The organism is Streptococcus sp. Marseille-Q5855, assembly GCF_946901985.1.
GTDB lineage: Bacteria > Bacillota > Bacilli > Lactobacillales > Streptococcaceae > Streptococcus.
On sequence record NZ_CAMPPR010000006.1, the window covers coordinates 288,357 to 519,042 of the forward strand.

Sequence of the window (230,686 nt, forward strand, 5' to 3'; positions counted from 1 at the left end):
TGGTACATACGAGCGACACGAGCAGGTGTTTCCTGCAAGCCCTCGCGATTAACGTCCTCTCCGACAGCCTCGATAATCATTTTTACAGCTGCTTCAATCTTTTGTGTATCCATTTCGTTTTTCCTCTCCATCAGATAGGCTCTCACTTGGCTCAAGAAATACAAGGAACCTGTGACAATCCTAACTGTTTTTTTCTCTTCTTTTTTATCTGTCAATTTCTGCTCTAGAAAATCCTGCCAATCTTGGTAGCTGAGATTTCTAGACTTAGCTGCCTCTTTCAGCACGCTTTCATCAGTCGCCCGACTATCGTCAAAATGTGTCAGAGTAAGCTCGGTATCTGGCATGGCCCCCAGCAAGTCCAACATATCCTCCAAGGCCTTGGTTTTGATACAAGTAAAGAGGATTTCCTTACGATAATCCGCAAAACGTTCTTGCAAGCTTGCTATTAAAGCCTTGATAGCATGGGGATTGTGGGCCCCATCCAAGATCATCAAGGGGTTCCTTGACACGACCTCCAGACGCCCCGGCCAACTTGTTTCTTCCAAGGCTTGAGCAAGCAAGTGATTGCTTGCTAGCTCTCGACCATCTTCTTGACAAAAAGTATCAAGTAAAGCTATGGCCATCCCAGCATTCTCTATCTGGTGCAAGCCAAGCAGGCCAGTCTGGAAGCGACCTTGTCTGAGAGCACTAGTATAGTCAAAGACTTCACCCGTTATTACACTCTCTTGATGACGAACTTGATAATCTGTCCCATAGGCAAAGCTCGGCGCATCTTTCCCTTCCGCAATGCGGTCAATCACAGCCAAAGCTTCTGGAGCGATACGACCTGTCACCAAGGGAATTCCTTGTTTGATAATACCAGCTTTCTGCTCTGCTATGGCCTCCAAGGTGTCACCAAGTAGGGCCACATGATCCAAGCCAATAGTTGTAATTCCTGTCAAAATAGGCTGGCAGACATTGGTACTATCCAAAAGTCCACCCATGCCCACTTCCATGATAGCCACATCTACTTGCTCTGAGGCAAAGTAATCATAGGCTATAGCTGTAATTATTTCAAACTCAGTTGTCCCCTGTAAATTGGTAGCCGATTCCCCTTCCAGCAAAGACTGATAGTCTGCCATGAGGGCTTCTAGCCTAGCCTCTGGAATGGATTCCCCATTGATGCTAATCTGGTCTGTGTAATGAATGAGATAGGGCGAGCTAAACACGCCAACTCTCAGCCCTAGCTTTTTCAGCATATTTTTCAAAAAAGCAATGGTCGAACCCTTGCCGTTGGTCCCTCCGATATGGATGACCTTGAGTTTGAGATGGGGATTGCCACGCAAAGCTAACAGTTCCACCATTCGTTCCAAGCCAAAATGCGGTTGATCCGTCCGGTAGTTAGCAATCCACTGATTGTTTTCAATTTCTTTCATCTTATTTATATTGTTTTAAATCTAAATTTTCCGCTTCATCAGCCAGACGAATAGCGGAGGCAATTTCAACTGCCATCCTGTGACTAGCTACATCATGCACGCGCACCACTTCCACACCCTGTCTTGCAGCAATACTGGTTACATGAGCCGAAGCCGTATCTCGATTGCGGAAACCAAGTTCTGTCTCAGGATTGACTTCAAAACCATTTTCTTCAAGAATATTGATGACAAACCGCTTACGCGACACTCCAAGAAAGATTGGATAGCCCTTCTGATGTAGTTTATCCAAATCCCGTAAAAGAAGCAAATTTTCTTTCTTGGTCAGACCAAAGCCAATTCCTAGATCCAACAGGATATTTTCTTGTGCAATTCCAGCTTGATTTGCTCTCGCTAGTGCACGTTCAAAGAAAGTCTCCATCAAGTCTTCGATTGGCAATTTTTCAAAGTTAGCTAACTCTTCCTCTGTAAAAGCTTGTCCAAAACCAAAATGAGGAAAGATGAGCGAGCTAGGATGCTGAGGTCGAGCAATAACTGGATTAAACATGATGACCACTTTCGCACCAGCCTTAGCAACCACCTCCGCCATTTTCTCATCACCCATAAGACCAGTGATATCATTAACTAGATTGGCACCAGCAGCCAAAGCAGCTTCTGCTACCTGACTCTTCCAAGTATCAATAGAGATGAGGACATCACTTTCCTTGCGAATCGCTTTAATCACTGGAACAACACGCTGGATTTCCTCTTCTATCTCAACATAGCTATAGCTACTTCCCGGCCGAGTCGATTCTCCGCCGATATCTAGCATACTAGCCCCTTCTGCTATCAATTTACGAGCCTGCTGGAGTGCCTGCTCAAGAGCAAAAAATTGACCACCATCCGAAAAGGAATCTGGGGTTACATTGATAATTCCGCAAATAGCTGTCTTTGCATGATTGGCTTTACTTGACATATCGGTCACTCCCTCAAGGCTTTTCACCATATTATTTCTCTATTTTACCATAAAAAGAAAAAGATGGACACGATTGCATTCATCTTTTTCCCAGTAGAAACAAGTAAGCAATTGTCAATAATCTTATACTCTTCGAAAATCTCTTCAAACCGCGTCAACGTCGCCTTGCCGTATATATGTGACTGACTTCGTCAGTCTTATCTACAACCTCAAAACAGTGTTTTGAGCAGCCTGCGGCTAGTTTCCTAGTTTGCTCTTTGATTTTCATTGAGTATTAAACAGAAATCCCTAATGTCCGACTCATGATCACCACAAGAGCCAACAAACAGAAAAAAACTCCATTCACAATCATGTGAAGTAAGATAGACATTTCCAAACGTTGGGTTTTATAAACTGTCCAAGTTAGCACAGTTGACATTCCTCCATAGATAAGAAGAGAAGGTAGATTTGTCGGTAAATGAAGCAAGGCAAAGATAATAGCACCGACTATATAACCCACATTTTCTTTACCACGAAAGAGTTTTTTAGGAATCACTCCTCGACATAAAATCTCCTCACAAATAGGAGCTATTAGAACCAGTAAGAAAAAACTGGAAATTAAGGAACTATTCTGGACCAAATCATTAATATTTGATTGATTGCTGGTTGTTGTTTCATTCATCAAATGCAGTAAGACCACACCAAGAATATTAAAGGCAAGAATCACTAGATAGCTTAAGGCCAATCTAGCCAAATCCTTAGCCTTGAAAAACGATAAACCAAAACTAGCCAACTGTGTTTTCCTAGCACCTATTATAAATACAGTTAAAACCACAAGAGATAAGGCCCCTACTAATAGTCCAGTTTGAAGCAGTGGAAATTTTCTGCTAGTTAGAAAAGTTGCTAGAGCTAAAGGAAACTGAGAAAACAAAAGCCCTACTAGAAAGATTATTAACCACTTCCCCCTGTTTAATACTTCATCCCAAATATTCTTTTTTATCATCAATTATACTCCTACCATTCAATCAAAATCACCTACCTAGTTTGAAGCAATTTTCAAGTAACTATAATATAAAAAGGGGAGAACCCCTTTTTATATTATAGCATTTATAGGGCCATGCTGATGTAGTTCAGGATAAACAAGGCATCCAAAATCCAAATCATGACATGAACATCTTTAGCTTGACCTTTGACAAGCTCAGTCAAAGTGTAAGTCAAGAAACCAACTGCAATCCCTTGAGTGATAGAGTAGCTGAATCCCATAAAGATAGATGTGAAGAAGGCAGGAACCGCTTCAGCCATATCATCCCAATGGATATTTTTCAAGCTAGCCAACATCATAATCCCAACGATAATCAAGATTGGAGCTGTAGCGGCTGTTGGTACAATCGCTAGAAGCGGGCTAAAGAAGCTTGAGATCGCAAAACAGATAGCTACGACCAAGGCTGTCAAACCAGTACGTCCACCTGCACCAATACCAGCAGCAGACTCAACATAAGTCGTTACGTTCGAAGTACCTGCGATGGCACCGACTGTCGTTCCAATCAAATCAGAGTAAAGAGCCTTATCCAACTTAGCTGATTGGTGATTTTCACCATTGGTCGCTACGATACCAACTTTTTCACCTGTACCGATCAGGGTACCAATTGTGTCAAAAATATCTGTCAATGAGAAGGCAAGAATAGCCATAAGCGTTTCAGGCAAGCGAGCTGTATCTGAAACCAAAGCTCCCAAACCTTCTGAACCAAGAGCTGCACCAAAGACTGTCTTCAAATCTTCAAAAGCTGCACCAACATGGTTATTAGCAAAATCGATGCTTGACAAATCTACCAAACCAACTGCAATAGCAAGAACAGTTGTTGTCAAGATAGAGAGGATAATTCCTCCTTTAATCCCTTTAATGACAAAGAAGATTGTGATAGCAAGTCCTGCAAGAGCCACCAAAACAGCTGGATTATTAAAGCTGACCAAGCCTGGAACTGCTGAAGCATTTGCCGCAATGGTTGCTTGAGCTTTGTCAGCTCCTTCTCCTACAACAGTATAGTTGCCTGGATCAATCGTGAATTTCAAAAGCCCAGCATTCTTAATCCCCACGTAGGCAAGAAAGACACCGATACCAGCTGAAATAGCTGAGCGAAGAGCATTGGGAATCGATTCAATGATCATTTTACGAACATTTGTCAAGGTAATAATCAATGAAATAATCCCACAGATGAAGACCATAGCTAGGGCTTCTTGCCAAGAATAACCAAGCCCGAATACAACTGTAAAGGTAAAGAAGGCATTGAGTCCCATACCTGGTGCTTGAGCATATGGCAAGTTGGCGTAGAAGGCCATCATCAAGGTACCCGCTACTGCACCGATAATCGTTGCGAGGAATACACCCTGAGCAGGCATTCCTGTTTGCGAAAGAATTTGTGGGTTTACAAAGAGAATATAACTCATTGCAAAGAAAGTCGTTAAACCAGCGAGAACCTCTGTACGAACGTCTGTACCGTTCTCTTTTAGTTTAAATAATTTGTCCATTATCAATCTCCTTTTAATTTTTACGAACAATAACAGAATTATATCATTTATCATTCACTTTTTCAATATCTTTGTTTAATTTATTTAAAAATTTGATGGAATTTCATTTTTTGTTTGGAATCTGCTTTTCTGCCTGCTTTCTGTTATAATAGTAGACATCTTATCTGAAAAGACACTAGAAAGGTCCCTATGACGAAAAAAATTATTGCAGTTGACCTGGATGGAACCCTGCTCAACTCAGACAGTCAAATTTCTGACTTTACCAAAGAAACCATTAAAAAAGTTACTGAAAAAGGCCATCAGGTTATTATTACGACAGGTCGCCCTTACCGCATGTCAAAAGATTTCTACCGTGAACTAGGCTTAGACACTCCTATGATTAATTTCAACGGCTCCCTTACTCATTTGCCAGACCAAGTTTGGGACTTTGAAAAGTGTTTGACGGTAGACAAAAAATATCTGCTAGACATGGTTCGACGTTCTGAGGACATTCAAGCCGATTTTATCGCTGGAGAATACCGTAAAAAATTTTACATTACAAATCCCAATGAAGAAATTGCTAATCCCAAACTATTTGGTGTAGAAGCTTTCCATCCTGAAAATCAATTTCAGCCTGAATTGGTGACCAAGGACCCTAACTGTATTCTCTTGCAGACCAGAGCCAGTGACAAGTATGCTCTGGCAAAAGAAATGAACACCTTCTACCAGCATCAACTGTCTATCAATACCTGGGGAGGTCCGCTCAATATCCTTGAGTGTACCCCAAAAGGTGTCAACAAAGCCTTTGCCTTGAACTACTTGCTCAAGGTAATGAACCGTGACAAAAAAGATTTGATTGCCTTTGGAGATGAACACAATGATACCGAAATGCTCGCTTTTGCTGGGAAGGGCTATGCCATGAAAAATGCCAATCCAGAGCTACTCCCTTATGCAGATGAGCAAATTTCTCTGACCAATGACCAAGACGGAGTTGCCAAAACCCTGCAAGACTTATTCTTATAACCTATACTGATACTCAATGAAAATCAAAGAACAAACTAGGAAGCTAGCCGTAGGTTGCTCAAAGCACTGCTTTGAGATTGTATATGAAACTGACGAAGTCAGTAACATATATACGGCAAGGCGAAGCTGACGTGGTTTGAAGAGATTTTCGAAGAGTATGAGTCTGGGACAAAAGTCTAACCTTAAATATAAAAAGCGAACAAAACAGAATTCTGTTTTGTTCGCTTTTTTGTCTAATCTATCGATTTTAAAAACTTATAATAAAGAATTCCTAAAATCAAAATCTTTTTGTCCCAGACTCTTTGTGCTCTTTTCACAGTCTCATCAACCAGTTAATCGATTGTTCTATTTTTTACCACCAAAACCTTGGAAAAGGCTTTCTTTTGTGATATACTTCACATATAAATACAAGAGAGCTCGTCACACTCGACTCTGTTGACAAAAAATCAATCCAGTCCCGTTGTCCCTGTTCTCGGTCAATATCAAGGAGGATAGCTATGAAAGCTGTTGTTGTAAATCCAGAAAGCACTGGTGTTGCTGTTGAAGAAAAAGTACTCCGTCCACTTGAAACTGGGGAAGCACTTGTAGAAATTGAATACTGTGGTGTTTGCCACACTGACCTCCACGTTGCCCATGGCGACTTCGGTCAGGTACCAGGACGTGTCCTAGGTCACGAAGGTGTTGGTATCGTTAAAGAAATTGCCCCAGATGTGAAAAGCCTTAAAGTCGGTGACCGCGTCAGCGTTGCTTGGTTCTTTGAAGGATGTGGTACTTGCGAATACTGTACAACTGGCCGTGAAACTCTTTGCCGTACAGTAAAAAATGCTGGCTACTCAGTAGACGGTGGTATGGCTGAACAGTGTATCGTAACTGCTGACTATGCTGTCAAAGTTCCTGACGGACTTGATCCAGCCCAAGCTTCTTCTATCACATGTGCTGGTGTAACAACCTATAAAGCTATTAAAGAGGCCAAAGTTGAACCAGGCCAATGGGTTGTCCTTTACGGTGCTGGTGGCCTTGGTAACCTAGCTGTTCAATACGCTAAAAAAGTATTCAATGCTCATGTTATCGCAGTTGATATCAATAACGACAAACTTGCCCTTGCAAAAGAAGTAGGCGCTGACATTGTTATTAACGGCCTCGAAGTTGAAGATGTACCTGGACTCATCAAGGAAAAAACTGATGGAGGTGCTCACTCAGCTGTCGTAACTGCTGTATCTAAAGTTGCCTTCAACCAGGCTGTTGACTCCGTTCGTGCTGGTGGTCGCGTCGTCGCTGTCGGTCTTCCTTCTGAAATGATGGAACTCAGCATCGTTAAAACAGTCCTCGATGGAATCCAAGTCATCGGTTCTCTTGTAGGAACTCGTAAAGACTTGGAAGAAGCCTTCCAATTCGGTGCAGAAGGTTTAGTAGTTCCAGTTGTTCAAAAACGTCCAATAGAAGATGCCGTAGCCATTTTCGACGAAATGGAAAAAGGTCAAATCCAAGGACGTATGGTACTCGACTTCACCCACTAATCTAATAGAAACCTATTTTAAAAGTTGGAATGCGCTTCCAACTTTTTTATATTAAATTTTTAAATAAGAATTCAAGATTACTCCTCAAAAACTCAATATATCAACATCTGCAAAAAAACTTTTTAATTTTTTATTATAAATAGTTGATTTTTAGATGAAAACGGTTTATACTTAAAAAGTCTTAAAGTTTTCTTAAACGAAAACTAAAACAAAAAAGGAGGAATGACAATAATGAGTATCGGAATCATTATTGCGAGCCACGGCGAATTTGCTGCGGGTATTCATCAGTCAGGATCTATGATCTTTGGTGAACAAGAAAAGGTTCAAGTTGTAACCTTTATGCCAAATGAAGGCCCTGATGATCTATACGCTAAGTTTAATAACGCTGTTGCTGCATTTGACGCAGAAGATGAGGTTCTAGTTTTGGCTGACCTTTGGAGTGGATCTCCATTTAACCAAGCTAGTCGCGTGATGGGAGAAAATCCTGAGCGTAAGTTTGCCATCATCACAGGACTTAACTTACCGATGTTAATTCAAGCCTACACAGAGCGCCTGATGGACGCTGCTGCAGGTGTAGAAAAAGTCGCTGCTAATATCATTAAAGAAGCCAAAGATGGCATCAAGGCTCTTCCAGAAGAGCTAAACCCTGTTGAGGAAGTAGCAAGCGCTGCAGCTGCTCCAGTTGCCCAAGCTGCTATCCCAGAAGGAACTGTTATCGGAGACGGTAAATTGAAAATCAATCTTGCCCGTCTTGACACACGTCTACTTCACGGTCAGGTGGCAACTGCTTGGACTCCAGATTCAAAAGCAGACCGTATCATCGTTGCTTCAGATAACGTAGCTAAAGACGACCTTCGTAAAGAATTGATTAAACAAGCAGCTCCAGGTAATGTCAAGGCTAACGTGGTTCCAATTCAAAAACTGATTGAGGTTTCAAAAGACCCACGTTTTGGAGAAACACATGCCCTTATCTTGTTTGAAACACCTCAAGATGCCCTTCGTGCCATCGAAGGCGGCGTGCCAATCAAAACTCTTAACGTTGGTTCTATGGCTCACTCAACAGGTAAAACATTGGTCAATACTGTTTTGTCGATGGACAAAGAAGACGTTGCTACATTTGAAAAAATGCGTGACCTCGGTGTTGAATTTGACGTACGTAAAGTACCAAATGATTCTAAAAAAGATTTGTTTGACTTGATTAACAAAGCCAATGTCAAATAAGCCATTATTTATGAAAGGATTTTAAAGATGTCTATTATTTCTATGGTTTTAGTAGTCGTTGTAGCCTTCCTTGCAGGTCTTGAAGGTATCCTCGACCAGTTCCAATTCCATCAACCACTTGTAGCTTGTACTCTTATTGGGCTTGTAACAGGTCACTTAGAAGCAGGTATTATACTTGGTGGTTCTCTTCAAATGATTGCCCTTGGTTGGGCTAACATCGGAGCTGCCGTAGCTCCTGACGCTGCTCTTGCTTCTGTTGCTGCTGCCATTATCATGGTTCTTGGTGGCGACTTTACTAAGACAGGTATCGGTGTTGCCCAAGCGGTTGCTATCCCTCTTGCCGTTGCTGGTCTATTCTTAACTATGATCGTCCGTACACTCTCTGTCGGATTGGTTCACACTGCTGATGCTTCTGCTAAAAAAGGTGACTTTAAAGCAGTTGAACGCGCTCACTTTATCGCACTTCTTCTTCAAGGTCTTCGTATTGCAGTCCCTGCAGCACTCCTTCTAATGGTACCAACTGAAACCGTACAAAGTATTCTAAATGCTATGCCTGATTGGCTCAAAGATGGTATGGCTATCGGTGGTGGTATGGTTGTTGCCGTTGGTTACGCCATGGTTATCAACATGATGGCAACTCGTGAAGTATGGCCATTCTTCGCTATCGGTTTCGTGCTTGCTGCCGTATCAGATATTACTCTAATCGGATTTGGTGCTATCGGTGTTGCTATCGCTCTTATCTACCTTCACCTTTCTAAAACTGGTGGAAATGGTGGCGGAGGAGCCGCAACTTCTAACGACCCAATCGGCGATATCCTAGAAGATTACTAAGATAAGAAAGGACTGAAAACATCATGACTGAAAAACTTCAATTAACTAAATCAGATCGTAAAAAAGTTTGGTGGCGTTCAACTTTCTTACAAGGTTCTTGGAACTATGAACGTATGCAAAACTTGGGTTGGGCTTACTCATTAATTCCAGCTCTTAAAAAACTCTACACTAAAAAAGAAGATCAAATCGCTGCTCTTGAACGCCATCTTGAGTTCTTCAACACTCACCCATACGTAGCCGCTCCAATCATGGGGGTTACTCTTGCACTTGAAGAAGAACGTGCTAACGGTGTTGAGATCGATGATGCTGCTATCCAAGGGGTTAAAATCGGTATGATGGGACCTCTTGCTGGTATCGGTGACCCAGTATTCTGGTTTACAGTACGCCCAATCCTTGGATCACTCGGTGCTTCACTTGCCCTTACTGGTAATATCTTAGGTCCACTCCTCTTCTTTGTTGCATGGAACTTGATTCGTATGTCATTCTTGTGGTATACACAAGAGATTGGATACAAGGCTGGATCAGAAATCACTAAAGATATGTCTGGCGGTATCCTTCAAGACATCACTAAAGGTGCTTCTATCCTTGGTATGTTCATTCTTGCTGTCCTTGTTCAACGTTGGGTAAATATTAAATTTGCTTTCGATGTTGCCAAAGTTCAACTAGATGAAAAAGCTTATATCCATTGGGATAAATTGCCAGAAGGATCTAAAGGTATCCAAGAAGCATTCTCACAAGTAGGACAAGGATTGTCTCAAACACCTGAAAAAGTTACTACTTTCCAACAAAACTTGGATATGTTGATTCCTGGACTATCAGGACTACTCCTTACTTTACTTTGCATGTACTTGCTTAAGAAAAAAGTATCTCCAATCACTATTATCCTTGCCCTCTTCGCAGTGGGTATTGTGGCACATGTTCTTCATATCATGTAATCAAGCAACTTAAAAGGAACCAGGTTCTAAAATCTGATTCCTTTTTTCTATACTTTTATTCGGCCAAGGCACCCATTGGATCCCATGGTGCGAGTACAATTGGTTCTGCTTCATAGGCAGCTTGTTCTTCTGCTGTCAGCAATTCTTTGCGAACAACGATTTGGTAAGTGTATTCGTCCATCCAAGCGTCTGAGGCAACAAAGTAACCATCTATACCGACCTTATCTCCCCAAGAGTTTTCAACCTTCCACTTGGTTGACTTACCATTTTCATCCAAGTCAACACCTGTCAAGACCATAGCGTGGGTCATTAAACTTTCGCTGTAGTCCAAACGTCCAGCCTTGTCTTGAGTGAGTTTAATGTCCATGCTTGATTCAAAGTCATAAATATCTGTCGCAAGAATTCCAGCTTTGCGGTTGCTGAGCTGGCCGACATCAGAACCAAACCAAACAGTCTCACCTGCTTGCATTTGGGCAATCGCCAATTCTTTCAAGCGCTCCATTGGAACGTTGATGTAGCGAACTGCACGGCTACCAACCACATTCCCCAACATCTCAACTGTGTAAGATTTTCCGTAAGGTTTATCAGCAGTTGGAGCATTGATAACAGAAACGTAGTCTTCTAAAGGAAGATTGACATATTTCTTGTAAAATTCTTGTGGTGTGATGCCCTTTTCACTTTGGTAGTTGTTATCCTTATCACGATAGGCAAAGTCAAATTTACGTGGTGGAAGTCCTAGTGACATGGCAAGGAAGTTAAAAATTTCTTGCAAGAGGTCTTCTTTCTTAGCTTGAACAGTCGCTTGGTCCGCACCAGAAGTAAGCAAGTCACGCAAAATTTGAGCATCTTGACGAAGCAATTTGTTGAGAATGGCATTTAGCTCACGACTGCTACTAGATGAAACAGACTCAGGGTAAACTGACTTGGGAACAACACCATATTTTTCAAAGAGAGACACCACCATATCCCACTGACCGCCATCTTGTTGAGGTGTTTGAAGTAGGAATTTAACCTTACGGCTCGTCAAGTCTTGGTCTGCAGTCGCAATCACTTGCTCCAAGAACCAGTTGGATTTCTCATACTTGTCCCAAAAGAAAGTGTGGGCTTGTGACAACTCAAAATTTTCTAGTTTGTATTGTGAGATAAGCTTGTGGCGGAAGGTGTTGAGAGCTGCAAACATCCAGCAACGACCAGACGCTTTCTGGTTAGTGACCTTGTCCTTGGTCAAATCCAATGAGAAAACAGGTGTGTTGTCTACATGGCTTTGGCGACGTTCTAAGGCTGCAAAAATTCCGTTGTGGCTGGCAGCATTTTCAATCGCTTGGTATTTTACATTTGCTTCATAATTGGCAAATAGTTTATCAGTAAATGATTCTTGAATCGCGTTCATAGATTCCTCCTTTTATTCTACAGTCTATTATAACTCTTTTCACAAAGTAAGCAACTGAAAAACATAAAAGGCAAGGATATTCTTCCTCACCTTTTCGAATATAAATCAAATTAAGCAATATTCGCAAGGAGAGATTCTAACTCTTCCTTGGTCAAGCGACGCCATTCCCCTCGTTCTAAGTTCTCATCTAATACTAGAGTTCCCATAGTCAAACGTTGCAAATCTACTACTTCCTTGCCACAGTAGGCCACCATACGCTTGACCTGATGAAACTTCCCTTCTGCAATGGTCACACGGATTTGGCTCTGATTCTTTTCTGTATCTGTGGAAAGAATCTCCAGTCTAGCAAGTTGACAGGTAAAGTCTTTGAGCGGAATTCCCTTGGCAAATGTCTCCACATCTTCTTGGGTCATCATTCCCTTGACCTGAGCCAGATATGTCTTATCCACATGACGCTTAGGTGAAAGAAGAGCATGGGCCAGCTTGCCGTCATTAGTCAAGAGCAGAAGACCATGCGTGTCAATATCCAAGCGTCCTACTGGGAAAACTTCCTTGCTCCGAGCAATATCATCCAGCAAGTCCAGAACGGTTCTGTGCTTAGGATCCTCAGTCGCTGAGATAACTTCTTTGGGCTTGTTCATCATGTAGTAGACAAACTCTTCATACTCCAACACTTGCCCATCAAAGCGAATCTCATCTATTTCTTCATCAATCTGCAATTTAGCTGATTTTTCTTTTTTACCATTTACCGTCACGCGCCCAGCCTTGAGCAAGATTTTGACCTCTGTCCGACTCCCTACAGCACAGGCAACTAAAAATTTATCCAATCTCATAGAACTATTATATCATATCAAAAGGAGGCTGGTACAATGACCAACTTCCTTTTCGTTTCATACTCTTCAAAAATCTCTTCAAACCGCGTCAACGTCGCCTTGCCGTGGGTATGTTACTGACTTCGTCAGTTCTATCTGCAACCTCAAAACAGTGTTTTGAGCTGACTTCGTCAGTTCTATCTGCAACCTCAAAACAGTGTTTTGAGCTGACTTCGTCAGTTTCATCTACAACCTCAAAGCAGTGCTTTGAGCAGCCTGCGGCTAGTTTCCTAGTTTGCTCTTTGATTTTCATTGAGTATCAGATTTAAGAAATTAACTTCCTCGTCTCCAGAAAATAGCTAAAACAATCATAGCTCCTAAAATCGCTGGGATAATGGCTGTTCCTGATATAATTGGTCCCCAAGTCCCAAAAAGCAAATGCCCTATAAAGGCACCAATCCAGCCTAGAAACATTTTTCCAAAACATCCCATTCGCTCTCCACGATTAGTCAGAGTACCTGCTAAAAATCCCACTAGGAGACCAACGAACATACTTCCTAACATATTATCTCCTTAATTTGCCCAATCTCCGTTACGGAAGAGTGGTACACTTGTCCCATCCTCACGGATACCATCTATATCCATTTGACTAGAACCAATCATAAAGTCTACGTGAACATCTGAACGGTTAAGCCCCGCAGCTTCAAGCTCTTCTTCGCTCATCTCCGCTCCACCAGCTACGCTAGTCGCATATGCTGCACCAATAGCCAAGTGGTTTGAAGCATTCTCATCGAAAAGGGTGTTAAAGAAGGTAATACCTGACTGAGAAATTGGGCTTGGATCTGGTACCAAGGCACATTCACCCAAGGCACGCGCACCCGCATTTTCAAAGACAAGGTCTTTCATGACTTGATCGCCTTTTTCTGCAGTGATATCCACAATTTGTCCATCCTTGAAGGTTACTTTAATGCCTTCGATGATATTTCCATTATAGCTAAGCGGTTTTGTAGAAGTGACATAACCATCTGCGCGATGAAAATCAGGTGCTGTGAAGACTTCTTCAGTTGGCATATTTGGCAAGAAGCCTTCGCCCTGGGCATTGATAGCACCAGCTGATTCCCAAACGTGGTTCTTTGGCAAACCAAGGGTCAAATCTGTCCCTGGCGCTGTGTAGTGAAGGGCTGAAAATTGCTCCTTATTAAGCATATCGGCCTTGCTCTTGAGGATAGCTGCATGTTCCTCCCAAGCCTTAACAGGATCTGCTTCGTAGACTCGGCAAGTTTTGAAGATTTGGTCCCAAAGAAGATCGACTGCTTCTTCATCGCTCGCAGCATTTGGAAAGACTTTCTTAGCCCACTCAAGTCCAGCAGCGGCTGCTACAGTCCAACTAACCTTGTTAGATTGCGTTGCGATGCGCATTGGCTTCATGGCAAGTCCCATAGCTTTGGCAGAAGCTGAGAGCTTGTCAGCGTCCACTCCGTTCAAGGCACCTGGGTCAGAAGAACGAACTCCAAGACGGCTAGCTTTGTTCTCCAAAAGATAGTTCATCTCAGCAATCTTGTATTCTGGCACATTGTCCAGACGCTCCATCGGCGCATGGAGGAATTTCTCACGGTTAATCACATCATCTGTCCACTGAACGATCACCTCATGTGCACCCAAAGCATAAGCTTCTTTGACGATTAAGTGAGCCAACTCACGTTGCTCCACATCGATAGAGAGAGCCAAAGTGTGACCAGGTTGCACATTGATTCCGTTCGCAACCAATAATTTCGCATATTTTTCTAGATTTTCTTTAAAATTTGGTAAAACCATTCTGTTTTCTCTTTTCTATTTTTATTTTTCTTTCAAAGCAGAAAAGATTCCTGCTAAAGCAATAGCACCTGACAAGAGTGCTGTCGATAGAAGGATTGTACGATCAGCAAGTTCCAATTGATACTCAAACACCTTCTCAGCCGGCTTATCTTCCGCAAAAATTCTTAGTTTCATGAGAACCCCCTTAAAATTTATTAAAACAAATCACTATGACTTCCTGTCCTAAGCAAATTTAAAATCAATTCTTCCTTGTCTACTTTATAAACCAAAAGCCAATCTGGCTGGATATGGCATTCACGAACTCCTTGAAAATGCTTGGATGCCGTCAATTGATGATCACGATATCTAGCAGGAAGTTCTTTTTCTTGAACAAGAAAATTTAAAACTTCTTCTAATAATTCTGCCTTCAAACCACGCTTCATAGCCAACTTAAAATCTTTTTTAAACTGTTTATGATAACGAATCTTAAGCACGCAAATCCTCCATCAAGTCAGAAACTGATTCAAAAGACTGGCTCATATTACGATTTTGGTCTAAATCCGTTAACACTTGGAGCAACTTCCGATTTTCGTCTAGTCTAACATCAAAAGGTAATCCCTGATATTGAATAGCCTGACGAAGGAAAATATTAATAGCTGTTGTCATATCCATTCCCAGATTACTAAACACCTGTTGGGCCTGCTCCTTGACCTCACTATCCAAACGGATACTCATGCTCGTCTTTGACATACTCTCACCCTCTTTCTATAGACTATTTTAACAAAAAAGAAGGCTAATGTAAATCTATTAGATATACGTTAGCCTCTTTGAATAGATGATTAAACAATTTTTTTAAAACAACTCATCAAACAAACTCAACTGGTTATCCTCTGGCATATTGCCCAGAATCCCCATTTCATCCATCTTTTCAACCAAGGTTGATGAGAGTCCGCCACGCTTGCGTAGTTCTGTTTTAGAGAGGAATTCTCCCTCTTCACGCGCTCGCACCAACTGCTTAGCAACGTTCTCTCCCAGACCATCCATAGCAACAAATGGCGGGATGAGGGTATCCCCATCGATAAGGAACTCTGTCGCCTGACTACGGTAGAGATCGAGTTTGCCAAACTTAAAGCCACGCTCCCACATCTCATTGACAATCTCAAGAGTTGTATAGAGATCGATTTCCACATTAGAGGCTTCATTATTCTTCCGTTTTTCAGAGATTTCTTCCATTCTGCGTTTGATGGCATCCAAGCCCGCCCCCATGGTTTTGATGTCAAAAGCCTTAGCACGAATGGAGAAGTAAGCACAGTAGTAATAAATGGGATGGTGAACCTTGAAGTAAGCTACACGCAAGGCCATCATAACGTAGGCTGCCGCATGGGCTTTAGGGAACATGTACTTAATTTTCCCACAAGACTCGATATACCACTCTGGCACCTTATTAGCTTTCATGGCTTCGATGTAGCCATTTCTCTCCTCTTCGGAAATCTTGAGCCACAAGCCCTTACGTACCCGTTCCATGATGGTAAAGGCCATCTTCGGTTCGAGACCCGCGTGCATGAGGTAAACCATGATGTCGTCTCGACAACCGATAACGGTTGATAGGTCCGCAATTCCTTGCTTAATCAGATCCTGAGCATTTCCCAACCACACATCGGTACCATGGGATAGACCTGAGAGCTGTAGCAACTCCGCAAAAGTCGTCGGATGCGTCTCATCGACCATGCCTCGGACAAAGTTGGTTCCAAATTCTGGAATTCCCAACATCCCAGTTGGTGTTCCGATTTGTTCAGGTGTTACCCCTAGCACATCTGTCCCTGAAAAGAGGGCCATCACGCCTTCATCATCCATAGGTATTTCATTAGGATCAATCCCAGACAAGTCCTGGAGTTTTCGAATCATGGTAGGATCATCATGTCCCAGTACATCAAGTTTAAGGACGTTCTCATCAATATCGTGGAAGTTAAAGTGAGTGGTCTGCCATTCAGCCGTCACGTCATCCGCTGGATACTGGACAGGCGTAAAGTCGTAGACATCCATGTAGTTAGGAATAACAACGATTCCCCCTGGGTGTTGTCCTGTCGTTCGCTTGACACCAGCCGCCCCTTGGGCGAGACGCTCCACCTCTGCATCACGATAAAACTTCCCGTAATCTCGCTCATAGCCCTTTACAAAGCCATAAGCAGTTTTAGCAGCTACCGTACCAACCGTTCCTGCACGGAAGGCATATTCTTCACCAAAGATATCACGCACATCCAAGTGGGCGCTAGGCTGGTCTTCTCCCGAGAAGTTCAAGTCAATATCGGGAACCTTGTCTCCATCAAAACCAAGGAAGGTCTCGAAAGGAATATCTTGCCCATTTTTACTGAGTTTGTGACCACAGTTTGGACAGTCCTTATTGGGCATATCAAATCCTGAACCATAAGAACCGTCTGTGATAAACTCGCTATACTGACACTGACCACAGACATAGTGAGGAGAGAGAGGATTGACCTCCGTAATCCCAATCATAGTCGCAACGAAACTGGAACCGACAGATCCACGAGAACCAACCAAGTAACCCCGTTCATTGGAACGTTGCACCAGCATCTGCGAGGCTAGATAAATCACGGCAAATCCATTTCCCAGAATGGAAGTTAGTTCTTTTTCAATCCGCAAATCGACAATATCTGGCAGTGGATTTCCATAAATCTCAAAAGCTTTCTTGTAGGTCAATTCAGCGACCGTTTCTTCAGCCTTGTCAATGAAAGGCGTGTACAAGTCACCCTTAACGACCTCAACAGGTTCAAAGATTTCTGCCAAGGCATTGGGATTTTCAATTACCAGTTTACGAGCCAGTTCCTCTCCCAAGAATGCAAATTCATCCAACATCTCATTGGTCGTTCTAAAATGGGCTTTTGGCAGAGGAGCTGGTTGGGCATGTTCACCATGACCGATAGTTCGGTTAATCATCGCACCCTGTCCCAAACTACGGACGATAATTTCACGGTAAATCTCTTCTTCTGGTTCGATATAGTGAACATTTCCCGTAGCCAGAACAGGCTTGCCAAGGCGATCTCCAACCTCTATCAAACTCTTGATAATGGTCTGGAGTTCCTCCATATCCTTGACCTGTTCTTTGGCAATCAAGGGCGCATAGATAGCCGGTGGCATGACCTCTATAAAGTCATAATACTTGGCCACCTCAACCGCCGCATCCACACCTTGAGAAACGACCGCATCAAAAACTTCGCCTTCTGCACAGGCTGATCCTAAAATCAAGCCCTCCCGATGGGCATCTAGAACCGTTCTCGGAATCCGTGGTACCCCTTCAAAGTACTTGGTATTAGACAAGGAAACCAGCTTAAAGATATTTTTTAGGCCTACCTGATTCTTGACATAAATGGTCGCATGTTTAATTCGAGCTTTTTTATAAGAATCTGGACTAATCAAATCAATGTTTAGTCTAGCCAAGTCAGTCACACCATGTTTTTCTGCTACCTCTTTGATAAAGATGAAGAGCAGACGACCTGTCGCTTCCGCATCGTAGTTGGCCATATGGTGATGTTCTAGGGCCACACCAAAACGCTTGGTCAAAGGCCCCAAACCATGACGTTTATACTCAGGATAGAGGTTTCTAGCAAACTCCAGCGTATCAATCACTGGCTGACTAATCTTTGGCAGACCATGACGCTCATAATTAGCATTCATAAAGCCAACGTCAAAGGTCGCATTGTGAGCGACTAGGACAGTATCCTTGCAAAATTCTTGGAATTCTTGCAAAACTTGTTCTAGTGGTTTGGCATTTTTGACATGATCATCTGTAATTCCAGTCAACTCAGTAGTAAAGGCTGACAAGGGATGCCCGGGATTGATAAATTCATCAAATTCAGCAATGATATTCCCCTTGTACATCTTAGAAGCCGCAACCTGAATCAAATCATTATAGATAGCTGAAAGTCCCGTCGTTTCCACGTCAAAGACCACGTAGGTCGCTTCTGACAAGTCCATCTCCACTTCGTTATAGACGATAGGGACACGGTCCTCCACGATATTGGCTTCCATTCCATAGATTAGCTGAATTCCCGCTTTCTTAGCCGCCTTATAGCCATGTGGGAAGGACTGGACATTTCCATGATCCGTGATGGCAACCGCCTTGTGTCCCCACTTAGCAGCTGTCGCAACGATTTCTTCTACCTCTGGCAAAGCATCCATGGTCGACATATTAGTATGAGCATGAAACTCAACCCGACGCTCACCTTCCGGCATCAAATCCTTCCGCTCATAGTGAACAACTTCCTGCACATCCTGCACGTTCATAGTCAAATCGCGTGTGAAGTTATTCATCTCCACATTCCCACGAACTCGGAGCCAAGAATTCTTCTTAATTAAATCAAACTTCTGAGCCTCTTCCTCGTTCTTAACCCACTTTTGCATAGAAAAACTTGAAGTGTAGTCCGTCATTTTAAAGTTGATCAAAACACGCCCTGTTCTGGTCACTTTTTGCTCTACATCAAACACAACCCCTTCAAAGACCAGACGATTTTCCTCCGTCGTCACTTCAATCATAGGAGTAATCTCCGCCTTGTCTAACTTCGGTTTAGCTGCAGCTTTTTTGGCTTGAAAATCAAAGGCTGGTTTCTCTTCCGCTGGAGGAGGTGCCATCTGTTCCAGTTGTTCCATAGCACGGAGCGCTTCCTCATTGGCCGCTTGAACAATCTGCTCATTTTCAGCATGAAATGCTTCTTCCTGCTCTTGAGTCAGCACATCATTCTTCTCGACCTGACAGTTAAAAGTTGGAAAACCAAACTTTTCAAGTTGTTTAGCTAAATTAGGAAGGTGATTTTTCTTAAAATGTTCCTTATCAATCGCCTCTGAACCTTCAATAAATAGTTGATTGCCTTCAGCACGAACTTGTAAATTTTGATAAAGGGACTTAAAACCTTGACTAGCACATGGCCCTTCAGAAAAAGCTTCTCTATAATAGGCCTGCAAGAGCTGATTTGAAAATTCTTGAAACCGAGCCTTGATTTCGAAAACAGCTTTATTGCCTGTCTTAAAAAATTCTTCGCTCAAACCTTTCTTTAATTCTAAAAAGATTTCAATCGGTAAAATATTAGAAAATACGAAATGAAACTCCCATACCTTACTAACTTTATGAACCACAACTCGCTCAATATCGGCCTGTGATAAAGCAGGATCCTGTCTCATTTCAGCAGGCATCCCCAGTTGATTCATCAAAATTTCAAAACTGTTTGACATTCATTTTCCTCACATTATTCTCCTACTATTTTACCATATTTAGAGGTATTTTCTAAAGACAAAAGGAAGCCACTAAGTGACTTCCTTCTAGAGTGAGGACAGATTAGTCTTCACCTTTGTTTTTCTTAATGATTTCTTCTTGTACTGACTTAGGTACATCTTCGTAGTGGTCAAATACCATCATGAATGTACCACGTCCTTGAGATGCAGAACGAAGAACTGTTGCGTAACCGAACATTTCAGCAAGTGGAACGTAAGCACGAACGATTTGGCTGTTACCATGTGCTTCCATACCATCTACACGTCCACGACGAGCAGTTACGTGACCCATAACATCACCGAGGTTTTCTTCTGGAACAGTGATTGTTACAAGCATCATTGGTTCAAGGATAGCTGGTTGTGCTGATTTAGCAGCTTCTTTAAGGGCAAGTGAAGCCGCGATCTTGAAGGCAGTTTCAGATGAGTCGACATCGTGGTATGAACCATCGTAAAGCTTAGCTTTAACGTCAACCATTGGGTAACCTGCAAGTACACCGTTAGCCATAGATTCTACCAAACCTTTTTCAACCGCTGGGATAAATTCACGAGGAACCACACCACCGACGATTGCGTTTTCGAATTCGAATCCTTTACCTTCTTCGTTTGGAGTAAATTCAATCCATACATCACCGAATTGACCTTTACCACCAGACTGACGTTTGAAGAATCCACGTGCTTGAGTAGAAGCTCGGAATGTTTCACGGTAAGATACTTGAGGAGCACCTACGTTCGCTTCAACTTTGAACTCACGACGCATACGGTCAACAAGGACGTCAAGGTGAAGCTCACCCATACCTGAGATAACTGTTTCTCCAGTTTCAACGTTTGTTTCAACGCGGAATGTTGGATCTTCTTCAGCCAATTTTTGAAGGGCGATACCCATCTTGTCTTGGTCTGCTTTAGATTTTGGCTCAACCATCAATTGGATAACTGGTTCTGGAACGTTGATTGACTCAAGGATGATTTTAGCTTTTTCATCTGTCAATGAGTCACCAGTTGTAGTATCTTTCAAACCAACGGCAGCAGCGATATCACCTGAGTAAACAGTGTCAATTTCTTGACGGCTGTTAGCGTGCATTTGAAGGATACGTCCGATACGTTCACGTTTACCTTTAGAAGTATTCAATACGTATGAACCTGATTGAAGAACACCTGAGTAAACACGGAAGAATGTCAAACGACCTACGAATGGGTCAGTCATGATCTTGAAGGCAAGAGCTGCAAATGGCTCTTCGTCAGATGCTGGACGAGTTTCTTCAGCGTCTGTATCTGGGTTAATACCTTTGATTGCTGGGATGTCAAGTGGGCTTGGAAGGTAGTCGATAACCGCATCAAGCATCAATTGAACACCTTTGTTTTTGAAGGCTGAACCACACAATACTGGGAAGAATTCAACGTTGATAGTCGCTTTACGGATACCAGCTTTCAATTCTTCGTTAGTGATTTCTTCACCTTCGAGGTATTTCATCATCAATTCTTCGTCAGTTTCAGCAACTGCTTCAATCAATTTTTCACGGTATTCTTGAGCTTGGTCAAGGTATTCAGCTGGGATGTCTTCTTCAAGGATATCCGTACCAAGGTCGTTAGTATAGATTTCAGCTTTCATCTTGATCAAGTCGATGATACCACGGAAGTCATCTTCAGAACCGATTGGCAATTGGATTGGGTGTGCGTTTGCTTGAAGACGATCGTGAAGTGTGCTTACAGAGTAAAGGAAGTCAGCACCGATTTTGTCCATTTTGTTGGCAAATACGATACGTGGAACTCCGTACTCAGTTGCTTGACGCCAAACTGTTTCAGTTTGAGGCTCAACACCTGATTGTGAGTCAAGAACTGTAACCGCACCGTCCAATACACGAAGAGAACGTTGTACTTCGATAGTGAAGTCCACGTGTCCTGGTGTGTCGATGATGTTTACGCGGTGGTTGTTCCATTGAGCTGTTGTCGCAGCAGATGTGATAGTGATACCACGCTCTTGCTCTTGCTCCATCCAGTCCATTTGTGACGCACCTTCGTGAGTTTCACCGATTTTGTGGATTTTACCAGTGTAGTAAAGGATACGCTCAGTTGTAGTTGTTTTACCAGCATCGACGTGAGCCATGATACCGATATTACGAGTTTTTTCAAGTGAAAATTCGCGTGCCATGAGGTTTGTTTCTCCTATTTATTTTTGATTTCTATTCTATTATAACACGATTTTAATAAAAACGGATAGGCAGGACCTACCCGTTCTCAATGTTTTCATGCTATTGTTGGTTTCAACTTACGAGATGGTAAGTTGAGTTATAGCTAATACTAATCGATTTAGCTAATTTGAACCCAGGCTAAAAGCTTGGAAAATAGATAAGCTCTCCTAGAATCTTCGATTCTTCGTCAAGCTTCCTAATTTTCAGTCGCTTTTTTAACGCCCTTAGTATCTTAATCTTACCAACGGAAGTGTGCGAATGCACGGTTAGCTTCAGCCATACGGTGAGTGTCTTCACGTTTCTTAACAGCTGCACCAGTGTTGTTAGCAGCATCCAAGATTTCTTTTGCAAGACGGTCTTGCATTGTGTGTTCACCACGAAGACGAGCGATTGTTACCAACCAACGAAGTCCAAGTGTTGTACGACGTTCTGGACGAACTTCAACTGGGACTTGGTAGTTAGAACCACCAACACGACGTGCACGTACTTCAAGTACAGGCATGATGTTTTCCATAGCTGTTTCAAATACTTCAAGTGCATCGTTACCAGTAGCTTCTTTGATTTGCTCAAAGGCACCGTAAACGATTGAAGCAGCTGTACCACGTTTACCGTCAAGCATAACGCGGTTGATAAGACGAGTAACTAGTTGTGAATTGTAAAGCGGATCTGGCAATACGTCACGTTTTGGAGCTCTATTTTTACGACTCATTTCTCTTTATCCCCTTTCCTTATGCTTTTGGACGTTTAGTACCGTATTTAGAACGGCCTTGTTTACGATCGTTAACACCTGCAGTATCAAGTGCACCACGGACGATATGGTAACGTACCCCTGGAAGGTCTTTTACACGTCCACCACGAAGAAGCACCACGCTGTGCTCTTGCAAGTTGTGTCCGATACCTGGGATGTAGGCAGTAACTTCGATAAGGTTGCTCAAACGTACACGAGCGAATTTACGAAGGGCTGAGTTAGGTTTTTTAGGTGTCATTGTTCCAACACGAGTTGCAACACCACGTTTTTGTGGTGAAGAAACGTTTGTTTGAACTTTTTTATGACTGTTATAACCAACGTTCAAAGCTGGTGATTTAGATTTTTCTACTTTTGATTTACGCGGTTTGCGAACCAATTGGTTAATTGTAGGCATCTACATTCTCCTGTGTTTTTTTATTTTTGGTGATGATACACTTGGTGACAGCTATCATCTGTGTGTACTTTTGCAACATTTGTCAGCACGTCCCTGTACACTCTTGAGAGACCAAAAGTAAAAAGTACCGTCTATTATTGTAACAAAATTTTCCACTAGTTGTCAAGATATTTTTCTTTTTTATTGTTAATTTTAGCTCTGTGTAACTTCTCAAAGTAACTTCCACTTGCCTATCCAAAGTGGAAGTTAGTCTAAAACGGATTTTTATGGTGGAATTAAGTGTGAGACGTTTGAGTTAGAAACGAGGTCTACTATGACAAAACATAAACACCTTACCCTTTCAGACCGTAATGATATCCAATTAGGTTTAGAGCGCAGTGAAACCTTCAAAGCGATCGGGCAACTTATTCTAAAAGACCCGACTACTGTTTCCAAAGAAGTCAAACGAAACAGACAAGTCCGAGAGTCTACAGGCCATAACCTTCCTTGCCCTCTACTCGACAAGGCTCCCTTTGTCTGTAACGGCTGTCCTAAAAGAAGACAAAATTGTGGATTTAAAAAAATCTTCTACCTCGCTAAACAAGCTCAAAAACAATACGAACAAACTCTTGTAGAAGCTCGTGAAGGAACTCCCCTCAATTCTAAGACCTTCTGGGACATGGACAAAGTCATTTCTGATGGTGTTAAAAAGGGACAACACATCTATCATATCCTCAAAACTCACAATCTTGATGTCAGCTCCTCAACTGTCTATCGACACATCCGAAAAGGTTACCTGTCTATCGCTCCTATTGACCTAACCAGAGCCGTTAAATTTAAAGAACGAAGAAAAAGTAAGCTACCTCCCATCCCTAAAGAAGCTAAAAAAGGCCGTTCCTATGAGGATTTCCTAAATTATTTAACCCTTAATCAACTAGACTCTTGGCTAGAAATGGATACCGTTATGGGCAGAATGGGAGGTAAAGTCCTACTCACCTTCAATCTATCTTTCTGTAACTGTATCTTCGCTAGACTGCTGGATAATAAAACTGCCCTTGAGGTTACCAAACACCTCTATGACATCAAGAACACTCTTCACCAAGCTGACAAAGATTTCTTCCAACTCTTCCCTGTCATTCTTACCGATAATGGTGGAGAGTTTGCAAGGGTTGATGACATCGAAATGGATGTGCGAGGAGAGAGTAAACTCTTCTTTTGTGACCCTAATCGCTCTGACCAGAAAGGGAGAATCGAGAAAAATCACACCTTGATTCGCGACATCCTAACAAAGGGAATTTCCTTTGACAACTTAACTCAAGAGGACATCAATCTCGTCTGCTCTCATGTCAACAGCGTCAAACGTGCTGCTTTGAATGGAAAGTCAGCTTATGAACTCTTTGCCTTTACTTATGGAGAAGAAATTCCTAAGCTTCTCGGCATTTCTAAAATACCTGCAGAAGACGTCTGTCAGTCTTCTAAATTACTCCAACATAAGTTCTAAAAACTAACCTAAAACCCTATTCAAACGTCTCACACTAACTTCCACCATAGCGGAACTTAATCTGAAACGCTTTCAGATAAGAGGATTTTGTGCGCTCTTTTTTTCGATTCATTTTGGCTACAAAAGCAATAAAATCAAGCATTAGTAAAACCAGTGGAACTTACCCTGACATGGATTTCCACTGGTTTTTACAATTTTTATCAGATTAACTTCCACTTCTACTAGCGGTGGAACTTAGTTTGGGAATTTACCAATTTTAGCTCTGGGTAACTTCTCAACGTAACTTCCACTTGCCTGACCGAAGTGGAAATTAGTCTAAAACGGATTTTTATGGTGGAATTAAGTATGAGACTTTCCGTTCCATCGTTGAGAATATGGGAAAAGGCCCGTCAACGATTTCAAAGGAAATTAAGCACAATCGCATCATGCATCCAACATCCGTCAAATCTGATTGCACGGATTGCACACTTCTCAAAAAGCTCCTTATGTCTGTAACAACGCGTTTTTCTCATACTAAAGGCTAGGTTGTGGAAAACTGGAAGTTAGTTTTATATTGAATTGAAATAAGACATGAACAAATCTATTGAGAAAGTCAACTTAATTTCTAGAAATGTTTTAATAGCAACAACGTACTATTCTAGTTTCAATCTGCTATAGAAGTTACCCTTTTCATTCTCTCAAAAGTCAATCATAAAAGAGGAGAAATCGAAGTTCCTCCTCTTCACTATTTACTATCGAATCAAGTAAATCAAATCGTTACTCATTCACAATTTTTTCATCAACTTTAGGGTTTAGAGTTGTTCCCCAATGTGTAATTGTACGCTGTTGTACTAGTGGTAAGTCTGTGCGGTTGTAAACTGTACGCCATGGTTCCCATACAAGACCCGTCTTTTCTTGAACCTTGATGCGAAGATTACGGACATTTCCTTTAAATTGAATCTCTGTTTGGAAACCTGAAGTTCTGTTTTTTCCGTTATCTTCCCATTGATGTGAACGGATTTCTGGATTTCCTTGTTCATCATATGTAATTTCATCCCAATAGATGTAGTAACGCGCAACATAAGCACCCTTATGATGAAGTTTCAAGAAGCCATTTTTGTAAGAAGTAACCTTCGTTTCGATATAGTCTGTACTATTTTGTAAAGTTGCTTGGGCATTATCTTTTAGGAAGGCAGTCTTATATGAGATTGGCACAGCTGGACTTTGAGCGCTAAAGTTAGCTCCTTCTCTGATGAGTTCCTTCAAGTTTTCGACTGTTCCTGTGACAACTTTGGCGGCACCGCTAGCATTACCTCCTACAATTACCGCTGTTACAGAAGTATTCTTCAATAGACGGCTCCATTCAGAATTTGGAGCAATTGTTGCGCCTTTGATAACCGCATTGATAGCTGCTTTTAATTCAGTAGACTTACTTGTTGACTCAAACTTAACATAGATTTGACGTCCGTAAGAAACGTTTGATACATATACAGGTGGAGTTTGTGAATCAACGCCTCTTTGTTTTAAATCTTCAGGTGTCACACTCTTGTCAAATACAGCCGCTGGATTGGTCGGTGCATCAAATGTCGCTGTATAGTAGATTTGTTTGAAGTTTACAACTTCAATTTGCTTTTCACCCTTTTGCACAGCCTCAAAGTCAATCTTGAGCGGTGCACCTGCTTTTTCAAAGTCTGCACCAAATTTTGCTTTCAATTGATTCATGCTATAGGCTGTAGTTGATTCATACTGAACACGGGCAGGAACGGAATGGCTAGATGAGTAATTCTTTGTCCATCTTTCAACCAAGGTATTCATCGCAGACTGCATACCACTAGTTGTAGGATCTGCTTCAATTCGGCTGTCAGACTGAATCATACCAGGTAAATCGACGCTGACTGTCCCCTTTGCACGGGCAAGACTAATCAATTCTGGCTGATTTTCTAGCAGATTTTGGTTTGCTTTATACAAGCCACCTAGGAAGACATTTTGATTTCCATTGATGGAAACATCTGCTGTGCCTGTAGAGAGGGTTTTCTTGATTTTTTCTACAACGACAAACTCTCCATTTTGTTCCTTAGCACTTGTGTTGTAGCGATTTTCTAAGGTTTCTCCCTTGCGAATTAAAATATCTAAAGGATTATAAGTTAAGCCAAAAAGGTAGTCTTTCAATGCTGATGTTTGATCTACTACTGGTGCAGTTCTATCCTGTCCAACTTGAGTTGTTGCTGAACGAAATACTTCCACTTCTGCCAAGCTCAATGGGGTATTTTTAGTTTTCAACTCCACTTTTACATAACGAGCGCCTTTGGCTGTGAAGAAAACTTCAAGTTCTGGCTTCCCACTCAAACTATCAAAGTGTTGACGAGCAACTTCTTGTTTTGCTTCATTTAACAAAACAACATCAAAATTAGAAAGACGATTAGCTACATTCCCATCTCCACGATTGTAAAGTTTAACTTTTCCAACATTCTCTGTTTTTCCAAGATCGACTTGCCACCAAGCATTGTCTTCAAAGTTTGTATGCGTTACAGAATGGTGCCCATAGTCACTATCAACATTACCATCCACTGCTCGTGTAGCAGCTCCTCCATAAGCAGTAGAACTTTGACTAGCTTGTTTTCCACGAGCGATGTTTTCTGTCTCAACTGGACGATTCCCTTGCTCTGTAGCCAAAGCTACTCCCTGAGCGCTCAATAAAAAGGCCGCAACAACAGCACTACACACACCGAGTCCACACTTTTTGACAAAGCGATGCAAACGTTTTTCTTGATTCATTCCTTATTCCTCCGTTTTTAAATGAATACGTTTTCCTATTTGTCTATAGTTTATCAAATTTCAAGTAAAAGTCAAGCACAAATCAGCAAAAAAGTCAAGAAAATAAGAAGAAAACGTTTGCTGAATTTTTCTGATATTTTCTTTAGATTTCCAGTAAATACTATAGTTTGGAAACTAGATAAAACTTGAGAAGGGCTAGCTTTTTCTCTTCCTATTTATAGTTTCACTAGATGAACTTTTTAAAGAAATATTAGAGAGCAATTTCTGAATAAAAATAGCTGGGAACATATCCTCTTCCTAATAATACGTCTTGTCTTATGTGACATTTTTATACTCTTCGAAAATCAAATTCAAACCACGTCAACGTCGCCTTGCCGTACTCAAGTACAGCCTGCGGCTAGTTTCCTAGTTTGCTCTTTGATTTTCATTGAGTATTATTTCCATTATTTATACTGATATATAAAATAATACGGAAAACTTCTCAAAAGTAAGAATTTCTTTGACAAACCAAAGAAAACGCTTGCATATTATTTTGCTACATGCTATACTGATATAGAAATTTATTGATTGGAGAATCATTATGAGAAAAACACCATCTCAAACTGAGAAAAAAATGGTCTACAGCATCCGTTCCCTCAAAAATGGAACTGGTTCTGTCCTTATCGGCGCAAGCCTTGTCCTACTTGCTATGGCTACGTCAACTATCTCAGCCAACGAAAGTACACTAACCACTAACGCAAGTAATAGTGAAACCACTACTGCCCTTGCCCAACCTCTTACTGATGCAACAAACATCGCTGGCAAGAACGAAAGCGATTTTTCTTCACCTAATAATGCAAACGCTTCCCTAGAGAAAACAGAAGAAAAACCTGCAACAGAGCCAACAACTCCTGCTGCAACTTCAGCCGATTCAGCACCACAAACCGGACAAGATCGTTCAAATGAGCCAACTACTTCTACTAGTCCAGTAGCAACTGAAACTAAGGCAGAAGAGCCAATCGAAGACAACTACTTCCGTATCCATGTCAAAAAACTTCCTGAAGAAAACAAGGATTCTCAAGGACTATGGACTTGGGATGATGTTGAAAAACCATCTGAAAATTGGCCAAACGGAGCCTTGTCCTTTAAGGATGCCAAAAAAGACGACTACGGCTACTACCTAGATGTCAAATTAAAGGGAGAACAAGCTAAGAAAATTAGCTTTCTCATCAACAATACAGCTGGAAAAAATCTAACCGGCGATAAATCTGTAGAAAAACTGGCACCAAAGATGAATGAGGCTTGGTTAGACCAAGATTACAAGGTCTTCTCTTACGAGCCACAACCTGCAGGAACTGTTCGCGTCAACTACTACCGTACAGATGGCAACTATGACAAGAAATCTCTCTGGTACTGGGGAGATGTGAAAAATCCAAGTAGCGCTCAATGGCCTGACGGAACAGACTTTACGGCTACAGGTAAATACGGTCGCTATATCGACATTCCTCTTAATGAAGCTGCGAGAGAATTTGGATTTTTGCTATTAGATGAGAGCAAACAAGGAGACGACGTGAAAATCCGTAAAGAAGATTATAAGTTTACAGATTTGAAAAATCATAGCCAAATTTTCCTAAAAGACGATGACGAATCGATTTACACAAATCCATACTATGTCCATGATATCCGTATGACAGGAGCCCAACACGTAGGCACTTCTAGCATTGAAAGTAGTTTTTCAACACTTGTTGGTGCTAAAAAAGAGGATATCCTCAAACACTCCAACATCACTAATCACCTGGGAGACAAAGTAGCTATTACTGATGTTACAATCGATGAAGCTGGTAAGAAAGTGACCTACAGCGGAGATTTCTCTGACACAAAACATCCTTATACCGTTAGCTACAACTCTGACCAATTCACTACCAAAACAAGCTGGCGTCTGAAAGATGAGACTTACAGCTATGATGGTAAACTTGGAGCTGATCTTAAAGAAGAAGGAAAACAAGTTGATTTGACCCTTTGGTCACCAAGTGCTGATAAGGTTTCTGTCGTTGTCTACGACAAGAATGACCCTGACAAAGTAGTTGGAACTGTCGCTCTTGAAAAAGGGGAAAGAGGAACTTGGAAACAAACTCTAGACAGCACAAACAAACTCGGAATCACAGATTTCACTGGATACTACTATCAATACCAAATCGAGCGTCAGGGGAAAACTGTTCTTGCACTCGATCCTTACGCTAAATCTCTTGCTGCTTGGAACAGCGATCTTGCAAAAACAGACGCTTCCCATAAAGTGGCTAAAGCCTCCTTTGTAGATCCAGCTAAACTAGGACCTCAAGACTTGACTTATGGTAAGATTCACAACTTCAAGACTCGTGAAGATGCCGTTATCTACGAAGCTCATGTGCGTGACTTCACTTCAGATCCTGCCATTGCAAAAGACTTGACCAAACCATTTGGTACCTTTGAAGCCTTCATCGAAAAACTAGACTATCTCAAGGACTTGGGTGTAACCCATATCCAGCTCCTTCCAGTCTTGTCTTACTACTTTGTCAATGAATTGAAAAACCATGAACGCTTGTCTGACTACGCTTCAAGCAACAGCAACTACAACTGGGGATATGACCCTCAAAACTACTTCTCCTTGACTGGTATGTATTCAAGCGATCCTAAAAATCCAGAAAAACGAATCGCAGAGTTTAAAAACCTCATCAATGAGATCCACAAACGTGGCATGGGAGCTATCCTGGACGTAGTTTACAACCATACAGCCAAAGTCGATATCTTTGAAGACCTAGAGCCAAACTACTATCACTTTATGGATGCTGATGGGACACCTCGAACTAGCTTTGGTGGTGGACGTTTGGGAACAACCCATCATATGACCAAACGACTCCTAGTTGACTCTATCAAATATCTAGTTGATACCTACAAAGTTGATGGATTCCGCTTTGATATGATGGGAGACCACGATGCGGCTTCTATCGAAGAAGCTTACAAGGCTGCACGCGCCCTCAATCCAAACCTCATCATGCTAGGTGAAGGTTGGAGAACCTATGCTGGTGATGAAAACATGCCTACTAAAGCTGCTGACCAAGATTGGATGAAACATACCGATACTGTCGCTGTCTTTTCAGATGACATCCGTAACAACCTCAAATCTGGTTATCCAAACGAAGGTCAACCTGCCTTTATCACAGGTGGCAAGCGTGATATCAACACTGTCTTTAAAAATCTGATTGCTCAACCAACCAACTTTGAAGCAGACAGTCCTGGAGATGTCATCCAATACATCGCAGCCCACGATAACTTGACCCTCTTTGACATCATCGCTCAGTCTATTAAAAAAGACCCAAGCAAGGCCGAGAACTATGCTGAAATCCACCGTCGTTTGCGACTTGGAAATCTCATGGTCTTGACTGCTCAAGGAACTCCGTTTATCCACTCTGGTCAGGAATACGGACGTACCAAACAATTCCGTGATCCAGCCTACAAGACTCCAGTAGCAGAGGACAAACAACCAAACAAATCTCACTTGTTGCGTGATAAGGATGGCAATCCGTTTGACTACCCTTACTTCATCCATGACTCTTACGATTCGAGTGATGCTATTAACAAGTTTGACTGGACTAAGGCTACAGATGGAAAAGCATATCCTGAAAATGTCAAGAGCCGTGACTATATGAAAGGGTTGATTGCCCTTCGTCAATCTACAGATGCCTTCCGACTTAAGAGTCTCCAAGATATCAAAGACCGTGTCCACCTCATCACTGTCCCAGGTCAAAATGGTGTAGAAAAAGAGGATGTAGTGATTGGCTACCAAATCACTGCTCCAAATGGAGACATCTATGCAGTCTTTGTCAACGCTGACGAAAAAGCTCGCGAATTTAATTTGGGAACTGCCTTTGCACATCTAAGAAATGCTGAAGTTTTAGCAGATGAAAACCAAGCAGGGCCAGTCGGAATTGCCAACCCTCAAGGACTTAAATGGACTGAAAAAGGCTTGAAATTGAATGCCCTTACAGCTACTGTTCTTCGAGTCTCTCAAAATGGAACTAGCCATGGGTCAACCGCAGAAGAGAAACCAGACTCAACCCCTTCCAAGCCTGAACATCAAAATGAAGCTTCTCACCCTGCACATCAAGATCCAGCTCCACAAGCTAAACCTGATTCTACTAAACCATCTGCAACAGTAGCTGATGCAGAAAATAAACCTAGCCAAGCTACAACTGGTTCACAAGCTGAGAAGCCACATAAGGACAGTAATACTCAATCACTTCCAGCTACTTCTACACAAGCTATTGTAACTTCCTACACCCCAGCTTATACAAATAAGAAATCGGAAACTCCAAATCAGACAACTAAAGCTAGTTGGAAACAAGAAAATGGCATCTGGTATTTCCATAAAGCAGACGGTTCTCTAGCTACTGGTTGGATAAAAGATGGAGATACTTGGTATTATCTAAAAGATGATGGCTCTATGGTTACTGGCTGGGTGAAAGATGGTAATGTTTGGTACTTCCTAAATAGTAACGGTTCTATGTCAACCGGTTGGGTTAAGGATGGAGATACTTGGTACTATCTTGAGCCATCAGGAGCTATGAAAGAAAATCAATGGTTTGAAGTTTCTGGCAAATGGTACTATGTTGATTCATCAGGTAAACTTGCAGTTAATACAAGAGTTGAAGGCTATTTGGTCAATGAAAACGGTGAATGGATTAGCTAAAACTGCTACTGTATAACCTTTGCATAGCTAGATATAACTAAGCTCAACGATCACAAACTCCTGTTGGCAGGAATCAGCCTCCTTGCCCTTCTAGGTCTCGGGTTCTTGCTAAAAAATAAAAAAGAGAACTAAACTAGCCCTCCTATAGAAAAATCCCCCAAGCATTAAGTCTAGGGGGATTGATTTTTGTACAATATTTGTGGTTATAATACATTTGATTAGTATTTTTTATTAAGCCTCTTTCATGGCAAAATAAGCCCTGACTTTGGATACTACTTGTGTTCCGAAGAGTTCAATAGCTCTTAGAACTTGTTCATGAGGCATAGAACCAAGCGGTAGATGGAGCATGAAGCGGTCCAATCCTAAATCCTCAATCATACGAATCAATTTTTCTGCCACCTGATCTGGATTTCCCACAAACATGGCGCCATTTGGTCCAACTTGCTCTAAATATTGTTCATAACGCAATTCCTGCCAGTGCGGGCGATCTTTGGAAATAGCATCCACTACTTGCTTGGTCGGATGGAAATAATCTTTCACAGCCTGCTCGCCATCTTCAGCAATCCACCCCCAAGAATGAGCCCCAACCTTTAACTCATTACTGGCATGACCCGCTTCGCTACCAATCTCACGATAAGCCTGAATCAACTTTTTAAAATAACGCGGATTCCCACCAATAATGGCATAGACAATCGGTAGACCTGCCTGAGCAATCTTCACTGTTGATTCGACATGGCCACCTGTCGCTATCCACAAGGGTAATTTGTCCTGAACTGGACGAGGATAAACTTCCTTGCCAGAGATTGTTTGGGTCAATCGCCCTTGCCAGTCTATCCTGGTCTTCTCATTGACTAACTGGAGCAAGTCTAATTTCTCATCAAAAAGGGCTTCGTAGTCTTTCAAATCATATCCAAACAAGGGAAAAGATTCCGTGAAAGAACCCCTTCCAGCCATAATCTCTGCACGTCCATTTGACAAAGCATCGATAGTGGCATACTGTTGGAACAAACGAATCGGATCCATGCTCGAGAGAATGCTGACTGCACTGGTCAAACGGATTTTCTTGGTATTGACTGCCCCAGCTGCCAGGACAATCTCTGGCGCAGATACCGCAAAATCCGCTCGATGGTGCTCACCAATCCCATATACATCCAAACCAACCTTGTCAGCCAGTTCAATTTCTGCCACCAACTGGCGAATACGTTCGGCATGACTGTAAGTTTGTCTAGTCCCTTCAAGCTCCGTTGTTTCCCCAAATGTTGAAATTCCCAATTCTACCATTGTAATTCCCCTTGTCTATCTCTGTCCTTCAATTTGAAAAATTATTCTAACACGAATCTTGAGTACAAGCAACCCATTTGCTCACAAGAAAAAGCCTAGATAACTAGACTTTTTTAGCTTATTCTACCGTTACTGACTTGGCAAGGTTACGTGGTTTGTCCACATCGAGGCCACGGTGGAGTGTTGCAAAGTAAGCGACTAATTGCGTTGGCACAACCATTGAGATTGGTGAGAGGTATGGGTGTACAGTCGTAAGAACGATATCGTCTGTATCTTTGGCAACATTTTCTTCTGCGATAGTGAGAACCTTGGCACCACGAGCTGCCACCTCTTGGATATTTCCACGAGTATGGTTGGCAAGGACTGGATCTGACAAGAGTGCCAAGACAGGTGTTCCTTCTTCAATCAAGGCAATGGTTCCGTGCTTGAGTTCTCCTGCCGCAAAGCCTTCACACTGGATGTAAGAAATCTCTTTGAGTTTAAGGCTTGCTTCCATAGCTACGTAGTAATCTTGACCACGCCCAATATAAAAGGCATTGCGAGTTGTTTCAAGAAGATCACGAACCTTGGCTTCAATGTTTTCTTTCTCTGAAAGAGTTGATTCGATAGACTGAGCTACGATTGACAACTCATGAACCAAGTCAAAGTCTTGCGCTTTAGCATTGCCGTTCGCTTCTCCAACTGCTTTTGCAAGGAAGGCAAGGGCTGCAATTTGTGCTGTATAAGCCTTGGTTGATGCCACGGCAATTTCAGGACCTGCATGAAGGAGCATGGTATGGTTGGCTTCACGAGAAAGAGTTGAACCTGGTACGTTTGTCACTGTCAAGCTTGGGATTCCCATTTCATTAGCCTTAACCAAAACCTGACGGCTATCCGCTGTTTCACCAGACTGGCTGATAAAGATGAAAAGTGGTTTCTTGCTGAGAAGTGGCATACCGTAGCCCCACTCAGATGAGATTCCAAGTTCAACTGGTGTATCTGTCAATTCTTCCAACATTTTCTTAGAAGCAAATCCTGCATGGTAAGATGTTCCAGCTGCAAGGATGTAGATGCGATCTGCGTCTTGAACAGCCTTGATGATAGCTGGGTCTACGACAACTTGACCAGCCTCATCTGTGTAGGCTTGGATGAGTTTACGCATAACCGTTGGTTGCTCATCAATTTCCTTGAGCATGTAGTAAGGATAAGTTCCCTTACCGATATCAGACAAGTCAAGTTCAGCAGTGTAACTAGCACGCTCACGACTGTTGCCATCATAGTCTTGAACTTCCACGCTATCAGCCTTGACGATTACCAGCTCTTGGTCATGAATTTCCATATATTGGTTGGTTTCACGAATCATAGCCATGGCGTCTGAACAAACCATGTTGTAGCCTTCCCCAAGACCAATCAAAAGTGGTGATTTATTTTTAGCCACGTAGATGACTTCAGGATCTTGTGAGTCAACCAAGGCAAAAGCATAAGAACCACGGATAATGTGAAGAGCTTTTTTGAAGGCTTCAAGAACTGACAAGCCATCTTCTTCCGCAAATTTTCCAATCAAGTGAACGGCTATTTCCGTATCTGTTTGCCCTTTGAAGTGGTGACCTGCAAGGTATTCTTCCTTGATTTCAAGGTAGTTCTCAATCACTCCATTGTGAACCAAGACAAAACGTTCTGTCTCAGAGCGATGTGGGTGAGCATTGTCTTCAGTTGGTTTTCCATGAGTAGCCCAACGAGTATGTCCAATACCAGTTGTTCCCTCAACACCAGCTGTCTTGGCAGACAATTCTGCTATACGACCAACAGCCTTGACTAGATGGTTCTCAGCACCACCTAGGACAAAAATCCCCGCAGAATCATAGCCACGGTATTCGAGCTTTTCAAGCCCTTGAATCAAAATATCAGTTGCATTTGTGTTTCCAACAACACCAACAATTCCACACATAGTATATACGACACAGACCAGCTGTGCTTTCTCCTTAAAATTGGTATAGTCTAATTCCTCTTTTATAGAATCAGCAAAAACAGTATATACTTGTTTCTTTCACTTGTCAAGAGTAAAAATTGGTATAGTCGAAATCAACTTCCTGAAATCAAAAAAACTCTGACCAATTAGGATAATCAGTCAGAGTCCTTTTTAAAATCCATTATTATCGCTTAATTCCTTGAACCAGTGCCCTGATTTCTTCAGACGACGTTCTTGCGTTTCCAAGTCTAATTCGACTAAGCCATAGCGATTTTTATAGCTATTGAGCCATGACCAGCAATCGATAAAGGTCCAAATCAAGTAGCCCTTACAATTGGCTCCGTCTTCAATGGCACGGTGAAGTTCACGAAGATGACCTTTTACAAAGTCAATACGGTAATCATCTTGAATCATCCCATCTTGACGGAATTTTTCTTCCCCTTCAACACCCATACCATTCTCTGTCAACATCCACTCAATATTGCCATAATTTTCCTTGATATTTTGGGCAATGTCATAAATCCCTTGCTCATAAATCTCCCAGCCACGATGAGGATTGATTTTACGTCCAGGCATCACATAAGGCTCGTAAAAATGTTCTGGTAAGAGTGGACTCTCTGGATGCTTAGCAAATCGAGGTGCCATAACACGCAAAGGTTGATAGTAGTTGACACCAAGGAAGTCCACTGTATTTTCACGAATGAGCTCCAACTCTTCCTCCGTAGTATCAGGCAAGAGACCGTGTTCATGCAAGATTTCTACCAACTCCTGTGGATAAGTCCCAAAAACAGACGGATCTAAGAAGGATTGGGCCTGAAAGAGATCCGCAATACGAGCAGCCTTGACATCAGCAGGATGATGGCTACGTGGATAAGCCGGTGTCAAGTTTAGGACAATCCCAATCTTGGAATCTGGTAAAAGTTCATGACAAGCCTTAACCGCCCGACTGCTAGCCAATTGTGTATGATAAGCTACTTTAACGGCTGCCTCTGCATCCACCTTATGTGGATAATGGGCATTGTAAAAATAGCCAAACTCTACAGGAACGATGGGCTCGTTAAAGGTAATCCATTGATCCACTAAATCTCCATAAGTCTCAAAACAAAAACGAACATAGTCTTCATAGGCTGAGACAGTCGCCTTATTTTCCCAACCATCACCATCCTCTTGAAGGGCAAAAGGCAAATCAAAATGATAAAGATTGACTAAAAGACGAATCCCTTTGGCCTTAATAGCCTCAAAAACCTTACGGTAAAAGTCTACACCTTGAGGATTGACTTCCCCACGCCCTTGTGGAAAAATCCGTGACCACTGAATAGAAGTCCGAAAGGCTGTGTGACCAGTTTCTAACAGTAGCTCAATATCCTTTTCCCAGTTTTCATAAAAGGTTGATGTTTTATCTGGACCAATCCCATTATAGTAACGATTTGGCTCCACTTGGTACCAATAATCCCAGAGATTATCTCCCTTACCGTCACCAGCTACACGTCCTTCTGTCTGCGGCCCAGAAGTAGAGGATCCCCAGACAAAATCCTTTGGAAATCTTAGCATACATTTACCTCTTTATCTACTCATTTTTCCCATTATACAGAAAAAACAAGGTAAAAACTAGTTACATTTTTTCCTTGTTTTTCTTCTGATTATAGTTTTTATTTCTTGCTGAGGATTTCAAGCGTTTCGAGCACGTTATCTGCATGAACTTCGATAGTATCACCAGTCGCTTTAATCTTAACTTCTACGATGCCATCAGCTGCTTTCTTCCCAACAGTGATACGTATTGGAAGACCAATCAAGTCGCTATCGCTAAATTTGACTCCGACACGTTCGTTACGGTCATCTGTCAAGACTTCGTAACCAGCACTCATCAAGCTTGCTTCAAGCTTTTCTGTCAAAGCTTGCGCTTCTTCATCCTTGACATTGACAGTGATCAAGTGCACATCAAATGGTGCCAATTCTTTAGGGAAATTGATTCCCCAAGCATAACGGTATTCACCTTTTGGTGTTTTGTTAACAAAGAGGCGAGCGTGTTGCTCCATCACTGCTGAAAGGAGACGGCTGACACCGATACCGTAACATCCCATGATAATTGGCACAGCACGGCCATTTTCATCCAAAACATCTGCTCCCATGCTTGCTGAATAGCGAGTGCCGAGTTTGAAGATGTGACCAATTTCGATACCACGCGCAAAGTTAAGGACTCCTTGCCCGTCTGGAGAAATTTCACCCTCACGAACTTCACGGATATCCACATATTCTGCAGTAAAATCACGGCCTGGATTCACACCAGTCAAGTGGTAGCCATCTTCGTTAGCACCGACAACTGCATTGCGAACATCTTGCACCTTACGGTCTGCGATGATTTTAACATTCTCTGGCAAGCCAACTGGGCCAAGTGAACCAAATCCTGCTTGAACAAGATTCGCCACTTCTTCTTGGCTAGCAACGTCAAAGAAATCTGCGCCCAAGTGGTTTTTCAACTTGACTTCGTTGAGTTGGTCATTTCCAACTAGAAGGGCTGCAACAAGCTCACCATCTGCCATGTAAAAGAGGGTTTTAATCGTTTGTTCTTCTGGAACATTGAGGAAGGCTGCAACTTCATCAATTGATTTAACATCTGGCGTTGCAACACGAGTCACTTCTTCTTCAGCGACAACACGGTTGCTTGGTTTGTACTCGTTTGTTGCCATTTCTAAGTTAGCTGCATAGCTAGACTCACTTGAGTAAGCAATGGTATCTTCACCAGAAACCATCCATTTGAGCAATTCTGCCTTGATTTCTTCTTGCACTTCTGCAGGAATTTCGTCAAATGAGGCAACTGACTTGTCCAAGACAACCCAGCGGTCAAGGTCTGTACGAGCAGGTGTAATCGCCATAAATTCTTGGCTGTCCTTACCACCCATGGCTCCACCGTCACCGATGATAGCCTTGAAGTCTAAGCCACTACGAGTGAAAATACGCTCATAGGCAGCCTTGTACTCATCATAAACACTGTCCAAACTATCATAGTTAGCGTGGAAACTGTAAGCATCTTTCATGATGAACTCACGTGTACGAAGAAGGCCATTACGTGGACGTTTTTCATCACGATACTTAGGTTGAATTTGATAAAGGTTGAGTGGCAATTGCTTGTAAGACTTAACAGAATCACGAACAATAGCTGTAAAGGTTTCTTCGTGAGTTGGGCCTAGGATGAAGTCTGATTTTTCACGGTTTTTTAGCTTATAAAGGTCTTCACCGTAAGTTTCATAACGACCTGATTCGCGCCACAACTCTGCACTAAGAAGAGCAGGAGCCAACATCTCAACGGCACCAATCTTATCAAACTCTTGGCGCATGATGTTTTTGGCTTTTTCAATCACACGGTTGGCAAGTGGTAGGTAAGAATAAACACCTGCAGATACTTGGCGAACATAACCAGCTCGTAACATAAGAGCATGGCTGATAACTTGAGCATCGCTTGGCATTTCGCGAAGCGTTGGGATAGGCATTTTACTTTGTTTCATAATATTCCTCGATTATCTAAAAAAGAGTCGCATAATGTCATTCCAGGTCACAGCAATCATCAAGACAACCATGATGACCACTCCGGCCAAGGTGACATAGGTTTCAATTTCTTGTTTTAATGGTTTACGGCGGATGGCTTCCAGGATATTGAGAACAATCTTACCACCATCCAGTGCTGGAATCGGAATAAGATTAAAAATCCCGATATTGATGGAAATCATTGCCAAAAAGTACAAGACATTTTCAATTCCATTCTTAGCAGCATCACTACTCGCCTTAAAGATGGCAACAGGTCCACCTAGCTTGTTCAAATCCGGTTGGAAAATCAGATTTTTCAGAGCCGATAGAATTCGGAGAGCCGAGTCAGCAGCGGTTGTAAAACCACCTACAAACATGGATAGAAAGTCCGACTTAATTCCCGGTTGAACACCTAGAAGGTAACGACCTTGACTTTCTTCTGGAGTAACAGTGACTTGCTTGTCACTACCCTTTTCAGAAATAGTCACATCCAAGGTTGGGGCCGTCTTATCTTTGGTTTCTGATTCCACAGCCTGAATCAAGCTTTCCCAGTTGCTAATCTCATGTGAGCCAATCTTGGTAATTTGTGCCGTTTCTGGTACTCCCACCTTAGCCAAGGCCCCTTGGGGCATAATATGGAACTGGTTGGTCTCAACATCTCTGACTCCACCCTGCATGAAGATTAAAATCCAAAAAACAACGACACCTAAGATAAAGTTGTTCATAGGACCTGCAAAGTTAGTAATCAGTTTTCCCCAGATAGTCGCATTTTGATATTGAACATCTAAAGGAGCAATCCGAACCTCAGTTCCATCTGCTTCCACAACCGTTGCATCATGATCCACTGCAAATGTTTTTTCTTCTTCCAGAACCAAGCCCTTGATAAAGAGCTTGTCTTCAAAGTCAAACTGGGTCACCTGCATAGGAAGGGCCGTTTGATCCAATTTTTTACCTGAGAGATTGATGCGTTTAACCTTACCATCATCAGTAAGGGTCAAACTGACAGGAGTACCTGTCTTGATTTCAGTCGTATCATCACCCCAACCGGCCATGCGAACATAGCCGCCCAGAGGCAAGATCCGAATGGTATAGGCCGTTCCGTCCTTGCCAATATGAGCAAATATTTTGGGTCCCATACCGATGGCAAATTCACGCACTAGAATCCCTGATTTTTTGGCAAAGTAGAAGTGCCCGAACTCGTGCACCACCACAATAATCCCGAAAACCAGAATAAAGGTTAAAATTCCGAGCATAGTGTTTCCTCCGTCTTTTGATTAAAAGAGTCCAAACAAGTGCATGATTGGAAATACAAGCAACATACTATCGAAACGATCCAAAACACCACCATGTCCAGGGATAAATTTCCCAGAATCCTTGACACCAAAGTGACGCTTGATCGAACTTTCTAGTAAATCACCAAATTGTCCAGCAATGCTAAAGAAGATAGCAAAGACCGACATCTTGTAAATTCCATACGGAAGAGCAACTGTACTGTCAACTATCATAAAGATGATGGTTACTAAAATCGCACCTAAGATACCACCCAAGGCACCCTCAAAGGTTTTATTTGGAGAAACTGTCGGAGCTAATTTTCGTTTACCATAGTTCATTCCTATAAGATAGGCACCACTGTCTGTTGCCCAAACAATACACAAGGCCAATAGCGCCTTATCTAAACCTGCAACACGAGCATCTAGTAAAGCATTAAATCCAAAGCCTACATAAAAACTCATAGCAAGAGGGAAAACAGCATCCTCAATCGTATAAGACTTGCTAAAAACAGTCGTTCCTAACATGATTGAAATCAACACACTATAGGCAACCACATTCCCATCAACTGGCAAAAAAGTCAGGTAATTCTCCAAGGGAATGGTCAAGGCAAAGGTGGCAAAGAGGGTTAAGAGGCCCTCCATCGTCATGGTCTCTAGACCTCTCATCTTCAAAAGTTCATGCATGGCTAGCATGGCTATGATTCCAATTGCTATCTGAAGCAAGAGTCCCCCAATCATTAAAATCGGTAGGAAGATAGCCAGTGCAATCCCTGCAAACAAGGTTCTTTTCTGTAAATCCTGTGTCATATTTCCTCCTAAACTCCTCCAAATCGGCGATGACGACGATTGTAGGCAAGAATGGCTTCCTGCAAGGCTGCCTCGTCAAAATCAGGCCACAAGGTATCCGTAAAATAGAGCTCACTATAGGCTCCCTGCCATGGAAGGAAATTACTCAAACGCAATTCTCCACTAGTCCGGATAATCAAGTCTGGGTCTCGTAAGTCCTTAGGCAAATGCTGGGTAAAGAGATAGTTGCCAATCAATTCCTCTGTGATGTCACCTGGGTTGATTTTGGCATCTAAAACATCCTGGGAAATCAACTTAAGCGCCTGTGTAATCTCAGCACGCCCACCATAGTTGAGGGCAAAGTTAAGTATCAAACCTGTATTGTTCTTAGTCAATTCCTCAGCCTTTGTTAAAGCTTCAAAGGTTTGCTTAGGCAGGCGATCTGTCTCCCCAATCATTTGAATCTTAACATTATTCGCATGCAATTCCGGGACATAATTGTCATAAAACTCTACGGGCAAGTTCATGATAAACTTGACTTCCTGATCTGGACGGGTCCAATTTTCCGTAGAAAAAGCATAAACTGTAATAACCTTAACTCCCAGTTTGTTGGCTGCCTTGGTCACAGTTTGCAATGCTTCCATGCCCGCCTTGTGTCCAAAAACTCGCGGTTGCATACGTTTTTTAGCCCAACGGCCATTTCCATCCATGATGATGCCGATATGAGCAGGAACCTGCGTCGGAACTTCTACTTCCACAGCCTTATCTTTCTTAAAAAATCCAAACATGATCTTATTCCTATTCAAAAATCTATCGTTTCATTATACCATATTTCCCTATTTTCTTCTATCACTAAGCTATTTATACTCTTCGAAAATCTCTTCGCTAACTTCTCAAAGTAACTTCCACTTGCCTATCCAAAGTGGAAGTTAGTCTAAAACGGATTTTTATGGTGGAATTAAGTGTGAGACGTTTGAGTTAGAAATGAGGTCTACTATGACAAAACATAAACATCTTACCCTTTCAGACCGTAATGATATCCAACTGGGCTTAGAGCGCGGTGAAACCTTCAAAGCGATCGGGCAACTTATTCTAAAAGACCCGACTACTGTTTCCAAAGAAGTCAAACGAAACAGACAAGTCCGAGAGTCTACAGGCCATAACCTTCCTTGCCCTCTACTCGACAAGGCTCCCTTTGTCTGTAACGGCTGTCCTAAAAGAAGACAAAATTGTGGATTTAAAAAAATCTTCTACCTCGCTAAACAAGCTCAAAAACAATACGAACAAACTCTTGTAGAAGCTCGTGAAGGAACTCCCCTCAATTCTAAGACCTTCTGGGACATGGACAAAGTCATTTCTGATGGTGTTAAAAAGGGACAACACATCTATCATATCCTCAAAACTCACAATCTTGATGTCAGCTCCTCAACTGTCTATCGACACATCCGAAAAGGTTACCTGTCTATCGCTCCTATTGACCTAACCAGAGCCGTTAAATTTAAAGAACGAAGAAAAAGTAAGCTACCTCCCATCCCTAAAGAAGCTAAAAAAGGCCGTTCCTATGAGGATTTCCTAAATTATTTAACCCTTAATCAACTAGACTCTTGGCTAGAAATGGATACCGTTATGGGCAGAATGGGAGGTAAAGTCCTACTCACCTTCAATCTATCTTTCTGTAACTGTATCTTCGCTAGACTGCTGGATAATAAAACTGCCCTTGAGGTTACCAAACACCTCTATGACATCAAGAACACTCTTCACCAAGCTGACAAAGATTTCTTCCAACTCTTCCCTGTCATTCTTACCGATAATGGTGGAGAGTTTGCAAGGGTTGATGACATCGAAATGGATGTGCGAGGAGAGAGTAAACTCTTCTTTTGTGACCCTAATCGCTCTGACCAGAAAGGGAGAATCGAGAAAAATCACACCTTGATTCGCGACATCCTAACAAAGGGAATTTCCTTTGACAACTTAACTCAAGAGGACATCAATCTCGTCTGCTCTCATGTCAACAGCGTCAAACGTGCTGCTTTGAATGGAAAGTCAGCTTATGAACTCTTTGCCTTTACTTATGGAGAAGAAATTCCTAAGCTTCTCGGCATTTCTAAAATACCTGCAGAAGACGTCTGTCAGTCGTCTACATTACTCCAACATAAGTTCTAAAAACTAACCTAAAACCCTATTCAAACGTCTCACACTAACTTCCACCATAGCGGAACTTAATCTGAAACGCTTTCAGATGAGGGGATTTTGTGCGCTCTTTTTTTCGATTCCTTTCGGCTACAAAAACAATAAAATCAAGCATATTTAAAACCAGTGGAACTTACCCTGACACGGATTTCCACTGGTTTTTAGGATTTTTATCAGACTAACTTCCACTTGGATTAGCGGTGGAACTTAGTTTGGGAATTTACCCGAAAATCTCTTCAAACCACGTCAGCTCTATCTACAACCTCAAAACAGTGTTTTGAGCAACCTGCGGCTAGCTTCCTAGTTTGCTCTTTGATTTTCATTGAGTATTATTCTCAGGCGCAAAGCCCATTTTTCAAAAAAATAAGCCGCCTGATTGGGCGACTTTATTTTTTATAGGGAGATTATTATGAAAAAGTTTTAGGAGTTTAAGTTAAGGTCTTCTTAACTTATGTACTTAGTATACACTTCCTAGCTTAAAGTTTCCTTAAGTATTTTTAAAAATCAAATTTTCCCATTTCTCATGCCAATTTTTCTTGGATAGACGTGTTTGATAGAGCTGCATTCGGTCTTGATTCTCTAAAAAATGAGGAGTTGGACGAACTTGAAAATTCACAATATCCTCGAGTCCATAAGGAGTAAAAAATTCTAAAGCAGAGTCTTCATTCAAACGGAGCCCAACCGCCGTACACCGTTCTGGATACTTACTCATAGCGTCACAAGAGCTACTATAGGGAGCAGTGTGCGGACTGTGCTGGTGCATATAGACCTGATTTTTCAATTCCCACTGGTACTGAGAAAAATCCGCTCTCAACTTGTTCTCTATAGCCAGCGTTTCTTCATAACTCACATCTGGGTCAAAGAAAATCACATCCACATCCGTTTCACGGTCAAAAGCTGGTTTCTCTGACAAAAGATTCCAGATAAAATTTCTGACAGAACCTGCTGCCAACCACGAGTCTTTTAAATCAAGGTCTCGGATGATAGTCAGAATGGTCATTATATCCGAATCTTCTCTGAAAGCTTTTAGGATTTCTTGCTCATTTTTCACTGTATTCATACCCTAAATGTTCGTAGGCCTTAGCCGTTGCCACACGACCAGAACGTGTCCGCATAATAAAACCTTTCTGGATGAGGTAGGGTTCGTACATATCTTCTACCGTCTCACGCTCTTCAGCGATATTCACAGAAAGAGTTCCTAGACCGACAGGACCGCCACCATACATCTCAATCATGGTGCGAAGGATTTTTTGGTCCACATAGTCCAAGCCTTCATGGTCAACATCCAGCATGGTCAAAGCCTTATCGGTAATAAGATCATCGATAACCCCATCCCCCATAATCTGGGCAAAATCGCGCACGCGCTTGAGGAGACGATTGGCAATACGAGGAGTCCCACGACTACGTAAGGCTAACTCAGATGCTGCCTCATGAGTAATTTCCATCTCAAAAATATCTGCCGTCCGCTCGACAATTTCCGTCAAGTCAGCATGGGCATAATACTCCATATGACCTGTAATCCCAAAACGTGCCCGTAGAGGATTTGAGAGCATACCAGCTCGAGTCGTCGCACCAATCAAGGTAAAAGGTGGCAACTCCAAATGAACACTGCGACTGCCTTCACCAGCCCCAATCATGATGTCGATATAAAAGTCCTCCATGGCACTATAAAGTACCTCTTCCACCGACATAGGCAAGCGATGAATCTCGTCAATAAAGAGGACATCCCCAGGCTCTAAGTCATTCAAAATCGCTACCAGATCACCAGCTTTTTCGATAACAGGACCCGACGTCTGCTTTAGATTGACACCCAGTTCGTTGGCAATAACACAGGCCATGGTCGTCTTCCCCAAACCTGGAGGCCCGAAAAGGAGGACATGATCCAGCGCTTCATCCCGCATTTTAGCGGCTTCGATAAAGATTTGAAGCTGATCCTTGACCTTATCCTGTCCAATATATTCACGTAAATACTGAGGACGGAGCGTGCGTTCTACTAACTCCTCATCCCCCATTATCTCATTGTCTAAAATTCTACTCATAGCTCTATTATATCAAAAATCCAAGCCACAAACAAAAAAGCCACTGGATTGGTGCCTCCCGAGTTCAACACTTATGTGGTATAATATTCTACGGCACTGCTACACCGCCTACGAAAGGAGGTGAGATAGCCCATGATGGAACTAATCCTTAAAACTATCATCGGACCGATTGTGGTCGGTGTCATCCTTCGCTTAGTCGATAAATGGCTAAACAAAGATAGATAGTGTCAAAAAAGACCCCAAGCTTAATGTGGAAGTTAGCTTGGGGTCTTTTCTATCCTATGATATAGACACAATACTTAATTCCCTTTTATTATCCCATAGTTCACAAAATTTGTCAAAGATTTATATCCTAATCTACTCAGCTTCTCCAACTTTAGAATCTGTCCAATAAAGTTTATAAGATTAAGTAAAAGTTATCGGAAAATGATGTTTAAAATACTCCCCAAAATCCTGAAATAGAGCCAAAAAACTCCACCTGATTGGGTGCCTCCCGAGTTTAACATTCATGTGGTATAATATTATACGGCACTACTACACCGCCTACGAAAGGAGGTGAGATAGCCCATGATGGAACTAATCCTTAAAACTATCATCGGACCAATTGTGGTCGGTGTTGTTCTTCGCTTAGTCGATAAATGGCTAAACAAAGATAGATAGTGTCAAAAAAGACCCCAAGCTTAATGTGGAAGTTAGCTTGGGGTCTTTTCTAGTCCATGATATAGAACTAATCCTTAATTCCTCTCCATTATCCCATAGTTCACAAAATTTGTCAAAACTTTACATCCTCAGCTTCTCAAGCTTTAACCGCTTTACAACAAGACTTTCAAGTTTAAGAGAAAATTAGGGATTCTATCAATTTCATAGAAATTTTGATTTAGTAAACGAATAGACAACCTTACATGTCACTCCTCATTTAATACGCCACTACTGGACAAGCAAAATCATTATTACAGCAGTTTCAGTCCTTCAATTAACAGTCGCTTACAATCAAATTGAGTTTGAAATAGCTGAAGCGACAACCGACCTATTTCTTAGTCATATTCGCTAAAAAATCCCCGCCAAAATCTCAAAAAGTCCCCGCCAATTCCCCGACCAAAATCCGAAAAATACCGAAAAATATCGAAAAATGATTTTTAGAATAGTCCCAAAAAGCCTGAAATAGAGCCAAAAAACTCCACCTGATTGGGTGGAGTTAAGGGAGATTATTATGAAAAAGAAAAGTTTAGGATTTTATTAAATAAAGTTAGGAGGTCTTTATTTAATAACTATATGATACAAGACAAAGCTTAAAACTAGCTTAACTTTTCTCAAATTCTAGCATTTTTTAAAAATTTCTATCAGCATCACCTCACCCCACAAAAAAGTCACCTGATTAGGTGACTTCATTAGGAGATTATGATGAAAAAAAGTTTTAGGATTTCATTAAATAAAGTTAGGAGGTCTTTATTTAATGACTATATGATACTGGACCATCCTTAAACTTTGCTTAAGAAAAAACAAGTTTTGTTATTTTTCTCGATTCGCCCAAGTCATTCCTATACAATCATAGGTGGATAAGATTTCAAAGCCCATAGAACGATAAAATCCCACGTTTTTTTCTGTCTCTTCTGTCACCAGCTGGACTTGATAGGCCTCTTTAAAATTTTCTAAAGCCTCTTTCATCAAGGAGCTACCAATCCCTTGGCGCTGATAGCTAGGCAAAACAATCAAATCCTGTACAAAAACTGATGAAAAACCATCTCCAACCAAACGAATCAAGCCCACTACAGCATCACCATCAAGTGCCAGATAAATTACTAATGAATGAGATAAGGCCTGCTCCAGCATCTCTGGTTGATGGGTATAATTTGTCCAACCGACAGCCTGATAGAGATGTAAAACATCCTCTAGCTTGACAATTTCTTGCTTTTTAATAGTAATCATCTCAACACCTCTTAAAGCTCTCTCAAGCTCTTGTACTGCTGTCCATTTTTATCAAAGTTTTTAGGACGCAACCATATTTCCAAACGAGCTTTGACTTTGGGCCAGTCCTTATCAATCATAGACAACCAATCCGTATCCCTCGTCCGTCCCTTATAAACCACTGCCTGACGGAAGGTTCCTTCATAAATAAATCCCAAACGCTCCGCAGCTCGTCTTGATGGCAGGTTAAGAGCATCGCATTTCCACTCATAGCGACGATAGTTAAGCTCCTCAAAGACATAGCAAGCCAAGAGATACTGGGCTTCTGTCCCTATCCGTGTCCCCTTGAGCACTGGAGAAAAAGTGACTGCTCCGACTTCTATTACTCGGTTATTCTGGTCAATGCGCATGAGAGAAAAAGTTCCCAAAGCCTTACCAGTCGCCTTGTCTATGATTGCATAGTAAAAACGGTCCTTACGAGCCAACATCTGATTTAAAAGGCTGACCAGTTCCTCCATATCTGCTACTGGCTCCTGAAAAAGGTAGGTCCACATCTCCCGAGGCGTATCCGGGCCATAAACAGCTAGCAAATCCTCCGCATGTCTTTCTACCGAGAGAGCCTCTATCCGAGCATAACGCCCTTCTAAGAAATCAATAGAAGGCAATTCACCTGGTGTATAAGCTTCCATTGACTCACCAATCATCTGACCATATTCATTTACTGGCATTGTTTTCTCCTTGTTCATTCATTGAATATAGTATAACATATCTCAATGAAAATTCTAGGAAACACTTGGTTTTCGCTTCAACAATGCAAACTCCTCTTATAAGCCACCATTTTATAGAGAAATAATCAAGTATGGAAACGAGTGAGTTAATATCCCTGGTGCTTCTCTCCATTTTTTACTGTTTGTATTCAAATTTCTCTTGTTTTAGTGTTTGCTTTTGTATAGTTGACTACCAATCAGAACTGTGTTTTTATCTTAGTTCGGGCTATTATAGTACGGTTCAGCACTATCTACAAATTTTTCAGATGTCTATCAAAAAAATTTATCGTAGCAAACCAAGAGTCTACACTTTCTTTCATTAATAAGCGCCAATCTTTTCGATAACGATGATTCGGTTGATAAGCAACCGTCAACATATGCCCTGTTTCATGATATTTTTTAAACAAAATGGGTTCCCCTTTATAATGTGAAATGATATCATCTATCGCGGATGATGCATTCCATATTTCATCAACATCACTTCCTAGTAATAATAAAGGAGAGGCAATTTTACTCACATCAATCTGAGCCCTACTGTCTTCAGGAATCTGTTTTCCAAAAAACTTGTTTAACAAATAATTTCCTAACTGAAATTTTTGATACGGAAGTTCCTTTTGTAAATATGTCCAAGAAGATGAATGAGAGTTGAGTTTTCCCTTTATTCCCTCAAATATTACATTTGAGGGGGAATTGAGTACCAAACATTGCACATCTTCCAAAATACTTTGTCCAGCCAGAACAAGCTCTGCTCCTTTAGAGCGACCATATATTCCTATTTTTGTATTATCAACTTGAGGATGATGATATAGAAAATCTTTCGCCTCTTCCAGAGATTCTATCGGAATGCGTTCTAAATTTGGGGGTAATCCCTCTAAACCAAAATAAGCTATCGCAAGACAAATATAGCCCCTAGAAGATAAAAGTTGGGCAATATTCTGAGCTTTTTCAATTCTTCCCTCACTACCGCTAACAATAATCACGGCTGGCGCCCTTCTTAACTTTTCATCATAAAATAATCGACCTTGAAAATGCTTGTCATAAATATCTTGATACCTTATTCCCAGATTCATATAACGCCTTACAAAACTTTGCTCCGCGACCACATCTTTCCCCAGCCTGATTTTAATTTCAATACCAAAATAATCTCGCAATGGAATTCTATCAAGAGAACTAGGTAATCTCCTTTTCCTATTCTTTAACGGCTTCGCATTAAAGAATAAGCCCATTTCTGAAACGCCTTTATAAGATCCTGAAATAGATGCTGTCTGAGAGGTAGCAATCATACCGTCCTGATCAGATAAAAAAATGGCAGTTGATTTCCATATAACATCATGATCTAAAAGCAAGGGAGCATTTATACAGTAATAATCAGACAGGTACATTTCTACACAATACATTGCCCTTGGTTCTAAACCATTAATAGCAATATAAAAAGATTCATCCGCTAAATCTGTTTGTGAAATCAGTTCTATGTTTACAGTCATGTCTTCTCCTTTTTGTTAATTTACTTAACAATTATATTTGAAATTTACCGTGACTTTTACCACGGTAATTCTCCCCACACCTTTTCAATATCATCCATCAATTTCACAACTGTTTTAAGTTCCACCTCGCTATAGTTGTTTAAAACTGAAAAGATTGATTTTTCAATATATGCTTGTTGCTCCTTATGGATTTTAAAAATTTCGATGCCTTTTTCAGATAATCTCAAATATTTATTTTTCCCATTATTCGGATCAAAATCAAAAACAACTAAATTTTTTTGAATCAATCTTCTAACACTTTGAGTTATTGCACTTCTCGAAACTTCTAATAATTCAGATAATTTTACTAGATTTAAGGGTTGATTTTTCCCAATCACAACAATCAAATGCACCTCATTCAACGTAATAGATTTGTCAACACCACTTTTATGTTGATTTTTTTTTAACTGGTCAAACGCTAAAATAAATCTATTGAAGCGATTATTAAATGCAATAAATTCTTTTTTATCCATAATCTCTCTTCCCTTTGTTAATCATATTAACAAAATAGAAACTTCCTGTCAAATAAAAAATCCTCCAGATTCTACTCTGAAGGATTCCTATCTTATTTCACAACAATGTTAACTAATTTATTCGGTACCGCAATCACTTTCACGATTTCCTTACCGTCAATTTCTGCTTTGACTTTTTCATCAGCGAGAGCAATTTCTTGCAATTCTTCGCGTGATAGGTCTTTAGCAACCATGAGTTTGGCACGAACTTTTCCTTTGATTTGAACGACGATTTCGATTTCGTCTTCAACCAATTTGCTTTCGTCCCATGTTGGCCAAGCTACATAAGAGATAGATTCGCCAGTTGCTGCAACAGTTTGCCAGAGTTCTTCTGCCAAGTGAGGCGCAAATGGCGCAATCAATTGGATAAAGCCTTTAGCGTAGTCTACATAAAGTTTGTCTTCCTTGTTGGCAGCGTTGACAAAGACCATAAGTTGGGCAATGGCTGTGTTGAATTTCAATGATTCGATTTGCTCTGTGACAGCTTTAACGGTTTCGTTGTAAACCTTGTCGAGAGAGCCATTGTTTTCTGCAAGGATTTCTTTACTTGTAATCAAGCGGTAAACACGGTCAAGGAATTTACGGCTTCCTTCCAGACCTTCTTCTGACCAAGCAATCGAAGCATCAAGTGGTCCCATAAACATTTCATAAACACGAAGGGTGTCAGCACCGTATTGTTCCACCACATCGTCTGGGTTAACAACGTTCTTAAGCGATTTAGACATCTTGGCTGGTGCTTGCTCCAACTCTTCCCCTGTTTCCACATGGAAGAAGGAACCGTCACGTTTTTCAACCTTGTCAGTCGCCACAAGAGCGCCACGGTGGTCACGGTAGCTTGTTCCCAAAATCATTCCTTGGTTAAAGAGTTTTTGGAATGGTTCCTTAGTCGGAACAACACCGAGGTCATAGAGGAATTTGTGCCAAAAGCGAGCGTAAAGCAAGTGAAGTACAGCATGTTCCGCACCTCCCACGTAGATATCTACTGGCAACCATTGTTTGAGAAGATCCTCATCGGCTAATTTCTCAGTGTTATGTGGATCGATATAGCGGAGGTAGTACCAGCTTGAACCTGCCCACTGTGGCATAGTATTTGTTTCACGACGACCTTTGACACCATCTTCACGAGTCACTTCAAGCCAATCTGTCAAGTTAGCTAGTGGACTTTCACCGGTACCTGAAGGACGGATATCCTTGGTTACTGGCAAGACGAGTGGCAATTCATTTTCAGGAACAGCTGTTGAAGTTCCATCTTCCCAATGAATGATTGGAATGGGCTCACCCCAGTAACGTTGACGGCTAAAGAGCCAGTCGCGGAGACGGTAGGTAACCTTCTCTTGTCCACAACCTTTCTCTTCCAACCAAGCCACAATCTTAGCAATTGCGTCTTCTTTGTTGAGTCCATCTAGGAAGGCTGAATTAACATGAAGGCCATCTTCTGTGTAGGCAGCTTCTTCAACATTTCCACCTTCAAGTACTTCGACGATTGGAAGGTCAAATTGTTTGGCAAATTCCCAGTCACGTTGATCGTGGGCTGGCACAGCCATTACCGCACCTGTCCCATAACTAGCAAGAACATAGTCGGCAATCCAGATTGGAATTTCCTTACCATTGACAGGGTTGACTGCATAAGCACCAGTCCAAACCCCTGTTTTTTCTTTAGCAAGATCGGTACGAGCCAAGTCAGACTTGAGACTAGCTTGGTGTTTGTAGTCTGCTACAGCCTCTGCTTGCTCTGGACTTGTGATAGCGTCAACCAATTCATGCTCAGGAGCCAAAACAGTGAAAGTCGCACCGAAAAGAGTATCAGGACGAGTGGTAAAGACGGTGAATTCCTTGTCTGTTCCCTTAACTTTAAAAGTTACATTAGCACCAGTTGATTTACCAATCCAGTTGCGCTGCATGTCCTTGATAGACTCTGGCCAATCAAGTTCATCCAAGTCATTAAGCAAACGCTCCGCATAGGCCGTAATTTTAAGCATCCATTGACGCATTGGTTTGCGGACAACTGGATAGCCTCCACGCTCAGAAGTTCCGTCAGGAAGAACCTCTTCGTTAGCAATGGCTGTTCCCAATTCCTCAACCCAGTTTACTGGTACTTCCGCTTCATAGGCCAAGCCTTTTTCGTAAAGCTTAGTGAAAATCCATTGAGTCCACTTGTAGTAGTTTGGATCTGTCGTATTGACTTCACGATCCCAGTCGTAAGAAAATCCAAGCGCATTGATTTGGCGTTTGAAGTTGGCAATATTTTCAGCCGTAAATTCTGCTGGGTCATTACCTGTATCCATAGCGTACTGCTCTGCAGGCAAACCAAAAGCATCCCAACCCATTGGGTGAAGGACATTGTAGCCTTGCGCACGTTTGTAACGGCTGAGTATATCCGTTGCGGTATAACCTTCTGGGTGTCCTACGTGAAGACCCGCTCCAGACGGATAAGGGAACATATCAAGAGCATAAAACTTCGGTTTTGATACATCTGTTCCTGTCTTAAATGTATGATGTTCTGCCCAGTAGCCCTGCCACTTAGGCTCAATTTCTTTATGATTGTAAAAACTCATGGTCTCTCTCCAATTTTGTGATGTTACTATTATACCATTTTTGAGAGAATTTGAAATGTGTTAAAAGAAAAAACTATATACTGTATTTCATCAATTTTGATGACTCTGAATTACTCTATCTCCCACTTTTTTATCTTATTGTTATACGGGAAATCAAAGAGCCAAATAAGAAGCTTATCTCTTATAACACAAAATACTAATTTTAGACCGAAGATACGACTGGAATGCTAATTAATGTATTTATAGTAAATAGCCGACAACCTGTGTCGCTTTTTAATTTATGAAGAACGTAGAATTCAATACGAGAATCAATAAAAGACTACCATTTGGAAAACAGTAGTCCTTATTGTTTATTTTGAATTTACATAGGCGTCTACAGCGATGATAGCTTGAGCAACATCTGAAGGCGAAATCTTAAACGGCATCTGATGGATTGTCTCACCCTCCATAGTTGCTTGTTTACCAACTTTTATTAAATCATCATATCCAACTTGATCTAAATGCATTTCTTTTAGAGTTGTTGGCATACCAATTTTTTTGTAAAACTCAATATACTTATCAAGTTCTTCTTTAGGTCTATTTTCCAATAATAGTTGTACCAAAGTTCCATAAGCTACTTTTTCACCATGTGTTAAATGATGTATGTCACCTGTCAATGCAGTAAAACCATTATGAATTGCATGCGCCGCAGCTAATCCTCCACTTTCAAAACCTAGGCCGCTCAATAAAGTATTAGCTTCAACAATATTTTCTAATGCTGGTGTCACCACTTTAGCTTCACAAGCTGCCATAGCCTGTAAACCATCTGCAAACAGCGTTTCTTCACATTTCTTCGCAATTGCAACTCCAGCCAACGTTTGCTGTTGTCCTAACATAGTTTTTCCATTTGCCTGCATAACCGCACGCGCCTCAACCCAAGTTGCTAAACCATCTGCAATACCAGACGCTAATAAACGCTTAGGGGCTTGTGAAATAACTTTTGTATCAACCAAAACTAAATCTGGATTTTTAGAATAAAATAGATAATGATCAAATGCACCTTCATCTGTATAAATAACAGATAAAGCAGATACAGGTGCGTCGGTCGATGCAATTGTTGGAGCAATAATAACAGGCTTTTCAATCAAATCTGCAATAGCTTTTGCGCTATCAATCGTCTTTCCCCCACCAAGACCGATAATACTATCACAATTTTCTTTCTCAGCCAAGTCAACAACTCGATTGATTTCATTGTCAGAAGCTTCACCATTAAACTTGGCTAGAACAATATGGAAACCATACCTATGTAGGTAATCTTCAAATCGTTTTCCAACAATATCATAAACCAACTGATCGCATAATAGAATAGGACGATTCCCCAAATCCAATATTGATTTGGCATTTTCGAACAAGGCATTTTCCCCTTGAATATATCTCGAAGGACTAGCAAAAATTCTCATGTTTGTTTCCTTTCTACCTAAATGGAACGACTATGTTGAGTAACAAACCAGTCGTCAGAAAAATCATCAACCGCCTTTTGGATAGATGGCATGGCGAAAGCTGATTCAAAAACATCTGCTCCTGCTGTAACAGCATGCGCACCTGCAGCTAAAGCATTATTTACTTGTGCTACATTTTTAAAGGATGCAGCTAAAATCTTACTAGGAGAGTTCTGTCTATCAATAGCAAGAGCTAATTGACGAATGACAGAATTTGAATCAATGTTCAGATTTTCCATTCTATTATAATATGGAGCTAGGTAATCCGCTCCTGCTTCGATAGCTAATAATCCCTGAATAACTGTATAAATAGCTGTTGCAGTGATATGGTAGCCCTCTTTTTTTAGCACCTTTATTGCACGTAATCCAGCTGGAGTAACAGGTACTTTGATAAATATATCATCTCCTGCTTGTCTCCGAATTTCATGAGCATCCTTTAAGATGCCTTCAAAATCTTGAGAAATCACCTGAACATGAATAGAGGGTGCAGAGCCAATCAATTCTCTCACATCTTTGATTCGTTCAAAAAAATTAATAGAACCCTCTCTTTTTGCAATAGTGGGATTTGAAGTTACCCCAGCTAGCGGTAAAATTTCAGACCATTTTTTAATCTCATCTAAATTTAATGTGTCAAGCATAAATTCCATAAAAAGAACCTCTTTATTTTACAATGTATGCTCAGTACGTCCTATAATATCATCTTGGGTTGCCTTAGAAAGAACATTGAAGAATGCAGAGTATCCTGCAACACGAACAATTAAGTCTCTGTGTTTTTCAGGATGTTTCTGAGCGTCAATCAACGTCTCTCTGGAAACAACATTGTATTGAATATGGTACCCATGTAAACGATTAAAGAATGTTCGTAACAAAGCAATTAGTTTTAATTTATCTTCTTCTTTGGCTAAGGTTTGAGGATTTACTTTCTGATTTAAGAGAACCCCACCTACGATTTCATCTGTTGGTAATTTTGAAACAGATTTTAAAACAGATGTAGGGCCGTGTTGATCCATATTATGTGATGGTGAACAACCTTCTGCTAACGGTGTACCCGCGTTGCGTCCATCTGGAGTTGCTAATGTTCCACATCCCTGCCCTACGTTGGCTGAGATAGAAGATGTTCCTGAATAACGAATCCCTCCAATAGGACCTCTTCCATAACGTGTATTAGGATATTTAGCAATTTCATCAACATAAATGTCATAAGCAGCAGTAACCAATTTGTCAGCATAATCATCATCATTACCGTACTTAGGTGCATCATGAATCAACATTTCTTGAATGACCTTACCCTCTTCTCCGGCATAATCTGTTTCCAGTGCATGCCAAAGCTGACTTGGGCTTATACGTTCTTCCTCAAATACCAATTTTTTAATTGCAGCTAATGAATCCGACAAATTTGCAATTCCAACTTGCAAACCTGATATATAATCATATACTGCTCCACCTTCTTTCAGGTGTTTTCCACGACCAATACAGTCATCAGTCAATGCTGAACATAGAATATCAGGAACTTCTCGTTCCAATGATAAATCAATAGAATTTTCAACAATAACACTCATTCGTGTCAAATATCTTAGTGTTTTATCCCAAGCATTTTCTAATTCAGAAAAGTTCTTCATATCCTTAAAATGACCAAAGCTTGGTGCAAACCGTTTACCCGAAGCCGGATCAATTCCATCATTCATCGTGATAAGTAGAACCTTAGGGAAGTTCATATAACTCATACCTGTGCAACGATAGCCCCATTTCCCTGGAACTGCCGTTTCAACACATCCAATGGCACTGTAATCATAAGCATCATCTTCCAATACTCCTTTTGCAATAAAAGAAGGAATAATAATCTCATCATTATTAAATGCAGGCATACCAAAACCAAGTTTCATCACTTCAATACACTCATTCATGAAACGAGCATCTAAACCTGCATGGTAACGTACAGTTAGATTAGGTTGCGGTAGATGGGTTTGTGCAACTGATTTTAATACCAAATAAGATAATGGGTTAACAGCATCCTTCTTATCTCGAGTCTGTCCACCAATTGTAACATTTTGATATAAAGGACTTCCTGCTGAAGAAAATGTATGTGCTTGACTGCGAACCTTATTAATTGTAATTGTCTTAATCCAAAGATTTGTCAGACGTTCAACAATGCTATCTTCTGTTTCTTTACCACTTTCTAAATCAGCCTTCATATATGGATACATATATTGATCAAAACGACCATATGAAAGAGAGTGGCCATTAGATTCAATTTGTAAAATACATTGAATAAACCAAACTGATTGAATAGCTTCTGCAAAAGTAGTTGCCGGTTCATATGGGACTCTAGAGCAAATATCTGCAATCTCAAGTAATTCTTTCTTACGTTTAGGATTTGCATTTTCAGCTAAATTTTTAGCAAGAGCAACAAAGCGATTTGCATATACTTTAATAGCATCGATTACGATAACTATAGAGTCGTAAAAATGATATTTATCAATACTTGCTGGATCTGTTAAATCTAGAGCTGCTTTCGCTTTACGAGCTCGCTCTTCAAAACCTCTTAAACCAAATTGCAACAGTTTCTGATAGTTAACTGCTAAGTGAGCATCTCCAGAATTCATCTTACCTTCCATACCGAAGAATCCTGTTTCCATATAAACAGACACTTCTTCAGGTAACAAGGCACCAGCTCTAGCACGTAAATTATTATTTTCCCAAAACGGAGCAATACTTCTAAGTTGTTCTTTTGTTTCTTCAGTAATATAGAAAACATCTCCATCACGCTTTTCAAAAAGATCCAACTCATTGAGAACAAATTCTAGCGTATATTCTGGAAAAATAGGAGCATCTTTATTGGAAGAAGCTTGATTTCCCGCAATCATAGATTCTTCTTCGATATAGATAGTCATATTTTCCAAAATTTCTTTCAGCATATAGGCGCGTTTTAGGACATTAGGTTGTTCCTTATATCGATCATAAGCGCGTGTTGCTAGAACCGCTCTCTCAGCATCAATATAAGGTTTTTTATTTAAAACATCTTCTCGATATTTGTTCATCCTTTCAGTAAGGCTACCAAAATATTCTGTCTTGATTGTCGTTCTTGCTACTTCTTTATTTACCATAATAAACACCTTTCTTTCGAAAATATTTTTGTTTCTTTCGAAAATATAATACCTGGTTTTTTAGAAAATTTCAAGCTTTTAACTAGAAAAACTTTAACTCTCTAATTTTTAGCACAAATGTGTGTGTTTAATGATAATACACAAATGTTTTTTAGAATTATCATGCTTCATTCTGATAAGCTAAACGATCCTGTACTTTAAAGAATGGGAAATAAACTAATGTAGACATCGCTAATATCACCAGCTGAGTAATAACTCCTTGCCATCCACCAACCATAAATCCTGATATAATAGCCGGGGTGCTCCAAGGTAATGTAACTCCTGAAAATGGCTGCATGAAACCTGTTGCAATAGCTCCATATACTATAACAGCTGCAAGTACAGGAACAAGAATGAAAGGTACAAACATAACTGGATTCATGACAATCGGAAATCCAAATACAACTGGCTCATTTACGTTAAATATTGCTGGAAAAGCTGCTACTTTCCCTAACGCTTGGTACTGTTTCGATTTTGCTGCAAAAAGCATCGCAACTACAAGTCCAAACGTAATCCCTGAACCAGATAGAATTAAAAATGAATCTAAAAATTGTTGAGTAACAATATGTGCACCATTTTCTAATGATAGATTCCCAGAGGCTAACATAGCTTTATTAGCATCAAGATTAGATAAAAGCAGAGCTGTCACTACTCCATTTACTACCGATTGTCCATGAACACCAAACCACCACAAAAATGATATAAAGAATGCAATTCCAATTGCACCATACAAAGATCCAGTTAAACCTTGCAATGGAACTTGAATAGCAGAATAAATCATTTCTATGAATGTTCCGCCATTAGTCAATGAGCTCGCTAAAATATATACAATCATAGAAAGTAAGAAAATTACAAATGCTGGAATCATTGCTTCAAACTGTTTCGCAATAGCTTGTGGAACTTGTTCTGGCATCTTAATAACAATTTTTCTCTTTATAAAGAAGGTATAAATACTTCCTACTACCAAACCTATAATGATAGCACCGATAATTCCTTGACCTCCAAACCAAACTTTACTAATAGCGTCCCCAATCGCCTCACCTTGTTTAGGGATATAAGACGATCTTAGCAAAATAAAGAATGCAGATACAGAAAGAACCCCAGCTGGCAATGCCTCTACTCCGCTATTCTTAGCATAAGAATAGGCAATTGAAAAACAAGAAATTAGACCCATAATCGCAAAAGTTCCTGAATAGACTTGCATAAAAGGCTCTGTCCAATTTGCTCCAAATACACTAGCAATACTTTGATTCAATCCTTCAAAGGGTAATTGCCCTATAATCAAGAATAAACTTCCAACTACTGTTAATGGTAAAATAGCCAACATACCATCTTTTAGAGCTATAATACCACGCATATTCACAAATTTCATCATTGGTGCAATGATTTTCTGAACATCCATCTTTGCCATAATAAAACTCCTTTTCTTACCCATTAATCAAAGATAGGGCTAAATCTAATACTTTTTTCCCATCTAACATACCATAATCCATCATCGGAATAACAGCTATCGGAATATCACACTTATCACAAATTTCTTTTGATTTATCTAATGTATAAGCGACTTGTGGACCCAATAGTGCAACATCTATATTTGGCGCATAATCCGCTAACTTAGACTGAGAAAACGCCTCTATTTCTGCCTCAACTCCACTAGATTGCGCTGCAATTTTCATATTATTTACAAGCATACCAGTAGAAAAGCCTGCTGCACAAAACAAACCAATCTTCACCATTATATTTTCCTCCTCTATGTTAATACTCTAGTATTATTTTTTATTAAGTTCTTTTCTCAAACTAATAATTTCTTTGATTAAATTAATCTCCGTCATACTAGTCATGAGATGATCTTGTGAATGAACAAAGAGAGCTGTTATTTCTGTCTTTGTACCAGACGCTTCCTGTGCCAAGAATTTTGTTTGTAGATTATGGGCTTCTAATAAGGCTGCATCAGCTAACTGGATTTCTTCTTCACATCGTTCACATGTACCGTTTTTTATATAATCTAACGCTTTATAAATATGTTGTTTCGCATCGCCAGCATATAAAATTAAACCCATGATAATTTGATCTGGAACAATCATTTCCATAAATTCCTCCTCATTTCACTATGTAAAAAGCTTTTTTCATTTGAAATTTTAAAATTTTCTTTTGTAACTATAGAATACAACTACATAATAAACTTGTCAATCTAAAAACAACAGATAAACTATTTTTATTTATTTAAGCACAAATGTGCAAATGATTAAAAATAAAAAACGATAAACTGAATCAGTCTATCATTTTCACTCACATAAAATATTTCGAAAAGAAAAATCACCATCTTCTTCCAAAACTTTTAAAATTGTATTTTTATCTGTAATCAAATGATTTACTAAATTAGCACGCAAGACAGAAAGAATCGCAGATACTTTCGTATCACCGTAAGCAACAGCTAAACTTTGAGGAATATTTTTTAAATCTTCCAAAGAGATTGCTATCGTTCTTTCCTGTAAGTTCTCATAAACTTCTTTACCTTTTGAATCAAAGAATCGACAACAAATTTCCCCTACAGTTTTAACTTTTGTCAATTCTTTAAAGTCATCCTCTGTAAGCATGTCTAACCATTGATGTTTTCCTTTATTACTAAAATCACCAATCCCAACCACAGCTATATCTAAATCTTTCCAACTATTTTTCAAATCTTCAAAATATCTTGATTGCAAAATACCATCTGCTAACAATTTATTTTCTTGCACAATTGTTGCATTCATAAATGTACACTCTCCATGAAATTTTCTAGACATTTCATAAATCAGTGTATTCACATGGTATTTAGCGTGTATGTGACTAGGACCACCTGCTAGAGGATAGAAGTGAACATTTCGGACACTTTTGCTGTGAATTAAATCTACTAAATTACTTAAACTTTTCCCCCAAGAAAAGCCAATTTTCATATTATCATCAATTAAATTCCTAAGGACACCTGCTGCAACTTGAGAAATTCTTTCAGATAAAATTGTTGGATTATCATCAAATTCGTTTGGAATAATTTCTAAACTTTCCAGACCATACTTTTCTTTTACATAATTTTCCAACTTAAACATATTGGTATCAAAATTCTCTATTTCAATTTTAACAATTCCTGCATTCCTTGCTTCTGTTAACATTCTACTAATAGAGGTTCTATAAATTCCTAATTTTGCTGCTATTTGTGACTGATTTAAGTTTTCAATATAATACAGATAAGCAATTTTAGAGAGCAGTTTATTCCTATCTTGATTCATACACTTAACCTCTTACGAAACTACCTTAACCATTATCCCAGCATTTTCTAATGTAGCTATATTTTGTTTAGAAAGTTTTTCGTCTGTTATTACTTCATAGACTTGACTTAAAGCAAATCTTCTTACTGTACCCCTTTTATCAAATTTACTTGAGTCAGTTAGCACAATGACTTTATCCGACGCTGCTGAAATATATTGAACTACCTCACTGCGCATTAAATCTTTTCCTGTAAAGCCCATCTCTTTATCGTAGCCATCTGTCCCAACAAAAGCTTGACGCACATGAAAAGTCTGTATCATTTCTTTTAATAAAGGTCCTACGGTAACCTGTGAATCTTTCTGAAACTCTCCACCAAGAACAATAATACGACATGAATCATAAGCTCTCACAAAATTTGCTATAAAAAATGAATTTGTTACAATCGTAACATTTCTTTTTTGCTTGCAAATTTCCTCAGCAAGTAAAGCACAGGTTGAACCAGATTCTATCATTATTGTTTCATTATCTGATACTAATTTTACTGCTTCTTGAACAATTTTTCTCTTGATTTCATAATTAATTGACAAGCGTACATTTAAGTCATCTCCACTATGTAATACAGCATATCCATGCTCTCTGTGTAATAAGCCTTTTGACTCTAATTTATCTAAATCTTTTCTAATCGTTACTTTTGATACATTTAATTTTTCCGATAATGTATTAACATCAATCTTTTCATATTCTGATACTAATTTAATAATTTGTTCCAATCTTTTCATTTTACACCTCCGTTTTATTCTACCAAAATAAAAAGCAAAAAACAACAAATTAAACTTTCGTTCGTAATTGTTTTTCTTTCGTTTTTGTGATAGGATAGAATTATAAAGAGGAGGAACTCTTATGGAAATATCTAAAGGAATTATTTTTAATATTCAACACTTTTCAATTCATGACGGTCCGGGTATTCGTACAACTGTTTTTTTAAAAGGATGTCCTCTGCGCTGTCCATGGTGTTCTAATCCTGAATCTCAAAGAATGAAACCTGAAAAAATGAAAGATGCTCAACGAGAAAAATTCACCTTAGTCGGTGAAGAAAAGACTGTTGAAGAAATTATTACAGAGGTATTAAAAGACAAAGAATTTTACGAAGAATCCGGTGGAGGTTTAACTTTATCAGGGGGTGAAATATTTGCTCAGTTTGAATTTGCTAAAGCCATCTTAAAGTCAGCTAAAGAACATCACATACACACTGCCATTGAAACTACTGCCTTTGTTGATCATGAAAAATTTGTTGATTTAATCCAATATGTGGATTTTATCTACACAGACCTAAAACATTATAATTCTATAAAACATAAAAAAGTGACTGGGGTTTTTAATCAAATGATTATTAAAAACATTCATTATGCTTTTTCTCAACATAAAACTATCGTTTTAAGAATCCCAGTTATTCCTGATTTTAATAATAGTTTAGAGGATGCAGAAGAATTCGCTACTCTATTTAACTCATTAAATATCGACCAAGTTCAACTACTCCCTTTTCATCAATTTGGTGAAAACAAATATCGTTTATTAAATCGGAAATATGAAATGGATGGAGTCAACGCACTTCATCCTGAAGATCTTATTGATTATCAAAAGGTATTTCTGAACCATCATATTAATTGTTATTTCTAGTTTATTTCCTTGAAATGCTCTAGCTATTTGCAGATAACAAGCATCTATAATACATACTTAACTTTTCAAAAGGTTTAGCTAAAAAATTTTAGCCAAACCTTTTCTATTTTACCTTGCTCTAAAATTTTTAAACTGCTATACTTATAACAGAAAACCCTTCCAAGGAGGTAGCGGATGTCTCATTCCTTTAAAAAATCTCTCCAAAAAGAAATTCTCCATAGAAGCTCTATCGCAGCCTTTGTGACCTCACTCTTACTACTCATTTTACTTTTTGGTTTTTCCTATTTTTTACAAAAGCAACAACTCTCCAAAGATACGAGACAGATTGTAAAACAGGTTCAAGAAATGAAAGAAGCAAATAATGAGCTCCTGACTACTATGAACAATAAAATGATTCCTGAATTTTTGGAGGGCAAACACACAGAGAGAGAAGTCTTTAGCTTATTTTACGAGACAAAAGCTAAATTAAAACTTACTTCTGACCTCATTATCCTAAGTGATACAGGTGAATTACTATTTAGTACCAATCGAAATCATCAAGAAAGTATTTTATCTCCCTACTATCTAAAACTGCTCATTCAAAATCCTTCTCAAGATAAAGTTACAGAAAAAATTGCACTTTCTTCAGATAAGCAACATTACACACTCTTTATCAAACCACTACTTCAAAACCAACGAGTTAAGGCCTATACTATTGCTTTCGTAAATGAGAATGATTTTATCTCAAGTTTCCCAATGATCAATTCCAAATACATCATTACCGATAGCTTTGGAAATATGTTTTCCAACAACACAAATCAGTTTACTCGCTCCACTCTTGAAAAATTGGATGAAAAACTCCTACACTCTCGCACCCACTGGTATGCGAATGAACCGCTTATTGTTCAAAAAGAAAAAGTCGGTGCTATTTTTTCAATCTATACTTTTCAATCCTTCTTTCCCATTCCTAGCTTACTCGGCCTAGCCTCCGTCCTCACCTTATGTATATTCTTCCTCTACTTCTGGCAAGCGAGGCGAATTGCTCATAAGATTGCTACACACAACGCTGTTCCTATTGAAAGTTTGGTTTACCAACTTCAAGAAATTCCCAAACAAGCAGATAAAAGGCTTTCTCTACAAACAGGGGATGAGTTTGAGTTTATGGCAGAAAAAATCAACAATATGTTGTACGAATTAGATCAACTTCATCAAAAAATGCTAACCATAGAAAAAGAAAAGTGGATTTTTGAAAGAAAAATGCTGGAAGCTCAGTTCAATCCTCATTTTCTCTACAATACACTTGAGACAATTAAAATTACTTCTTTAATGGATGCCGCCCTCACACAAGACCTGATTCAAAATCTCACGCGCATTCTTCGCTACAGTATCACCGATTTAGAAAAGGAAACAACCATTTGTCAGGATTTAAAGATTATAGAGGATTACCTTATGATTCATAAGATTCGTTTCGAGCACTTCTCCTATGATATTGTCTGCCCAGAAACTGTTGATAATCAGCCTATTCCTAAACTTTTCTTGCTTCCTCTAGTAGAAAATGCTATAAAATATGGGATGCAATACCGTATTGATCTTCATATTGATATCCAAATTACCTTGGAATCAGATTCTCTAACTTTTTTAGTCAAGGATAATGCTGGAGGACTCACAAAACAAGAGCGACTCGCTATTTTAGACTCTTTAGAAAGCCCTCATACCCAGCATGGCATCGTGAACAGCTACAAACGATTGAGCAATTTCTTTTCTGATGTCCAGCTAGATTTAGGAGTCAATCGCCAAGGAGAAACTTGGGTCAAATTTGTAACGAAAGGACTAACTCATGTTTAAGCTCATTATCGTAGAAGACGAACACCTCATTCGAAAATGGCTAGAGATTGCCGTAGACTACTCTGCCTTAGGTATCCAAGTCGTAGGAACTGCCAGTCACGGTCAAGAGGGAATGAAACTCATCCAAGAAAAAGAACCTCATATTGTCTTAACAGACATCACAATGCCAATTATGGATGCTTTTATGATGTTCGAAGCTACTCGTACCCTTTCTTATGAAAAAGTTATCTTATCAGGTTATAACGATTTTCAAAATGCCAAAAAAGCCATGCAATATGGAGCAGTTGATTTCTTATCCAAGCCAATTGATACCAAGGAATTGACAGAATGTCTTCAAAACATTGTTTTGCGATTACAAGGTAGCACCTATCAAGAAACTCCTTTTTTAGAAGAATATCAAACTTTACTCACCTCTATCCAACAGGTTGATACACAAAACCAAATCATTCAACAAATTATTTCCTTTGTCCACAAGCATTATGCAGAGCATTTTACGATTGCGACTATTGCTGAAGCTTTAAACTATAGCGAAAGCTATCTATATAAAGTTATCAAAGAAGACTTCCCCATGACTCTAAATGAATATATCTTACAATATCGTCTGAAACAAGCTATAGAGAAGATGGCTGAATCTCCCAACTCCCCTCTAAGCGACATTTCTGATCAAGTTGGATTTTCAGACTATAAATATTTTGCCAAAGTTTTTAAAAAGTATCTCCATATTTCTCCAAAGGAATTGAAATCACTCGGAAGAATAGTAAAATAAGCTATTCTTCTTTTTGTAGAGAATTTTACTCTAATAGAATAGAATTGTCGGTTTTTAAAACGCTTACATTGTTTTAAAATAAACTTAAATAACACAACGGAGGTATCCATCATGAAAAAGAAATGGATGTATTATGCTGCTTGCGGACTAGCTCTTTTTGGTCTTGCTGCTTGTTCTTCTAATGAATCTGCCGATGGCGATTCATCTGATAAAGGAGACGGCGGTTCGCTAGTCGTTTATTCACCAAACTCAGAGGGCTTAATCGGAGCAACTATTCCTGCCTTTGAAGAAAAATATGGTATCAAAGTAGAACTGATTCAAGCTGGTACTGGAGAACTTTTCAAAAAACTAGAGTCAGAAAAAGAAGCTCCTGTAGCTGATGTCATCTTTGGTGGTTCTTATACACAATATGCTACCCACGGAGAACTCTTTGAAAACTATACTTCAAAAGAAAATGATAATGTTATCAAAGAATATCAAAACACAACTGGCTACTCTACACCTTATACACTAGATGGTAGTGTTTTAATCGTCAATCCTGATTTAACGAAAGGCATGAACATCGAAGGATATAGCGACCTTCTCAAACCTGAACTAAAAGGAAAAATCGCAACTGCTGACCCAGCAAACTCTTCTAGCGCCTTTGCTCAATTAACAAATATGCTACAAGCTCAAGGTGGTTACAAAGACGATAAAGCTTGGTCTTATGTAAAAGATCTCTTCACACTTATTGATGGGAAAATCGGTTCAAGTTCATCTGGTGTCTATAAAGCAGTCGCTGACGGAGAAATGGCTGTTGGTCTCTCTTATGAAGATCCAGCAGTTAAACTCTTAAATGACGGAGCTAATATCAAGGTAGTCTATCCAAAAGAAGGAACAGTCTTCCTACCTGCTAGTGCTGCTATCGTTAAAAAAGCTAAAAATATGGAAAATGCCAAGAAATTTATCGATTTCATTATCTCTCAAGAAGTACAAGATACACTTGGTACAACCACTACTAACCGGCCTGTTCGTAAAAATGCTAAAACAAGCGAAAATATGAAACCAATTGACAAAATCAAAACACTCACTGAAGATTATGATTATGTCATCAAGAATAAATCAGATATCGTTAAGAAATACAACGAAGTCTTTACAGATATCCAATCTAAACAGTAAAAGAGGTTCACTATGAGTGAGATCAAAATTATTAACGCCAAAAAAATCTACCACGATGTCCCTGTTATTGAGAATTTGAACATTACAATTCCAAAAGGAAGTCTCTTTACCCTTCTTGGACCCTCAGGGTGTGGGAAAACGACCCTTCTTCGTATGATTGCAGGTTTCAACAGTATCGAAGGCGGAGAATTTTACTTCGATGATACAAAAATCAATAATATGGAACCCAGCAAACGCAATATCGGGATGGTTTTCCAAAACTACGCTATTTTCCCACATTTGACTGTCCGAGATAATGTTGCTTTTGGTCTCAAGCAAAAGAAGGTTCCAAAAGAAGAATTAGTACAACAGACCAATAAATATCTTGAACTCATGCAAATTGCTCAATATGCGGATCGAAAGCCTGATAAACTCAGTGGTGGACAACAACAACGTGTCGCCTTGGCACGTGCCTTAGCTGTTAATCCAAGTGTTCTCCTCATGGACGAGCCGCTCAGTAACCTAGATGCCAAACTTCGCTTGGATATGCGTCAAGCTATTCGAGAAATCCAACACGAAGTGGGAATTACAACCGTTTATGTGACCCACGACCAAGAAGAAGCCATGGCTATTTCAGACCAAATTGCTGTTATGAAAGACGGAGTTATCCAACAAATCGGTCGGCCAAAAGAACTCTATCATAAACCAGCTAATGAGTTTGTAGCAACCTTTATCGGACGCACAAATATTATCCCTGCTAATCTCGAAAAACGGAGCAACGGCGCTTATATCGTTTTTTCAGATGGCTATGCCCTTCGAATGCCAGCTCTTGATCAGGCTGAGGAGCAAGCTATTCATGTAAGTATTCGTCCTGAAGAGTTTATCAAAGATGAATCTGGAGATATTGAAGGAACTATTAGCGATAGCGTCTATCTTGGACTAAATACGGAGTATTTCATTGAGACAGGTTTTGCCTCAAAAATTCAAGTTAGCGAAGAATCAACTTTTGAAGAAGATCTACAAAAAGGCGATCGTATTCGTCTACGAATCAATACCCAAAAATTAAACGTCTTTTCTGCAGATGGTTCGCAAAACCTGATAAAAGGAGTCAACCATGGAACGTAAAAAACTAAATATTTGGACAGCCTCCTCTTTCTTCATCTTTCTTACCTATCTTGTCTTTCTGGTTTATCCTATCGTTACCGTGCTCAAGCAAGCACTCATACATGAAGGACAATTTTCACTAGCTAATTTTGTCACTTTCTTTGGTAAAGCCTACTACTCTGAGACACTTGTCAACAGTTTCAAGGTTTCCATTACCGCTACTGTCACTTCCTTAGTTGTAGGAACCCTATTAGCTTATCTCTTCTCTATGTATGACTTCAAGGGAAAGAAATTTCTACAAATATTGATTATCATTGCTTCTATGTCAGCTCCTTTCGTGGGAGCCTACTCCTGGATTCTCTTGCTGGGACGAAATGGGGTCATTACTAAATTCCTGACAAATGCCCTTCATCTTCCAGCTATCGATATTTATGGATTCAAAGGAATTGTACTTGTCTTTACACTGCAACTATTCCCACTGGTATTTCTATACGTTGCTGGGACAATGAAAAGTATTGACAATTCTCTACTTGAAGCTGCTGAAAGCATGGGGTCCTTCGGATTTAAGCGTATCGTAACGGTTGTTTTACCTCTCCTCGTTCCAACCTTACTAGCTGCTGCCCTACTTGTATTTATGAGAGCATTCTCAGACTTTGGGACACCTATGTTAATTGGTGAAGGATATCGGACTTTCCCAGTCTTGATTTATACCCAATTTATTAGCGAGGTTGGAGGAAATTCTGCTTTTGCATCTGCTTTAGCAATTATGGCGATTATCATTGCCTTGGCGATTTTCCTTATCCAAAAACACATTGCAAATCGCTACAGTTTCAGCATGAATTCGCTCCATCCAATTGAGCCTAAAAAAACTACAAAAGGAAAAATGGCTGCCATTTATACAACAGTCTACGGAATTATCTTTATCTCTGTTTTACCTCAAATCTACTTGATTTATACCTCTTTCCTAAAAACATCAGGTATGGTATTTGTCAAAGGTTATTCTCTAAATAGTTACAAGGTAGCTTTCAATCGTATGGGCTCTGCTATTTTCAATACTATTCGTATCCCTTTGATTGCCTTAGTTCTAGTTGTCCTATTCGCAACATTTATCTCCTACCTAGCCGTTAGAAAACGGAATTTGTTTACAAACTTAATTGACAGCCTCAGTATGGTACCTTATATTGTACCAGGAACCGTTCTAGGGATTGCCTTCATTTCTTCCTTCAATACTGGCCTATTTGGAAGTGGATTTCTTATGATTACAGGAACTGCTTTCATCTTGATTATGTCCCTATCTGTCAGAAGATTGCCTTATACTATTCGCTCATCTGTTGCTAGCTTACAACAAATAGCCCCAAGTATTGAAGAAGCCGCGGAAAGCTTAGGAAGTAGCCGTCTCAATACCTTTGCCAAGATTACAACTCCAATGATGCTATCTGGTATTATTTCTGGAGCCATCCTATCTTGGGTCACAATGATTTCAGAACTCTCTACTTCTATCCTCCTCTACAATGTCAAAACAAGAACAATGACTGTAGCTATTTATACAGAGGTTCTCAGAGGAAATTACGGTGTAGCCGCAGCCTTGTCAACTATCCTGACTGTTCTAACAGTAGCTTCCTTGCTCTTGTTCATGAAAATCTCTAAAAGCAACAGCATTACACTTTAGTTTTCCCCATCAAAAACAGCCGAAAGGATTACCCTCGGCTGTTTTTTCTTATCTTGATATTCCTATCAAATCCCTAGCTCATGGCAAGTAAGTCTAAACTGATTAAATAGAGGCTTCCTCCATCTTCTCACGTCCTAGTTCCCGGTAACTACGGTCGCCGACAACTTCTACGCTAAACTGACCGTCCTCATATTCAAGAATCGTCACGCTACCATTATCGAGACCATGTGGATGCATACCATTGATCAGATAAACAATGGTTCCAATGGTCATTCCATGGCTGACAACGAGAGCATTGCCCCCACCTTGCTCTTCCATTTCTTTGGCAATCGCTTCAAAACCTTCCTTAATTCGGCCACTGAGTTTTTCCCAGCCCTCAGCCCAACCAGCTGTATCGACCTCTACCAAACCCTCAGCCAGTTCCGCATAAGATAATTGGTGAACGTGGTCCACATTAAAGATACGAGGAATAATGCCCATGAAAAGATCGCCATCGTAGGCTCCATCAAAGCTACCAAAACACCATTCTCTGATACGCTTGTCCATGCGATAAGGGATTTTCCCCTGCAAACCAAGTTCATCAAGGATAATTCCCATTGTCTGAATGGTGCGACCAGAATCACTGGAATAAGCGCGCTCAAACTGTAGACCAGATTCTCGCAAACCGATTCCTAATTCTTGAATCCCTCGTTCACCTTCAGTTGTTAAGGGAGTATCGCTCCAACCTTGCGCGCGACCAATCGTGTTAAACATAGTCTTGCCATGACGTACCAAATACAATCGTACTTTTACCATTTTCCGTCCTCCGTTTGCTTCTATTATATCATGGATGATAAAACAAAAGCCACCCAGACAGGTGACTTTTGCAGGAGATTATTATGAAAAAGTTTAGGAGTTCTATTAAATAAAGATATTAGATGAAAATCAAATTCAAACTAAATCAGTGTTATCTGTTTCAAATAATATTAGGAGGTCTTTATTTAATGATTATAGTATACACATCCAACCTTAAATAGAACTTAAAATTTCTCCTATTTTCTTAATTTTTAAAACTATGAATTGGTGCTGGAATTTGTCCTCCACGAGAGATGAAATCAACAGACGAAGCCCCATTGACTTTCATAACAGGTGCAGTTCCTAATAGGCCACCAAACTCAATCATATCGCCTTCTTTTCCTTTTGGAATGATACGAACAGCCGTTGTCTTCATGTTAATAACACCAATTGCAGCTTCATCTGCAATCATAGCCGCAATGGTTTCAGCAGGTGTATCCTCCGGAATGGCAATCATATCCAAACCAACAGAACAGATAGCCGTCATAGCTTCTAGTTTTTCCAAATTAAGAGAGCCATTTTGCACTGCAGCAATCATTCCTTCATCCTCGGAAACAGGAATAAAGGCACCAGACAAACCACCGACTTGGTTGCAGGCCATCACTCCACCCTTTTTAACTTGGTCATTCAAGAGAGCCAAGGCAGCCGTCGTTCCATGCGTACCAACTGTTTCTAGCCCCATTTCTTCAAGGACACGTGCTACAGAATCTCCAACCGCAGGAGTTGGCGCCAAACTCAAGTCCACAATACCAAACTCCACACCCAGTCTCTCACTGGCCATTTGACCAACCAATTGACCGATACGAGTGATTTTAAAGGCAGTCTTCTTGACCGTTTCTGCTACTACGTCAAAGCTCTCTCCACGAACTTTTTCCAGGGCACGTTTCACCACACCAGGACCAGAAACTCCGACATTGATGATAACATCTGCCTCCCCAACACCATGGAAGGCACCCGCCATAAATGGATTGTCCTCAACAGCATTAGCGAATACAACCAACTTAGCTGCCCCCATATCAGATAGAGTTGCCGTTTCCTTGATAACACGTCCCATATCTGCGACAGCCGTCATATTGATACCAGACTTGGTTGAGCCGATATTGACTGACGAGCATACCTTGTCCGTTTCAGCCAAAGCACGAGGAATAGAATTGATGAGAATCTCATCTCCCTTTTGATAACCTTTTTGTACCAAGGCAGATAAACCACCAATAAAGTCCACTCCAATCTCTTTCGCAGCCTTATCAAGCGCTTTTGCCAGAACCACGTAGTCCGTCGCATCTGTCGCTGCCCCTATCAGAGAAATAGGAGTCACTGATACGCGCTTATTAACGATAGGAATTCCCAACTCAGACGCAATTTCATCGCCAACAGCCACTAAATTAGCTGCCTTGGCCGTAATCTTTTGATAAATTTTCTCCGCAGCACGATTGATATTTGGATCAATACAGTCCAAAAGGGAAATCCCCATGGTAATGGTTCTAATATCGAAGTTTTGCTCCTCAATCATGGCGATGGTTTCAGTAACTTGTCTAATATCCATGTGCACCTCCTAGATATTATACATAGCTTCGAAAATTGCTGCACTCTGAATATTGATTTTCACATTCAAAGTTTGACCAAAAGTTTCAAATTCATTACGAAGATGGGTAAAATCCTGCTTTTCATCGCTAGAAACGACAGCCATCATCGTGAAATATTCATCCAAGACAGTTTGAGAAATATCATCAATGTTCAAACCTAATTCTGCAATTTTACCAGAAACACCTGCAACAATTCCAGATTTATCTTTACCAACAACAGTTATAATCGCTTTCATAAGCAAACTCCAATTCTTCTTTTAATAGGAAACCTGAACATTAAACAGGATTCTTTTCAAATAGTATAGCATAATTCTAACGAAAATACTCAAAAACGCCTGCTTACGAAGTTGTTCTTAAGAAAAAAACAATTTCGTAAACAAGCGTCTACTATCCCAACTTATGATGAGTGTTCCCGCTAGGACCGAAATCCTAGCGGTAGACCAGAGCTAGACTAAGAGCACAAGACTCCATCATCATAACACTCAACAAAATTGATGATTTATACTAATTCGATGATCGCCATTGGCGCTGCATCACCACGACGTGGTTCAGTTTTAAGGATACGAGTGTATCCACCGTTACGTTCAGCATAACGAGGTGCGATTTCTGAGAACAATTTTTGAAGTGCTGTAGTAGAAGTGTACTTATCAGTTGCTTCATCATAGTTTTCAGATGCGATTTCATTACGTACGAAAGCAGCTGCTTGACGACGTGCATGCAAATCACCACGTTTACCTAGAGTAATCATTTTTTCAACAGTTTTACGGATTTCTTTAGCACGAGCTTCAGTTGTCACGATTGATTCGTTGATCAAAAGGTCAGTTGTCAAATCGCGAAGCATTGCTTTACGTTGTGAGCTAGTGCGTCCTAGTTTACGGTAAGCCATGTATTCCTCCTTTATTTATCTTTTAATCCAAGACCCAAATCAATGAGTTTGAGTTTCACTTCTTCCAAACTCTTGCGTCCAAGATTTCGTACTTTCATCATCTCTGCTTCAGATTTTTCTGTCAAATCATGCACAGTATTGATACCGGCACGTTTCAAACAGTTGTATGAACGCACAGACAAGTCCAGTTCCTCAATCGTACGATCCAAAATACGGTCGTCAGATTCAGTATCAGCTTCTTTCATCACTTCAGTTGACTTAGCAATCTCAGTAAGATTTGTAAACAAATCAAGATGTTCTGTCAAAATACGTGCTGAAAGCCCTAAAGCATCTTCTGGAATAATTGTTCCATTTGTCAAGATTTCAAGGGTTAATTTGTCAAATCCATCATTGCTACCTACACGAGCAGGTTCCACTTGATAGTTGACTTTTGTAACTGGTGTATAAATAGAATCTACAGCAAGTGTTCCAACTGGTGCATTATCCTTTTTATTTTCATCAGCAGGTACATATCCACGACCACTGTTAACAGTCATAGTCGCTTTTAGGGAAGAACCTTCACCGATTGTAAAGAGATAATGATCTGGATTTACAATTTCAATATCGCTATCTGTCAAAATGTCACCAGCTGTTACTTCAGCAGGACCTTCAACATCCAGTTCGATGATTTTTTCGTCTTCAACGTACGATTTCACTGCAATTCCTTTAATGTTCAGAATGATTTGCATCACGTCTTCACGAACACCTGGAACTGTGTCAAACTCATGTAACACACCATCAATGTTGATAGATGTCACAGCTGCTCCTGGTAGAGAAGCTAGAAGTACACGACGAAGAGAGTTACCAAGAGTTGTACCGTAGCCACGTTCAAGTGGTTCGATTACAAACTTGCCATAATCTTTATTTTCATCAATTTTTGTTATATTTGGTTTTTCAAACTCGATCATTTAGTTACTCCCTCTTAAACGAAAAGCAGTGTAATGCGATGATTATACACGGCGACGTTTTGGAGGACGAGCACCATTGTGTGGCACTGGAGTCACATCACGAATTGCTGTTACTTCAAGACCAGCGGCAGCAAGCGCACGAATAGCTGACTCACGACCAGAACCTGGACCTTTTACAGTAACTTCAACTGATTTAAGACCGTGTTCTTGTGCAGATTTAGCAGCAGCTTCAGAAGCCATTTGAGCAGCGAATGGTGTAGATTTACGAGAACCTTTGAAACCAAGAGCACCAGCTGATGACCAAGCAATTGCATTACCATGCACATCAGTAATCATAACAATAGTGTTATTAAATGTAGCGTGAATATGAGCAATACCAGATTCGATATTCTTTTTCACACGACGTTTACGTGTTGGTTTAGCCAAGACTTTTACCTCCTATATTATTTTTTCTTACCAGCGATCGCAACAGCTTTACCTTTACGAGTGCGAGCGTTGTTTTTAGTGTTTTGTCCACGGACAGGAAGTCCACGACGGTGACGGATACCACGGTATGAACCGATTTCCATCAAACGTTTGATGTTCAAGTTTACTTCACGACGAAGGTCACCTTCAACTTTAATTGCATCCACTTCACGACGGATAGCATCTTCTTGATCTGATGTAAGATCACGTACACGAACATCTTCTGAGATTCCAGCAGCAGCCAAAATTTTCTTAGATGTTGCAAGTCCGATACCATAAACATAAGTCAATGAGATTACTACGCGTTTGTCATTTGGAATGTCAACTCCAGCAATACGAGCCATGTTTTCTCCTTTCTATCTTATCCTTGACGTTGTTTGTGTTTTGGATTTGCTGGGCAAATTACCATAACACGACCATTACGACGAATAACTTTACAGTATTCGCAAATTGGTTTGACCGATGGTCTTACTTTCATTTCTTATCCCTCCAAGTTTTTCGATTATTTAAAGCGGTAAGTGATACGTCCACGTGTCAAGTCATATGGACTCATTTCGACAGTAACACGATCTCCCGCTAAAATACGAATATAGTTTTTACGAATTTTACCAGAAACTGTTGCTAAAATCTGATGTCCATTTTCAAGTTCAACCGTAAACATTGCATTCGGCATTGTATCAACTACTTTGCCTTCAACTTCAATCACATCGTCTTTTGCCACGCAAAAGCACCTCCATAAATTTCGATTCGATGCCTCTAGACACAGAGACAACAATTATAAGTCAGACTATCTCAGTATAACATTTGTAGCGGATTTTTGCAAGTGTGAAAAACGCTTTATTTCAAATTTGTCAATACTTTTTCGATATCTAAGAAGACATCATTGATATCTTGATTACCTTTGATGTCATGAACCAAACCTTTGGCACGGTAGTGAGCAATGATTGGTTCTCCTTGAGCAATATTCACATCCAAACGACGTTTTACTGTCTCAGGCTTATCATCTTCACGTTGGTAGTAATCTTCTTCTTTATAGTCAACTGGTGGGTTAAAGACCTTGTGGAAAGTTTCTCCAGTTACGCGGTGGATGATACGGCCACTCAAACGTTCCAAGAGGCTGTCTGGATTCACTTCAATGTTGATGACACCTTCTAGTTCAATGCCAAGTTCAGCCAATGTTTTGTCCAAGGCATGAGCTTGTTCGATTGTACGTGGGTAACCATCCAACAAGAATCCTGTTTCTTTAATATCATCTTGTGAAAGACGTTCTTTTACGATTCCATTTGTAACTTCGTCAGGAACCAATTCACCCTTGTCAATGTATGACTTAGCAAGAACACCCATTTCAGTTTGATTTGCCATAGCAGCGCGGAACATATCACCAGTTGAGATATGTGCAACATGGAATTGTTCTACGATTTTTGCTGCTTGAGTTCCCTTACCTGCACCAGGTAAGCCCATAATCAAAAGATTCATGATTTGATCTCCTTATTTTATTTTTAAATAGAAGCAAAAGGTCTTTTCACCCCTATTTAAAAACAAAATAGAAGAGGGGAGACCAAACTCTCACAAATGCCAGAGTTTAAACCTCCACTCCCTCAGTATTTACTAATTCAGTAAATACTTTTATTCTGTTCTGTCCATGAAACCAACATACTTACGTTTCAATAGGTAACCTTCCAATTGTTTGATTCCTTCAATACCTGTAGAGATAATGATCAAAAGACTAGTCCCTCCAAAAGCAACTGCTTCTGAAAGTCCAAAAACATCTTTTGCTACGATCGGTAAAATAGAAATCACACCAAGGAAGAGGGAACCAACAGTTGCAAGACGACGAAGAAGTTTAGACATATATTCTTCTGTACCTTTACCAGGACGAACTCCGTGAATATAGGCACCGCTCTTTTGTAGGTTCTCTGCCGCTTTTTCAGGATTAATCTGTACAAACGTGTAGAAGAATGTAAAGAGAATAATCAACAAAGCATACATGGCAATACCAGTTGGAGAAGTGGTTGCCAACATCTCTTGTGCTACCCTTACCCAAGCCCAATCATGACCTGTGGCGCTCAAAAATTGAAGAATCGCCGCAGGCGCTGCAGTAATGGAACTTGCAAAGATAACAGGGATAACTCCAGCAGGGTTTACCTTCAATGGAAGGTAAGAGCTAGATGGAGCACCTTGTGCAACCTTAGTATATTGGATTGGAATTTTGTATTCTGCTTGTTGAACATAAGTTGTAAAGTAAATAATCAACAATACAGTAATAATCAAAATGATTACGAAAATGATAGATGAAGTGATACGGCTACTTGGCACGTTCACAAAGTAGTCCACATAGATGCCCTGAATCATCTCTGGAATTGAGGCAACAATCCCGGCAAAGATAATCATGGAAACACCGTTTCCGTATCCCTTATCTGTAATTTGCTCTCCCAACCACGTGACAATCATACTACCAGCTGTTAAGATGATACCAATCGTCAGAAAAACTTGTGGAGTTAAAGCAGTTTTAATCAATTGAGCTCCAGCCAAGGTATTAAAACCAGCTGTAATCCCGATAGATTGCACAAAAGCAAGAACTAGAGCAATATAACGAGTAGCTTGATTCAATTTTCTTCGACCTACTTCCCCTTGTTTTCCCCACTCTACAAACTTGGGTAAAATATCCATTTGCAAGAGTTGGACAACGATAGAAGCGGTGATATAAGGACTAACTCCTAGGGCAAAAATCGAAAAGTTTTTTAGGGCATTCCCTGAGACCAAGCTCAACATGTTTAAGAAGGATAATCCACTTAAAGCATTCAAGCTATTGGCATTCACACCAGGAACTGTAATGCTAGTCCCGATACGAAAGACCAAAACGATAAAAATTGTAAATAAAATTTTTGATCGAACCTGCTTGACTTTAAGAGCTTCTCTTAATAATTTAAAAAACATAGGTCACCTCTCTTAGATGACTTCTACTGAACCACCTTTAGCAGTGATAGCTTCTTCAGCTGATTTAGAGAATTTAGCTGCTTTCACAGTCAATTTCTTAGTCAACTCACCGTTACCAAGAATTTTAATACCTGATTTTTCAGCTTTAACAATTCCTGCTTCGATAAGAACAACTGGAGTTACTTCAGCACCATCTTCAAAGACGTTCAATTGGTCAAGGTTCACAATTGCGTATTCTTTAGCGTTGATGTTAGTGAATCCACGTTTTGGAAGACGACGGAACAATGGAGTTTGTCCACCTTCAAAACCAAGGCGAACTCCGCCACCGCTACGAGCTTTTTGACCTTTTTGACCACGACCAGATGTTTTACCGTTACCTGATGAAGTACCACGACCAACGCGGTTACGTACTTTACGAGAACCTTCTGCAGGTTTCAATTCATGAAGTTTCATTTTTATTTTCTCCTCTTTTGTAAAATGCTAGCGCCGATAAGGGAGAAAAGGTTGTCTCCCCCATCAACTCGCCTATACGACGTCATCATAGATGACTATATCTAGTTTTAGGGGATGGTATAGTGCACATCCCCTAAAAATTCATTAGTTTACTTCTTCAACTGTTACCAAGTGAGATACTGCAGTGATCATACCACGGATAGCAGCGTTGTCTTCTTTAATAACAGAGCTGTTCAATTTGCCAAGTCCAAGTGCTACAACAGTTTTACGTTGTGATGGAATGCGTCCGATTGGAGACTTAGTCAAAGTAATTTTAATTTGAGCCATTTTATCCCCTTTCTTATGCCAAATCAGAAACTGAAATACCACGAAGGGCAGCAACTTCTTCAGCGCGTTTCAATTGTTTCAAACCTTCAACAGTTGCACGAACAATGTTGATTGGAGTGTTAGAACCAAGTGATTTAGATGTAATATCTGCCACACCTGCCAATTCCACAACGGCACGAACTGCACCACCAGCGGCAACTCCAGAACCTTCTACAGCAGGTTTCAACAATACTTTAGCTCCACCGAATTCTGAAAGAACTTCGTGTGGGATTGTTGTTCCAACCATAGGAACTTCGATCAAGTTTTTCTTAGCATCATCTACTGCTTTACGGATTGCTTCTGGAACTTCTTGAGCTTTACCAGTACCAAATCCTACGCGACCGTTGTGGTCACCAACAACAACAAGAGCTGCGAAACGAAGACGACGTCCACCTTTAACAACTTTTGTAACACGGTTGACAGCAACTACGCGTTCTTCTAATTCAACTGCATTGTCTTTAAATGCCATTTTCTAGTGTCCTCCTATTAGAATTTCAATCCGTTTTCACGAGCTGCATCAGCCAAAGCTTTCACACGTCCGTGATATAGATATCCACCGCGGTCGAACACCACTTCTGAAATACCTTTAGCGTTTGCACGTTCTGCAACGAGTTTACCGACAGCAACGGCTTGTTCAGTTTTAGTTCCTTTTGAAACTTCTTTGTCAAGAGTTGAAGCACTTGCGAGCGTTACACCCGCTACGTCATCAATCACTTGAGCGTAGATGCCTGTATTAGAACGGAATACGTTCAAACGTGGGCGATCAGCAGTTCCAGAGAGTTTTCCGCGAACGCGACGGTGGCGTTTTTGGCGGAGTTTGTTTTTATCTGGTTTTGAAATCACAGTTTTCACCTCTTTAGTTTTAAATCGTGTGCTATGCACAAAGTTGGAAAATAGGTTGGTGGTTGAAAATCAACCACTCAACATTATTTACCTGTTTTACCTTCTTTACGGCGAACGAATTCACCAACGTAACGGATACCTTTACCTTTATATGGTTCTGGTGAACGAAGGCTACGTACGTAAGCAGCTGTTTGCCCAACTACTTCTTTTGAAATTCCGCTAACAACGATTGTTGTTGGGTTTGGAAGTTCAAAAGTAATTCCTTCTGGAGCTTCAACTTCGTCTGGATGAGATTTACCAACAGCCAAAACAAGTTTAGATCCTTGAAGTTGTGCACGGTAACCAACCCCGCGCATTTCAAGTTCTTTCTTGAATCCTTCTGATACACCAACAACCATGTTGTTCAAAAGGGCACGAGTAGTTCCGTGGATAGTTTTCATTTCTTTTGAATCGTTTGGACGGTGAAGAGTTACTTCAGTGCCTTCCACACGGATTTCAATATCTTTTGAGAACTCACGAGTAAGTTCTCCTTTAGGTCCTTTTACAGTTACAATGTTGTCATTGTTAGTGATTTCAACACCAGCAGGCAACACGATAACTTTATTACCAATACGTGACATGTTTATTTTCTCCTGTTAAATTGTCAGGCCAGAACGGCCAGTTTTCACGGGGTTCAGATACTTATTTAGTTCAAGAGTTGAACTGAACACGCTCTAACGAGCTTTGTATCTTGATTTGAGTTCGAGCTAAGCATTTGGTGAAAAAGATAAGTTTGTCTTGGAGCATCGCTCCTGCTACAAACTTCCTATTTTCACTGCATTCTTTTAACGCTCTCACATCATCAATTACCAAACGTAAGCGATAACTTCCCCACCAACATTCTTTTGGCGTGCTTCTTTATCAGTAAGCAAACCTTCAGAAGTTGAAAGGATAGCAATTCCAAGTCCGTTAAGAACTTTTGGAAGATCTTCACGTTTTTTGTAGACACGAAGTCCTGGTTTAGAAACACGTTTCAAGTTAGTGATAACTTTTTCACCGTTTGGTCCGTATTTAAGGAATACACGGATGATGCCTTGTTTGTCATCTTCGATGATTTCAACGTTTTTTACAAAACCTTCGCGTTTAAGGATTTCAGCAATCCCTTTTTTGATGTTTGATGCAGGTACTTCAAGTACTTCGTGTTTCGCTTGGTTAGCGTTACGAATACGAGTTAGGAAGTCTGCGATTGGGTCAGTCATAACCATTTTATTTTTCTCCTCTTACTAGTAGTTTGCAAGTTGCACTTGCTAGTTAATGATTGAGCTGGGCTCAGAATATGTTTCTAGGTTTCAATTCCTAAGTGAGTCTAGGCATCTGCTTGCAGACATAACTTGAGTTAGGCAAAAGCAGATAACGACGAATCACGACGGGATTGAAAGTTAGAATTACCAAGATGCTTTTGTTACACCAGGAATTTGTCCTTTGTAAGCTAATTCACGGAAGCAAACACGGCAAAGTTTAAATTTGCGGTAAACTGAATGTGGACGACCACATTTTTCACAACGAGTATAAGCTTGAGTAGAGAACTTCGCTGGACGTTTGTTCTTAGCAATCATTGATTTTTTAGCCATTAGATTTACCTCCTATATTATTTTGCAAAAGGCATTCCAAGGCCTGTAAGCAATGCACGTGACTCTTCGTCAGTGTTAGCAGTTGTTACGATAACGATGTCAAGACCACGAGTTTTGTCAACGTCATCGAAGTTGATTTCTGGGAAAATCAATTGTTCTTTCACACCAAGTGTGTAGTTTCCGCGTCCGTCAAATGATTTTGTTGGAACACCGTGGAAGTCACGTACACGTGGAAGTGAAACTGAAACCAATTTATCCAAGAATTCGTACATACGTTCACCACGAAGGGTAACTTTTGCACCGATCGCAACACCTTCACGAAGACGGAAGCCGGCGATTGATTTTTTAGCTTTAGTGATAAGTGGTTTTTGACCTGAGATAAGTGCCAATTCTTCAGCAGCTTTTTCAAGGCTTTTAGCGTTTGATACAGCTTCACCAACACCCATGTTCAAAACGATCTTATCTACTTTAGGCACAGCCATCACTGATGAGTAGTTGAATTGTTCTGTCAAAGCAGGGACTACTTCATTAAGATATTTTTCTTTTAAACGATTTGCCATTATACTTCTCCTTTCCTTCGTGATTAATCAAGCACTTCGCCTGATTTTTTGTTGTAGCGAACTTTTTTACCGTCTACAAATTTGTAACCAACACGACCAGCTACACCATTTTTGTCCAAAACTTGAACGTTTGATACGTGGATAGCTGCTTCTTTCTCGATGATCCCACCTTGAGGAAGCTCGTTAGTTGGACGTTGGTGTTTCTTAACGATGTTAACACCTTCAACGATAACTTTGTTTACTTTTGGAAGGGCAGTAAGGACAACAGCTTCTGTTCCCTTATCTTTACCAGCGATTACGCGAACTTTGTCGCCTTTTTTTACAAACATTAGGTTTCTCCTTGATTTTTCTTACGCCCATAAGGGCACCCTAGCTTGAAGCTAGGGGACTAGTTTGTTTCTAAAAATTAAAGTACTTCTGGAGCAAGTGACACGATCTTCATGAAGCCACCTTCACGCAATTCACGTGCAACTGGGCCAAAGATACGTGTTCCGCGAGGAGTTTTGTCTTCACGGATGATAACTGCTGCATTTTCGTCAAATTTGATGTATGAACCATCAGCACGACGAGCACCTGATTTAGTACGAACGATAACTGCTTTAACAACGTCACCTTTTTTAACCGCACCACCAGGAGTAGCTTGTTTTACAGATGCCACGATAACATCACCGATGTTTGCAAATTTACGTCCTGAACCACCAAGAACTTTGATAGTCAAGATTTCGCGAGCACCGCTGTTGTCTGCGACTTTCAAACGAGTTTCTGTTTGAATCATTTCAGTTTTCTCCTTTCAGGTTTGATTAGATGATGACCGCTTCTTCAACAACTTCTACAAGACGGAAACGTTTTGTAGCTGAAAGCGGACGAGTTTCCATGATACGTACGATATCGCCTTCTTTGGCAACATTGTTTTCATCATGAGCTTTGTATTTTTTAGAGTAGTTAATACGTTTACCATAGACTGGGTGGTTACGTTTTGTTTCAACTACAACTGTGATTGTCTTGTCCATTTTGTCAGATACAACACGTCCAACAAGAACTTTACGATTATTGCGTTCCATTGAAATTTCTCCTTCCCTAGTCTATTATTTCGCTTCAGATTGAACTGTTTTGATACGAGCGATTTGTTTTTTAACTTCTTTCAAGCGAGCTGTTTGTTCCAATTGACCAGTAGCAGCTTGGAAACGAAGTTCAAACAATTCTTTTTTCAATTCGTTTTCGCGCTTCGCGAGTTCTTCTTGAGAAAGACCACGAAGTTCTTTAACAAATTCTTTTACTTCATTAAGTTTCATGCCTTCTCCTTATTCTGCTTCACGTTTTACGAATTTACATTTAACTGGCAATTTGTGGCTAGCAAGACGAAGCGCTTCGCGTGCAATCTCTTCAGATACACCAGCAATTTCGAACATCACTTTACCACGTTTAACTGGTGCTACCCAACCTTCAGGTGCCCCTTTACCAGATCCCATACGCACACCGATAGCTTTAGCGGTGTATGATTTGTGTGGGAAGATTTTAATCCAAACTTTACCACCACGTTTCATGTAACGAGTCATGGCGATACGAGCAGCTTCGATTTGGCGGTTAGTGATCCAGTGGCTAGTTGTAGCTTGAAGACCGTATTCACCGAATGCTACTTCTTTTCCACCTTTTGCTTCACCGCGCATTTTTCCACGGAATTCACGACGGTGTTTAACACGTTTAGGTACTAACATTGGTTATTTACCTCCTTTAGTGTTTTTGCGAGCTGGAAGAACTTCACCACGGTAGATCCATACTTTAACACCAAGTTTACCGTATGTAGTATCTGCTTCTTCCCAAGCGTAATCGATATCTGCACGAAGTGTGTGAAGTGGAACAGTTCCTTCAGAGTATCCTTCAGCACGGGCGATATCTGCACCGTTCAAACGACCTGATACTTGAGTTTTGATTCCTTTAGCTCCAGCACGCATTGCACGTTGGATTGCTTGTTTTTGTGCACGACGGAAAGCAACACGTTGCTCCAATTGACGAGCAATTCCTTCACCTACAAGGTGAGCATCCAAATCAGGTTGTTTGATTTCGATGATGTTGATGTGTACTTGTTTTCCAGTCAATTTGTTAAGTTTTGCACGGAGTGCATCAACGTTAGCACCACCTTTACCGATAACCATACCTGGTTTAGCAGTGTGAAGTGAAACGTTAACTTTGTTTACTGCGCGTTCGATTTCGATAGTTGAAACTGCTGCGTCAGCAAGTTCTTTTTGAACGAATTTACGGATTGCAAGATCTTCATGAAGGTAATCCGCGTATTCTTTTTCAGCATACCATTTGGCATCCCAATCACGGATGATGCCGACACGCATACCAATTGGATGTACTTTTTGACCCACGATTTTACCTCCTTATTTTTCTGCAACAGCTACAGTGATGTGAGCTGTACGTTTGTTGATTGGTGAAGCTGAACCTTTCGCACGTGGACGGAAACGTTTCATAGTTGGTCCTTCATTTGCGAATGCTTCAGATACTACCAAGTTAGCTTTATCCAAACCAAAGTTGTTTTCAGCGTTAGCTACAGCTGAGTTCAAAACTTTCAAGATGATTTCAGCAGCTTTGTTTGGAGTGAATGTCAAGATTGCGATTGCATCGGCTACGCTTTTACCACGGATGTTATCAAGAACAAGACGTGATTTACGAGGTGAAACACGTACTGTACGAGCCATTGCTTTAGCTGAAGTAATTTCTGCCATTTATGTTCTCCTTATTTTCTACGTGTTTTCTTGTCGTCTGCAGCGTGACCTTTGTAAGTACGAGTTGGTGCAAATTCACCAAGTTTGTGACCTACCATGTCTTCTTGGATGTAAACAGGTACGTGTTTACGTCCGTCATAAACTGCGATAGTGTAACCAATGAAACTTGGGAAAATCGTTGAACGACGTGACCAAGTTTTAATAACTTTTTTCTTTTCGTCGTTAGCTTGAGCTTCAACTTTTTTCATCAAATGCTCATCGACGAAAGGTCCTTTTTTAAGACTGCGTCCCATTTTTATATTTTCTCCTTTAAATGTTGTACCACAGCGGCTTGCGCTCACATGGAGCACTACCGAGCTGGCGGATTTACTAGTTACTTAAGCGACTAGTTTAATATTATTTCTCGTTGCGACGACGAACGATAAGTTTGTCAGATTTCGCTTTCTTGTTACGAGTTTTAAGACCAAGAGCAGGTTTGCCCCATGGAGTAGATGGCGCTTTACGACCAACTGGTGCTTTACCTTCACCACCACCGTGTGGGTGATCGTTAGGGTTCATTACAGAACCACGAACTGTTGGGCGGATACCTTTCCAACGGCTACGTCCTGCTTTACCAAGGTTTACAAGTCCATGTTGTTCGTTTCCGACAACACCAACTGTAGCACGGCAAGTTCCAAGAATCATACGAACTTCACCTGATTGAAGACGAACAAGAACGTATTTGCCTTCAGAACCCAATACTTGAGCAGATGCACCAGCAGCACGTACTAATTCACCACCACGACCTGGTTTCAACTCGATGTTGTGGATCAAAGTACCAACTGGGATGTTAGCAAGTGGAAGAGCGTTTCCGACTTTGATATCTGCTTCTGGACCTGAAACGATACGTTGACCAACTTCAAGACCTTTTGGAGCGATGATGTACGCTTTCACACCGTCAGTGTAGTGTACAAGAGCGATATTTGCAGAACGGTTTGGATCGTACTCGATTGTTTTAACAACTGCTTCAACGTTGTCTTTGTTACGTTTGAAGTCAACCAAACGGTAGAAACGTTTGTGTCCACCACCTTGGTGACGAACTGTGATACGACCGTTGTTGTTACGACCAGCCTTGCTCTTCAATGCAACAAGCAATGATTTTTCAGGAGTGCTTGTTGTGATTTCAGCGAAATCCAAAGAAGTCATATTACGGCGACCGTTTGTTGTTGGTTTATAAACACGAATTCCCACGATATTTCCTCCTTAGATTATTCAGCTTCAGCAGCAAACAACTCGATTGCTTTAGAATCAGCTGTAAGTGTGATGATAGCTTTTTTAGTTTTGTTAGTAAAACCAGTGTAACGTCCAACACGTTTAGCTTTTGGTTTTACGTTGATTGTGTTAACGTTGGCAACTTTAACACCTTCGAAAGCAGCTTCAACAGCTTGCTTAATCAAAAGTTTGTGTGCACGAGTGTCAACTTCAAATACATATTTGCCTGCTTCAAGTTGAGCCATTGAGCTTTCAGTGATGACAGGTTTTTTGATAACATCATACAAATTCATTATGCAAGAACCTCCTCGATTTTAGAGATAGCTGCTTGTGTGACAAGAAGTTTGTCGCTATTTGCGATGTCAAGAACACTTGCAGTTGTAGCAGTTGCAACTTTCACGTTTGGAAGGTTACGAGCTGAAAGAGCTGCGAATTCATTTCCTTCTTCAAGGATAACAAGAACTTTAGAATCGATGCTCAATGCTGCAAGAACTTTTGCAAATTCAGCAGTTTTTGGAGCTGTAAATTCAAGAGAATCAACGGCTACAAATTTGTTTTCAGCAACTTTTTCAGAGTAAACTGATTTAAGAGCCAGGCGACGAACTTTTTGTGGAAGTTTGTAGCCGTATGAACGTGGAGTTGGTCCGAAGACGATTCCACCACCACGCCATTGTGGAGAGCGGATAGAACCTTGACGAGCACGTCCAGTTCCTTTTTGACGCCATGGTTTGCGTCCACCACCTGAAACAGCTGAGCGGTTTTTAACTGCGTGAGTTCCTTGACGAAGGCTAGCACGTTGGCTGATGATCACATCAAACACAACAGATTGGTTTGGTTCGATACCAAAGATTGCATCGTTAAGAACAACTTCGCCCGCTTGTTTACCAGTTTGGTCGAATAATGTTACATTTGCCATTTTGACTGTATTCCCCTTTCCTTATTATTTACCAGCTTTAACTGCTGATTTGATAGTGATAAGAGATTTCTTAGCACCTGGTACGTTACCTTTGATAAGGATAACGTTCTTTTCTGGAACAACTTGTACAACTTCAAGGTTTTGAATTGTTACGCGGTCGCCACCCATACGTCCTGCAAGGTTTTTACCTTTGAATACGCGGTTAGGTGCAACAGGTCCCATAGAACCTGGACGACGGTGGTAACGAGAACCGTGAGCCATTGGTCCACGTGATTGTCCGTGGCGTTTGATAACACCTTGGAAACCTTTACCTTTAGAAGTACCAGTTACGTCAACAACGTCTCCAGCTGCGAATGTTTCAACTGTGATTTCAGCACCAACTTCCAAGCCTTCAACGTTTTTGAATTCACGAATGAAGCGCTTAGGAGCCGTGTTAGCTTTTGCTACATGTCCTTTAGCAGGTTTGTTGCTCAATACTTCGCGTTTGTCATCGAAACCAACTTGGATAGCGTTGTATCCGTCTGTTTCAACAGTTTTAACTTGAAGAACAACGTTTGGAGTTGCTTCAATAACTGTTACAGGGATCAATTCGCCAGCTTCAGTGAAGATTTGAGTCATTCCCACTTTTTTCCCTAAGATTCCTTTTGTCATGAGAAAATAGTTCCTTTTCTATATTTTTTATTCAAAAAGTTTTTAACGAGCGTTTTTTATGCTCAAGTCTAAGATACAAAGGGCGTCAAACTCAAAGTGAAGATAGGAAACTGACGCAGTGTCTGGCAGACACGAGGAAGTTTATCTTTTTCACACCGAGTTTAGCCCGTGTTCAATTAGATTGAAACACCAGCCTCTGCTCTTTTATATTTTAGATTAAAGTTTGATTTCTACGTTTACACCACTTGGAAGATCCAATTTCATCAAGGCATCAACTGTTTTTTGAGTTGGGTTAACGATATCGATCAAACGTTTGTGTGTACGCATTTCAAATTGTTCGCGAGAGTCTTTGTATTTGTGAGTCGCACGAATGATTGTGTAGAGGCTACGTTCAGTTGGAAGTGGGATTGGACCCGCAACTTGTGCGCCTGTACGAGTAGCTGATTCTACGATTTTTGCAGCCGCTGTGTCAAGCGTACGGTGTTCGTAAGCTTTCAAACGGATACGGATTTTTTTGTTTGCCATCTTTTTCTCCTTTTCGTCTATTTAAGATAATAGGCTAGCTCCACAAGAAAACCGACGCGGTGTTGCGTGGCAATGCAACCGAGCGTGTCGCAACCTCTTGCATCAAAGCTAAGGCTGTAATTTACAGCACCATAATAGAATAACACAAAGCCCCTGCGATTGCAAGGGATTTGTTGCTGTTTTTTCGTTTTTTTACGATGAAACTGTTTTTTTATTTTTTCTTTCTAAAATTAGGGATTTTCTTCTATATAATAAATTGAGTTCTCTTGACCTCAAATTTACCTTCTGATTGGTCCACTAAGATATTCGCCTTAGACTCCGTTTCTTTATAATATCGCAGATACTGCTCCCGTCTCATCTGATGACTAGCCAATATAAAGGATGCATCACGATTTCTCACAGTCGTATCTCGAGCTAGACGCCGCTTTAATTCGGTCTCCTCATCCGTGTAGAAACAGATGGTTTTGTCAAAGAGTTCCTTGGGTAAAAAGCCTACAGACATCCCTTCGACAATCAAAATCGGTTTTGCTCCAGGCAAGATCTCACTAGCTTTCCAAGGTTCTTCAATTGTTAAGATATCCATACCTGCCTGCAAGGCAAGGATATCTCTCCGCAAACTCGCCAATTCATGCGCCACTGGCAGACAAGCTGTCACCTTTTGATCTGGTGCTTGCTTTGGTACTACCAGATGACGTTCTGAAGTGATATAAGGATCTGTTTCTAGCAAATTCACTGTAGTAGAATCTAAAGATTGGTACAATTCCTGGGCAAAGGTTGATTTACCCGAAGCCCCATGACCGTATATCCCCAGTGTCCTAACTTTTCCAGCTTCTATCTCTGAAACCAGTTGTTTTATCAGGTCTTTTTTCTTCATTCTCTCTTCACCTGTTCATAGCTTTCTTTTCCGTCATTAAGTTTGTCCCAAATCACTACTTGCCCACTTTTGAGGGATTTTTGAACATCGATAATTCGTTGATTGAAAGAACCTCGAAATTGGAGCATGAGATTCCTCTTAGTTCGATCATATCGTCCATCGACAAGAATGTCAATCAGTGACAAGAGTTCCAGTTTATCTTGTGTCTCCAACATCATTTCTTCCCATGTATAGCCCGTCCAGGACCAGATATCCTTATCTGGCAATTCCTTCCGGATACGTTTAACAAGTGGCAAGAGAATCCCCGTATTGAGAAAAGGCTCTCCTCCCAACAAAGTCAAGCCTTGAACATAGGGCTGAGCAAGATCTGCCATGATCTGCTCTTCTAATTCTGCTGTATAGGGAATGCCAGCATTGAAAGACCAAGTCGCAACATTATAACATCCCTCGCAGTGAAACATACAGCCTGATACATAGAGAGAGTTGCGCACTCCTTCTCCATCTACAAAGTTAAAGGCCTTGTAGTCAATGATACGCCCTTGACTTAGCTCCTCACTTTTCCATTCTTGTGGTTTTGGATTATTCATTCGCTACCTCTATCCAATAACGCTCGACTCCATTACGAACATCTTCAAGAATTCCTCCATTTGCTAAAATGACTGCTCTGCTAGCAGGATTATTCACGCTACAGGTCACAAGAGTTCTCTTGATGTTCTTTTCCTTAGCAACTTGCAAGCCCTGACGGAGAGTCTCTTTAGCATAACCTTTACCTCTTTCTGATGGACGAATGGAGTAGCCAATGTGGCCAGCATAATTCAATAACTCCTCATTCAGTCTCAATCGCAGATTCAAAAATCCTAGAGCACGACCTACATCATCAAATGATACAAATTGAATAGAAGGAACACGATTTTCAGGCAAGTTTATTCCCATTTCTTTTTGCATATTTGTTTCCAACCACTCTTCATACACAAAGTTCTCTGTATCCCAAAATCCTCCATCATGGGCTGATTGGCTCTTTTCAAACTCTGCCATCATGTCTAAAACAGCTACCTTATCTGCTAATCTTGGTCTGCGTAGTTCCATCCTTACCTCCCACTATGAGAAAAGCGAGAGCTGACTCTCACTTTTATTTTTTCTTGTTCTTGTTTAAAAATTGTTCTCTGAGGCTGAGCAAACGTTCTTTCTTACCAGCTCCACCTTTAGAGTGTTTCTCGTGATAACGGGTCACTTGTGCGCGCCCCTTATCGTCTAATTGATATTTTCCCATCTCATTTCTTTCTAATTTGTTACTTGATGACCAGCTATTTTAATCGTTGAGCCATTCATGTGTTTGACACGCGCAGCGATTTCCTTGTGACGTCCATTAACCATCGGACGCGCTTGAGGATTGCCTAGGTAGCCACAAGTTCGTTTGACCACATCTACGGTTTTAGGGTCGCTATTGCCACAGTTTGGACAAGCAAATCCTCTCTCAGTTGGTTCAAAATCCCCTTCAAAGTCACACTTGTAGCAACGGTCAATTGGAGTATTAGTCCCCAGATAACCCACACGGTCATAGGCATAATCCCAGACAGCTTCCAAGGCCTTTGGATTTTGTTGAAGGACTGGATACTCACAATAATGGATGAAACCACCTGATGCACCTGCTTCTGGATAGACTTTTTCAAAATCCAATTTTTCAAACGGTGTTGGATTTTTACGAACATCGTAGTGGAAAGAATTGGTGTAGTATTCCTTGTCTGTAATATCAGGAATAGAGCCAAACTTGTCTGTATCTAGTCGGCAGAAACGATCTGTCAAACTTTCAGATGGTGTTGAGTAGATAGAGAAATGATAGCCATATTGGTCAGACCACTCTTCTACACGGCGTTTCATATCGCGAATGATATCCAGCGTGAATTCCTTGGCGTCTGGATTGTGTTCCCAGCTATTTCCAAAGAAAACTGTCGCTACCTCGTACAAACCGATGTAGCCCAGCGAAACGGTTGCCCGACGATTCTTAAAGAGCTGGTCAACACTTTCTTCTTTACCTAGACGATGGCCAAAAGCACCGTATTGATAGAGGATAGGAGCATTGGCTGGTGTCGCTTCCTTGGTTCGTTCGACACGGTAAACCAGAGCATCTTCTGCGATATTCATCCGCTCGTTGAAGATTTCCCAGAACTTGGTCATATCACCTTCAGACTCGAGAGCAATACGAGGCAGGTTAACCGTCACAACACCCAGATTCATGCGACCTGAATTAACTTCTATACCATTCTCATCCTTCCATCCTTGAAGGAAAGAACGGCAGCCCATAGGAACCTTGAAGGATCCTGTCAAGTCAACAATCTTATCGTAAGATAAAACGTCTGGATACATCCGTTTGGTTGCACACTCAAGAGCCAACTGCTTAATGTCGTAGTTGGGAGTCCCTTCTTCCAAGTTAAGTCCTCTTTTAAGCGTGAAGATAAGTTTAGGGAAGATGGCTGTGCGGTGTTCCGAACCAAGCCCCTTGATGCGAATGTTTAAAATAGCTTTTTGAATTTCCCGTTCGAAACGGCTAGTTCCTAAACCAAAACCGAGCGAAGTAAAAGGTGTTTGTCCATTTGAAGTGAAGAGGGTGTTGATTTCATACTCAAGAGATTGCATGGCATCGTAGATGTCCTTTTGCGTTTTCTTCCAAGCGTAATCTTCCCGTTTTTCAGGCAAGACCCACTCTTCTGCATCTTTGAGATGTTTTTGATAGTTCTTCTCTACATAAGGCGCCAAGACTTCATCGATACGGTCAGCTGAACAACCACCGTACTGGCTAGAAGCCACGTTGGCGATGATTTGGGAAATCTGAGCTGTTGCAGTCTGGATAGACTTGGGACTTTCTACCTCTGCATTTCCAATCTTAAAACCATTTTCCAACATCCCCTTGAAATCAATCAAACAGCAGTTGGTCATCGGTGTATAGGGACTGTAGTCCAAATCGTGATAGTGGATATCTCCCTTTTGGTGGGCATTGGCTACGTGCTTGGGAAGCATTTGCAGTCCAATCGACTTCCCAACAATGCCTGCTGTCAAATCACGCTGGGTATTAAAGACATCGCTGTCTTTATTTGCATTTTCATTGACAACTGCCTGGTCTTTGTTGAGAAGTTTATGGATACTAAAGTTGATATCCGTCGCTTTTGAACGCTCAAAATCCCTCTGTGTCCGATAAGTAATATACTCCTCAGCCAGCGCATATTCTTTGGCTTCAAGCAGTTCATGTTCTACGATATTTTGAATTTCGTAAATCTTAACCCCCTGTGGAAAGCGACTATGAATTTCTGTGACAATTCGCTCAGTCAGAGCATTGAGGCGTTTTTCAACCAAGGGTGTCACATCCATAACCTTGTCTGCCGCCTTGTGGAGAGCCTTGTCAATCTTATCCACATCAAATACAACACGTCTCCCATCTCGTTTCTCGACGAAGAGAGTTGGCAAAATTGTAATTTTTTCTTCTAGTGCAATCATATGCATGCTCTTTTCTAAAATGTTCTTTCTAAAAAGTATTATACCACTCTAAAAAGAAAAATCAATATCTTGTGTTAAAAATCATAAAATTTTTAAAAATACACAAGATATTGATTTAGCTATTTAATTTTATAGACTTTAAACTCTGAGTAATCCGTCTTTACTTGTTGGTAATTTTCTTTCAAGATTGTTTCCACTTCAGACCAGACTGCTACCTTATCATTCACCACAATCACCTTGGGTTGTTTTTCTTTCAAGTCATTGAGTAGCTTATTCCGATTTTCCTCAGTTGCTGTATAGTGCAACGGGGACAAAATAGCCGATGGCGACAAGCGATCACTCTTACGATAAAGAGTTGCAGTACCATCCCATGCATAGATAGCATCTTCCGTATTCGTCTCCTCTTTTACCAAATCAGCAAGACGATTACGTTCTTGATAAGGTACCGGATAAAGGACAAACTTCATCAAAAAAGGAACAGACAAAAGATAGACAAGCCCTAAAACTGGCAGATATAGATTTCCTTTGAAGAAACGACTCCATAGACTAACTGGCGTTTCTCTTCGTCTTCGTCTAACACTACGCCCCCTCTGTTGACTCTTAATATTGGTTACCAATAAAAGTAGGAAAACAGGGAAGACGACCATCAAATAAGAAGCGTGCAGAGGCTCTTGTGAAAAGAAAAGCAAAATCAAACCTAAAATTGTCACAAGACTTGCAGGAACCGAAATGACGTATAGTTTAGAGGGTTTGGATTGAAAGAGACCTAAAAAGATACAAACCACAAATCCCAAACCAAGGGACAACAAGCCATAAAAAGCCATATTCTCTAAAATTTTAGAAGTGAAATCAAAGCGAATACTGTCAATAGGATAACGAATACCACTAATGGCATCCCCAAAACTTCCTGTTGCAACACTATAGTAGGCAGTTGGATAAAAGACAAGTGAAAAACCTAAAGCCACTGCAAGAAACTGATAAAACCCATGCGCAAAGCGTCTATGCCCAAGGTTAAAGACCAACAAGCCTAAACTCACTACAGCAATAAACAGGAACGATGACAAGGGAGCAAAGAAAAATCCGCCTGCCAAAGCCAGCCCAATCCGTACAAATCCCTTGTCATGGCTTGGATTGCTTAGGTAAGCCGCAACTAAACTAAAGGCCGCGAATAAGAAAGGAAGCGCTAAAAGAGTCGCATAACCTCCACCAAAAGCAAGACCTGTAACTAGCATGTAAAAAATAGTCACCACTTGTCCAGCCTGGTCTCCTTGCTCTGTCAAGGTGTCTGCCGATTGAAAGAGGAAAAATCCTCCTGCTACCAAGGCTAACCACTCAAAAATGGCAAAGAAAAATCCGCCCTGGGTCACATAAGTCAGCAAATAATAAAGCAAACCTTGACTTCCATAATAGTCGCTGTAAATTTTCCCTGTCTGATGAAGCGCCCAACCTGTATAAAAATCCTGCACTTCTTGTGCACTCATTAAATCGAGTAATAGCGGTACTCCTAGAGTTATCCCCGTTACAAGCGTACTCCATAGTAAAATTTTTACCAAAGGAAGACGACTTGATTCACGATGATGCGATTCTTGTTCGATTTGGTATTCTAGAGGTTCACGATTCTCCTGATGAACTTCTTCTACTCTACCATACACACTCATATCGTTTCTCCTATTCAATTTATCTGTCTTAGTATATCAAAAAGTCCTAGGATTGTCAGCTTGCGATGGCTGTTTGAGTGATTTTTTGCATAGTTTCACAAAGGTTTCAATTTCCCGAAAGCGGTGTAAATGTGTCTGTTTAAATGACACGATATAATCCAATTCTTTCTGAGTCAGCATCGTCCCTCCTACATCTTCTTATTCGTAAAAGGCAAGAAAAATAGGACTGGTTTGTGTCCTCAGTCCTAGATTTCTTATAAGATTGGAGCGAATAACTGGGCGATTTCTTTTACAAGTTTTTGATACCAGCTCGTTTTGATAGAATGAGGATAGACTTCCTGAGAATCTGCAAATATATTTTGAAAATCTCGGGCTATTTCCATTATAGAAGGAGTTTTATAGAGTAAGACTGCATTTTCATAATGGTGTACCAAGCTTCGGTAGTCGAGATTGATTGTCCCCACCACCGCAAAATCTTCGTCTACCAACATCTGCTTACTATGAATAAAACCTGGACTATACTCATAAATCCGAACTCCAGCAGAAAGAAGGTCTGGATAAGCCCCTCTTGTGACTAACTGAATGAACTTCTTATCTGGTATGTAAGGAGTGATAATTCGAACATCGACCCCTCTCATAGCAGCATTTTTGATTGTCTCCGTTAAATCATAGTCTATGATCAAATAAGGTGTCGTAATATAAACCGATTCAGTTGCTTGATTGATCAAACTCTGATAAACCTTTTTCCCTACCTGCGTTCGAAAAATTGGCTTGGGTCCACTTCCGTATGGAATGGTTAAACCGTCACTTGGGATAGAATGATTTTCTAAATGATATTGATCAAAATCACTAATCTCTCCTCGATTGATGTACCAAGTGGTTAAAAACAAGCGTGTCAGGGCTTTTACTGCTAGTCCGTCTAAGCGAATTCCACTATCCTTCCAATAACCAAATCTCTCGACGTGGTTAATGTACTCATCTGCCAGATTGACCCCACCAGTATAGGCTATCTGACCATCAACAATCAATATTTTTCTATGATCTCTGTTATTATAGGCCACTGTCAAACGAGGAATAACTTTATTGAATTTGTGGGCCTCGATACCCAGCTGACGAAGTCGATGTGCATAATCTCCTGTTAAAGTAGCCATACAGCCAATATCATCATAGAGCAGTTTAACTTCAATGCCTTGAGCAACTTTTTGCTCCAAGATTTCTAAAATACGATTCCACATCAAACCTTCTTCTATAATGTAATATTCCAAGAAGATAAATTTCTCAGCCTTTTTGAGATCTTCTACCATCTTTTTCCACATAGCTTCTCCGTTAGGAAAAAATGTAGAGGCAGTTTGATCATAGATGTCAGCATTGGTATCCATACTCAATAAGGACTTGATGACGCCATATGCCGCCTTATCACTTTCTTTTAATTCCTCTTTTAGTAACTGGCTATTTGCTTCTTGGAAATGCATGGAGCCTAGCTTCTTCAGTTGTTTGATTTCTTTTTTGGACAATCGCCTCTCACCAAACATCAGATAGAGCAAAGGCCCAAATACTGGTACAAAGGCTACTAACAACCAGGTTACCTTATTCTCAGGAGTCGTATTACGGTTGACTATCGAAATGATTGTGATGATACTCAATAGAATGAGGACAGTAATCCATAAAATGGGAGCCATGCGTCCTAAATAAAGAAAGAGACCAAAAACCAGACAAAGTTCAAGTAGCATAATCGAAAGACTAAAGCCATACTTGGACATCAATAATTGAAATTTTCTATATTTCATATCCCCTCCTTGATATTTTGAATGCTAAAAACAAGTAATTGATACTAGTATAACCCAGGTATTCGATAGAAGGCAAGTATTTATGATTATTTTCTAAGCAAAAGTAAAAAGGCTGAAAAATCCAGCCCTTCCTACTTGCATAGTCTTATTTAGTTAAAACGATTTGGTCCGATGGGTCTCTATCCATATCGTCTACGACGATTTGATTACCGTTTACAGTGTAAATTTTGACATCATCGCCAATAATCATGCGTTGATTTGCTGCATCAAATGTGACCTGTTTGACTTTCTGATCCCCGTCAGATTCGAGCTCAGTCCATGTACCAGTCGTTCCAGTGACCACTAAAGTGATACGGTCTCCGTCATCCTGACCAGTATAAGTCCCATCAATATCGGTCGGTTGAGCAACAGGTTGGTTTTGTACTGGAGCCGCTTGATTTTGGTTACCTCCTGCATTTGCAGTATTGGTATTCTGTTGAGCAGGTTGTTGAGCAGGCTGTTGGACCTGCTGCTGAGCCACAGGCTGTTGAACTGGTTGTGTTCTTTGGGAACAAGCAACTAGCAAAGATACACTCGCTAAAGAAACAATAGAAAGTGCTGCTGTTTTGAATGTCATAATAAATGTCCTTTCTCTTGCCATGCTAGAAAAATAGATTTTCCTTAGCCAGCAATTTATCTAGTATAACAAAGGCAAAAGAAGAGGTCAATTTATCTGCTCATGGTCCAGCAGGTAGCCCCGTACTTCTGAGATAAAATAGAGAGACCCTGTAATGAATAACAAGTCCTGAGCATCGGCTTTTTCTTCGAAACTGCTGATAAATTCTCGGTAAGAAGAAACTATATCGTAACCTGTCACATCCCTTTCGTCCAAAGCCCCATGATAGTCAAAACCAGTTACCTTGAGTTCCACCTGAGGTAAATTTTCAGTCAGATAATCCAACATCCCTTGATAATTCTTCCGTTTCAAGGCTCCAAAGAGGATTTGAGGACGATATCTTTCCTGCTCTTTTTCTTTGATAAACTCAATCAAGCGAGTCAAGGCAGGGAGGTTATGAGCACCATCCAAGTATATCTGCGGACGAATACGCTCCAAACGCCCAGCCCAATGGGTCTTCTCCAAAGCCTGTCTTACAACCTGCTCATCAACAGCTTCCTTTCTTTTTCCCATAAAAAGAAGAAACGTTTGCAACGCCAAGGCCGCATTTTCATGCTGATAGACTCCTTCTAAGCCTATGTTCAACTGCGAAAAAGTTCCCAAAGAACTTGAAAAATCGCCATTCAGCATTGAAAATTCCTGGCCTGCCTGATAAAGGTCAACAGCTAAAGATTCGGCTTTTTTCTGACAGACAAGTCTAGCTTCTGGAGGCAATTTCGCAATCACTGCCTTTTTACCAGCCTTGAAAATACCAGCTTTCTGCTCTGCAATTTCTTCTAGACTATCACCCAGAGTCTCCTGATGGTCAAGTCCGATGGAGGTGATGACGGCAATCTCTCCAGTTACCACATTGGTCGTGTCAAGCAAGCCACCAATTCCCACTTCTAGTAAAACCAAGTCCACTTCTTGCTCTCTAAAATAAAGAAAAGCAATCAAGGTCAGCAATTCAAAAAAGGACAACTGATCATGGGTTTGCAGAAGCGTTTTCTCCATCTCCTTGACCTGCTCGGCCAAACGGATGAAGTCTGTGTCTGCTATAGGTTGCCCATTAATGCAGATTCGATCATTGATAGAGACGATATGAGGGGAGGTAAAGGTCGCAACTTTTTTGCCATGCCCCATAAATAACTCCCTCATAAAAGCAATGGTAGATCCTTTCCCATTAGTCCCTGTTACGTGGATAATAGGGTAAGACTGCTCAGGATTTCCTAACAAATCCACTGCTTGCTGCATTCGGCCCAAACCTGATCGAAAATTCAAACCAATCCGACTATGAAGCCATTCTTCTACTTCAAACATACATATCTCCTTGACAAAAGTCTAATCAATTATCTAGTGAAATTCCGTAGATAACAAAAAAATGAGGTCAGGATTTTCGTCCCAACCTCTTACCTGGTTAGCTAATAACTAGCTCCTATGAATATTAATCTGGGGTAAAAATTCTCCCCAGATGTTTCAACTCTTCTAATTTATAGGAGTTGGGGTGATACAGTCTCCCAGACTACCTGCGTTTCTAATTTCTAGCGCAGGGCTAAAAACGTCCCCCGGACTTACCAGTTCTCTCTTATTTAAAGGAACTGGGGTAAAAATGTTCACTGAACATTCCAACTCTTCCCAATTTCTGGGAGTTGGGCTGATACAGTCTCCCAGACTGTATCACTCCTCCATAAAACTATTAAAGACTTCTTCAATCATGTTCCATTCGTCTTCTGAGTCTTCTGGGATTGGTTGCAATTCGCCTTCTGTTCCATCTTCGTTTTCGATGAATGAGTAAGCTTGGATTTCAACTTGTCCGTCTTCGTCTTCTTCTGCGTTAACTGGTACTAGAAGAACATAGTTTTTACCAAATTCTTCTTTTCCATCAATCGTCAAAAGGATTTCAAACAAGGTTTCATTTCCTTGCTCATCTACTAGTGTGATTAGTTCACGTTCTTCGTGTTCGTGGTTATGATCGTGTGACATAGCCTCTCCTTATATTAAAATTTTCTATCTAAATAATTTTGTAAAATCAGCTGAGCTGCTAACTTATCAATGACTTTCTTGCGCTTATTGCGACTGATATCTGCTTGTTCAATCAACATGCGCTCTGCGGCAACTGTTGTCAAGCGTTCATCCTGATAATCTACTGGTAAACCAAAAAGCTCTTCTAGCTTCGCTCCGTAGGCTTGACTAGCTTCCACGCGCGGTCCGCTTGTATTGTTCATGTTTTTAGGCAAGCCCACTACAAATCGTTCCACCTTGTAAGTATCAACCAACTCTTTAACGCGGTCAAAACCAAATTGACCTTGCTCCTCATTGATTTGGATGATTTCAAGTCCTTGAGCTGTAAAACCGAGCGGATCGCTAATCGCCACCCCTACCGTTTTTGAACCGACGTCCAATCCCATAATTCTCATAGGTTATAGATCGACTCCTTGTCCTTTGAGGTAGTAGCGAACCAATTCCTCAACGATTTCATCACGCTCATACTTACGGATTTGATTTCGTGCATTATTATAACGAGGAACGTAGGCAGGGTCTCCACTCAATACGTAACCTACGATTTGGTTAATTGGGTTGTAGCCCTTATCGTTCAACGAAGCATAGACATCAGTCAAAGTTTCGCTAATTTCTTTTTTATTGGAATCGTCCAATTTAAAACGTACTGTTTCTTCAGTAAATCCCATTCTAACACCCTCTTTCCTTAGAATAGTACCATTATAGCATAATTCCTTACGTTCTACAATTCAGGCAGTCTATTTATTTGGATTTTCTACTGTTCTGTCGCGCCATTTGCCAATCTGTCTGAAATATATTTGCTTGGTTCATTCTTCAAGAGATTTTCTAAACCAATGTTCTTCAAATATTCTAACTGAGAAGCTTTCTTGACATCCAGAACTTGAAAATCAAAACTAGTCGTTGTTTGAAGTTCTGTTGCGCTCAATAATTTTGTTTCAAGCTTAAAGCCTGCTAATTTACGAGCTTCTACGATGGATTCGTCTTTCTCTTCCGCCTCGAGAAGAGCTTTTTGGGTTTCTTCCACTCCATGTTGGTCAATATAAGTCTTCAACTCATCTGAGACTGGACGCTTTTGTTGAATGGTTAGGTTCAAAAAAGTCTTGTCTTTATAAGTAATGGTTTGGGTTTGCTGGCTACCATCATCTGACTTGGGCAAGACCAAAGTCTTGGTCACAACTGTATTCTTCTCGGCATTTTCAATAACTGGCAATGCCGACTGAAGCGTATCCTTTTCTGTTTTTGTAGCTGTTCCAGTTTCTTTTTTCTGTCCGCAACCAACCAGGACAAAAAGGAAAGCTAGACTAACAAGAACAATTTTTTTCATTTCTCTCTTCTTTCTTTTTGAAATTAAAATAGAATAAGACTGGGAATTGCTCCCAGCCTTGATGTTTATAGAGCTGCACGCAAACGTGCTTCTGCATTTTCTACATTACGGACAGAGCGTGGTAGGAAGGCACGAATATCATCTTCCTTATAGCCAACTTGCAGGCGTTTTTCATCTACAAGGATTGGGCTCTTTAAAATTCTCGGTGTTTCCATAATCAGATTGAGGACTTCATTGACGCTCAAATCTTCAATATCCACTCCAAGGGCTTTGGCATAGCGATTTTTAGATGAAACAATGCTGGCTATTCCGTTATCTGTTTTGGTTAGAATATCCAGTAATTCTTCTCTCGTAATTCCTTCTTTACCAAGGTTTTGTTCTTTATAACTTAACTGGTGGGCATTGAGCCAGGTTTTTGCTTTTTTACAGCTAGTACAACTTGAGACTGTATAAATTTTAATCATGTACCTACCCCTTTCGCTACATGTTACTATCAGTTTAGTCTATTATACCATAAAAAACATCCGACTTGCGACCTATTTTTAAATTTTTTTGACTTTTTTCGTCATTTTCGTACTTTTTTCTTGACAAAATGAAATTTACAGCCATTCTTTATATTTCTTGATATAGATTTTTTTCACAATTGTCACGCTAATCATATACAAAATAATGATGAAAAGTAAAAAGATGAAATAAATCGATTTTAAAGGAGTTAGATGGAGAAGGCTAGCTAGTGGACTGTAGGGAAGGAAGGTCACAAAGGCTGCAGCCAATAAGGTTGTCACAAGGACTAGCCAAGCTGGACGACTTTGTAAAAAGGGAATTTTGGCTGAACGCAGCATATGGATAACCATGGTCTGTGACCACATGGACTCGATAAACCAACCTGTCTGAAACAAGACAATAAATCCTACGGCAGACTCCGCTCCATGGACATAGGCTTGACCTGTCGTCATGGGTACAATGATAAAATAGAGCAAAATAAAGGTCAAAATATCAAAGGCAGAAGAGATAGGCCCCATCCAAATCATGAAACGTGTGATGGACTTGGCTTCCCAGGTATGCGGATTTCTCAAAAAATCTTTATCCACCTTGTCAAAAGGCAAGGCAATACAAGACAAATCATAGACTAGATTTAGGATAATCAAATGGACTGGTGCCATTGGTAAAAATGGCAAAAAGATTCCAGAGACCAATAGGGATAAGATATTTCCAAAATTAGAACTCACTGTCATTTTGATATATTTAGTCATATTGGCATAGACCTTACGCCCTTCAACAAGTCCTTTTTCAAGCACCATGAGTTCCTTATCAAGTAGGATAACATCAGCTGTTTCTTTGGCAATATCTACTGCTGTATCAACAGAAATCCCCACATCTGCAACTTTCATAGAAGGAGCATCATTGATCCCATCTCCCATATAACCGACAGCATGACCATTGGCCTTAAATTGCAAAATAATCCTCGCTTTTTGGTCAGGAGAAAGTTTGGCAAATACTGTTACCTCCTCTACTGCTTGGGTCAATTCTTGATCACTCATCTGATCAATTTCAGATCCTAACAGTATCTGATTGATATCCAAACCAACCTTTTCACAGACTGCTTGAGTAACTTTTTCGTTGTCTCCCGTCAAAATTTTTGTTTGAACTCCATGTTCTAACAGAGCCTTAATTGCTGGTGCTGCAGATGGTTTAGGAGGATCTAGGAAGGCTAAATAACCAGTTAGAATCATATCCCCTTCGTCATCAACTGTATAGGCATGACCTTCCCTCAAACCTGACTTATAGGCCACTCCCAAGACACGCAAACCTTGTTGATTTAGTTGTCTGACTTCTGCTAAAATTTCTTCTCTAATAACATCTGTCAAGGGAGTAATCACTCCTTGGTATTCCGCATAACTGGAAATCGTCAACATTTCCTCTAGGGCACCCTTGGTTACCAAACTAACAACTTCGTGTTCATCCTTAACGATAACACTCATCCGTCTACGTTCAAAATCAAAGGGAAGCTCATCTATTTTTTGAAAAGTTTGAGCCAGATTTTGTAAGAGGGTGTGTTCTTTGGCTTCCTTTTCAGTCCGTTTGATGATGGCTCTGTCCATCAAATTTTTCAAGCCCGTTTGAAAATAAGAATTAAGATAAGCTCGTCTCAAGACGGTCAAATCCAAGCGTCCATGGATGTCCAAGGGATATTCAAGGACAATTTCGTCTTGGGTTAGAGTTCCTGTCTTATCTGTACACAAAATATCAATCGCCCCTAAGTCCTGTATGGCATTGAGTTTCTTGATAACCACTTTTTCCTTGGCCATAATGATGGAGCCTTTTGCTAGACTGGCCGTGATAATCATAGGAAGCATCTCAGGTGTCAATCCAACACCAACACTCAAAGCAAATACGCCAGCTTCCAGCCAGTCACCATCTGTTAAACCATTGGACAAGAAAACGATGGGCACCATGACCAGCATCAAACGAATCAAGAGCCACGAAATACTATTCATCTCCCGTTCAAACGAAGTAGGCTCATCATAGGTGTTCAAAGTCTGCTCAATGGCCCCCATCATGGTATCATCACCAACTGCTAAAACCACGGCCTTGGCACTACCAGACAAGACATTGGTTCCCATAAAGGCGAGCGCTTCTGCTTCTAGCAGACTATCAGATTGTTGAACTGTTGCCTTGGTCAAGGCCAATTTTTCAACCGATTCACTTTCACCTGTCAAGCCAGACTGTTGTACAAAGAAATCGCGCGACTCAAATAAAAGAAGATCTGCTGGAATCATGTCTCCAGCGCTTAATTTAACCACGTCACCCACTACCAAATCATCGATAGGTACTTCTTGGATTTCTCCTTGACGAATGACAGTCGCTGTGTTGACAATCATTTTTGATAGATTGGTCGCAGCCTTATCACTACGGAGTTCTTGGACAAAGCGTATGCCACCAGAAATGAGGACTAGGACAACGATGATAATAGAAGTCGTCGGATCCTCCTGACCTGGTTTTGCCAACCAGACATTGGTCACCAAGGAAATCACGGCGATGACCAGTAAGATGATTGTAAAAGGATTGATAATGGATTCGTAAATCTTTTTGAGGATACTGTCTTCTTGACCCTTTGTGATGGTATTTTCGCCATATAGGTCACGATTTTTCTCCACCTGCTCCTCAGTCAAGCCTGTTAGACTTGTCTTATAAAAAGAGAGAGTTTCGTTTAAAGATGTATGAATAGCTGTTGCTAATCTTTCTTTTGTAGTTTTCATTGGTTTCTCCTATCTGTATGAATGATGTGTTTCATACACAGAGACCAATCACTTTATAAGGGCAGAACGACACAAATCAGCGATTGGCTGTGTATGTGCGGTTCCGGATGATCGTCAATTTGCATCGTCTATCTCCTTTCTTTGATTTAAACAGTAGAAAATCCCACCATAAAATGGCAGGATTAAAAAACTAATTATCTGTTTTTCGTTCAAGCTTTAACTCCATAGGGCAATGTAATGAGCTTAGTCTTGGCCTTCGCGACCAGGACTGTTGACCAACGAGTAGTGTCTCCACTGCTTTGCGGTAGTCATCCGTATCCCTATGGTAGCCTCACCTACCGTTTTCGTCTTTCAGTATAAACCTTTAAAATTTAAAAGTCAATCATTTGAGTTGTTTAACTCTTAAATAACTATCAACTCTTTTGGAGCAAGGGTCAATAATTCACAACCTGTCTCTGTAATCAGGATATCATCCTCGATACGAACGCCATATTTGCCTTCGATATAGATACCTGGTTCATCTGTCAAGGCCATACCTGCCTTAATAGTTTCTGTAGAAGTCTGGCTAAAGTATGGTTCCTCATGGATATCCAGGCCAATACCGTGGCCAATACCGTGAGTAAAGTAGTCGCCATAGCCTGCCTCGATGATAATATCACGAGGGATTTTATCAAAGTCACGGAAGCCTAAGCCTGCCTTGGCTTGATCGATTAAGGCTTGGTTGGCTTTGAGAACCGTATTGTAAATCTCTGCCTGCTCGTCGCTGACATGCCCCAGATAGATAGTCCGTGTCATATCGCTGACATAGTGGTCATAAAGACATCCGAAATCCATGGTAATAGCTTCTCCCAGCTCCACCGGTTTATGCATAGGATGGGCATGGGGTTTAGAAGAGTTGATACCGCTAGCTAAGATAGTGTCAAAAGACAAGCCAGATGCTCCCAACTCACGCATGCGGAAGTCAAGGAAGTTGGCAATCTCAATTTCAGTCTTTCCTGGCTTAATAAAGTCAAGCGCATCGCGGAAAGCTTGGTCTGAGATAGAACAAGCCTTGCGAATAGCTGCAATCTCCGCTTCATCCTTAATCATTCGAAGACCTTCAACAAACTGAGACTGTGGAAGCAAGTCAATTCCCTCAAAGGTTGCCTGCATACGGTGATAATAAGACACTGAAATCTCATCTTCAAAACCGATTCGAGACAAGCCCATGTCCTTAACAATTCCTGCAATGACAGCCAATTCATCACGATCAGCCACAATCTCAAAACCACTGGTTTCTTGCTTGGCTGCAATGATATAGCGAGAGTCTGTCACCAAGACCTGACGGTCACGGCTGATGAAGACTGTTCCGTTTGAGCCCCAAAAACCAGTCAGGTAATAGACGTTTTTAAGGTTATTGATGATGATGCCATCTAGTTCTTTTTCTTGCATTTTATCTAGAAATGCTTGTACACGTTTATTCATGTTTTAATTTTCCTTTCAAATAATGTCCTGTGTAGCTGGCTTCGTTGGCAGCTACTTCTTCTGGAGTTCCTGTTGCGATGATGGTTCCACCACCGACACCACCTTCTGGGCCTAGGTCAATGATATGGTCTGCAGTCTTAATAACATCTAGATTGTGCTCAATGACGAGGACTGTATTGCCATCATCTACAAAGCGAGCCAAGACTTTAAGCAAGCGAGCGATATCCTCTGTATGGAGTCCTGTCGTCGGCTCATCCAGAATGTAGAAAGATTTTCCTGTCGATCGTTTGTGAAGTTCGCTAGCCAACTTCATACGCTGAGCTTCTCCCCCAGAAAGGGTGGTAGCTGGTTGACCTAGCGTCACATAGCCCAGTCCCACATCCTTGATAGTCTGAAGTTTGCGTTGAATTTTCGGAATGTGTTGGAAGAACTCTACCGCGTCGTTGACGGTCATATCCAAGACCTGCGAGATATTTTTTTCCTTGTAGTGAACTTCTAGGGTTTCACTGTTGTAGCGGGTTCCGTGGCAGACCTCACAAGCCACGTAAACATCTGGCAAGAAGTGCATCTCAATCTTGATGATCCCATCACCTGAGCAGGCTTCACAACGACCACCCTTGACGTTGAAACTGAAACGCCCCTTCTTGTAGCCTCGAATCTTGGCTTCGTTTGTCTGAGCAAAAAGGTCACGTATATCGTCAAAGACTCCTGTATAGGTAGCAGGGTTGGATCTCGGCGTTCGTCCGATAGGGCTCTGGTCAATGTCAATCAAGCGGTCTACATGCTCAATCCCTGTAATAGTCTTAAACTTACCAGGTTTGTCTGAATTACGGTTGAGCTTCTGAGCAATAGCTTTTTTGAGGATGCTGTTGATTAAGGTCGATTTTCCTGAACCTGACACCCCTGTCACTGCGATGAATTTTCCTAATGGAAAGCGAGCAGTGATATTTTGCAGGTTGTTCTCACGCGCTCCGGTCACCTCGATAAAACGACCATTTCCTACACGACGCTCTTCTGGTACTGGAATGGCACGTTTGCCTGACAAGTACTGGCCTGTGATAGACTTGCTGTTGCGAGCAACCTGTTTAGGGGTTCCTGCCGCAACAATCTCCCCACCAAAAACACCGGCACCAGGGCCAACGTCAATCAGATAATCAGCCTCACGCATGGTATCTTCATCATGTTCCACTACTATGAGAGTATTACCCAAATCACGCATCTTTTTGAGGCTGGCAATCAGACGGTCATTATCCCTCTGATGAAGACCGATTGACGGCTCGTCTAGAATATAAAGGACACCTGATAGGTTAGAACCAATCTGGGTCGCCAAGCGAATACGCTGACTTTCCCCACCTGAAAGGGTTCCTGCCGAACGTGACAGGGTTAGATAGTTAAGACCCACGTTATTAAGGAAGGTCAAACGATCCTTGATTTCCTTGAGAATAGGCCGAGCAATGATGGCTTCATTTTCAGATAGAGTCAACTTGCTTACCAAGTCCAAGTGGTCCGCGATAGACAGGTCTGAAATTTCTCCGATATGTGGCCCTTGCTGGCCGCCCACACGGACAGACAAGGCCTGGTCATTGAGGCGATAACCGTGACAGGTTCCGCAAGTCAGCTCATTCATGTAGAGGCGCATCTGGGTGCGCGTGTAATCGCTGTTTGTCTCGTGATAGCGACGCTTGATATTATTGACAACTCCCTCAAAAGGAATATCAATATCGCGCACTCCACCAAATTCATTCTCATAGTGGAAATGGAATTCCTTACCATCAGATCCATAGAGAATCAAGTTCCTATCTTCTTCTGACAAGTCCTCAAAAGGCTTATCCATGTCTACTCCAAAGGCTGTCATGGCCTGCTCTAGCATGTTTGGATAGTAGTTGGATGAGATGGGATTCCAAGGTGCTAAGGCTCCCTCACGTAAGGTTTTACTGGCATCTGGCACTACCAAATCAGTATCCACCTCCAGCTTGATGCCCAAGCCGTCACACTCACTACAAGAGCCAAAGGGAGCATTGAAAGAGAAGAGACGCGGCTCTAACTCTGGGACAGTAAATCCACAAACTGGGCAGGCATAATGTTCAGAGAAGAGCAACTCAGAATCGTCCATCGTGTCGATAATGACATAACCTTCTGCAATACGAAGGGCAGCCTCAATGGAATCAAAGAGACGGCTACGAATGCCCTCCTTGATGACAATACGGTCAACCACGACATCAATATTATGTTGCTTGCTCTTGGACAACTCTGGCACTTCGGTCACATCATAGACTTCCCCATCCACACGGACACGAACATAACCGTCTTTCTGAACCTTCTCAATGACACTCTTATGTTGGCCTTTTTTCTTACGGATAACTGGGGCTAAGATTTGCAGGCGCTGGCGTTCTGGCAACTCCAAAACCTTATCAACGATTTGCTCCACAGAAGAAGCCTTGATAGCTCCATGCCCGTTGATACAGTAAGGCGTCCCCACACGCGCGTAGAGGAGACGAAGATAGTCATTGATTTCAGTCGTGGTTCCCACCGTCGAGCGAGGGTTTTTGCTAGTCGTTTTCTGGTCGATAGAAATAGCTGGGCTGAGGCCATCAATGGCATCTACATCTGGCTTCTCCATGTTCCCCAAAAATTGACGAGCATAGGCTGACAAACTCTCTACATAGCGACGTTGACCCTCCGCATAGAGGGTATCAAAGGCCAGACTGGATTTTCCTGAGCCTGACAAGCCGGTCACTACAACCAGCTTGTCTCGTGGAATCTCCACATCAATATTTTTTAAATTATGGGCACGCGCCCCATGAATGACAATTTTATCTTGCATCTTTGTTCTTTCTAGTCCATTATTGCTTACCATTATACCAAAAAAAGTGAGATTCTATTACCCAAAAGGCCGATTTTATAGTATAATAGTACGGTGTGAAAAAATATGAAAAATGAGAAAGGATAAGGGATATGAAACAAGTTTTTCTCTCTACAACAACTGAATTTAAAGAGATCGATACGCTTGAACCGGGTACTTGGATCAATCTCGTCAATCCGACTCAAAATGAATCACTCGAAATCGCTAACGCCTTCGATATTGATATTGCCGACCTTCGAGCACCGCTCGATGCGGAAGAAATGTCTCGTATTACGATTGAAGACGAGTACACCCTGATTATCGTAGACGTGCCGGTCACAGAGGAAAGAAATAACCGCACCTACTACGTAACCATCCCGCTTGGTATTATCATCACTGAGGAAACCATTATCACTACTTGTTTGGAACCATTACCGGTCCTCGATGTCTTTATCAACCGTCGATTGCGTAATTTCTACACCTTCATGCGTTCGCGTTTCATCTTCCAGATTCTCTATCGCAATGCAGAGCTTTACCTAACAGCCCTTCGTTCGATTGACCGTAAGAGTGAACAAATCGAAAGTCAACTGCATCAATCAACTCGTAATGAAGAATTGATTGAGCTCATGGAATTGGAAAAAACTATCGTCTATTTCAAGGCCTCCCTCAAAACAAATGAGCGCGTGATTAAGAAATTGACCAGCTCAACCAGCAATATCAAGAAATACCTTGAGGACGAAGACCTGCTTGAAGATACCCTGATTGAAACCCAACAGGCCATCGAAATGGCAGACATTTATGGAAACGTCTTGCACTCTATGACAGAGACCTTCGCCTCTATCATTTCCAACAACCAGAACAACATCATGAAAACCTTGGCCCTTGTGACTATCGTCATGTCCATCCCAACCATGGTCTTTTCTGCCTACGGGATGAACTTTAAGGATAATGAAATCCCCCTAAACGGTGAGCCAAATGCCTTCTGGTTAATCGTCTTTATTGCCTTTGCTATGAGTGTCTCGCTCACTCTCTATCTCATCCATAAAAAATGGTTCTAAGAGGAGTTCCTATGTCTCAGATTGATCTACAAAAATTAACAAAGAAAAACCAAGAGTTTATCCATATCGCTACCCAACAATTCATCAAAGATGGAAAAACAGACGCTGAAATCAAGACTATTTTTGAGGAAGTCATTCCCCAAATCCTTGAAGAGCAAACCAAAGGTACGACTGCTCGTTCCCTCTATGGCGCGCCAACTCATTGGGCTCATAGTTTCACTGTCAAGGAACAATATGAAAAAGAGCATCCAAAAGAAAATGATGATCCAAAACTCATGATTATGGACTCAGCTCTTTTCATCACTAGCCTCTTTGCCCTTGTCAGCGCCCTCACAACCTTCTTCTCAGCAGATCAAGCTATCGGTTACGGTTTGATTACCCTCCTATTAGTTGGACTGGTTGGTGGATTTGCCTTCTACTTGATGTACTACTTTGTTTACCAATACTATGGACCAGATATGGACCGCAGTCAACGTCCACCTTTCTGGAAATCTGTACTGGTTATCCTAGTTTCTATGTTCCTTTGGTTGCTTGTCTTCTTTGCAACAAGCTTCCTACCAGCTAGCCTTAACCCAGTACTTGCTCCATTGCCACTAGCTATTATCGGAGCAGTTCTCCTAGCCCTTCGATTCTATCTCAAGAAACGCTTGAACATCCGCAGCGCAAGTGCAGGACCAACACGCTATTAAGAAGAATGATAAAAGCAACTGCAGATGCGGTTGCTTTTTTACTACTTTCTTGATTTAAAAGTATTCCTCTGACATCCCACATAGCTTTCTCTTATCTTTTGTGATAAAATAGGCTCAATCTATTTCTAGGAGGATGAGATATGGTTTCTACTATTGGTATTGTTAGTTTATCTAGTGGCATTATCGGAGAAGACTTTGTCAAACACGAAGTGGACTTGGGTGTCCAACGTCTCAAGGATTTGGGACTCAATCCTATCTTTTTGCCCCATTCGTTGAAAGGCTTAGACTTTATCAAGAACTATCCTGAAGCCCGTGCGGAGGATTTGATGCAAGCCTTTTCTGATGATAGCATCGACATGATCCTATGCGCCATCGGTGGAGATGATACCTATCGTTTGTTGCCCTACCTTTTTGAAAATGGCCAACTAGAAAAGGTTATTCGACAAAAGATTTTTCTTGGCTTCTCGGATACGACCATGAACCATCTCATGTTGCATAAACTAGGAATCAAGACCTTTTATGGTCAATCCTTTTTAGCAGACATTTGTGAATTGGACAAGGAGATGTTGCCCTATAGCTTTCACTACTTTAAAGAACTGATCGAGACGGGAAAAATCTCAGAAATCCGCCCTAGTCACGTTTGGTATGAGGAACGAACCGACTTCAGTCCCAAGGCTCTGGGGACAGCTCGTATCAATCATACAAATACTGGTTTTGACTTGTTGCAAGGAAATGCCCAATTCGAGGGGGAAATCCTCGGTGGTTGCCTCGAATCCCTCTACGATATCTTTGACAACTCTCGATACGCAGACAGCACGGAGCTCTGCCAAAAATACAAACTTTTCCCTGACTTGTCAGACTGGGAAGGAAAGATCCTCTTGCTAGAGACAAGCGAAGAAAAGCCTGAACCAGAAGACTTCAAAAAGATGTTGCGGACTTTAAAAAACACTGGGATATTCGAGGTCATCAGTGGACTCCTGGTCGGAAAACCTATGGATGAAACTTTCTATGGCGACTATAAAGAGGCACTATTGGATATTATTGACAGCAATATCCCGATTCTCTATAATCTAAATGTTGGCCACGCAACTCCAAGAGCCATTGTTCCCTTTGGAGTCCACGCTTCTGTAGATGCAAAGGAGCAAGTCATTCGATTTGACTATAACAAAAAATAAATAGTTTTTCTATTTTTGTGCTTTTGTATTCGTTTTCGTTACAATTTGTATCTGAATTTATTGCATTTCGCTAATTTCTATGTTATCCTTTTGAAGGAGGTGTATATGACAAAACAAAAAATTAATCGAATCGTAGGTTCTATTGGTGCCTTTATTGGAATTATAGTATTTATTGCCTACATACCTCAAATTATCGCTAATTTACAGGGAAATAAAGCTCAACCATTTCAACCTTTATCAGCTGCTATATCTTGCTTAATCTGGGTTATTTATGGATGGACAAAGGAACCTAAGAAGGATTGGATACTAATCATTCCAAATTCAGCTGGTGTTATTTTAGGTGGAATCACTTTTTTGACTTCACTCTAACAAATCTAATAGTATATATAAAAAGCTGGGAAAAATTTCTCAGCTTTTTTCTATATTCTCAGATATGCTAGCTATCTGTACACACTAATGACCGCTTTTCCACTCACAATCGTTCTCGTGGTCATCAACTAGTCCTGCAGCCTGTAGAAAAGACAAGACAGCGACTGGGCCTGTGAACTTGAAACCTCGTTTTTTGAGATCTTTGGCCAATTTCTCAGACAAGGGTGTTTTAGCTGGGGCTTGGCGGTAATCGGGAACATCGTTAACGATCGTTTTCCCCTCAACAAAAGACCAAAGATAGGTATCAAAAGAGCCATAGTCTTTCTGTAGTCGTAGAAAGGCTTGGGCGTTAGCGCGTGTCGCGAAAATCTTGGCTCTATTTCGAATGATAGCTGAATTATCCAGCAAGGCTTCCAATTCAGTATCGGTCATGTCTGCGACTACTTGAATTTGATAGCCATGAAAGGCTTCTCGGAAAGCTTGGCGTTTGTTGAGCACCGTTTCCCAAGACAGGCCTGCCTGATAGGTTTCCATACACAACAACTCAAACAATGCTTGGTCATCATGGAGGGGCTGGCCCCACTCCTCATCATGATAGGCGATGTAGAGCGGATTGGTCATCTTGACCCACGAACAACGTTTTGTCATGCTCTGCTCCTATTTAACCAACATTTTAAGAGCCGACTTGATATAGTTCTCAGCTGTATCTGTCGTTCCTTCAAAGAATTTCTTGATTTTCTTGAGTTCGGTTGCCTTGTAGCCCAGCGCCAACATGGCTTCCATAGCCTCTTCCAATTCTTGGTTTTCAGCACTAGCTTGCACTGCCACCTTGGCAGGAAAATCATCTCCTGCAACTACTACCTTGCCTTCCAAGTCTAGCACCATCTGCTGGGCTGTTTTCTTGCCAATTTTAGGGAACTTGGTCAAGTAGGTGATGTTCTTAGTTTCGATGGCTTGAACCAAGCCAGCATTGTCATCAGCAGCGATAATAGCAAGAGCTGATACAGGACCAATCCCAGAGACCGAAATCAGACTGAGAAAGAGCTTCTTTTCGTCTTCTGAGCGAAATCCATAAAGCAAATGGCCGTCCTCACGCACAACCTGATGCACATAAATTTGAGCCTCTTGATTGACCTGTCCCGAGTAAGCATAGGGATTGGCTACATGCAGGATATAACCGATACCATTGGTTTCAAGAACAATGTATTTGGCAGTGATTTTGGTAATAATTCCTTTTAAATATTCGTACATAGTTTTCCTTTTAGTTTAATATTTCCCCAACTCACGGAGACTGGTGTGATTTTCCTGAATACGTCGGAACATCTTTTCCATATCCGACTTGGTAAAATGCACTAAAACAGGACGCCCGTGGGGACAGTTGTAGGGATTGTCACATTGAGAAAGCTGATAAAGAAGCTGTCTAGCTGAATGGTCATCAATACGATGGTTTGCCTTGATGGACCGCTTGCAGGACATCATGATAGCCAGCTCTGCTCGGTATTTCTTGATAGAAACTTCCTTGGTCAAGAGCAGCATGTCACACATTTCATAGATGCCTGATTCAATCTCTTCTTCTGCCATCCAAATAGGATGTTCACGCAGGATAAATTGATTTTCTCCGTACTCTGCTAGAAAGACACCCACTTCCTCCAAAAGCGCCATTCTTTCCTTGAGACGAAGGGCATCATCCGCAGGAAATTCAAAAATGTAAGGCACTAGGAGTTGTTGTTGACTCTGGTCAACATCGCCAATGCTTTCACGATATTCCTCATACTTGACCCGTTCCTGAGCCGCATGCTGGTCTATGATATAGAGCCCATCTCTCCCTTGGGCAAAGAGATAAGTCCCATGCATCTGTCCGAAAAATTCCAACTCTGGGAAGCTGGATGATTCTTCTCGCTCCAGCTTATCATAAGCCTTATCAAGACTAGCTAGATCTAACTCTGGATGGTCTAGTTGGTCATAGTTAGCTGGCTTTCTCTCTGCAAAATGCAATTTTGCTGGCTTAGTCAATTGGTCCAAGGTTTCCTTGACAAATAAAGTCAAATCCTGTCCTTCCTCAGTCAATTCTACCTGATAATCAGCCACCTCAGCTTGACTGGGTCTTGTAGGCTCAGTCTTCTCATAGTAGAGCGTATTTTCTTTGAGTGGGAGAATAGTTTGCTCCACCTTCTCACGATTGCGCACGGTCGATTTGGCAAGGTTTTCCAAGGCATCTGGTATCAAGGTTTGTTCCTTGAGACTATTTGCAATAGCTTCTGAAACCAGCGTCATCAGTTCTTTTTCCTTGGAAATCCGCACCTCTTGCTTGGTCGGATGCACATTGACATCCGCTAGATAAGGATCGATATGGATATGAATGACAGCCAGTGGAAAGCGACCTACCATGAGCTTGCTGCCATAACCGTCAAGAATAGCACGATTGAGCAGGAAGTTCTTGATATAACGGCCATTGATGAAGAGGCTGATATAGTTGCGGTTGGCTCGGGTTAACTCAGGCAAGGATACAAAACCTGAAATTTCGAAATCTAGGTCAGAATTCTCAATTTCAATCATCTTCTTGGCACTCGCCAAACCATAAATTCCTGCGATAGCTTGGCGCAGTTGACCAGTTCCTGCTGTCCGCGTCATTTCCTTGCCATCACTAATCAAACTGAAGGAAATCTCAGGATGGGCCAAGCCCAGACGGTTGACAATATCAATGATATGAGACAGCTCCGCTTGCTGACTCTTCATATACTTAAGACGGGCAGGCGTATTGAAAAAGAGGTCCTCCACACAAACCTTGGTTCCCACTGGACTGGTCGCTGGGATGATTTCTTCTACTTCTCCCCCACGCGCAACGAGCTTGGTCCCATGACTCGCACCATCCACCGCCGTCAACAGAGTCAAGATACTGACAGACGCAATAGAAGGCAAGGCTTCACCACGAAAACCGAGCGTCCGAATTCGAAAGAGGTCTGCCTGATTTTTTATTTTACTGGTCGCATGACGACGCAGGGCCAATTCCACCTCATCGTGGGCAATTCCGTGACCATTATCTGTGATTTGGATTTTCTTGAGACCAGCTTCCTCAATCTCAATGATAATCTGACTAGAGCCCGCGTCAATGGCATTTTCTACCAACTCTTTGACCACACTGGCAGGACGTTCAATGACCTCTCCTGCCGCGATCTGGTTTGCCAGCACCTCTGGCAATTCAATAATATGAGACATTTTTCAGCCCCTTTCTGTATCTATTTTCCTAGAAATTGATTAGTGCTATTATACCATATTTCAGAAAGGACCGAAAAGCAAGCACCACATAGGAGCCAAATCCCTCCACATAGACAAAGTCCCTTGCAAGGGGGAATAAAATAGTGGTATACTCAATAAAAATCAAAGAGCAAACTAGAAAGCTAGGCGCAGACAGTACTTTTAGTACGGCAAGACGACGCTGACGTGGTTTGAAGAGTAAGTTATAGTTGCTTAGTTTTAAAATAAGCAACTATAAAAGAAACAGTTATATGTTTGGGATAAACAAAAAACCGAGATTGCCTCAGTTTTCATAGTGTTAGCATGATTTTGTTAAGAATTTCCACTTTATTAGAATAATCATTAATAAGAGCCAGTATGACCCCTAAGCAATTTTCAATGATATTCGGTGATTGATTTAGATTACCAAGTAAATTTTTACTATTTTGTAATTCTTCACGAAGCTTCTCTCTTACAAAAATTCTATTTTTTCCTGTGTAATTAAATGCACACATCATAATGCTCATTCCAGCATAACCATGGCAAAGATATGAATCATCATATTTCCAACTTCCACTGCTATCAAATATCTCTAATAATTCATTATACAAGTAGCTACTTATCTCTTGTTCAACTGGTAGTGAATATAGTAATAACAGTATAGAAAGTCTACTGTTACACCATCCCATTTTTTTACCAAAAATTTCCTCAAATTTTTCTTTGTCTATAACTAGCTTCAAGTAACAATCCATCATTTTATTATATATTTCATTTATTTCTTTAGATTCTTCTTTTTCCAAATAACTACGAAATATTTTCAAAAACGATACCATTCCATGTATAAGCGAAATATCAAAACTTTCTATATTTATTTCTTTTTTTATAACCCCTAATAATTTATTTAAACTTTCTTCTAAAATGTACGATTCCTTATGATTTATTGGTGTTTTTCTCTGTAAATAATAATATACAATTCCTAACAAGCCTCCAAAAAATTCATACTCTTTCTTTGAATCCTTAAAAAAAGGAAGTAACACCAACATAGTATCGCTTATAGTTTTATTGAAATATTGACTCAATAAATCAGAATACTCGCTATTCAACTTACTATGTTCTAACAAGAAAACAATACCGGTCATACCATTATAAAATGACAACTTAAATCTTGATTTATTAAGATATATTTCTTTTAAAATAAATTCATAGAACTGTTCATCAATGTAATCTATATATTCTGAATCTGATAAACCAGACAAAAAAAGTAATATATTATACAATATTTCTGGATAATTTTCATTATTCGATAGTTCTTTAAAATCTAATTGCAGAAAATCTTGCTCAATTTTGTTCAGTATTCTTTCAATCATATTTGGTATAATTATCTGTATTAATTTCCGTTAGTATACGCTGTAAGGTGATGTTAGAAATTGTAGACTCTACTAGAGGATTATATTCAACCAAGTCCCAAATTATATTTTTTCCATGTATTTTTTTGATTTCTTTTATTTGTCTGATAAAGTATACAAGATTTACTAAACTTAACCCCCCAGGCATTGGAAAGCTAACACCTGGAAAGTCCGATACATTTAGAACATCGACATCAAGACTAATGTAAATAGTATCAAATTTTTCAAAGTATTCTTTTATATTTTCTAGGATAATTTCTTTATTTTCATATACTGCGATATCATCATAAACTTTATATTTTCTAGGGGTAAGAACCTTATAATAATCGTGTCTAGTTCCTATTATCATACCACTCTCAATACTATCCTCTATCCAACTAAGAACATTCCAATTATAATATCCATCCGATATATCTCCTTTATCTAAATGAGCATCAAATATTATAATTCCGATACTTTTCTCAGTATCAATAATATGATCAAAAACAAAACTGGTAGTACAATGATCACCGCCAAAAATAAATATGTCCTCTTTACTATACCGAGAAGATATTTTTGATTTCAATTCTGATATTAAATCACTATTTTCATAATCAGAGGCATTTATAAAGTTATTTTGTAAATAATACTTTCTCTCTAAATAGTTATTTCTAATAAAATTATTAAATCCACATTCGGATCCTGGTACTTTCGTTCGTCCTTTATAAGGCAAATTTATAAACATTTACTCCTCCTTAATCATTTATAATCAAACTTACATTTTAGATTTCTGGATAAATTTTTTATCCATTAAATATAGATAGAATAGTTGATAAATTTTCTCCTCATAAAATTTATTGAAAAAAATTTTATTTAAAAATAGATGTATATATCTCTTAGCAATTTCTATTTTTTCAGATGTATTAACTTTTCGTTTACTCTCAATTTCATTTAATAGTTCGACTAAATATTTACATTTTTTGAAAAGTTCCTCACTAAATGGAAAAACATCTAAATCTATATTTTTGATTTCTTTTTTTACATTTCTATATAACGAGTAATTTTTTGATACTTCAATGTCCTTAAAATGTTTGATTAATTCCGCATTGTCTATTTCAAATGATTCAAAAATACTTTGTAGTATAAGTACATAATATTGTATCGGGAGTGTTCTCAAAATGGAATAATTAGAAATAACATAAAGAGAATCTAGTGTTAATATCTTCTCGATATTCCAAGCACTATCTGAACCACCAAGTAGTGAAAAATCTATTCGATACGGTAGCATCTCATACCGTGTTAGAAGTCCGTCGTCTATACTAGATGAAAAAAGTTTTATCATTAACATTAAGACTTTAATTTTATCAGTATCATTTGTTCCGAAAATTTTAATTCTAAATCGAATATGATATTCATCGTAGTAATATTGAACAAAATTTATACTATATTGAATATCGTCATCAATCAAATTTAAGAACCTCTTTAAAATATCTTCTACACAAATCGATGTTAATTCCTCTTTACAATACAAATGAAAACTAAACCAGTCTTTAGATACCAGATGTACTTCCTCCAAACTACAGTTTTTTTCTAAACACTGTGTACTATTATCTATATTTTTTGAAAATGCTATTATTTCATTAGAGCTTTTTAACTCCCCTAAGTACTCTGTTAAAACTACTTTATCTGTCTTTAATTTTTGTTTTACCTTCTCTATATCTCCTTTTTTATCTAAATTTATCAGTAACTCCATGTCCCCCTCTACTAAATTTACAAATTTCGGAACATTATAGTTTTTTATAAACTTATCAAAATTAGAATTTTTAGATAGCCTCCATGTTTCAGGATATACAATTATATCTTTATAGACTATCCTATTTTGATAATGTAAATACTCAATTGAAAAAACCTTATAGAAATCATAATACGATAATTGATTGCAAAAAATACTATATAAAAATCGGGTTTGATTATTTAATAGATTTGGAGAAATTCTATTTCTCTTTATAACACGCATATGAGTATTTGTTTTCTTAGAAAAAACTTGAAAGTTATTCTTGTCATCTAAGTATATATATACATCTGAAATATCAATATTTTTAAAAAATGGAAAATCTAATATCAAGCTATCTAAAGCATTCTCTCTCTTGATGTCATTTAACACTAAATTACTATGAAACTCATCAACTCCAACTAAAAGTTCATTATAAAATTTTCTCTCTATTTCTAACATTTCGTGTATATTGAAATATTCTTTAAAGCACGGCACATATTTCCCAGAAATCGAAAAAAAATTATCTGAATATTGATTTCCATGCCATTTTAATTGAATTCCATTATCAATTTCATAAATTGAGAAAACTACTTCTGCAGTAGGAAAACTATCTTTAATCGTCCCTTCTTGTTCAATTAAATTCTCTAATTTTATCTCTTCACCACTGGTAGTGTTCAAAATCTGATTCACTAAATCATGTTGGAATTTATCTGTTCCATCATTAATATTTAAAGTTTCTCCCAAATAAGTACTCAAAATTGGGGTTGAATAGTTTGAGGGAGAACCTAACCCTTTAACTGAAAGCAATTCCGTTAAAGGCACTAAATTGTTACTACCATACAAATTATAAAATTTTCTTGTATATTCTTTCAGACTGCGCTCTTGCTTATATTTTAAATTAATAGTTAATAGTATATTAAGAAATTCTTCTATTTCATTCTTTATCTGATAATCTATCTGAAATTTCTGATGACTAATACATAAAATATTAAGCGGAGTATTTACCTTACATATATCGTCCATAATACTATATAAATCTATCAGAATTCGACTCCCCTCTCCCAGAGGAATACTATTATATAATTCTATTTTTGATTTTATACAAGAAATTTGCCTTTTTAATTTTGCAGGTATTAATTCTATTCCATTAATAAAATCATCTATCAAGTTTATTTTATTGTCTCTGGTTAATATCTCAAAACATTCAAAAAATAATATCTCACTATCTATCAATTGCTGTATATAGTCATAAATAGTATTTAATTCAAATCCCTTCTCTAATAACAAATTGACTAGAGAACTTATTTTTAAAGGTGTTTTACAAGTCTCAATAATGTCTGAAAGAACAATGTTTAAATCCGTCAAGACAATTTTTTGTATATCTGATTGGCAAAAATACAGTTTCTGATTTAACAGCTTTGCTCCGACTCCTATTAAATTGGGATTTAAAAATACGAATAGTTCTTTTAATACATCTCGTTCTCTCAAAATCAATTTTAAAAAATCAAAAGCCCACTCTGTAGAAATATCTGTTATCTTTTCTACACTCTTTGATTCACATTTCAGATTTTCTTCTATCCCACCATGAGAAAATTCTCCTACTCCTACATATCCAAACGTGAAGAATGTTGAGGGACGTGTACAAAATCTAATAAAATAATTTTCTAAAGTTCGTAATAGTCTTCTCTTATTTTTCTCTGATTTTTTATAAAAATTTGATAACTCCATAAAAAGAGTTCGATTACAAAGTAAAATTGCTTCTTGAAGTAAAATGTTTTTCCAAATATACTCATAGTAGCTATCTACCTTATCAAATTTTATCGAGTAATATTCCTTTAAAGCTGCACTATTACCCATTTTATCTCTATAAACATATTGAGGTAGTATTTCTTTTTTCATAAATTTTTCCTAAGTCTATTATGATATTTTTACATCTAAGTAATCATTCCTTCTTCAAGAGTTATTACTTCATCAAACATTGAGATGAAATTATCTGATGGTTCGTGAGCAATACAAATAACCATTTTCCCCTGCACTGAGGCCACTAATTCTTCAATACGCAATCTATTTTCTTTATCTAGAGACGATGTAACCTCGTCCAAAAGTAAAATTTCCTTATTCGCAAGTAGAGACCTAGCAAAATCTAGTCTCCTCTCTTGTCCCCCAGACAACTTATTTTTGATGCTATCCTCTAAATTAATATTTTCTAAGCTTACCTTCTGTAACACTTGATGAACTAGACTTTTATCATAATCTTTATACATTGTCAAATTATCAATAGCTGGTTTATCAAAAATAAAGGTTTTCTGCTCCACGTAAGCAACTGACGAGTAATCTAACTTAATACTAGTTAAATCCTGTCCATTAACTAAGATGTTCCCATTAATATTAAAACCATCTGGTATCAAACCTATTAATGAATTCAAAAGCGTACTTTTCCCACTACCACTTTTTCCAACAATGAGATATTTTTTATCTACCTTAAATGTTAAATTTATATTTTGTAATATATTTTGCTCCCCACCAGATATTCCAAAATCAACAAGCTCAATTGTATTAATTTTTACATTTTTCATATTAGCGGTATCCGCTGGTACTCGATTTATAGTTGCAACCAGATTATTAACCAATTTTTTTGAAGATAATATATCAGTATAGCTATGTTTCATATTAGTAATTGGATAAGTAATATACATAACTAATTGACGAAGTCCAATAAATTCTCCTAGAGAAAGTCTTCCCTTGAGTACAAAAAAACCTCCTACTACCCAAGCTCCCTGATTTACAACCATTGTAATTGCGTATGATATTGCCTCTATTGAGTTTGCCTTTTTGTAATAAGCTACATTAGATTGTCCTAACTGCTTACTTTTTGAATTCACAATATCAGTGAAAGGGTGCACTGCATTAAATAGTTTAACTGTCTTTAAACCAAAGTAAAAATCTGATACTACACTAAAATAACTTTCTTTTGACTTTACGCTTACATCTCTTGCACTTTGTAAAGAATTTTGAGTTAATAAAGGATAAAAAAGAGGAAGTAAACTCAAAACGACCATTATTATAGTATATGACGGTTGTAAAAATAAAGATATAACTGAAGCAAAAACAAAAACTAAAATATCATTAGTTATACTAATAATTTGTTCTAAGTATTGTTTTTCTAAAACTTCTAATTCATTAGTATAAGTTGAGATATGGTTTTCAGGATTACTACGAAAAACATCAATCAATGCTTTTCTTCCGTTACTTTCAGTCAGATCACTTCGTATATCATGTAAAATTTTTTGAATTAATTTTTGATTTGAAACTTCAACACAATACTCCATTACGGAATCAAAAACTATATAAACTAATAGCAATACTACATATAATATGAATGTTTCTGAATTAACATTTGAAATAGAATCAATAATACCTTCTAGAACAAAAGCCAAGCTCAGTACAGAAATGGCTCCAATGATATTTGCTATTAAAAATTGACCTACTAAAAAGGAATTTTGATAAAAATATTTTTTCATTTGAGATTCTTTTATAACTTCTTTAATTAAATTAACCTAATAAAAATCAGGAGCGATAATAATCACCACCCCTGACTCAACAAAATGTACTTTAGCATCTGCGCTGGCTTGGTTGATTTCTTCCAATCAAGATAGCATCAAGATCAACATCAACGTCAATATCCAGAGAAACATTCTCTTGTTTTAGAGTAAGATCTGTATTTTCCATAGCATGTTTATCCTTCCATAAATATATTTAAGATTTTTATCCGGTGAGGAGAAATCTTATCAAACCTCATAATGTCGTTATAGATTAGTCTGAATAGTTAGAGAGCTTTCCCATTCGCTGGACCTGGATCAATCCCTCTAGCTATCTTATGAACTTGAGGTGTTCTCGCAATTCCTAACAGAATCAAGCCAATAGCTAATACAGCAACTATTTTCTTAAACAAACTTCTCATATACCTCTCCTTTTTTCTTTCATTTATTTTATCACTTCAAAATTAGCTCGTCAAGTATTTTTATAATGTTTTTTTATTTTTTTTTTTTTAATACTTTTTTGTATCTAAGATAAGTTTAAAAAACGATGCTCACTTGAACACCGTATTCATTATTCTATTATATCTGCAATGTAATGCTCAACTTTCAAAGCCATTGACATGTTTTCCTCTAATTTGTAAAGGAAATGAGCTGTTTCAAAATATTCTTTCACTGAACTTTTAGAAGAGAAATTTTCACTTACGTTTCCCATCAATAAGTACAAATCAGCCAAAAGATAATTCGTTCTGTAAGCCTTACATTGTTTTATAGTGGCTGTAATTTTAGTAATAGCTTCTTCAATATTTTTCTGTAACCATAGATAACGACAAACGTTGTAGTTAAACTTAATAGATAGTTCTAACTCTTCGATTGTACTCAAATTGAGTTGATTTACTTGATACTCTAGTTTTTCACGAATTTTATTGAAACGACCTAAATCTCCAATATCATAATAAAAATTGAATAGGGTGTTTGAAACTTGGAGATAGTTCAAATCAGATACACTTAACTGTGATAATACCCCCTCTAATCGTACAATCGCATCTTCTTTTTGTCCGTAAAAATAAAAATCTATCAGAGATTTTATCCATTCCATGTAGATTTTATCTGCTAAAGATAGGCGGTAAGCTTTTACATTCTCCAATTCATATATATATTTCAAAGACTCATAATTGCGATTTGTAATAAATGTCTGTGCTAATTTCTTAAATTCTGATAACTCCTCAACTTTCTCTACAACCTGCTCATCAAAAAAATAATCCATACTGACTTTTAACTTCTTAGCAAGGGCATGCAGGAAATCCGCTCCAGGGGTAAACTCTCCGCTCTCTAATCGGCTGATTTGCCCCTGTTTACAGATACCTTCAGCTAGTTCTCGCTGAGACATTTTTAATTCTTTCCGTCTATTTTTTAATCTTGTTGCTAATAGTGTGCCCACGTTTGTATTTTCCTCTTCTATTTGATTTCAGTTTTAATTGTAGCATGATTAAATCTAAAATTCAAATCAACGATTTGAAAGATACAAATTGTAGATAAAATCTATTTTGTAATTCATCGTCAACTTATTTACTTTCCATTTCTTCATTCAAACGCTTTATAAACTTATTCAGCTTCAACGCCACTTTTCATACCTATCACTTTCTAATTCCAACTGTTCCCCTAGTTCTTTCAGCCCCTTTCCGTATCTATTTTCCTAGAAATTGATTAGTGCTATTATACCATATTTCAGAAAGGACAGAAAAGCTCCGCCATATAGGAGCCAAATCCCTCCACATAGACAAAGTCCCTTGCCAAAGGGCGTAAAATAGTGGTATACTCAATAAAAATCAAAGAGCAAACTAGAAAGCTAGGCGCAGACAGTACTTTAGTACGGCAAGACGACGCTGACGTGGTTTGAATTTGATTTTTGAAGAGTATTAATAAAGATGTACAAGAAGTGAGATTAATTTTGTATGAAAAACAAGGAGAGAAGTTTATGAAAATAGAACTACAGATTAGTGAAACTTACGAAGAGGAAAAGCTGATTGTTCAAGCACCTCAGCCGACAGATAAAGTCCAGAAAGTCATCGAGTTCGCAGAAAATCTGGATCTAACAGAAAAAATCAAAGGGAAAATCAATAATCAGGTCTATCTAGTCGAGATTGTCAAGATTCAACGCTTCTATATCGAAAATCGGAAGGTTCTAGCAGAAACCGCGAGTCAGACCTACAGCATTGATTTGCGACTCTATCAGGTCCTTGAAATTCTGCCAACCAATTTTATCCAAATTTCCCAATCAGAAATCATCAATATCGATTTCATCTCTCATCTCAAGCTCACCCCCAACGGCCTAGTAGAAATTTTCTTGAAAAACGAAAGCTTCACCTACTCTTCACGCCGTTATCTAAAAACCATCAAGGAGAAATTAGAACTATGAAAAAACAAATCTTCCACGACGCAGCTACTGGTGTCCTCATCGGTCTCATCCTCTCTATCATCTTTTCACTCATTTATGCACCAAGTACCTACTCCCCGTTAAGTCCCGACTCTCTCGTCGGCCAAGTAATGGCTCAACATCAGGTTCACGGTGCCCTGGTCTTGCTCTACTGTACACTGATCTGGGCAGCCATCGGTATTCTCTTCAACTTTGGCAAACGATTATTCAGCCGTGACTGGAGCATGCTTCGTGCCACTCTGACTCATTTCTTCCTTATGCTGGCTGGCTTTGTCCCACTAGCAACCCTAGCAGGTTGGTTCCCCTTCCACTGGATTTTCTACCTCCAGCTCATTATCGAGTTTGCGATTGTCTACCTCATCATTTGGACTATTTCCTATAAAAGAGCATCAAAAAAAGTAGACCATATCAATCAACTCTTGGAGCATAGAAAATAGGAACCTCATAATAAGCAAATCCGAGAAAGAAACTTCTCGGTTTTTCTTTATCCTGCTGCACCTTATACTCAATGAAAATCAAAGAGCAAACTAGGAAGCTAGCCGCAGGTTGCTCAAAACATTGTTTTGAGGTTGCAGATAAGACTGACGAAGTCAGCTCAAAACACTGTTTTGAGGTTGTGGATAGAACTGACGAAGTCAGTAACCATACCTACGGTAAGGCGACGCTGACGTGGTTTGAAGAGATTTTCGAAGAGTATTACTATCATAGCAGTTATTTTCAGATCTTCTTTGTAAATTTTCTGTAATTTTCTATCTTTTTTCAAAACATTCTTGCATTTTTCCAAAATTTTTTGTAGAATATAGGTTACATATCCAGATTATTCTGAAAATTCAAAAAGGAGTATTTATCATGTCGCAAGCTATTTCCTTAAATCAATCAACCTGGGCAAGCAAGCTAAAAGCAATGGGACCTGGAATCCTAATGGCAACTGCCGCTGTTGGAGGTTCCCACATTGTATCTTCCACTCAAGCTGGCGGTTCTTACGGTTGGTCTCTACTTCTCTTGGTCATCTTAGCCAATGTCTTTAAATATCCATTTTTCCGTTTTGGTGCTGAATACACAGCTGATACTGGAAAGACTTTGGTTGAAGGTTATGCCGAAAAAGGAAAACTCTATCTCTGGATTTTCTTTATCCTAAATGTCTTTTCGGCTATGGTCAACACGGCTGGTGTTGCCATTCTGTGCTCAGCTATCATCGCCAGTGCCTTCCCAATGATTGGACTTAGCATTACTCAGTGGTCCCTCATTCTCGTTGCAATCATTTGGGCTATGCTACTCTTTGGAGGCTACAAACTTTTAGACGGCATGGTCAAATGGATTATGTCTGCTTTGACCATTGCGACTGTTCTTGCAGTTATCATTGCGGCGGTCAAGCATCCCGAATACAGTTCTGATTTTGTCGAGAAGACACCTTGGCAAATGGCAGCTCTGCCCTTCATCGTCTCCCTCCTAGGATGGATGCCGGCTCCTATTGAAATTTCAGCTATCAATTCACTTTGGTCAGCTGAAAAGAGAAAGACCGTCAACTTTAACACAGAAGACGCTCTGTTTGACTTTAACACTGGTTATATTGGAACAGCTATCCTAGCCGTCTTCTTTGTGGCACTGGGAGCACTGATTCAGTATCCTACAGGGCAGGCGGTTGAAGCTGCTTCAGCCAAATACATCTCTCAATTCGTGGGCATGTATGCCTCTGTTCTTGGCGAATGGTCCCGTTACTTGATTACCTTTATTGCCTTCCTCTGTATCTTTGGAACAGTTATCACTGTTATTGATGGCTATTCTCGCGTCAATCAGGAATCTCTCCGACTGCTAATCAGTCAAAAAGAAGACAATCGTAAATCTTTGAACATCTGGATGACCATCACTGCTATCATCGGTATCGTCATTATCAAGTTCTTCGCTGGTCAGGTTTCAACCATGCTCCGCTTTGCTATGATTGGTTCTTTCCTGACAACACCATTCTTCGCTCTTTTAAACTACGCCTTGGTAACGCGTGAAAACAAAAATCTTCCTTCTTGGCTCAAACACCTTGCCATTGCAGGATTGATTTTCCTCTTTGGCTTCGCCATCTTCTTTATCTACGCACTCGCAATCGGAAAAGCAGGGTAAGGGACAAGCGCGAGATGAAGATAATACTCTTCGCAAATCAAATTCAAACCACGTCAACGTCGCCTTGCCGTACTCAAGTACAGCCTGCGGCTAGTTTCCTAGTTTGCTCTTTGATTTTCATTGAGTATAAGGTTTCATTTCAAGAGACCATTCAGCAAATATTTCTATGATAAAAAGCATAAGAACAAGGTTTTAAAGACCTGAACTTATGCTTTTTTGCGTTCTCAAAGACTGTTTATACTCAAAAAAACAGTTGAAAAATCCCAAGTGCCTCTTATATTGACTTTAATTCTCCTTTTCCAACTCATACAAATCTGCGATAATAGCTGCGACATGTTTGATATCTTCCAGCATGCCTCGCATTTCAAAGTCAGCCAAGACAGGGAAACCAAAACGTTGACTGTATTGCTTAGCTGTCAGGCAGTATTGGTTATTAAAGTTACGATTTCCTGAACCAACCACGCCAAAACACTTACTAGCATTGTCACCATAGGCGATAAAATCCCCAACGGGTGTCGTCAAGATCTCGACATCTCCGTTATCAACGCCATTCCCACCTTCGAGATAGGTCGGCAAAAAAGCGACATAGGGATGGTCCATTTCATAGAAATCGCGACCTTCCTTGACCAAATCCTTGATATGAATCTTTTGAACCTCAATCCCTTTGTACTGGGACAAGAGATAGTCTTTCAAGCGCGTCACAAAACTTTCAGTGTTGCCACTCAAACTAATATAAACTAAAGAAATTGTCTTCATATGTACCTCCATGATTTTATTTTTAATCGAAAAAGAACTACCAAGATTGTATCTTGATAGTTCTTTTTTGTCAATACTTAGGCAAGATTTTCTGCTTCCTCTTCTTCTGCCAAGGCTTTCTGCTGACGCCACATCTTATAGAAGACAAGGGCTAGGAAGAGAACATTGATGACGATATAGAAAATGCTGACAGCTTTTGAACCAATACTCATTGTCAAACGCATGCTCTCATCTTGAACCAACTGCACAGCGTCCTGTAAACCAACATAGCCATAAATCGAACCGATAATAGCTAACAAAACATAGCCAACGTAAGTATAGTTTGCATATTGCAAATTCTTACGAATAAGGAAGACAATCGCTACGACCACTAAAATAGCAGATAGCACAATCAAGGCCATATTAAAAATAGAATGATACGCTTCTGCTACTCCATAGTTGTAATTAAGCTGGTCTTCTAATTGCTGAGCACTGACCCCTGCAACTTGTTTCTGAGCGGCACGAAGAGCTTCTTTGCTAGGTAAGGGACTCAACATTCCAAACAGAGACATAGCTGAAATAAGGGCAGACAAGATTAGCAAGACCCATAGATAAATTGGTTTCTTTTTCATAATAGAACCTCCTGATAATATTATTCATATTATAGCACTTTTTGCAAAGGAATACAAATCTTATAGTATCGTTTCTACCTGTTTTCGGTAAGCTTTTGGCGATTTTCCGCACAATTTTCGGAACACTTTATAGAAATATCCAAGGTTACTGTAACCAACAGCATAACAAATATCTTCGATACTGTCACTGGTTGAAAGCAAGAGCTGCTGGGCAGCCTTAATACGTTGTTTGTTTAGTAACTCTGCAAAGGTCGAATCGGTTTCTCGCTTAATCAACTGCCCTAGATAGACAGGATTGATAAAGAGAGCCTTACTGATATCCTTGAGGGAAAGCTCTTTTTGGTAATCACGACCAATGACTTCCAGCACACTGACCACATTTTCATTCATACGGTATTGACCGAAAAAGCTGGTCAGAGTTTCCTTGATATAAGAAACCAATTCATCGAAGGCTTGAATAGCATGAATGGTTTTGACAATGTCCGTCATATCATCAGCTTTGAGATGTTCAAACAAGTGAAAGACATCCATGACAAACTGGATAAAAAGCTGTTTGGTAATCGGAACACGCGGTGTATTTTCAAGAACCACTTTCTCCAAGAGGTTTAACTCTTCCACGATTTGATTGAGATTCCCCTGAATGATAACCCTATAAATCGGTTCGTAATAGGCAAAGAGACTCTGAGACTGTTGTAGATTTACAGAGCCGTAAAAGAGGGCTTTCTCAGCATTCAGCTTCCAGCCTTCAAAGTGTTCTTGATAGGGAGCTTCAAAGGGAGTAACGACTAAACCATCTAGGGGTTGGTCAGAAATGAAAATCTGCCAGTCTTGACCCAATACATAGTAGGGAATGGTGAAGGAACCTTGCTTTTCCTTGGATAGACCTATCCACCAATTCTCCTTACCTCCTAAATAACTGACAAATCCAGCCTCATCTAAATCTTGACTGAGGGTCTGACTTTTCTTTCTTCTCTCTCCAAGCTGACCTGCAATCTTCCCCAGCAGATTTCCTAACTCTACCTTATCAACAGGCTTGACCAAATAGTCCACTACACTAAGGTTCATGGCTCTTTTTACATAATCAAACTCCTGATAACCTGAGAGCAAGATATAGGCAGCATCTGGTAAGATTTCTTTCATCTCCCGAATCATATCAAGCCCTGTTTTGTCGGGCATATTGACATCTGAAATGATGACATCGATGGGATTTTCCTGAACATATTCTAGGGCTTCATCGGCATGACTGGCTGTTGCGACGACCTCCATATCCCAATTATCAAAGGGAATCAAACGTTTCAGACCTTCTGTCACCATGTACTCATCATCTACTAATAATACTTTATACATTTTCTCCCTTTCTACTCATCTTGAATTGTAATACGATACTGAACACCTGCTTGCTCTGCAGACTCTACACTAATAGCATATCGTTCCCCAAAATAGAGCACAAAACGCTCATGGACATTGACAATCCCGATAGACTGCCTTTGATCACTGTAGCTGTCTTGGTGTTCAAAATGTCTCTGACTTAATTTTTCTCGAATATTTGCCAGCTTTTCAGCAGACATCCCACGACCATTATCTACCACTAAAATTTCCACAAAACCATCCTGTTTAAGAGCCTTGATGCTAATCACATTATCTGTCCGTCTATGGTCAACACCATGCGCGAAATAATTTTCTACCAGCGGTTGCAAGGTAAACTTAGGAATTTTCATATTCTCTAACTCTGGATCTATCTTGAAACCATAGGCAATGGACTTGGGATAGCGAACCATGCAGAGGTAGCTATATTTACGGCAAAATTCTAATTCCTGTTTGAGGAGGGTCTCTCTTTCGTCGGAAATATTGTTACGCAAGAGACTACTGAATTCATAAATGATATCTGCCAACTCATCTTGACTCTGCATAACTGCATACATGCGCAAGAACTCCAGCGTATTATACATAAAATGAGGATTGATTTGCGCCTGCAAGGCCCGCATATTGGCATCTTTTTGACTAAGTTCTAACTGATAAATATCATGGATATTCTTTTCCAAGCGATCCAACATATCATTGGTCGTCTCCGCGATTAGGAGTAATTCCTGATCTTTTTCGGAAATGTCAATCCGACGCCCCTCTTCGCCTTGAGCAATGACTTGAATGGATTCTACTAAATCCACTACCTGCTTTTGGTAATTAGCAAAAGTCTGCCTCAAAGTCAGATAAAGAATGATAATAAAGAGAAGGCTCAAGCCCACAATCAAAGCAGAGCTAGTCACTGTTCCTTGTAAAACAAAGTTTTTGGGAACTGCCACCTGAACCTGATATCCATGAGAGGTTAAGTCAACTAGCCAATTTTCACTCTCCTTATCAACTGTTTCACCAATATGAAAAATCTCCGTATCAAAAGGTGAGGTCACTGTTACTGCCATCGGAGTATGACCTCTAGTATTATCAATGGCATGGTATAAAACAGCAGGATCCAAGGAGATGTAAATCACTCCTAAGTCTTGATCTGACACTGGATCTGACACCGGAATGGCAAAACTATTTCCTGCTGGTTTGAAATCCTCAGCCCTGATTTTTTCTCCACTACGTTTGTCTTTAGTAGAAACATAGACTTCCTTGTAATCTTGAAAAGCAATGGCCACTCCAGTTACAAAATCATTTCGAACATAGAGGTCATCAACATTTTCATGCAGAGAGACTGATACATAAGGCGAAGCTTTCCGCTCTAATTGCCAGTAAAAATAGTCTGGCATGCTAAGGCTAAAGTATTTATAGATTCCCTCAATACGAGCTTGATTTTCAACTAAAGTCTGAGCTATCTGGGTTGATTCTCTATGGTAATATTCAATTTCACTCACTGTTCTAGCAGTTACACGCTGGGCTACTCTCTGGGCTTCCTTTTCCCGTGAATCCCAGTCAGCGTAAGAGAGTAAGATTGCAAAACTCGCAATAATAATGATCATCACTGAACTGTAGGTTCGCAGAAGCGTATGTAGCCAAAACTGCTTCATCCTACTTTGTCGCCAATTTTTCATGGATACTTTCATAGACCGGTTCCAACATATCATTGATAAAGAAATGCCACATCCCAATTCCTACAAAGAAAAGCAGAGCAGGCATATAGTAACCAATTGCTACAAGTAGCACGGTCCCAAGGAGAACCTTGACCACAGCTGCTAGGCTCATAAAGATGCCAATCAAGGATAGTTTGAGGCTATTTCGATAGGACAAATCAAAATAAACTTGTAATTTCAAAGATACTGTATAAGCCAAAAAGATCAGGGCAACTACTAGAACATTTAAAAAGGTCGCAATCAAATGAACAATGGTCTGATGAGGCAATTGTACCAAGAGATACAGGCCATAAACCAAAACTAGATCCACTCCTAGAAAGCTATAGAAAATCAGGTTGCTTGAGACAAAATTTTGCTTATAAAGAGACCAGGCCTCCTTCAAACTGTATTCCCGAAAGCTATAACCATGTTCTGCATACAAGCTCATTAAGGTGGCACTAGCCGGCGCTAGACCAAGGATAATCCCTCCTGCTAAAGTTAATAGCCAAAAGAAGGCTGTCGCAATCATCCCTAAAAAGAAACGATTAAAGACAAAGTCTAAAAATCTCCCCATGATACCCTCCTAAAAATAACTATGAAACCATTATATCATATTTCAAGCGTTTTCAAAAACTTCTACTATCCATTTACAATCCCATCAAACCATGGTAAAATGAGAATTGTGAAAAAATTATCAGGAGACAATTCATGAAAAAATCTATCTTAACTACACTTCTTTTTGCAGTTCTTTACTTCCTCTGCATGGGGATTGGTGTCCTTTTGGGCAATCTCTTTGACCAAACTGGAAACATGTTTTATGCGCCTGCTTTTACTGCCCTTGTCGGCGGTAGCGTCTATATGATTCTGGTCGCAAAAGTTCCGCACTTTGGAGCCATTACCACTATCGGGCTTGTCATGGCCCTCTTTTTCTTGGGATCTAAGCACGGTGCTGGTGCCTTCCTTCCTGGAATTATCTGTGGCCTCCTAGCAGATGGAATAGCTCATTTAGGAAAATACAAGGACCAAACAAAGAATTTCCTTTCTTTCATTATTTTCGCTTTTAGCACATCTGGACCAATTCTACTCATGTGGATTGCTCCCAAAGCCTATATGGCTACCCTTCTGGCAAGAGGAAAATCCCAAGAATATATCGACCGTATCATGGTCGCACCAAACCCTGGAACCGTCCTTCTATTTATCGCAAGTATTGTCATCGGAGCCCTATTGGGTGCCTTGATTGGACAAGCCTTGAGTAAAAAATTGGCACAGAAAATCTGATTACTAAAAAAGAGCCAGGCGGCTCTTTTTTATTTATGGCTCAATTTCTTAGTCAAGAAATCTCCCAAGAATTGGATTGCAAAGATAATCAAAATGATAATGATGGTTGCCAAGATGGTCACATCGTGATTGTAGCGGTTAAATCCATAAGCGATGGCTACGTTACCAATACCGCCAGCTCCAACCGCGCCAGCCATAGCTGTTTCCCCAACAAGGGAAATCAAGGTCACAGTCGTTACACGGATCAAATCTGGAAGACCTTCGGATAGGTAAACTCCCACGATGTCCCAGAAGGTCGCTCCGCTCGCTTGAGCCGCCTCAATGACACCACCATCTAGCTCAGCCAAGACAACCTGCACTTGACGGGCAAAGAAGGCAAAGACTGCAAAAGATAGCGGTACGATAGCCGCATTTGGACCAATGCTTGTTCCTACGATTAGATGAGAGAAGGGTGACAAGACTGCCAAGAGAATGATAAATGGTACCGCACGGAAAATAGATGTAATCTTATCCAAAATCCAAAAAACAACTTTATTTTCCAAAACACCACCTGGCGCTGTCAAGACAAGGAAAAGACCTGCCACCAGCCCCAAGAACCCTCCAATGATAAAGGAAAGAACTGTCATATAGAGAGTTAGGTAGATGGCTGTTCCCCAGCCTGCTTGACCAGCCCAGCCCATCTTGTAGACATTTGGTAAATAGGTTTGAATCAATGATTCCATCTTACTGTCCTCCCTTCAATACTTTTAGTTGTACGCCTGCTTGACGAATGGCTTCTTGGGCGCCTGCCAACGCTGCTTTTTCACCTGACAAGACCACAACTAATTCTCCAACAGGAGTGCCGTCGAGGATTTCGATATTCCCATAGAGGATATTAGCCGTCACTTGATAATGCTTGTACAATTCATTCAAAAGTGGCTCGTCTGTTGAAGCCCCTGCGTACTTGAGCTGCACCAAAATGCTGTTTTCAGACAAGTGTTCCACGATTTCTTGCTTCTCGATTTTGACCATGGCTTCGTCAATACCTGTGGCTGTTGAGATAAAGTCTTGAGTCAAAGGTTGTTTAGGGTCTGAGAAGATTTCAAGCACACTACCCTCTTCAATCAAATGCCCGTCCTGCATAACCGCCACACGGTTGGCAATATCTTTGACAATCTGCATTTCATGCGTAATCAAGACAACAGTCAAGCCTAATTTTTGGTTCAAATCTTGTAACAAGGCCAAAATCTGCTTGGTTGTCTTCGGATCAAGGGCAGACGTTGACTCATCTGAAATCAAGATTTTTGGATCATTTGCCAAGGCACGCGCAATGGCCACACGCTGTTTTTGACCTCCAGATAGTTGTGAAGGGTAGTTTTCAGCACGATCTGCCAAACCAACCAAGTCCAACAACTTAGCTACTTTAGCCTTCTTTTCTTCCTTGCTGAGTCCAGAATGTTTAAGGGCAAAGGCTACATTCTCCTCTGCTGTCTTTTGGCTCATCAGGTTAAAATGCTGGAAGATCATTCCAATATCTTGACGTTTACGACGTAACTGCTCTGCCGTCAAGGTCACCTTGCCATCAAAAATCACATCGTCGTCAATGGTAATTTTGCCTGCAGATGGCTTTTGCAAGAGGTTAATCACCCGTACAAGGGTTGATTTCCCTGCTCCAGAATATCCAACGATTCCGTAGATATCCCCTTCTTGGATATGAATGGTCACATCCTTGACCGCTGTGATGGTTCTCTTCTTTTGATGAAAAGTCACATCGATCTGATCTAACTTGATAATATCTCTACTCATAGCTTCTAATCAGCTCCTCTACTAATTCAATATGGGTGTAATAATCGGCGATTCGCACATTTTCATCCCCACCGTGGTCTCGACTATTGGCATTTCCTAGACCGAAGGCCACCATTGGCACCTCTAGGGCATCAAAGACCGTATGCATAGGCCCTGTCCCAGCTGTCGTCGGCAAGACTGAAACGCCCTGTGGATAGAATTTCTTGGCCAACTCGATTACATTGAGAATGGCTGGCGCGCTCATATCGCTGCGATAGCTCATCTCTCCCAAGGTATAGTATAATTCTACCTTATCAAAGCCATTTTTGTCTAGCTGTTTCCGAATTTTTTCCAGAACATCATGCGGTTCTAGACCAGGAACCAGACGAACCTCTAGCTTGGCACTGGCTTCTGCAGGCAAAATAGTCTTAACCCCTTGCCCTTGATAACCCGACTGAATCCCTTCGATATTAAGGGCTGGCTCGAAAAAGAAACGTTTTAGAAAGGCTGCGCGGTCCTCTTGTAAGAGAGGCAATTCCAAACCATAAATCTGGCTGATTTCCCCTGGATTTCGTTGGGCATAGCTATCCACCAAGGCTAATTCACGTTCATTTGGCTCTTGTACCTCTTCGTACAAGCCTTCAACCAAGATACGGCCATCTGCAGCACGAAGAGACTGTAGGGCTTGAAGAAGATACCATGGAGCTGATTCTACAACCCCACCATAACTGGAATGGATGTCAACATCAGCGCTTTTTACCTTGGCATCAAAGGTCACAATCCCCTTATTTCCACCAGAAATTTCCAGCTGTTCCAAGGCATTTTTGGTTCCTTGTTCCCAGACCAACAAATCCGCCCCACGGAGTTTATCCGCATGCTTTTCCAGATACTTATCTAGGTCTGTCGAAGCGGATTCCTCCGCACCCTCCATGATAAAGCTGATATTGACAGGCAGGTCATCGTGGTGCTGCATGTATTTTCTCAAAGCACTCAAACGAGCTGTGATATGACCCTTATCATCGTCAACCCCACGCCCATACATGAAGCCATCGCGCACCGAAAGCGTAAAGGGATCCTCTGTCCAGACCTGATCTCCGTCCGCTGGCACAGTGTCATAGTGGTTATAGAAAATCAAGGTCTTAGCATCTGGGCGCGAACTCTTGAAATGCGCCATGACAAAGGGCGCCGTGTAAGTCTCATCAATCTCCACTTCAGCCCCAACACGCTTAAAAATCTCACCCAGATAGGTTGCGACTTCCTTGAGTCCCACCTGCTGGGCAAAGACTGATTTCTTAGAAATCAAGGTACGCAAAACCTCAAAATAATGCTGTGCTACATGATCCTTTTCAAATTTTTCAATCTGTTCTTGTTCGCTAGGAAAAACCATATTCTCTCTACCTTTCTATGAACTACTCTTCCTGACAATCCATGCTCTATACAAAAGCAAGAGGTGGAATTCTCTCTCCCACCTCCCTGTTTCTTATTACCAAACTGGTTGATCCAAACCGTCTGATGTTTCTTCGATAACTTTTTTCACTTCATCTGTATGGTAAGCTGCGATCACTTTCTTGATAGCGTCAGCTTTTGGTGATGTTTCCCAATCTTTTTTCGCAACGATGATGTTGTACCATTGTTTTGAGTTTTCATCAGCTTGTTCTTTGAAAAGTGCTTTCTTGTAGTCCAATTTTGCTTCTGTAACGAAGGTATTGTTTACAACGGCAGCGTCAACTGATGACAATGAACGAGCTGTTTGGCTAGCGTCCAATTCAGTGATTTTCAAGTTCTTTGGATTTTCTTTGATGTTAGCAACTGTTGCAAGAGCAGTTCCTGAAACGTCCAATTTAATCAAGCCAGCTGATTGAAGCAAGTAAAGCGCACGGCTTTCGTTTGTAGCATCGTTCGGTACAGCGATTTCTCCGTTTGCTGGGATGTCTTCTACTTTAGTGTACTTGTTGTCACTTCCATTCAAACCTGAGTAAAGGCGGATTGGAGAGATGTAAGTATCAGCAATCGCTACAAGGTCTTTTCCGTTTTCTTTGTTCCAGTTGTTCAAGAAGTTGTAGTGTTGGAAAGCGTTCAAGTCTACTTCGCCATCAGCAGTTGCCTTGTTTGGTTGTGAGTAGTCTGTGAACTCTGTAAATTCCAAAGTGATTCCGTCTTTTTTAACCAATTCTTGAACTTTATCCCAACGAGCTTCTTCAGAACCGCTACGGTTGACAGTTGCAATTTTGATAGTTGTTGCATTGTCTGCTTTCTTTTCTGAGTTTCCGCAAGCTGCGAGAGCCAAACCTGCGACTGTAGCAAGGGCTGCTACACCAAGCCATTTTTTAATTTTCATGATTCTTTCTCCTTAAAAATAATACCGTACTAGTATCTCATACTTTGTTCAATTGCACAAATTGTTATTAGATAGTCAGATATATAGTTTAAAACTATATATCTAAAAACTGAGAAATCACCCATCTTACTCAGAATGGATGACTTCAAGAAATTATTTAATATCAGCTTCTGCCGGTAGGTAAGTGTCTCCGAAGAATTGTTTAGACAATTTTTCAAGCGTTCCGTCTTTATAGAGTTCTTTGATGCGTTTGTCTACAAATGATTTCAACTCATCTTGACCTTGAGCAAGAAGTGGGTAAACGTACGGTTGTTGGTCGCTTGGAAGTTCAATGACTTTCAAGTTGTCCAAACCTTGGTTCTTGATGACTGTTTCAACACCGATTTTATCAAAAATTTTATAGTCAAATTGGCCATCGCTCAAACGTACCATGATTTGTTGGAAGTCTGCCTTAGTATAGTTAAGGATAGTTGGGTTGTCCGGGTGTTCAGCGTTGTATGCTTCTAACTGCTTAGCTGATGTAGTGGCTTGAACGACTTCCGTCGATTTTCCACCAATATCAGCGAGAGACTTGATACTAGAGTCATCTTTCTTCACTACAAGGACATTAGGGTTTTGGGCAATTGGTGCGGCATAGAGGTATTTCTCCGCACGTTCTTTAGTGTAGCTAAGATTGTTGACAGCCATATTGTAACGGTCAGCGTCAAGACCAGCAAAGACACCTGACCATTCTGTCTTTTCAAACTTGACATCATACTTGTCAGAGTCTTTAAAGATAGCGCGAACGACTTCAATCTCGTAACCAGTCAATTCGCCATTTTCTTCATAGATAAATGGCTTTGGTGATCCATTGGTTGCAACGATGATTTCTTTCTTGCTAGCTGCTTCTCCTTCTTTCTTAGCACCACCTGAGCAAGCTGCTAACACACCTGCAGCAATAAGCCCTAGGGCAGCAAGAGATGAGTATTTAACGATTTTTTTCATGTCATTTCCTCCTAAATAGAATACCTTATAATCTTAACAGAAAAAGAGCATTTACGCCATTATATGATATCTATCTCTGTGATAGGTTTTCTTTATGGCTGATTTATACTCAATGAAAATCAAAGAGCAAACTAGAAAGCTAGCCGCAGGTTGCTCAAAACACTGTTTTGAGGTTGGAGATAAGACTGACGAAGTCAGTTACATATACCTACGGAAAGGCAAAGCTGACGTGGTTTGAAGAGATTTTCGAAGAGTATTAAAAGACCAAACGTAAAACTGCAATTAAGACCACTCCAAAGAGAACTGTTCCGACTAGATTGCGGTAGCGAAAGGCTACCCAAGCTGTTGGAAAGACTGCTAAGAAGTCCAGCCATTTAATTTGAGGAAGGCTCCCAACCTTACCTGTCACTACGCTTGAAAGAATCAAGGCAAAGATAATAGAGACGGGCAAGAACTTCAAAAAACGCTCAACGATCGCAGGCAAGCCCTTATACTTGACCACGATGAAGGGAATCATACGGGGAATCCAGGTCACAAGACCAGAGAAAATAACTGCTAATAAAAGATACTTACTGACCATCTAAAACCACCCCCATTGTACAACCTAGCAAGGTCGCAAACAGAACAGCTAGTGACTGAGACACCACTGTCAAGAGCAAAAAGAAGGACACCGCAACAACTGCTAAGATAATGAGCAGATTGCGGACAGGAATCCGTCTTTGCATAATCTGGAATTGCGAAGCAAAAATGCCGATAAACATCCCAACCAGGGCAAAATCTAAACCAAAGATTTCTGGATTTGGCAGCAGGCCACCCAGAGCCGTTCCGACCACTGTTCCCACAAACCAAGCCACATAACTGTTGAGATTGTTCCCGTGCATCCACATAGGATTGACCTTGTCTGCATGGGCCAACTCGCCCATCAAGACGCCATAGGTCTCATCTGTCAAGATACTAGACATACCGATATTGTGCCAGAGACTAGTATGACGAAAATAGGTCGACGCATGCAAACTCAACAAAAAGAGACGCAAATTGATCAAAAAAACCGTCATAGCAATAGCTGCCACAGGAGCTTGAACCGCAATCAGTGCCAACATGGCAAACTGGGCGCTCCCAGCATAAACAAAGAGGCTCATCAAGCCCATCTCTACAGGTGTCACATAGGGCGCACCGATAATCCCACAGGCCAGGCCGATACTGACATAACCAAGGGCCGTTGGCATAGCCGCCTGCGCCCCTTCCCAAAATCCTTTTTCTTTCATCTTTCTCCTCATATTGTCTTAATAAGTGGGCTGAAAAGGCTCCAGCCACAGCATGGACTATTATAACACATTCAGGAAAGAGAAAAAAGTCTGCTGATTGTAGCTATCATAAAAAGACTGGCAATCCAGTCTCAAACATATATTAGACAAATTCTCCGCTAAATACTTTCACGAATATTCAAGAGCATGACAAAGGCAACTAGAAGAAATAGCAATAAAACAAAGCTAACTGCCAGAGTTCCAAAGCTAGTAGCAATGGTTACCAAAGCTATTGTAAATAAGCTAGGTAAAACAACCGTAATGGCACCGATAGAAGATTGAACTGCTCCCATTGACTCCTCAGGTATTTGTTTAAAGACGAGTTCTTGCAATCTAGGAGAGAGAACACCTGCGAAAAAGGCATCCAAGGCACTAAAGATGAGAATCCAGTCAAAACGAACTGTGGCAAATCCTACTAGAAGAAGCAACTGGATAACAAGTGAGGCATAGAGAGCTGTTTTTATAGAAATCGTATTTTTCAGATAGCCACTTACAAGGCTTCCGACAATCAGGGCTGACAGTTCAAAAGTGGATAGCAAGGCAAGAGATTGACCTGTTTGTAAATTCAAAAAGGGTTGATTCCTCAAAAATAGAGTAGAAACAGGAACTGTAACATTTATCACTGCTTGACTAATAGAAATAATAAACAAAACCAAGAGCACCTTATTCATATTCCATATCAATTTCGATGATTGGAGCAAATGCTGGCAAAAGGATTTTACAGAGAGTCCTTCTTGATAGCTAATCGTTTTTTCTACTTTCAAGAGGTCAGTTTTTATGAAGAGGATACCTAAAAATGCGATTAAAAAGGTAAGAGCGTTCAGTAAGGAAATAAACTGGATGGATAGAATACCTAGTAAGACTCCTCCTAGGATATTACTGATTGTTTTCACTAAACTAACAGTTGATTGTTTAAACCCAATAGCTTCTGCCAGATGGTCTTGCCCAATAATTCTAATAAAAATCGGAGTGAGCATGGCGCCTGAAAAATAACTCAATGTGTCAGACAAGAGGTTAATCAGACAAATAAAGGCTACTAATAACAAGGAAAAGGACTGCCCTGAAAGGGACAAGGACACTATAGAGTAAAGCAAAAATTTTGCAAAACTAATGACTGTGTATTTCAAGACACGATGATGTTGAAAATCCGCCAAAACTCCCAGAAAGATTTGTAGAACTTGGGGCAGGGTTTCTGAAATCGTGATGAGTAAAATCGCCAAAGGTGCAAAAGAGGCATCTGCCACATAATTCAAAAAAGCCAGATAAAAAATCGTATCCCCAAGTGTTGAAATCCACTGGTTGATGGTTAATTGCCTAAAATCTCTATTTTGAAGAAATACTTTCATCACAACTCCTTTTTAAATTCCAGTTAGAATTTTTATTCCAGTGTATCAAAAATAAGACTTGGTTTAGTATTGAGTTCCAAGTCTCGCTTATATATTTTTCATGTTAGATTCATTCATTATATAACCGTTAATACCGTATTTTATAATAAATCATATCTTAAAAATACCAGACCACACTATTCCCTGCTTGTATTTGGCTTCTTTCTTTTGGACAAATTTTGCTAAATCCAACAACTCTGTCGGCGGTTCACCTTTAAAGTTCAATAATTCTTTAGAGACGGCAAATGAGAGATGTACAGCTAGCAAATCTTCACTACTACTAGAAAACTGTTTCGCTGTTTCTAGCAATTGCTTCCTAAATTCTTCCGTCAAGCTGATTTCTTTATTATTGTACAGGGAATGAATTAAAATTTGTAACTGACTCTGCTTTTCCATCGTTTACCTCATTTTATCTAGGACGCCAAGTTTCACTTTTAGTCCAACTATTTACAATATGCTCAGAATTAAACATATACTGTCCGAATTCCCATCTATAAACCACTTCTGCGACTTAGGATTTGCTTCAAGTACTTTACAAGGATAGTATAACACGGAAATTGGCTTATTTTAGAAAATCGCATATTTGACATTTTTTCTCACAAAAATATCACATTTGCGATTGTTGACTAATCGATAAGTTCTTTGTATTGCTGAAAACGCAATTCGAATAGAGCTGTTAATTGTGGATTTTCTAATACTTGCAGAGATTGGATAAAGTGTTCAATCTCTTTTTGATTGCTTCCTTTAGTTTGAAGAAAGACACTCATTTTCTTTAAAAATTGCCACGATACTTTCTCAAAAACATCGTACGGACGCAACATGCTCTCCAACTCGGCTTCAAATAAAAGTTTCTTCATAGTAATTTAAAACTTTTTACCCAAATCAAATACTCTAAAATTTTCATCTTTTTAAGTCCTAGTGCAATAACATAAGAATCTGACCAATACCATTGTAGACTATATGCAGTCCAATAGGCCAATAAATGGACTTTGTCACTCTAAATAAGACTGCAAATATAAGACCGCCTCCCATATAGACGCAAAAGTCTGTCAAGACCCAACCATGACTACTAATGTGCAAGATTCCAAATAATATAGCTGATCCGAGTACATCCAGTCCCCATTTCTTCCCTTTCTCCAGAGCTGTCATCACTAATCCACGATAAATCATGTCTTCAAAAATGGGACCTGCAATCACAGGATAAAAAAAATACATCAAAAATGACGTAGCTCCTGTAAAAGTAGGAGCAGCATGTTGATAAGAAATTTCATTTCGAGTAGGTGGGAAAAGAAAAAAGGTGACAAAATTCCAAGCAACAAAAGCAAGCAGAGCTAGGAAGGAATAGAAAAGATAGGATCTTTTAAACTTTCTACTGTTGATTTTCTGCCATTTCCCCGACCAAATCATAGCAATAAGAGCAAATAAAACCACAAGAAAATGCAACATCATATCCGACAGATAATAGCCAAAGTCAGATAGACCAATAGCAAAGTCGCTAGATAAAACCAGACCACTAAGGTACTGATAAGCAATGACGAGTAGGAATGCTATAAAAAAGTAATAATGTAAGGTTATCTTTTTCATTCTATTTTCTCCTATACTATGAAATAAAGACAGCCCCTACCCAAGAAAAAGGCAAGGGCTTTGAATATCAATAACGACGTCTAGTCGCAGGAGCTGGAGGAGCAAAGTTAAAGTAGTTTTGCCATAGAGCACCTCCTCCATAACCTCCCCCAATATAAGCCAATGGAGGGTGTTCCTGTCCTCCATAAACTGTCTGCAACTCAGCTTCTGTCAATTCCATCGTTTCTGCAAATTGTAAATTTAACATCTTTTATACTCCTTCAATCGTTTTCTTCTTGTAAACCACTTCTGCAACCTAGGATTTGCTTCAAGTGCTTTACAAGGACAGTATAACACGAAAATTGGCTTATTTTAAAAAATCGCATATTTGATATTTTTTCTTATAGAAATTTCAGATTTGCGATTTTGGTGGATTTGATTATTTCTCTGGTATAATAAAGTTACTACTAACAAGGAGGGATATAATGATGAAAAAAAGAAAAATCCAACTGATACTCCTGCTTATTTCGGAGTGGGTTATCGTCTTCCCGTTTCTAATCAATCGATAAGTTCTTTGTATTGCTGAAAACGCAATTCGAAGAGGGCTGTTAATTGTGAATTTTCTAATACTTGCAGAGATTGGATAAAGTGTTCAATCTCTTTTTGATTACTTCCTTTGGTTTGAAGAAATATACTCATTTTCTTTAAAAATTGCCACGATAATTTCTCAAAAACATCGTATGGACGGAGCATACTCTCCAGCTCTGCTTCAAAGATTGGGATATAGGAGAAAAGCTTGCGCTCCATGAGCTCTGATAAGATATTTAATAGTCCTTGCTTCATATACAATCGATTGTGTACTAACTCTTTAAATTCTTTGGATTTTTCAAGCAAAGAGGTTGATAAAAAAATCAGATCTTGATTGCTTAGGAAGGGCATGGTATTGCAAAAAAGATAGAGTTCAAACCAGGTCCAAGACTCAATAGCATAGAGATAAGTAGTCAAAAACTCCCTATCCTCCTCTGTTAGCAGATAGCTCTTATTTAAGGAATGAATAGCATTTTTAATCACAATGGCATTCAAACAACGATAGGTCTCTGCCATCTGTCCTTGCTCGACTTCCTCCAACAGTTGCTCTAAGCCAGCTATATCTTGGTGGGCAAAGCGATCCACAACCCTCCTACCAATCTGCATATGTGGAGATTCTTGATAGTTGTTGAGTTTGTGCCCAAACTCATCAAAATTCATATTGATCCCTTGGATGGCTAGAATCAACTTATCCGCAGATAGCATAGACTGCCCTAGTTCAAACTTGGACAGCTGAGAAGCTGTTAGTCCAGCACAAGCCACATCTGACTGCTTGAGCTTTCTAGCCAAGCGCAACTCCTTGTAAAATTCTCCCAATTCCATTCTCTCGATCATCTTACCACCTCCTAGCTTTTGCATATTATATCATTATTTTTATAGTTTTGTCAAAATATTCTGACACTTTGGTGATTGAAAAAGCCAGCCTTAAGCTGACTCCATTTTATTCCATGGTATCAAAAGCGAGACTTGGTTTGGCATTGAGGTCCAAGCCTGAGAAGTTTTCTTTGTTCCACTCACTGACGCTGGCATAGGCAATCATTCCTGCATTGTCTCCGCAGAGGCGCAGAGGTGGGATGATGACATTGACATCTGTGATTTCAGCCGCCAGGCGTTCTCTGAGACCTTTATTGGCTGCCACACCACCTGCCACGACAAGGGTTTTAACAGGGTATTTCTCCAAAGCCTTCTTAGTTTTTGCCATAAGAATATCCAAGACAGCTGCTTGGAAGGAAGCACACAAATCCTCTGTGGACAAGCTCGCTCCCTTTTGCTCGGCATTGTGGTGAAGATTGATAAAGGCAGACTTCAAACCAGAGAATGAAAACTCCAGATTATCTTCCTTGATCATGGCACGAGGGAAATCATAAATATCCTGTCCCTGATGAGCTAGCTTGTCGATCTCACGACCAGCAGGATAGGTCAAGCCCATGACACGGCCGACCTTATCATAGGCCTCGCCAACCGCGTCATCTCGCGTTTCCCCAACAATCTTGTAGTCACCAGCCTCCGAAACATAAACCAACTCTGTGTGTCCACCGCTAACCAAGAGGGCTAGCAAGGGAAACTCCAAAGGCTCTACATTTTGAGCTGCCATGAGGTGACCAGCCATGTGGTTAACAGGGATAAGTGGAAGTCCATGTGCCCAAGCAAAGGCCTTAGCAGCTGACAAGCCAACTAGCAAGGCTCCGACCAAGCCTGGTCCATAGGTAACTGCCACAGCTGTCACATCCTCTTCTGTAATCTCTGCTTCTGCCAGTGCCTCCTCGATACAGGCTGTAATGACCTCGACATGGTGACGACTGGCTACTTCAGGCACTACGCCCCCAAAACGTTTGTGACTCTCAATTTGACTAGCAATGACATTGGACAAGAGCTCATCGTCGTTTTTCAAGACGGCAACACTAGTCTCATCACAGGATGTCTCAAATGCTAAAATATATCTATCCTTCATCTATTTCTCTCTTCATAATGATGGCGTCCTCGGCTGGATCATGGTAGTAGGCCTTTCGCTCAGCGATGACTGCCATCTTTTCTTTCTTGTAAAATGCTTGCGCTCGTTGGTTTGACTTTCTGACTTCTAGGAAAATCTCCTTGTCTGTCGGCAATTGAGCAAACAAGGCTGATGCAATTCCCTGACCCTGATAGTCTCCTTTAACAGCGATTTGCAGGACTTCTGCTTCAAAGATATTTTCCTGAACAGCTAGAAAACCAATCACTTCTGCCCCATCATAAGCCAGAGCATACCAAGTCTGGTCTTGAGCCAGGTCTGCTTGGATTTGTTCCAGCGTCCAAGGACTGACTGAGTAAACATCCACCATGACAGCGTAGATGGCTTGAGCCAGTTCAGGCTGTTGTTGGATTCGTTTGATTTCTATCATAGGCGTTTAATGTAAGACTCACCAGACTCTGTGTGGTTCTTAAGCCAGTTTTCCTCAGCCTCGACACGCTTGAGGTAGTTAGGCACAAAGTCGTGCAAGGAGTCTGCTGCCTTGTCCCAGGCCCAGAGAGCTAGATTAGCTGCATTTGGCAAGGTTTCTTTGAAATTAGTCCTTGGCAAGTGTTCTTGAATCTGCTCAACAAAGGGGCCAACTTCTCCGACAAAGGTTACCTGACTAGCACCCTTGATTAGCTCAATCACTCGATCAAAAGGCAGGTGCGCTTCTGGCATGACAGGTTTCGCATTTTCATAAAATCCTGCGTAAACATTGTTGCGACGCGCATCTATCAAAGGGACGAACAAGCCTTCTTGTTGGTATGGCACCAGAGCCAAGAGGCTAGACATACCAACCAACTCGATGTTCAGGGTATGAGCTAAGGTCTTGGCAGTTGCGACCGCAATTCGCAAGCCTGTGTAGCTACCTGGCCCTTCTGCCACCACGATTCGGTCCAAATCCTTGGGCGTCCAGTCCAAACTCTCCATCAAAAAATCGATGGCTGGCATGAGGGTAATACTGTGATTTTTCTTAATATTAATCGTCGTCTCGGCAAGAACCTGCTTGTCCTCTAAAATAGCGAGAGAAAGAGCCTTGCTGGACGTATCAAAAGCTAATACTTTCATAACACATTCCTATCTTTTTGTCTGCTTACTATTATACTACAAAAGCTGGCACATGGGAATTTTCTTTATCCCTAAACAAGAGTGCCCTCACTTAACTAAAAATAATTTAAAAAAATGTTCACTTTTCCTTTTCTTTTACGAATATAAAAGTGAACAAGAAAAAAGGAGGAAAGTTCAATGACAAATTTTGACGTTCTTGACAATCAATTTTTATCCTTATCTGAAAATGAATTATCAGATATTGATGGCGGTCTCGCTCCCTTGGTTATCTTTGGAGTAGCAGTATCTTGGAAAGCTATTGCAGGTGGAACAGCACTTATAGGTTCTGGTTTGGCAGCTGGTTATTTTTTAGGAGGAGATTAATATGATGAAAGATTTGAACAACTATTGTGAAATTTCTAATAAGGAATTGCAAGAAATAAAGGGTGGCTTTGGTGTAGGTGTTGGTATCGCTTTATTTATGGCAGGTTATACCATTGGAAAAGACCTTCGTAAAAAGTTTGGTAAGTCATGCTAGATAAGAAACACATTTTTAGAAGGATAAATTTTATTGTCTTCATCTCTTACAGTTTGCTCAGCATTCTCAATGATTTAAACATTACTACTATCCCTTTACCATTCGATTTATCTGTTTGTATTGTTTTATTTTTATGCTTCAACTCTATTTTTGAGCAGAACAATGACTCCCATAAAAATAATAAGCTCTGAAAATTCCATTGTCATGTCATTTTAAAAAATGCAAAACCGCCTCATCTGGATAGATGGGGTGGAATTTTCGTATAGTAAATCTACTATCTCTTTATCCCCAAACAAAAAACCCCAGCATAAGCGGGGCATCTAAGCATTTAATCCAAAGTAAAATACAAACCAAACGACATAGGTTACGAGGAGGAGAAAAAGCGAGTAGAGAGTCACAAAGGTAATTTTCCACAAGAACTTAGTTTGTCGTCGTTCCATTTTGGCAAATAGAAGATTCCCTCCATAAACACAAGCAACAAAAACGATAAAAGCTACCAAGCGAGCTCCGATAGCAAAAGCAAATAAGTTATACATAGGGCAACCTCCTTGACTTAAAAACTATATGGAATTATGACAAGCAATAAATTTCACTTCCGTTATCAATATAACACATTTTCTTCGTTTTTGCAAGCGCTTACTAAAGGAATTATCCCATGACTTTCTCGTTTCCGTCTTTTACTAATTTTTCATTTTGTGGTATAATTGAAATAATTGTAACGAATCAAGGTCAATCTAGACACAAAATGGAATGAAATCAAGCAAATCTATGCTAAAAGTTTGGAATAAGCTGACCTGTAAAATAGAAAGGAACTATATGATTTACAAAGTTTTTTATCAAGAAACAAAAGAACGTAGCCCACGTCGTGAAACAACACGCGCACTATACCTAGACATCGATGCCAGCTCAGAACTTGAGGGCCGTATCGCTGCTCGCCAACTTGTCGAAGAAAATCGCCCAGAGTACAATATCGAGTATATCGAACTCTTGTCTGACAAATTGCTAGATTACGAAAAAGAAACTGGCGCCTTCGAAATCACGGAGTTCTAATATGGCCTATACTCTTAAACCTGAAGAAGTTGGCGTTTTTGCCATTGGTGGTCTGGGAGAAATCGGGAAAAACACATACGGAATTGAATACCAAGACGAGATTATCATCGTCGATGCTGGGATTAAATTCCCAGAAGATGATTTGCTGGGTATCGACTACGTCATTCCTGACTACTCTTACATCGTAGACAATATCGACCGCGTCAAGGCTGTCTTAATCACACACGGACACGAGGACCACATCGGTGGGATTCCATTCCTACTCAAGCAAGCAAATGTCCCTATCTACGCTGGGCCGCTTGCCTTGGCTTTGATCCGTGGGAAACTCGAAGAACACGGCCTCTTGCGCAACGCCAAACTTTACGAAATCAACCACAACACTGAGTTGACCTTTAAAAATCTCAAGGCAACTTTCTTTAGAACGACTCACTCTATTCCAGAACCTTTGGGGATTGTCATTCATACTCCTCAAGGGAAAATTGTCTGTACGGGTGACTTCAAGTTTGACTTAACACCAGTTGGTGAACCAGCAGATTTGCACCGTATGGCAGCTCTTGGTGAAGACGGTGTACTCTGTCTCCTGTCTGACTCGACAAATGCAGAAATTCCAACCTTTACCAACTCTGAAAAAGTCGTTGGCCAGTCCATCATGAAGATTATCCAAGGCATAGAGGGACGTATCATCTTTGCATCCTTTGCCTCAAATATCTTCCGTCTCCAGCAAGCAACAGAAGCTGCTGTTAAGACTGGGCGCAAGATCGCTGTCTTTGGTCGTTCTATGGAAAAGGCCATTGTCAACGGAATCGATCTTGGCTACATCAAAGCTCCTAAGGGAACCTTTATCGAGCCAAATGAAATCAAAGACTACCCTGCAGGAGAAATTCTGATCCTCTGTACAGGTAGCCAGGGGGAGCCGATGGCAGCCCTCTCTCGTATCGCCAACGGAACCCACCGTCAGGTACAACTCCAACCAGGTGATACAGTTATCTTCTCTTCTAGTCCAATCCCTGGAAATACGACTAGCGTCAACAAGCTGATTAACATCATTTCTGAAGCTGGTGTCGAAGTTATCCACGGTAAGGTTAACAATATCCATACATCTGGACACGGTGGCCAGCAAGAGCAAAAACTTATGCTCCGCTTGATTAAGCCAAAATACTTCATGCCTGTCCACGGTGAATACCGCATGCAAAAAGTCCACGCTGGACTAGCAGTGGATACTGGTGTTGAGAAGGACAATATCTTTATCATGAGCAATGGTGATGTGCTTGCCCTTACCGCAGATTCTGCTCGTATCGCAGGTCATTTCAACGCCCAAGATATCTATGTCGATGGAAATCGTATCGGTGAAATCGGTGCTGCTGTCCTTAAAGATCGTCGCGATCTATCTGAAGACGGTGTCGTTCTGGCAGTCGCAACTGTCGACTTCAAGTCTCAGATGATTCTATCTGGTCCAGACATCCTCAGCCGAGGCTTTGTCTACATGAGAGAGTCTGGAGACTTGATTCGCCAAAGCCAGCGTATCCTCTTCAATGCAATTCGTATCGCACTGAAAAACAAGGACGCTAGCGTGCAATCAGTCAATGGTGCCATTGTCAACGCTATTCGCCCCTTCCTCTATGAAAATACAGAACGTGAACCAATCATTATCCCGATGATCCTCACACCAGATGAAGAATAAATTATAAAACAGCCCCGTCTTAGGAGCTGTTTTTTCTATGCTTTCTTTTCTTGATTTTTAGAAATACTACGATTTTTACCTTCCAGATACACCATCAAAATAGAAATATCTGCTGGGTTTACTCCCGAAATACGGCTGGCTTGGCCGATGGTTTCTGGATTGATGAGTTTGAACTTCTGACGGGCTTCCGTTGCGATAGAATCAATGTCATCCCAGTCTATATTGGCTGGAATGCGTTTTTCTTCCATGCGTTTCATCTTGGCAACCTGATCCATGGCTTTGGAAATATAGCCTTCGTACTTGATTTCTGTTTCAATCAATTCGATAATCTTGTCATCCAAGTCCTCTGCAGCTGGTCCGATGAAGGCCACCACATCTTGATAAGAAACTTCTGGACGGCGAAGGAATTCCTTGGCTGTCACTGCATCTGTCAACGGCTTGAAGCCCATCTCCTCAACCTTAGCATTGGTTTCCTTGACTGGCTTGAGTTTGATGCTGTCTAAGCGTTTCATCTCATTTTCAAATTGATTTTTCTTGATTTCAAAACGAGCCCAGCGTTCATCATCCACAAGGCCAATCTCACGTCCCATCTCTGTCAAACGCATATCAGCATTGTCATGGCGGAGAATGAGACGGTATTCAGCACGACTGGTCAAGAGACGATAGGGTTCAATAGTTCCCTTGGTCACCAAATCATCAATCATCACTCCGATATAACCATCACTGCGCTTCAAAATCAACTCAGGCTTGCCTTGGATTTTCAGAGCCGCATTGATACCAGCGATAATCCCTTGGCCAGCAGCTTCTTCGTAACCTGACGTTCCATTTGTCTGACCAGCAGTAAAGAGTCCTGAGATTTTCTTGGTTTCCAAAGTCGCACGCAACTGGTGAGGCAAGACCATGTCATACTCAATGGCATAACCAGTTCGCATCATCTCAGCATTTTCCAAGCCTTTGATGGAATGAACCAAGTCACGTTGGACATCCTCAGGCAGACTGGTTGAAAGTCCTTGGACATAAACTTCCTCTGTATTGCGCCCTTCTGGCTCTAGGAAAAGTTGGTGACGTTCCTTGTCCGCAAAGCGCACAATCTTGTCCTCAATCGACGGACAGTAACGAGGCCCTACTCCCTTGACCACACCTGTAAACATAGGCGCACGGTGGAGGTTGTTTTGGATAATCTCATGACTGGTACCATTGGTATAGGTCAACCAGCATGGCACTTGATCTTTGACATAATCCTCATCACGTGAAGTGTATGAGAAGTGATTAGGCGCTTCGTCCCCTGGCTGAATCTCTGTCACATCGTAGTTGATTGAAGAAGCCTTGACACGTGGAGGTGTCCCTGTCTTGAAACGACCAATTTCGAGGCCCAGTTCCTTGAGATTGTCAGCAAGGTTAATAGAAGCTAGGCTGTGGTTAGGACCTGATGAGTACTTGAGGTCTCCAATGATAATTTCCCCACGGAGGGCAGTCCCTGTCGTCACGATAACAGACTTAGCAGCATACTCTTGGTGAGTAGCTGTACGGACACCGACAACCTTGCCATCTTCCACCAAAATCTCATCAATCATGGTTTGACGAAGGGTCAGATTCTCTTGATTTTCAACCGTCTTGCGCATCTCCTTAGAGTAAAGTTCCTTGTCAGCCTGCGCACGAAGGGCACGGACAGCTGGCCCCTTCCCTGTGTTGAGCATCTTCATCTGGATGTAAGTCTTGTCAATAGTCTTGGCCATCTCGCCACCGAGGGCATCAACTTCACGCACAACGATCCCCTTGGCAGAACCACCGATAGAGGGGTTACAAGGCATGAAAGCCAGCATTTCAATGTTGATAGTCGCAAGCAAGACCTTACAGCCCATACGGCTAGCAGCTAAGGAAGCCTCAACCCCAGCGTGTCCCGCACCGATTACAATAATATCGTATTCTTCAGTAAAATTATAAGTCATGTTTCTCTCCTATTCCTCAAGATGAATGTGTCTTAGTTGGTCGTCCCAATCTGGTAGGGCTGTTTTTAGAAAGGCTGGAACTAGCTGGATATTCTGGAGCTGGTCCAAGTCAATCCATTCGCAAGGTTGCGTCTTCTCATCTTCCTGCATGGTCAATGGGGCATCTTCAAGCAAATCCACCAGATAATGAAACTCGATATTGTGATAGGAAACACCGTCCTGTTCAAAACGATTTTCAACCACGAAAGCTAGCTGGCCAGCTTGAGCTTTGACACCCAATTCTTCCCTCACTTCACGGACTACCGCGTCTTCCGTGCTTTCATTGACTTGAATCGCACCGCCGATAGTGTAATACTTGCCCTTATCTTTGGTAACTAGGAGTTTGCGATTTTGAAGAATCAAAGCTGTCGCCCGAACGCCAAAAACTGTATTTCCTGCTTTTGTCCGAAAATCTTGTTGAGTCATTTTTGTCCTTTCCTCTAAACGACACAAAAACAGTCAAAACTCCAAAGAAGTGCAGGACAAAAAAGCCTGCAACATCCATGAGCTTTGACCATCATTTCTATTGCTTTTATTATTGTAGCAAATTGAGAAAATTTGTCAATCTAAATGTACTGACAAACTTGTCCGTCGCGGTAAGCATTGTCAATCAAACCACCACCTAGACACTCTTCGCCATCGTAAAAGACAACTGCCTGACCTGGTGTGATGGCGCGTTGTGGTTCCGCAAAGATGACCTCTGCCTTGTCTCCTTTGACATGGACGGTCACCTTAGAATCAGGCTGACGGTAGCGGAATTTTGCTGTGCATTCTAGCGTAAATTCCTCTGGCATTTCACGAGTAAAGTGAACCTGACTGGCCTCTAGGCTGGTTGACATGAGCGAGTCATGGTAGAAACCTTGGCCTACATAGAGAATATTCTTGCTTAGGTCTTTTCCGACAACGAACCAAGGTGAATTGTCACCACCGTGTTGTCCACCGATACCGAGACCTCCACGCTGACCAATCGTATAGTACATCAGACCAGCATGCTCACCCATATCACGACCATCCACTGTCATCATACGACCAGGCTGAGCTGGCAGATAGTTGCTGAGGAAATTTTTAAAGTTCTTTTCTCCGATAAAGCAAATCCCTGTCGAGTCTTTCTTCTTAGCAGTCGCAAGGCCTGCTTCTTCTGCTAGTCTGCGTACTTCCGGCTTTTCCAAATGCCCCAGTGGGAACATGGTTTTTTGGAGTTGTTCTTGCGAAAGTTGGCTGAGGAAATAGGTCTGATCCTTGCCATTGTCCACGCCACGAAGCATGTGAACAGTGCCATCCTCATCACGCGCTACACGAGCATAGTGACCAGTCGCTACATAGTCTGCCCCCAAGGTCATGGCATAGTCCAAAAAGGCCTTGAACTTGATCTCCTTGTTGCACATAACATCTGGATTTGGCGTGCGCCCTGCACGGTATTCCGCTAGGAAATACTCGAAAACGCGGTCCCAGTACTCTTTTTCAAAATTGACAGAGTAGTACGGAATGCCAATCTGGTCTGCCACCGCAGCCACATCCTTGTAATCTTCGGTCGCCGTACAAACGCCGTTTTCATCTGTGTCATCCCAGTTCTTCATGAAGATACCGATCACATCGTAGCCCTGCTCCTTGAGAAGAAGAGCCGTCACCGACGAATCGACACCACCACTCATCCCCACGACAACACGTGTTTTAGAGTTATCACTCATGGTAAGTCTCCCATCTATTCGTTTATTCACGATTGAAGGTCGTGTGTGCTTCACGATTGAAGGTCGCTTGAGCAGTATTCATTATAACACGCTTGGTTGGAGAAGACAAGAAAGAGGCTGTCAATCTACCAGCCTCTTATTCTGAACCTATCAATCTAGCACTTTCTAGCTTCATTCGCTTTCTTAGCGACTGCAATTTGGTATTTCACTTGGTCAAATCCTGTACCTCCCAAGGAATTTCGTCTTTGAACAGCAGTTTTAGGTTGTAAGTAGACATAAATATCCTCGGCAATGAGGGAATGATAGGTTTGTAATTCCTCCAAAGTCCAATCTTGAATATTTTTAGCAGACTTGATAGAGTCTAACACTAATCTTCCCACAACCTCATGAGCTTCTCTAAATGGCAAACCTTTCCCTGCCAAATAATCTGCTAACTCAGTTGCATTTGAAAAGTCCTTCTCTGTAGATTCTTGCATTTTTTCCTTGTTTACCTGCAAGCTGGATAACATACCTGCCAATACATCAAGGGAATTTAAAATCGTTTCGACCGTGTCAAACATTCCTTCCTTATCCTCTTGCAAATCCTTATTATAAGCTAAAGGCAAGGACTTCATGACTGTCAACAGTCCAAACAGATTCCCATAAACTCTGCCAGTCTTTCCTCGAATCAACTCAGCCATATCTGGATTTTTCTTTTGGGGCATAATAGAGGAACCTGTTGTAAACGTATCTGACAAGGTAATGAATTGGTACTCAAAACTACACCAATTGATCATTTCTTCGCAAAAACGGCTCATATGCATCATGAGTATGCTGGCATTGGATAGAAATTCTAAGATAAAATCGCGGTCACTAACAGCATCCAAAGAATTTGTATAAGGTTGCTTAAACTCTAACAAATCGCTAGACAATTGGCGATCAATGGGGAAAGTCGTCCCTGCCAAAGCTGCCGCACCTAGAGGGCATAGGTCTGTATGCTTCTGGTTAAATTCAAAACGTTCACTGTCTCTCTGAAACATATTGTAGTAAGCCATCAGGTGGTGGGCAAAACTAATAGGCTGGGCATGTTGCAGATGGGTATAGCCCGGCATAATCGTCTCCACATGATTTTCCGCCAAGTCTAATAAAACACCCTTGAGATGAGTCAGTTTATCTAGGACATGACCTAGTTGCTCCTTGAGATACAAGTGCATATCTGTCGCAACTTGGTCATTTCGAGAACGAGCTGTATGTAACTTCCCTGCAAGGGGACCGATTTTTTCTGTCAGCAACACTTCCATATTCATATGAATATCTTCGTTTACGATATCAAAGTCAAGTTGACCTGCCTCTAGCTCTTCTAAAAGCTCTTTCAAACCTGCTTGAATCTTTTCTGACTCCTTCAAACTCAAAATGCCCGTCTGACCCAACATCTGAACGTGGGCTAAAGAACCAATCATATCAAATTTAGCTAATTTCTGGTCAAAAGATATACTCGCACCAAAGCGCTCTACCCAGTCTTCGACAGTACCTTCAAAGCGACCACCCCATAATTTTGTATTCTTAGCCATATCACATCCACCTCTCTATCCAATCGTCCTATTTGGCGCTTTTTTGAACCTCAGAATGAACCTTGGTTGGAAGTCCCCACAACTTAATAAAGCCAACAGCTGCATCTTGGTCAAAGGTATCTGCACTGGTATACGTCGCCAAATTTTCATCGTAAAGAGAATTTGGTGATTTCCGAGCTACAACCTGAGCACTCCCCTTATAGAGTTTGACTTTTGCAGTTCCATTGACAACTTTTTGAGTCTCTTTAATATAAGCAATCAAGGCTTGTGTAGCCGGACTAAACCACAAAGCATTATAAATGAGATTTGATAATTCATTTTCTATGATTGGTTTAAAATGAGCCACTTCTCTCACAAGCGTCAAGTCCTCAATTTCCTTATGAGCTGTCAGCAAGGTCACTGCCCCTGGACACTCATAGATTTCTCTTGATTTAATCCCAACCAAACGATTTTCCACGTGGTCAATCCGTCCGACCCCATGTTTTCCAGCTATTTCATTGAGTTTTTGAATCAAATCTGCCAATTTTAGCACTTCTCCATTGAGAGAAACTGGAACACCTTCACTAAACTCAATTTCAATGTATTCTGGCGTATCTGGAGCTTGCTCTGGAGAAGTTGTGATGCCAAAGGCTTCTTCTGGAGCCTGATTCCATGGATTTTCCAAAACACCACACTCATTAGCACGTCCCCAAAGATTTTGGTCAACAGAGTAGGGATTGTCAAGGTCAGCAGGAACAGGTACCCCATTTTCCTTTGCATAATGAATTTCTTCCTCCCGAGACCATTTCCATTCACGAACTGGCGCAATCACTTTTAAATTGGGATCCAAGGCTGCAATCGATACTTCAAAACGTACTTGGTCATTCCCCTTACCTGTACAACCATGAGCAATTGTAGTCGCTCCTGTCTGATGCGCTATTTCAACCAATTTTTTAGAAATAAGAGGGCGGCTCAAGGCAGATACCAAGGGGTACTTTTGTTCATAATAGGCATGTGACTGGAGAGCTACTAGCACATAATCTGTAGCAAATTCGTCCTTGACATCAATGACATAAGATTCGACTGCCCCAACCTTGAGAGCCTTATCATGGATGAAATCTAAGTCTTTCCCTTCACCCACATCCATACAAACTGCAACAACATCATAGTCTTTCTTCAGCCAGGTAATAGCAACTGATGTGTCTAAACCGCCAGAATAGGCCAAAATTACTTTTTCTTTACTCATATTCTTTTCCTTCTTTCTATTTTTCAATGGACGCTTTAAAGGCATCCTCAATGAGTTTGTCTAATTCTCCAGACTCCTTCAACTTTTGAATGGTTTTATCGATTGCCTCTTTCAATTCCTTGCTATCTTTTTTCATGGCGACCGCGTAGGAATCATCTTGCTCTTTTTCAAAATTGAGGTCTGCGATTGCTAAATCAGGATTATTTTCCACAAATCCCTTGGCAACTGGTTCTTCAAAGATAACGGCATCCACTTGTCCTGATTTTAAATCTGTAATTAAATTCCCATTTTTAGGCAGAGATACGAGGGATGAATTTTGTAGCAAATCTTTCGCCATCGTCTCTTGAATCGAACCTTTCTGCGCTCCGACCTTTTTCTGCGCCAAGTCGTTGACAGACTGATAAGTGGCTAAATCAGATTTTTTGACAATGAGCTTATTTTTTGAAGTATAGTAGGGAGTTGAAAAGTCAAACACCTTGCTCCGTTCATCTGTCTTAGAAACACCAGATATGGCAAGATCGGCTTTTCCTGATTGAACACTAGCCAGTACATTGTCAAAACTCATGGGTGATAGTTCCAATTCGACACCTAGTTCTGTTGCGATAGCCTTGGCTAATTCAATATCTGAACCCACAATCTGATTTTTCCCATCAACCACTTTTTGGTATTCAAATGGAGCAAAATCTGGATTGAGGGCTACAACCAATTTTCCTTTGGACTTGATAGCTTCAATTCCAGCCGATTGATTGTTACTACAAGCAAATAGTAGGGGGAGCATCACTAAACCAAACATCGTCATCAACACCTTCTTCATCTTATTCATAACAAAGCCTCCTTTATGTTTATTCTTTTTGGTTGTATAAATAATACTCCTATCCTCATCGTTTGTCAAGCCTAAATTGAAAAATTTTTCAATTTGAAACAAAAAAACCTAGAAATACTACATAAAAATGTCATTCCTAGGCGTATTTATGCTATTTCTCTCTGAAAACATGAGTATTCAGCCAGTCAAAAGAAGCCGAACTAACTCATTCCCCCTTGCCCAATTCAATGACGCGATGACATTGTTGGGCTACATAAGCATCGTGGGTCACAATAATGACTGTTTTCCCCTCTCGATTCATCTCTAGGAGAAACTTCAAGACCAAATCTCTATTTTCAGGGTCCAGAGAACCTGTTGGTTCATCGGCTAAAATCAGCTGGCTGGGTTTTAAGATGGCTCTAGCAACTGCAATTCGTTGTTGCTCCCCACCAGACAACTCGGAAACCTTTTGATGCAAAGTAGCTGACAAACCTACTCTCTCTAAAATTTCTTCCACCTTTTTGAGCTTATCTTTCTTAGACAATTTCACATATTTCAGCGCCAGCATAAGATTGTACTCGACCGTTTCATCATCAATCAGGGCAAAATTTTGAAACAGATAAGAGATATGTTCACGGATTATTGTTTGCGACTTAGCAGAATTGACCGCTAGATTTGTCTGACCAAAAATCTCATACCGTCCGCTATAATCACCATCTATCAAACCCAATAAATTTAACAAGGTCGACTTACCACTACCACTTTTGCCAACAATGGCTACCAAATCCCCCTGATCAATCCTGAGAGATAAGTTATCCAAAATCACTTTTCCCCCAATGGTTTTGGTAATATTTTCCAACTCAATCATAAGATGCCCCCTTTCAATAACTCTACTAGACTTCTTTTCTCCATCCTAGAAGCCAAGGCTAGCACAAATAGTATATCCAAACATGTAAAGCCTGCAAACAGCAGGAGTGGCAAGAGCGCATGGGCAAAGAAAATCAAGACTAGAAGAGGCAGACTATAGCCCAGCAAGAGCAGAACGAGGAGAGGACGGTAGCGATCGACCAGTTTCCACCCCATAAACTTCTTGGTAATGATATCCCTGCGCTTCAACAAGAAAGTGGTAACGAGTAAAAAGTAGGAGACAATCATACTGAGAAGAGCAAATAAGGCAAAAAGAACGTTAAAATTACGAACAGAATCTCGATAGGTATCAACCATCCCCTCTTGAATGGCTTGAATAGATGAAAATTTTAAATAATTTCCATCTGACAATTTCTCAACTAACTCTGTAATCTCTTTTTGATGTTGAACCGTATTTTCAATTTTAATCGGATTATTTAAGCCAGTTGTTGACAGGGAGGCTTTCTCATCCCACATCATATCAGAATCATTGACCAAGCTAATAATTGGATTGGAGAGATTTTCCTTTCGCTCATTATTATAAGGGAAGAAAGACCAATCTCCTTCATAGTAGGCAATTTCTACATCCATATCTTCTATTGTTTGCTTTTGCTGATCTTCATACCTCAGAGAAAGATAGGCGATGGATTTTCCCAAGAACTGATTCTTACCTTCTTGTCCTTTGTCACTGGCTGGCAACAAAATCACCTTTTTAGTGCCGGTATCTGGTAACTTGAATCCCTTGCTCTTTAGAAAATTGCTATTAGCATAGTAAACATCCACCGTATCTGTTAACTGATATTGCTGAATCTGTTCTGATTGGACAAAATTTTTTACAGGAAGACTGCTACTCTGCACATAGCCCGCCTGCGTTTTTTCTACCAAATCCTGATAAAATCGATAGAAATAATCTGTAGATTTCCCTGACCCTGCTAGCTCTTCTTGCCACAGATTATCATTGAGTTTGAAGGTTTCCAAGGTCAGGTAATTACCTTGACTTACCCACTGTTGCTGATAAGCAAGTTCTTTGTTTTCTTGTTCTAAACTTCTGCCCACCCCAATCAGTAAGGCCGTCAGTAAAATAGTTGTCCCTATTTTCATCACATAATTGAAGATAAGACCAAGTTTGACAGATGAAAAACCTTTCAACATGGAACTGACTGTCATTTTCTGAATCATCAGGTAGGTCAGCCAACTGATGAACAAATACAACTGTAAAAGTAGAAATTGGGATAAGAGTAAACTTGGGAACAAAAGTTTTGGTCTATAGTCCAGCACTAAAAATAGTCCCAAGTCAATAACAAGACTTCCACCCAAGAGAAGATAAAAATTAGTCTTTACAAAACCAGCTAAAATCGCCCTGCTTTGAAAACCAAGTAACTTTTGAACCCCCACTCGTTTCATCTCCATCATCGGCTGATAAACTGTCATTAAAATCACAAGCAAGATTGCCAAGATAAAGATAATGATAGATAGTAACAACTCTTGATTTAGCACTCCAACCTGACTTCGGTAAGTGGGTTCTAATAAAATCGTCTTATCTATCTGGAAAAAATCACTCCACTTTTGTAGAATGGTATCACGATCTATCTCTTTGCTGGAGGTAATCATGTAGCGCCCATTTACAGTATGGGATTTATCCTCAATATAGGATCGAAAGGTCTGGAGTCGAATGAGTTTCACCTTTAAAAAGGTGGGAATGGTTCCTAGATTATTGGGAAGGTCCTGGTTGCTATAGACTCCCTTCTCATTCTTTGAAAAATCAAGAGAAGTCAGACCGAACTCCTGATAGGGGAAGGTTTCCTTATTAAAAACACCAGCCTTGACGGCCTCATCGCCATTATCTACTTTGATAATAGAGACCTTGTCTTGACTTGCAACCTCTTCAAAAAACTGGAGAATCGTTTCTGTCGGTTTAGTGACATCTTTCAAGTACAAGTCAAATGAATAAGTTGTCTTGCCCATCTCCTGAATCCGCACTATTTCTCGTGTAACATTTACATTCAGGACAAAAAACGTAGTACACAGCAAGAGCAAGAGCATACAAAGATGACTGATTTTTTTCATAGAAATACCTCCCGTGAAGAGACGAAAGCGAGATAGGTGCAGGTACTTTTTATTTTTTACTAAATTTTAAATAGGTGTAAATAAATCCTGCACTTATAGCCAGAGTTGTCCACCATTTAAAATCAATATTCAAAAGTGAAAAGATTACAAAACTGATGATTAGCGAGGCTAAAAGATAGACAATGATTAAAATTTTATTTTTCATAGGAATTGCCTTTCTAAATAGATTCTAGTATTTACAGCTCATTTGTAAAGTTTACAATAAGCCACTAGAGCAATCGTCTATCAGAATGTTCTTTTATCTGTTAATAATCCGAGAAAATCTTGTCGTTTCAAGTCGGAGAAATGTTTGGTAGAAAGACTTCCTTTTTGAAGTCCATCATCTCTAACCTGTAAATAATAGCTATGTTGGCTTGTTTTAATTGTCAAAAAATCGCCAAATATAAAAACTCTTTTCCAGTTACGAATCTCAAATTCTTTCATCTCTGATTTTAGAATGCGGATAAGTCCTTGCCGCAAATCACGATGATGCTCACTTGTGAAAGTCATCCCATTCCCAAGATTTCTTATCAGTAGTTCATCTGGAGTCACCATCACCAGCGCTATTTTAGTTAAGAAAATTTCAACTGTTGGTGGTAAAATCGCCAAATCAAACCAGGGATGTAGGTAGCGATAGGCTAAGAAATAATGAGGCTCCTCACCCAATCCTAGTTGTTTATATAAGGTCTTGACCTCACTATCTAACCTCGTTTCAAAAGACACATCCGAATGCGCTTCTTCCTTCTTCTGATTAAAATAACGCATCTAGACTAGGAAACCTATAAAGACTAGGACAAATATTCCTGATAAAAGATATTTTAAATTGTAGTTCATCACTTAACCTCCTGATTCACGACTTAATCTAATCAACATAGGGTAGAGACGACTTATATTATAGTATATTGAGGTTAGAACAAGACGAGTCTGGGACAAAAAGATTTTGATTTTACGAATTCTTTATTATAAGTTTTTAAAATCGATAGATTAGACAAAAAAACGAACAAAATAGAATTATGAGTGCCATATAACTTGTTTTTGTTCGCTTTTTATATTTAAGGTTAGACTTTTGTCCCAGACTCAAATATCTTAATTACGTTGTCTCTTCCTAATTCAATCTACTATAAAATACTTTTCCTACTATATGCGAACTAAGTCCCCTAACAAGAGATAGCATTTAATGCTACTCCTGCTACAACAACAGCTACATTAAATTTAGCTAATTGAGATGAGGTAAATTTAGATTATTAACTTTAGTAAACAAGAGAAATTCCTATTTTTTCTTTTTATCATTGAAAAAATAAAAAATAAAATTTTCAATCATCAGTGTTACAATAAAAAGTCCAATTAAATCAGTTAATTTCATCCTCATCCAAAACCAAATAATATAGGCTAAGATAGTGAAAACCGTTACTGTATATTTTATTGGTTTAAACATTTTAAACTATACCATGACAAAGTAGCTGCAATTGCCACACCAGAAGTTTTTACGGTAGATTTTAATACCAATTTTGCAATCTTTGGCCACGCTTTCTTTTGAATAAGTCCTGATAGCCCTCCCAGACCTCCACCGAATATATCTGTTAATAAATTTATTCCCAAAAAGTCTATAGTGGAGTCCAGCATACAACTCATCCAACTCCTAGAATAAAAATCAGACTTCATATTCTGCAGAACTATATCTGTTTCCTTTGGATCCGATAATATTCGAATTCCCTCCGCTATATAAGGAGCTTGTTCTTTACCATAAGTCTGTTGTAAAGCATCCATATCAATCACTCGATTACCATTTTCATCCAAGTAACTAGCAATTTCAAATAAATAACGAAATTCAGATGCTATTTCTCTTTCTTCGGAAGTCAATTGAATACTAGGTGATGAATTGTCATCCGCATAAGCCACAAAGCTAGGTATTGACACTGCGCTCAACATCGTAATAATCATCAACAAACTTAAACTTTTACTCAATCTATTAAACATCTTTCTACCTCCAGTCTATCGGTTATTCTATTCAATTGCCATAAAACTAATTTAAAAATATAATTTTAGTTCCCCTATTATAAATTATTTAAAAATTATCCATTGGACTCATCTTCCTTTCATTTTTGCAACTAGCGCATTATATCGGCCATTTCCATGGGAAAACCGTAGCAATGCTAAATAAGAAAGCAAGAACAACTAAAAAGCGAAAAACTTTTTTATTCATACTTTTTCCCTCCTATCTATATTTTGTATCTATAGTATACCTCTTCTTTATTCTATTTTAAAATTAGTTAACTTTTTTCACACATTATTTTAGTTTTCTTTTTTACTATTCCTGTTACTATGATACAATATTTTTAATCAGTTTCAATTTATTGTTAACTTTTTTCACGAAAAGGAGGAAATCATGCGCTACGATTTTGGAAATGTTTATAAAGAAATACGCGAGTCAAAAGGATTGACCCAAGAAGAGGTCTGTGGAAATGTTCTCTCAAGAACCAGCCTATCAAAGATTGAAAGTGGTAAGGCAACTCCTAAATATGAAAATATGGAGTTTCTTCTCCGTCAAATCAATATGAGTTTTGAAGAGTTTGACTATATTTGCCATCTCTACCACCCAAGTGAACGATCAACTATCATGCAGACTTTTCTAAAAATGGCTTCTATTAGTGGTACGAGCGACTTAAGTAAATTACTCAAAAAATGTCAACATTATCTAAAAACACATCATGATTTCCCCATCCAGCAGTTACAAGATATGCTCGAAATCGTTATCTACATCCGTGAAAATGGGATAGAAAAATTGTCAAGTAAGGTTGACAACATTGTAAATAGATTATGGGATAAGATTGAGAAACAAGATACTTGGTATGAGAGCGACCTCAAAGTCCTTAATACCATTCTCTTTGCTTTTCCTATAGAGTATATTCATCAGATTACCGAAAAAATTCTCGAACGACTAGAGGTTTATAAACACTATAGTTCTATCTTTCAGCTTCGTATGATGTTACTTCTGAATCTCTCAACTCTTTATCTTTACAATGGTGATAAGTTGCTTTGCAAACAGCTTTGCTACACTCTCTTAGAGGAGGCAAAAGCAAGCAAACAGTATGATACACTTGCGTTTGCCTATATTCGTATCGGCATTTGTGCTAATGATGCTCAGTTAATAGAGAATGGACTCTCCTTAGCTAAACTAGTAGAAGATGAACACTTACTAACAGAGCTAGAGCGTGAAGTTAACATCTTTGTAAACTAAAAAGAAAGCCATTGAGACTTCCTTTTCTATATTTTCTTAATACCAGCCGTTGTTAAGCCAGAAGTTTTTAGCGGCTGACCATGAACCGTAACGTCCTGCAACGTAGGCATCTGCTACACGTTCTTGGTTTTCAGCTGAGTAGTCACCGTTCAGGTATGAATCTGTCAATTGGTAACGTCCGATATAACGTCCATTTGTAGCTGTATAGCTACCGCCTGATTCTTTTTGAGCGATCCATTCTTTGGCTTCTGCTTCAGATCCGCTTACAGTTGAAACAACTGTTTCTTCTGCTACTGTTTCACTTACTACTGGAGTTTCTTCCTCTACCTCTGTAGTTTCTGCCACTGGAGCTGAAACAGCCTCATCTTGAGCAGCTGGTGCTTCATAAGTAGTTGGCGCTGGTGCTGCTGGCGCTACAGGACCATCGATAACCAACTCTTGACCAACATAAATCAAATGAATGTTATCAATGTGGTTGTTTTCTGCCAATTTTTCAACTGTTGTGTTGTGAGTTTCAGCGATTTCTGAAAGTGTATCACCTTCTTTAACTGTGTAAGTTGATGATTCTTGAGCAGATACAAATGATGGAGCAAATACTGCAAACAAGGCAGCTACTCCTGCAAGAGTTGTTTTAATCTTTTTAGTTGTTGATTTCATATTTGAAAATTCTCCTTCTTTCTATAGTTCTATCATACCCTTTAAATATTACTGTTTCTTGACACTTTTATGTAGAAATATTACAAAATTATTTTTTATTTCCCTAAATAATGTGTTTTTTGTCATAAAAGATACTATTTTTATGCTATTTGTAGTGTAAAAAGGTTTTCATCCACAATTAAAGCCAAGACCCTCATTCTTTGATATAATAGAGATAAGAATTTTTATAAGGGGAAACTGATGAAATCACTTCGTTTTCAATCTGTCTTTGATATCATCGGACCAGTTATGATTGGCCCATCTAGTAGTCATACCGCTGGTGCTGTTCGTATTGGGAAGATTGTCTCTTCCATTTTTGATGATACTCCGACAGAAGTCGAATTCCAACTTTTTAACTCATTTGCCAAGACTTATCGTGGTCACGGGACAGACCTAGCCCTTGTTGCTGGTATTTTAGGCATGGATACAGATGATCCTGAAATTCCAAACAGTCTGGAAATTGCCCACAAGCGTGGCATCAAGATTGTCTGGACTATTCAAAAAGACAGCAATACTCCGCATCCAAACACAACTAAAATTACCGTCAAAAATGCCCACAAGACTATCAGCGTGACTGGTATTTCTATCGGTGGAGGAAATATTCAGGTCACCGAACTTAATGGCTTTGCCGTCTCTCTCAATATGAATACACCGACTATCATTATCGTTCATCAAGATATTCCAGGCATGATTGCCCTCGTAACAGAGGCACTTTCACGCTATGGTATCAATATCGCCCAGATGAACGTTACTCGTGAAAAAGCTGGTGAAAAAGCCATTATGATTATCGAAGTCGACAGTCGCAACTGTGATGAGGCTATCGAAGAAATTCGAAAAATCCCTCATCTCCACAATGTCAATTTCTTTAAATAGGAGGAAGCATGTTTTATTCTATCAAAGAATTGGTCGAGCAGGCAGAACTGGACTTTCAAGGAAATGTCGCAGAACTCATGATTACTACTGAGTTTGAATTGACCGGTCGCGAACGTGAAGAAGTCTTCCTTCTCATGGAACGCAATCTGGAAGTCATGAAAGCCTCTGTCCAACTTGGCCTCAATGAAAATAAATCTCGTAGTGGCCTGACAGGTGGAGATGCTGCCAAACTGGATCACTACATAAAAAACGGAAAAACCTTGTCAGATTACACGATTCTCTCTGCTGCCCGAAATGCTATCGCAGTCAATGAACACAATGCCAAAATGGGCTTGGTTTGTGCCACTCCGACCGCAGGAAGTGCTGGCTGTCTCCCTTCCGTTCTCACTGCTGCTATTGAAAAATTAGACCTCAGCCACGAGCAACAGCTGGATTTCCTCTTTGCTGCGGGTGCTTTTGGACTAGTCATCGCAAACAATGCCTCTATCTCAGGTGCTGAGGGTGGGTGCCAGGCCGAGGTTGGTTCGGCCTCCGCTATGAGTGCTGCCGCCTTGACCCTAGCTGCAGGTGGGACACCCTACCAAGCCAGTCAAGCTATTGCCTTTGTCATTAAAAATATGCTGGGCCTCATCTGTGATCCTGTTGCCGGCTTGGTTGAAGTTCCCTGTGTCAAACGCAATGCCATGGGAGCCAGCTTTGCCTTTATCGCAGCAGACATGGCCTTGGCAGGTATCGAATCTAAAATCCCTGTTGATGAAGTGATCGATGCCATGTACCAAGTGGGGTCAAGCATGCCGACTGCCTTTCGTGAAACAGCTGAAGGTGGACTCGCTGCCACCCCAACTGGTCGTCGTCTCCAAAAAGAAATTTTCGGAGAATAAGCTTATCAAATAGGAGAAACCATGACCTCTATCTCAGCTATCTTTTTCGATCTGGATGGAACCCTCGTTGACAGTTCTATCGGGATTCACAACGCCTTTACCCATACCTTTAAGGAGCTGGGGGTACCTAGCCCTGATGCCAAAACGATTCGTGGTTTTATGGGACCGCCTCTCGAAAGTAGTTTTGCGACCTGCCTGCCCAAAGAACAAATTTCTGAGGCTGTACAGATATACCGTTCTTACTACAAGGAAAAAGGCATCTATGAAGCTCAACTTTTCCCTCAGATTGTAGAATTACTTCAAGAACTATCCAAGAATTACCCTCTCTACATCACCACTACAAAGAATACTCCAACCGCTCAAGACATGACTAAAAACTTGGGGATCCATCATTTCTTTGATGGCATTTATGGTTCTAGCTCTGAAGCACCCCATAAGGCAGATGTCATTCGCCAAGCCTTGCAGACACATCAACTAGCACCGGAACAAGCCATCATCATCGGAGATACCAAGTTTGATATGCTTGGAGCTCAAGAAACAGGCATTCAGAAATTGGCCGTCACTTGGGGATTTGGAGAGCAAGCAGACTTGCTAAACTATCAGCCTGATTATATCGCTCACAAACCCATAGAAGTTTTGGAGTATTTTCAATAACATAGACTGAGCGACAACCCCATTTCAGAAGAAAATGAGGTAATCTATACATAACAAAACGCATATTACCAAGGTTCTTATGAACAACTTGATAATATGCGTTTTTCTTTTTTATTCAACGTGGGTTGTTTGATTGGCAAAGGCGATAATGGCTTGTTTCAACTCATCTCCTCTGAGAGTTCGGAACTCTTCAATCTTTTTATCGATGGCTTCTAGAGGCATGACATTAACCTTACCAACGAAAATCTTATCCATAACCTGATTATCAACCAGTTCGGTGGATACCAAGAGTTCTTCGTAGAGTTTTTCACCTGGACGGATTCCAACTTCAACGATTGGAATTTCGCTCTCAGTGTGTCCACTTAGAAGGACCATTTTCTTAGCCAAGTCATAAATCTTGACTGGTTTACCCATATCAAGGATAAAGACTTCTCCATCCTTGGCATAGGCACCAGCATGGATAACCAAACGGCTAGCTTCTGGAATGGTCATGAAATAACGGGTCATGCGGAAGTCTGTCACCGTTACAGGCCCACCTTCAGCAATCTGGCGTTCAAAGACTGGAATGACACTACCACGGCTACCAAGAACATTCCCAAAACGAACCGCACAGTAGGTTGATTGGCTACGTTGGTTAAAGCCAGTGACAATCAACTCAGCCACGCGCTTGGTTGCTCCCATAACATTTGGTGGATTAACCGCCTTATCTGTCGAAATCATAACCATTTTAGGAACCTTGGCTTCATCAACAGCCTTAGCAACATTGTAGGTTCCACGAATATTGTTTTTGAAGGCTTCTTTTGGATTGCGCTCCATCATAGGAACATGCTTGTGGGCAGCCGCATGATAAACAATAGCTGGCTTGTACTGCTCAAAGACTTGCAAGAGACGGTCATAGTCTTGAATATCGGCAATAACTGGTACATAATCAATCCCTTGGAACTTGCGAATCAATTCATGATAAACAAGGTAGATTGAGTTTTCCCCATGCCCGAGCAAGACGATGCGTTCAGGATTGAAGCGACTAACTTGGCGACAGATTTCAGAACCGATTGAGCCACCAGCACCTGTAACCAAGATCGTCTTACCTGTAAGTTCTGCGCCCAGACGCGATTCATCAAGACGAATTTCTTGACGTCCCAAAAGGTCCGTAATATCAATTTTTTGGAACCCAGTAGCTGCTTGGTGAAGACCTTGAACAACCGTTTCAACCTTAGGCATCTTGTAACATTTGACACCCAGCTTATTACACATCTGCAAGATACGCTCATATTCTGATGGGTCAAGCGACGGAATCGCAACGATAACACGTTCGATTTGGTGGCGTTTGGCTAATTCTGGCAGATCATCATATGAACCCAAAACAGGGATTCCACCAAGTTTTTGACCCTTTTTCTTAGCATCCTTATCCAAAATACCGACCAGTTCCAAATCACTGGTTGGATGTTGGTAACTATCCATAAAGAGGGCCCCACCATCACCAGCACCAATCAAGAAGGTTCGACGGTGTTCTCCATCGCCACTTCCTTTTTTGCGTCTAGAGTAGATTAACTGCCAAGTAATCCGTGGCAATAAAATCAAGAAGGTACTCAACAAGATAAAGAGAATGATGAAACGGATTGAAAAGAGTGGCAAGAAGGCATAGCAGATACTATATGACAAGACGCTGCTCGCAGTCACACCAAAAAAGATTTTCATAAAATCCGTAATCTTGCTGTAACGACTAATACTAGCATTCAACCCCCAAAATCCAATCATCAATTGATAGAACAGGAAGGCCAAACTCGTATAGATAATGTAGTCAACAGGTGCTGGATTAATCAGCCCATAAAATAAAATATAAGATACAATGATGGAAACCACCATACTCAAAATATCAAATATTCCCCAGAAAACCTGTTTTTGTTGTTTATTTAAAATTTCCACCAGATCAATCACATAATCTGTGAGTTTTTTATTCATAGAAATTTACTCCTCCTTAAAAGAGCTGGATGATTATACTCAATGAAAATCAAAGAGCAAACTAGGAAGCTAGCCGCAGGATGCTCAAAACACTGCTTTGAGGTTGTAGATAGAACTGACGAAGTCAGCTCAAAACACCGTTTTGAGGTTGTAGATGGAACTGACGAAGTCAGTAACATATACCTACGGCAAGGCGACGTTGACGCGATTTGAAGAGATTTTCGAAGAGCATTATATTGTTATTATAACACCTTTTGTCCCGTTTACGATTTGCTACAATCTTTTACTTGCTTTTTCGTAACAGTTTCATAAAAATAAACTGTCGGACAAATCCTGGACAAAGAGCAACAACCATCTGAATGGCAACACTCTTGGCATACTCCATGTAAGAAATTTGCCCTCTCTTCAGCATGCGCTGACGAGCCTGACGATAGAGTTTAAGGTAACGCAGTCCCCCACGACGCTCAAACATCCCTGCTCCAACACGAACCTTACACAAGATTTGATCCAGATTTCCAGTCTTGGCTCCTGCAGCAATCATATTGAGCCAGAGGAGGTCATCCTCCATATAAAGGCCATCCTCATAGTTGCCTGCCTTGAGAACCATGTCCTTCTTGAACATGACAGTCATGTGGTTAAAGGCACTTCTCATCCTTTGATAAGCTACAATATCTGCATGTTGGGTTGGAACACGACGGTAAGAAACAATCTCATCAGGATTATCAATAAATTCTGCAATATGGCCACCTAATAGGTCAAGATTGTCCTTCTCCATTAACTGAACCTGTTTCTCAAAACGATCTGGAACAGCTATATCATCCGTATCCATACGGGCAATAATATCATACTGACACTGCAAAACACCCTGTCGAAGAGCCAGACCCAAACCTTGATTCTGCTCAAGAGGATAGCGTTTCACTGGAATATCAGACTCAGCTTCAAGCTGGTCTAATACCTGATAGAGCTCAGGTGTCAAAGGCCCATCCTCAACCAGAACCAACTCGCTCGGTTTCAGGGTCTGATTTTGAACACTCTCAATAGCATCCTTTAAAAATGTCGGATTTTCCTTGATATAGACCGACATCAATACGCTGATTTTTTGCTTTTCAGACACAGTTTTTCTCCAATGTATAGATTTCCTTCCACTATTTTATCATAATTTTCAAGACTTTCCCATTTTTATCTTGAAAGCCAGAAACCTTACTTGACATTATAGTGAAAAAGCCTTAAAATAAGCTGTTATTAAAATCAACTAGAAGAGGTATTATATGAAAAAGCAATCACTCTTTTTTGTTCCAGGTATTATACTAATTGGTGTTTCCTTGCGGACTCCTTTTACTGTTTTACCCATTATATTGGGAGATATTTCGCAAGGGCTGGGAGTAGAAGTTAGTTCGCTTGGTGTCCTGACCAGCCTGCCTCTCCTTATGTTTACCCTCTTTTCACCATTTTCTACCCGACTGGCTCAGAAAATTGGCTTGGAGCATCTCTTTACCTACAGCCTCTTCTTCTTAACCATTGGCTCACTTATTCGACTAATCAATTTACCCCTCCTCTATCTAGGAACCTTGATGGTTGGGGCAAGCATCGCAGTCATCAATGTGCTGCTTCCTAGTCTTATCCAAGCCAATCAACCAGAGAAGATTGGTTTTCTGACCACCTTATATGTAACCTCTATGGGGATTGCAACGGCTCTTGCTTCCTATCTAGCCGTGCCTATTACACAAGCCAGTTCTTGGAAAGGACTTATCATCCTCCTTACCCTGCTCTGTCTAGCAACTTTTTTGCTCTGGCTCCCAAATCACCGCTATAATCACAGACTGGCTCCACAAACCAAACAAAAAAGCAAAACAAAGGTCATGCATAATAAACAGGTCTGGGCAGTGATTATCTTTGCAGGTTTTCAATCCTTGCTCTTTTACACTGCTATGACCTGGCTACCTACCATGGCTATCCACGCAGGCCTATCCAGTCACGAAGCTGGCTTGCTGACATCTATCTTCTCGCTGATCAGCATTCCTTTTTCAATGACCATCCCAAGCCTGACAACCAGCTTATCAACTCGCAACCGTCAGCTCATGCTCACTCTGGTTTCACTGGCTGGCGTGGTCGGCATTTCCATGCTCTTTTTCCCAGTCGGTAATTTCTTTTACTGGCTTGCCATCCATCTCCTCATCGGAACCGCAACCAGCGCCCTCTTCCCTTATCTCATGGTCAACTTTTCGCTCAAAACAAGCTCCCCTGAAAAGACAGCTCAATTATCTGGTATTTCTCAAACAGGAGGCTATATCCTAGCAGCCTTTGGGCCAACCCTCTTTGGTTACAGTTTTGACCTGTTCCACTCTTGGGTACCAGCTGTAGCTGCCCTCTTGCTCGTCGATATTCTGATGACTGTAGCCCTCTTTACAGTAGACAGAGCTGATAAAATTCTCTAAACTTCTAGTTTTTCCTAGAAGTTTTTTTATATATAAAAATTTTACACATTTCTCTTGACAGGGCTTTCTTTTAGATGTACAATGTATGTGTAGAAAAATTATATATAAAAATCCTACACATTAGAAAAGGAGGTTTCCCATGTACTTTCCAACATCCTCTGCCTTGATTGAATTTCTCATCTTGGCCGTACTGGAAAAAGGGGATTCTTATGGTTATGAGATTAGCCAAACCATTAAGCTGATCGCTAATATCAAAGAATCCACACTCTATCCCATTCTCAAAAAATTGGAAGGCAATAGCTTTCTGACAACCTATTCTAGAGAGTTCCAAGGTCGCATGCGCAAATACTACTCCTTGACAAATGGTGGTATAGAGCAGCTCTTGACCCTAAAAGATGAATGGACACTCTATACAGACACCATCAATGGCATCATAGAAGGGAGTATCCGCCATGACAAGAACTGAATACCTGACTCAGCTAGAACTTTATCTCAAAAAACTGCCTCAGGCTGACCAAATTGAAGCCATGGACTATTTCAGGGAACTCTTTGACGATGCTGGAGTCGAAGGAGAAGAAGAACTCATCGCTAGCTTGGGAACTCCCAAAGAAGCAGCCCACGAAGTTCTCTCTAATCTTCTCGATAAAAAAATCAATGAGGCACCTGCTCAAAAAAATAACCGACAAATTTTGCATATCGCCTTGTTAGCCCTCCTTGCAGCACCCATCGGTATTCCTCTGGGAATCGCCATCCTCGTGTCCCTGTTCGCAATCTTTGTGGCAGCCTTGACTGTCATCTTGGCTTTCTTTGCGGTTTCCATACTGGGTATCATCGGCGGATTCCTATTTTTAGTTGAAAGTTTCACTGTCCTAGCCCAAGCCAAATCAGCCTTTATCTTGATTTTCGGTTCTGGTTTACTGGCTATCGGTGCTTCTTCACTAGTCTTACTAGGTATTTCCTATGTAGCTCGCTTCTTCGGTCTACTCATTGTTCGCCTGGTGCAATTTGTTCTCAAAAAAGGAAAGAGAGGTGACCAGCATGCGTAAATTGACAAAAGGATTTCTCATTTTTGGTGTGGTGACTACCATTATCGGCTTTATCCTGCTCTTTGTAGGGATCCAATCTGACGGGATTAAGAGTCTGCTTGCCATGTCCAAGGAGCCTGTCTATGATAGTCGGATGGAAGAGTTGACCTTTGGCAAGGAAGTCGAAAACCTAGAGATTACTCTCCATCAACACGCACTGACCATCACAGACTCTTTCGATGATCAAATCCACATTTCTTACCATCCATCTCTTTCTGCTCACCATGATCTTATCACAAATCAGAACGATAAAACGCTGACCCTCACTGATAAGAAACTGTCTGAAACTCCATTTCTCTCTTCTGGAATTGGCGGGATTCTCCATATCGCAAGCAGCTACTCTCGTCGTTTTGAAGAAGTTATTCTCAGACTGCCAAAAGGGAGAACTCTAAAAGGAATCAACATCTCAGCAAATCGCGGTCAAACCAGTATCACCAATGCCAGCCTTGAAAATGCGACCCTCAATACAAACAGCTATATCCTCCGAATTGAAGGAAGTCGTATCAAAAACAGTAAACTCACAACGCCCAATATCGTCAATATCTTTGATACAGATTTTACAGATAGTCAGCTAGAATCAACAGAAAATCACTTCCACGCTGAAAATATCCAAGTCCATGGTAAGGTTGAACTGATTGCCAAAGATTATCTCCGAATCATCCTAGACCAGAAAGAAAGCCAACGAATTAATTGGGACGTCTCAAGTAACTATGGGTCTATCTTCCAATTCACAAGAGAAGAGCCTGAATCAAGAGGTACGGAATTAAGCAACCCTTACAAAACTGAAAAAACCGATGTCAAGGATCAACTCATTGCGAGATCTGATGATGATATTGAACTAATATCCACACCAATCAGACGTTGACAAAAACGCTTACATCTGCTACTATGGAAACATATTTATCTAACTAAAAGGAGGTTCTACCATGAAACAAGAATGGTTTGAAAGTAATGATTTTGTAAAAACAACAAGCAAGAACAAGCCTGAAGAGCAAGCTCAAGAGGTTGCAGACAAGGCTGAAGAAAGGATAGCCGATCTCGATACACCAATTGAAAAAAATACTCAGTTAGAGGAGGAAGTCTCTCAAGCTGAAGTCGAATTGGAAAGCCAGCAAGAAGAGAAAATTGAAGCTCCTGAAGACAGTGAAGCGAGAACAGAAATAGAAGAAAAGAAGGCATCTAATTCTACTGAAGAAGAGCCAGACCTTTCTAAAGAAACAGAAAAAGTCACTATAGCTGAAGAGAGCCAAGAAGCTCTTCCTCAGCAAAAAGCAACCACGAAAGAGCCTCTTCTTCTCAGTAAATCTTTAGAAAGTCCTTATATCCCCGACCAAGCTCAAAAATCTACAGATAGATGGAAAGAGCAAGTACTTGATTTTTGGTCTTGGCTAGTGGAGGCTCTCAAATCTCCTACAAGCAAGCTTGAAACAAGTAGCACACACAGCTACACAGCCTTTCTCTTGCTCATTCTGTTTTCTGCATCTTCCTTTTTCTTTAGTATCTACCACATCAAACATGCTTACTATGGACATATAGCAACTATGCATAATCACTTCCCTGAACAATTTGCTTCATTAAATCTCTTTTCGATTATCTCTATCCTAGTAGCAACAACACTCTTCTTCTTTTCATTCCTCTTGGGCAGTTTCGTTGTGAGACGATTTATCTACCAAGAAAAGGACTGGACGCTAGAAAAGGTTCTCCAACAATATAGTCAACTCTTGGCAATTCCAATCTTCCTCACTGCTATTGCTAGTTTCTTTGCCTTCTTTGACAGCCTACGATTTACAGCCCTCTTGTGTGTGATTAGCATTGGAATCATTCTACTTGCCAGTCTCCATATCATTACAAGACCAAGTCAAGCAAGTGAAACCGACTCCTTCTATCAGTTATTCTTGTCTGTCCTTGTGAACGGAGTCATTATCCTCCTCTTCTTTGTAGCTGAGGTGGCACTGATTGGAGATTATCTTCGTATCTTGGCCTTTCTTTAAACTTCATACTCTTCGAAAATCTCTTCAAACCACGTCAGCTTCGCCTTACCGTAGATATATGTTCCTGACTTTGTCAGTCTTATCTACAACCTCAAAACAGTGTTTTGAGCAGCCTGCGGCTAGCTTCCTAGTTTGCTCTTTGATTTTCATTGAGTAGCAATCCTGTCATCCTTGGCAGGATTTTTTCTATGTCAAAAAAGCAAGTCGATTGACCTGCTTCTGCTTTACTTTTCTTGTGCTAATGTTTTAAAATCTTTGTCCTAGGATGGGTTTTATTCCTAGAGTTCAAAGTATGATAGCGTTGCTATAAAGTTCGTTATTCCAAATATTATGCAAACTAGTTATATGTAAAATTAAGATTAGAAACCACCAATCTCCATTTATTAACTTTTAATGAAATTCGTCCATATTAATAACTTTACTTGCTCTAGCAATAACATCCTTGTCATGAGTCACGACAATAACAATCTTTTCCTCGTTCACTAATTTCTCAACCTCGTTTAGAAATAATTCAGTTGAGTTTCTGTCCAAATTTCCTGTAGGCTCATCGAATAAATAGATATCCTTTTCTTGCGATAAACTCCTCATGAATAGAATTTTTTGTTTCTGACCTTGCGAAATATTGGTGGCTTTCCCATCAATCTGATGACTCAGAGCTATATTGAGATTCAGACTATCAAGATTATTTGATTCATAGTTTTCCTTATTAAATAGGGTGAAATTAATATTTTTTGTCATGCTTCATCACCTCCAGATATAGTATTAAAATTTTAGATCAGTTGACTATCCGTGTCGAATCTTTCATAGAAACTCTTGTTATTATAGAAATAAATAACAAATTATTAGTACATGAATAATAAATCTGATACAATGGTGACTATAATTGATTTTATTTCCACTAATCTTTCTATCGTAGAGCAAGCTCACTGAAAGTAATATTAAAAAGATTGATATTAATAATTTCAAATAGTTAATTGAATAAAATAAGTTAAACAATGTCGAAGTACATAAACATAAGTTTATAAGTATTGATACAACAGATACTCCAAGCTTTTTTTTATATCCAAAATAAGCTGAAAACATTAAAATAATAGAATAGGCACAAATAATATAATTCATTTATTTTTCCTCCAAAGTCAAATAATAAATCTAATACCACTATATAAAATATACAATAATCCAATTATAGAAATAATAAAAAATAAATCCCAAATATACGTTTTTAGGTTATTTCTCTTTACTACTTCTTGCAATTTTAGATTATTTCTTATTCCAATACAATAAAAAAGGGTTTTAAAAAATAATGATCGTATTTTATAAATTCCAAAAAATTCTTGATAAAGTATATAACCATCTGTCTTTAATAAGAATGGATAAGCATTAATAAATGCAAAAATCAATGTCCCAACAGCATAGATGCTCGTATAATATGCTGCTGTATAAAGTTTTAAATACTGTAATAAGTAAAATATCATGAAAAATATAGCAGATAAATAAAAAATACTTATCATAGAAAACAGGAACATCGTTGTTCTAAAAACTTTCTTTTCACTATAACTAGCACCCCATTCTGTTCCAAAAGATATGACTACGAGATAAACAATTCTAATATATATGCGTCCAGGTACTCTCCCTGACTTCAAATAATATATCATTATTAATAGCTCGTGTATAATAGCTACCACGCTTCCTACTAAAAATGTGATAATATTTCTTGGAACTTTTGAAATGTTTAGTTGAATATCATAACAAGCATAACAAAGAAATAAAGCTAAAATAGGACTACAATATAGCATTACTTTTGTAATTAGTACAGGATTCGGAAGGAAAGGTATAAATTTAGATTTTTTTTGTCCAATATAATCATTTAATTTTTGTGGAATATAGAATCTTGTCAATCTGCGATATATTGACAAAAACTTCAACCCATTATCATCAAATGAATTTTTCTTAACAAGTATTCCTTGTTTGTAAAAATAATCAATAAATTGGTCTATGGTATTACTAGTATAGCAGGAAAACTTTACATATATTTCCTCTCTTTTTTTAGCGTTTTTATTTAAGTATCGTAAGAGTTCAATCTGATTTTTGTTAAACATATAGTAGGTATTATTAACTTTAGCTAATAATCGTCCTGAGCCTAAAGCATCATATTTTTCAAGATAGCACAAATATTTTGATTCATCCATCCTAAATTATCTCCACATCAAATTCTGTGCATTCTCGTTTGACATCTATTTCATTAATATTATAAACAGCTATGATTAAACTAATATTATTTATAGCATCTTCAAGACGCAAATTATTAACTTCATCATTTTGTATATATATACTACTCAAAGCGTTATATTTCATTCTTCCAAGTGGATTATCTAGTTTTATGTCTGACCTAGTTTCTAATCTTTCTAAATATTCTTCTAACCTCTGCTTGTTAAGGTTGAAAATATCTTTCTTAGTTTTTTTTAGTATATCAGCTATGCATTTTATAATGTTTAAATAACTAATCTCATCCGCTATAGAAAAAATAAATTGATTCTGTATGAAGGTATTTGTCTGAACGACACTACAATGTATTCTGTATGTCCAACCAGTTTTTTCTCTAAACTCATAATTGAGATTACTTGAAAACATATCAATGAACACTTTAAAATATTTGGATGCTTCTCTACTCACACTAAGTCCAATACCATAACATTGATTAAAAGTATGGTCATCATTCTTTACTACCTTTATTATTCTTTTACTATGTTCTAAAAATCTATTTCGGTTTCTGCTTCTACTGCTTGTAGTTACAATCTCACCATTTGAATCTACCAAAGAATAATTTTTCTTGATATTATTAACATAATCAATGATATCCAATCTAGTAATAGAAGAAACGGATTCTTTAGAGCCTAGAATCGCTAACGAACTTCTATTTCCTACTAGAATATTACTGACTACCTCTATTTTATTTTGTAAATAATACTCAATTTCAGAGAGAACAATCTTTTTTTCTCTTTCAAACTCTTCTTCAGTAATTTCAAAGCTAGAGAGTATAGATTGACAAAAATTGATCATTAATTGTCTATCATCTTTTAACCCTTGACAGTAAAAGAGAATATACTCGTATGATGTAACCCCATTATAAAGAATTCCTTTTTCATCAAAAATTTTTAAAAAGTTTTTTACTACCTTAGAATTAAAAAGTAGATGCTCGACAAAATGATTCATCCCCTTTATAGAATCATCTAAAAAACCAAATGGCAAAACTAAACCGACTGCAATAGTTTCTTTCATAAATTAACTCCTCATGAATTTATTTTATATAGAGTGGAACTTTTAAAAATTCTTTGGTTGTAGATATTACAAGTGGGAAATATCTTTTTACATTATTCAAGTAAATTTTCCCAGGAAAGTTACTTAGATACTCCATTAGTAGAGAAATTTTATTGTCCTCATCACTGACTAACTGAAAATTTTTAGAACTAGTACCTTTAAGATATATAATGCGATTAATTGACTTTAACTGTTTTTTTGATTTTTTTGATATTTTGTAGATTTTTCTCTTCAAGCCATCAAAATTCTCATCAAAATCTTCATCATTCCAACAATAACTCTTATAGTATAAATAGAATGGTATTATTTTATCCTCTCGGAAGAAGCAATACTCATCACCGATTAATTTTAAATTTTTATTACCTATAAGATAACTAGTTTTACCACTTCTTGACTCTCCTAAAACTAAACACACTTCATTAGTCTCACAATTAATTCCAGTAGAACAGTGTACAGGGAGAAATCCATTTGTTAGAAAATATTCGATAATTATTGATTCGATAATTTTTATAATTATTGGATAAGCATGTTTTAAATCATCGAGATTTAAATAATAAATATTAGTTAAGCTACCAGCATTATCTTTTTCTACATAGATACAATCATCTATGTAAAACACTGTATTTTCATTAGTATTTTTCCCTACATAAACTGATGCGTTTTTATAAGTAAATAGGGAATCATATTTTAATTGCGTTAAGTCGTCTATTTTTTTAAATAAGAATAAATGAATTTGGGAAAAATTTTCTAGTTTAGAATCAAAATCAAAATATTTATACAGATAATCCAAAATCACTACCTCTTCACTAGAAAATAAAAGGCTTAAATTATCGATACGAGACATAAATGTATAAGATTTAAGGATTTTCTTTAAATTGATTGCGAATGAAAAATTTGCATCAAATGCTTCTATCACTTTTGTTTTAAAAATTATAGGACTTGTTTCAAATTTCATAATTATTGACCCACTCTAATATTTGTTTTAATTCTCTCAAGTCAGGAGTTTGCGAGAATCTCAAATTATAATAGTATTTTGAAATTTCTTTATCAAAATATTGTGCAACATAATATGGAAACCATTTTTGATTTAAAAAGAAGATATTGTTTTTTAGAAGAAATCTACAAATTAAAGTATCGACAGCATTTTGTATACATATCAAATTTATATATCTACTATTCGTTGTTGCATCTTTTAACTGACTAATCATTTGATAATGTAATTTCTTATCTAAAATAGACTTATCTAACTCAATAATATTACGTGTAATAATAGAGCTTATTTCATTCCCTTTTTTTTCCCATAAAATATCCCCAGACATTATTCTTCCACTTAACGAATTATAATCAAAAATTCTAGTTAAAATTATATTGAAAAACTCTTCTGATAAACTTTCTAAATACTTCTTCTCTCTGAATATGATATGATATTTTTCCCCATCAATAATTTCTACGATGTCTTCATATTGTCCAGTTTCAGTAACTGCTACTATATCTAAATCACTTTCTTGATTTTGAATATCTAATGTCCTAGAACCATGTAGAATTAGACAAATAATCTCAATGTTTCTAATTTTAATAATCTCTCTAATTTTTGTTATATCAAATTTGTTCATTGTAAATTTTTTTCTCTAGCTCTGAAATCATCATTACTTCAATTTTTGTATCGAGAAGTGTTGATAAATTAATACCATCAAGCTCTTCATTAACAAAAAATTGGCGTTCGATAAGCTCATATTTTTCACTTTTAGATAAGTGAATTTTATTATTTCCCTGAGGAATTAATACTATTATCTTATCTAAATGTTTAAATCCTTCTTCATTATTTAATAATTTTAAATCAAGCATATATTTAGGAACGTCATTTAGCTTGGATTGTATTCTCTTCCAAACAATTTTTCTTAGTTCAGGAAAATAATGTTCAATTGAATATTCATCTAAGGATAGATTACGCCCAACGCTATAAATTTTATCATTCTTAAAAAATACCATTTCATCTGTAAAAATTTCTCCACCATTTCTGTAGAAATATAAAGTAGAAGATGTTTTTCCACATCCTTTACTGCCAATTATTAAAAACAATTTGCCTTTAAATCGTACAAGAGCTGCATGAATAAAAAAATCATAATCAACTATACTCTCCCTTAAAAATTGCATAAAGCCACTTCTGTGAACTGAATAATCGGTACTCTTATCAATACTAAATTCATCCATATAAATTTCAACATACTCTGAAAACATCTGGTAATCTTTTTTCAAATCTTTTTGCAATTGCTCCATAGAAACACTCTCTTTTCTATATCTATTCTAAAAAACTCAATTCCTACAATTGAGAAATTGAGTTAATATTAATTCAACAATCATTTTTAAGCAACCTAGTTCAGCTCAAAATCCATTCAGCGAGCTTGGTCATTAGGTAATATTTTTTAGCAAGGAAACTACTTTCCCCATTATCAAATTCTTCAATAACATTAAAATTTAAAAGTTCTTCGGCTGAGAATTGTGTTTGTGTTTCTTTCATTAGCGGACTCCTCCTATAAAATTACGATTAGATTGCATATATCTAGTGATTGTCGAGTTAATGAAATTATTGTATACTATATTCAAAATATTGTCAACAAAAAAATAGAAAATTTTCTGATAATTTGTGATTAAAACCAATACCATACCTCTCCCATCATTGAAAAGCGCAGTCATTACTTAAAAAGTCACTCGTTTATGTTATAATAGGCTCCATAATATCCATAGGGGATTTACCCACTACAAATATTATAGAGCCGATTTTCATTGAGTAGCAATCCTGTCTTTCATGGCAGGATTTTTCTATGCCAAAAAAGCAAGTCGATTGACCTGCTTCTGCTTTACTTTTCTTGTACTAATGCTTTAAAATATTTGTCTAAGATGGGTTGTACTTCTAATTGATTGGCGTCTAGTTGGTGGTAAGATGCTGATGGTAGTGACTCTAGGAATTTTGCATAGTCCAAGCGAGCGATGGCTTCATAGTCTTCTGGTTTAGAGCCGTCTCCTGTGATTTGAACCAAGTCAATCTCCCACTGGACTTCCTTATCCACCAATTGCTCAATATAGGCAGCAGGTACAAATGGTTCTCTCGGTAAAACAGTCTTGACCCCTTGAGCCAGATGGTAAACACCGTGCACTTGGGCTTCTCCATCCTGATAGAAGGAAACTCTTGCAAAGTAAGCATCTGTCTCTTGAACCGCACGCACACACGCTTCAAACTGAGCCAAACCATCTTCCTCTAAAAAGCTTTCCAAGTCCTCATGACTAAAGAAAACAGGGTTAAAAATTCCTTGGCAAATCGTAAAGCGGGCTGCAGTGTCTGTCAGATGGGCTTGAATACTTGCTTGGAAATAAGCTCCAAAATCAAAACCATCTAATCCTTCAATCTCAGTCCCTGTGTAAGCAAGCAAAGCATCTAAAAATGATTTAATAATCAGCCAGTCTGTCTGCGTTAGTAGGTCAGGAAGATCGATACGATATGCCTTTTGACCATCAGCATAACTGACCTTAAAAAGAAATTGTGATTGCCCCACTATCGCACACTCGATATACTCGAGACGGTTAAGAGGCTGACGGAGATAGACTGAATCATAACTATGCGACTCCAAGCCATCTACCAAGGCTAAGATAGACTTGGCAGTCAAAATCTCCTGTTCTCCTAAAATGCTCTGTTTATTTGGAATAAAAAATGTTTTCGCCATAACTGGACTCCTTTTGAAATCGTTTACATATAGTATACCTTATTTTTCTGAAAGATACAAAAACAAACTTTATACTCTTCGAAAATCAAATTCAAACCGCGTCAGCTTCGCCTTGCCGTACTCAAGTACAGCCTGCGGCTAGCTTCCTAGTTTGCTCTTTGATTTTCATTGAGTATTAGATTTTTGAGTACAAAGCATAGAAAAACAGCCCCTGAGGACTGTTTGATCTTATACAGTAGCTGCTTGATCCAAGCTTTCACCGATAGCGGCTAGGCGTTCGATCACTTCTGCTTGTGTCAATTCATGTTCTGAAACATAGCGGTTACGTGGGTGAACACGACACTCGTGTGAACATCCACGAAGGTACTTGTCTTCATTTTCTTCTGATGTCAAGATACGACGGTTACAGAATGGATTTCCACAGTTGACATAACGTTCACATGGTGTTCCATCAAACCAGTCTTTCCCTACGATGGTTGGGTTGACATGGTTGACATCTACGGCGATACGCTCGTCAAAGACGTACATTTTTCCATCCCAAAGCTCACCTTGGACTTCTGGGTCTTTACCGTAAGTTGCGATTCCTCCGTGCAATTGGCCGACATCTTTGTAGCCTTCACGTACCATCCAGCCTGAGAATTTCTCACAGCGAACGCCACCTGTACAGTAAACCACGACACGCTTGTCCATGAATTTTTCCTTGTTATCACGAACCCACTGTGGCAACTCACGGAAGTTGCGGATGTCTGGGCGGATAGCCCCACGGAAATGTCCTAGGTCGTACTCATAATCGTTACGTGTGTCAAGGACAACGGTATCTTTATCAAGAAGGGCTTCTTTGAACTCTTTTGGAGACAAGTAAGCACCTGTTGTTTCAAGTGGGTTAATGTCATTGTCAAAGTCGTTGTCTTCCAAACCAAGGTGGACAATCTCTTTCTTGTAGCGAACAAACATCTTCTTGAAGGCTTGTTCATTTTCTTCGTCAATCTTGAACCAGAGGTCTTCCATACCTGGGAGGCTGTGAACGTAGTCCATGTATTTTTGAGTTGTTTCATAATCACCTGAAACTGTTCCGTTAATTCCCTCGTCAGCGACTAGGATACGGCCTTTAAGACCGATTGATTTACAGAAAGCCAAGTGGTCTGCAGCAAATTGCTCTGCATTTTCAATTGGAGTATAAAGGTAGTAAAGTAAGACACGAATATCTTTTGCCATAAGATTTGTTCTCTTTTCTATTCTTAAATTTTCTAAATTTTTTATTTATCCATACTAGTATACCTGCTTGAGAAAACGAATGCAATTTATTTGACTGGAAATTGCTATATTTCAATTTAGAAAAAAATTTCTTGTACACTACACTTAGTATCAATCATATTTTAAAAAATCCTTGGATTTTCCAAGGATTCATTTTTAAACTTTTTTAGCTTTAGCCATATAGAACAGTTGGAGTAGAATACCAAGGATAGCCATGCCGATAACGATAAAGAAGGCCATTGTATAATCTCCTTGGTTTGCCTGTGCAAGACGTGCTCCTAACTGAGGACCAGCAATAGCAGCTACGCCATAAGCAGTAAACATCCATCCATAGTTTGTCCCTACGTATGTAACTCCCCAGTTTTCAGCAGTAATTCCTGGGAATGAACCGAGGAAGCCTCCAAATGACAAGGCAACCATCATAATTCCAAGGATGGCCAAGATGCTTCCAGGACCTTTGAATAAGGCTGTGAGCAACAAACCAGTAGCAACCGCTCCAAACATGGCAATAACGGTAGGATAGCGACCAATCTTATCAGATACCGTACCCCAGAAGATACGACCAAATGTATTAGCGATAGATACCAGCATAACAAAGAGTGTAGCTTCTCCTACAAGTTTATACTGGTCAGAAATTGATGCTGCAGTACCGATAATCATCATTCCACCAGTAGCACCGAGAACGTAAATCAACCATAGAAGCCAGTAATTTCCATCACGAAGCATTTCTTTGTAAGTTTTACCTTCTGGTTGAGCTGTTCCAGCTGCCGGCGCTGCTGCAGGAGCTTTCTCCATTACCAATGAAGAAGTACAAATAACAATTAGAAGAATGATACCTAATACTTTGAATGTTGAGTAAACACCCATAGAAGCAATCAAAGCTTTGGCAACTGGACCGATAATGAGTGGGCCTAACCCGAAACCTGCTGCTGTCAAACCACCAGCTAAACCTTTTTTATCTGGGAACCACTTAGTGGCAACTGAAGTAGACGCTCCATAAGCTGAACCAATACCAAGTCCTAGGACAATCCCGTAAGTGAGGTAAAGGACTGGAAGAGAAGTAGCAAATCCAGTAGCAAACATACCAGCACCGAAGAGAATACCACCTAGGAATACAAATTTCTTAGGTCCTGCTGAATCAACCTTAGGACCGAAAATAATCATACCAACAGGTACCATTGCAAAAGAAATACTAAAGGCCAAAGAAGTTTGGGCTTGAACCCATCCTTGACTAGCATTGGTTTCTAGCAGCGCCTTTTGAAAGACTGACCAGGCGTAACCAGCACCTAGAGATAGATTCGTTAAAATGGCTGCTGCCAAAATTAACCATCGATTGGGTGTTTTTTTCATTTGAATAACCTCATGTAAAATTTCTTGTTCCTAAAAAGAATAGAGAACAACTTTTATCATTTTTTCACCTACCTCGTTTAAATTGATCATTGTATAAATTTTTAAGTATATAGAACTGTGTAAATGACATACATCTATATACGACTGCTTAAAAATTTGTATCTATAGATCTCTTAAATCAGAACAAGATGAATTTTCACAATGTTAAGCGCTTTCATTGTACTCTTATTATAAGCTACTTTATTCTAAAAATCTACTTAAGAAAAATTAATAAAGATATAAGAAATTTTAATATTTTAATCATCTGTTATCATTTTAATATTGTTTATATCATCTAATTCGGATAATTATCTAAATAAAGTAAAAAATCACTGCCCTCCCCCAGATAAACCTGAGGAAAGCAGTGATTCTTATTTTAGGAGTTAGGAATGAATGTAAGGAGCTACATTTGACGTTACTATACTAAAAATCAAAAACAAGGTATAATCTTTATTGAAAACGACCATAAAGATAACCACTTAAACACTAAGTACACCTTCCTACAAGTCATCCTTTACCTCCAATCTCTCTAAAACAAACCATTTTAATAACCAAAATCCGACAACATAGCCAGCCCCTAAGAATATAGCTATAAAAGCTAGCATGGGATTCAGGAAAGAAAAAACCACTACAGATACAAAGGTTAGCACAAAAACATTAAATGCAATGGTGTCAGAAGCCAAGACTAGAATATAGGGTGTCAACCAGTCTAAGATTTTTGAATATGGAAAAAATAAGTGTTTATACATGATACGTTCCTATACAGTATAGAGAGTATAAGCGCAAAGAGATACCCAGATTAATAATTCTATATCCTAACTAAATCCTCTAATGTGGCCATAAAACTGAAGCTGCCGCCCCACCAGCTGCACAAATTAAATAAATCTGCGGAGTTGGGAAGGGGATTGTCTGTGCACAAAGCGAAAGCCCCTCAACTGCACCACCTACTCCACTTAAAAATCTGTCTGCAAGTTGTTTATCACCAGCTGTTATCATTGTTAATTTTTCATCGGATAAAATGATAAAATTATTTACTGATTGTTCCATTCTTTTCACACTTTCTTTGTTAAATTAATTTGGCTAGTAGACAAAAGATAAACTAAGGCATTAAAGACAATGAAAATATTTCCATAAAGTAAAATCAGTCTCTCATCCAAACCAAGATAAAGTTTTACCGCCAAAAAGATGAGCAAAAGAATTTGAAACCATAACGTTTTTCCAAAAATAAATTTAAAGCGTTTTTGAATGTCTGATTCCTTGATTTTTACCGCCAAACCTTTATTAGCAAGAAGGAAAACTCCTGCTTCAAATAAGCCACTGTAGAGAACAATCCACCCAATCGATACATTCGAGATTTTCAAAAATGTACCTAAAAGAATATCCAAAACACTACTCAAGAAAATAATAAGAAATAATCTGTATTTCATATAAATCACCTCCTTTTACTACTATTTCCAATCTACTATATCGCTAAAAGTTTAACTTGCTCTAAAAGCTCCCCAAGCCGCTGTACAAAACTGTGCTCCTAAAACCCCGCCGGCAAGAGTTCCCACAACTGGGATAACACTCCCCAGAGCTGCACCTCCTATTGTACAAATTCCTAATGCTTGAACAACTTCTCCAGCCCCTACTTTATCTCCACCTTCAACACGAGCAAGCATTTCATTATCCATAACAGAAAATTGTGACATTGTTTTTGTATTCATGATGAATACCTCCTTTTTATTTTTAATTTTTGTCTTGTTGCAACCTTGACAACATCAATATATCATAATTAACTGATATCATTTCTTTAAAATCATAAAATGTCTTTTTTTCATCACGAAATGTTTTTCATAAATTTTATCAAAGACCAAAACTAATATATACTATCGTCAACTATAAAAATCAATGGTTCATCTTACTTAATAAAAATTACTGTTCATGACAATATAAATACCGTTTACGATTTAGCAAGAAGTTTTTTAGTAAAGTTTGGCATAATATACCTATCTACTATATGAAAGGAATTGCCAATGACTTCTTATAAACGTACATTTGTTCCTCAAATAGATGCGAGAGACTGCGGTGTTGCTGCCTTAGCCTCGATTGCTAAATTCTATGGTTCAGATTTTTCTCTAGCTCACTTGAGAGAACTTGCAAAGACCAATAAAGAAGGAACGACTGCCCTTGGCATTGTAAAAGCCGCTGATGAAATGGGCTTTGAAACAAGACCGGTTCAAGCAGATAAAACGCTCTTTGACATGAGTGATGTCCCCTATCCATTTATCGTTCACGTTAACAAAGAAGGAAAACTCCAACATTACTATGTTGTCTATCAAACAAAGAAAGACTATCTGATTATTGGTGATCCTGACCCTTCTGTAAAAATCACTAAAATGTCAAAAGAACGCTTTTTCTCTGAATGGACTGGAGTAGCTATTTTTCTAGCTCCCAAACCCAGCTATCAACCCCATAAAGATAAAAAGAATGGTCTACTAAGCTTCCTTCCTCTGATTTTCAAACAAAAATCTCTCATTGCTTACATTGTTCTCTCAAGCTTATTGGTCACTATTATCAATATAGGTGGTTCTTATTATCTCCAAGGAATCTTAGATGAATACATCCCAAATCAGATGAAATCAACTTTAGGAATCATCTCAGTTGGTCTGGTTATCACCTATATCCTCCAACAAGTCATGAGCTTCTCCAGAGATTATCTCCTAACCGTTCTGAGCCAGAGATTAAGCATTGATGTGATTTTATCCTATATTCGCCATATTTTTGAACTTCCTATGTCTTTCTTTGCGACACGTCGTACAGGAGAAATCATTTCACGGTTCACAGATGCTAACTCTATTATAGATGCCTTGGCTTCTACCATTCTTTCTCTTTTCCTGGATGTTTCTATTCTGATTCTTGTAGGGGGAGTCTTACTGGCACAAAACCCTAATCTCTTCCTTCTTTCTCTTATTTCTATTCCTATATACATGTTCATCATCTTTTCTTTTATGAAGCCTTTCGAAAAAATGAACCATGATGTCATGCAAAGTAATTCTATGGTTAGCTCTGCCATTATCGAAGATATCAACGGGATTGAAACTATAAAGTCGCTCACAAGTGAAGAAAATCGCTATCAAAATATAGACAGCGAATTTGTAGATTATTTGGAAAAATCCTTTAAGCTCAGTAAATATTCTATTTTACAAACGAGTTTAAAGCAGGGAACAAAATTAGTTCTGAATATCCTTATCCTATGGTTTGGCGCTCAATTAGTCATATTGAGTAAAATTTCTATCGGTCAGCTGATTACCTTTAACACACTTCTTTCTTACTTTACAACTCCTATGGAAAATATTATCAACCTCCAAACCAAACTCCAATCTGCGAAGGTCGCTAATAACCGTTTGAACGAAGTCTATTTAGTCGAATCGGAATTTCAAGTTCAAGAAAACCCTGTTCATTCACATTTTTTGATGGGCGATATTGAATTTGATGACCTTTCTTATAAGTATGGTTTTGGACGAGATACCTTAACAGATATTAATCTCACGATTAAACAAGGAGATAAGGTTAGCTTAGTTGGAGTTAGTGGTTCTGGTAAAACGACTCTAGCCAAAATGATTGTCAATTTCTTTGAACCTTACAAAGGACATATTTCCATCAATCATCAGGATATTAAAAACATTGATAAAAAAGTCTTGCGCCGTCATATCAATTACCTACCTCAACAAGCCTATATCTTTAATGGCTCTATCTTGGAAAACTTAACCTTGGGTGGTAATCATATGATTAGCCAAGAAGATATTCTAAAAGCTTGCGAATTAGCTGAAATTCGTCAAGACATTGAAAGAATGCCTATGGGCTATCAAACTCAGCTCTCTGATGGAGCTGGTCTATCAGGAGGACAAAAGCAACGAATAGCCCTCGCTCGTGCTCTTTTAACTAAAGCTCCTGTTCTAATACTAGATGAAGCTACTAGCGGTCTTGATGTCTTGACTGAGAAAAAGGTTATAGATAATCTTATGTCCCTAACTGATAAAACCATTCTCTTTGTAGCCCATCGTCTCAGTATAGCCGAACGAACCAACCGTGTCATTGTTCTTGACCAGGGGAAAATCATTGAAGTGGGTAGTCACCAAGAGTTAATGCAGGCGCAAGGCTTCTACCATCATCTATTCAATAAATAAGGAGAATGTCATGAATCCTAATCTTTTTAGAAGCGTCGAGTTTTATCAGAGACGTTACCATAACTATGCGACAGTGTTAATTATACCTCTTTCATTACTGTTTACTTTCATCTTGATTTTCTCCCTTGTTGCCACAAAAGAAATTACTGTTACTTCCCAAGGAGAAATCGCCCCTACAAGTGTCATTGCATCCATTCAGTCAACCAGTGATAATCCTATCCTTGCTAATCATTTAGTGGCAAATCAAGTAGTTGAAAAAGGTGACTTACTCATCAAATACTCTGAAACAATGGAAGAAAGTCAGAAAACTGCCTTAGAAACTCAATTACAAAGACTTGAGAAGCAAAAAGAAGGACTTGGAATTTTGAAACAAAGCTTAGAAAAAGCGACTGATCTTTTTTCTGGCGAGGATGAATTTGGCTACCATAATACCTTTAGGAATTTTACTAAACAAGCTCATGATATTGAACTGGGTATCACAAAGACTAACACTGAGGTTTCAAATCAAGCTAATCTTGCCAATAGCAGTTCATCAGCCATCGAACAAGAAATTACAAAAGTTCAACAACAAATTGGAGAATATCGAGAATTGAGAGATACTATCATAAATAAAAGGGCTCGCTTACCAACTGGCAATCCGCACCAGTCAATTTTGAATCGTTATCTTGTAGCCTCACAAGGACAAACACAAGGAACTGCAGAGGAGCCATTTTTATCTCAAATTAATCAAAGTATTGCAGGTCTTGAATCATCTATCGCAAGCCTCAAAATTCAGCAAGCTGGTATCGGAAGTGTAGCAACTTATGATAATAGTTTAGCAACCAAAATTGAAGTACTCCGCACTCAGTTTTTACAGACAGCTTCTCAGCAACAACTAACCGTGGAGAACCAATTAACAGAATTAAAAGTACAGCTAGATCAAGCGACACAGCGCTTAGAAAACAATACCTTAACCGCCCCAAATAAAGGTATCGTTCATCTGAACAGCGAATTTGAAGGTAAAAATAGAATTCCAACTGGTACAGAAATTGCTCAAATATTCCCTGTCATCACAGATACAAGAGAAGTACTAATCACTTACTACGTATCTTCTGACTATCTACCTCTACTAGATAAAGGACAAACTGTAAGATTAAAACTGGAGAAGATTGGAAATCACGGCATTACCATCATCGGCCAACTTCAGACAATTGACCAAACTCCTACCAGAACAGAGCAAGGAAATCTCTTTAAATTAAGCGCTCTTGCAAAACTATCTAATGAGGATAGTAAACTTATCCAATATGGCTTACAAGGTCGCGTCACTAGTGTAACTGCAAAGAAAACATATTTTGATTATTTCAAAGATAAAATTTTAACCCATTCTGATTAATTTTCAGATAACACTCTATAACTATTTATTATCTTATCAAAAAGGAGAATCATAACATGGATAAGAAACAAAACCTAACTTCATTTCAAAAACTAACAACTACTGAACTCAACCAGATTACAGGTGGAGGATTGTGGGAAGAGCTATATGAAACTATAATAACACCATTAAAATTACGGACTACTTTCAAACCATAAAAAATCTATAGAATTATAAAAACGCATAATATCAGATTTCAAAATGACTGATACTATGCGTTTTATCATGAAAAGATTATAGAAGATACAAGTCACCCATCCCCACCTATACTTCTATCTCTAAGACTTGTTTAAATCTAAAATTAGAACTTGTAGTTTTTAGAATGATATTTGGGTATTTTGTCAAAATACTATTAACATTAGACAAACCAACTCCTCTATTCTGCCCTTTAGACGACATTCCTCTCTCAAATATTTTTGTAACATCAATCTCTCTATCTAGGGTCGGATTTTGGATAATTAAAACTTGCTTATTATTTCTCATATCTTCAAAAAAACAAACACTTAGAGGTTCCTCGACAGTGGCGCTTGCAGCGGCCTCTATCGCGTTATCTAACAATATAGAAACAACTGTTAAAAAATCAATTTCCTCAATCTTTTTGATAACGATTGGTTTTTCTATTTCCAAAGAAACTGGCACTAGTAAACTCTGAGCCTCGGATAATTTTGAGATTAATAAACTCTTCAAGGATAAATCCTCTATATTTCTCAATCTCACTACATCAAATTTTGTATCTTTTAAATTTTTCCCTGAGTCTTTCAAGACACTGTCATAAATTTGAGCAACTAAATCAATATCTTTTCGGTCTATCCCTATCTTTAAACTTGTTAAGATATTTGCATAATCATGCCTAAAGCTTCTAACCTCTTGATAAAGTCCTTCTACTTGTTTACTATAGCTCTTAAGATTTTGAAGTTGAATCTCTTTTTGAAGTACTAAATCTTTTTGCAATTCCTCACGTACATTTCTGTCCAGTATATTGACAAAATAGATAAATAAAAAGAAATAGATTGCAGTTATAGCTCCTTGATAATGATTTACAGATAAATTCAGGCTGTTTTTAATGTAACCAATAAAAGGAATAAGGATAAAATAACCCAACATTGCAGCATTAGCAATCCTCATTATTTGAGCTAAATGTTTATCCAACACTTTACTTCTTAGATAGCTAAAATCATACTGAAAAACTTTTATTATAAGCAAAGATAGGAGACTTGCTAAAATTGAGAAAATGGTAGCATCGTAATAAACATATATGTCTGTTAAACTAGCAAAATTAGGAATAATAAAATCAACAAAGAAATCATAGATAATCGACCAAAATGTGATAGGAAACAGAGCATAAAAAAGTGTCAATATCAGACTGTACTTCTTTTTATCCAACAAAAATGTGTAGATAATAAAAAAGATGGGATAATCTAGTACTGTAATAACAACAGGGATATAGAACGTCTTAATCAAGATTAAAAGTAAAAACTCTAATAAAAAATAGAAAAGCAATAACTCTAAAGATCTCTTTATAGTCAATTGATAGCCATAAATTTTTGCATGAAGAAATAAAAGTATGTAAAAATTCAAAGATACTAACACAAAAGACATTTACTACTCCTTACTATCATGTAAATCTTTAACTATATTCAGCAATTCCCTCATTTTTAACCTAGATACTAGGCAACTTGACCCGTTCTTCAAATAGACTAGTTTTTCTTCCTTATCTATTGAAGAGATATTATAAGGATTCACAATAAAAGAGCGATGACACTGAACCAATCTTGGTTCTTGCTTCAATATATCAGAAATTTTACCGTAAAACTCTATTCTTTCTCTCATAGAATAAAGAACTAGCTTATGAGGAATCATTGACGTTTCTATATAAAGCAAATCCGAAAATGGAACCTGAACGAGTGCTTTAGAATTTGTAAACACAAAAGAATCTTCAGTCATTAGTTGATGTTTATTCTTGTGAACATAAGCGATTGCCTTTTCCACACGTTCCTTAAAAGAGCTTTCAGGTAATTCCTTATCAATAAAATCTAAAGCTGATACTTGATATTGAAAACTAACAGGCATAAATTCTGAATGAGTTGTTACAAAAACAATGACTGCATTTGGATCTCTATCTCTGATTTCCAAAGCAATATCTAACCCTTTTCTAACATCGTTTTTAATTTCAATATCCAAAAAGAAAAGTTGATGACCTCCACGTTCCATCATATCTTCTAACAATTGATTCGGTTTACCATAAACACCACAGTGCTTTACTTCCCAACAATTCTTCTCTAAAATATCATACACCAGATTTTCCATCCTAGTCTGCTGTATAAAATCATCCTCTAATATAAAGATATTCATTTCTCGTCTCCTTTAGTATTTAACCATCTTTCTTTTACAGTTTTAAAATATCTTCTAGAGCAGATAATATCTGATACTCTTTCATCCATAAATAAAATAGTCTTCGTTTCATACTTCAATCCTATTACTTTGGATAAGTTAACAAGAAACTTTCTATGACACCTGAACAATTTACCCAGACTCATTTCCTCAACTCTAGCTAGGCTCATATACTTCTCAAATACTCCATCAGCTGTAATAAAAATAACAGCATGTGCCTTCGTAGGATGTGTTGTCACATAGTAAACCTTAGAATGAGGCACTTTAACAACTGCTCTACCTTGGCTTAAAATATATTCTTGCATATTTTTCCTCCTTACTCTCCTATATCATATCAAAACTAGTATCCTATGATGGAAAAAATCTTAAAAGGTATCTGAGTTATCATAAATGGTTATTTTTCAACATTTCATGCTAACAGTTATACAATCTAAGATTTCGACATCTTCTATCGGATATTTTTGATATGATAGAGTAAGAGGAGAAATATGGATACCATTCAAATTCTACATTTTTCATTATTAGGATATATCATCACAAGTGACATCAATTCTTATATTAAAGAAAACTTATCAACAAAAACGAGAATTATAGCTTCTAGGCGTATCATCTATTCCTATAACACTACTACCTATTTTATCATAAAATCAATGTTTTTATCTTCAGATACAATGTATTCTTATATAGAAGATATGCGACTCCGTTCTGAATTTGCCAACATTATTATCATAGGAAGTTACATTGATTATGATAAACTTTTCCGTAATCATTACAGAATATTCGGTGTCATTGATACAGCTAGAAATCATTCTTTACAATCTATACAACAAGAAATTCACTCATATTTAGATAGTATTTATAACAACCTGAAATAAATTAGGTTTGATAGTCTTTATACATTTCCTCAGCATACATGGCTTCAAAAACTTTCAAAAAACCACTGCCTCCCCCAGATAGGCCTGAGGAAAGCAGTGATTCTTATTTTAGGAGTTAGGAATGAATACACGAAATCAATTTAGCTGATTATTTTTTGTTTTTCAAAAATTCGTCGTATTGTTTTTGCATTTCGTTCAATACTTTTTCGTAGGCACCTTCAGATTTCAATTTTTCCATCAATTCTGGAATAGCTTTATCTGGGGCTACAGTACCAGTGTTGATAGCTGTATCAAATTGTTGCATTGTGTTAGCAATAGCTGAGATTTCAGATTTCACATTGTCAGTATTAAAGATAAATCCAAGCGCTGGAGATTCTTTAGCTTCTGCCAATTCTTTCTTAGAATTTTCGATTTGTTGGTCTGTAACGTTTTCGTTGATGTAAAGGATCCAGTTGTTACCAGTGTTCCATCCACCCATGTGAGTGTTTCCTTTGTAGCCATCAAGAACGCGAACACGGTTTTCTTTACCTTCAATTTTTTCCCAGTTCTTGCCTTCTGGACCGTAAACAAGACCGTTCAAGAGTTCTGGGTTCGTATTCAAGAGGTTCAACACTTCCATTGATTTTTCTTTGTTCTTAGAGTTGTTTGAGATGACAAAGTTAGCAACTTGTGTTGTTTGGTTTTTCTTGATGAAGTTAGTAATTGGTTTGATTTGGATATCTTTGTTGGCAACACGTGAAAGCAAGCTGTTACCGTAGTCAGCTGGTCCTACTGTTTCTTCACGAACGAACCAAGTATCTTGTTGAAGATCAAATGAAGTATCGCTTGTTGCGACATCTTTTGGAATGTAGCCAGCTTCATAGAATTTGTGAAGAGTCTTCAAGTGTTCTTTGAAACGAGGCACTTCGTAACGGTTTACAACTTTAGTAGTATCGCCTTCAAGGTCAATAACGAATGGAAGCCCGTTTGCTACTGGGTAGTCAAAGTTATCAGATGGGATGAAAACTTTACCAATGGCAAATGGTACTACGTCTGGAGCTTTTTCTTTGATTTGTTTCAAGACTGGCTCAAGAGTTTCGTAAGAAGTAACACCTGAAATATCGATACCATATTTGGCAAGGAGAGTTCCGTTGAAGGCAAAGTTTTGAGATGATGCAACGTTGGCTGCAACTGGAACAGCGTAAATTTTACCGTTTACAGTATTACCTTTGATGTAGGCTGGGTCAAGTGCTTTGTAAAGGTCTTTACCTTCTTTTTTGTACAATTCTGTCAAGTCAGCGTAAGCACCTTTTTGAGCATTTACAATGTAGTTATCTGCAAAGGCAATATCATAGTTTTCACCAGATGATGTGATAACTGACATTTTCTTACCATAGTCACCCCAGCCAAGGTATTGGATATCTAATTTGGCACCAACTTTTTCTTCGATGATTTTGTTGGCATTTGCTAACAATTCATCCAAGTTGTCTGGTTTGTCACCGATTTGGTACATTTTGATAACAGGTTTGTCACCTGAATCAGCAGCTTTTTTGCTGTTACCTGTCAAATTTCCACAAGCAGCAAGACCTGCAGCCAAAGCGACTACACTAGCAGATGCAAAAGCATATTTTTTCCAGTTTTTCATGATAAAAACTCCTTTTTTTATTTTTAAACTTATAAACAATGTAATGATCTTAACTTCACGCAAGGGAAGTTGGGAACTGAGAAATGTTCTTTCTCAATAAGCACTATTCTTTCACACCACCGATAGTCAAACCTTTTACAAAGTAGCGTTGGAAGAATGGATACAAAATCGCGATTGGAAGGGTTGCAACCACAACCATGGCCATACGACCTGTTTCTTTCGGTAGAGCAACTCCCAGTTGACCAGTCAAGCCGACCGCTTTGGCAATGTAGTCCATATTTTGTTGGATTTGCATAAGCAAATATTGCAATGGATACAAGTTGTCACTCTTGATGTAAAGAAGGGCGTTGAACCAGTCATTCCAGAAACCAAGTGCTGTCAAAAGCGTGATGGTTGCGATACCTGGTAGTGACAATGGCAAACAGATTTGGAAGAAAATCCGAGCCTCACTGGCACCATCGATACGAGCTGATTCTAGAATGGCTTCTGGAATGGTCTTCTTGAAGAAGGAACGCATCAAGATGATGTTAAAGGGTGAGAGAAGCATTGGAACAATCAAGGCCCAAACAGTATCACCAAGCTGAAGGACACGAGTCACCATGATATAACCTGGTACCAAACCAGCGTTGAACAACATACTGAGCAGAACGAAGATGGTAAAGAATCTGCGATACTTAAAGGTTGTCCGTGAAATAGCGTAGGCATAGGTTGTTGTGATAAAGACATTTGTAAATGTCCCAACTACGGTTACAAAGACAGAAATGAAGAGGGCTTGTAGGATTTTATCCTTAAACTGTGCCAAGAACTCAAAACCGTCTAATCCAAATTGGGATGGGAAGAAGCTGTAGCCGTATTGGAGGAGGCTTTTCTCGTCCGTCACTGAAATAATGATAACGAATACGAAGGGTAGGATACAAGAGAGGGCAATCAAACCCGAAATGATACTGAAGAAGATATCTGCTTTCTTACTGAAGGAGTGAATGCCGACATTATCAATTTTTTCTTTTTTAATTTTCTTTTCTGCCATATTCTCCTCCTTTTAGAACAAAGCTGAGTTTGGATCAACTCGTCTTGCAAGTAAGTTTGATAGAACCACCAGAATCAAGCCGACTACTGATTGGTAGAGACCTGCTGCTGAAGCCATCCCAATATCCGCTGTCTGGGTCAAACCATTATAAACATATACGTCCAAGACGTTGGTTACGTTATAAAGCTGACCAGCATTGTGAGGGATTTGGTAGAAGAGACCGAAGTCTGCACGGAAGATATTTCCGACTGCAAGGATGGTCAATACAGTTACCAGCGGTGTCAACTGCGGAATGGTGACATTGCGAATGCGCTGCCATTTGCTGGCTCCGTCCACTGTCGCTGCTTCGTAGTAGGTTGGATCAATTCCCATGATTGTCGCATAGTACATGACACTGCTATATCCAAAACCTTTCCAAATACCTAGGAAAAGTAGGAGATAAGGCCAGATACCCAAGTCAGCATAGAAATTGACTTCTTTGAGACCAAGACTTTCCAATAAATGGTTGAACACCCCTTTATCAATATTTAGGAAGGCATCTGTAAAGAAACTGATGATAACCCAAGACAAGAAGTAAGGGAACAACATAGAAGTTTGGAAAATCTTCACCATTCTCTTAGAACGGAGTTCACTGAGAATAATGGCAATCCCTACAGATACAACTAAACCTAGAAAGATAAAGCCAAGATTGTAGAGGACAGTATTTCGTGTGATAATAAAGGCGTCTCTTGAACTAAATAAGAATCTGAAATTATCGAGTCCGACCCATTTACTATTTATGATACTATCTATGAAACCATTACTGGTCATGTGGTAGTCTTTGAAGGCGACCACGTTCCCAAATACTGGAATGTAGAAGAATAGAATCAACCAGAGTGCCCCTGGCAAAACCATCAAGAGAAAGATCCAGTTGTCTCTCAAGGTTTTTGAAAACTTATTCATAATTTCCTCCCTTTTTATTTTGATATCCATCTAAAAATTCCTTTTTAGACTTTTGATAACGATTACATTATTAGTATACTCCTATTTGCAGATTAGGTTAAACTCCTAATTATAGAAAAAACTCCACAAATTATGTAGCAGATTTAAAACTTTATCACCACTATCAAACAAATGTCCTAAATCAATTGTTTATTTTATCTCTATTAGCCCAGTGATGGCGTCACTCTGTTATAAGCGTCCAACAACGGGGTATATTAAAAAATCTCCAGACTAGGGAACTCAGCGATAGTTCCTAATCTGGAGATTTTTAATATGTTATTAGGCGTTTGCTTTCAACTTAGCAATAACCTCTTTAAGATTATCAATCAACTCTGCTTCAGTATGCTCAGAGCCTTTTTCATCTGCTAAGAAAGAAACTGCATTTTGAAGTTCTTCTTGAGAGTTTTCAAGGACATCCTTATCTACTGTTTCAAGGTTTGAGTCTTTAAGAAGTTTACTTAATTCCTTGGCTAATTTCTCGAGTTCTGATTCTTTGTTGCGACGAGCTAGGAGGAAGAAGAGGAGACCTAAAAGCACTAGGATACTTGCTGCAATAATCCCTACTGGGACTTGAGTTGGGACTACAGGCTTATCTGCTTCTGGTGCTGACTCAGAAACTTTTTGTTCTCCAGCCTTCGTTGCTGACTGACTTTCCTTAATGGACTCTAGGGAAGCAATCGCATCTTTGACTGTTTGCAAGATATGGCGTAAACCTTGCTCTGTCAAACTATCATCTGCCAGATCTTTCTTAGCCTCTGCCAAAACCAGACGTGCTGAATCTGTAATAGGATTTGATACAGCTATCAACGATTTCAAAAGATTTTCTAAGGTTTGAACCTGCTTACTTAGTTCTGACTTGTCTAAAGTTCCTTGACCCTGAGTTGCTGAACGAACAGTATCGTCTTCTCTATTCGCTGTATTTACAGCAGGTTCCGTAGTTGTCACTGGAGCTACAGACGAACGAGCAGTGGTTGTTGAGCCACTGTCAGTGCTTCGTCCATCTTGTCCAGAATTTGCTTGCCCACTATCTGATGGACTTATTGGAACAGAAGGACTTGCTGGTTCTGTAGTGTTCACATCACCAGCATTTCCAGGTTGATTTCCATCTAAATCACTAGGTACTAGACTATTAGTATTTCCATTGTCTGGCACTGGGATAGGACGAGGAAGTGGAGCCGGTCTATATATAGGCATTTGCGCACTACCTTTACCACTCAAGTCACTATTGCCTTGTTTAGATTTCGCAGTAACGTTTGAACCAGCCACTACAGCTGTATGAGATACTGTAACTTCACCAGTTTGAGCATTGATGCTGACTCCTGCTGGTGTTTCGTCTAAGCTCCATGTGCCATCTTGACCCTTACTTGCTGTCAGTTTCTTCGCACCACCATCAGTCGTAAGACCAATTTCAACTTTATCCGCTTCTCCTACTGGTTTCACAGATACGCTAGCTGTTGGCTCATCTGCTGTCACAGTTGGTTGGCTTGGGGTGGCTGTCTTCGCTGGAATCGCTACGCTTGATTCTCCACTCAAGTCACTATTGCCTTGTTTAGATTTCGCAGTAACGTTTGAACCAGCCACTACAGCTGTATGAGATACTGTAACTTCACCAGTTTGAGCATTGATGCTGACTCCTGCTGGTGTTTCGTCTAAGCTCCATGTGCCATCTTGACCCTTACTTGCTGTCAGTTTCTTCGCACCACCATCAGTCGTAAGACCAATTTCAACTTTATCCGCTTCTCCTACTGGTTTCACAGATACGCTAGCTGTTGGCTCATCTGCTGTCACAGTTGGTTGGCTTGGGGTGGCTGTCTTCGCTGGAATCGCTACGCTTGATTCTCCACTCAAGTCACTATTGCCTTGTTTAGATTTCGCAGTAACGTTTGAACCAGCCACTACAGCTGTATGAGATACTGTAACTTCACCAGTTTGAGCATTGATGCTGACTCCTGCTGGTGTTTCGTCTAAGCTCCATGTGCCATCTTGACCCTTACTTGCTGTCAGTTTCTTCGCACCACCATCAGTCGTAAGACCAATTTCAACTTTATCCGCTTCTCCTACTGGTTTCACAGATACGCTAGCTGTTGGCTCATCTGCTGTCACAGTTGGTTGGCTTGGGGTGGCTGTCTTCGCTGGAATCGCTACGCTTGATTCTCCACTCAAGTCACTATTGCCTTGTTTAGATTTCGCAGTAACGTTTGAACCAGCCACTACAGCTGTATGAGATACTGTAACTTCACCAGTTTGAGCATTGATGCTGACTCCTGCTGGTGTTTCGTCTAAGCTCCATGTGCCATCTTGACCCTTACTTGCTGTCAGTTTCTTCGCACCACCATCAGTCGTAAGACCAATTTCAACTTTATCCGCTTCTCCTACTGGTTTCACAGATACGCTAGCTGTTGGCTCATCTGCTGTCACAGTTGGTTGGCTTGGGGTGGCTGTCTTCGCTGGAATCGCTACGCTTGATTCTCCACTCAAGTCACTATTGCCTTGTTTAGATTTCGCAGTAACGTTTGAACCAGCCACTACAGCTGTATGAGATACTGTAACTTCACCAGTTTGAGCATTGATGCTGACTCCTGCTGGTGTTTCGTCTAAGCTCCATGTGCCATCTTGACCCTTACTTGCTGTCAGTTTCTTCGCACCACCATCAGTCGTAAGACCAATTTCAACTTTATCCGCTTCTCCTACTGGTTTCACAGATACGCTAGCTGTTGGCTCATCTGCTGTCACAGTTGGTTGGCTTGGGGTGGCTGTCTTCGCTGGAATCGCTACGCTTGATTCTCCACTCAAGTCACTATTGCCTTGTTTAGATTTCGCAGTAACGTTTGAACCAGCCACTACAGCTGTATGAGATACTGTAACTTCACCAGTTTGAGCATTGATGCTGACTCCTGCTGGTGTTTCGTCTAAGCTCCATGTGCCATCTTGACCCTTACTTGCTGTCAGTTTCTTCGCACCACCATCAGTCGTAAGACCAATTTCAACTTTATCCGCTTCTCCTACTGGTTTCACAGATACGCTAGCTGTTGGCTCATCTGCTGTCACAGTTGGTTGGCTTGGGGTGGCTGTCTTCGCTGGAATCGCTACGCTTGATTCTCCACTCAAGTCACTATTGCCTTGTTTAGATTTCGCAGTAACGTTTGAACCAGCCACTACAGCTGTATGAGATACTGTAACTTCACCAGTTTGAGCATTGATGCTGACTCCTGCTGGTGTTTCGTCTAAGCTCCATGTGCCATCTTGACCCTTACTTGCTGTCAGTTTCTTCGCACCACCATCAGTCGTAAGACCAATTTCAACTTTATCCGCTTCTCCTACTGGTTTCACAGATACGCTAGCTGTTGGCTCATCTGCTGTCACAGTTGGTTGGCTTGGGGTGGCTGTCTTCGCTGGAATCGCTACGCTTGATTCTCCACTCAAGTCACTATTGCCTTGTTTAGATTTCGCAGTAACGTTTGAACCAGCCACTACAGCTGTATGAGATACTGTAACTTCACCAGTTTGAGCATTGATGCTGACTCCTGCTGGTGTTTCGTCTAAGCTCCATGTGCCATCTTGACCCTTACTTGCTGTCAGTTTCTTCGCACCACCATCAGTCGTAAGACCAATTTCAACTTTATCCGCTTCTCCTACTGGTTTCACAGATACGCTAGCTGTTGGCTCATCTGCTGTCACAGTTGGTTGGCTTGGGGTGGCTGTCTTCGCTGGAATCGCTACGCTTGATTCTCCACTCAAGTCACTATTGCCTTGTTTAGATTTCGCAGTAACGTTTGAACCAGCCACTACAGCTGTATGAGATACTGTAACTTCACCAGTTTGAGCATTGATGCTGACTCCTGCTGGTGTTTCGTCTAAGCTCCATGTGCCATCTTGACCCTTACTTGCTGTCAGTTTCTTCGCACCACCATCAGTCGTAAGACCAATTTCAACTTTATCCGCTTCTCCTACTGGTTTCACAGATACGCTAGCTGTTGGCTCATCTGCTGTCACAGTTGGTTGGCTTGGGGTGGCTGTCTTCGCTGGAATCGCTACGCTTGATTCTCCACTCAAGTCACTATTGCCTTGTTTAGATTTCGCAGTAACGTTTGAACCAGCCACTACAGCTGTATGAGATACTGTAACTTCACCAGTTTGAGCATTGATGCTGACTCCTGCTGGTGTTTCGTCTAAGCTCCATGTGCCATCTTGACCCTTACTTGCTGTCAGTTTCTTCGCACCACCATCAGTCGTAAGACCAATTTCAACTTTATCCGCTTCTCCTACTGGTTTCACAGATACGCTAGCTGTTGGCTCATCTGCTGTCACAGTTGGTTGGCTTGGGGTGGCTGTCTTCGCTGGAATCGCTACGCTTGATTCTCCACTCAAGTCACTATTGCCTTGTTTAGATTTCGCAGTAACGTTTGAACCAGCCACTACAGCTGTATGAGATACTGTAACTTCACCAGTTTGAGCATTGATGCTGACTCCTGCTGGTGTTTCGTCTAAGCTCCATGTGCCATCTTGACCCTTACTTGCTGTCAGTTTCTTCGCACCACCATCAGTCGTAAGACCAATTTCAACTTTATCCGCTTCTCCTACTGGTTTCACAGATACGCTAGCTGTTGGCTCATCTGCTGTCACAGTTGGTTGGCTTGGGGTGGCTGTCTTCGCTGGAATCGCTACGCTTGATTCTCCACTCAAGTCACTATTGCCTTGTTTAGATTTCGCAGTAACGTTTGAACCAGCCACTACAGCTGTATGAGATACTGTAACTTCACCAGTTTGAGCATTGATGCTGACTCCTGCTGGTGTTTCGTCTAAGCTCCATGTGCCATCTTGACCCTTACTTGCTGTCAGTTTCTTCGCACCACCATCAGTCATAAGACCAATTTCAACTTTATCCGCTTCTCCTACTGGTTTCACAGATACGCTAGCTGTTGGCTCATCTGCTGTCACAGTTGGTTGGCTTGGGGTTTGAGCTTTCAAGTCATCTCTGCTATCAACAGCACTTTTTAACACAGAAAGATATTCAGAATTATTTTTCAACTCATTCGAGGCTAATAATTCTTTAATTTTAGCTAACTTTTCTTGGTAAGCACGGACACTGTCTTCAGTTTTTCTATGTTCGTCTTTTTGTTGGTCTTCAAGCAGTTTATCATAAGCCTGTTTCAACAATGCCTTCGCTACTTGTTTAGTATCTTGGGTAATATTAAATTCCAGTCCTGTTACAGGTAAGGCGTAATGTTGCCAAGGCACCTGATAACCCATACCTAATTTATTGCTATCAGCAGCACTAATACGAACAGTATATTCAGTTACATCTGCCGGTAATACTACTCCCTTACTTGTAAATGTCCCATATTTAATTCCCAAATTAGATTTATTGCCATCTTCACTTAATTTTTCATTTAATTGCTCCCTAGTAGGCTGGGGGGTCCTATTGGTATTAAAATATTTAATACCTGCAGCATTAACCGGCGTCACTGTCTTCTTATCACTATTTGTATTATCAGATGGTCCAAATGTTTCGGTATAAATAATCTTCGTTTGTCCTGCACTATCCTTAGTCAAAACCTCCACTTTATAACGCGCTTTATTCCCATCAATATCCCCTGTAAATCCAGTTCTAAATGATACTGTCACCCCAGAACCTGTTGACTTTGAATATGCCTTAAACGTTTTTTCTATACCTTTAAAGCTCGCTAGACCTTTACCTTTATTTCCATTAGTTCCATTATCAACTTCCCTATATGAACTTCCGTCGCTTACTGTTTCACTCTTATTTGCTTCCGTTCTTACTTTTCCTAAGAGGAGGATATATTCTTGAGAACGATCGAACGAGCTTTCATCTAGATATGTTCGATAAGGTCCGTAATTTACTTTTACAGTATTCGCCGTTTCAATAGGAAATACTCCCTTTTCCGTCTTTCTAGCTAAACCAAATTTACCTCCTTCTACTGCTTTCCAGCCACCAAATTCGCTTATATCTATAACTCCTCCTGACTGAACACCTTTAAGGTTTCCAACTTCATTGATAGAAGCAAGTTTTGTTTCATTAATTATCGTCGTTGGAAGAGTTTTTAAGGCATTAACCAACTCCTCCACACTAGCATTCGCACTTGGTGCTGTGTAAGTCTGGTGTGCATCTGGATCAGTATCCGTTGTTGCCCCATCTGTTCGGAATGGATTGTTTCTATCTAGGGCTTGCCCATTACGTGAATCATGTTTGCCTGAGTTTGCGATAGAGTTGCTTTCCGTAGCTCTCTCAGTATTGTTGGCTTTCTTACCGACAGTCGCTTTTCCTTCTGTGGTATCTAGTTTAGGACTTTCCACTTGCGCTTTAGGCTTACTACGTAAACCGCTGCTCGCTGTCATAAAGAGTCTTCTATAGGCTTTCGTCAACTCGTCTTGACTTTTGGCTGTTGTTAGGGCAAGTTTTGCTAATTCTAAATGTTCTTTAAGGGTTGCGACACTTTCATCTGTCTTAGTCGCATAGCTACCTGAGGCTAATTTAGCATCAATTTCTGCTACGTAATCTTCCAGCTGTTTTTTATCCAAGTCAGATGTAGCCTTTTCTTCTACTTCTTCTGTTGCTGAAGCAGTAGCTGACTCCACTGATGTTGAGCTTGAGTCAGCAGGTGTTGGAGTAGTTGTTTCTTCTTGACCTTCCGGAGCAGTAGTCTCACTGCTACCAGAATTTCCATCCAACTGACTGACTACTGGAGTCGCCCCGTAGGTTCCATTCTGGACATCTGGGTCTTTCAGTGGTGAGCCTTGTCTTCCCTCATTAGTTGGGGTTACACCTTGCTCTGTGGCAGACACTGTCCCATTTCCTGGAAACATGAACAAGGCTGCTACTGCAACACTAGCAGCACCAAAACTAACCTTACGAATCGAAAACCGCAAGCGCTTTTCTCTATCTTCATTACCTTTATAAAACATATATCATTTTGCTCCTTTTCCGATAATTATCGGTTAATATATAATGGAAGGACAAATAAAAAGCCCCCCCTAAAATATTTATGCATATTTTAGACTGGCTTAATTTATTATACTCTTTTTTATTTTATAAATCAAATGTTATTACCTAAGCTTGATATGATGCATCTTATCCAATTCTTCTGTTTCACGCGAAACACCCTGCGCCAGGCAAGGTGTTCTTGTTTTTATACTCAATGAAAATCAAAGAGCAAACTAAGAAGCTAGCCGCAGGTTACTCAAAACACTGTTTTGAGGTTGCAGATGGAAGCTGACGTGGTTTGAAGAGATTTTCGAAGAATATTAAACCCCAAATTATTCATATCTCACACTAACCAAACAATTCAAAAACCACCAGAAGAGCCTTAAAATACTGCCCTTCTGGTGATTTTCATTGATAGCTGAGTCTCGAAGAAGGTAGAGTTTAAATTGAAACTACTATCATACAAAACTCTTTGATCCTATTTATTTTTATCACAATTTTGATTTATAGTTCTCCGAATACCTTTTAAATGTGAAAGCATTTCATTGGAGCTTTGAAAAATACATACACTGTTTTTATTCGTATGTTAACTTGATAGAATCTTTGTCTTCAAGCATTTTTTTAATGTTAACGACAGGCAATATGAAGTTGGGGAACTCATTACCCCGAGTAATCATATCAGATACGATAGGCCGAATATAGGACCAAAGAATTGCTAAGCCATTCTCTTTAAGAAAAGTTTCAAAATCAATATCAAATTCTGTCTCATCATATATAAATGAAAATTCTCCAACAATATCTACAATAAGCTCAAAAGCAGAATCATCTGAATCTATATTTCCTTGCTTTGTTATCAAGTTAACATAAGCAAGGTTTTCAGATTTTCTTATTAAAATCTGTGCAGACAATTCAGGATGTAAATTAATAGTACTATTTGTTTGGTCAAAAGTAGGATTTCTTCGGTATGATACTTCATTTAAAAAATAATCTTTAAATTGTAAAGAGGACATTAAGCTGCCACCTCACTATTTTCTTTTGTTGTAATTAAGTTTTCAGAATCTATTGGTAAATATGAAAAACATGACTTCTTGTTTTTTATATTATATTCAGGCATTGCATTTACTTTAGTTACAGAATTCAAATCATCAAACTCTTTTTGATTATTTAATTGAGGAGTAAAATGGATTTCATCTTTATATTTTTTAAGACTTCCTGATATATTCAAATCATAAGCAAATTCATTGTTTACTGAATAAATTTTGTTGGCCTTAATATTTTCAACTAATTCTTGGAACATTGGAGAATCCATCAAAGAAAATTCTTCAGTTCCTAAAAAGTTTGACAATAAACTCATAAAAGCCTCCTTATTTATAAAATGTTTGTAATACAATTTAAATCACGGATACAGATTTCTTCTCCATTCTTTCCGTCAATTACTGGTAAAGATGGAATAGCAGTATATGTTTTGGACTGCACTGCTTCATAATTCTTCCCATGCTGAGACGCTAAATCAAGCAACAGTTCAATAATTAATCCTTGATTTTGGTTAAGAAGAGTAGCTCTATTTTTGGCTCCGCTACCTGAAATACCTGCAATCTCACGTTCAATTTGAATAGATGCCGCTTGCCGATATTCCTCTAATAACCTTTGGTTTTTTGGGTTATCTAAAATAAAAATCTTATCTATAGATTTTAGGGTGATTTCAGCATGAATTAACTCAGGCCTAACCCCAGGTTTGCTTAGTTCAAATGACTTATACTTTGCGACATAAGCAGAAGCAATCGTTTTACCAGTATCTTTGTCAAAAGGTAGAAAAAAGTAAATACCATTACCCAAGTCGTTCGGATGTCTCTGTTTATGAATACCAGGTTTATATTTCTCATAAGAAAACCCAGCAGATAGAATCTTTTCTTTTATTTTATTGGTGGTGCCGTGCCACCCACTATATTGTAGCATAGAACCTCCTGATGAAGCTACTAGCTTAATTATACTGTTAAAGCTTAGATAATTCAACTATTACGGGGTTTTTTGAAAAAATTCTAGCGATTTCCAGAATGTAACTGAGCATTAAGACAATAACTACCTCACCTTATCATGCCGAAATTATCGGATTTTATCAGAATTAAAACCCCATAAAATCGGGATTTTTTGAAGAATAGAGTGAATTGGAACTAGAACAGTACACTGCGACTACTAAAACATTGCTAGAAATTAATTTGACTTTCCTAATCAATTTGTTCAAATCTTATTTCAATCTACTATAAAAAACACAAGCCTAAGCCTGCGGAAACATTATCTATTCTAAATAGTCTTTTTCTGTTATGACTCTTAATCTAGTAGAATAATTCTGGAATGTTGAGAATTTAAAGCGTTTAGGATCTTCAAGTTTGTTTCTATCGTTCATTTCTAAAGCACGGTTATAGTCTATAATAGCTTTCACTAACTTATTGATTATAGCTTTATCATTATCCATTACTTTATAATAATCTTCGACTTTCCGAAGGCGAAAAGTGGTATTTAGTAAATAACTTTTATCTTCTAAAATCAATGTTTTACCAATATCTAATCCTTCAACATATCCTTCTTTTGCTGAATTTCTAAGCTTATACTTCAATTGATACTTTTTAGGAATGTAACTTCTAAATGGAATCAAGAAAGTTAGCCCCTGTATTTTGACAACAGTTACCGCAAATCCCCTTCCTTTATTCATTACTTCCTTCGTCTTAAAGTCATAGTCCATCGCTTGAATAAGGTCGTAATCCTTGCACATTTTTAAATCAATTTGACCTAATTTTAATTTTTTGCTTTTCATTTCTATTCCCTAGATAAAAAGCTCACTAAAAAGTGAGCAACATTTCCAATGAGATACTTCTGTTGACGAGCGCGTCTCTCCGCCCCCTCATTGCCTCACGAAAAGGCTAGACGAATCGAAAGGAGGTGAGTTTTCCTGTTTTCAATTCTACTTATTCTTACACATTTTTTTAATTTTGTCAAACAAAAAAACGCAAGCCTAAGCCTGCGGTGAGTGTAATCTATTTTGAAATTTTTAAATAAAAAAGGAGCATTTAAGCCCCTCCTTTGAAATAACGGACCCTTTGGCTGGTCGGTGTACCCAGCATCTCAGATACCCTTTTGCAAGGTGTGGCAGGAACCTTTCTGCCCTCAAATGTCTTTCGTTAATGTTATTCTAGCACTATCTAATTTTTTGTCAAGTTTTCTCAATCTACCAGACTTGATACGTATTAGCTACACGCTCAACAAATTTATACTCTTCGAAAATCTCTTCAAACCTCCTCAGCTTCCATCTGAAACCTCAAAACAGTGTTTTGAGCAACCTACAGCTAGCTTCCTAGTTTGCTCTTTGATTTTCATTGAGTATTAAAAAACTCTCTTATCTGAAACCATCACAAAAAAACACTTGTTTTACTAATTTTAAGTGTACCACAATACCTCCAATTGCTAATCGATAGAATTGCTCTTAGGAAACATTCCCTTTCTGCTATTTTAGCATAAGTTTGTCTAACTGTGGCATTTGAAACTAGATAATTCTTCTGTTTCACGCGAAACACCCTGCGCCAAGCAAGGTGTTCTTGTTTTTTATGTCGTATAAATCGTTGAAGCTGTCGCAATGGTATGCCATTGGTTGGCTGTTGTAGCTGCGAAGTCCTTGTCTGCGTAGAAGTCGTTAAATGGCAGAATTTCCACTTCTAACTCGTCGATACGGTCAAGCTGCCCAGCCAGATAAGCCTCGATACGGCTTTCTGCTCGTTTGATGCGTTGCAAGAGTCCGCCCATACGGATGTCAACTGTATCCAAGCCAAAGACCTTGTTTTCCTTCAGCCATTGATGGCTAAAGAGGGCATGGAAGTGTTCGATCGCGCTTCTGAGTTCTGGTAATTCTTGTCTTGCGATTTCTTGCAGACTTTCCTTATCGTTTATTTGATAGGCCTGACGAATGCGTCTTCCCACATCCACTTTGCTACTTAAAATGGCATTCAACTGGGCCTGAGTTTCAAAGAGGTAAGCATAATTTCCTGCTTTTTCTTTAATGTCAGCAAGGGTCTCAGCAGCCTGAGCGAAGTGCGGTTTGTCCTGTTCAGGTTTCATGTGTCGGTCAAGGATCGGACAGAGAACATCCTGATAAAAGACATAGCGGTTGGGATTGATCCCGCTGAGATTACCTGGTAGGTCTGGTAAAAGGTTGGCAAGGTCAATCTGCATAAAATCTTCAACCGATAAACCTGTATTGGTCTGGAAGTGTGCAGACAAACGGTCTAGGTCATTGCGATAGCTGAGTTCTGCCCAGATTTGCAGACTTGGTAGGATAGAAAACTGGGCTGTTTCCCCACCATTGTCTCCCCAACCAGTCACGATGACTTCTTTGATGTCATTGGCACGACAGGCTTTATTTGCCTCAATAGCCACTAGACGGCTGAAATGGTTGTGAGGCGTAAAGCCAATCCACTTCCAAGCACCACCTGCAAAGGCAAGGTCATGGCTAATCTTGTGATGATTACGGAAATTGCGATTGTATTTTTCCTCGCTATCCTGATAATAGTCCCAGTAAACCAAGGTCACACGGTCTTTTAGACGGTCTAGGTAGACACGAGTGTCTTCTGGAATTTCCACATCACGGTCGTACTGGCCATCCGCTGACATAAGTTTAAAGAACATATCGCTCCACATCTGGCAGTGGAAACCATATTTATCAGCAATATCCAGCACGCGCTCCAAGTGTTGGCACATAAGGAGACTACGGTCCACAACACCGTTCAATATCAAGTAACGTCCCAAGCCAACCAAGTGGGCTTCGTCCATCCCGATATTGACCTTGCGAGTCCTCAGTTTAGATAGAGTAGCAAACATGCCGTCAATCAGGTCATAAACCTTTTCTTCGCCAATGAGGAGAATGTCCTCTACATCACGGAGTTCTTGCACTTCCTTGACACCCCATTTGACGAAGGCCGACAAGTGGGCCAAGGTCTGAATGCAAGGCACAAAGGTCATGTCAAACTGTTGGGCATAGGCTTCGATTTCCTGCAACTCCTCAGCTGAGTAGGCTCCACGGAAATAGCCAAAGTAAGGCTGTCCTTCAATCTGGTAGGTGTCTTCCATGTAAAGCTCAAAGATTGAGTAGCCCATGAGAGCCAAGACCTCAATCATCTGCTTGGCAGAAGTCACATTTAGCACCGCATTGCGCGAACAGTCAGCCATATAGGCTAAATCTTCGTAAGCTGCTTGTTCCTCAATCTCTACTTTATCACCTTCTACTAGAGCTGTTGCCAACAAGGACAAGGCACGATAAAGTTGGTGAGGTTTGCGGTAGGTCAATTGATAGTGACCATCCTCACCCTTGATAGAGATAGAAGCTTGATCAGACTGAGTGACTAACACCTCAACATCTGGTAAAGAAATATGCTTTGTCAGCAAGTCGATTGCCTGAGTTTGTTTGGGACTAAGCCCTGTAAATCTTACCATTGGTTTTCCTCCTGTAACCAGTTGACAAAGGCACCGTAGAGATTAGCATCTGCATGATAGGTGCAGGCTTGGATGACAGGTGCGACCGTGTATTCTTCGTAGGTTTCGACAAATTCATCGACAGCTTTTTTAATCCCTTGAATAAAATCTGGATTTTGACTGATAGAGCCTCCCAGACTGATGACATCTGGATCGATGAGATACTGGATATTGAGCAAGCCTTGCGCCAGATTACGGTTCATGCGCTCAATAGCTTCTTGGCAAAGGGCATTTCCTACTTCGGCCTCTTGGTAAATCTTGCGACCGTTCCAATTAGTCTGACCAGATTTTTCAATCACGTATCGCACCATATTCCCAGTTGACGCTAGTTGCGACCAGTTGTTGAGCTTTTCAGCAGGGGCAAGGGTGGTCATGTAGCCAAATTCTCCACCCAGACCGTGGCGACCTCGATGAAGTCTACCATTGATAATCATGGCTCCGCCAATCCCTGTCCCAATCACGACACAGGCTGCATTTTCAAGTTCTGGTTGAGCCAGTAATTCACTGAGTCCCACGCAGTTTGCATCATTTTCTAAATGGATAGGTAGCTGATAAGAGCTAAACACCTCATACCAAGAAAAGCCGTGGATATAAGGCACCGCACTGAAGCCATCAATCACACCTGTCTCTTGATTGACCGCACCTGGAACGCTCATAGCAATCCCACTGTAATCCTGCTCTGACAAGCGCTGGTCTAGCCAAGCTAATAAATCCTCCAAGCTTTCTGGTGTTGGAATGCTTGTCTTATCTAGTATTTTCCCATCAGGAGTCAGACTGGCAAACTTAATCCCAGTCCCTCCGATATCAATCGTTGCAATGGTCATTTTTTTTACCATAAAAAGGGGCAAATCAGCAGTTAATTCTTACCTTTTCGCCCCTCCTTTCTTTTGATGTTTACTTTTTGAAATTAAATTTCTTCTTTTTTAATCAATTCTGTACGAATCTCTTGTGGTGAAATGAAGCCTCTATGAACTGGATATGGTTGTTCAAGTAGGTCAAGGAAGAGATGTTGACTTTCCGGTACACGTACATTTTCACTACACATATTGTAGTAACGAAGTACATAGCCTTCTTCATTTTCAGCTACCTTAAAGGCTGTTGGACAGATTTGCGGTATGCTAAGAACAGAATGGCTCAAGAGGCTACCAGTCGCAGCCACGCTTCCTTCTTGTCTAGCAAGCTGAAGGCTGGTAAACGGTGTCTGCAAGGCTTTAGCTCGACGATAAGCTGAGAAGCGTTCTTGGGCTTGGTGGCACTCAAGCGCAAACTCGACTTCAAATTCACGCAAGCATTGTGCTTCTGGTGTTGGGAAGTAGCCCCAGTCACCTAGCTCACCTGATGCACGCAAAATAGTCACTGCAATGGTGTCGTCTCCAAGGATTTCGTATTCATTCAATCCCTTGTTGGATACGGTCACACCTTTTTCATCGTCATACAGACTAACAAAGGCTTGTTGGTGTTGAGGATTTTCAGGATTTTCCCATGAAGCAGCTGGTTTGTTTGGTCGTGTCACCACCTCATAGATGCTTTCAGAATCATTGCTTGGACGCGTGTTGTGAGTCTTAACCAAAAGACGGATACGGTGATCTTTGGCAGTGTTAGTAAAGCGAGTCTTGCAACGGATTTGTGGATTATCAACGAAGACAGTCAACTCAGTTTCCAGAGGAATGCTTGTCAACTCTTCTGAACGTCCCGCCTCACGCTTCATAAACTCGATGATGCCTTTTTGCTCTTCTTCTAGCTTTTCATCTGCACTGACAGGCACGGTCAATTCATGTTTGAGCAAAATCTTAGCGTAGCGAGCTGTGTTTTCCAAGACCTCGTAGCTCTTAAGCTCTGCAAAGATTGGCTCTGTTCCTTTTGGTTGGAAATAGATATACTCGTTTCCGATGTCACCACGGTCTTCGAAGCGGATAAAATCTTCGTAGGCTTCGTGAGTTGTCTTGTCATAAACTGTGATAGTGTCATCCACACTCACCGTTACGAATGGTGTATCAATCACTCCGTTTTGGTAAATACCCTCACGGTGTTCTTGCTCTCCTTCCAGCAATTGGAAAGTTGTCCAAGAAAGCGGCGCTAGGTGAACTGGAATGGTCACGCGCACTTGTCGAGCGATACGAGCTTGGCGGAACTTGTCTTTTGGTAAATCGTACTCAAAATTAGCCCCAAGATCCTCGATTTTAGCCTCTACAGGACGCCCATCTAAGTCCTCCACACGGTAACTTGGCAAGGTAAGAGCAGCCATCTTCTTGTAACCTTCTGTTGGGTGCAATTCCTTGAAATCACAAGTCGCCACATCAATCACTGTGCTGACAGTATCGACCTTATCATGCAAGCCTGTGTTAATGACAGTAAAGAGATAATCACTTTGAGCCTTAGCTGTAGCGATTTTACCCTTCCATTCGTTAAGAAGATTGCTCTTAACAAAGTTTCCTACTTGGTTGACCTTGGCAAAACGAGTTTCCATCTCTCGGTGAACTTCGTCCACGCTACAGCCACAGATGCTATCATGCGGCGCATTCTGCAAAAGAGTTTTCCAAGCATAGGTCAACTGGTCCTTGTGGTTATGACCCCCAGTGATAATTGTCAAGGGTTCTACAACTTGCTCTAGGAGGTTGCTATTTTCTTGGAAGGCTTGTTTGAGATAAATACGAGATGAAGAAGTGTTGGCAAGTGTGTACCAGCCGTCTGTTTCCTGACTGGTCAACTCACCTATAACCGTTGATAATTGCTCTGGTAGGGCACTTTCCACGGCTTGGACATATTCATCAAAAGAACTATGAACAAAGGTTACATCTGGGAAGAGTTCATTTGCCACACGAATGGCTTCACTCAGATTTTTCTGGACAGGCTGGTGGTCACATCCGTTCATCATCAACCACTGGTTGGTCGAAGCGTAGGCACGCACATCTGACAATTTTTGTTTCCAGAAGGTCAAGGCCTCGTCTTTATCAACTGGAATTTCATTCCCATTACTGTACCAGTTGGCAAAGAGAATCCCGAGGACACGACTTCCGTCCGCACCCTGCCAGTACATTTCTGAAAACTGGGAAGTAAACTGCTCATCTTCGAGAACTTGGTTATCAAAGCCAATCGGTTTCACCCCACGACCAAAGGCCGCCACGTGAATGCCTGATTTTTGAAGAATTTGAGGCGCTTGTCCCATATTTCCAAAGGTATCTGGGAAGTAACCAATCTGGGTTGATTTGCCCCATTTTGCACATTCTGCTTGACCAATCAAGGTATTGCGGACGTTGGCTTCACTTGAAATCAAGTAATCATCCTGCAAAATGTAAAAAGGACCAATCTTCAATTTTCCTTCGTCAATGTAGCGTTGAACTTTGTCGCGATTTTCAGGACGAATCTCCAAGTAGTCATCAAGGACAATGGTTTGTCCATCCAAGTGGAAACTCTTGAACTCAGGGTCATTTTCAAAGAGATCAAAGAGATTGTCAAACAATTCCACCAACTGCATACGATGGCTTTCAAAAGGCAAGTACCACTCACGGTCCCAGTGACTATGTGAGATAATATGTACGACAACATTTTCCATGAAGTAAAACCTCATTCTAAATTTAAATTTTTATTGTTAACGTTTTTGGATGTAAATTTGTGATTCTTTCCAAGAATCAGTTGCGCTAAAGCATGTTCCTTAGCGAATATCTAGGTAATCCAAGACCAATTCACAGAACATCATGTTGGCCCAAGAGAACCATTCACGAGAGTAGAGAGTTGGGTCATCCACGTGGAAGCTTTCGTGCATGACACCTGTACCACCATCGCAAGCAACCAGCTGATCCAGCAAGAATTTCTTCTCTGTCTTATCTCTTGTTGTCAGGCCTTGGATAGAAAGGGCGATTGGCCAGATATAGCGATAGAAGGTATGAGAACTGCCGAGGCCACTAGCGTATTCTCCTTGGTAGAAATATGGATTTTCAGGGCTCAGAATGGTACGACGAGTGGCTTGATACACTTCATCGTCAATATCGCAATAGCCCAGATAAGGCGCAGCCAACAAACTTGGTACGTTTGGATCATCCATGATGCTGGCATTTCCTAGACCATCCACTTCAAAGGCATAAATCTTTTCGCCCTTGCTGTTGCTTGTATAGGCGTAATTTTCGATTCCTTCTTGGATTTCAGCACGAAGACGCTTAGCATCAGCAATAATGCTCTCGCTATCAGCTAGTTTTAATGCTGCAAAGATTTCTTGCACATAACCCAAGACTACTACAGCAAACATATTTGACGGAATCAAGTAACTATACTGACAACAGTCATCACTCGGACGAAAAGCGGACCAAGTCATACCTGTCACTGCAAAATCAGGGCCAAAGCCATCATTTACCAAGGTGTCTTCCTTGCGGTCCGTATCTCGGACAAAACGATAAGGAGAGTTCTTGTGGTCTTGTTCCACCGTCCAAAGATGGAGAATTTCCTTAGTCGCTGCGACAAAAGTCTCATCAAACTGGCTAGTCTCGCCAGTCTCTTTCCAGAGGAGATAAGCCAACTGCAAAGGATAGCAAAGCGAGTCCACCTCGTACTTGCGTTCCCAAATCCAGCCATTAAGGTCGGTGTGGTCGGTCTCGTGGTGCCCCTTCCAGTTTTCCTCAATGTTGAAGGAGTTGGCATAAGGATCCTTGAGCACCAAGGTCATCTGACGTTTGACTAAACCTGCAATGGTCTGACGCAGGAGGGCATCTCTTTTAGCCACATGTAGGTAGGGTCTGAGTTGGGCTGTCGAATCTCGAAGCCACATAGCAGGAATATCCCCAGTGAGTACAAAGGTTGAACCGCCTTCTAGGATTTCAACCGTATTGTCCAAGGTATCGGTGTAGCAACGCTCGAAAACATCCACCCACTCTGGATGGTCCTTAGCCCGCTCTGCCACTTCATCTAGCCATTCTCTAACAATTTCTTTCGAATAAATCATCGTGCAGTATCCTCTTTCAAACAAGTTTCATTTTCAGTATATAGCTTTTGAGACAGAAAATACATACACAAATGATAGTCATTTTTCTACAAAATAGTTATCTTTGAAACTCCTTTTCTATAGGCTATCTTTTTCTGATATAATGTAGAAAAACAGCTAAAGGAAAGACTATGAAACCACTACTTGAAACCATCGATACCCGCTTTGGAACTGCCAGCAAGCATGCCTTCTCTCAGGGAAATACCCTGCCATACACAGGCGTGCCTTTTGGGATGAATTACTTTGTACCCCAGACCAGCGACCAGGAGGGATCTTGGTTTTTCGACCCACATCTGCCTATCTTTCAGGGGATTCGATTAACTCACCAGCCCAGCCCTTGGATTGGCGACTACTCTTGGCTCCTCCTGACACCTGTCACCGGTCAACTGGGTGGAGACAGCCTCTTTCACCGCCAATCTTCCTATGACATAGATAAGGCCTCTTTCCAACCTCATTATCTGAAAATTTTCTCCCTGCGCTATCAGATTGAAAGCCAGCTTACACCGACTTGCTACGGTGCTTCTATTCGTTTGGAGCAAAAGCAAGGCAAAGCCCTCTCCCTCTACCTTCACGCAGCAGATGAGCTGACAGTAGAGCAAGTAGATAAGCGAACTCTTGCCCTAAGACAAGAAGGAAAAACTGAAACCAACAAAAATTCGCTAACGATGTTCACTGCCCTGCAAATGAATACGGATATTCTTGCTATCAGCCAAGAAGGCGAAGACTGGCGAATTGACTTAGCAGATAGCCATGCTGAGATTCAGCTAGCGACTTCTTTCATCTCTCCTTCTCAAGCACTGCTTAATCTACCTCAAGAAGATTTTGATAACTGTAAAGTAAATGCCCAAGCGGACTGGGAAAATCTTCTTCATCATTTTGACATTATAGAGACAGGGGAGGCGGACCGAACCTTCTTTGACCACTGCCTCTACAGACTCTTCCTATTTCCTCAAACTTTTTATGAGATTGATGAATCAGGGCAAGCCATCCACATGGATCTGGCCACTGGCACTGTCAAGCCCGGTGTCCTCTTTAGCAACAATGGCTTCTGGGATACCTTCCGCACCATCTTCCCCCTCTTTGCCCTTGTCATACCAGAGCATTATCGTCTCTTTTTAGAAGGCTTTCTCAATAACTACCGCGACACTGGATTCCTTCCAAAATGGCTAGCCCCAGATGAACGGGGTATGATGCCAGGTACACTTTTAGACGGCATTATCGCAGATAGCGCCTGCAAGGACATGGCCCCCGACCTAGAAGAAGAACTCTTCCAAGCCATGCTTGAAACAGCCAGCAAGTCCGACCCTCTCGGCATCAATGGTCGTCACGGACTAGCCCAATACCAAGAACTGGGCTACCTCTCTACCGACCACCACGAAAGTGTCAGTCACACCCTTGACTATGCCTATAGCGACTTTTGTATCGCCAGCTGTGCCAAAAAACTAGGGAAAATAGAGATTGCTGAGATTTATAAGACTACTTCACACAGTTACCGACATCTATTTGATACTGAAACAGGCTATATGCGTGCGCGAGACAATCAAGGCAACTTCCGCCCTGACTTCTCTCCTTATAGTTGGGGACGTGATTATGCCGAATGTTCAGCCATCCAAGCAACTTTAGGCGTTCTCCACGACATCCCAGATTTAATCCAACTTATGGGTGGAAAAGAAACCTTCAGCAACTATCTTTTGAAAACCTGTCAAGATGCTCCCCTCTTTGAGACAACAGGCTATGGTTACGAAATTCACGAAATGAGTGAAATGGCTACCGCTCCATTTGGGCAAATCGCCATTTCCAACCAGCCGAGCTTCCACATTCCTTATCTCTTCCGCTACAGCAATTACCCTGACTACACTGCCCTTCTTATCAAGACTCTCCGTCAGAAAGCCTTTCACCCAAGTTGGGAAGCCTATCCTGGAGATGAAGACAATGGCAGTCTCTCTGCTTGGTACATCTGGTCAGCTCTCGGATTTTATCCTACCTGTCCAGGAAAACCAAGCTATGATCTCGGAATCCCTCTCTTTGACCACCTCCGAGTCTACCTGGCTAAAGAAGATAAATGGCTAGATATTCATACTGAGCAAAACCACAGCCACTTCAACTTTGTCAAAGAATGCCGACTGGACAAAAAACAAGTATCAACTATTCAACACCAAGACCTCCTAAAAGCTGAGCAACTAACCTTTACACTTAGCTGGTTGCCAAGTCACTCATCCACTTCCTGAAATGCAAAAATCTCCTAGCAGACTTTCCTGCTAGGAGATTTTCTTATGAGAGGTACTTGTTTAAGCTTTGAAAATCGGACTTATCATCTGATAATTATCAAATAATCTACCAATTAAGCTTCTTCGTCTTCTTTACGACGACGGCCTGCAAGACCAAGACCAAGTAAGGCACTTGCGGCTGCTGCTACCATAGCTACAGTAGAATCTGCTGTACCTGTATTTGGCAATTCTTTAGCTGCTTTACGCGCGTTTGCTGCTGCTTGGTTGGCATTTGCTGCTTGAGCAGTAGCTGGAGCTACATCTGATGTTTGAGCAGCTTGGTCCTTAGCTGGGCTTGTAGGGTCAGTTGATGGAGCAACTTTCGCCATAAAGTCTTCGATACGTTTCACCATTGCATCCACTTCATCTTGGCTTGCTTTCGGATCTGCAAATACTTTCTTAGCGTCTGCCAATAAGTCAGTCGCTTCTTTTGCAGTTTCTGCATCAAGCTTAGCTGATTCTTGGATGAACAATTCATCTAATTGATGGATAGCACCTTCTAACTTAGCTTTATTCACTTTTGCGTCAGTGTTAGTAGCTCCGTTATTACCTCCAACATTTGATGGTACATATGGACGTTGTTTGAATGCGTCATCTCTTGGAATTGCTAATACTTGACCTTCTTTTGTAACGATTGTTACATTTCCGGCTTTATCAATGTTAATAGCTAATTCTTTCTTACCATCTTTTTCGACTGTTGCATTACCATCTTTGTCGATTGTAATTTTCACTTTACCATCTTTAGATGTGTAAACTGTATTTCCGTCTTCTGTTGACTTAATGTAAGCATCAAGATCGAATTCTTCTACATTAGTGATAGCACCTAGAACTTTGAATTGGAATTTAGCTTTTTCTTCTGGAGTAATATTTTCAAGGTCTTTTACCTCTACTTTACTCAAGTCGATATCAAGATTATCTCCACCGTGTTTAGATTTAGAAACAGCTTCTTTATCTTTCACTAGTTGTTCTTTAGAAATTGTTGCTGTAGAACCGTCTGGCATTGTTACTGTTGCGTTTCCTTTATCGTCTACTACTACAGTTGCGCCTGGGTTGACTGCTTCAACAGCTTTCTTAACAGCGTCTTTTTCGTCTTTTGTTAAGTTTTCTTTATTTCCAACTAATGTACGGATAGCTGGTGTTTTCACTTTAGCATTTGTTGCTTCATCAGCTAATTTTTCTGCTGGGATGACTAAGTCTGAAGCTGGGATGTTAAGAACTGTTCCGTCACCTTTGGTTACTGTTACGTTTCCTTTATCGTCTACGACTACAGTTGAATCTGGGTTGACTGCTTCAACAGCTTTCTTAACAGCTTCTTTCTCTTTGTCTGTAAGTTTAGTTGAATCTGCTACTACAGTCTTAGCTGCTGGTGTGTTCGCATCGTTACCGCCATTAGCTTTGTTAGCATCGTCTTGGACTTTAACTAAGTCTGTTGATGGGATAACTGAAACATTACCATCTTTGACTACTGTTGCATTTCCTTTTTCGTCTACTACAACAGTTGCGCCTGGATTTGCTGCTTTAACTTTGTCTTCGATGGCTTTCTTCTCAGCTTCAGTTAAGGCATTTGGATTTGCGACTTTTGTCTTAGAGGCTGGTGTAACTGCATTGTCTTTAGCATTTGCATCTTTTTCAGATTTTGTTAAATCTGATGCTGGGATAACTGCTGTATTTCCGTTTGGAAGAGTTACTGTTGCATTTCCTTGGTCGTCTACTACTACAGTTGAACCTGGATTGACGGCTGCTACTTTAGCTGCAATTGCTTCTTTCTCATCTTTTGTTAATGAGTCTGGATTTGCAACTTTTGTCTTAGAAGCTGGTTTAACAATGTCATTTCCTGCTTTTGGTGCCTTTTCTGCATCTGCATTCTTCGTTAAGTCTGCCGCTGGAATGACCGCTGTCTTACCATTTACTGTTACTGTTGCGTTTCCTTGGTCGTCCACTACAACTTCAGCACCTGGATTTACTGCTTTAACTTTAGCAACAATTGCATCTTTTTCGTCTTTTGTTAATGAGTCTGGATTTGCTACTACAGTCTTATCTGCTGGTTTAACGATGTCGTTTCCTGCGTTTGGTTTAGCTGCGTCTGATGCTGTCTTAGTTAAGTCTGATGCTGGAATTACAACTGGTTTTCCATCTTTAGGTGTAACTGTTGCATTTCCTTGGTCGTCTACTACTACAGTCGCATCTGGATTTACTGCTTTAACTTTAGCTGCAATTGCATCTTTTTCGTCTTTTGTTAACGATTCTGGATTTGCTACCACAGTCTTATCGGCTGGTTTAACTACGTCGTTTCCTGCGTTTGGCTCTTTAGCTGAATCTGCTGTCTTAGTTAAGTCTGATGCTGGAATGACTGCTACTTTACCATCTTTAGTTGTTACTGTTGCGTTTCCTTGGTCATCTACAACTACAGTTGCTCCTGGATTTACAGCTTTAACCTTGTCTTCGATTGCTTTCTTAGATGCTTCTAAGTCATTTGGATCCAAGACTGTCTTATCTGCTGGTGTGTTGACATCGTTTCCTGCGTTTGGCTTAGCGGCTTCTGCTGCTGTTTTCACTAAATCTTTCGCTGGGATAACCACTGTCTTACCATCTTTAGTTGTTACTGTTGCATTTCCTTGGTCATCAACAACTACAGTTTTAGCTTCTGGATTCACAGATTTAACTTTAGCTGCGATTGCATCTTGCTCATCTTTTGTTAATGATTCTGGATCTTCTACAACTGTCTTGTCAGCTGGTTTAACTACGTCGTTTCCTGCGTTTGGTTCTTTAGCTGAATCTGCTGTCTTAGTTAATGCCGCCGCTGGAATGACCGCTGTCTTACCATTCACTGTTACTGTTGCGTTTCCTTTGTCATCTACTGCTACAGTTGCACCCGGGTTAACTTCTGCTACTTTAGCTGCGATTGCTTTTTTCTCATCTTCCGTTAATGGTTTAGTAGAATCAACCGCTACTTTATCAGCTGGTGTATTGACATTGTTTCCTGCATTTGGTTTAGCTGCTTCTTCTGCTGTTTTCACTAAATCAGTAGCTGGAATTGTTGCAACTTCTCCATCTTTAGTTGTTACCGTTGCATTTCCTTTATCGTCAAATGCCACCTTAGCTTCTGGATTTACTGCTTTGATTGCTTCTGTAATCTTAGCTTTATCTTGGTCTGATAAATGATCTGGATCGCTTACAACTACTTTATCTGCTGGTGTGTTAACTTTGTTTCCTGCATTTGGTTGTTTAGCTTCTTCTGGACTTGTTACTAAATCTGCCGCTGGAATTGTTGCTGTTTCCGTATTACCATCTTTATCTTCTATAGTTACCGTTGCATTTCCTTTATCATCTACGAAGATCGCTTTTGCATCTGGATTTACTTCTTTAATCTTAGCTTCAATCGCTTTTTTCTCTTCTGGAGATAATGGTTTAGTTGGATCAGCTACTACTACTTTATCAGCTGGTTTGTTAATGTTGTTTCCTGCTTTTGCATTTTTAGATTCTTCTGGAGTTTTCACTAAATCTTTTGCTGGAATTACAAAGCTTCTACCATCTTCTGTAGTTATCGTTGCATTTCCATTGTCATCAACAACAACCGTTGAACCTGGGTTCACTTCCTCAACAGCTTTCTTAATAGCTTCTTTATCCACGTTAGCTGGATCTGTTACTAATACCTTATCAACAGGTTTCTTAATTAAATCTTGTTTCTCAGGTTTTAATAGATCTGCTTTTGGTTTCGCTAAAGCTTCTACAGGGATTGTTGCGATGTCTCCATTTGCATTCTTAACAGTCGCATTTCCTTTTGCGTCAAATACTACTGTTGCTCCTGGGTTAACTTCTAAGATGTTTTTCTCAATTTCTTGAATATCTTCCGCTGTTAATTTATCTCTATCTTTCACTAACACTCTGTCTGCTGGTGAATTGATTTTATTTCCTGCATTCACTTTAGCTTTATCAGCGTCAGTCTTCGTTAAATCAGCTACTGGAATTGTTGCAGTTTTACCTTCTGGTGTTGTTACTGTCGCATTTCCATTTTCATCTACGAATACTGTTGCTCCTGGATTTATACGTTGAACTTTAGCAGCGATTTTTGCTTTAACATCATCCGTAATTTGTCCATCTTTAACAAACACTCGATCTGCTGGTTTGTTGATAAGGTTACCTGCTTTTGCATCGCTTAATACTTCATCATCAGTTTTCACTAAATCATCCGCTGCGATTACAGCTGTCTTACCATCTTTAGTTGTTACTGTCGCATTTCCTTTTTCATCAACTACTACAGTTGCTCCTGGGTTAACTTCTGCAACTTTAGCTTTAATAGCTTTACGGTCTTCATCAGTTAATGCATCTTTATTAGCAACTACTGTTTGATCGATAGGTTTCTTAACTGGGTTTTGTTTAGCTGGATCCAATAGATCTTTTTCAGCATTTGATTTCACTAAGTCACTTACAGGGATTGTCGCTGTAGCTGTAGTTCCGTCTTGATTTGGTACTGTTACTGTTCCGTTTCCTGCTTCGTCAAATACAACTTTAGTTCCTTCAGGGTTTACCTCTTGAATCGCTGCAGTAATCTTAGCTTTTTCAGCATCAGTTAATTCAGCTGGATTTGCTACTACTGTTCTTTCTGCTGGAGTGTTTACTTTGTTTCCTGCTGATGGAGTTTCTTTAGCTGCTGGATCTTTCAATAAGTCTTCAACTGGGATTGTTGCTGTCTTACCGTCTGGTGTTGTGACTGTTGCGTTTCCTTTGTCGTCAACGAATACAGTAGCACCTGGGTTTACTGATTCTACAGCTTTTTGGATTTTAGCTTTAACTTCATCTTTATTCGGTCCAACTAAATCTGCCGCCGCTGCTGCTACTTTATCCGCTGGCTTGTTGATGTTATTTCCTGCTTTTGCACCATCAACTTCTTGTGGAGATTTCACTAAGTCTTCTTTGGCGATTACTACAGTTTTTCCTTCTGGAGTTGTTACTGTTGCATTTCCTTCGTCATCAACTACGATAGTTGTCTTCGGATCTCTATTTACCTTAGCGATTTCTGCTTTGATTGCATCTTTTTCAGCTGGAGTTAATTTACCTGCTTTCTTAACAAGTGTTTTATCTGCTGGTTTCTTAACTGCATCTTGCTTGTCTGGGTTCCTTAAGTCAGCTGCATCTTTTGCTAAATCAGATGCTGGAATTGTTGCCACAGCTCCATCTTTCGTTGTTACTGTTGCGTTTCCTTTTTCGTCAAATACAACTGTTGCACCTGGATTCACTTTAAGGATTTCTGCTCTAATCTTATCTTCATCAGCCTTGATATTAGCAGGATCTGTTACAACAACCTTAGTTGCTGGAGTGTTTACTTTGTTTCCTGCATTTGGTTGAGTTGTATCTTTGATAAGATCTTCAACAGGGATTGTCGCTGTTTTACCATCTGGAGTTGTTACAGTCGCATTTCCTTGGTCGTCTACGAATACTTTTGAACCTTCTGGATTCACTGCTTCTACAGCCGCTTTGATTTTAGCTTTAACGTCTGCTTTCTTCGCATCATCAGCTAAATCAGCTTTTGTTGCTGCTACTTTATCGGCTGGTTTGTTGACGTTGTTTCCTGCTTTTTCATCTTTAGCTTCTTCTGGAGATTTCACTAAGTCAGTTACTGGAATTGTTGCTGTCTTACCGTCTGGTGTAACTACTGTTGTATTTCCTTTTGCATCAACTACTACTGTTGCATCTGGATTTACTGCTTGAACTTTAGCCTTGATTGCTGCGATATTTTCAGGAGTTAAGGCATCTTTATTAGCAACTACTTTGTCTGCTGGTTTGTTGATGTTGTTTCCTGCTTTAGCAGTTTCTTTGTCAGCTTCTTTCTTCACTAAGTCAGCTTTTGGAATAACGACAGTTTTTCCTTCTGGTGTTGAAACCGTTACTGTACCATTATCATCAATTGTCACAACAGCATTAGGGTTTACTTCACGAACAGCTTTTTTGATGTTTTCTTTATCTGCATCTGTCAAACTTTCAGGATTTCCAACAATCACTTTATCCGTTGGACGGTTGATGTTGTTGCCACCACCATCTTTTTCTAAATCGGCTTCAGATTTTGTTAAATCTTCTTGTTTTAATGTTTCAGGTGCTTGCTTCCCTGGTAAGGTTACTTCAGCACTTCCATCATCCTTAACAACTACCTTAGTTCCCGGAGGATTTACTGCTTTAATAGCATCTTCTAGTTTTTTCCGTTCATCCTCATTTAAGGCTGATGGATTTTCAGCAATTACCTTGTTCGCTGGTAAACGAGCAGAGTTAATGGCTTTAATCGCTGCTTCTGCTGATTTCTTAGCGTTATCAACATCGGCATTTTTCTTAGCACCATCGATTGCCTCTTCCGAAGCTTTCTTAACAGCATCTACCTCAGCTTGAAGTTTTGCTCTAGCTTCTTCAGTCAAGGCTGCGTCTTGAGCAATCTCTTGCTTTTTAGCAGCGGCTGTAGTTTCTACCGCTGTTTTAGCTTCTGGTTTTTTAGCAGCAGGTTTGGTAACACCCTCTACTTCTGTTTTTCCAGTATCGCCTGCTGTATCGATTTCACCTTGCTCTCGTGTAGCTGCTTCAGGCGTTTCTGCATTATCATTTTTCGCATTGATTTCAGCTTTCTTAGCATCAGCAAATTTTTTAGCTTCTGCCTTTGCGTCTGCCTTTTCTTCCTCTGTTAGGTCAGTGCGGGCATCCATTTCTGCTTCTTTAGCTTTTAAGGCTTCATCGATTTTGTCTAATGCTGCTTGTTTACCGATTGGGTTGATTTTAGCAACTTCTTTGGTTCCTTCAGCTTGTTTATCGTTTACAGTAGTTTGAGCTGCTGTTGCCGCATCTGCTGTTTCTGCTGTTGCTGGTTGTTTTTCGATTTCAGCAAGGGCTGCTGCTGCCTTGTCTTCAGCATCTTTTTTAGCTTTTTTCCTTCTCGGCTTGTGTTAAGCTATCATTGTTCTCAATAGCCTCCTTCTTAGCTTCCAAAGTCTTAGCGATTTCTTCTTTAGCTTTTTCTTTACCGATTGGATTTACTTTCGCTACAGCACCAGTACCTTCATCTTTACCTGCAGTTACATCTGTTGCATTTGTAGCATCAACGATTTTTTCTAATGCTGCTGCTTTATCTTTTTCTACATCAGCAATAGCTTTATCTTGCTCAGCTTTTGATAAGTTATCATTACCTTTAATAGCTGCAATTTTCGCATCTGCTTGGTTAGTTACTTCCTCGATTGCTGGTTGTTTATCTAATTTCACAACTTTATCGACAGGAATGGTGTCTTTAGAACCATCTTTATATGTTACTACTAAGTTTTCACCGTCTTGAACAAGGTCTTTTACAACCTTCTTAGCATTTTCTGCTTCGACTGCTTTTCCTTTTTTGTCTTCTAAGTTCTTATCTTCATTTTTCTTAGAGTATTCTAATGGAAGACTTTCTTTAAGCTTAGCTAATTCAGCCTCTGGAATATGAGCAATATCTGTTACTACGGTCTTATCAGCATCAGCTAATTCTCTAATGTCATATTTTGCTGTTTGAGCTTTTAGTTTGATAGTGAATGAACCTGGGTCAGTTGCATATGAAGAACCTTTAGCAACATTATGGATTTCTTTACCATCTGTATCTGTCGCAGTTGCATAACGAGTTACAATTTTAAGTTCTTGATTTGCTTCTTTAGGGAATTTGCTCTCGGCAATTCCAGAGTTATCTTTTGAAATATTACCTTTAATTTTTACAATAGCAGGCTTTTCTGCTGTTGCTACTGTTTCAGTAGAAATTTTTTCAACTGTTGTATTGTACTCATTATCTAAAATATCAGGATTAGATTCATCTTTAGCTGGCGAATCCTGATTCCCACCACGTTTAATTGTCGCAGATGCTATTTTCCCTGAATCATCTGTATATTTAATAGGAATTTCAAAATCTTCATTTGCATATACATATACATCTTTTTTACCGTCTACAGAATAAGGGATTGTTACTTCTGGAGCATTGTTTGTACGTGCAAAATCAGTCAATGGTCTAGTATCTGTTGAACCATCTTTATAGGTTACAACTAGATTGTTATCAACTTTTTTAATGCTTGCGATACGGTCTGCTTGATTTTCTACAGCTTGACCTTTTTTATCAGCTAGACGAGCATCGATGTTATTTTTAGAGTACTCAATCTTAAGCTTTTCTTTAATTTTATTAAATTCTGCTTCAGTTACTTCCGATGCATCATCCACTGCTACTTTATCAGCTTCTGCTGGTGTTTGAATGTCATACTTTTGAGTTTGAGGTTTAAGCATAACTCTAAGTGACATGTTATTAGCAGTTTCTTTTCCAGACCCTACAAATTCTTTTCCTTCAGAATCGACTACTTTTAAGTAACGCCATCCTAAAGCTACGCCTGGAGGGTTCTCTCCTTTGGTTGCAGCCTCTAATTTAGCTTGTGTAAATGACCCTTCTGGAGCTGGGGTACCTGAGTATGTAATAACTGCTGGCTTAGCTTCTGTGGCTGTTGTTTCAGAAGAAATAACATTAGCTGTATATCCATATTGTGTATTGACTTTATCTGTTTCACCTGCTACAGGTTTAAACGGATTACTTCCCCATTGTAATAAAGTCGCACTTTTAATCTTATCCGCATCGTCTTTAATTTTGATGTCGAATGAGTTTTCTTCTGCTCCGTACACATAAATTTCTCGTTTAGGTTCATCAGAGAACGGGAACTCCACTACAGGATCCAGATCCGTACGTGCCACATCAGAAATTGAAGCTGTGTCTGTTGAATCATCGTTATAGGTTACAGTGATAGTTTGTCCATTTACGTCAATACTTTTCACTACAGAAGCTTGATTATCTAAATCTTGACCTTTTTTAGATTCAAATCTAGCATCTTGGCTTGTTTTAGAATATCCAATTTTGATTTGGTCTTTAATTTTCTGAATATCAGTTTCCGTTAAGTTGTTAATATCTGAAACAGCAATTTTATTCGCATTGTTTTCTGGTTGTTGGATGTTGTATTTATATGTTTGAGGTTTAACGACAACATAAAGAGCGCCTGGTTTGTCATCTCTTTCATCTATCGCTCTTAAACCATTCCCTGCTTTATCTGTCGCCTTAACATAACGCCAACCTAGATTTAATCCTGTAGTTCTAGCATCTTCTAATTGTTTTTGATTTAATGTACCACCAGGAAGACCTGTATAATGAATAACAGCTGGATTAGACTCACTCGCTGGAGTTTCTGTTGAAAAGACATTTGCTTTATAACCAAATTCCACGTCAAGTATATCTGTTTCACCTGAAACAGCAGTAAATGGCTGATTACCTCCTCGTACAATAGTGGCATTTGCAACAACTCCAGAATTATCTTTGATTTTTATATCAAACCCTTCTGATTCTCCACCATATACATATACATTCCTACCCTCGGAATATGGTATTTCTGCCACTGGACCTTCCGTATCAGTCGCTTCTGTACGGAAAGCATTCTCTTTATCAATCTCTTTATCGTTACGTGGGTCGTTTAAACCTGTGTTTTCGATTGCGTTAGATTCTGATTTTTTCTCAGTGTTTTCTGCTTTTTTACCTACAGTTGGTTGTCCGTTAGTAGTATCTACTTTCGGAGCGTCTTTTGAATCTTTTGGTTTGTTTTTTAATTTTGAGCTTACTGTAGTGACAAGGTTTCTGTAAGCTACGTTCAATTCATCTTGACTAGTTGCAGAAGCGAGTACAGACTCAGCAGAAGCCAATTCACCATTCAAAAGAGCAAGGCTCTCCTCTGTTTTATTAGCATACGTACCTGCAGAAAGTTTTGATTTAACTTCTGAAATGTAGTTTTCAAGTTGCTTTTTGTCCAAAGCTGGAGTTGTTACTTCTGGTGCAGCTGGTTTTGCTGGTTCTTCTACGACTGGTTGTGCTGCTGGAGTTGATTGGGCATCAGAAGCTGGTGCTACTACCGAAGCACTTTCTGCTTCTTGTGGTCCCTCATGTTCAGAGGCTAGCCCTGGAGCTGCTAGAGATGTCTCTTGTTTGCTTAACTCATTAGCTGATACAGCTCCATTTCCCAAGAACATGAACAGGGCAGCAACTGCTACGCTGGCTGCTCCAAAACTATATTTACGGATTGAGTAACGTGTGACCTTTTCACGGTGCAAGCGTTCAACACGACTCATAGGCGATTTCTTCTCCACTTATTGTGTTCTCCTTAAAAATATTTTTTTATCTCCATATCTACATGCAAAGATTCCTCGCCATGGACGAGGTTTTGCATATGATACTTTACTTCTTCATTGTACATGATAAGTGATATATATGCAAACTAAATGCTCATCAAATTTACTAAAAAAAAAAAAACATTTTCAGACAATTTTCACAATTTGTTCGTTTTTATAACCAAAATTATGAATTTTTTAACTTTAAAATCAGGAAAATATTTTGGTTTTCTGCATGTTATTATATTGTGTTAAAACCTGAAATTCGGAAATGAATTTGGATAAAATCTTTTTATTTTGAAAAGCAGATAACTTTGATACCTAAAAGGAACTATTCTACTATTTTTAAACAAAACATTCGTAAAATAAATATACAAAAATTTTTAGGTTTTTAGCTTTTTTTCTTCCAAAAAAGAGAACCTATCAGTTAAATGCCCAGATTCTCTAATAGCTTTCTAGCAGAGCCCAACAGAACCAGACCCTATCTCTCATATGCACTATTCTCTTAAAATTCAAAGGCAAAATACGCCAGAGTCGCCTCACCGTAGAAATATGACTGACTTCCACATCCTAATTACGACCTAAAAGTGTTAGCATTCTCTGGCTGGTCTGCCTGTTGCAACTAACAACTAAAGCTAAAATAAAACATGCTACCTCATTCTGGCAACATGTCATCTGTTCCTATTTACAGCAATGCCTCAAACTCAGCCACAGTCATACCCAACTGCTGACTGGCAACCTCAGATAGCAGCAGACCTTGGCGAGCGAGATTTACTAGACCTACTTTTAATCCCTCTTCAATGCCTTCCGCTCTAGCTGTTTCCAAGGCATAGTCCTGCGCTAACAAGGCCTGTTCTTCTCGCATACGTAGTTGGCTAAACATCTTCCTGTCCTCCTCGGACCAGCTCTTGTAGTCTAGCAGTTGGTCTGCTTGGCTGATGGCTCGCTCGGGTTGCTGGGTAAAGGGCTTATTCCCGAAAAACTCCAACCATGGTTTACGAACCTTGTCTTTGCTGGTTTCTCTGTATTTTTTTAGTTCCAAGAATGCCATCTTGACTAGATGGTTTTCTTGTCCATTGTTTGTGATGGTTAAGACCTCACCTGTCGTGTCCTCTCGCATGCTGAAACTGTGGAAGGCCAAATCATCTGAAAAGTAATTGCTGTCCACGATTGCGATAGCGTATACTGGTGCGATATGTTTGTAACTCTGGTGGGTATCATCTTCTCGTTGGCGAATTTTTTCTAGGTTTTGATTAACCTGACTACATAGGTAAGCCCATAGGCGATTGATGAAAAAATTCTGATGATGAACCTGAATCTCAATAATAACTTGCGTACCATTATCCAACTCCGCCAAGACATCTATGCTAGTGTAGAAATCTTGGGCTGAATAAGGCAGGGAAGGTAGTACATGAATATTGCTCCCCTCCAAAATGGTTACATTTTTGGCAGGCAAGTCCAACATATCGCGGATAAACTGACAAGTGATTTCTGGGTTGCTAAAGATTTTCTTAGCAACCAAATCATTGGTCGGGCTAATGCCCGGATGTCTTAAAGTCATCCATTTCCTCCTTCTATTATACCATATTTTTAAATCTAATTTTGCTAGATTCGATGGTTCTATCTATTTATTCGAAAAGGAAATGAATTGTGAAGATATTTTATCTCGTTTCAACTAAAATATGAGCTTGATCAATCAGTTGTCCATCAACAGTCAGATTCAGATAGAAATCTAAGGTCTTATCAGCAGCAAAGTGCAGAGTTGGTAGGCACAAATCTTTTTTATTTTCCCCTGCTTGGAATTGAAGGACTTGAATCTCATCCTGATAGGCGACACCATGCACACCTGTCCCCGGTTGAATCGAAATCTTAGCCTCTAAAGAGGAGCCACTTTCGCTACGTTCAATCCTAAAATGAAGAGCCTCTCCCTTTGTCACAGTTAAACTTTTTTCTGCAAATGCTAGTTCCTGAACAACTTCTTTTTTTGATAATCCAGGAGTTTTATAGAGGGAAATCTTGGTCAATACAGGTAAATCCTGTGACTCTGTAATCATCACGCGCACCTTCTGTGCCTCTACTAGTGGACCTCGCAAGAGGCGCTTATGACCAACTGTAAAGCCCATGCCAAATTCCTGCCAGACACCATCCACCTCTACTTGCATATGAAAAGCAGCGATTCGTTGCCCTAGCTTCAAATCTTCTCTTAACTCAATTACATCAAAAGTTTTAGGAGATCCTAAGTCTAGTTCTAACTGGATAGGCAAGCCTACATCGCTTGCCCAAGAGCTGGTCTCAAGGCCATCTGTCAGATGGTGACAAGCAAAGTCTGCGGAAAGAGCTGGACCAGATACCTCAGCTCCCAGAGCCAAATCTTCTTTATAGAGCTCATTGCGATAGGTCGCAAATTCATAAAGTCGTTCAATATCCTTTGCATCAAAGAGCCCATCTTGATTCGGCGGAATATTGAGTAAGAGAGGTGTGCCCCTCCCCACCGAGTGAAAGTAGATTTCGACCAACTCCTCAAGAGACTTAGGATCCTGATCCTCATGGTAAAACCAGCCCGGCCGGATAGAAACATCTGCCTCACCGATTGAAAAAATCGTGCCCGAGAGATCTCCGTGCTGAAGATAGTCCAGCTCTGCTTCTGTTCCTAGTTTGTCAGGATTCACCTTTTGCCACAGGGGATCACCTGCATACCCTCGTTCATTGCCAATCCAGCGTATACTGGTGCCTTCTGTTGAAAAAATTAAGCAATCGCCCTGCAGTTCACGAATGGTTTCAAACCATTTTTCAAATTCATAATTGACCTTTTGAGCACCCTCTCCTCTGGCACCATCCATCCAGACCTCAGCAAATTTTCCTGCATTACCATAAGCAGGATTTGATAAGATTTCCTGCAGCTGAGCCAGATAATAGGCATTATAGTCCGCCTCTCGCTCCACATGATAGAGAGGACTGCGGGCATCCCAGGGTGATAGGTAGACCCCCATATCCATATCAAACTCTGTGGCAGCTTGGGATACTTCAAGGAGCAAGTCCCCTTCTCCATTCCTCCAAGGACTGGCCTTGACCGAATAATCTGTGTGAGCTGTCGGATAGAGGACAAAGCCGTCGTGGTGCTTGACCACCAAAATCAACTTCTTAAAGCCCGTTTCCTTGAGCACACGAACCCACTCACGCGCATCTAACCTTGTCGGGTTAAAGCGTTCAGGATCCTCCTGACCTGTCCCCCATTCCTGGTCATAAAAGGTATTGGGCCCAAAATGTATAAATGCTGCTAGTTCATCCTCTAAATAAGCTAGCTGGGCCTGACTAGGCAAGGGGCCATGCGGTTTTATTTCTCTTACCATATTACTTCCTATCTACATTTTTCTTTACTTTTTTTGCATACACTTGCAATTCTGTTAACGCTAGAGGACTGCTCAAGCCTTCAAATCGAAGACGAAGGGCATAAGTCTCCACCTTGTCAAATTCAAAACGAAGCTCCTCATCCTTGTCGCTTGACACTTTTCGAATGCCTGATACAGGTTGCCAATTCTCCTCTTGCTTGAGCAGGGAATCCTTATCCAAATGATTTGGAGTCCGAGGCAAGGCAGGCTCATTCCCTACATAATAATCAATAAAAGTAGGCTCCATCGCCACATATTCTTGATTTTCAACATAATACAAGGTCAGGTTATCCACAAATCGCGGTTTTAAAATCCCTGCATCTCCAAAAAGAATGCCCACGCTGGCTTGCTCTGACTTGGTAATCCAAGTATTGGCTGTCGATTTTTTCCGAGCAATGACCTTGTCATTGAGGTAAGAGGCTGGGTGATTTGGCTCTGAGTGAGAAGCAAAGACCAGAGGCAGGTTGGACCCTGTCCACTGATTGGAAATAACTTCCCCATCTACACTGGCATCTGTCACATGAATGGTGACTGTTGCTGGCAACTCACAGCCCGCTACTTGCCCTGTGAGCACACATTCTCCTACCTGAGCATAGACTTGAGGGTCGAGTTCATCCCAAGTCACCTTGGCCGTATCTCTTCTGCCATCTGATAAGACTAGCTTGACTCGGTCTGGTAAATGTGGGACTTCCTTGACAAGCGTCCAAACCCTTTCAGGCTCAATAGCGCAAATCCCTTGGACACAAATCTGAGCAGAAGCCTTTAAATCCAAACCCTCTAGCTGGCCAGATACCGTAAACTCATGAAATCTTGCCAAATCTTCTTCAGGAATCTCCTCCCAAACAACCTTGACTCGTTTTGCATCGCCAGACTCATAGTCCACCAAGACTGAAGATGGCAGCTGTGGATAAGTCCCCTTAGCTGTATACAAGCGAAGTGGTCGTACAGAAACTGCCTGCCCTAGTGAGGTATTTTCTGCGACCTGCAAATGAGTTTGATAGGTTTTCCCTTGATAAATAGCACTGATAACCAAGTCTCCTGCAGACAAGCAATGAAGTACTCCCTGCTTTATAATAGCATGGGCACTACCACTTGTCTCCCAAATCACTTCACTATTCCCCACCTTGTTCACAGGGTTATCCACAGTTTGTGGATAAAGTCCAATAGCTGGGGAATCTCCTTCTTGTAATCCTGCCTGCTTGTCCACTCGAATCTCAAATAAGCGCTTATTTTTCACTGGTTGGGTAGCCAAATCCTCTCCCACTAAATCAAAACTTGCTGGCTCTAGTCCTCTAGCACTAGCCTTTACTCTCACTTGACCTACCTGCTCTAAGCTCTGAACTAAGAGGACACCTCTGCCATGAAAGGCTTTCCTCTTAAACCGACCATTTTTCTGAGCCTTGTAACGTTCACGACTGGCCTGCCTGCCATTATCCACACCCACAATGCGAGCAGGGCCCTCAATTTTAAAATGAATCTGATTGGAAGCAGTCGGCACCCAATTTCCATCCTTGTCCAATACATCAAAATAGAGATAAAGGAGGTCTTGTCCATCTGGTTTAAGTTGTGTTTTTTCGGCATGTAATCCGATTTTGGCTGGCTTACCTGCAGTCACCACCCTATCTTCTGCCACAAGCTGACCTTGACGGTCATAGGCCACAGCACGCAATTCTCCCGGTTGATAGGGCAAACGCCATTCAAGATAGAGCTGGGCATAACCTTGTCCCTCTTGGTATTTTCTGCCATCTGAAGTCCATTTTTCCTGAAAAGTCTTCCTGCCTTTGGATTTTCCATTTAGAAATAGCTCTACAGAACCAGCATTTGAATACACTCGAACAGGGATACCCCCATACTTATCCACAACTTGTTGATAACTCTTGTGGATTTCCCAATTCCAGTGGGGCAGGATATGAACCATGGGATGCTGATTTACGTCCACCCACTGACTTTGATAGAGATAATAATCATTTTTAGGAATCCCTGCTGTGTCCACAAGCCCAAAATAGGAACTCTTTACAGGCGTGTCATTTTGATTGTGCCAAGGAGTCGGCTCACCGATATAGTCCACTCCTGTCCAGATAAACTGACCCGCATAGTCTAGCCGATTTCTATCTGCTATCCAAGAAGCCGTCGCTGTCTTCCCCCAAGGAACCCGATCATTGCCATAGTCTGACTGTTCAAAATTCCGCACGCGGCGATTATCCCCAACCCATTCCTTATCTGGACGAAAATAGCTATCACGCGTTCGGGTAGCCGATGAGGTTTCAGAGCCGTAAAGTCGCCACTTGGGATGTCTTTTGCGAATCGCGTCAATATTATCTTCCGAGTAATTCAAGCCCACCACATCCAGCAAATCAGCAATCTTTTCATGACCTCCAGACCCATCTCCAAAACGGAACTGATCCATTCCCATGGTCACAAAACGGCTATCATCAACCTCCTTAACCCTTTCTAGCAAGCGTTTGATAGTTTTCAATGAATGGGCATCGCCATTTGCTTCACTAACTTCATTTCCTAAGGACCACATAAAGATGGCTGGATTGTTCTTACCACGCTCAATCATGATGCGCAAATCGTAATCTGACCAGAAATCGCCTGCTTTCGCATCTGGGTGAGTCGTTTCTTCCTCAAAAAAGCGACCATAGTCATATTCTTTCTTGCCTCCATACCAGGTATCAAAGGCTTCTTCTTGGATGAGTAAGCCCATTTTGGCAGCTAGATCCAGCAAAATGCTACTGGCTGGATTGTGGGTAATTCGGATAGCATTGACTCCCATTTCTTTCATCTGGCGCAAGCGTCTCTCAGCAGCTGACCTATTTTCCACAGCTCCCAGAGATCCATAGTCATGGTGCAGACAAACTCCATGAATCTTCAACCAGCGACCATTTAGAAAGAAGCCCTTATCCGCTTGCCAATCCATACAACGGTAACCAAAAGTCTCCTCTTCTTCATCAACCAAAATGCCATTTTTGTAAAGGCGAGTCTTCAATTGGTAAAGGTGAGGATGATCAATATCCCAAAGCAAGGGTTGAAAAATTGATATTGCTTGTTGGAAATGATGTTTGTCCCCAGCTTCAATCACTACAGAGTCTGTTGCCTGCCAGTCTGAAACCTGTTGTCCATCATACCAGATACCCTGTTTCAAATACACCGACACAGACTGAGGTCCATCATTTGAAACCTTACTTGTAAGCTGAGTCTCCACCCATCCATCTCTTTGTTCCTTTAGCTTGGGACTTTCTATCTTAATCCCATACAAATCCAGATGAACTGCATCTGTAATCAACAATTTTACTTCTCGGTAGATACCACTACCCGAATACCAACGACTGCTAGGTTGCTGATTTTCCACAAAAACCGCAAGCTGGTTGGCCGTCCCATCATTTCTTAGATAAGGCGTGATATCATAAGAAAAAGGTGTGTAGCCATTGGGATAATAGCCCAGCACTTGCCCGTTTATATAGACTTGGGCATTCATGTAAACCCCGTCAAACAACAAACGCACCGATACAAGACTGGCATCTTCTTCCAAGTAAAACTGTGTCCGATACCAGGCCTGACCCCCATTTAGCTGGCCACCCTCATTTTGCGCTGGGGAATAATGGTCAAAATCATTGTAAATACTCCAGTCATGCGGCACTTGAATGGCCTGCCAATTTTCCCTCTGAAAATCCGGTGCCAAGGCTTCTTCTTTCCCCACCTCTTGGCTAAAAAACCAGTGATTTCGTAAAACTTCTTCTCTTCTCATACAAACATTCCTCTTTAAACGACTCGATTTACTTGACTATAGCATAAAACAAAAGCGCTTTCAAGACTTCCTCTATCACTCCCTAAATACTCAGAAAAGATTCTATAATTTGTGGAAAAGTCTGAAAATCACTCCATATTCAAGCAAACTGTCATTTTTAAGAAATAAGGTCAAATCTTACAAGAGCGCAAAAAACACCTCTCTGAATGTTCATTCCAGAGAGATGTCCCTTTTGTCTTAACTATTGTAAATCGACTGTCTAAAGTCATCTGAATCTTTGAGATAAGCTTTATAAATTGCTTTTTTCAGTTTTTGAACTGGGGTTTCGATAAAGCTATAGGTGCTAGCAGTTGTTTTGCCTGCCTTAATCTGTTTCAACTCCTCTTGGACAGCTTTCTGCATCAATTCACTTAACTTCTGACTTGTCAGACTTATTTGCTGACCTTCATATTGGATTGTCAAAGGTTTCAATTGATCAATCTTAGCTACTCTTTCCTTGAACTGTGCTTTTTTGAACTCAGCATAGCTCTTACCATTCAAAATTTTATTGAAAATGTAAGTATCAGATAGAGGCTTGTTCTCAGCCTCTGCTGCTTGTTTGTATTGATTTGACACATAAGGTACAAATCCTTCATAATAGCCCAAAGCAGCCATCAATTCAAATGCTTGTTTTCTAAAGGTGATGTCCCCACTCATACCAGTGTCATTTTGACTAACACCATAAATGGTATCAAACATATCCACTAAATAATATCCATTAGCTTGAATAGTACCTTTATCAGTAAATCCTTTTATAATGTAACGGTTCACTAAAATATTATTATCAATCAAGCTATTGATATCCGTTAGTTTTTCCGCTTCTGCCAGTGTGATTTCTGAGATTTTTTCACTCTTGTGCGTAGCTTGAACTGCTGGATTTGTGTATGTTACGGGTGTTCTAGTCCCAGTTGAAGTAATCGGAGTTATTTTCTTGAAGTATTTAGTTTTATCTGCCGCTGAAAGTTGTTTTGTTGCTTCCGCTTCTAAATAATCTAAACTATATAACACATCAAAACTTCCATGCATATAAGATTTCAAATCTGCAGCTGTTTTGAATCTATCTGGTGTTTTGTTGTAAAAGCCATTTTTCTTACTTTCATCGTAAACGAAGTTTAAGTTGAAATATGTATCTGTCTCTGGTGTGTATGAATTCTCGAAGATTCCTCTAGCATAAAACTCTGCCGCTGTACCATCTCGACGACCATGATTATTAAACAGTACTGTTCTGTCTAATAAATGCGTCATTTCGTGAGAGTAAGTCGCTGAACCTCTATCATCCAGAACTCTATCTATGAAGTAACGGACACCCACTCCATTCGCTTCTGCACCTACATTTTGCGATGGTGAATATAGCCCTAATGGCGTCATAAAGTCCTTAACCCCTTTATCTGCTGTAGGACCTGACTCTTTAGACCATGTTGTCGCTATTCCAGCAAACTCATTAGGCGTATATTTTTTCATCGTATCTACAATCACTCTACTTGTAACTAATTTAGAACGATTTTCTTCTTTTGTTATTCTGTATAAAGTGTCAACATAATTAGCCTGTCTTGTCGCAGTTAATTCTATCAATTCTTTAACCTTATTAAGCTCTTCGGTATACTTAGCTTTATTTGTTTTCTTTAAAGAAGTATCCATATACGTTCCGATGTTTCCGTAGGTTACCGTCGCTATGTTAGTTATAGCATACACGCTTGGTTCTTTAATATTTACCAAACCTAATAATGTAGCTACATTTTGTTGTCTTCTACTTTCAATTTGAAGATTTTCAGCTCCATATTTCTCAGGAGGAGTAGTTAATTTTGTATATAAGTCTACCTTTTCATCAGGTTTTTCTTTCGATGATTTTTCAACTATGATAGCTTTAGTCGCTTTCTTCAACCACGTATCCCCATCCATATCAGTAAATGTCATTCTATTGTAGTCTAAGAAATCTAATAGCGTAGTCTTATTTGTTATTTTACTAAAGTATTTCGCAAATGTTTTTGGACTATTAGTTAATCTTAATTCATCATAACTCATAGAACCAAGGTGTTTTAACCAATCTAGAGAAGTAACCTCTTTCTTACCAAATGAACTTGGATTATAAGCTAGAATATCACGAATATTGGTATCTCCAAAATCAATATTATAAAAACGATTGATATAGGATAACCCTAGTAATATTTTCTCTTTATTAGCTTCAATATCACCTTTTACTTTTTCTCTATTTTGTTGATTGTCACCTAAAATACTCAAGGTATGCGCCGCAACTTTTTTCAAACTAGCTTCTAAATCTGTTTTAGTCGCATCGAGTGTTTCTTTAATCGATAATTTTTCAAGATATTCTTTTCGTAGAATTTCTTTTACTTCAGACTCTGTTATATTTGGATTAGTTTTTCGTAATTCGTTTCGTTTTAAGAAGAAATCTCGATTTATTTCTATATCTGATGGAGCTAACTGCGCTTTTAACTTCTCATTTGTCAACAAGTCTACAGACTTCATTTCTCTACTAGCTTCCGTCACATCCACCGCATTTTCTAACTCG

The 230,686-nt window shown here is 39.9% G+C and carries 211 protein-coding genes, 4 pseudogenes and 1 riboswitch (2 of these 216 only partly in view); of the genes and pseudogenes, 47 read left to right on the forward strand and 168 right to left on the reverse strand.

Annotation, left to right across the window (positions count from 1 at the left end; all coding sequences use genetic code 11):
• The 5 genes and pseudogenes from folE to OC529_RS07885 all read right to left on the reverse strand — a co-directional run.
• Nucleotides 1-113 carry the beginning of a GTP cyclohydrolase I FolE gene (gene folE, locus OC529_RS07865; protein ID WP_061827444.1) on the reverse strand. The gene continues 442 nt to the left of window position 1, outside the view, so the window shows 113 of its 555 coding nt (coding positions 1-113); its start codon is at nt 111-113; its stop codon lies off the left edge, out of view.
• Nucleotides 94-1,415: pseudogene (locus OC529_RS07870) on the reverse strand (bifunctional folylpolyglutamate synthase/dihydrofolate synthase). The gene folE and the pseudogene OC529_RS07870 overlap by 20 nt, the downstream one beginning before the upstream one ends.
• 1 nt (nt 1,416) lies before the next feature.
• Nucleotides 1,417-2,397 (reverse strand): dihydropteroate synthase, encoded by a 981-nt coding sequence (gene folP / locus OC529_RS07875; protein ID WP_262081895.1) that lies wholly within the window; start codon nt 2,395-2,397, stop codon nt 1,417-1,419.
• Between the two features lie 244 nt (nt 2,398-2,641).
• A complete protein-coding gene (locus tag OC529_RS07880; protein WP_000592379.1) occupies nt 2,642-3,349 on the reverse strand; it encodes a CPBP family intramembrane glutamic endopeptidase in 708 nt (235 codons plus the stop codon).
• A 104-nt stretch (nt 3,350-3,453) separates the two neighbouring features.
• Nucleotides 3,454-4,872, reverse strand: a complete 1,419-nt coding sequence (locus OC529_RS07885; RefSeq protein WP_173274993.1) for an NCS2 family permease — start codon at nt 4,870-4,872, stop codon at nt 3,454-3,456.
• Between the two features lie 189 nt (nt 4,873-5,061).
• On the opposite strand from OC529_RS07885, the gene OC529_RS07890 reads away from it, so the two are divergent.
• From OC529_RS07890 to OC529_RS07910, 5 genes are all read left to right on the forward strand, one after another.
• Nucleotides 5,062-5,874 (forward strand): Cof-type HAD-IIB family hydrolase, encoded by an 813-nt coding sequence (locus OC529_RS07890; RefSeq protein ID WP_262081896.1) that lies wholly within the window; start codon nt 5,062-5,064, stop codon nt 5,872-5,874.
• Nucleotides 5,875-6,371: 497 nt separating this feature from the next.
• Nucleotides 6,372-7,391, forward strand: coding sequence for an alcohol dehydrogenase AdhP (adhP, locus tag OC529_RS07895; protein WP_000649185.1), 1,020 nt, complete (start codon nt 6,372-6,374; stop codon nt 7,389-7,391).
• Nucleotides 7,392-7,622: 231 nt separating this feature from the next.
• Nucleotides 7,623-8,612: a PTS sugar transporter subunit IIB gene (locus OC529_RS07900; protein WP_172930959.1), complete on the forward strand. Its 990-nt coding sequence runs from the start codon at nt 7,623-7,625 to the stop codon at nt 8,610-8,612.
• Between the two features lie 27 nt (nt 8,613-8,639).
• A complete protein-coding gene (locus tag OC529_RS07905) occupies nt 8,640-9,443 on the forward strand; it encodes a PTS mannose/fructose/sorbose transporter subunit IIC (RefSeq protein WP_173274991.1) in 804 nt (267 codons plus the stop codon).
• A gap of 23 nt (nt 9,444-9,466) precedes the next feature.
• Nucleotides 9,467-10,378, forward strand: coding sequence for a PTS system mannose/fructose/sorbose family transporter subunit IID (locus OC529_RS07910; protein ID WP_173274990.1), 912 nt, complete (start codon nt 9,467-9,469; stop codon nt 10,376-10,378).
• A 55-nt stretch (nt 10,379-10,433) separates the two neighbouring features.
• Here OC529_RS07910 and pepC read toward each other — a convergent pair whose 3' ends face one another.
• The 12 genes from pepC to rpsL all read right to left on the reverse strand — a co-directional run bounded on the left by pepC (nt 10,434) and on the right by rpsL (nt 22,985).
• Nucleotides 10,434-11,768 carry an aminopeptidase C gene (gene pepC / locus OC529_RS07915; protein WP_262081897.1) on the reverse strand — a complete coding sequence of 445 codons (1,335 nt, stop codon included), beginning with the start codon at nt 11,766-11,768 and terminating at the stop codon, nt 10,434-10,436.
• A gap of 110 nt (nt 11,769-11,878) precedes the next feature.
• On the reverse strand, nt 11,879-12,601 hold the full coding sequence (locus OC529_RS07920; protein WP_262081898.1) for a pseudouridine synthase: 723 nt from the start codon (nt 12,599-12,601) through the stop codon (nt 11,879-11,881).
• Nucleotides 12,602-12,689: 88 nt separating this feature from the next.
• On the reverse strand, nt 12,690-12,893 hold the full coding sequence (locus OC529_RS07925) for a hypothetical protein (protein WP_262081899.1): 204 nt from the start codon (nt 12,891-12,893) through the stop codon (nt 12,690-12,692).
• Between the two features lie 20 nt (nt 12,894-12,913).
• Entirely contained in the window at nt 12,914-13,144 is a 231-nt protein-coding gene (locus OC529_RS07930) for a GlsB/YeaQ/YmgE family stress response membrane protein (protein ID WP_173218048.1), read from the reverse strand.
• A gap of 9 nt (nt 13,145-13,153) precedes the next feature.
• Nucleotides 13,154-14,395 (reverse strand): aminopeptidase, encoded by a 1,242-nt coding sequence (locus OC529_RS07935; protein ID WP_173218050.1) that lies wholly within the window; start codon nt 14,393-14,395, stop codon nt 13,154-13,156.
• A 21-nt stretch (nt 14,396-14,416) separates the two neighbouring features.
• Complete coding sequence (locus OC529_RS07940; protein ID WP_007285108.1) at nt 14,417-14,569, reverse strand: hypothetical protein; 153 nt, start codon at nt 14,567-14,569, stop codon at nt 14,417-14,419.
• Between the two features lie 20 nt (nt 14,570-14,589).
• Nucleotides 14,590-14,868 carry a type II toxin-antitoxin system YafQ family toxin gene (locus OC529_RS07945; RefSeq protein WP_042900272.1) on the reverse strand — a complete coding sequence of 93 codons (279 nt, stop codon included), beginning with the start codon at nt 14,866-14,868 and terminating at the stop codon, nt 14,590-14,592.
• Nucleotides 14,861-15,124: a type II toxin-antitoxin system RelB/DinJ family antitoxin gene (locus OC529_RS07950; RefSeq protein WP_049551202.1), complete on the reverse strand. Its 264-nt coding sequence runs from the start codon at nt 15,122-15,124 to the stop codon at nt 14,861-14,863. The genes OC529_RS07945 and OC529_RS07950 overlap by 8 nt, the downstream gene beginning before the upstream one ends.
• A 102-nt stretch (nt 15,125-15,226) precedes the next feature.
• Entirely contained in the window at nt 15,227-19,618 is a 4,392-nt protein-coding gene (locus OC529_RS07955) for a PolC-type DNA polymerase III (RefSeq protein WP_262081900.1), read from the reverse strand.
• A gap of 103 nt (nt 19,619-19,721) precedes the next feature.
• Nucleotides 19,722-21,803 (reverse strand): elongation factor G, encoded by a 2,082-nt coding sequence (gene fusA, locus OC529_RS07960; protein ID WP_000090345.1) that lies wholly within the window; start codon nt 21,801-21,803, stop codon nt 19,722-19,724.
• A gap of 278 nt (nt 21,804-22,081) precedes the next feature.
• A complete protein-coding gene (gene rpsG / locus OC529_RS07965) occupies nt 22,082-22,552 on the reverse strand; it encodes a 30S ribosomal protein S7 (protein ID WP_000087873.1) in 471 nt (156 codons plus the stop codon).
• 19 nt (nt 22,553-22,571) lie between these two features.
• Nucleotides 22,572-22,985 carry a 30S ribosomal protein S12 gene (gene rpsL / locus OC529_RS07970; RefSeq protein WP_001142332.1) on the reverse strand — a complete coding sequence of 138 codons (414 nt, stop codon included), beginning with the start codon at nt 22,983-22,985 and terminating at the stop codon, nt 22,572-22,574.
• Between the two features lie 313 nt (nt 22,986-23,298).
• Between rpsL and OC529_RS07975 the strand changes: the two genes are divergently transcribed.
• Both OC529_RS07975 and OC529_RS07980 read left to right on the forward strand, forming a co-directional pair.
• Complete coding sequence (locus tag OC529_RS07975) at nt 23,299-24,465, forward strand: IS30 family transposase (protein ID WP_262081901.1); 1,167 nt, start codon at nt 23,299-23,301, stop codon at nt 24,463-24,465.
• 338 nt (nt 24,466-24,803) lie between these two features.
• A pseudogene (locus OC529_RS07980) lies at nt 24,804-24,964 on the forward strand (helix-turn-helix domain-containing protein); the annotation flags it as partial.
• Between the two features lie 257 nt (nt 24,965-25,221).
• Here OC529_RS07980 and OC529_RS07985 read toward each other — a convergent pair.
• Entirely contained in the window at nt 25,222-27,219 is a 1,998-nt protein-coding gene (locus OC529_RS07985) for a thiol-activated cytolysin family protein (RefSeq protein WP_262081902.1), read from the reverse strand.
• Between the two features lie 580 nt (nt 27,220-27,799).
• Between OC529_RS07985 and OC529_RS07990 the strand changes: the two genes are divergently transcribed.
• Complete coding sequence (locus tag OC529_RS07990; RefSeq protein WP_316043905.1) at nt 27,800-31,924, forward strand: pullulanase; 4,125 nt, start codon at nt 27,800-27,802, stop codon at nt 31,922-31,924.
• A 60-nt stretch (nt 31,925-31,984) separates the two neighbouring features.
• Nucleotides 31,985-32,056, forward strand: coding sequence for an LPXTG cell wall anchor domain-containing protein (locus OC529_RS11840; RefSeq protein WP_173277222.1), 72 nt, complete (start codon nt 31,985-31,987; stop codon nt 32,054-32,056).
• 99 nt (nt 32,057-32,155) lie between these two features.
• Here OC529_RS11840 and OC529_RS08000 read toward each other — a convergent pair whose 3' ends face one another.
• The 7 genes from OC529_RS08000 to OC529_RS08030 all read right to left on the reverse strand — a co-directional run bounded on the left by OC529_RS08000 (nt 32,156) and on the right by OC529_RS08030 (nt 41,520).
• Nucleotides 32,156-33,205, reverse strand: coding sequence for an LLM class flavin-dependent oxidoreductase (locus OC529_RS08000; RefSeq protein ID WP_262081903.1), 1,050 nt, complete (start codon nt 33,203-33,205; stop codon nt 32,156-32,158).
• A 118-nt stretch (nt 33,206-33,323) separates the two neighbouring features.
• Nucleotides 33,324-35,132: a glutamine--fructose-6-phosphate transaminase (isomerizing) gene (gene glmS / locus OC529_RS08005; protein WP_173253785.1), complete on the reverse strand. Its 1,809-nt coding sequence runs from the start codon at nt 35,130-35,132 to the stop codon at nt 33,324-33,326.
• A gap of 192 nt (nt 35,133-35,324) precedes the next feature.
• Nucleotides 35,325-36,704: a 6-phospho-beta-glucosidase gene (gene bglA, locus OC529_RS08010; RefSeq protein WP_262081904.1), complete on the reverse strand. Its 1,380-nt coding sequence runs from the start codon at nt 36,702-36,704 to the stop codon at nt 35,325-35,327.
• 98 nt (nt 36,705-36,802) lie between these two features.
• Entirely contained in the window at nt 36,803-38,656 is a 1,854-nt protein-coding gene (locus tag OC529_RS08015; RefSeq protein WP_262081905.1) for a proline--tRNA ligase, read from the reverse strand.
• Nucleotides 38,657-38,668: 12 nt separating this feature from the next.
• Nucleotides 38,669-39,928: an RIP metalloprotease RseP gene (rseP, locus tag OC529_RS08020; RefSeq protein ID WP_262081906.1), complete on the reverse strand. Its 1,260-nt coding sequence runs from the start codon at nt 39,926-39,928 to the stop codon at nt 38,669-38,671.
• 21 nt (nt 39,929-39,949) lie between these two features.
• Entirely contained in the window at nt 39,950-40,753 is an 804-nt protein-coding gene (locus OC529_RS08025) for a phosphatidate cytidylyltransferase (protein ID WP_262081907.1), read from the reverse strand.
• An 8-nt stretch (nt 40,754-40,761) separates the two neighbouring features.
• Nucleotides 40,762-41,520, reverse strand: a complete 759-nt coding sequence (locus tag OC529_RS08030) for an isoprenyl transferase (RefSeq protein WP_000466719.1) — start codon at nt 41,518-41,520, stop codon at nt 40,762-40,764.
• A gap of 208 nt (nt 41,521-41,728) precedes the next feature.
• On the opposite strand from OC529_RS08030, the gene OC529_RS08035 reads away from it, so the two are divergent.
• The gene (locus OC529_RS08035; RefSeq protein ID WP_262081817.1) at nt 41,729-42,895 is read left to right on the forward strand and encodes an IS30 family transposase; all 1,167 of its coding nucleotides are present in this window, start codon (nt 41,729-41,731) and stop codon (nt 42,893-42,895) included.
• Between the two features lie 514 nt (nt 42,896-43,409).
• Here OC529_RS08035 and OC529_RS08040 read toward each other — a convergent pair.
• Both OC529_RS08040 and ruvB read right to left on the reverse strand, forming a co-directional pair.
• On the reverse strand, nt 43,410-43,982 hold the full coding sequence (locus tag OC529_RS08040) for a nucleotidyltransferase family protein (protein ID WP_262081908.1): 573 nt from the start codon (nt 43,980-43,982) through the stop codon (nt 43,410-43,412).
• Nucleotides 43,963-44,961 carry a Holliday junction branch migration DNA helicase RuvB gene (gene ruvB / locus OC529_RS08045; RefSeq protein ID WP_316043906.1) on the reverse strand — a complete coding sequence of 333 codons (999 nt, stop codon included), beginning with the start codon at nt 44,959-44,961 and terminating at the stop codon, nt 43,963-43,965. The genes OC529_RS08040 and ruvB overlap by 20 nt, the downstream gene beginning before the upstream one ends.
• Before the next feature lie 132 nt (nt 44,962-45,093).
• On the opposite strand from ruvB, the gene OC529_RS08050 reads away from it, so the two are divergent.
• On the forward strand, nt 45,094-45,186 hold the full coding sequence (locus OC529_RS08050) for a type I toxin-antitoxin system Fst family toxin (protein ID WP_000970294.1): 93 nt from the start codon (nt 45,094-45,096) through the stop codon (nt 45,184-45,186).
• A 342-nt stretch (nt 45,187-45,528) separates the two neighbouring features.
• Nucleotides 45,529-45,621 carry a type I toxin-antitoxin system Fst family toxin gene (locus OC529_RS08055; RefSeq protein ID WP_000970296.1) on the forward strand — a complete coding sequence of 31 codons (93 nt, stop codon included), beginning with the start codon at nt 45,529-45,531 and terminating at the stop codon, nt 45,619-45,621.
• Nucleotides 45,622-46,470: 849 nt separating this feature from the next.
• On the opposite strand, the gene OC529_RS08060 is transcribed toward OC529_RS08055, so the two are convergent.
• The 13 genes from OC529_RS08060 to OC529_RS08120 form a co-directional block, all read right to left on the reverse strand.
• A complete protein-coding gene (locus OC529_RS08060; protein ID WP_262081909.1) occupies nt 46,471-46,887 on the reverse strand; it encodes a GNAT family N-acetyltransferase in 417 nt (138 codons plus the stop codon).
• Between the two features lie 11 nt (nt 46,888-46,898).
• Complete coding sequence (locus OC529_RS08065) at nt 46,899-47,594, reverse strand: GNAT family N-acetyltransferase (protein WP_262081910.1); 696 nt, start codon at nt 47,592-47,594, stop codon at nt 46,899-46,901.
• A gap of 290 nt (nt 47,595-47,884) precedes the next feature.
• Nucleotides 47,885-49,117: an acyl-CoA thioester hydrolase/BAAT C-terminal domain-containing protein gene (locus tag OC529_RS08070; protein WP_262081911.1), complete on the reverse strand. Its 1,233-nt coding sequence runs from the start codon at nt 49,115-49,117 to the stop codon at nt 47,885-47,887.
• 56 nt (nt 49,118-49,173) lie between these two features.
• Complete coding sequence (locus tag OC529_RS08075) at nt 49,174-49,629, reverse strand: MarR family winged helix-turn-helix transcriptional regulator (protein WP_136936651.1); 456 nt, start codon at nt 49,627-49,629, stop codon at nt 49,174-49,176.
• Between the two features lie 92 nt (nt 49,630-49,721).
• Entirely contained in the window at nt 49,722-52,223 is a 2,502-nt protein-coding gene (gene leuS / locus OC529_RS08080) for a leucine--tRNA ligase (protein WP_262081912.1), read from the reverse strand.
• 350 nt (nt 52,224-52,573) lie between these two features.
• Entirely contained in the window at nt 52,574-53,662 is a 1,089-nt protein-coding gene (locus OC529_RS08085; RefSeq protein WP_262081913.1) for a glycerol dehydrogenase, read from the reverse strand.
• 17 nt (nt 53,663-53,679) lie between these two features.
• The gene (locus tag OC529_RS08090; protein WP_164226680.1) at nt 53,680-54,348 is read right to left on the reverse strand and encodes a fructose-6-phosphate aldolase; all 669 of its coding nucleotides are present in this window, start codon (nt 54,346-54,348) and stop codon (nt 53,680-53,682) included.
• A gap of 18 nt (nt 54,349-54,366) precedes the next feature.
• Nucleotides 54,367-56,805, reverse strand: a complete 2,439-nt coding sequence (locus tag OC529_RS08095) for a glycyl radical protein (RefSeq protein ID WP_262081914.1) — start codon at nt 56,803-56,805, stop codon at nt 54,367-54,369.
• Nucleotides 56,806-56,965: 160 nt separating this feature from the next.
• Nucleotides 56,966-58,255 carry a PTS sugar transporter subunit IIC gene (locus OC529_RS08100; protein WP_262081915.1) on the reverse strand — a complete coding sequence of 430 codons (1,290 nt, stop codon included), beginning with the start codon at nt 58,253-58,255 and terminating at the stop codon, nt 56,966-56,968.
• A 16-nt stretch (nt 58,256-58,271) separates the two neighbouring features.
• Nucleotides 58,272-58,580: a PTS sugar transporter subunit IIB gene (locus OC529_RS08105; RefSeq protein ID WP_262081916.1), complete on the reverse strand. Its 309-nt coding sequence runs from the start codon at nt 58,578-58,580 to the stop codon at nt 58,272-58,274.
• A 33-nt stretch (nt 58,581-58,613) separates the two neighbouring features.
• On the reverse strand, nt 58,614-58,934 hold the full coding sequence (locus OC529_RS08110; protein WP_262081917.1) for a PTS lactose/cellobiose transporter subunit IIA: 321 nt from the start codon (nt 58,932-58,934) through the stop codon (nt 58,614-58,616).
• Between the two features lie 195 nt (nt 58,935-59,129).
• Nucleotides 59,130-60,110 carry a sugar-binding transcriptional regulator gene (locus OC529_RS08115; protein ID WP_001070837.1) on the reverse strand — a complete coding sequence of 327 codons (981 nt, stop codon included), beginning with the start codon at nt 60,108-60,110 and terminating at the stop codon, nt 59,130-59,132.
• A 12-nt stretch (nt 60,111-60,122) separates the two neighbouring features.
• Nucleotides 60,123-60,869, reverse strand: coding sequence for a DeoR/GlpR family DNA-binding transcription regulator (locus OC529_RS08120; protein ID WP_262081918.1), 747 nt, complete (start codon nt 60,867-60,869; stop codon nt 60,123-60,125).
• 121 nt (nt 60,870-60,990) lie between these two features.
• Here OC529_RS08120 and OC529_RS08125 point away from each other — a divergent pair, with 121 nt between their 5' ends.
• From OC529_RS08125 to OC529_RS08150, 6 genes are all read left to right on the forward strand, one after another.
• Nucleotides 60,991-61,767, forward strand: coding sequence for a glycyl-radical enzyme activating protein (locus tag OC529_RS08125; protein ID WP_000406173.1), 777 nt, complete (start codon nt 60,991-60,993; stop codon nt 61,765-61,767).
• Between the two features lie 174 nt (nt 61,768-61,941).
• Complete coding sequence (locus tag OC529_RS08130; protein ID WP_262081919.1) at nt 61,942-63,591, forward strand: sensor histidine kinase; 1,650 nt, start codon at nt 61,942-61,944, stop codon at nt 63,589-63,591.
• Nucleotides 63,584-64,357, forward strand: coding sequence for a response regulator (locus tag OC529_RS08135; RefSeq protein WP_172923459.1), 774 nt, complete (start codon nt 63,584-63,586; stop codon nt 64,355-64,357). Before OC529_RS08130 ends, OC529_RS08135 begins: the two co-directional genes overlap by 8 nt.
• A 111-nt stretch (nt 64,358-64,468) precedes the next feature.
• On the forward strand, nt 64,469-65,515 hold the full coding sequence (locus OC529_RS08140) for an ABC transporter substrate-binding protein (protein WP_023946787.1): 1,047 nt from the start codon (nt 64,469-64,471) through the stop codon (nt 65,513-65,515).
• A gap of 12 nt (nt 65,516-65,527) precedes the next feature.
• The gene (locus OC529_RS08145; RefSeq protein WP_173234365.1) at nt 65,528-66,619 is read left to right on the forward strand and encodes an ABC transporter ATP-binding protein; all 1,092 of its coding nucleotides are present in this window, start codon (nt 65,528-65,530) and stop codon (nt 66,617-66,619) included.
• Nucleotides 66,609-68,267, forward strand: a complete 1,659-nt coding sequence (locus OC529_RS08150; RefSeq protein ID WP_173234362.1) for an ABC transporter permease — start codon at nt 66,609-66,611, stop codon at nt 68,265-68,267. Before OC529_RS08145 ends, OC529_RS08150 begins: the two co-directional genes overlap by 11 nt.
• 102 nt (nt 68,268-68,369) lie before the next feature.
• Here OC529_RS08150 and OC529_RS08155 read toward each other — a convergent pair whose 3' ends face one another.
• From OC529_RS08155 to uvrA, 49 genes are all read right to left on the reverse strand, one after another.
• Nucleotides 68,370-69,062: a histidine phosphatase family protein gene (locus OC529_RS08155; protein ID WP_050261297.1), complete on the reverse strand. Its 693-nt coding sequence runs from the start codon at nt 69,060-69,062 to the stop codon at nt 68,370-68,372.
• 244 nt (nt 69,063-69,306) lie between these two features.
• Nucleotides 69,307-70,644, reverse strand: coding sequence for a PFL family protein (locus OC529_RS08160; protein WP_262081920.1), 1,338 nt, complete (start codon nt 70,642-70,644; stop codon nt 69,307-69,309).
• Between the two features lie 9 nt (nt 70,645-70,653).
• Nucleotides 70,654-70,920 (reverse strand): ACT domain-containing protein, encoded by a 267-nt coding sequence (locus OC529_RS08165; protein WP_125454366.1) that lies wholly within the window; start codon nt 70,918-70,920, stop codon nt 70,654-70,656.
• Nucleotides 70,921-71,183: 263 nt separating this feature from the next.
• Nucleotides 71,184-71,570 (reverse strand): 50S ribosomal protein L17, encoded by a 387-nt coding sequence (rplQ, locus tag OC529_RS08170; RefSeq protein WP_000331493.1) that lies wholly within the window; start codon nt 71,568-71,570, stop codon nt 71,184-71,186.
• 11 nt (nt 71,571-71,581) lie between these two features.
• Nucleotides 71,582-72,517, reverse strand: coding sequence for a DNA-directed RNA polymerase subunit alpha (locus OC529_RS08175; protein ID WP_000568988.1), 936 nt, complete (start codon nt 72,515-72,517; stop codon nt 71,582-71,584).
• 42 nt (nt 72,518-72,559) lie between these two features.
• Nucleotides 72,560-72,943, reverse strand: coding sequence for a 30S ribosomal protein S11 (rpsK, locus tag OC529_RS08180; protein ID WP_001118385.1), 384 nt, complete (start codon nt 72,941-72,943; stop codon nt 72,560-72,562).
• A 17-nt stretch (nt 72,944-72,960) separates the two neighbouring features.
• Nucleotides 72,961-73,326 (reverse strand): 30S ribosomal protein S13, encoded by a 366-nt coding sequence (rpsM, locus tag OC529_RS08185; protein ID WP_000090781.1) that lies wholly within the window; start codon nt 73,324-73,326, stop codon nt 72,961-72,963.
• A 17-nt stretch (nt 73,327-73,343) separates the two neighbouring features.
• Nucleotides 73,344-73,460: a 50S ribosomal protein L36 gene (gene rpmJ, locus OC529_RS08190; protein ID WP_001808836.1), complete on the reverse strand. Its 117-nt coding sequence runs from the start codon at nt 73,458-73,460 to the stop codon at nt 73,344-73,346.
• Between the two features lie 24 nt (nt 73,461-73,484).
• The gene (infA, locus tag OC529_RS08195; RefSeq protein ID WP_001029883.1) at nt 73,485-73,703 is read right to left on the reverse strand and encodes a translation initiation factor IF-1; all 219 of its coding nucleotides are present in this window, start codon (nt 73,701-73,703) and stop codon (nt 73,485-73,487) included.
• 116 nt (nt 73,704-73,819) lie between these two features.
• Nucleotides 73,820-74,458: an adenylate kinase gene (locus OC529_RS08200; protein WP_173219266.1), complete on the reverse strand. Its 639-nt coding sequence runs from the start codon at nt 74,456-74,458 to the stop codon at nt 73,820-73,822.
• Between the two features lie 150 nt (nt 74,459-74,608).
• Complete coding sequence (gene secY / locus OC529_RS08205; protein WP_000465394.1) at nt 74,609-75,919, reverse strand: preprotein translocase subunit SecY; 1,311 nt, start codon at nt 75,917-75,919, stop codon at nt 74,609-74,611.
• Nucleotides 75,920-75,931: 12 nt separating this feature from the next.
• Entirely contained in the window at nt 75,932-76,372 is a 441-nt protein-coding gene (rplO, locus tag OC529_RS08210; RefSeq protein WP_000766087.1) for a 50S ribosomal protein L15, read from the reverse strand.
• 144 nt (nt 76,373-76,516) lie between these two features.
• Nucleotides 76,517-76,699 carry a 50S ribosomal protein L30 gene (gene rpmD, locus OC529_RS08215; RefSeq protein ID WP_000057241.1) on the reverse strand — a complete coding sequence of 61 codons (183 nt, stop codon included), beginning with the start codon at nt 76,697-76,699 and terminating at the stop codon, nt 76,517-76,519.
• A 13-nt stretch (nt 76,700-76,712) separates the two neighbouring features.
• Nucleotides 76,713-77,207 (reverse strand): 30S ribosomal protein S5, encoded by a 495-nt coding sequence (rpsE, locus tag OC529_RS08220; protein WP_000874202.1) that lies wholly within the window; start codon nt 77,205-77,207, stop codon nt 76,713-76,715.
• Nucleotides 77,208-77,224: 17 nt separating this feature from the next.
• Complete coding sequence (gene rplR / locus OC529_RS08225) at nt 77,225-77,581, reverse strand: 50S ribosomal protein L18 (RefSeq protein WP_000624044.1); 357 nt, start codon at nt 77,579-77,581, stop codon at nt 77,225-77,227.
• 83 nt (nt 77,582-77,664) lie between these two features.
• Nucleotides 77,665-78,201 carry a 50S ribosomal protein L6 gene (gene rplF, locus OC529_RS08230; RefSeq protein ID WP_261062914.1) on the reverse strand — a complete coding sequence of 179 codons (537 nt, stop codon included), beginning with the start codon at nt 78,199-78,201 and terminating at the stop codon, nt 77,665-77,667.
• Between the two features lie 225 nt (nt 78,202-78,426).
• Nucleotides 78,427-78,825, reverse strand: a complete 399-nt coding sequence (gene rpsH, locus OC529_RS08235; RefSeq protein WP_000245504.1) for a 30S ribosomal protein S8 — start codon at nt 78,823-78,825, stop codon at nt 78,427-78,429.
• A gap of 180 nt (nt 78,826-79,005) precedes the next feature.
• Nucleotides 79,006-79,191 (reverse strand): type Z 30S ribosomal protein S14, encoded by a 186-nt coding sequence (locus OC529_RS08240; protein ID WP_001085697.1) that lies wholly within the window; start codon nt 79,189-79,191, stop codon nt 79,006-79,008.
• A gap of 17 nt (nt 79,192-79,208) precedes the next feature.
• Nucleotides 79,209-79,751 carry a 50S ribosomal protein L5 gene (rplE, locus tag OC529_RS08245; protein WP_000013542.1) on the reverse strand — a complete coding sequence of 181 codons (543 nt, stop codon included), beginning with the start codon at nt 79,749-79,751 and terminating at the stop codon, nt 79,209-79,211.
• A 23-nt stretch (nt 79,752-79,774) separates the two neighbouring features.
• Nucleotides 79,775-80,080 carry a 50S ribosomal protein L24 gene (gene rplX / locus OC529_RS08250; protein ID WP_000497691.1) on the reverse strand — a complete coding sequence of 102 codons (306 nt, stop codon included), beginning with the start codon at nt 80,078-80,080 and terminating at the stop codon, nt 79,775-79,777.
• A gap of 77 nt (nt 80,081-80,157) precedes the next feature.
• The gene (gene rplN / locus OC529_RS08255; RefSeq protein WP_000616545.1) at nt 80,158-80,526 is read right to left on the reverse strand and encodes a 50S ribosomal protein L14; all 369 of its coding nucleotides are present in this window, start codon (nt 80,524-80,526) and stop codon (nt 80,158-80,160) included.
• Between the two features lie 25 nt (nt 80,527-80,551).
• Nucleotides 80,552-80,812 (reverse strand): 30S ribosomal protein S17, encoded by a 261-nt coding sequence (gene rpsQ, locus OC529_RS08260; RefSeq protein ID WP_000440801.1) that lies wholly within the window; start codon nt 80,810-80,812, stop codon nt 80,552-80,554.
• Between the two features lie 24 nt (nt 80,813-80,836).
• Nucleotides 80,837-81,043, reverse strand: coding sequence for a 50S ribosomal protein L29 (gene rpmC, locus OC529_RS08265; RefSeq protein WP_000772918.1), 207 nt, complete (start codon nt 81,041-81,043; stop codon nt 80,837-80,839).
• A 9-nt stretch (nt 81,044-81,052) separates the two neighbouring features.
• The gene (rplP, locus tag OC529_RS08270; RefSeq protein WP_000960946.1) at nt 81,053-81,466 is read right to left on the reverse strand and encodes a 50S ribosomal protein L16; all 414 of its coding nucleotides are present in this window, start codon (nt 81,464-81,466) and stop codon (nt 81,053-81,055) included.
• 3 nt (nt 81,467-81,469) lie between these two features.
• Entirely contained in the window at nt 81,470-82,123 is a 654-nt protein-coding gene (gene rpsC / locus OC529_RS08275) for a 30S ribosomal protein S3 (protein ID WP_000529936.1), read from the reverse strand.
• A gap of 12 nt (nt 82,124-82,135) precedes the next feature.
• Nucleotides 82,136-82,480 carry a 50S ribosomal protein L22 gene (rplV, locus tag OC529_RS08280; RefSeq protein WP_000818137.1) on the reverse strand — a complete coding sequence of 115 codons (345 nt, stop codon included), beginning with the start codon at nt 82,478-82,480 and terminating at the stop codon, nt 82,136-82,138.
• Between the two features lie 11 nt (nt 82,481-82,491).
• On the reverse strand, nt 82,492-82,773 hold the full coding sequence (gene rpsS / locus OC529_RS08285) for a 30S ribosomal protein S19 (RefSeq protein ID WP_000533766.1): 282 nt from the start codon (nt 82,771-82,773) through the stop codon (nt 82,492-82,494).
• A gap of 103 nt (nt 82,774-82,876) precedes the next feature.
• The gene (gene rplB / locus OC529_RS08290; RefSeq protein ID WP_000512911.1) at nt 82,877-83,710 is read right to left on the reverse strand and encodes a 50S ribosomal protein L2; all 834 of its coding nucleotides are present in this window, start codon (nt 83,708-83,710) and stop codon (nt 82,877-82,879) included.
• A gap of 17 nt (nt 83,711-83,727) precedes the next feature.
• Nucleotides 83,728-84,024 carry a 50S ribosomal protein L23 gene (locus tag OC529_RS08295; RefSeq protein ID WP_001055347.1) on the reverse strand — a complete coding sequence of 99 codons (297 nt, stop codon included), beginning with the start codon at nt 84,022-84,024 and terminating at the stop codon, nt 83,728-83,730.
• Entirely contained in the window at nt 84,024-84,647 is a 624-nt protein-coding gene (gene rplD, locus OC529_RS08300; protein WP_262081921.1) for a 50S ribosomal protein L4, read from the reverse strand. Before rplD ends, OC529_RS08295 begins: the two co-directional genes overlap by 1 nt.
• A 24-nt stretch (nt 84,648-84,671) precedes the next feature.
• Nucleotides 84,672-85,298 (reverse strand): 50S ribosomal protein L3, encoded by a 627-nt coding sequence (gene rplC / locus OC529_RS08305; RefSeq protein WP_000160197.1) that lies wholly within the window; start codon nt 85,296-85,298, stop codon nt 84,672-84,674.
• Nucleotides 85,299-85,514: 216 nt separating this feature from the next.
• On the reverse strand, nt 85,515-85,823 hold the full coding sequence (rpsJ, locus tag OC529_RS08310; protein WP_001284513.1) for a 30S ribosomal protein S10: 309 nt from the start codon (nt 85,821-85,823) through the stop codon (nt 85,515-85,517).
• Nucleotides 85,824-86,067: 244 nt separating this feature from the next.
• On the reverse strand, nt 86,068-86,697 hold the full coding sequence (locus tag OC529_RS08315) for a uridine kinase (protein ID WP_262081922.1): 630 nt from the start codon (nt 86,695-86,697) through the stop codon (nt 86,068-86,070).
• Nucleotides 86,694-87,284 (reverse strand): anaerobic ribonucleoside-triphosphate reductase activating protein, encoded by a 591-nt coding sequence (nrdG, locus tag OC529_RS08320; protein ID WP_173234701.1) that lies wholly within the window; start codon nt 87,282-87,284, stop codon nt 86,694-86,696. Before nrdG ends, OC529_RS08315 begins: the two co-directional genes overlap by 4 nt.
• Nucleotides 87,277-87,783 carry a GNAT family N-acetyltransferase gene (locus OC529_RS08325; protein ID WP_262081923.1) on the reverse strand — a complete coding sequence of 169 codons (507 nt, stop codon included), beginning with the start codon at nt 87,781-87,783 and terminating at the stop codon, nt 87,277-87,279. Before OC529_RS08325 ends, nrdG begins: the two co-directional genes overlap by 8 nt.
• Before the next feature lie 43 nt (nt 87,784-87,826).
• Complete coding sequence (locus OC529_RS08330; protein ID WP_000521621.1) at nt 87,827-87,967, reverse strand: hypothetical protein; 141 nt, start codon at nt 87,965-87,967, stop codon at nt 87,827-87,829.
• Nucleotides 87,968-87,978: 11 nt separating this feature from the next.
• The gene (gene nrdD, locus OC529_RS08335; RefSeq protein WP_262081924.1) at nt 87,979-90,186 is read right to left on the reverse strand and encodes an anaerobic ribonucleoside-triphosphate reductase; all 2,208 of its coding nucleotides are present in this window, start codon (nt 90,184-90,186) and stop codon (nt 87,979-87,981) included.
• 119 nt (nt 90,187-90,305) lie between these two features.
• Entirely contained in the window at nt 90,306-91,844 is a 1,539-nt protein-coding gene (locus OC529_RS08340; protein ID WP_173213294.1) for a damage-inducible protein CinA, read from the reverse strand.
• Nucleotides 91,845-92,098: 254 nt separating this feature from the next.
• The gene (cls, locus tag OC529_RS08345; RefSeq protein ID WP_000877326.1) at nt 92,099-93,631 is read right to left on the reverse strand and encodes a cardiolipin synthase; all 1,533 of its coding nucleotides are present in this window, start codon (nt 93,629-93,631) and stop codon (nt 92,099-92,101) included.
• Nucleotides 93,632-93,776: 145 nt separating this feature from the next.
• Nucleotides 93,777-94,247: an SP_0198 family lipoprotein gene (locus OC529_RS08350; protein WP_262081925.1), complete on the reverse strand. Its 471-nt coding sequence runs from the start codon at nt 94,245-94,247 to the stop codon at nt 93,777-93,779.
• Nucleotides 94,248-94,334: 87 nt separating this feature from the next.
• The gene (locus tag OC529_RS08355) at nt 94,335-95,585 is read right to left on the reverse strand and encodes a folylpolyglutamate synthase/dihydrofolate synthase family protein (protein WP_262081926.1); all 1,251 of its coding nucleotides are present in this window, start codon (nt 95,583-95,585) and stop codon (nt 94,335-94,337) included.
• A 357-nt stretch (nt 95,586-95,942) separates the two neighbouring features.
• A complete protein-coding gene (locus OC529_RS08360) occupies nt 95,943-96,248 on the reverse strand; it encodes a DUF1292 domain-containing protein (protein ID WP_000017626.1) in 306 nt (101 codons plus the stop codon).
• A gap of 14 nt (nt 96,249-96,262) precedes the next feature.
• Nucleotides 96,263-96,682 (reverse strand): Holliday junction resolvase RuvX, encoded by a 420-nt coding sequence (ruvX, locus tag OC529_RS08365; protein WP_004239076.1) that lies wholly within the window; start codon nt 96,680-96,682, stop codon nt 96,263-96,265.
• 3 nt (nt 96,683-96,685) lie between these two features.
• Complete coding sequence (locus OC529_RS08370; RefSeq protein WP_000507059.1) at nt 96,686-96,952, reverse strand: IreB family regulatory phosphoprotein; 267 nt, start codon at nt 96,950-96,952, stop codon at nt 96,686-96,688.
• Nucleotides 96,953-97,038: 86 nt separating this feature from the next.
• Nucleotides 97,039-97,608, reverse strand: a complete 570-nt coding sequence (locus OC529_RS08375) for an SP0191 family lipoprotein (protein ID WP_049511456.1) — start codon at nt 97,606-97,608, stop codon at nt 97,039-97,041.
• Nucleotides 97,609-97,673: 65 nt separating this feature from the next.
• Nucleotides 97,674-98,072 carry a transcriptional regulator Spx gene (spx, locus tag OC529_RS08380; protein WP_000591165.1) on the reverse strand — a complete coding sequence of 133 codons (399 nt, stop codon included), beginning with the start codon at nt 98,070-98,072 and terminating at the stop codon, nt 97,674-97,676.
• 135 nt (nt 98,073-98,207) lie between these two features.
• The gene (mgtA, locus tag OC529_RS08385) at nt 98,208-100,868 is read right to left on the reverse strand and encodes a magnesium-translocating P-type ATPase (protein WP_262081927.1); all 2,661 of its coding nucleotides are present in this window, start codon (nt 100,866-100,868) and stop codon (nt 98,208-98,210) included.
• A 194-nt stretch (nt 100,869-101,062) separates the two neighbouring features.
• A riboswitch (M-box (ykoK) riboswitch) is annotated at nt 101,063-101,213 on the reverse strand.
• Nucleotides 101,214-101,270: 57 nt separating this feature from the next.
• Nucleotides 101,271-102,332 (reverse strand): M24 family metallopeptidase, encoded by a 1,062-nt coding sequence (locus tag OC529_RS08390; RefSeq protein WP_262081928.1) that lies wholly within the window; start codon nt 102,330-102,332, stop codon nt 101,271-101,273.
• Nucleotides 102,325-105,156, reverse strand: a complete 2,832-nt coding sequence (gene uvrA / locus OC529_RS08395; RefSeq protein WP_262081929.1) for an excinuclease ABC subunit UvrA — start codon at nt 105,154-105,156, stop codon at nt 102,325-102,327. Before uvrA ends, OC529_RS08390 begins: the two co-directional genes overlap by 8 nt.
• Nucleotides 105,157-105,287: 131 nt before the next feature.
• Here uvrA and OC529_RS08400 point away from each other — a divergent pair, with 131 nt between their 5' ends.
• The 4 genes from OC529_RS08400 to OC529_RS08415 all read left to right on the forward strand — a co-directional run bounded on the left by OC529_RS08400 (nt 105,288) and on the right by OC529_RS08415 (nt 108,465).
• Nucleotides 105,288-106,232: a magnesium transporter CorA family protein gene (locus OC529_RS08400; protein WP_000815623.1), complete on the forward strand. Its 945-nt coding sequence runs from the start codon at nt 105,288-105,290 to the stop codon at nt 106,230-106,232.
• A gap of 11 nt (nt 106,233-106,243) precedes the next feature.
• The gene (locus OC529_RS08405; protein WP_262081930.1) at nt 106,244-106,921 is read left to right on the forward strand and encodes a DUF1129 domain-containing protein; all 678 of its coding nucleotides are present in this window, start codon (nt 106,244-106,246) and stop codon (nt 106,919-106,921) included.
• 140 nt (nt 106,922-107,061) lie between these two features.
• Nucleotides 107,062-108,096 carry a S66 peptidase family protein gene (locus OC529_RS08410; protein WP_262081931.1) on the forward strand — a complete coding sequence of 345 codons (1,035 nt, stop codon included), beginning with the start codon at nt 107,062-107,064 and terminating at the stop codon, nt 108,094-108,096.
• 105 nt (nt 108,097-108,201) lie between these two features.
• On the forward strand, nt 108,202-108,465 hold the full coding sequence (locus tag OC529_RS08415; RefSeq protein ID WP_000166114.1) for a SemiSWEET family transporter: 264 nt from the start codon (nt 108,202-108,204) through the stop codon (nt 108,463-108,465).
• Between the two features lie 84 nt (nt 108,466-108,549).
• Here OC529_RS08415 and OC529_RS08420 read toward each other — a convergent pair whose 3' ends face one another.
• From OC529_RS08420 to OC529_RS08460, 9 genes are all read right to left on the reverse strand, one after another.
• A complete protein-coding gene (locus OC529_RS08420) occupies nt 108,550-109,113 on the reverse strand; it encodes a DNA-3-methyladenine glycosylase I (protein ID WP_262081932.1) in 564 nt (187 codons plus the stop codon).
• 9 nt (nt 109,114-109,122) lie between these two features.
• Nucleotides 109,123-109,716, reverse strand: coding sequence for a Holliday junction branch migration protein RuvA (ruvA, locus tag OC529_RS08425; RefSeq protein WP_262081933.1), 594 nt, complete (start codon nt 109,714-109,716; stop codon nt 109,123-109,125).
• Between the two features lie 15 nt (nt 109,717-109,731).
• Nucleotides 109,732-111,681 (reverse strand): DNA mismatch repair endonuclease MutL, encoded by a 1,950-nt coding sequence (gene mutL / locus OC529_RS08430; protein WP_262081934.1) that lies wholly within the window; start codon nt 111,679-111,681, stop codon nt 109,732-109,734.
• Between the two features lie 329 nt (nt 111,682-112,010).
• Nucleotides 112,011-113,066, reverse strand: coding sequence for a lanthionine synthetase LanC family protein (locus OC529_RS08435; RefSeq protein ID WP_262081935.1), 1,056 nt, complete (start codon nt 113,064-113,066; stop codon nt 112,011-112,013).
• Complete coding sequence (locus tag OC529_RS08440; RefSeq protein ID WP_173276116.1) at nt 113,059-113,829, reverse strand: arginase family protein; 771 nt, start codon at nt 113,827-113,829, stop codon at nt 113,059-113,061. The genes OC529_RS08435 and OC529_RS08440 overlap by 8 nt, the downstream gene beginning before the upstream one ends.
• A 30-nt stretch (nt 113,830-113,859) precedes the next feature.
• Nucleotides 113,860-116,757: a lantibiotic dehydratase gene (locus OC529_RS08445; RefSeq protein ID WP_262081936.1), complete on the reverse strand. Its 2,898-nt coding sequence runs from the start codon at nt 116,755-116,757 to the stop codon at nt 113,860-113,862.
• Between the two features lie 35 nt (nt 116,758-116,792).
• Nucleotides 116,793-118,379 carry an ATP-binding cassette domain-containing protein gene (locus OC529_RS08450; RefSeq protein ID WP_173276114.1) on the reverse strand — a complete coding sequence of 529 codons (1,587 nt, stop codon included), beginning with the start codon at nt 118,377-118,379 and terminating at the stop codon, nt 116,793-116,795.
• A gap of 305 nt (nt 118,380-118,684) precedes the next feature.
• Nucleotides 118,685-118,819 carry a hypothetical protein gene (locus OC529_RS08455; protein WP_262081937.1) on the reverse strand — a complete coding sequence of 45 codons (135 nt, stop codon included), beginning with the start codon at nt 118,817-118,819 and terminating at the stop codon, nt 118,685-118,687.
• Between the two features lie 149 nt (nt 118,820-118,968).
• The gene (locus OC529_RS08460; protein WP_173276113.1) at nt 118,969-119,835 is read right to left on the reverse strand and encodes a helix-turn-helix domain-containing protein; all 867 of its coding nucleotides are present in this window, start codon (nt 119,833-119,835) and stop codon (nt 118,969-118,971) included.
• A 537-nt stretch (nt 119,836-120,372) separates the two neighbouring features.
• On the opposite strand from OC529_RS08460, the gene OC529_RS08465 reads away from it, so the two are divergent.
• From OC529_RS08465 to OC529_RS08480, 4 genes are all read left to right on the forward strand, one after another.
• Complete coding sequence (locus OC529_RS08465) at nt 120,373-120,813, forward strand: LytTR family DNA-binding domain-containing protein (protein ID WP_262081938.1); 441 nt, start codon at nt 120,373-120,375, stop codon at nt 120,811-120,813.
• Nucleotides 120,810-121,268, forward strand: a complete 459-nt coding sequence (locus OC529_RS08470) for a DUF3021 domain-containing protein (RefSeq protein ID WP_262081939.1) — start codon at nt 120,810-120,812, stop codon at nt 121,266-121,268. Before OC529_RS08465 ends, OC529_RS08470 begins: the two co-directional genes overlap by 4 nt.
• A gap of 71 nt (nt 121,269-121,339) precedes the next feature.
• Nucleotides 121,340-121,576, forward strand: coding sequence for a hypothetical protein (locus tag OC529_RS08475; RefSeq protein ID WP_007285110.1), 237 nt, complete (start codon nt 121,340-121,342; stop codon nt 121,574-121,576).
• Between the two features lie 104 nt (nt 121,577-121,680).
• Nucleotides 121,681-122,943: an NRAMP family divalent metal transporter gene (locus tag OC529_RS08480; protein ID WP_000075789.1), complete on the forward strand. Its 1,263-nt coding sequence runs from the start codon at nt 121,681-121,683 to the stop codon at nt 122,941-122,943.
• Between the two features lie 285 nt (nt 122,944-123,228).
• On the opposite strand, the gene nrdI is transcribed toward OC529_RS08480, so the two are convergent.
• From nrdI to OC529_RS08505, 5 genes are all read right to left on the reverse strand, one after another.
• Nucleotides 123,229-123,699, reverse strand: a complete 471-nt coding sequence (gene nrdI, locus OC529_RS08485) for a class Ib ribonucleoside-diphosphate reductase assembly flavoprotein NrdI (RefSeq protein WP_000849623.1) — start codon at nt 123,697-123,699, stop codon at nt 123,229-123,231.
• Nucleotides 123,700-123,776: 77 nt separating this feature from the next.
• The gene (locus OC529_RS08490) at nt 123,777-124,310 is read right to left on the reverse strand and encodes a hypothetical protein (RefSeq protein ID WP_000729015.1); all 534 of its coding nucleotides are present in this window, start codon (nt 124,308-124,310) and stop codon (nt 123,777-123,779) included.
• Nucleotides 124,311-124,370: 60 nt separating this feature from the next.
• A complete protein-coding gene (locus OC529_RS08495) occupies nt 124,371-125,657 on the reverse strand; it encodes a response regulator transcription factor (RefSeq protein ID WP_262081940.1) in 1,287 nt (428 codons plus the stop codon).
• Between the two features lie 11 nt (nt 125,658-125,668).
• Nucleotides 125,669-127,339, reverse strand: coding sequence for a sensor histidine kinase (locus tag OC529_RS08500; RefSeq protein ID WP_316043909.1), 1,671 nt, complete (start codon nt 127,337-127,339; stop codon nt 125,669-125,671).
• Nucleotides 127,317-127,931, reverse strand: a complete 615-nt coding sequence (locus tag OC529_RS08505; protein ID WP_262081941.1) for a YesL family protein — start codon at nt 127,929-127,931, stop codon at nt 127,317-127,319. Before OC529_RS08505 ends, OC529_RS08500 begins: the two co-directional genes overlap by 23 nt.
• Nucleotides 127,932-128,065: 134 nt before the next feature.
• Here OC529_RS08505 and OC529_RS08510 point away from each other — a divergent pair, with 134 nt between their 5' ends.
• Entirely contained in the window at nt 128,066-128,635 is a 570-nt protein-coding gene (locus OC529_RS08510) for an MptD family putative ECF transporter S component (RefSeq protein ID WP_262081942.1), read from the forward strand.
• A gap of 29 nt (nt 128,636-128,664) precedes the next feature.
• On the opposite strand, the gene OC529_RS08515 is transcribed toward OC529_RS08510, so the two are convergent.
• From OC529_RS08515 to OC529_RS08535, 5 genes are all read right to left on the reverse strand, one after another.
• Nucleotides 128,665-129,357 carry a methionine ABC transporter permease gene (locus tag OC529_RS08515; protein WP_000444647.1) on the reverse strand — a complete coding sequence of 231 codons (693 nt, stop codon included), beginning with the start codon at nt 129,355-129,357 and terminating at the stop codon, nt 128,665-128,667.
• Between the two features lies 1 nt (nt 129,358).
• Entirely contained in the window at nt 129,359-130,420 is a 1,062-nt protein-coding gene (locus OC529_RS08520; protein ID WP_000085662.1) for a methionine ABC transporter ATP-binding protein, read from the reverse strand.
• Complete coding sequence (locus OC529_RS08525; RefSeq protein ID WP_262081943.1) at nt 130,413-131,786, reverse strand: M20 family metallopeptidase; 1,374 nt, start codon at nt 131,784-131,786, stop codon at nt 130,413-130,415. The genes OC529_RS08520 and OC529_RS08525 overlap by 8 nt, the downstream gene beginning before the upstream one ends.
• Nucleotides 131,787-131,882: 96 nt before the next feature.
• On the reverse strand, nt 131,883-132,737 hold the full coding sequence (locus tag OC529_RS08530) for a MetQ/NlpA family ABC transporter substrate-binding protein (RefSeq protein WP_033685605.1): 855 nt from the start codon (nt 132,735-132,737) through the stop codon (nt 131,883-131,885).
• A gap of 153 nt (nt 132,738-132,890) precedes the next feature.
• Entirely contained in the window at nt 132,891-133,721 is an 831-nt protein-coding gene (locus tag OC529_RS08535; RefSeq protein WP_049513066.1) for an amino acid ABC transporter substrate-binding protein, read from the reverse strand.
• Nucleotides 133,722-133,815: 94 nt separating this feature from the next.
• On the opposite strand from OC529_RS08535, the gene OC529_RS08540 reads away from it, so the two are divergent.
• On the forward strand, nt 133,816-133,959 hold the full coding sequence (locus OC529_RS08540) for a hypothetical protein (protein ID WP_153299911.1): 144 nt from the start codon (nt 133,816-133,818) through the stop codon (nt 133,957-133,959).
• Nucleotides 133,960-133,977: 18 nt separating this feature from the next.
• On the opposite strand, the gene OC529_RS08545 is transcribed toward OC529_RS08540, so the two are convergent.
• From OC529_RS08545 to tsaB, 11 genes and pseudogenes are all read right to left on the reverse strand, one after another.
• Nucleotides 133,978-134,301, reverse strand: a complete 324-nt coding sequence (locus OC529_RS08545; protein WP_261060004.1) for an AzlD domain-containing protein — start codon at nt 134,299-134,301, stop codon at nt 133,978-133,980.
• A complete protein-coding gene (locus OC529_RS08550; protein WP_078135725.1) occupies nt 134,291-134,986 on the reverse strand; it encodes an AzlC family ABC transporter permease in 696 nt (231 codons plus the stop codon). The genes OC529_RS08545 and OC529_RS08550 overlap by 11 nt, the downstream gene beginning before the upstream one ends.
• 158 nt (nt 134,987-135,144) lie before the next feature.
• The gene (locus OC529_RS08555; protein WP_262081944.1) at nt 135,145-136,371 is read right to left on the reverse strand and encodes an MFS transporter; all 1,227 of its coding nucleotides are present in this window, start codon (nt 136,369-136,371) and stop codon (nt 135,145-135,147) included.
• A gap of 150 nt (nt 136,372-136,521) precedes the next feature.
• The gene (locus OC529_RS08560) at nt 136,522-136,806 is read right to left on the reverse strand and encodes a hypothetical protein (protein ID WP_262081945.1); all 285 of its coding nucleotides are present in this window, start codon (nt 136,804-136,806) and stop codon (nt 136,522-136,524) included.
• 230 nt (nt 136,807-137,036) lie between these two features.
• A pseudogene (locus tag OC529_RS08565) lies at nt 137,037-137,255 on the reverse strand (MutR family transcriptional regulator); the annotation flags it as partial.
• Between the two features lie 70 nt (nt 137,256-137,325).
• Nucleotides 137,326-137,994, reverse strand: coding sequence for a CPBP family intramembrane glutamic endopeptidase (locus OC529_RS08570; protein WP_262081946.1), 669 nt, complete (start codon nt 137,992-137,994; stop codon nt 137,326-137,328).
• 67 nt (nt 137,995-138,061) lie between these two features.
• Entirely contained in the window at nt 138,062-138,241 is a 180-nt protein-coding gene (locus OC529_RS11790) for a hypothetical protein (RefSeq protein WP_316043907.1), read from the reverse strand.
• 290 nt (nt 138,242-138,531) lie between these two features.
• Entirely contained in the window at nt 138,532-139,395 is an 864-nt protein-coding gene (locus tag OC529_RS08580; protein ID WP_050271615.1) for an XRE/MutR family transcriptional regulator, read from the reverse strand.
• Between the two features lie 106 nt (nt 139,396-139,501).
• Complete coding sequence (tsaD, locus tag OC529_RS08585) at nt 139,502-140,512, reverse strand: tRNA (adenosine(37)-N6)-threonylcarbamoyltransferase complex transferase subunit TsaD (RefSeq protein ID WP_262081947.1); 1,011 nt, start codon at nt 140,510-140,512, stop codon at nt 139,502-139,504.
• Nucleotides 140,502-140,939 (reverse strand): ribosomal protein S18-alanine N-acetyltransferase, encoded by a 438-nt coding sequence (rimI, locus tag OC529_RS08590; protein WP_000569844.1) that lies wholly within the window; start codon nt 140,937-140,939, stop codon nt 140,502-140,504. The genes tsaD and rimI overlap by 11 nt, the downstream gene beginning before the upstream one ends.
• Complete coding sequence (gene tsaB / locus OC529_RS08595) at nt 140,936-141,619, reverse strand: tRNA (adenosine(37)-N6)-threonylcarbamoyltransferase complex dimerization subunit type 1 TsaB (RefSeq protein ID WP_000865719.1); 684 nt, start codon at nt 141,617-141,619, stop codon at nt 140,936-140,938. The genes rimI and tsaB overlap by 4 nt, the downstream gene beginning before the upstream one ends.
• A gap of 177 nt (nt 141,620-141,796) precedes the next feature.
• On the opposite strand from tsaB, the gene cibA reads away from it, so the two are divergent.
• Both cibA and cibB read left to right on the forward strand, forming a co-directional pair.
• Nucleotides 141,797-141,982 carry a fratricide two-peptide bacteriocin subunit CibA gene (gene cibA, locus OC529_RS08600; RefSeq protein WP_000180841.1) on the forward strand — a complete coding sequence of 62 codons (186 nt, stop codon included), beginning with the start codon at nt 141,797-141,799 and terminating at the stop codon, nt 141,980-141,982.
• 1 nt (nt 141,983) lies between these two features.
• The gene (gene cibB / locus OC529_RS08605) at nt 141,984-142,136 is read left to right on the forward strand and encodes a fratricide two-peptide bacteriocin subunit CibB (RefSeq protein WP_000974044.1); all 153 of its coding nucleotides are present in this window, start codon (nt 141,984-141,986) and stop codon (nt 142,134-142,136) included.
• Between the two features lie 320 nt (nt 142,137-142,456).
• Here cibB and OC529_RS08610 read toward each other — a convergent pair whose 3' ends face one another.
• Complete coding sequence (locus OC529_RS08610; RefSeq protein ID WP_000282482.1) at nt 142,457-142,672, reverse strand: hypothetical protein; 216 nt, start codon at nt 142,670-142,672, stop codon at nt 142,457-142,459.
• Between the two features lie 280 nt (nt 142,673-142,952).
• Between OC529_RS08610 and OC529_RS08615 the strand changes: the two genes are divergently transcribed.
• Nucleotides 142,953-143,186 carry a DNA-dependent RNA polymerase subunit epsilon gene (locus OC529_RS08615; protein ID WP_000639572.1) on the forward strand — a complete coding sequence of 78 codons (234 nt, stop codon included), beginning with the start codon at nt 142,953-142,955 and terminating at the stop codon, nt 143,184-143,186.
• A 1-nt stretch (nt 143,187) separates the two neighbouring features.
• Nucleotides 143,188-144,867, forward strand: a complete 1,680-nt coding sequence (rnjA, locus tag OC529_RS08620) for a ribonuclease J1 (RefSeq protein ID WP_050205233.1) — start codon at nt 143,188-143,190, stop codon at nt 144,865-144,867.
• Between the two features lie 35 nt (nt 144,868-144,902).
• On the opposite strand, the gene mnmG is transcribed toward rnjA, so the two are convergent.
• From mnmG to OC529_RS08670, 10 genes and pseudogenes are all read right to left on the reverse strand, one after another.
• Nucleotides 144,903-146,816, reverse strand: a complete 1,914-nt coding sequence (gene mnmG, locus OC529_RS08625; protein ID WP_262081948.1) for a tRNA uridine-5-carboxymethylaminomethyl(34) synthesis enzyme MnmG — start codon at nt 146,814-146,816, stop codon at nt 144,903-144,905.
• 9 nt (nt 146,817-146,825) lie between these two features.
• Nucleotides 146,826-147,281: an NUDIX hydrolase gene (locus OC529_RS08630; protein WP_262081949.1), complete on the reverse strand. Its 456-nt coding sequence runs from the start codon at nt 147,279-147,281 to the stop codon at nt 146,826-146,828.
• Nucleotides 147,282-147,421: 140 nt separating this feature from the next.
• The gene (gene mnmA, locus OC529_RS08635) at nt 147,422-148,543 is read right to left on the reverse strand and encodes a tRNA 2-thiouridine(34) synthase MnmA (protein ID WP_262081950.1); all 1,122 of its coding nucleotides are present in this window, start codon (nt 148,541-148,543) and stop codon (nt 147,422-147,424) included.
• Nucleotides 148,544-148,698: 155 nt separating this feature from the next.
• Nucleotides 148,699-150,093 carry an argininosuccinate lyase gene (gene argH, locus OC529_RS08640; RefSeq protein WP_262081951.1) on the reverse strand — a complete coding sequence of 465 codons (1,395 nt, stop codon included), beginning with the start codon at nt 150,091-150,093 and terminating at the stop codon, nt 148,699-148,701.
• A gap of 28 nt (nt 150,094-150,121) precedes the next feature.
• Nucleotides 150,122-151,318: an argininosuccinate synthase gene (locus tag OC529_RS08645; protein WP_138703219.1), complete on the reverse strand. Its 1,197-nt coding sequence runs from the start codon at nt 151,316-151,318 to the stop codon at nt 150,122-150,124.
• 16 nt (nt 151,319-151,334) lie between these two features.
• A complete protein-coding gene (locus OC529_RS08650) occupies nt 151,335-152,141 on the reverse strand; it encodes an ABC transporter substrate-binding protein (protein WP_262081952.1) in 807 nt (268 codons plus the stop codon).
• Nucleotides 152,142-152,346: 205 nt separating this feature from the next.
• Nucleotides 152,347-152,988 (reverse strand): ABC transporter ATP-binding protein, encoded by a 642-nt coding sequence (locus OC529_RS08655; RefSeq protein ID WP_138704930.1) that lies wholly within the window; start codon nt 152,986-152,988, stop codon nt 152,347-152,349.
• Nucleotides 152,985-155,093, reverse strand: coding sequence for a bacteriocin-associated integral membrane family protein (locus tag OC529_RS08660; RefSeq protein ID WP_262081953.1), 2,109 nt, complete (start codon nt 155,091-155,093; stop codon nt 152,985-152,987). The genes OC529_RS08655 and OC529_RS08660 overlap by 4 nt, the downstream gene beginning before the upstream one ends.
• 285 nt (nt 155,094-155,378) lie before the next feature.
• Nucleotides 155,379-155,966: pseudogene (locus tag OC529_RS08665) on the reverse strand (hypothetical protein).
• A 585-nt stretch (nt 155,967-156,551) separates the two neighbouring features.
• Nucleotides 156,552-157,109, reverse strand: a complete 558-nt coding sequence (locus OC529_RS08670) for a hypothetical protein (RefSeq protein ID WP_054383455.1) — start codon at nt 157,107-157,109, stop codon at nt 156,552-156,554.
• Nucleotides 157,110-157,518: 409 nt separating this feature from the next.
• On the opposite strand from OC529_RS08670, the gene OC529_RS08675 reads away from it, so the two are divergent.
• Nucleotides 157,519-158,370 (forward strand): helix-turn-helix domain-containing protein, encoded by an 852-nt coding sequence (locus OC529_RS08675; protein ID WP_262081955.1) that lies wholly within the window; start codon nt 157,519-157,521, stop codon nt 158,368-158,370.
• Between the two features lie 36 nt (nt 158,371-158,406).
• Here the strand turns inward: OC529_RS08675 and OC529_RS08680 are convergent, their stop codons facing one another.
• Entirely contained in the window at nt 158,407-159,027 is a 621-nt protein-coding gene (locus OC529_RS08680) for a LysM peptidoglycan-binding domain-containing protein (RefSeq protein WP_262081956.1), read from the reverse strand.
• Nucleotides 159,028-159,267: 240 nt separating this feature from the next.
• Between OC529_RS08680 and sdaAB the strand changes: the two genes are divergently transcribed.
• From sdaAB to OC529_RS08695, 3 genes are read left to right on the forward strand one after another with little or no spacing between them, the layout of a single operon-like run.
• Nucleotides 159,268-159,939, forward strand: a complete 672-nt coding sequence (sdaAB, locus tag OC529_RS08685; RefSeq protein ID WP_049521383.1) for an L-serine ammonia-lyase, iron-sulfur-dependent subunit beta — start codon at nt 159,268-159,270, stop codon at nt 159,937-159,939.
• A gap of 8 nt (nt 159,940-159,947) precedes the next feature.
• Complete coding sequence (gene sdaAA / locus OC529_RS08690) at nt 159,948-160,820, forward strand: L-serine ammonia-lyase, iron-sulfur-dependent, subunit alpha (RefSeq protein WP_049521384.1); 873 nt, start codon at nt 159,948-159,950, stop codon at nt 160,818-160,820.
• Between the two features lie 21 nt (nt 160,821-160,841).
• Nucleotides 160,842-161,474: an HAD family hydrolase gene (locus tag OC529_RS08695; protein ID WP_262081957.1), complete on the forward strand. Its 633-nt coding sequence runs from the start codon at nt 160,842-160,844 to the stop codon at nt 161,472-161,474.
• A 111-nt stretch (nt 161,475-161,585) separates the two neighbouring features.
• Here the strand turns inward: OC529_RS08695 and OC529_RS08700 are convergent, their stop codons facing one another.
• Nucleotides 161,586-163,436: a polysaccharide biosynthesis protein gene (locus OC529_RS08700; protein WP_262081958.1), complete on the reverse strand. Its 1,851-nt coding sequence runs from the start codon at nt 163,434-163,436 to the stop codon at nt 161,586-161,588.
• A gap of 42 nt (nt 163,437-163,478) precedes the next feature.
• Here OC529_RS08700 and OC529_RS08705 point away from each other — a divergent pair, with 42 nt between their 5' ends.
• Nucleotides 163,479-163,649, forward strand: a complete 171-nt coding sequence (locus OC529_RS08705) for a hypothetical protein (protein ID WP_262081959.1) — start codon at nt 163,479-163,481, stop codon at nt 163,647-163,649.
• A 70-nt stretch (nt 163,650-163,719) separates the two neighbouring features.
• Here the strand turns inward: OC529_RS08705 and OC529_RS08710 are convergent, their stop codons facing one another.
• Entirely contained in the window at nt 163,720-164,550 is an 831-nt protein-coding gene (locus OC529_RS08710; protein WP_261086590.1) for a glycosyltransferase, read from the reverse strand.
• Nucleotides 164,551-164,704: 154 nt separating this feature from the next.
• Between OC529_RS08710 and OC529_RS08715 the strand changes: the two genes are divergently transcribed.
• From OC529_RS08715 to OC529_RS08735, 5 genes are all read left to right on the forward strand, one after another.
• Nucleotides 164,705-165,871, forward strand: coding sequence for a CynX/NimT family MFS transporter (locus OC529_RS08715; protein WP_262081960.1), 1,167 nt, complete (start codon nt 164,705-164,707; stop codon nt 165,869-165,871).
• A 139-nt stretch (nt 165,872-166,010) separates the two neighbouring features.
• Nucleotides 166,011-166,337 (forward strand): PadR family transcriptional regulator, encoded by a 327-nt coding sequence (locus OC529_RS08720; RefSeq protein WP_000273855.1) that lies wholly within the window; start codon nt 166,011-166,013, stop codon nt 166,335-166,337.
• Nucleotides 166,324-166,917, forward strand: coding sequence for a DUF1700 domain-containing protein (locus OC529_RS08725; protein WP_000198699.1), 594 nt, complete (start codon nt 166,324-166,326; stop codon nt 166,915-166,917). The genes OC529_RS08720 and OC529_RS08725 overlap by 14 nt, the downstream gene beginning before the upstream one ends.
• A complete protein-coding gene (locus tag OC529_RS08730) occupies nt 166,910-167,821 on the forward strand; it encodes a DUF4097 domain-containing protein (RefSeq protein ID WP_262081961.1) in 912 nt (303 codons plus the stop codon). Before OC529_RS08725 ends, OC529_RS08730 begins: the two co-directional genes overlap by 8 nt.
• Before the next feature lie 61 nt (nt 167,822-167,882).
• Nucleotides 167,883-168,947 carry a DUF6574 domain-containing protein gene (locus tag OC529_RS08735; RefSeq protein ID WP_262081962.1) on the forward strand — a complete coding sequence of 355 codons (1,065 nt, stop codon included), beginning with the start codon at nt 167,883-167,885 and terminating at the stop codon, nt 168,945-168,947.
• Nucleotides 168,948-169,337: 390 nt separating this feature from the next.
• Here OC529_RS08735 and OC529_RS08740 read toward each other — a convergent pair whose 3' ends face one another.
• From OC529_RS08740 to OC529_RS08805, 14 genes are all read right to left on the reverse strand, one after another.
• Nucleotides 169,338-169,685, reverse strand: a complete 348-nt coding sequence (locus OC529_RS08740; RefSeq protein ID WP_262081963.1) for an ABC transporter ATP-binding protein — start codon at nt 169,683-169,685, stop codon at nt 169,338-169,340.
• Between the two features lie 398 nt (nt 169,686-170,083).
• Nucleotides 170,084-171,136, reverse strand: coding sequence for a hypothetical protein (locus OC529_RS08745; RefSeq protein WP_224783105.1), 1,053 nt, complete (start codon nt 171,134-171,136; stop codon nt 170,084-170,086).
• Between the two features lies 1 nt (nt 171,137).
• Nucleotides 171,138-172,226 (reverse strand): insulinase family protein, encoded by a 1,089-nt coding sequence (locus OC529_RS08750; RefSeq protein ID WP_057485896.1) that lies wholly within the window; start codon nt 172,224-172,226, stop codon nt 171,138-171,140.
• Nucleotides 172,227-172,245: 19 nt separating this feature from the next.
• On the reverse strand, nt 172,246-173,220 hold the full coding sequence (locus OC529_RS08755) for a hypothetical protein (RefSeq protein WP_050229006.1): 975 nt from the start codon (nt 173,218-173,220) through the stop codon (nt 172,246-172,248).
• Nucleotides 173,210-173,878 (reverse strand): hypothetical protein, encoded by a 669-nt coding sequence (locus OC529_RS08760; RefSeq protein WP_057485895.1) that lies wholly within the window; start codon nt 173,876-173,878, stop codon nt 173,210-173,212. Before OC529_RS08760 ends, OC529_RS08755 begins: the two co-directional genes overlap by 11 nt.
• Entirely contained in the window at nt 173,865-174,542 is a 678-nt protein-coding gene (locus tag OC529_RS08765) for a hypothetical protein (protein ID WP_050229009.1), read from the reverse strand. Before OC529_RS08765 ends, OC529_RS08760 begins: the two co-directional genes overlap by 14 nt.
• 100 nt (nt 174,543-174,642) lie before the next feature.
• A complete protein-coding gene (locus OC529_RS08770) occupies nt 174,643-174,783 on the reverse strand; it encodes a hypothetical protein (protein ID WP_153299978.1) in 141 nt (46 codons plus the stop codon).
• A 340-nt stretch (nt 174,784-175,123) separates the two neighbouring features.
• The gene (locus OC529_RS08775; protein WP_262081964.1) at nt 175,124-175,984 is read right to left on the reverse strand and encodes a DUF4299 domain-containing protein; all 861 of its coding nucleotides are present in this window, start codon (nt 175,982-175,984) and stop codon (nt 175,124-175,126) included.
• 228 nt (nt 175,985-176,212) lie between these two features.
• Nucleotides 176,213-177,199: a rhodanese-related sulfurtransferase gene (locus OC529_RS08780; protein ID WP_166730973.1), complete on the reverse strand. Its 987-nt coding sequence runs from the start codon at nt 177,197-177,199 to the stop codon at nt 176,213-176,215.
• A 195-nt stretch (nt 177,200-177,394) separates the two neighbouring features.
• A complete protein-coding gene (locus tag OC529_RS08785) occupies nt 177,395-178,588 on the reverse strand; it encodes an OFA family MFS transporter (RefSeq protein ID WP_262081965.1) in 1,194 nt (397 codons plus the stop codon).
• 539 nt (nt 178,589-179,127) lie between these two features.
• Nucleotides 179,128-179,376, reverse strand: coding sequence for an immunity protein BlpZ (gene blpZ, locus OC529_RS08790; RefSeq protein ID WP_112444786.1), 249 nt, complete (start codon nt 179,374-179,376; stop codon nt 179,128-179,130).
• 79 nt (nt 179,377-179,455) lie between these two features.
• Nucleotides 179,456-179,674 carry a hypothetical protein gene (locus OC529_RS08795; RefSeq protein WP_173213201.1) on the reverse strand — a complete coding sequence of 73 codons (219 nt, stop codon included), beginning with the start codon at nt 179,672-179,674 and terminating at the stop codon, nt 179,456-179,458.
• A 5-nt stretch (nt 179,675-179,679) separates the two neighbouring features.
• Complete coding sequence (locus OC529_RS08800; RefSeq protein ID WP_173213199.1) at nt 179,680-180,054, reverse strand: immunity protein; 375 nt, start codon at nt 180,052-180,054, stop codon at nt 179,680-179,682.
• Between the two features lie 51 nt (nt 180,055-180,105).
• The gene (locus tag OC529_RS08805) at nt 180,106-180,333 is read right to left on the reverse strand and encodes a Blp family class II bacteriocin (protein ID WP_164226314.1); all 228 of its coding nucleotides are present in this window, start codon (nt 180,331-180,333) and stop codon (nt 180,106-180,108) included.
• A 309-nt stretch (nt 180,334-180,642) separates the two neighbouring features.
• On the opposite strand from OC529_RS08805, the gene blpA reads away from it, so the two are divergent.
• The 3 genes from blpA to blpC are packed head-to-tail and all read left to right on the forward strand — an operon-like array spanning nt 180,643 to nt 184,365.
• Entirely contained in the window at nt 180,643-182,796 is a 2,154-nt protein-coding gene (blpA, locus tag OC529_RS08815) for a peptide cleavage/export ABC transporter BlpA (RefSeq protein ID WP_262081820.1), read from the forward strand.
• Between the two features lie 10 nt (nt 182,797-182,806).
• A complete protein-coding gene (locus OC529_RS08820) occupies nt 182,807-184,168 on the forward strand; it encodes a bacteriocin secretion accessory protein (protein ID WP_262081966.1) in 1,362 nt (453 codons plus the stop codon).
• A gap of 56 nt (nt 184,169-184,224) precedes the next feature.
• On the forward strand, nt 184,225-184,365 hold the full coding sequence (gene blpC / locus OC529_RS08825) for a quorum-sensing system pheromone BlpC (RefSeq protein WP_262081967.1): 141 nt from the start codon (nt 184,225-184,227) through the stop codon (nt 184,363-184,365).
• A gap of 106 nt (nt 184,366-184,471) precedes the next feature.
• Here blpC and OC529_RS08830 read toward each other — a convergent pair whose 3' ends face one another.
• From OC529_RS08830 to OC529_RS08840, 3 genes are read right to left on the reverse strand one after another with little or no spacing between them, the layout of a single operon-like run.
• Nucleotides 184,472-185,806 carry a sensor histidine kinase gene (locus OC529_RS08830; RefSeq protein WP_173303112.1) on the reverse strand — a complete coding sequence of 445 codons (1,335 nt, stop codon included), beginning with the start codon at nt 185,804-185,806 and terminating at the stop codon, nt 184,472-184,474.
• A 3-nt stretch (nt 185,807-185,809) separates the two neighbouring features.
• Nucleotides 185,810-186,559 carry a response regulator transcription factor gene (locus tag OC529_RS08835; RefSeq protein ID WP_262080016.1) on the reverse strand — a complete coding sequence of 250 codons (750 nt, stop codon included), beginning with the start codon at nt 186,557-186,559 and terminating at the stop codon, nt 185,810-185,812.
• Nucleotides 186,556-186,903 carry a LytTR family DNA-binding domain-containing protein gene (locus tag OC529_RS08840; protein WP_112444768.1) on the reverse strand — a complete coding sequence of 116 codons (348 nt, stop codon included), beginning with the start codon at nt 186,901-186,903 and terminating at the stop codon, nt 186,556-186,558. The genes OC529_RS08835 and OC529_RS08840 overlap by 4 nt, the downstream gene beginning before the upstream one ends.
• Nucleotides 186,904-187,086: 183 nt before the next feature.
• On the opposite strand from OC529_RS08840, the gene OC529_RS08845 reads away from it, so the two are divergent.
• A complete protein-coding gene (locus OC529_RS08845) occupies nt 187,087-187,473 on the forward strand; it encodes a hypothetical protein (RefSeq protein ID WP_240149763.1) in 387 nt (128 codons plus the stop codon).
• Between the two features lie 148 nt (nt 187,474-187,621).
• Here the strand turns inward: OC529_RS08845 and OC529_RS08850 are convergent, their stop codons facing one another.
• The 12 genes from OC529_RS08850 to OC529_RS08905 all read right to left on the reverse strand — a co-directional run bounded on the left by OC529_RS08850 (nt 187,622) and on the right by OC529_RS08905 (nt 208,498).
• Entirely contained in the window at nt 187,622-189,097 is a 1,476-nt protein-coding gene (locus tag OC529_RS08850; RefSeq protein WP_000800410.1) for an ABC transporter substrate-binding protein, read from the reverse strand.
• Nucleotides 189,098-189,200: 103 nt separating this feature from the next.
• Nucleotides 189,201-190,124 carry a carbohydrate ABC transporter permease gene (locus OC529_RS08855; RefSeq protein ID WP_000818348.1) on the reverse strand — a complete coding sequence of 308 codons (924 nt, stop codon included), beginning with the start codon at nt 190,122-190,124 and terminating at the stop codon, nt 189,201-189,203.
• A gap of 12 nt (nt 190,125-190,136) precedes the next feature.
• Nucleotides 190,137-191,066 carry an ABC transporter permease gene (locus OC529_RS08860; RefSeq protein ID WP_007284784.1) on the reverse strand — a complete coding sequence of 310 codons (930 nt, stop codon included), beginning with the start codon at nt 191,064-191,066 and terminating at the stop codon, nt 190,137-190,139.
• 318 nt (nt 191,067-191,384) lie between these two features.
• Complete coding sequence (locus tag OC529_RS08865) at nt 191,385-198,029, reverse strand: YSIRK-type signal peptide-containing protein (protein ID WP_262082055.1); 6,645 nt, start codon at nt 198,027-198,029, stop codon at nt 191,385-191,387.
• A 594-nt stretch (nt 198,030-198,623) separates the two neighbouring features.
• Nucleotides 198,624-199,058, reverse strand: coding sequence for a protein-export chaperone SecB (locus OC529_RS08870; protein ID WP_054388361.1), 435 nt, complete (start codon nt 199,056-199,058; stop codon nt 198,624-198,626).
• Complete coding sequence (locus tag OC529_RS08875) at nt 199,058-199,402, reverse strand: hypothetical protein (protein WP_050242788.1); 345 nt, start codon at nt 199,400-199,402, stop codon at nt 199,058-199,060. Before OC529_RS08875 ends, OC529_RS08870 begins: the two co-directional genes overlap by 1 nt.
• Nucleotides 199,403-199,416: 14 nt before the next feature.
• Entirely contained in the window at nt 199,417-200,004 is a 588-nt protein-coding gene (locus OC529_RS08880) for a hypothetical protein (RefSeq protein WP_112444762.1), read from the reverse strand.
• 340 nt (nt 200,005-200,344) lie between these two features.
• On the reverse strand, nt 200,345-200,860 hold the full coding sequence (locus OC529_RS08885) for a hypothetical protein (protein ID WP_050242789.1): 516 nt from the start codon (nt 200,858-200,860) through the stop codon (nt 200,345-200,347).
• Between the two features lie 785 nt (nt 200,861-201,645).
• Complete coding sequence (locus OC529_RS08890) at nt 201,646-203,526, reverse strand: beta-N-acetylhexosaminidase (protein ID WP_262081968.1); 1,881 nt, start codon at nt 203,524-203,526, stop codon at nt 201,646-201,648.
• Nucleotides 203,520-204,389, reverse strand: coding sequence for an ROK family protein (locus OC529_RS08895; protein ID WP_173261873.1), 870 nt, complete (start codon nt 204,387-204,389; stop codon nt 203,520-203,522). The genes OC529_RS08890 and OC529_RS08895 overlap by 7 nt, the downstream gene beginning before the upstream one ends.
• Nucleotides 204,390-204,472: 83 nt before the next feature.
• Nucleotides 204,473-207,118, reverse strand: a complete 2,646-nt coding sequence (locus tag OC529_RS08900; protein ID WP_262081969.1) for an alpha-mannosidase — start codon at nt 207,116-207,118, stop codon at nt 204,473-204,475.
• A gap of 99 nt (nt 207,119-207,217) precedes the next feature.
• The gene (locus tag OC529_RS08905) at nt 207,218-208,498 is read right to left on the reverse strand and encodes a glycoside hydrolase family 125 protein (RefSeq protein WP_261814567.1); all 1,281 of its coding nucleotides are present in this window, start codon (nt 208,496-208,498) and stop codon (nt 207,218-207,220) included.
• A 170-nt stretch (nt 208,499-208,668) separates the two neighbouring features.
• On the opposite strand from OC529_RS08905, the gene OC529_RS08910 reads away from it, so the two are divergent.
• A complete protein-coding gene (locus tag OC529_RS08910) occupies nt 208,669-210,765 on the forward strand; it encodes a GH92 family glycosyl hydrolase (protein WP_262081970.1) in 2,097 nt (698 codons plus the stop codon).
• A 113-nt stretch (nt 210,766-210,878) separates the two neighbouring features.
• On the opposite strand, the gene OC529_RS08915 is transcribed toward OC529_RS08910, so the two are convergent.
• From OC529_RS08915 to OC529_RS08940, 6 genes are all read right to left on the reverse strand, one after another.
• On the reverse strand, nt 210,879-217,661 hold the full coding sequence (locus OC529_RS08915) for a DUF1542 domain-containing protein (protein WP_316043911.1): 6,783 nt from the start codon (nt 217,659-217,661) through the stop codon (nt 210,879-210,881).
• Between the two features lie 40 nt (nt 217,662-217,701).
• Nucleotides 217,702-220,962 (reverse strand): sialoglycan-binding domain-containing protein, encoded by a 3,261-nt coding sequence (locus OC529_RS08920; RefSeq protein ID WP_262081971.1) that lies wholly within the window; start codon nt 220,960-220,962, stop codon nt 217,702-217,704.
• Nucleotides 220,963-221,668: 706 nt separating this feature from the next.
• Nucleotides 221,669-222,544 carry an Rpn family recombination-promoting nuclease/putative transposase gene (locus tag OC529_RS08925; protein ID WP_262081972.1) on the reverse strand — a complete coding sequence of 292 codons (876 nt, stop codon included), beginning with the start codon at nt 222,542-222,544 and terminating at the stop codon, nt 221,669-221,671.
• A 100-nt stretch (nt 222,545-222,644) separates the two neighbouring features.
• Nucleotides 222,645-224,333: an alpha-L-fucosidase gene (locus OC529_RS08930; protein WP_262081973.1), complete on the reverse strand. Its 1,689-nt coding sequence runs from the start codon at nt 224,331-224,333 to the stop codon at nt 222,645-222,647.
• 1 nt (nt 224,334) lies between these two features.
• Nucleotides 224,335-228,120, reverse strand: a complete 3,786-nt coding sequence (locus OC529_RS08935) for a sugar-binding domain-containing protein (protein ID WP_262081974.1) — start codon at nt 228,118-228,120, stop codon at nt 224,335-224,337.
• Nucleotides 228,121-228,357: 237 nt separating this feature from the next.
• On the reverse strand, nt 228,358-230,686 hold the 3' end of the coding sequence (locus tag OC529_RS08940) for a ZmpA/ZmpB/ZmpC family metallo-endopeptidase (RefSeq protein ID WP_262081975.1). Its footprint extends 2,561 nt past the window's final position; 2,329 of the gene's 4,890 nt are visible here — the last part of the coding sequence; its start codon lies beyond the right edge, outside the window — the gene reads right to left on this strand; the stop codon is at nt 228,358-228,360.

Bases quoted from the DNA above. Each gene is read 5' to 3' on its own strand.
- folP (WP_262081895.1), bottom strand. From the start codon at position 2,397: ATGGTGAAAAGCCTTGAGGGAGTGACCGATATGTCAAGTAAAGCCAAT.
- OC529_RS07880 (WP_000592379.1), bottom strand. From the start codon at position 3,349: ATGATAAAAAAGAATATTTGGGATGAAGTATTAAACAGGGGGAAGTGG.
- OC529_RS07885 (WP_173274993.1), bottom strand. From the start codon at position 4,872: ATGGACAAATTATTTAAACTAAAAGAGAACGGTACAGACGTTCGTACA.
- OC529_RS07890 (WP_262081896.1), top strand. From the start codon at position 5,062: ATGACGAAAAAAATTATTGCAGTTGACCTGGATGGAACCCTGCTCAAC.
- adhP (WP_000649185.1), top strand. From the start codon at position 6,372: ATGAAAGCTGTTGTTGTAAATCCAGAAAGCACTGGTGTTGCTGTTGAA.
- OC529_RS07900 (WP_172930959.1), top strand. From the start codon at position 7,623: ATGAGTATCGGAATCATTATTGCGAGCCACGGCGAATTTGCTGCGGGT.
- OC529_RS07905 (WP_173274991.1), top strand. From the start codon at position 8,640: ATGTCTATTATTTCTATGGTTTTAGTAGTCGTTGTAGCCTTCCTTGCA.
- OC529_RS07910 (WP_173274990.1), top strand. From the start codon at position 9,467: ATGACTGAAAAACTTCAATTAACTAAATCAGATCGTAAAAAAGTTTGG.
- pepC (WP_262081897.1), bottom strand. From the start codon at position 11,768: ATGAACGCGATTCAAGAATCATTTACTGATAAACTATTTGCCAATTAT.
- OC529_RS07920 (WP_262081898.1), bottom strand. From the start codon at position 12,601: ATGAGATTGGATAAATTTTTAGTTGCCTGTGCTGTAGGGAGTCGGACA.
- OC529_RS07925 (WP_262081899.1), bottom strand. From the start codon at position 12,893: ATGAAAATCAAAGAGCAAACTAGGAAACTAGCCGCAGGCTGCTCAAAG.
- OC529_RS07930 (WP_173218048.1), bottom strand. From the start codon at position 13,144: ATGTTAGGAAGTATGTTCGTTGGTCTCCTAGTGGGATTTTTAGCAGGT.
- OC529_RS07935 (WP_173218050.1), bottom strand. From the start codon at position 14,395: ATGGTTTTACCAAATTTTAAAGAAAATCTAGAAAAATATGCGAAATTA.
- OC529_RS07940 (WP_007285108.1), bottom strand. From the start codon at position 14,569: ATGAAACTAAGAATTTTTGCGGAAGATAAGCCGGCTGAGAAGGTGTTT.
- OC529_RS07950 (WP_049551202.1), bottom strand. From the start codon at position 15,124: ATGTCAAAGACGAGCATGAGTATCCGTTTGGATAGTGAGGTCAAGGAG.
- OC529_RS07955 (WP_262081900.1), bottom strand. From the start codon at position 19,618: ATGTCAAACAGTTTTGAAATTTTGATGAATCAACTGGGGATGCCTGCT.
- fusA (WP_000090345.1), bottom strand. From the start codon at position 21,803: ATGGCACGCGAATTTTCACTTGAAAAAACTCGTAATATCGGTATCATG.
- rpsG (WP_000087873.1), bottom strand. From the start codon at position 22,552: ATGAGTCGTAAAAATAGAGCTCCAAAACGTGACGTATTGCCAGATCCG.
- rpsL (WP_001142332.1), bottom strand. From the start codon at position 22,985: ATGCCTACAATTAACCAATTGGTTCGCAAACCGCGTAAATCAAAAGTA.
- OC529_RS07975 (WP_262081901.1), top strand. From the start codon at position 23,299: ATGACAAAACATAAACACCTTACCCTTTCAGACCGTAATGATATCCAA.
- OC529_RS07985 (WP_262081902.1), bottom strand. From the start codon at position 27,219: ATGAATCAAGAAAAACGTTTGCATCGCTTTGTCAAAAAGTGTGGACTC.
- OC529_RS07990 (WP_316043905.1), top strand. From the start codon at position 27,800: ATGAGAAAAACACCATCTCAAACTGAGAAAAAAATGGTCTACAGCATC.
- OC529_RS08000 (WP_262081903.1), bottom strand. From the start codon at position 33,205: ATGGTAGAATTGGGAATTTCAACATTTGGGGAAACAACGGAGCTTGAA.
- glmS (WP_173253785.1), bottom strand. From the start codon at position 35,132: ATGTGTGGAATTGTTGGTGTTGTTGGAAACACAAATGCAACTGATATT.
- bglA (WP_262081904.1), bottom strand. From the start codon at position 36,704: ATGCTAAGATTTCCAAAGGATTTTGTCTGGGGATCCTCTACTTCTGGG.
- OC529_RS08015 (WP_262081905.1), bottom strand. From the start codon at position 38,656: ATGAAACAAAGTAAAATGCCTATCCCAACGCTTCGCGAAATGCCAAGC.
- rseP (WP_262081906.1), bottom strand. From the start codon at position 39,928: ATGCTCGGAATTTTAACCTTTATTCTGGTTTTCGGGATTATTGTGGTG.
- OC529_RS08025 (WP_262081907.1), bottom strand. From the start codon at position 40,753: ATGACACAGGATTTACAGAAAAGAACCTTGTTTGCAGGGATTGCACTG.
- OC529_RS08030 (WP_000466719.1), bottom strand. From the start codon at position 41,520: ATGTTTGGATTTTTTAAGAAAGATAAGGCTGTGGAAGTAGAAGTTCCG.
- OC529_RS08035 (WP_262081817.1), top strand. From the start codon at position 41,729: ATGACAAAACATAAACATCTTACCCTTTCAGACCGTAATGATATCCAA.
- OC529_RS08040 (WP_262081908.1), bottom strand. From the start codon at position 43,982: ATGAATACAGTGAAAAATGAGCAAGAAATCCTAAAAGCTTTCAGAGAA.
- ruvB (WP_316043906.1), bottom strand. From the start codon at position 44,961: ATGAGTAGAATTTTAGACAATGAGATAATGGGGGATGAGGAGTTAGTA.
- OC529_RS08050 (WP_000970294.1), top strand. From the start codon at position 45,094: ATGATGGAACTAATCCTTAAAACTATCATCGGACCGATTGTGGTCGGT.
- OC529_RS08055 (WP_000970296.1), top strand. From the start codon at position 45,529: ATGATGGAACTAATCCTTAAAACTATCATCGGACCAATTGTGGTCGGT.
- OC529_RS08060 (WP_262081909.1), bottom strand. From the start codon at position 46,887: ATGATTACTATTAAAAAGCAAGAAATTGTCAAGCTAGAGGATGTTTTA.
- OC529_RS08065 (WP_262081910.1), bottom strand. From the start codon at position 47,594: ATGCCAGTAAATGAATATGGTCAGATGATTGGTGAGTCAATGGAAGCT.
- OC529_RS08070 (WP_262081911.1), bottom strand. From the start codon at position 49,117: ATGACTGTAAACATAGAACTGATTTCACAAACAGATTTAGCGGATGAA.
- OC529_RS08075 (WP_136936651.1), bottom strand. From the start codon at position 49,629: ATGGATAAAAAAGAATTTATTGCATTTAATAATCGCTTCAATAGATTT.
- leuS (WP_262081912.1), bottom strand. From the start codon at position 52,223: ATGAGTTTTTACAATCATAAAGAAATTGAGCCTAAGTGGCAGGGCTAC.
- OC529_RS08085 (WP_262081913.1), bottom strand. From the start codon at position 53,662: ATGAGAATTTTTGCTAGTCCTTCGAGATATATTCAAGGGGAAAATGCC.
- OC529_RS08090 (WP_164226680.1), bottom strand. From the start codon at position 54,348: ATGGAATTTATGCTTGACACATTAAATTTAGATGAGATTAAAAAATGG.
- OC529_RS08095 (WP_262081914.1), bottom strand. From the start codon at position 56,805: ATGGTAAATAAAGAAGTAGCAAGAACGACAATCAAGACAGAATATTTT.
- OC529_RS08100 (WP_262081915.1), bottom strand. From the start codon at position 58,255: ATGGCAAAGATGGATGTTCAGAAAATCATTGCACCAATGATGAAATTT.
- OC529_RS08105 (WP_262081916.1), bottom strand. From the start codon at position 58,580: ATGGTGAAGATTGGTTTGTTTTGTGCAGCAGGCTTTTCTACTGGTATG.
- OC529_RS08110 (WP_262081917.1), bottom strand. From the start codon at position 58,934: ATGGAAATGATTGTTCCAGATCAAATTATCATGGGTTTAATTTTATAT.
- OC529_RS08115 (WP_001070837.1), bottom strand. From the start codon at position 60,110: ATGAATCAAGATAGGAATAAACTGCTCTCTAAAATTGCTTATCTGTAT.
- OC529_RS08120 (WP_262081918.1), bottom strand. From the start codon at position 60,869: ATGAAAAGATTGGAACAAATTATTAAATTAGTATCAGAATATGAAAAG.
- OC529_RS08125 (WP_000406173.1), top strand. From the start codon at position 60,991: ATGGAAATATCTAAAGGAATTATTTTTAATATTCAACACTTTTCAATT.
- OC529_RS08130 (WP_262081919.1), top strand. From the start codon at position 61,942: ATGTCTCATTCCTTTAAAAAATCTCTCCAAAAAGAAATTCTCCATAGA.
- OC529_RS08135 (WP_172923459.1), top strand. From the start codon at position 63,584: ATGTTTAAGCTCATTATCGTAGAAGACGAACACCTCATTCGAAAATGG.
- OC529_RS08140 (WP_023946787.1), top strand. From the start codon at position 64,469: ATGAAAAAGAAATGGATGTATTATGCTGCTTGCGGACTAGCTCTTTTT.
- OC529_RS08145 (WP_173234365.1), top strand. From the start codon at position 65,528: ATGAGTGAGATCAAAATTATTAACGCCAAAAAAATCTACCACGATGTC.
- OC529_RS08150 (WP_173234362.1), top strand. From the start codon at position 66,609: ATGGAACGTAAAAAACTAAATATTTGGACAGCCTCCTCTTTCTTCATC.
- OC529_RS08155 (WP_050261297.1), bottom strand. From the start codon at position 69,062: ATGGTAAAAGTACGATTGTATTTGGTACGTCATGGCAAGACTATGTTT.
- OC529_RS08160 (WP_262081920.1), bottom strand. From the start codon at position 70,644: ATGGATATTAGACAAGTTACTGAAACCATCGCCATGATTGAGGAGCAA.
- OC529_RS08165 (WP_125454366.1), bottom strand. From the start codon at position 70,920: ATGAAAGCGATTATAACTGTTGTTGGTAAAGATAAATCTGGAATTGTT.
- rplQ (WP_000331493.1), bottom strand. From the start codon at position 71,570: ATGGCTTACCGTAAACTAGGACGCACTAGCTCACAACGTAAAGCAATG.
- OC529_RS08175 (WP_000568988.1), bottom strand. From the start codon at position 72,517: ATGATCGAGTTTGAAAAACCAAATATAACAAAAATTGATGAAAATAAA.
- rpsM (WP_000090781.1), bottom strand. From the start codon at position 73,326: ATGGCTCGTATTGCTGGAGTTGACATTCCAAATGACAAACGCGTAGTA.
- rpmJ (WP_001808836.1), bottom strand. From the start codon at position 73,460: ATGAAAGTAAGACCATCGGTCAAACCAATTTGCGAATACTGTAAAGTT.
- OC529_RS08200 (WP_173219266.1), bottom strand. From the start codon at position 74,458: ATGAATCTTTTGATTATGGGCTTACCTGGTGCAGGTAAGGGAACTCAA.
- secY (WP_000465394.1), bottom strand. From the start codon at position 75,919: ATGTTTTTTAAATTATTAAGAGAAGCTCTTAAAGTCAAGCAGGTTCGA.
- rplO (WP_000766087.1), bottom strand. From the start codon at position 76,372: ATGAAACTTCATGAATTGAAACCTGCAGAAGGTTCTCGTAAAGTACGT.
- rpmD (WP_000057241.1), bottom strand. From the start codon at position 76,699: ATGGCTCAAATTAAAATTACTTTGACTAAGTCTCCAATCGGACGCATT.
- rpsE (WP_000874202.1), bottom strand. From the start codon at position 77,207: ATGGCATTTAAAGACAATGCAGTTGAATTAGAAGAACGCGTAGTTGCT.
- rplF (WP_261062914.1), bottom strand. From the start codon at position 78,201: ATGTCACGTATTGGTAATAAAGTTATCGTGTTGCCTGCTGGTGTTGAA.
- rpsH (WP_000245504.1), bottom strand. From the start codon at position 78,825: ATGGTTATGACTGACCCAATCGCAGACTTCCTAACTCGTATTCGTAAC.
- OC529_RS08240 (WP_001085697.1), bottom strand. From the start codon at position 79,191: ATGGCTAAAAAATCAATGATTGCTAAGAACAAACGTCCAGCGAAGTTC.
- rplE (WP_000013542.1), bottom strand. From the start codon at position 79,751: ATGGCAAATCGTTTAAAAGAAAAATATCTTAATGAAGTAGTCCCTGCT.
- rplX (WP_000497691.1), bottom strand. From the start codon at position 80,080: ATGTTTGTAAAAAAAGGCGACAAAGTTCGCGTAATCGCTGGTAAAGAT.
- rplN (WP_000616545.1), bottom strand. From the start codon at position 80,526: ATGATTCAAACAGAAACTCGTTTGAAAGTCGCAGACAACAGCGGTGCT.
- rpsQ (WP_000440801.1), bottom strand. From the start codon at position 80,812: ATGGAACGCAATAATCGTAAAGTTCTTGTTGGACGTGTTGTATCTGAC.
- rpmC (WP_000772918.1), bottom strand. From the start codon at position 81,043: ATGAAACTTAATGAAGTAAAAGAATTTGTTAAAGAACTTCGTGGTCTT.
- rplP (WP_000960946.1), bottom strand. From the start codon at position 81,466: ATGTTAGTACCTAAACGTGTTAAACACCGTCGTGAATTCCGTGGAAAA.
- rplV (WP_000818137.1), bottom strand. From the start codon at position 82,480: ATGGCAGAAATTACTTCAGCTAAAGCAATGGCTCGTACAGTACGTGTT.
- rpsS (WP_000533766.1), bottom strand. From the start codon at position 82,773: ATGGGACGCAGTCTTAAAAAAGGACCTTTCGTCGATGAGCATTTGATG.
- OC529_RS08295 (WP_001055347.1), bottom strand. From the start codon at position 84,024: ATGAATTTGTATGATGTTATCAAAAAACCTGTCATCACTGAAAGCTCA.
- rplD (WP_262081921.1), bottom strand. From the start codon at position 84,647: ATGGCAAATGTAACATTATTCGACCAAACTGGTAAACAAGCGGGCGAA.
- rplC (WP_000160197.1), bottom strand. From the start codon at position 85,298: ATGACAAAAGGAATCTTAGGGAAAAAAGTGGGAATGACTCAAATCTTC.
- rpsJ (WP_001284513.1), bottom strand. From the start codon at position 85,823: ATGGCAAACAAAAAAATCCGTATCCGTTTGAAAGCTTACGAACACCGT.
- OC529_RS08315 (WP_262081922.1), bottom strand. From the start codon at position 86,697: ATGAAGAAAAAAGACCTGATAAAACAACTGGTTTCAGAGATAGAAGCT.
- nrdG (WP_173234701.1), bottom strand. From the start codon at position 87,284: ATGAATAATCCAAAACCACAAGAATGGAAAAGTGAGGAGCTAAGTCAA.
- OC529_RS08325 (WP_262081923.1), bottom strand. From the start codon at position 87,783: ATGGAACTACGCAGACCAAGATTAGCAGATAAGGTAGCTGTTTTAGAC.
- OC529_RS08330 (WP_000521621.1), bottom strand. From the start codon at position 87,967: ATGGGAAAATATCAATTAGACGATAAGGGGCGCGCACAAGTGACCCGT.
- nrdD (WP_262081924.1), bottom strand. From the start codon at position 90,186: ATGATTGCACTAGAAGAAAAAATTACAATTTTGCCAACTCTCTTCGTC.
- OC529_RS08340 (WP_173213294.1), bottom strand. From the start codon at position 91,844: ATGAGTGTGTATGGTAGAGTAGAAGAAGTTCATCAGGAGAATCGTGAA.
- cls (WP_000877326.1), bottom strand. From the start codon at position 93,631: ATGAAATATAGAAAATTTCAATTATTGATGTCCAAGTATGGCTTTAGT.
- OC529_RS08350 (WP_262081925.1), bottom strand. From the start codon at position 94,247: ATGACATTCAAAACAGCAGCACTTTCTATTGTTTCTTTAGCGAGTGTA.
- OC529_RS08355 (WP_262081926.1), bottom strand. From the start codon at position 95,585: ATGTTTGAAGTAGAAGAATGGCTTCATAGTCGGATTGGTTTGAATTTT.
- OC529_RS08360 (WP_000017626.1), bottom strand. From the start codon at position 96,248: ATGTCACACGATCATAACCACGAACACGAAGAACGTGAACTAATCACA.
- ruvX (WP_004239076.1), bottom strand. From the start codon at position 96,682: ATGAGAATTATGGGATTGGACGTCGGTTCAAAAACGGTAGGGGTGGCG.
- OC529_RS08370 (WP_000507059.1), bottom strand. From the start codon at position 96,952: ATGGGATTTACTGAAGAAACAGTACGTTTTAAATTGGACGATTCCAAT.
- OC529_RS08375 (WP_049511456.1), bottom strand. From the start codon at position 97,608: ATGAAAAAAATTGTTCTTGTTAGTCTAGCTTTCCTTTTTGTCCTGGTT.
- spx (WP_000591165.1), bottom strand. From the start codon at position 98,072: ATGATTAAAATTTATACAGTCTCAAGTTGTACTAGCTGTAAAAAAGCA.
- mgtA (WP_262081927.1), bottom strand. From the start codon at position 100,868: ATGAAAACTACAAAAGAAAGATTAGCAACAGCTATTCATACATCTTTA.
- OC529_RS08390 (WP_262081928.1), bottom strand. From the start codon at position 102,332: ATGAATAAACGTGTACAAGCATTTCTAGATAAAATGCAAGAAAAAGAA.
- uvrA (WP_262081929.1), bottom strand. From the start codon at position 105,156: ATGCAAGATAAAATTGTCATTCATGGGGCGCGTGCCCATAATTTAAAA.
- OC529_RS08400 (WP_000815623.1), top strand. From the start codon at position 105,288: ATGAAACAAGTTTTTCTCTCTACAACAACTGAATTTAAAGAGATCGAT.
- OC529_RS08405 (WP_262081930.1), top strand. From the start codon at position 106,244: ATGTCTCAGATTGATCTACAAAAATTAACAAAGAAAAACCAAGAGTTT.
- OC529_RS08410 (WP_262081931.1), top strand. From the start codon at position 107,062: ATGGTTTCTACTATTGGTATTGTTAGTTTATCTAGTGGCATTATCGGA.
- OC529_RS08415 (WP_000166114.1), top strand. From the start codon at position 108,202: ATGACAAAACAAAAAATTAATCGAATCGTAGGTTCTATTGGTGCCTTT.
- OC529_RS08420 (WP_262081932.1), bottom strand. From the start codon at position 109,113: ATGACAAAACGTTGTTCGTGGGTCAAGATGACCAATCCGCTCTACATC.
- ruvA (WP_262081933.1), bottom strand. From the start codon at position 109,716: ATGTACGAATATTTAAAAGGAATTATTACCAAAATCACTGCCAAATAC.
- mutL (WP_262081934.1), bottom strand. From the start codon at position 111,681: ATGTCTCATATTATTGAATTGCCAGAGGTGCTGGCAAACCAGATCGCG.
- OC529_RS08435 (WP_262081935.1), bottom strand. From the start codon at position 113,066: ATGATTGAAAGAATACTGAACAAAATTGAGCAAGATTTTCTGCAATTA.
- OC529_RS08440 (WP_173276116.1), bottom strand. From the start codon at position 113,829: ATGTTTATAAATTTGCCTTATAAAGGACGAACGAAAGTACCAGGATCC.
- OC529_RS08445 (WP_262081936.1), bottom strand. From the start codon at position 116,757: ATGAAAAAAGAAATACTACCTCAATATGTTTATAGAGATAAAATGGGT.
- OC529_RS08450 (WP_173276114.1), bottom strand. From the start codon at position 118,379: ATGAAAAAATATTTTTATCAAAATTCCTTTTTAGTAGGTCAATTTTTA.
- OC529_RS08455 (WP_262081937.1), bottom strand. From the start codon at position 118,819: ATGAGAAGTTTGTTTAAGAAAATAGTTGCTGTATTAGCTATTGGCTTG.
- OC529_RS08465 (WP_262081938.1), top strand. From the start codon at position 120,373: ATGAAAATAGAACTACAGATTAGTGAAACTTACGAAGAGGAAAAGCTG.
- OC529_RS08470 (WP_262081939.1), top strand. From the start codon at position 120,810: ATGAAAAAACAAATCTTCCACGACGCAGCTACTGGTGTCCTCATCGGT.
- OC529_RS08475 (WP_007285110.1), top strand. From the start codon at position 121,340: ATGAAAATCAAAGAGCAAACTAGGAAGCTAGCCGCAGGTTGCTCAAAA.
- OC529_RS08480 (WP_000075789.1), top strand. From the start codon at position 121,681: ATGTCGCAAGCTATTTCCTTAAATCAATCAACCTGGGCAAGCAAGCTA.
- nrdI (WP_000849623.1), bottom strand. From the start codon at position 123,699: ATGAAGACAATTTCTTTAGTTTATATTAGTTTGAGTGGCAACACTGAA.
- OC529_RS08490 (WP_000729015.1), bottom strand. From the start codon at position 124,310: ATGAAAAAGAAACCAATTTATCTATGGGTCTTGCTAATCTTGTCTGCC.
- OC529_RS08495 (WP_262081940.1), bottom strand. From the start codon at position 125,657: ATGTATAAAGTATTATTAGTAGATGATGAGTACATGGTGACAGAAGGT.
- OC529_RS08500 (WP_316043909.1), bottom strand. From the start codon at position 127,339: ATGAAAAATTGGCGACAAAGTAGGATGAAGCAGTTTTGGCTACATACG.
- OC529_RS08505 (WP_262081941.1), bottom strand. From the start codon at position 127,931: ATGGGGAGATTTTTAGACTTTGTCTTTAATCGTTTCTTTTTAGGGATG.
- OC529_RS08510 (WP_262081942.1), top strand. From the start codon at position 128,066: ATGAAAAAATCTATCTTAACTACACTTCTTTTTGCAGTTCTTTACTTC.
- OC529_RS08515 (WP_000444647.1), bottom strand. From the start codon at position 129,357: ATGGAATCATTGATTCAAACCTATTTACCAAATGTCTACAAGATGGGC.
- OC529_RS08520 (WP_000085662.1), bottom strand. From the start codon at position 130,420: ATGAGTAGAGATATTATCAAGTTAGATCAGATCGATGTGACTTTTCAT.
- OC529_RS08525 (WP_262081943.1), bottom strand. From the start codon at position 131,786: ATGGTTTTTCCTAGCGAACAAGAACAGATTGAAAAATTTGAAAAGGAT.
- OC529_RS08530 (WP_033685605.1), bottom strand. From the start codon at position 132,737: ATGAAAATTAAAAAATGGCTTGGTGTAGCAGCCCTTGCTACAGTCGCA.
- OC529_RS08535 (WP_049513066.1), bottom strand. From the start codon at position 133,721: ATGAAAAAAATCGTTAAATACTCATCTCTTGCTGCCCTAGGGCTTATT.
- OC529_RS08540 (WP_153299911.1), top strand. From the start codon at position 133,816: ATGGCTGATTTATACTCAATGAAAATCAAAGAGCAAACTAGAAAGCTA.
- OC529_RS08545 (WP_261060004.1), bottom strand. From the start codon at position 134,301: ATGGTCAGTAAGTATCTTTTATTAGCAGTTATTTTCTCTGGTCTTGTG.
- OC529_RS08550 (WP_078135725.1), bottom strand. From the start codon at position 134,986: ATGAAAGAAAAAGGATTTTGGGAAGGGGCGCAGGCGGCTATGCCAACG.
- OC529_RS08555 (WP_262081944.1), bottom strand. From the start codon at position 136,371: ATGAAAGTATTTCTTCAAAATAGAGATTTTAGGCAATTAACCATCAAC.
- OC529_RS08560 (WP_262081945.1), bottom strand. From the start codon at position 136,806: ATGGAAAAGCAGAGTCAGTTACAAATTTTAATTCATTCCCTGTACAAT.
- OC529_RS08570 (WP_262081946.1), bottom strand. From the start codon at position 137,994: ATGAAAAAGATAACCTTACATTATTACTTTTTTATAGCATTCCTACTC.
- OC529_RS11790 (WP_316043907.1), bottom strand. From the start codon at position 138,241: ATGTTAAATTTACAATTTGCAGAAACGATGGAATTGACAGAAGCTGAG.
- OC529_RS08580 (WP_050271615.1), bottom strand. From the start codon at position 139,395: ATGATCGAGAGAATGGAATTGGGAGAATTTTACAAGGAGTTGCGCTTG.
- tsaD (WP_262081947.1), bottom strand. From the start codon at position 140,512: ATGAAGGATAGATATATTTTAGCATTTGAGACATCCTGTGATGAGACT.
- rimI (WP_000569844.1), bottom strand. From the start codon at position 140,939: ATGATAGAAATCAAACGAATCCAACAACAGCCTGAACTGGCTCAAGCC.
- tsaB (WP_000865719.1), bottom strand. From the start codon at position 141,619: ATGAAAGTATTAGCTTTTGATACGTCCAGCAAGGCTCTTTCTCTCGCT.
- cibA (WP_000180841.1), top strand. From the start codon at position 141,797: ATGACAAATTTTGACGTTCTTGACAATCAATTTTTATCCTTATCTGAA.
- cibB (WP_000974044.1), top strand. From the start codon at position 141,984: ATGATGAAAGATTTGAACAACTATTGTGAAATTTCTAATAAGGAATTG.
- OC529_RS08610 (WP_000282482.1), bottom strand. From the start codon at position 142,672: ATGTATAACTTATTTGCTTTTGCTATCGGAGCTCGCTTGGTAGCTTTT.
- OC529_RS08615 (WP_000639572.1), top strand. From the start codon at position 142,953: ATGATTTACAAAGTTTTTTATCAAGAAACAAAAGAACGTAGCCCACGT.
- rnjA (WP_050205233.1), top strand. From the start codon at position 143,188: ATGGCCTATACTCTTAAACCTGAAGAAGTTGGCGTTTTTGCCATTGGT.
- mnmG (WP_262081948.1), bottom strand. From the start codon at position 146,816: ATGACTTATAATTTTACTGAAGAATACGATATTATTGTAATCGGTGCG.
- OC529_RS08630 (WP_262081949.1), bottom strand. From the start codon at position 147,281: ATGACTCAACAAGATTTTCGGACAAAAGCAGGAAATACAGTTTTTGGC.
- mnmA (WP_262081950.1), bottom strand. From the start codon at position 148,543: ATGAGTGATAACTCTAAAACACGTGTTGTCGTGGGGATGAGTGGTGGT.
- argH (WP_262081951.1), bottom strand. From the start codon at position 150,093: ATGGCTAAGAATACAAAATTATGGGGTGGTCGCTTTGAAGGTACTGTC.
- OC529_RS08645 (WP_138703219.1), bottom strand. From the start codon at position 151,318: ATGAGTAAAGAAAAAGTAATTTTGGCCTATTCTGGCGGTTTAGACACA.
- OC529_RS08650 (WP_262081952.1), bottom strand. From the start codon at position 152,141: ATGAATAAGATGAAGAAGGTGTTGATGACGATGTTTGGTTTAGTGATG.
- OC529_RS08655 (WP_138704930.1), bottom strand. From the start codon at position 152,988: ATGATTGAGTTGGAAAATATTACCAAAACCATTGGGGGAAAAGTGATT.
- OC529_RS08660 (WP_262081953.1), bottom strand. From the start codon at position 155,093: ATGAAAAAAATCAGTCATCTTTGTATGCTCTTGCTCTTGCTGTGTACT.
- OC529_RS08670 (WP_054383455.1), bottom strand. From the start codon at position 157,109: ATGTTTAATAGATTGAGTAAAAGTTTAAGTTTGTTGATGATTATTACG.
- OC529_RS08675 (WP_262081955.1), top strand. From the start codon at position 157,519: ATGCGCTACGATTTTGGAAATGTTTATAAAGAAATACGCGAGTCAAAA.
- OC529_RS08680 (WP_262081956.1), bottom strand. From the start codon at position 159,027: ATGAAATCAACAACTAAAAAGATTAAAACAACTCTTGCAGGAGTAGCT.
- sdaAB (WP_049521383.1), top strand. From the start codon at position 159,268: ATGAAATCACTTCGTTTTCAATCTGTCTTTGATATCATCGGACCAGTT.
- sdaAA (WP_049521384.1), top strand. From the start codon at position 159,948: ATGTTTTATTCTATCAAAGAATTGGTCGAGCAGGCAGAACTGGACTTT.
- OC529_RS08695 (WP_262081957.1), top strand. From the start codon at position 160,842: ATGACCTCTATCTCAGCTATCTTTTTCGATCTGGATGGAACCCTCGTT.
- OC529_RS08700 (WP_262081958.1), bottom strand. From the start codon at position 163,436: ATGAATAAAAAACTCACAGATTATGTGATTGATCTGGTGGAAATTTTA.
- OC529_RS08705 (WP_262081959.1), top strand. From the start codon at position 163,479: ATGAAAATCAAAGAGCAAACTAGGAAGCTAGCCGCAGGATGCTCAAAA.
- OC529_RS08715 (WP_262081960.1), top strand. From the start codon at position 164,705: ATGAAAAAGCAATCACTCTTTTTTGTTCCAGGTATTATACTAATTGGT.
- OC529_RS08720 (WP_000273855.1), top strand. From the start codon at position 166,011: ATGTACTTTCCAACATCCTCTGCCTTGATTGAATTTCTCATCTTGGCC.
- OC529_RS08725 (WP_000198699.1), top strand. From the start codon at position 166,324: ATGACAAGAACTGAATACCTGACTCAGCTAGAACTTTATCTCAAAAAA.
- OC529_RS08730 (WP_262081961.1), top strand. From the start codon at position 166,910: ATGCGTAAATTGACAAAAGGATTTCTCATTTTTGGTGTGGTGACTACC.
- OC529_RS08735 (WP_262081962.1), top strand. From the start codon at position 167,883: ATGAAACAAGAATGGTTTGAAAGTAATGATTTTGTAAAAACAACAAGC.
- OC529_RS08740 (WP_262081963.1), bottom strand. From the start codon at position 169,685: ATGACAAAAAATATTAATTTCACCCTATTTAATAAGGAAAACTATGAA.
- OC529_RS08745 (WP_224783105.1), bottom strand. From the start codon at position 171,136: ATGGATGAATCAAAATATTTGTGCTATCTTGAAAAATATGATGCTTTA.
- OC529_RS08750 (WP_057485896.1), bottom strand. From the start codon at position 172,226: ATGAAAGAAACTATTGCAGTCGGTTTAGTTTTGCCATTTGGTTTTTTA.
- OC529_RS08755 (WP_050229006.1), bottom strand. From the start codon at position 173,220: ATGAAATTTGAAACAAGTCCTATAATTTTTAAAACAAAAGTGATAGAA.
- OC529_RS08760 (WP_057485895.1), bottom strand. From the start codon at position 173,878: ATGAACAAATTTGATATAACAAAAATTAGAGAGATTATTAAAATTAGA.
- OC529_RS08765 (WP_050229009.1), bottom strand. From the start codon at position 174,542: ATGGAGCAATTGCAAAAAGATTTGAAAAAAGATTACCAGATGTTTTCA.
- OC529_RS08770 (WP_153299978.1), bottom strand. From the start codon at position 174,783: ATGAAAGAAACACAAACACAATTCTCAGCCGAAGAACTTTTAAATTTT.
- OC529_RS08775 (WP_262081964.1), bottom strand. From the start codon at position 175,984: ATGGCGAAAACATTTTTTATTCCAAATAAACAGAGCATTTTAGGAGAA.
- OC529_RS08780 (WP_166730973.1), bottom strand. From the start codon at position 177,199: ATGGCAAAAGATATTCGTGTCTTACTTTACTACCTTTATACTCCAATT.
- OC529_RS08785 (WP_262081965.1), bottom strand. From the start codon at position 178,588: ATGAAAAAAACACCCAATCGATGGTTAATTTTGGCAGCAGCCATTTTA.
- blpZ (WP_112444786.1), bottom strand. From the start codon at position 179,376: ATGTATAAACACTTATTTTTTCCATATTCAAAAATCTTAGACTGGTTG.
- OC529_RS08795 (WP_173213201.1), bottom strand. From the start codon at position 179,674: ATGGAACAATCAGTAAATAATTTTATCATTTTATCCGATGAAAAATTA.
- OC529_RS08800 (WP_173213199.1), bottom strand. From the start codon at position 180,054: ATGAAATACAGATTATTTCTTATTATTTTCTTGAGTAGTGTTTTGGAT.
- OC529_RS08805 (WP_164226314.1), bottom strand. From the start codon at position 180,333: ATGAATACAAAAACAATGTCACAATTTTCTGTTATGGATAATGAAATG.
- blpA (WP_262081820.1), top strand. From the start codon at position 180,643: ATGACTTCTTATAAACGTACATTTGTTCCTCAAATAGATGCGAGAGAC.
- OC529_RS08820 (WP_262081966.1), top strand. From the start codon at position 182,807: ATGAATCCTAATCTTTTTAGAAGCGTCGAGTTTTATCAGAGACGTTAC.
- blpC (WP_262081967.1), top strand. From the start codon at position 184,225: ATGGATAAGAAACAAAACCTAACTTCATTTCAAAAACTAACAACTACT.
- OC529_RS08830 (WP_173303112.1), bottom strand. From the start codon at position 185,806: ATGTCTTTTGTGTTAGTATCTTTGAATTTTTACATACTTTTATTTCTT.
- OC529_RS08835 (WP_262080016.1), bottom strand. From the start codon at position 186,559: ATGAATATCTTTATATTAGAGGATGATTTTATACAGCAGACTAGGATG.
- OC529_RS08840 (WP_112444768.1), bottom strand. From the start codon at position 186,903: ATGCAAGAATATATTTTAAGCCAAGGTAGAGCAGTTGTTAAAGTGCCT.
- OC529_RS08845 (WP_240149763.1), top strand. From the start codon at position 187,087: ATGGATACCATTCAAATTCTACATTTTTCATTATTAGGATATATCATC.
- OC529_RS08850 (WP_000800410.1), bottom strand. From the start codon at position 189,097: ATGAAAAACTGGAAAAAATATGCTTTTGCATCTGCTAGTGTAGTCGCT.
- OC529_RS08855 (WP_000818348.1), bottom strand. From the start codon at position 190,124: ATGGCAGAAAAGAAAATTAAAAAAGAAAAAATTGATAATGTCGGCATT.
- OC529_RS08860 (WP_007284784.1), bottom strand. From the start codon at position 191,066: ATGAATAAGTTTTCAAAAACCTTGAGAGACAACTGGATCTTTCTCTTG.
- OC529_RS08865 (WP_262082055.1), bottom strand. From the start codon at position 198,029: ATGTTTTATAAAGGTAATGAAGATAGAGAAAAGCGCTTGCGGTTTTCG.
- OC529_RS08870 (WP_054388361.1), bottom strand. From the start codon at position 199,058: ATGTCCTCTTTACAATTTAAAGATTATTTTTTAAATGAAGTATCATAC.
- OC529_RS08875 (WP_050242788.1), bottom strand. From the start codon at position 199,402: ATGAGTTTATTGTCAAACTTTTTAGGAACTGAAGAATTTTCTTTGATG.
- OC529_RS08880 (WP_112444762.1), bottom strand. From the start codon at position 200,004: ATGCTACAATATAGTGGGTGGCACGGCACCACCAATAAAATAAAAGAA.
- OC529_RS08885 (WP_050242789.1), bottom strand. From the start codon at position 200,860: ATGAAAAGCAAAAAATTAAAATTAGGTCAAATTGATTTAAAAATGTGC.
- OC529_RS08890 (WP_262081968.1), bottom strand. From the start codon at position 203,526: ATGGTAAGATTTACAGGGCTTAGTCCCAAACAAACTCAGGCAATCGAC.
- OC529_RS08895 (WP_173261873.1), bottom strand. From the start codon at position 204,389: ATGACCATTGCAACGATTGATATCGGAGGGACTGGGATTAAGTTTGCC.
- OC529_RS08900 (WP_262081969.1), bottom strand. From the start codon at position 207,118: ATGGAAAATGTTGTCGTACATATTATCTCACATAGTCACTGGGACCGT.
- OC529_RS08905 (WP_261814567.1), bottom strand. From the start codon at position 208,498: ATGATTTATTCGAAAGAAATTGTTAGAGAATGGCTAGATGAAGTGGCA.
- OC529_RS08910 (WP_262081970.1), top strand. From the start codon at position 208,669: ATGAAACCACTACTTGAAACCATCGATACCCGCTTTGGAACTGCCAGC.
- OC529_RS08925 (WP_262081972.1), bottom strand. From the start codon at position 222,544: ATGACTTTAAGACATCCGGGCATTAGCCCGACCAATGATTTGGTTGCT.
- OC529_RS08930 (WP_262081973.1), bottom strand. From the start codon at position 224,333: ATGGTAAGAGAAATAAAACCGCATGGCCCCTTGCCTAGTCAGGCCCAG.
- OC529_RS08935 (WP_262081974.1), bottom strand. From the start codon at position 228,120: ATGAGAAGAGAAGAAGTTTTACGAAATCACTGGTTTTTTAGCCAAGAG.